The 230,686-nt window shown below is 74.1% G+C and carries 170 protein-coding genes and 6 pseudogenes (1 of these 176 cut by a window edge); 97 read left to right on the forward strand and 79 right to left on the reverse strand.

The window, feature by feature from the left end; all coding sequences use genetic code 11:
* Positions 1-213: 213 nt before the first annotated feature.
* Positions 214-1,938 carry a DUF885 domain-containing protein gene (locus ACZ52R_RS14320; RefSeq protein ID WP_465617796.1) on the forward strand — a complete coding sequence of 575 codons (1,725 nt, stop codon included), beginning with the start codon at positions 214-216 and terminating at the stop codon, positions 1,936-1,938.
* A 46-nt stretch (positions 1,939-1,984) separates the two neighbouring features.
* Positions 1,985-2,424: pseudogene (locus tag ACZ52R_RS14325) on the forward strand (transposase).
* Here the strand turns inward: ACZ52R_RS14325 and ACZ52R_RS14330 are convergent.
* The 4 genes from ACZ52R_RS14330 to ACZ52R_RS14345 form a co-directional block, all read right to left on the reverse strand.
* The gene (locus ACZ52R_RS14330) at positions 2,392-3,096 is read right to left on the reverse strand and encodes a hypothetical protein (RefSeq protein ID WP_465753524.1); all 705 of its coding nucleotides are present in this window, start codon (positions 3,094-3,096) and stop codon (positions 2,392-2,394) included. The pseudogene ACZ52R_RS14325 and the gene ACZ52R_RS14330 overlap by 33 nt on opposite strands.
* Positions 3,097-3,395: 299 nt before the next feature.
* Complete coding sequence (locus tag ACZ52R_RS14335) at positions 3,396-4,574, reverse strand: alpha-hydroxy-acid oxidizing protein (protein ID WP_465753525.1); 1,179 nt, start codon at positions 4,572-4,574, stop codon at positions 3,396-3,398.
* Positions 4,575-4,768: 194 nt separating this feature from the next.
* A complete protein-coding gene (locus tag ACZ52R_RS14340; RefSeq protein WP_465617802.1) occupies positions 4,769-6,013 on the reverse strand; it encodes an MFS transporter in 1,245 nt (414 codons plus the stop codon).
* A gap of 176 nt (positions 6,014-6,189) precedes the next feature.
* A complete protein-coding gene (locus ACZ52R_RS14345; RefSeq protein ID WP_465617804.1) occupies positions 6,190-7,092 on the reverse strand; it encodes a nuclease in 903 nt (300 codons plus the stop codon).
* Positions 7,093-7,535: 443 nt separating this feature from the next.
* On the opposite strand from ACZ52R_RS14345, the gene ACZ52R_RS14350 reads away from it, so the two are divergent.
* On the forward strand, positions 7,536-8,243 hold the full coding sequence (locus tag ACZ52R_RS14350) for a hypothetical protein (RefSeq protein WP_465617806.1): 708 nt from the start codon (positions 7,536-7,538) through the stop codon (positions 8,241-8,243).
* A 126-nt stretch (positions 8,244-8,369) separates the two neighbouring features.
* Here the strand turns inward: ACZ52R_RS14350 and ACZ52R_RS14355 are convergent, their stop codons facing one another.
* The 5 genes from ACZ52R_RS14355 to ACZ52R_RS14375 form a co-directional block, all read right to left on the reverse strand.
* Positions 8,370-8,987 (reverse strand): TIGR03086 family metal-binding protein, encoded by a 618-nt coding sequence (locus ACZ52R_RS14355; RefSeq protein ID WP_465617808.1) that lies wholly within the window; start codon positions 8,985-8,987, stop codon positions 8,370-8,372.
* 109 nt (positions 8,988-9,096) lie between these two features.
* Complete coding sequence (locus tag ACZ52R_RS14360; protein WP_465753526.1) at positions 9,097-10,755, reverse strand: phytoene desaturase family protein; 1,659 nt, start codon at positions 10,753-10,755, stop codon at positions 9,097-9,099.
* A gap of 274 nt (positions 10,756-11,029) precedes the next feature.
* A complete protein-coding gene (locus ACZ52R_RS14365; RefSeq protein WP_465617812.1) occupies positions 11,030-11,806 on the reverse strand; it encodes an FAD:protein FMN transferase in 777 nt (258 codons plus the stop codon).
* Between the two features lie 7 nt (positions 11,807-11,813).
* Positions 11,814-12,314 (reverse strand): FMN-binding protein, encoded by a 501-nt coding sequence (locus ACZ52R_RS14370; protein WP_465753527.1) that lies wholly within the window; start codon positions 12,312-12,314, stop codon positions 11,814-11,816.
* Between the two features lie 81 nt (positions 12,315-12,395).
* A complete protein-coding gene (locus ACZ52R_RS14375; RefSeq protein ID WP_465617816.1) occupies positions 12,396-13,790 on the reverse strand; it encodes a ferredoxin reductase family protein in 1,395 nt (464 codons plus the stop codon).
* Positions 13,791-14,018: 228 nt separating this feature from the next.
* On the opposite strand from ACZ52R_RS14375, the gene ACZ52R_RS14380 reads away from it, so the two are divergent.
* Complete coding sequence (locus ACZ52R_RS14380) at positions 14,019-14,738, forward strand: response regulator transcription factor (RefSeq protein WP_360493632.1); 720 nt, start codon at positions 14,019-14,021, stop codon at positions 14,736-14,738.
* Entirely contained in the window at positions 14,735-16,213 is a 1,479-nt protein-coding gene (locus ACZ52R_RS14385; RefSeq protein ID WP_465663392.1) for a sensor histidine kinase, read from the forward strand. Before ACZ52R_RS14380 ends, ACZ52R_RS14385 begins: the two co-directional genes overlap by 4 nt.
* Here the strand turns inward: ACZ52R_RS14385 and ACZ52R_RS14390 are convergent.
* The gene (locus tag ACZ52R_RS14390) at positions 16,194-17,366 is read right to left on the reverse strand and encodes a GlxA family transcriptional regulator (RefSeq protein WP_465663393.1); all 1,173 of its coding nucleotides are present in this window, start codon (positions 17,364-17,366) and stop codon (positions 16,194-16,196) included. The two genes, ACZ52R_RS14385 and ACZ52R_RS14390, sit on opposite strands and share 20 nt — an antisense overlap.
* 141 nt (positions 17,367-17,507) lie before the next feature.
* On the opposite strand from ACZ52R_RS14390, the gene ACZ52R_RS14395 reads away from it, so the two are divergent.
* Entirely contained in the window at positions 17,508-18,098 is a 591-nt protein-coding gene (locus tag ACZ52R_RS14395; protein ID WP_465663394.1) for an isochorismatase family protein, read from the forward strand.
* A 179-nt stretch (positions 18,099-18,277) separates the two neighbouring features.
* A complete protein-coding gene (locus ACZ52R_RS14400; protein WP_465753528.1) occupies positions 18,278-19,273 on the forward strand; it encodes an ArsR/SmtB family transcription factor in 996 nt (331 codons plus the stop codon).
* A 155-nt stretch (positions 19,274-19,428) separates the two neighbouring features.
* Here the strand turns inward: ACZ52R_RS14400 and ACZ52R_RS14405 are convergent, their stop codons facing one another.
* Positions 19,429-20,193 (reverse strand): alpha/beta fold hydrolase, encoded by a 765-nt coding sequence (locus ACZ52R_RS14405; protein ID WP_465617828.1) that lies wholly within the window; start codon positions 20,191-20,193, stop codon positions 19,429-19,431.
* 182 nt (positions 20,194-20,375) lie between these two features.
* Entirely contained in the window at positions 20,376-20,729 is a 354-nt protein-coding gene (locus ACZ52R_RS14410) for a DUF6401 family natural product biosynthesis protein (RefSeq protein WP_360493649.1), read from the reverse strand.
* A gap of 155 nt (positions 20,730-20,884) precedes the next feature.
* Between ACZ52R_RS14410 and ACZ52R_RS14415 the strand changes: the two genes are divergently transcribed.
* From ACZ52R_RS14415 to ACZ52R_RS14435, 5 genes are all read left to right on the forward strand, one after another.
* The gene (locus ACZ52R_RS14415; protein WP_465753529.1) at positions 20,885-21,811 is read left to right on the forward strand and encodes an LLM class F420-dependent oxidoreductase; all 927 of its coding nucleotides are present in this window, start codon (positions 20,885-20,887) and stop codon (positions 21,809-21,811) included.
* A 166-nt stretch (positions 21,812-21,977) separates the two neighbouring features.
* Positions 21,978-22,679, forward strand: coding sequence for an AAA family ATPase (locus ACZ52R_RS14420; protein ID WP_465753530.1), 702 nt, complete (start codon positions 21,978-21,980; stop codon positions 22,677-22,679).
* A 97-nt stretch (positions 22,680-22,776) separates the two neighbouring features.
* Positions 22,777-23,823, forward strand: a complete 1,047-nt coding sequence (locus ACZ52R_RS14425; protein WP_465663395.1) for a zinc metalloprotease — start codon at positions 22,777-22,779, stop codon at positions 23,821-23,823.
* Between the two features lie 150 nt (positions 23,824-23,973).
* Positions 23,974-24,411, forward strand: coding sequence for a universal stress protein (locus ACZ52R_RS14430; RefSeq protein WP_465617836.1), 438 nt, complete (start codon positions 23,974-23,976; stop codon positions 24,409-24,411).
* A 94-nt stretch (positions 24,412-24,505) separates the two neighbouring features.
* Positions 24,506-25,339 (forward strand): DNA-formamidopyrimidine glycosylase family protein, encoded by an 834-nt coding sequence (locus ACZ52R_RS14435; protein WP_465617838.1) that lies wholly within the window; start codon positions 24,506-24,508, stop codon positions 25,337-25,339.
* A 72-nt stretch (positions 25,340-25,411) separates the two neighbouring features.
* Here the strand turns inward: ACZ52R_RS14435 and ACZ52R_RS14440 are convergent, their stop codons facing one another.
* The 3 genes from ACZ52R_RS14440 to ACZ52R_RS14450 form a co-directional block, all read right to left on the reverse strand.
* Complete coding sequence (locus tag ACZ52R_RS14440) at positions 25,412-26,047, reverse strand: nucleoside/nucleotide kinase family protein (protein WP_465617840.1); 636 nt, start codon at positions 26,045-26,047, stop codon at positions 25,412-25,414.
* A gap of 40 nt (positions 26,048-26,087) precedes the next feature.
* Complete coding sequence (locus ACZ52R_RS14445; protein WP_465663396.1) at positions 26,088-27,404, reverse strand: outer membrane protein assembly factor BamB family protein; 1,317 nt, start codon at positions 27,402-27,404, stop codon at positions 26,088-26,090.
* A gap of 141 nt (positions 27,405-27,545) precedes the next feature.
* Positions 27,546-27,878 carry a DUF4326 domain-containing protein gene (locus ACZ52R_RS14450; RefSeq protein WP_465617844.1) on the reverse strand — a complete coding sequence of 111 codons (333 nt, stop codon included), beginning with the start codon at positions 27,876-27,878 and terminating at the stop codon, positions 27,546-27,548.
* Positions 27,879-28,080: 202 nt separating this feature from the next.
* Between ACZ52R_RS14450 and ACZ52R_RS14455 the strand changes: the two genes are divergently transcribed.
* From ACZ52R_RS14455 to ACZ52R_RS14480, 6 genes are all read left to right on the forward strand, one after another.
* Complete coding sequence (locus tag ACZ52R_RS14455) at positions 28,081-30,501, forward strand: SpoIIE family protein phosphatase (protein ID WP_465617851.1); 2,421 nt, start codon at positions 28,081-28,083, stop codon at positions 30,499-30,501.
* Positions 30,502-30,612: 111 nt separating this feature from the next.
* Positions 30,613-32,298 (forward strand): sensor histidine kinase, encoded by a 1,686-nt coding sequence (locus ACZ52R_RS14460; protein ID WP_465663398.1) that lies wholly within the window; start codon positions 30,613-30,615, stop codon positions 32,296-32,298.
* A 157-nt stretch (positions 32,299-32,455) separates the two neighbouring features.
* Positions 32,456-33,124, forward strand: a complete 669-nt coding sequence (locus tag ACZ52R_RS14465) for a response regulator transcription factor (protein ID WP_360494158.1) — start codon at positions 32,456-32,458, stop codon at positions 33,122-33,124.
* Between the two features lie 554 nt (positions 33,125-33,678).
* Positions 33,679-34,458: a transglycosylase family protein gene (locus ACZ52R_RS14470; RefSeq protein WP_465753531.1), complete on the forward strand. Its 780-nt coding sequence runs from the start codon at positions 33,679-33,681 to the stop codon at positions 34,456-34,458.
* 394 nt (positions 34,459-34,852) lie between these two features.
* Positions 34,853-35,608 (forward strand): SDR family NAD(P)-dependent oxidoreductase, encoded by a 756-nt coding sequence (locus ACZ52R_RS14475; RefSeq protein WP_465753532.1) that lies wholly within the window; start codon positions 34,853-34,855, stop codon positions 35,606-35,608.
* Between the two features lie 120 nt (positions 35,609-35,728).
* Positions 35,729-36,334: a TIGR03086 family metal-binding protein gene (locus tag ACZ52R_RS14480; protein ID WP_465617859.1), complete on the forward strand. Its 606-nt coding sequence runs from the start codon at positions 35,729-35,731 to the stop codon at positions 36,332-36,334.
* On the opposite strand, the gene ACZ52R_RS14485 is transcribed toward ACZ52R_RS14480, so the two are convergent.
* The 3 genes from ACZ52R_RS14485 to ACZ52R_RS14495 all read right to left on the reverse strand — a co-directional run bounded on the left by ACZ52R_RS14485 (position 36,324) and on the right by ACZ52R_RS14495 (position 40,536).
* Positions 36,324-37,463 carry a helix-turn-helix domain-containing protein gene (locus ACZ52R_RS14485; protein ID WP_465753533.1) on the reverse strand — a complete coding sequence of 380 codons (1,140 nt, stop codon included), beginning with the start codon at positions 37,461-37,463 and terminating at the stop codon, positions 36,324-36,326. The genes ACZ52R_RS14480 and ACZ52R_RS14485 overlap by 11 nt on opposite strands.
* Before the next feature lie 170 nt (positions 37,464-37,633).
* Complete coding sequence (locus tag ACZ52R_RS14490) at positions 37,634-38,095, reverse strand: (2Fe-2S)-binding protein (protein ID WP_360493692.1); 462 nt, start codon at positions 38,093-38,095, stop codon at positions 37,634-37,636.
* A gap of 41 nt (positions 38,096-38,136) precedes the next feature.
* Positions 38,137-40,536, reverse strand: a complete 2,400-nt coding sequence (locus ACZ52R_RS14495; RefSeq protein ID WP_465753534.1) for a xanthine dehydrogenase family protein molybdopterin-binding subunit — start codon at positions 40,534-40,536, stop codon at positions 38,137-38,139.
* Positions 40,537-41,013: 477 nt separating this feature from the next.
* On the opposite strand from ACZ52R_RS14495, the gene ACZ52R_RS14500 reads away from it, so the two are divergent.
* The 4 genes and pseudogenes from ACZ52R_RS14500 (at position 41,014) to ACZ52R_RS14515 (ending at position 45,248) form a co-directional block, all read left to right on the forward strand.
* Positions 41,014-42,303 carry an MFS transporter gene (locus ACZ52R_RS14500; protein ID WP_465753535.1) on the forward strand — a complete coding sequence of 430 codons (1,290 nt, stop codon included), beginning with the start codon at positions 41,014-41,016 and terminating at the stop codon, positions 42,301-42,303.
* Between the two features lie 93 nt (positions 42,304-42,396).
* Entirely contained in the window at positions 42,397-43,149 is a 753-nt protein-coding gene (locus tag ACZ52R_RS14505; RefSeq protein ID WP_360493700.1) for a Mut7-C RNAse domain-containing protein, read from the forward strand.
* Between the two features lie 372 nt (positions 43,150-43,521).
* Positions 43,522-43,932 (forward strand): annotated as a pseudogene (locus ACZ52R_RS14510) (CocE/NonD family hydrolase); the annotation flags it as partial.
* A 293-nt stretch (positions 43,933-44,225) separates the two neighbouring features.
* Positions 44,226-45,248: a CocE/NonD family hydrolase gene (locus ACZ52R_RS14515; protein WP_465753561.1), complete on the forward strand. Its 1,023-nt coding sequence runs from the start codon at positions 44,226-44,228 to the stop codon at positions 45,246-45,248.
* Between the two features lie 28 nt (positions 45,249-45,276).
* Here the strand turns inward: ACZ52R_RS14515 and ACZ52R_RS14520 are convergent, their stop codons facing one another.
* Positions 45,277-46,101, reverse strand: coding sequence for an outer membrane protein assembly factor BamB family protein (locus ACZ52R_RS14520; protein WP_465617871.1), 825 nt, complete (start codon positions 46,099-46,101; stop codon positions 45,277-45,279).
* A gap of 118 nt (positions 46,102-46,219) precedes the next feature.
* Here ACZ52R_RS14520 and ACZ52R_RS14525 point away from each other — a divergent pair, with 118 nt between their 5' ends.
* Positions 46,220-46,720, forward strand: coding sequence for an inorganic diphosphatase (locus ACZ52R_RS14525; RefSeq protein ID WP_465617873.1), 501 nt, complete (start codon positions 46,220-46,222; stop codon positions 46,718-46,720).
* 84 nt (positions 46,721-46,804) lie between these two features.
* Here the strand turns inward: ACZ52R_RS14525 and ACZ52R_RS14530 are convergent, their stop codons facing one another.
* Positions 46,805-48,064, reverse strand: coding sequence for a pyroglutamyl-peptidase I (locus ACZ52R_RS14530; protein WP_465617875.1), 1,260 nt, complete (start codon positions 48,062-48,064; stop codon positions 46,805-46,807).
* Positions 48,065-48,133: 69 nt separating this feature from the next.
* On the opposite strand from ACZ52R_RS14530, the gene ACZ52R_RS14535 reads away from it, so the two are divergent.
* From ACZ52R_RS14535 to ACZ52R_RS14555, 5 genes and pseudogenes are all read left to right on the forward strand, one after another.
* Entirely contained in the window at positions 48,134-49,402 is a 1,269-nt protein-coding gene (locus ACZ52R_RS14535; RefSeq protein WP_465617877.1) for a cytochrome P450 family protein, read from the forward strand.
* 114 nt (positions 49,403-49,516) lie between these two features.
* On the forward strand, positions 49,517-50,587 hold the full coding sequence (locus ACZ52R_RS14540) for a TerD family protein (protein ID WP_465617879.1): 1,071 nt from the start codon (positions 49,517-49,519) through the stop codon (positions 50,585-50,587).
* A 68-nt stretch (positions 50,588-50,655) separates the two neighbouring features.
* Entirely contained in the window at positions 50,656-50,937 is a 282-nt protein-coding gene (locus tag ACZ52R_RS14545) for a hypothetical protein (protein ID WP_465617881.1), read from the forward strand.
* A 100-nt stretch (positions 50,938-51,037) separates the two neighbouring features.
* A pseudogene (locus ACZ52R_RS14550) lies at positions 51,038-51,164 on the forward strand (IS5/IS1182 family transposase); the annotation flags it as partial.
* A 126-nt stretch (positions 51,165-51,290) separates the two neighbouring features.
* Positions 51,291-51,797 (forward strand): DUF6624 domain-containing protein, encoded by a 507-nt coding sequence (locus ACZ52R_RS14555; protein WP_465617883.1) that lies wholly within the window; start codon positions 51,291-51,293, stop codon positions 51,795-51,797.
* Between the two features lie 51 nt (positions 51,798-51,848).
* On the opposite strand, the gene ACZ52R_RS14560 is transcribed toward ACZ52R_RS14555, so the two are convergent.
* Positions 51,849-52,817 (reverse strand): NAD-dependent epimerase/dehydratase family protein, encoded by a 969-nt coding sequence (locus ACZ52R_RS14560; RefSeq protein WP_465753536.1) that lies wholly within the window; start codon positions 52,815-52,817, stop codon positions 51,849-51,851.
* A gap of 506 nt (positions 52,818-53,323) precedes the next feature.
* Between ACZ52R_RS14560 and ACZ52R_RS14565 the strand changes: the two genes are divergently transcribed.
* A complete protein-coding gene (locus ACZ52R_RS14565; protein WP_465617887.1) occupies positions 53,324-55,999 on the forward strand; it encodes an SdrD B-like domain-containing protein in 2,676 nt (891 codons plus the stop codon).
* 116 nt (positions 56,000-56,115) lie between these two features.
* Positions 56,116-56,901 carry a hypothetical protein gene (locus ACZ52R_RS14570; protein WP_465663407.1) on the forward strand — a complete coding sequence of 262 codons (786 nt, stop codon included), beginning with the start codon at positions 56,116-56,118 and terminating at the stop codon, positions 56,899-56,901.
* 105 nt (positions 56,902-57,006) lie between these two features.
* Here the strand turns inward: ACZ52R_RS14570 and ACZ52R_RS14575 are convergent.
* A pseudogene (locus tag ACZ52R_RS14575) lies at positions 57,007-57,537 on the reverse strand (MFS transporter); the annotation flags it as partial.
* Between the two features lie 225 nt (positions 57,538-57,762).
* Between ACZ52R_RS14575 and ACZ52R_RS14580 the strand changes: the two are divergent.
* Entirely contained in the window at positions 57,763-59,286 is a 1,524-nt protein-coding gene (locus ACZ52R_RS14580; RefSeq protein ID WP_465617891.1) for an MFS transporter, read from the forward strand.
* Entirely contained in the window at positions 59,283-59,924 is a 642-nt protein-coding gene (locus ACZ52R_RS14585) for a maleylpyruvate isomerase N-terminal domain-containing protein (RefSeq protein ID WP_465617893.1), read from the forward strand. Before ACZ52R_RS14580 ends, ACZ52R_RS14585 begins: the two co-directional genes overlap by 4 nt.
* Before the next feature lie 22 nt (positions 59,925-59,946).
* Here the strand turns inward: ACZ52R_RS14585 and ACZ52R_RS14590 are convergent, their stop codons facing one another.
* Positions 59,947-60,822, reverse strand: coding sequence for an ABC transporter permease subunit (locus ACZ52R_RS14590; RefSeq protein ID WP_465617895.1), 876 nt, complete (start codon positions 60,820-60,822; stop codon positions 59,947-59,949).
* Positions 60,819-61,742, reverse strand: coding sequence for an ABC transporter ATP-binding protein (locus ACZ52R_RS14595; protein ID WP_360493745.1), 924 nt, complete (start codon positions 61,740-61,742; stop codon positions 60,819-60,821). The genes ACZ52R_RS14590 and ACZ52R_RS14595 overlap by 4 nt, the downstream gene beginning before the upstream one ends.
* A gap of 125 nt (positions 61,743-61,867) precedes the next feature.
* On the opposite strand from ACZ52R_RS14595, the gene ACZ52R_RS14600 reads away from it, so the two are divergent.
* Positions 61,868-63,121: a sensor histidine kinase gene (locus ACZ52R_RS14600; protein ID WP_465617897.1), complete on the forward strand. Its 1,254-nt coding sequence runs from the start codon at positions 61,868-61,870 to the stop codon at positions 63,119-63,121.
* Positions 63,118-63,798, forward strand: coding sequence for a response regulator (locus ACZ52R_RS14605; RefSeq protein ID WP_465617899.1), 681 nt, complete (start codon positions 63,118-63,120; stop codon positions 63,796-63,798). The genes ACZ52R_RS14600 and ACZ52R_RS14605 overlap by 4 nt, the downstream gene beginning before the upstream one ends.
* 23 nt (positions 63,799-63,821) lie before the next feature.
* On the opposite strand, the gene ACZ52R_RS14610 is transcribed toward ACZ52R_RS14605, so the two are convergent.
* The 5 genes from ACZ52R_RS14610 to ACZ52R_RS14630 form a co-directional block, all read right to left on the reverse strand.
* A complete protein-coding gene (locus ACZ52R_RS14610) occupies positions 63,822-64,661 on the reverse strand; it encodes an SAM-dependent methyltransferase (protein WP_465617901.1) in 840 nt (279 codons plus the stop codon).
* 150 nt (positions 64,662-64,811) lie between these two features.
* A complete protein-coding gene (locus ACZ52R_RS14615; protein WP_465617903.1) occupies positions 64,812-65,561 on the reverse strand; it encodes a hypothetical protein in 750 nt (249 codons plus the stop codon).
* Positions 65,562-65,763: 202 nt separating this feature from the next.
* Positions 65,764-66,354, reverse strand: coding sequence for a hypothetical protein (locus ACZ52R_RS14620; protein WP_465617905.1), 591 nt, complete (start codon positions 66,352-66,354; stop codon positions 65,764-65,766).
* Positions 66,351-67,403 carry a DUF1648 domain-containing protein gene (locus tag ACZ52R_RS14625; RefSeq protein ID WP_465617907.1) on the reverse strand — a complete coding sequence of 351 codons (1,053 nt, stop codon included), beginning with the start codon at positions 67,401-67,403 and terminating at the stop codon, positions 66,351-66,353. Before ACZ52R_RS14625 ends, ACZ52R_RS14620 begins: the two co-directional genes overlap by 4 nt.
* Positions 67,400-67,747 carry a GntR family transcriptional regulator gene (locus ACZ52R_RS14630; protein WP_360493762.1) on the reverse strand — a complete coding sequence of 116 codons (348 nt, stop codon included), beginning with the start codon at positions 67,745-67,747 and terminating at the stop codon, positions 67,400-67,402. The genes ACZ52R_RS14625 and ACZ52R_RS14630 overlap by 4 nt, the downstream gene beginning before the upstream one ends.
* A 241-nt stretch (positions 67,748-67,988) precedes the next feature.
* Between ACZ52R_RS14630 and ACZ52R_RS14635 the strand changes: the two genes are divergently transcribed.
* Positions 67,989-68,552 carry a universal stress protein gene (locus ACZ52R_RS14635; RefSeq protein WP_465617910.1) on the forward strand — a complete coding sequence of 188 codons (564 nt, stop codon included), beginning with the start codon at positions 67,989-67,991 and terminating at the stop codon, positions 68,550-68,552.
* A gap of 83 nt (positions 68,553-68,635) precedes the next feature.
* Here ACZ52R_RS14635 and ACZ52R_RS14640 read toward each other — a convergent pair whose 3' ends face one another.
* Both ACZ52R_RS14640 and ACZ52R_RS14645 read right to left on the reverse strand, forming a co-directional pair.
* Positions 68,636-70,006, reverse strand: coding sequence for a condensation domain-containing protein (locus ACZ52R_RS14640; protein WP_465617912.1), 1,371 nt, complete (start codon positions 70,004-70,006; stop codon positions 68,636-68,638).
* Between the two features lie 301 nt (positions 70,007-70,307).
* Entirely contained in the window at positions 70,308-71,390 is a 1,083-nt protein-coding gene (locus tag ACZ52R_RS14645; protein WP_465617914.1) for a S1C family serine protease, read from the reverse strand.
* 166 nt (positions 71,391-71,556) lie between these two features.
* Here ACZ52R_RS14645 and ACZ52R_RS14650 point away from each other — a divergent pair, with 166 nt between their 5' ends.
* On the forward strand, positions 71,557-72,642 hold the full coding sequence (locus ACZ52R_RS14650) for a Clp protease N-terminal domain-containing protein (RefSeq protein ID WP_465753537.1): 1,086 nt from the start codon (positions 71,557-71,559) through the stop codon (positions 72,640-72,642).
* Between the two features lie 56 nt (positions 72,643-72,698).
* Here ACZ52R_RS14650 and ACZ52R_RS14655 read toward each other — a convergent pair whose 3' ends face one another.
* On the reverse strand, positions 72,699-73,115 hold the full coding sequence (locus ACZ52R_RS14655) for a DUF3592 domain-containing protein (RefSeq protein ID WP_465617918.1): 417 nt from the start codon (positions 73,113-73,115) through the stop codon (positions 72,699-72,701).
* 211 nt (positions 73,116-73,326) lie between these two features.
* Here ACZ52R_RS14655 and ACZ52R_RS14660 point away from each other — a divergent pair, with 211 nt between their 5' ends.
* Entirely contained in the window at positions 73,327-74,319 is a 993-nt protein-coding gene (locus ACZ52R_RS14660) for a right-handed parallel beta-helix repeat-containing protein (protein ID WP_465753538.1), read from the forward strand.
* Positions 74,320-74,389: 70 nt separating this feature from the next.
* Here ACZ52R_RS14660 and ACZ52R_RS14665 read toward each other — a convergent pair whose 3' ends face one another.
* From ACZ52R_RS14665 to ACZ52R_RS14685, 5 genes are all read right to left on the reverse strand, one after another.
* The gene (locus ACZ52R_RS14665; RefSeq protein WP_465617922.1) at positions 74,390-75,673 is read right to left on the reverse strand and encodes an NAD(P)/FAD-dependent oxidoreductase; all 1,284 of its coding nucleotides are present in this window, start codon (positions 75,671-75,673) and stop codon (positions 74,390-74,392) included.
* 136 nt (positions 75,674-75,809) lie between these two features.
* Positions 75,810-76,241, reverse strand: a complete 432-nt coding sequence (locus ACZ52R_RS14670; RefSeq protein ID WP_465617924.1) for a nuclear transport factor 2 family protein — start codon at positions 76,239-76,241, stop codon at positions 75,810-75,812.
* A gap of 7 nt (positions 76,242-76,248) precedes the next feature.
* Entirely contained in the window at positions 76,249-77,052 is an 804-nt protein-coding gene (locus tag ACZ52R_RS14675) for an MBL fold metallo-hydrolase (protein WP_465617926.1), read from the reverse strand.
* Positions 77,053-77,154: 102 nt separating this feature from the next.
* Complete coding sequence (locus ACZ52R_RS14680; protein ID WP_465617928.1) at positions 77,155-77,721, reverse strand: hypothetical protein; 567 nt, start codon at positions 77,719-77,721, stop codon at positions 77,155-77,157.
* Between the two features lie 30 nt (positions 77,722-77,751).
* The gene (locus ACZ52R_RS14685; protein WP_465617930.1) at positions 77,752-79,038 is read right to left on the reverse strand and encodes an MFS transporter; all 1,287 of its coding nucleotides are present in this window, start codon (positions 79,036-79,038) and stop codon (positions 77,752-77,754) included.
* 127 nt (positions 79,039-79,165) lie between these two features.
* On the opposite strand from ACZ52R_RS14685, the gene ACZ52R_RS14690 reads away from it, so the two are divergent.
* Complete coding sequence (locus ACZ52R_RS14690; protein WP_465617932.1) at positions 79,166-80,260, forward strand: DUF5937 family protein; 1,095 nt, start codon at positions 79,166-79,168, stop codon at positions 80,258-80,260.
* 82 nt (positions 80,261-80,342) lie between these two features.
* A complete protein-coding gene (locus tag ACZ52R_RS14695) occupies positions 80,343-81,227 on the forward strand; it encodes a PhzF family phenazine biosynthesis protein (RefSeq protein ID WP_465663419.1) in 885 nt (294 codons plus the stop codon).
* Positions 81,228-81,489: 262 nt separating this feature from the next.
* Here the strand turns inward: ACZ52R_RS14695 and ACZ52R_RS14700 are convergent, their stop codons facing one another.
* Positions 81,490-81,747, reverse strand: coding sequence for a ferredoxin (locus ACZ52R_RS14700; RefSeq protein WP_360493802.1), 258 nt, complete (start codon positions 81,745-81,747; stop codon positions 81,490-81,492).
* Entirely contained in the window at positions 81,744-82,964 is a 1,221-nt protein-coding gene (locus ACZ52R_RS14705) for a cytochrome P450 (protein WP_465617937.1), read from the reverse strand. The genes ACZ52R_RS14700 and ACZ52R_RS14705 overlap by 4 nt, the downstream gene beginning before the upstream one ends.
* 674 nt (positions 82,965-83,638) lie before the next feature.
* On the opposite strand from ACZ52R_RS14705, the gene ACZ52R_RS14710 reads away from it, so the two are divergent.
* The 3 genes from ACZ52R_RS14710 to ACZ52R_RS14720 all read left to right on the forward strand — a co-directional run bounded on the left by ACZ52R_RS14710 (position 83,639) and on the right by ACZ52R_RS14720 (position 85,879).
* Positions 83,639-84,724 (forward strand): S-(hydroxymethyl)mycothiol dehydrogenase, encoded by a 1,086-nt coding sequence (locus ACZ52R_RS14710; RefSeq protein WP_465617939.1) that lies wholly within the window; start codon positions 83,639-83,641, stop codon positions 84,722-84,724.
* Entirely contained in the window at positions 84,721-85,356 is a 636-nt protein-coding gene (locus ACZ52R_RS14715) for an MBL fold metallo-hydrolase (protein WP_465617941.1), read from the forward strand. Before ACZ52R_RS14710 ends, ACZ52R_RS14715 begins: the two co-directional genes overlap by 4 nt.
* A 121-nt stretch (positions 85,357-85,477) precedes the next feature.
* Positions 85,478-85,879: a pyridoxamine 5'-phosphate oxidase family protein gene (locus ACZ52R_RS14720; RefSeq protein ID WP_465753539.1), complete on the forward strand. Its 402-nt coding sequence runs from the start codon at positions 85,478-85,480 to the stop codon at positions 85,877-85,879.
* Positions 85,880-85,973: 94 nt separating this feature from the next.
* Here the strand turns inward: ACZ52R_RS14720 and ACZ52R_RS14725 are convergent, their stop codons facing one another.
* From ACZ52R_RS14725 to ACZ52R_RS14770, 10 genes are read right to left on the reverse strand one after another with little or no spacing between them, the layout of a single operon-like run.
* Positions 85,974-86,885: a nitrilase-related carbon-nitrogen hydrolase gene (locus ACZ52R_RS14725; protein WP_465663420.1), complete on the reverse strand. Its 912-nt coding sequence runs from the start codon at positions 86,883-86,885 to the stop codon at positions 85,974-85,976.
* Positions 86,882-88,108, reverse strand: a complete 1,227-nt coding sequence (locus ACZ52R_RS14730; RefSeq protein WP_465663421.1) for an ATP-grasp domain-containing protein — start codon at positions 88,106-88,108, stop codon at positions 86,882-86,884. Before ACZ52R_RS14730 ends, ACZ52R_RS14725 begins: the two co-directional genes overlap by 4 nt.
* Positions 88,050-89,111, reverse strand: coding sequence for an EamA family transporter (locus ACZ52R_RS14735; protein ID WP_465663422.1), 1,062 nt, complete (start codon positions 89,109-89,111; stop codon positions 88,050-88,052). The genes ACZ52R_RS14730 and ACZ52R_RS14735 overlap by 59 nt, the downstream gene beginning before the upstream one ends.
* A gap of 6 nt (positions 89,112-89,117) precedes the next feature.
* The gene (locus ACZ52R_RS14740) at positions 89,118-90,350 is read right to left on the reverse strand and encodes an ATP-grasp domain-containing protein (protein WP_465617949.1); all 1,233 of its coding nucleotides are present in this window, start codon (positions 90,348-90,350) and stop codon (positions 89,118-89,120) included.
* On the reverse strand, positions 90,347-91,921 hold the full coding sequence (locus ACZ52R_RS14745) for an FAD/NAD(P)-binding protein (protein WP_465753540.1): 1,575 nt from the start codon (positions 91,919-91,921) through the stop codon (positions 90,347-90,349). The genes ACZ52R_RS14740 and ACZ52R_RS14745 overlap by 4 nt, the downstream gene beginning before the upstream one ends.
* Positions 91,922-91,924: 3 nt before the next feature.
* On the reverse strand, positions 91,925-92,638 hold the full coding sequence (locus ACZ52R_RS14750) for a thioesterase II family protein (RefSeq protein WP_465617953.1): 714 nt from the start codon (positions 92,636-92,638) through the stop codon (positions 91,925-91,927).
* Between the two features lie 49 nt (positions 92,639-92,687).
* Entirely contained in the window at positions 92,688-94,460 is a 1,773-nt protein-coding gene (gene asnB / locus ACZ52R_RS14755; protein ID WP_465663461.1) for an asparagine synthase (glutamine-hydrolyzing), read from the reverse strand.
* Between the two features lie 5 nt (positions 94,461-94,465).
* Complete coding sequence (locus tag ACZ52R_RS14760; protein WP_465663423.1) at positions 94,466-96,190, reverse strand: non-ribosomal peptide synthetase; 1,725 nt, start codon at positions 96,188-96,190, stop codon at positions 94,466-94,468.
* A gap of 33 nt (positions 96,191-96,223) precedes the next feature.
* A complete protein-coding gene (locus tag ACZ52R_RS14765; protein ID WP_465617957.1) occupies positions 96,224-97,060 on the reverse strand; it encodes a fumarylacetoacetate hydrolase family protein in 837 nt (278 codons plus the stop codon).
* A gap of 38 nt (positions 97,061-97,098) precedes the next feature.
* A complete protein-coding gene (locus ACZ52R_RS14770) occupies positions 97,099-98,127 on the reverse strand; it encodes a beta/alpha barrel domain-containing protein (protein WP_360493839.1) in 1,029 nt (342 codons plus the stop codon).
* A 1,084-nt stretch (positions 98,128-99,211) separates the two neighbouring features.
* Here ACZ52R_RS14770 and ACZ52R_RS14775 point away from each other — a divergent pair.
* A complete protein-coding gene (locus ACZ52R_RS14775; protein ID WP_360493842.1) occupies positions 99,212-100,660 on the forward strand; it encodes a PqqD family protein in 1,449 nt (482 codons plus the stop codon).
* A 125-nt stretch (positions 100,661-100,785) separates the two neighbouring features.
* On the opposite strand, the gene ACZ52R_RS14780 is transcribed toward ACZ52R_RS14775, so the two are convergent.
* The gene (locus ACZ52R_RS14780) at positions 100,786-102,360 is read right to left on the reverse strand and encodes a hypothetical protein (RefSeq protein ID WP_465617960.1); all 1,575 of its coding nucleotides are present in this window, start codon (positions 102,358-102,360) and stop codon (positions 100,786-100,788) included.
* Positions 102,361-102,572: 212 nt separating this feature from the next.
* Between ACZ52R_RS14780 and ACZ52R_RS14785 the strand changes: the two genes are divergently transcribed.
* Genes ACZ52R_RS14785 through ACZ52R_RS14795 form a run of 3 tightly spaced genes read left to right on the forward strand, consistent with a single transcriptional unit; the run spans position 102,573 to position 108,062 of the window.
* On the forward strand, positions 102,573-105,785 hold the full coding sequence (locus ACZ52R_RS14785; RefSeq protein ID WP_465617962.1) for a non-ribosomal peptide synthetase: 3,213 nt from the start codon (positions 102,573-102,575) through the stop codon (positions 105,783-105,785).
* Complete coding sequence (locus ACZ52R_RS14790) at positions 105,775-106,608, forward strand: thioesterase domain-containing protein (protein WP_465617964.1); 834 nt, start codon at positions 105,775-105,777, stop codon at positions 106,606-106,608. The genes ACZ52R_RS14785 and ACZ52R_RS14790 overlap by 11 nt, the downstream gene beginning before the upstream one ends.
* On the forward strand, positions 106,605-108,062 hold the full coding sequence (locus tag ACZ52R_RS14795) for an MFS transporter (RefSeq protein WP_465617966.1): 1,458 nt from the start codon (positions 106,605-106,607) through the stop codon (positions 108,060-108,062). Before ACZ52R_RS14790 ends, ACZ52R_RS14795 begins: the two co-directional genes overlap by 4 nt.
* Positions 108,063-108,112: 50 nt before the next feature.
* Here the strand turns inward: ACZ52R_RS14795 and ACZ52R_RS14800 are convergent.
* The 3 genes and pseudogenes from ACZ52R_RS14800 to ACZ52R_RS14810 form a co-directional block, all read right to left on the reverse strand.
* Positions 108,113-108,880, reverse strand: a pseudogene (locus ACZ52R_RS14800) (AraC family transcriptional regulator); the annotation flags it as partial.
* 88 nt (positions 108,881-108,968) lie between these two features.
* Positions 108,969-109,742: an SDR family oxidoreductase gene (locus ACZ52R_RS14805; RefSeq protein ID WP_465617967.1), complete on the reverse strand. Its 774-nt coding sequence runs from the start codon at positions 109,740-109,742 to the stop codon at positions 108,969-108,971.
* 117 nt (positions 109,743-109,859) lie between these two features.
* Positions 109,860-111,134, reverse strand: coding sequence for an ATP-grasp domain-containing protein (locus ACZ52R_RS14810; protein ID WP_465617969.1), 1,275 nt, complete (start codon positions 111,132-111,134; stop codon positions 109,860-109,862).
* 110 nt (positions 111,135-111,244) lie between these two features.
* Here ACZ52R_RS14810 and ACZ52R_RS14815 point away from each other — a divergent pair, with 110 nt between their 5' ends.
* The 6 genes from ACZ52R_RS14815 to ACZ52R_RS14840 all read left to right on the forward strand — a co-directional run bounded on the left by ACZ52R_RS14815 (position 111,245) and on the right by ACZ52R_RS14840 (position 118,773).
* Positions 111,245-112,636 carry an MFS transporter gene (locus tag ACZ52R_RS14815; RefSeq protein ID WP_465618263.1) on the forward strand — a complete coding sequence of 464 codons (1,392 nt, stop codon included), beginning with the start codon at positions 111,245-111,247 and terminating at the stop codon, positions 112,634-112,636.
* Complete coding sequence (locus ACZ52R_RS14820) at positions 112,633-113,640, forward strand: thiamine pyrophosphate-dependent dehydrogenase E1 component subunit alpha (protein WP_465663425.1); 1,008 nt, start codon at positions 112,633-112,635, stop codon at positions 113,638-113,640. The genes ACZ52R_RS14815 and ACZ52R_RS14820 overlap by 4 nt, the downstream gene beginning before the upstream one ends.
* Positions 113,637-114,683 carry an alpha-ketoacid dehydrogenase subunit beta gene (locus ACZ52R_RS14825; RefSeq protein ID WP_465663426.1) on the forward strand — a complete coding sequence of 349 codons (1,047 nt, stop codon included), beginning with the start codon at positions 113,637-113,639 and terminating at the stop codon, positions 114,681-114,683. The genes ACZ52R_RS14820 and ACZ52R_RS14825 overlap by 4 nt, the downstream gene beginning before the upstream one ends.
* A 56-nt stretch (positions 114,684-114,739) precedes the next feature.
* The gene (locus ACZ52R_RS14830; RefSeq protein ID WP_465617974.1) at positions 114,740-115,501 is read left to right on the forward strand and encodes an SDR family NAD(P)-dependent oxidoreductase; all 762 of its coding nucleotides are present in this window, start codon (positions 114,740-114,742) and stop codon (positions 115,499-115,501) included.
* Positions 115,502-115,684: 183 nt separating this feature from the next.
* Entirely contained in the window at positions 115,685-117,676 is a 1,992-nt protein-coding gene (locus ACZ52R_RS14835) for a LodA/GoxA family CTQ-dependent oxidase (protein ID WP_465663427.1), read from the forward strand.
* On the forward strand, positions 117,673-118,773 hold the full coding sequence (locus ACZ52R_RS14840; RefSeq protein ID WP_465617978.1) for a tryptophan 7-halogenase: 1,101 nt from the start codon (positions 117,673-117,675) through the stop codon (positions 118,771-118,773). Before ACZ52R_RS14835 ends, ACZ52R_RS14840 begins: the two co-directional genes overlap by 4 nt.
* Before the next feature lie 164 nt (positions 118,774-118,937).
* Here ACZ52R_RS14840 and ACZ52R_RS14845 read toward each other — a convergent pair whose 3' ends face one another.
* The 3 genes from ACZ52R_RS14845 to ACZ52R_RS14855 all read right to left on the reverse strand — a co-directional run bounded on the left by ACZ52R_RS14845 (position 118,938) and on the right by ACZ52R_RS14855 (position 123,189).
* On the reverse strand, positions 118,938-119,672 hold the full coding sequence (locus ACZ52R_RS14845; RefSeq protein ID WP_465663428.1) for a class I SAM-dependent methyltransferase: 735 nt from the start codon (positions 119,670-119,672) through the stop codon (positions 118,938-118,940).
* Positions 119,673-119,800: 128 nt separating this feature from the next.
* Positions 119,801-121,009, reverse strand: a complete 1,209-nt coding sequence (locus tag ACZ52R_RS14850; protein ID WP_465617982.1) for an MFS transporter — start codon at positions 121,007-121,009, stop codon at positions 119,801-119,803.
* A gap of 119 nt (positions 121,010-121,128) precedes the next feature.
* A complete protein-coding gene (locus tag ACZ52R_RS14855; protein ID WP_465753541.1) occupies positions 121,129-123,189 on the reverse strand; it encodes a phosphocholine-specific phospholipase C in 2,061 nt (686 codons plus the stop codon).
* A gap of 285 nt (positions 123,190-123,474) precedes the next feature.
* On the opposite strand from ACZ52R_RS14855, the gene ACZ52R_RS14860 reads away from it, so the two are divergent.
* The 4 genes from ACZ52R_RS14860 (at position 123,475) to ACZ52R_RS14875 (ending at position 129,542) form a co-directional block, all read left to right on the forward strand.
* On the forward strand, positions 123,475-126,213 hold the full coding sequence (locus ACZ52R_RS14860; RefSeq protein ID WP_465753542.1) for an ATP-binding protein: 2,739 nt from the start codon (positions 123,475-123,477) through the stop codon (positions 126,211-126,213).
* Between the two features lie 132 nt (positions 126,214-126,345).
* Entirely contained in the window at positions 126,346-127,314 is a 969-nt protein-coding gene (locus tag ACZ52R_RS14865) for an AraC-like ligand-binding domain-containing protein (RefSeq protein WP_396287844.1), read from the forward strand.
* 69 nt (positions 127,315-127,383) lie between these two features.
* Entirely contained in the window at positions 127,384-128,388 is a 1,005-nt protein-coding gene (locus ACZ52R_RS14870; protein ID WP_465663431.1) for an alpha/beta hydrolase, read from the forward strand.
* Positions 128,389-128,516: 128 nt separating this feature from the next.
* The gene (locus tag ACZ52R_RS14875) at positions 128,517-129,542 is read left to right on the forward strand and encodes an AraC-like ligand-binding domain-containing protein (RefSeq protein WP_465617990.1); all 1,026 of its coding nucleotides are present in this window, start codon (positions 128,517-128,519) and stop codon (positions 129,540-129,542) included.
* Here the strand turns inward: ACZ52R_RS14875 and ACZ52R_RS14880 are convergent.
* From ACZ52R_RS14880 to ACZ52R_RS14890, 3 genes are all read right to left on the reverse strand, one after another.
* Positions 129,455-129,763, reverse strand: a complete 309-nt coding sequence (locus ACZ52R_RS14880; protein WP_465753543.1) for a hypothetical protein — start codon at positions 129,761-129,763, stop codon at positions 129,455-129,457. The genes ACZ52R_RS14875 and ACZ52R_RS14880 overlap by 88 nt on opposite strands.
* A gap of 168 nt (positions 129,764-129,931) precedes the next feature.
* Positions 129,932-131,290 carry a glutamate-cysteine ligase family protein gene (locus ACZ52R_RS14885; protein ID WP_465753544.1) on the reverse strand — a complete coding sequence of 453 codons (1,359 nt, stop codon included), beginning with the start codon at positions 131,288-131,290 and terminating at the stop codon, positions 129,932-129,934.
* Positions 131,287-132,819, reverse strand: coding sequence for a flavin monoamine oxidase family protein (locus ACZ52R_RS14890; RefSeq protein WP_465617993.1), 1,533 nt, complete (start codon positions 132,817-132,819; stop codon positions 131,287-131,289). Before ACZ52R_RS14890 ends, ACZ52R_RS14885 begins: the two co-directional genes overlap by 4 nt.
* Before the next feature lie 226 nt (positions 132,820-133,045).
* Between ACZ52R_RS14890 and ACZ52R_RS14895 the strand changes: the two genes are divergently transcribed.
* From ACZ52R_RS14895 to ACZ52R_RS14950, 12 genes are all read left to right on the forward strand, one after another.
* Positions 133,046-134,758 carry a serine/threonine-protein kinase gene (locus ACZ52R_RS14895; RefSeq protein WP_465753545.1) on the forward strand — a complete coding sequence of 571 codons (1,713 nt, stop codon included), beginning with the start codon at positions 133,046-133,048 and terminating at the stop codon, positions 134,756-134,758.
* Positions 134,755-136,398 (forward strand): protein kinase domain-containing protein, encoded by a 1,644-nt coding sequence (locus ACZ52R_RS14900; RefSeq protein ID WP_465617997.1) that lies wholly within the window; start codon positions 134,755-134,757, stop codon positions 136,396-136,398. The genes ACZ52R_RS14895 and ACZ52R_RS14900 overlap by 4 nt, the downstream gene beginning before the upstream one ends.
* Before the next feature lie 331 nt (positions 136,399-136,729).
* Positions 136,730-139,165 (forward strand): ATP-binding protein, encoded by a 2,436-nt coding sequence (locus tag ACZ52R_RS14905; protein ID WP_465753546.1) that lies wholly within the window; start codon positions 136,730-136,732, stop codon positions 139,163-139,165.
* Between the two features lie 96 nt (positions 139,166-139,261).
* The gene (eccB, locus tag ACZ52R_RS14910; RefSeq protein WP_465753547.1) at positions 139,262-140,749 is read left to right on the forward strand and encodes a type VII secretion protein EccB; all 1,488 of its coding nucleotides are present in this window, start codon (positions 139,262-139,264) and stop codon (positions 140,747-140,749) included.
* 85 nt (positions 140,750-140,834) lie between these two features.
* The gene (locus tag ACZ52R_RS14915) at positions 140,835-141,161 is read left to right on the forward strand and encodes a hypothetical protein (protein WP_465618003.1); all 327 of its coding nucleotides are present in this window, start codon (positions 140,835-140,837) and stop codon (positions 141,159-141,161) included.
* Between the two features lie 31 nt (positions 141,162-141,192).
* The gene (locus ACZ52R_RS14920) at positions 141,193-141,495 is read left to right on the forward strand and encodes a hypothetical protein (RefSeq protein WP_465618005.1); all 303 of its coding nucleotides are present in this window, start codon (positions 141,193-141,195) and stop codon (positions 141,493-141,495) included.
* 23 nt (positions 141,496-141,518) lie between these two features.
* On the forward strand, positions 141,519-141,881 hold the full coding sequence (locus ACZ52R_RS14925; RefSeq protein WP_465663437.1) for a hypothetical protein: 363 nt from the start codon (positions 141,519-141,521) through the stop codon (positions 141,879-141,881).
* A 95-nt stretch (positions 141,882-141,976) separates the two neighbouring features.
* The gene (locus tag ACZ52R_RS14930; RefSeq protein ID WP_465753548.1) at positions 141,977-144,226 is read left to right on the forward strand and encodes a hypothetical protein; all 2,250 of its coding nucleotides are present in this window, start codon (positions 141,977-141,979) and stop codon (positions 144,224-144,226) included.
* 163 nt (positions 144,227-144,389) lie between these two features.
* Positions 144,390-144,839 carry a YbaB/EbfC family nucleoid-associated protein gene (locus tag ACZ52R_RS14935; RefSeq protein WP_391549843.1) on the forward strand — a complete coding sequence of 150 codons (450 nt, stop codon included), beginning with the start codon at positions 144,390-144,392 and terminating at the stop codon, positions 144,837-144,839.
* Positions 144,832-145,131 carry a hypothetical protein gene (locus ACZ52R_RS14940; protein ID WP_465618011.1) on the forward strand — a complete coding sequence of 100 codons (300 nt, stop codon included), beginning with the start codon at positions 144,832-144,834 and terminating at the stop codon, positions 145,129-145,131. Before ACZ52R_RS14935 ends, ACZ52R_RS14940 begins: the two co-directional genes overlap by 8 nt.
* Before the next feature lie 81 nt (positions 145,132-145,212).
* The gene (locus ACZ52R_RS14945) at positions 145,213-168,261 is read left to right on the forward strand and encodes a scabin-related ADP-ribosyltransferase (protein ID WP_465753562.1); all 23,049 of its coding nucleotides are present in this window, start codon (positions 145,213-145,215) and stop codon (positions 168,259-168,261) included.
* A gap of 42 nt (positions 168,262-168,303) precedes the next feature.
* Positions 168,304-168,963 (forward strand): type VII secretion system-associated protein, encoded by a 660-nt coding sequence (locus ACZ52R_RS14950; protein WP_465618013.1) that lies wholly within the window; start codon positions 168,304-168,306, stop codon positions 168,961-168,963.
* 68 nt (positions 168,964-169,031) lie between these two features.
* Here the strand turns inward: ACZ52R_RS14950 and eccD are convergent, their stop codons facing one another.
* Positions 169,032-170,381, reverse strand: coding sequence for a type VII secretion integral membrane protein EccD (gene eccD / locus ACZ52R_RS14955; RefSeq protein WP_465753549.1), 1,350 nt, complete (start codon positions 170,379-170,381; stop codon positions 169,032-169,034).
* Between the two features lie 210 nt (positions 170,382-170,591).
* On the opposite strand from eccD, the gene eccCa reads away from it, so the two are divergent.
* The 6 genes from eccCa to ACZ52R_RS14985 all read left to right on the forward strand — a co-directional run bounded on the left by eccCa (position 170,592) and on the right by ACZ52R_RS14985 (position 184,069).
* Entirely contained in the window at positions 170,592-174,557 is a 3,966-nt protein-coding gene (eccCa, locus tag ACZ52R_RS14960; protein WP_465753550.1) for a type VII secretion protein EccCa, read from the forward strand.
* An 89-nt stretch (positions 174,558-174,646) separates the two neighbouring features.
* Positions 174,647-177,154, forward strand: a complete 2,508-nt coding sequence (locus tag ACZ52R_RS14965; RefSeq protein WP_465753551.1) for a hypothetical protein — start codon at positions 174,647-174,649, stop codon at positions 177,152-177,154.
* A gap of 192 nt (positions 177,155-177,346) precedes the next feature.
* A complete protein-coding gene (locus ACZ52R_RS14970; RefSeq protein WP_360493924.1) occupies positions 177,347-177,784 on the forward strand; it encodes a hypothetical protein in 438 nt (145 codons plus the stop codon).
* 143 nt (positions 177,785-177,927) lie between these two features.
* Complete coding sequence (locus ACZ52R_RS14975) at positions 177,928-179,361, forward strand: hypothetical protein (RefSeq protein ID WP_465618021.1); 1,434 nt, start codon at positions 177,928-177,930, stop codon at positions 179,359-179,361.
* Positions 179,362-179,420: 59 nt separating this feature from the next.
* Entirely contained in the window at positions 179,421-182,795 is a 3,375-nt protein-coding gene (locus ACZ52R_RS14980; protein WP_360493929.1) for a right-handed parallel beta-helix repeat-containing protein, read from the forward strand.
* An 11-nt stretch (positions 182,796-182,806) separates the two neighbouring features.
* Positions 182,807-184,069, forward strand: a complete 1,263-nt coding sequence (locus ACZ52R_RS14985) for a S8 family serine peptidase (protein WP_465663440.1) — start codon at positions 182,807-182,809, stop codon at positions 184,067-184,069.
* A gap of 462 nt (positions 184,070-184,531) precedes the next feature.
* Here the strand turns inward: ACZ52R_RS14985 and ACZ52R_RS14990 are convergent, their stop codons facing one another.
* A complete protein-coding gene (locus tag ACZ52R_RS14990; RefSeq protein ID WP_465663441.1) occupies positions 184,532-185,536 on the reverse strand; it encodes a hypothetical protein in 1,005 nt (334 codons plus the stop codon).
* A gap of 285 nt (positions 185,537-185,821) precedes the next feature.
* Here ACZ52R_RS14990 and ACZ52R_RS14995 point away from each other — a divergent pair, with 285 nt between their 5' ends.
* Both ACZ52R_RS14995 and ACZ52R_RS15000 read left to right on the forward strand, forming a co-directional pair.
* On the forward strand, positions 185,822-186,211 hold the full coding sequence (locus ACZ52R_RS14995) for a hypothetical protein (RefSeq protein ID WP_465663442.1): 390 nt from the start codon (positions 185,822-185,824) through the stop codon (positions 186,209-186,211).
* A 244-nt stretch (positions 186,212-186,455) separates the two neighbouring features.
* Positions 186,456-187,166, forward strand: a complete 711-nt coding sequence (locus tag ACZ52R_RS15000) for a sigma-70 family RNA polymerase sigma factor (RefSeq protein ID WP_465618031.1) — start codon at positions 186,456-186,458, stop codon at positions 187,164-187,166.
* 52 nt (positions 187,167-187,218) lie between these two features.
* Here the strand turns inward: ACZ52R_RS15000 and ACZ52R_RS15005 are convergent, their stop codons facing one another.
* Complete coding sequence (locus tag ACZ52R_RS15005; protein WP_465618033.1) at positions 187,219-190,077, reverse strand: AfsR/SARP family transcriptional regulator; 2,859 nt, start codon at positions 190,075-190,077, stop codon at positions 187,219-187,221.
* Between the two features lie 377 nt (positions 190,078-190,454).
* On the opposite strand from ACZ52R_RS15005, the gene ACZ52R_RS15010 reads away from it, so the two are divergent.
* Complete coding sequence (locus tag ACZ52R_RS15010; protein WP_465663443.1) at positions 190,455-193,175, forward strand: AfsR/SARP family transcriptional regulator; 2,721 nt, start codon at positions 190,455-190,457, stop codon at positions 193,173-193,175.
* Positions 193,176-193,550: 375 nt separating this feature from the next.
* Positions 193,551-195,941 (forward strand): ATP-binding protein, encoded by a 2,391-nt coding sequence (locus ACZ52R_RS15015; protein ID WP_465663444.1) that lies wholly within the window; start codon positions 193,551-193,553, stop codon positions 195,939-195,941.
* Positions 195,942-195,991: 50 nt separating this feature from the next.
* Here the strand turns inward: ACZ52R_RS15015 and ACZ52R_RS15020 are convergent, their stop codons facing one another.
* On the reverse strand, positions 195,992-197,269 hold the full coding sequence (locus ACZ52R_RS15020; protein WP_465618038.1) for a serine hydrolase domain-containing protein: 1,278 nt from the start codon (positions 197,267-197,269) through the stop codon (positions 195,992-195,994).
* Positions 197,270-197,639: 370 nt separating this feature from the next.
* Between ACZ52R_RS15020 and ACZ52R_RS15025 the strand changes: the two genes are divergently transcribed.
* Positions 197,640-198,635: a phospholipase D-like domain-containing protein gene (locus tag ACZ52R_RS15025; protein ID WP_465663445.1), complete on the forward strand. Its 996-nt coding sequence runs from the start codon at positions 197,640-197,642 to the stop codon at positions 198,633-198,635.
* A gap of 145 nt (positions 198,636-198,780) precedes the next feature.
* A complete protein-coding gene (locus ACZ52R_RS15030) occupies positions 198,781-199,677 on the forward strand; it encodes an alkaline phosphatase family protein (protein WP_465618040.1) in 897 nt (298 codons plus the stop codon).
* A 66-nt stretch (positions 199,678-199,743) separates the two neighbouring features.
* Here the strand turns inward: ACZ52R_RS15030 and ACZ52R_RS15035 are convergent, their stop codons facing one another.
* Positions 199,744-201,063, reverse strand: a complete 1,320-nt coding sequence (locus ACZ52R_RS15035) for an MFS transporter (RefSeq protein ID WP_465663446.1) — start codon at positions 201,061-201,063, stop codon at positions 199,744-199,746.
* Positions 201,064-201,143: 80 nt separating this feature from the next.
* On the opposite strand from ACZ52R_RS15035, the gene ACZ52R_RS15040 reads away from it, so the two are divergent.
* Both ACZ52R_RS15040 and ACZ52R_RS15045 read left to right on the forward strand, forming a co-directional pair.
* The gene (locus ACZ52R_RS15040; protein ID WP_465618044.1) at positions 201,144-201,680 is read left to right on the forward strand and encodes a MarR family winged helix-turn-helix transcriptional regulator; all 537 of its coding nucleotides are present in this window, start codon (positions 201,144-201,146) and stop codon (positions 201,678-201,680) included.
* Between the two features lie 111 nt (positions 201,681-201,791).
* Positions 201,792-202,388, forward strand: a complete 597-nt coding sequence (locus ACZ52R_RS15045) for a hypothetical protein (RefSeq protein WP_465663447.1) — start codon at positions 201,792-201,794, stop codon at positions 202,386-202,388.
* Positions 202,389-202,447: 59 nt separating this feature from the next.
* Here the strand turns inward: ACZ52R_RS15045 and ACZ52R_RS15050 are convergent, their stop codons facing one another.
* Together ACZ52R_RS15050 and ACZ52R_RS15055 are read right to left on the reverse strand one after the other, a co-directional pair.
* Positions 202,448-203,500, reverse strand: coding sequence for a hypothetical protein (locus ACZ52R_RS15050; RefSeq protein ID WP_465663448.1), 1,053 nt, complete (start codon positions 203,498-203,500; stop codon positions 202,448-202,450).
* A 164-nt stretch (positions 203,501-203,664) separates the two neighbouring features.
* Entirely contained in the window at positions 203,665-204,147 is a 483-nt protein-coding gene (locus ACZ52R_RS15055) for a nuclear transport factor 2 family protein (protein WP_360493975.1), read from the reverse strand.
* A 103-nt stretch (positions 204,148-204,250) separates the two neighbouring features.
* Here ACZ52R_RS15055 and ACZ52R_RS15060 point away from each other — a divergent pair, with 103 nt between their 5' ends.
* The 3 genes from ACZ52R_RS15060 to ACZ52R_RS15070 all read left to right on the forward strand — a co-directional run bounded on the left by ACZ52R_RS15060 (position 204,251) and on the right by ACZ52R_RS15070 (position 205,319).
* Entirely contained in the window at positions 204,251-204,820 is a 570-nt protein-coding gene (locus ACZ52R_RS15060) for a TetR/AcrR family transcriptional regulator (RefSeq protein WP_465618050.1), read from the forward strand.
* Positions 204,821-204,982: 162 nt separating this feature from the next.
* Entirely contained in the window at positions 204,983-205,126 is a 144-nt protein-coding gene (locus tag ACZ52R_RS15065) for a hypothetical protein (protein WP_360493981.1), read from the forward strand.
* Positions 205,119-205,319 (forward strand): hypothetical protein, encoded by a 201-nt coding sequence (locus ACZ52R_RS15070; RefSeq protein WP_465618053.1) that lies wholly within the window; start codon positions 205,119-205,121, stop codon positions 205,317-205,319. Before ACZ52R_RS15065 ends, ACZ52R_RS15070 begins: the two co-directional genes overlap by 8 nt.
* Before the next feature lie 43 nt (positions 205,320-205,362).
* On the opposite strand, the gene ACZ52R_RS15075 is transcribed toward ACZ52R_RS15070, so the two are convergent.
* Entirely contained in the window at positions 205,363-206,664 is a 1,302-nt protein-coding gene (locus ACZ52R_RS15075) for a DUF5685 family protein (protein WP_465663449.1), read from the reverse strand.
* Positions 206,665-206,882: 218 nt separating this feature from the next.
* Positions 206,883-208,256 carry an FAD-dependent oxidoreductase gene (locus tag ACZ52R_RS15080; protein WP_465618057.1) on the reverse strand — a complete coding sequence of 458 codons (1,374 nt, stop codon included), beginning with the start codon at positions 208,254-208,256 and terminating at the stop codon, positions 206,883-206,885.
* Between the two features lie 310 nt (positions 208,257-208,566).
* Here ACZ52R_RS15080 and ACZ52R_RS15085 point away from each other — a divergent pair, with 310 nt between their 5' ends.
* Positions 208,567-209,253 carry an alpha/beta fold hydrolase gene (locus tag ACZ52R_RS15085; protein WP_465663450.1) on the forward strand — a complete coding sequence of 229 codons (687 nt, stop codon included), beginning with the start codon at positions 208,567-208,569 and terminating at the stop codon, positions 209,251-209,253.
* Positions 209,254-209,285: 32 nt separating this feature from the next.
* Here the strand turns inward: ACZ52R_RS15085 and ACZ52R_RS15090 are convergent, their stop codons facing one another.
* Positions 209,286-210,800, reverse strand: a complete 1,515-nt coding sequence (locus tag ACZ52R_RS15090; protein WP_465618063.1) for a DUF2252 domain-containing protein — start codon at positions 210,798-210,800, stop codon at positions 209,286-209,288.
* Between the two features lie 224 nt (positions 210,801-211,024).
* Here ACZ52R_RS15090 and ACZ52R_RS15095 point away from each other — a divergent pair, with 224 nt between their 5' ends.
* Entirely contained in the window at positions 211,025-211,438 is a 414-nt protein-coding gene (locus ACZ52R_RS15095) for a ribosomal maturation YjgA family protein (protein WP_465618065.1), read from the forward strand.
* Positions 211,439-211,467: 29 nt separating this feature from the next.
* On the opposite strand, the gene ACZ52R_RS15100 is transcribed toward ACZ52R_RS15095, so the two are convergent.
* Entirely contained in the window at positions 211,468-212,250 is a 783-nt protein-coding gene (locus tag ACZ52R_RS15100) for an SGNH/GDSL hydrolase family protein (protein WP_465618067.1), read from the reverse strand.
* A gap of 218 nt (positions 212,251-212,468) precedes the next feature.
* On the opposite strand from ACZ52R_RS15100, the gene ACZ52R_RS15105 reads away from it, so the two are divergent.
* Both ACZ52R_RS15105 and ddaH read left to right on the forward strand, forming a co-directional pair.
* Positions 212,469-213,362, forward strand: coding sequence for a 4Fe-4S domain-containing protein (locus tag ACZ52R_RS15105; protein WP_465618069.1), 894 nt, complete (start codon positions 212,469-212,471; stop codon positions 213,360-213,362).
* Positions 213,363-213,690: 328 nt separating this feature from the next.
* A complete protein-coding gene (gene ddaH, locus ACZ52R_RS15110; RefSeq protein ID WP_465618073.1) occupies positions 213,691-214,518 on the forward strand; it encodes a dimethylargininase in 828 nt (275 codons plus the stop codon).
* Here the strand turns inward: ddaH and ACZ52R_RS15115 are convergent.
* The 5 genes from ACZ52R_RS15115 to ACZ52R_RS15135 form a co-directional block, all read right to left on the reverse strand.
* Positions 214,505-215,104: a LutC/YkgG family protein gene (locus ACZ52R_RS15115; RefSeq protein ID WP_465618267.1), complete on the reverse strand. Its 600-nt coding sequence runs from the start codon at positions 215,102-215,104 to the stop codon at positions 214,505-214,507. The two genes, ddaH and ACZ52R_RS15115, sit on opposite strands and share 14 nt — an antisense overlap.
* 68 nt (positions 215,105-215,172) lie before the next feature.
* Positions 215,173-216,567 carry a LutB/LldF family L-lactate oxidation iron-sulfur protein gene (locus ACZ52R_RS15120; RefSeq protein ID WP_465753563.1) on the reverse strand — a complete coding sequence of 465 codons (1,395 nt, stop codon included), beginning with the start codon at positions 216,565-216,567 and terminating at the stop codon, positions 215,173-215,175.
* A 17-nt stretch (positions 216,568-216,584) separates the two neighbouring features.
* The gene (locus ACZ52R_RS15125; RefSeq protein WP_465753564.1) at positions 216,585-217,346 is read right to left on the reverse strand and encodes a (Fe-S)-binding protein; all 762 of its coding nucleotides are present in this window, start codon (positions 217,344-217,346) and stop codon (positions 216,585-216,587) included.
* 194 nt (positions 217,347-217,540) lie between these two features.
* On the reverse strand, positions 217,541-218,722 hold the full coding sequence (locus tag ACZ52R_RS15130; RefSeq protein WP_465753552.1) for a globin domain-containing protein: 1,182 nt from the start codon (positions 218,720-218,722) through the stop codon (positions 217,541-217,543).
* An 89-nt stretch (positions 218,723-218,811) separates the two neighbouring features.
* Positions 218,812-219,255: an RrF2 family transcriptional regulator gene (locus ACZ52R_RS15135; RefSeq protein WP_465618077.1), complete on the reverse strand. Its 444-nt coding sequence runs from the start codon at positions 219,253-219,255 to the stop codon at positions 218,812-218,814.
* Between the two features lie 330 nt (positions 219,256-219,585).
* Between ACZ52R_RS15135 and ACZ52R_RS15140 the strand changes: the two genes are divergently transcribed.
* The 3 genes from ACZ52R_RS15140 to ACZ52R_RS15150 all read left to right on the forward strand — a co-directional run bounded on the left by ACZ52R_RS15140 (position 219,586) and on the right by ACZ52R_RS15150 (position 223,186).
* Positions 219,586-221,196: a virginiamycin B lyase family protein gene (locus ACZ52R_RS15140; protein WP_465753553.1), complete on the forward strand. Its 1,611-nt coding sequence runs from the start codon at positions 219,586-219,588 to the stop codon at positions 221,194-221,196.
* A gap of 106 nt (positions 221,197-221,302) precedes the next feature.
* Entirely contained in the window at positions 221,303-221,938 is a 636-nt protein-coding gene (locus ACZ52R_RS15145) for a helix-turn-helix transcriptional regulator (RefSeq protein ID WP_465753554.1), read from the forward strand.
* Positions 221,939-222,055: 117 nt separating this feature from the next.
* Positions 222,056-223,186 (forward strand): aminotransferase class I/II-fold pyridoxal phosphate-dependent enzyme, encoded by a 1,131-nt coding sequence (locus ACZ52R_RS15150; RefSeq protein WP_465618083.1) that lies wholly within the window; start codon positions 222,056-222,058, stop codon positions 223,184-223,186.
* A 137-nt stretch (positions 223,187-223,323) separates the two neighbouring features.
* Here the strand turns inward: ACZ52R_RS15150 and ACZ52R_RS15155 are convergent, their stop codons facing one another.
* From ACZ52R_RS15155 to ACZ52R_RS15165, 3 genes are all read right to left on the reverse strand, one after another.
* Positions 223,324-224,106, reverse strand: coding sequence for a glucosamine-6-phosphate deaminase (locus ACZ52R_RS15155; RefSeq protein ID WP_465618085.1), 783 nt, complete (start codon positions 224,104-224,106; stop codon positions 223,324-223,326).
* 207 nt (positions 224,107-224,313) lie between these two features.
* Positions 224,314-224,721 (reverse strand): hypothetical protein, encoded by a 408-nt coding sequence (locus ACZ52R_RS15160; protein ID WP_465618087.1) that lies wholly within the window; start codon positions 224,719-224,721, stop codon positions 224,314-224,316.
* Positions 224,722-224,893: 172 nt separating this feature from the next.
* A complete protein-coding gene (locus tag ACZ52R_RS15165) occupies positions 224,894-225,031 on the reverse strand; it encodes a hypothetical protein (RefSeq protein WP_465753555.1) in 138 nt (45 codons plus the stop codon).
* A gap of 427 nt (positions 225,032-225,458) precedes the next feature.
* Here ACZ52R_RS15165 and ACZ52R_RS15170 point away from each other — a divergent pair, with 427 nt between their 5' ends.
* The 4 genes and pseudogenes from ACZ52R_RS15170 to ACZ52R_RS15185 all read left to right on the forward strand — a co-directional run.
* Positions 225,459-226,220 (forward strand): serine/threonine protein kinase, encoded by a 762-nt coding sequence (locus tag ACZ52R_RS15170; protein ID WP_465618091.1) that lies wholly within the window; start codon positions 225,459-225,461, stop codon positions 226,218-226,220.
* Complete coding sequence (locus ACZ52R_RS15175; protein WP_465753556.1) at positions 226,217-227,836, forward strand: protein kinase domain-containing protein; 1,620 nt, start codon at positions 226,217-226,219, stop codon at positions 227,834-227,836. The genes ACZ52R_RS15170 and ACZ52R_RS15175 overlap by 4 nt, the downstream gene beginning before the upstream one ends.
* A gap of 91 nt (positions 227,837-227,927) precedes the next feature.
* Positions 227,928-228,155, forward strand: a complete 228-nt coding sequence (locus tag ACZ52R_RS15180; RefSeq protein WP_465618095.1) for a hypothetical protein — start codon at positions 227,928-227,930, stop codon at positions 228,153-228,155.
* Positions 228,143-228,355: pseudogene (locus tag ACZ52R_RS15185) on the forward strand (ionic transporter y4hA); the annotation flags it as partial. The gene ACZ52R_RS15180 and the pseudogene ACZ52R_RS15185, both read left to right, overlap by 13 nt.
* Positions 228,356-228,782: 427 nt before the next feature.
* On the opposite strand, the gene ACZ52R_RS15190 reads toward ACZ52R_RS15185, so the two are convergent.
* On the reverse strand, positions 228,783-229,760 hold the full coding sequence (locus ACZ52R_RS15190) for an LPXTG cell wall anchor domain-containing protein (RefSeq protein WP_465753557.1): 978 nt from the start codon (positions 229,758-229,760) through the stop codon (positions 228,783-228,785).
* A 454-nt stretch (positions 229,761-230,214) separates the two neighbouring features.
* Here ACZ52R_RS15190 and ACZ52R_RS15195 point away from each other — a divergent pair, with 454 nt between their 5' ends.
* Positions 230,215-230,686: the start of a geranylgeranyl reductase family protein gene (locus ACZ52R_RS15195; protein ID WP_465618099.1), read on the forward strand. It continues 812 nt past the right edge of the window; only the first 472 of its 1,284 coding nucleotides appear in the window; it begins with the start codon at positions 230,215-230,217; the stop codon falls past the right edge of the window.

Here is a 230,686-nt window from a genome sequence, read left to right on the forward strand (position 1 = left end):
ATGGTACTGCAGGGGGGACCCTGTGGGAGAGTAGGACGCCGCCGAACAATCTTTCAGAAGAACCCCCATCCGGATCCCGGATGGGGGTTCTTCGCATTTCCGGACGGTACCCGGGCGATTTCCGGGCGGCCTTTCCGGTCGTAGGGCCCCGGGCCGGCGCGGGGGCGTTCTGCGCCGGTGACAGCGCCCCGGCCGGTGCGCCAGCATGGGCGCATGCCCGAGATGACGAGGACCTTCCGCCGGATCGCCGACGACCACGTCGCGCAGATCGCCGCGCTCGACCCGGCGACCTCGACCAGACTCGGGCTGCACCCGGAGGACGACCGGTTGCCGGACCTGTCGCCGGAGGGCTTCGAAGCGCTCGCCGACCCGGCCCGGCGGACACTGGCCGCGCTCGACGCCGCCGAACGGACCACCGGCATCCCCGAGGACACCGCCGGGGCCACTCCCGAGGACACCGCCGAACGGGACTGCGCCCGTCTGCTGCGGGAGCGGCTGACCGCCGAGCTCGCCGTGCACGAGGCCGGGGACCACTTCCGGCAGCTGCGCAACGTCAACTCGCCGCTGCACAAGGTGCGCGGTGTCTTCACCATGATGCCGACCGACACCGACGCGAGCTGGGCGGCGATCGCCGGGCGGCTGCGCAACGTGCCCGGCGCGCTGGACGGCTACCGGGCGACCCTGGCCGAGGGCATTGCCCGCGGGCTGCTGTGTGCGCCGCGGCAGGCCCGCGCAGTCCTTTCCCAACTGGCGGCCTGGACCGGTGAGGACGGGGGCGGCGCCGGCTGGTTCACCGGGTTCGTGGCGGGTGGACCCGCCCGGCTGCGGCCCGAACTGGACGCGGCCGCCGTCCGTGCGACCGCCGCGGTGGCGGGCTTCCGTGACTGGCTGCGCGACACCTACCTGCCCGCCGCCGACGGCACTCCGGACGCCGTCGGCCGGGAGCGCTACCTGCGCTCCGCCCGCTGGGCGAATGGCGCCGAGGTCGACCCGGCCGAGGCGTACGCCTGGGCGTGGGAGGAGTTCCACCGGACGGTCGCCGAGATGCGGGCCGAGGCCGAGCGCGTGCTGCCCGGGGCGGGCGTCCGGGCCACCATGGACCACCTCAACCGGGACGGTCACGCGATCGAGGGCGAGGAGAACATCCGCGCCTGGCTCCAGCAGATCACTGACGAGGCGATCGACGCCCTCGACGGCACCCACTTCGACATCGCGGGCCCGCTGCGCCGGGTGGAGACCTGGATCGCGCCGCCGGGAAGCTCGGGCGCGCCGTACTACAACGGGCCCAGCCTCGATTTCAGCCGTCCGGGCCGCACCTATCTGCCCGCCCTCGGTCGGCGCTCCTTCCCGACCTGGCAGCTCGTCAGCACCTGGTACCACGAGGGCGTTCCCGGGCACCACCTGCAGACGGCCCGGTGGACGGCCTCCGCCGACCGTCTCAGCAGCTACCAGATCACCCTCGGCGCGGTCAGCGCCGACAAGGAGGGCTGGGCGCTGTACGCCGAGCGCCTGATGGACGAGTTGGGCTTCCTGACCGATCCCGCTCGGCGCCTCGGCTACCTGGACAAGCAGATGCTGCGGATCATCCGGGTGATCGTCGACATCGGCATGCACCTGGAGCTGACCGTCCCCGCCGGCTCCGCCACCGGCGATTGGAGTGGCCACGACGGCGAACGCTGGACCGCGGAGCTCGCCACCGACTTCATGGCCGCCCACCACGGCAGCGACATCCGGCGCCGCACCAGCGAGATCGACCGCTACCTCGGCTGGCCCGGCCAGGCGATCGGCTACAAGCTGGGCGAGCGGGCCTGGTTGCGGAGCCGGGAGGCGGCCCGGCGCCGTCTGGGCCCCGGCTTCGACCTCCGGGCCTGGCACACGCGCGTGCTCTCCCGGGGGTCGCTCGGCCTCGACGATCTGGCTGCCGACAGTGCGCCTTAGCGGGCCTTGGGCCATGTCTCTCCGATCATCGGATCGTTAGCTTGGTGTGACTGGTCGCGGCGATCTGACGGACGCGGAATGGGCCAGGCCGGAGCCCCTCCTGCCCGTGAGCAATGGACGTTGCGGCAGGTGGCGGGACCATCGGCAGGTGATCAACGGTGTCCTGCACCGAGTTCGGACGGGCGTGCAGTGGTGCGACCTGCCGGAGCGGTTCGGCCCGTGGAAGACCGTCCACAAGCGGAGAAGGCGGACCAGGCGGCCAACCGCGTGACACGTGGCTCCCGCGGCGGTCGGCCTCCCGGCTTCGACAAGGAGCGGTACAAGAAGCGCAACGTCGTCGAGCGAGCGATCAACAGGCTCAAGGGTTTCCGGGCCGTGGCCACCCGCTAGGACAAGTGCGGCCACGTTTTTCTTGGCACTGTGACCTTCGCGGCCATCATCATCTGGCTCCGCTCACGAATGGTGGGGCATGGCCTGGCCGAGTGAAATCCGTTCCACCTCGAAGAACCGGGCGGCCCCGATCCGGGCAGCGCCCAGGGAGAGCAGCCAGGGCACCAGTTCGGCAGTGGCATCCAGCTCGTCGTAGAAGCCCAGCCGCAGGTTGGTGAGTCGCGTCTCGAAGAGCCAGTCGTCGAGGGCGTCGTCCAGGTGCCGGTCTGCCGCTTCCGTCCGGGTGTCGGCCCAGATCGTCAGCCATGGTGCCAGGGTGCGGGTGCTGACGGCGATGGTCTCCAACACCCCCATGATGTACGCGGGGCTGGGGTGTTCGTGCAGAGTCGAGCGCCACCAGGCGTGCCAGACCTGCTCCAGTGCGTCCCGCTGAGGGACGGGCCAGTCGTGCCAACCTGCGGCGACCAGCCGGGAGGCGATCAGCCCGTGATCGACGTGGAGCTGGTCGGTTGCCAGGAGCCGTACGATCCGGGGCGTCATTCGGCGATACAGCGCGGGGAAGTCATCCCAGTGGCCGGCCGACTTGGCCGCGATGGAGGAGATCAGGTCATCCGGCACCTGGTCGACGGGCCCTTCGAGGGCCGCGAGGTCGCTGTCGGCGTAGCAGTGGGTGCAGCCGCCAAAGGTGATTGCATCCGATGCGAGGGGCGTGAAGGCGACGTCCAGTGCGTCGAGTGCGTTCCTGAGTCGACGGTGTGGGTCGGTCATGGGGATCCTGCCCGGGTACTCCATCCGGCGGACCGGTGAAGATCCCGACGCTACCAGTCGGGCAGCCGGTGCGGCATCCAGATTCTGCCGGAGCTCGCCCAGTGGGACAGGGTTACCACCCACACCACATCTGGTTGCAGCGATCTGACGGGCACGAAGATCCTGTCGAGTCGCGCAGGGACAACAAGTCAGATGATCGGAGAGACGTGGCCTAGCGGGCTTCGGCGGGCCGGGCGGGTTCCGGTGGGGAGGGCGCAGAGAAACCGCCCGCCCCCGCCGGGGCCTGTTCCGCCGAGGTGTCAGATCCGGCGCAGCGCGCCCTCGGCGCGCAGGTCGGCGAGCGTGGGGTAGCCGTCGACGGCCATGATCAGGTCGGCCTCGGCCAGCAGGGCGCGCAGCACGTGCACGATGCCGTCGGTGCCCTCCAGGGCCAGGCCGTAGGCGTACGGGCGGCCCACGCCGACGGCCGTGGCGCCGAGCGCGAGGGCTTTGACGACGTCGGCTCCGGAGCGGATGCCGGAGTCGAAAAGGACCGGCAGGCCGTCGGCGGCCTCGACCACGCCTGGCAGCGCGTCGAGCGCGGCCAGGCCGCCGTTGGCCTGGCGGCCGCCGTGGTTGGAGCAGTAGACGCCGTCCACGCCGCCGTCCTTGGCGCGGCGGACGTCCTCGGGGTGGCAGATGCCCTTGAGGAGGATCGGCAGGTCGGTGAGTGACCGCAGCCAGGGCAGGTCCGCCCAGGTCAGCGGGTTGCCGAAGACGCCGATCCACTCCAGGGCGGCGGCCTGCATATCCTCCTCGGGCGCCTTGGCGAGGCGGGCGCGGAAGACCGGGTCGGAGGTGTAGTTGGCCAGGCAGTGGCCGCGCAGCTGCGGGAAGTTGCCCGTGGCCAGGTCGCGCGGGCGCCAGCCGGTGGTCCAGGTGTCCAGGGTGACGACGATGCCCCGGTAGCCGGCGGCCTCCGCCCGGTGGACCAGGCTCTCGGCGAGCGCCCGGTCGGTGGGGGTGTAGAGCTGGAAGAACCCGGGGGTGTCGCCGAACTCGGCGGCCACCCGCTCCAGCGGATCGACCGTCAGGGTGGAGGCGACCATCGGCACCCCGGTGCGGGCGGCGGCCCGGGCGGTGGCGAGGTCGCCGTGGCCGTCCTGCGCGCACAGGCCGATCACCCCGACGGGCGCCATGAACAGTGGCGAGGGCAGACGCATCCCGAACAGGTCCACGGACAGGTCCCGCCGGCTCGCGCCGACCATCATCCGCGGGACCAGGCCCCACCGGTCGAAGGCGGCGACGTTCGCCCGCTGGGTGGATTCGTCGCCCGCGCCGCCCGCGACGTAGGAGATGACGGACGGCGCCAGCGCCGAACGCGCCCGCGCCTCCAGTTCGGTGAAGGTCATCGGCATCGTCGGCAGCACGCCGGCAAGCCCGTTGAGGTAGATCTCGTTCTGGTAGTCGCCGAACCGTGTGCCGAACTCGGGGTCCATGCCGGTCACCGTCCCTCTCGCCGTCACTCGCCGTCACGTGCCGTCTTCCGCCCCGGACAGTTCCGGTCGGTGGCGCCGCCCGTCCGCCCGTCCGCCCGCCCGTCCGCGCTCTCGGTCGGGAGGGACGGATGGCGCTCCGGCATTCTCGCCACGGACCGCGGCCCTGACCAGGGGGCGGCCGGCCGGTGGCGGTGTCAGCGGTGCGGCACGGGCATCGAAGCGGGCCGGATCCGGGCGCCGTACCCCCACACGGTGGCGGCGGCGAGGAGGGCGACGGCGCCACCGAGCACCATGACGGTGGCGGGGGAGGAGTGGTCCACCACGAGGCCGCCGGTCAGGGCGCCGAGCGAGAGGGTGGCCTGGAACCCCGAGGTGAACACCACGCCGGCCGCTTCCGGGGCGTGCGGGGCCGCGGCGAGGAACCAGGTCAGGGAGCAGACCGGGACGGCGCCGTAGGCCACGCCCCAGAGGGTCAGCAGGACGGCGGCGCCCGGGCCGCCGGTGCCCAGCAGGGGCAGCAGCAGGGTCGAGGAGGCGAGCAGCACGGCGGCCGCGGCGAACACCGGGCGCAGCGCCCGCGCGGCGCGGCCGCCGGCGAGGACGTTGCCGAGCAGTCCCGCGGCGCCGTACGCGAGTAGGAGGCCGGTGACCAGGCCGGGTCCGGCGTGGGTGGTGGCCGTGAGGAACGGGGTGACGTAGGTGTAGCTGGCGAAGTGGGCCAGGACGATCAGGAAGGTCACCGCGAGGCCGGTGCGGGTGCCCCGCCCGGCCAGCAGCCCGCGCAGCACGCCGAGGCCGGTGGTGGTCACCGGCGGGAGCGGCGGCAGCGAGGCCACGAGGGCGGCCAGGGTCAGCAGGGTCAGCGCGGCCATCGCGAGGAAGGCGGTGCGCCAGCCGGCGAGGGAGCCGAGGAACACGCCCGCCGGTACGCCGAGGACCGAGCCGAGCGGAACGGCGGAGAAGACCACGGTGTTGGCCCGGGCCTGCCGGTGTTCCGGGACGAGGCGCGGGGCGAGCCCCGAGCCGATCGACCAGAAGGCCCCGATCACCAGACCGAGGGTGACCCGGGCGGTCAACACGGCCCAGTAGGCGGGGGCGAGCGCGTTGAGGAGGTCCGCCAGGGCCAGGAGCAGCAGCAGGGCGCAGAGCATGGTCCGCCGGTCGGCGCGCCTGGTCGCGACGGTCACCACGGGCGCGGCGACCGCGGCCACGATGCCCGGCAGCGTCATCATCAGCCCGGCCGTGCCGTCGGAGATCCGGAAGGTGGCCCCGATCGGGCTCAGCAGGCCGATCGGCAGGATCTCGGTGGTGACGATGGCGAACACGCCCGTGGTGACGGCGAGGACGGCGAGCCAACCACCGTCCCGCGCCCGGGAGTTCGGTCGGCTGCCGGCGGGGTCCGGGGTGCGCGGGGACGGGTGGAGGGCGGTGTCGGCCATGCCGGGGGTCCTGTCCGTGAGTGGTGGTTCGTGTCACGAAGTCCACCAAGCGGGCAGGGGGTCGGGCTGGCGTGAATCCGACCTCAACGTCCGGGCTGATGCGCTGACGGGCCGGCGGCCGGTGGCCGGCGGGCTGGCGGGCTGACGGCGGGTCGGCCGGGCCGGCTGCTTCTCGGCTACTTCTCGATGAACAGCAGGTCCTCGATGGGTCGGGTCATCCGCACCGTGCTGGTGTTGCTGATCTCGACCACGTGCTGCAGGCCGACGAGGGGTGGCTTGGGGTGGTCGGGGAGGGTGAACTCGTCGGCGCCGCCGGCCAGGAAGGCGGGCAGGCAGCCCAGGTCGGAGCCGAAGAGCCGGACGTAGTCGACGAGGCGGCGGAACAGCTTCGGCAGCATCACGAGGTCCTCGGTGATCGATTCGAGGTTCTCGACCTTCACGCCGGAGGTGGTCACGTCGTGCAGCCAGACGCTGTCGGGGGCCTTGGCCGTGCGGGCCTGCTGCGCGGTGGCGGTCAGGTCGGCCCGCAGGTTGTCGGGGAGGTTCTGGTAGAAGGTGGGGTAGACCAGCCCGAGCGAGAGCAGGTGGTGGTTGACGGTGTCGTGCAGCATGTCGGGGGTGACGTCCAGCCGGAAGCCGCTCCTCGCAGGCTTCGGGGGGTCGCCGACGCTCGGCGGGGCGCCGCGTCCGACCAGCGCCACGCAGCGGTTGAAGACGTCGGCGCCGCCGGTGAGGATGTAGCCGGGGACGGCCGCCGGCGTCGAGGCCGTGACCTTCTCCTCGTTGTCCTGCACGATGTCGGTGAAGCCCAGCCACTTCAGCAGTTCGTCGCGGGCGGCGTGCGCGCCGAGCCCGAGCGGCTGGTGCGCGAAGTCCGGTCCGACGCCCTGGTAGTGGGTCTCGAGGGCGTCGATCGCGTCCAGTCGCAGTGAGGCGCCGCCGTGTTCGTCGCGCTTGACCCGGTTGCGGCCGGGGACGTCGCACCAGAAGCCCGGGTCCTGCGGAAGGAAGTGGACGGTGTCGCCGTCGGGTCGGTCGTGGAGGACCTGGTACGAGCCGGTGATGAGCACCATGGACATGTCTGCCTCCCGGATCTGACAGGACGCCACCGCCGGGGCACCGGGCCGACGCTCTGTCCGCATGCGAAGTGTTCGGGCCTGGCGGGGGCCTCGGGCGGCGGATCCGGTGGCAGTCGTCCGCATCGTCCTTCCTTCCACCATGCGCCCGTCCGGCCGCGATGTCACCCCGGGGGGAGGTGGTCACGCGCAGTGAGAAGCGGGCGGCGAGGATCGGGCGGTGAGGATCGGGCGCCGGGTTGCGCGGGTCGGCCGTTGGCCGTTGGGGGCCGCGGGGGTCGGCGGTCGTGACGGCTTTCGGACAAGGTGATCCCCGGAGTGGATTTCTTGGAACCTCCACCGAACTCTCACTCCGCCTCCCCGTAGGGTGACTCTCGTTCCGCCGCCGGGCACCCCGGCGGGCGGGACGCTCCCCTTGCCCCCGATCCGACTGGAGTGGTTCGACAATGAATGTCCGTCAGCTGTGGAAGCGCGCGGCGGCCGCGGTCGTCGGCAGGGGGATCGGAGCCGCTGCGGCGGCGTTCGCCCTGGTCGCGGCCGTCGTCCTGGGCGGCACGGTCTCCGGCATGTCCTCGGCGGAGGCCAAGCCCGCGTGGCCCGCGGGCCGTTGGGCCTGCTCCGGGCAGCCCGTCGACGCCGGGAACGTCATCACGGACCACGACGGCGCGGGCTGCGGCGGCTTCGGCTCCTGGTACCAGCAGCCGGTCAAGGACGGCATCTGGACCTGCTCAGGCTCCCCGGTGGTGGCCGGCTACGTGATCACCGACCACCTGACGTCCGGCTGCCGTGGCATCGGCTCGTGGCGCCACAACCTCGTCAAGGACGGCATATGGACCTGCTCCGGCTCGCCGGTCGTGCCCGGGTACGTCATCACCAACCACCTGCGGGCAGGCTGCGGCGGCATCGGCTCCTGGCAGCACGGCCTCCCGCATGACGGGATCTGGACCTGCTCAGGCTCCCCGGTGGTCGCCGGTTACGTCATCACCGGCCACCAGCAGGGCGGCTGCGACGGCGCCGGATCCTGGTACCACAACATCGCCCGGGTCGGCCTGTGGACCTGCCCCGGTTCGCCCGTCCCGCCCGGCTTCCGTGCCACCACCTACTCGGCCGGCGGCTGCAACGGCCTCGGCGCCTGGGTGCTCGCCCGCGCCTGACGGTCCGACGGCTGAACGGTTGAACGGCTCGACGACTCAACGGCTCGACGGGCCGCTCCTCGTCCCCGCGTCCGGATCCGGGCGCGGGGATCAACCATCTGCAGGGGAAATTCGCCTGACGGCCAGTCAGTGCATGGTGCTGTCGTAGGACCAGTTCGGGTCGCGGCCGGTGAGGGCCAGCAGCCGGTCCTGGGTGTCGGCGCCCGGTGCGCTGGCGAGCGGCGGGTCGAACAGGCCGGTGCCGGTCAGGTCGTGGTAGCCCTGGAACTCCTCCAGCGCGTACCGGGCGGAGTCCGGCGGTATCCGGCCGTTCTCGCCCAGCGCCCGCGCCAAGTCCCAGCCGTGCACGACGGTCTCGGCGGTCAGCTCACGGGCGTAGCCGCCGGCGTCACGCACCCCGTACGGCAGGTGCACCAGCAGGTCGGGCGCGCCCGGCTGGTGGAGCGCGCGCACCGCCGTGTCGGCGGCCATCGCCCATACCCCGGCGGGGTTGCGGCCCAGCACGTCGCCCCCGAACCGGTGGCCGATCGCCTCCGGGGTGTAGCCGGCCACCGCCTGGCACACCCAAAGGTGCTGTGCGGCAAGGTGGTTCATGAGTGTGTGGACATCCCAGTCCCGGCACGGCGTGGGCGCCGTCCAGCCGTCCTCCGGAACGGCCCGCACCAGGCGGGTCACCTCCGCCACCGCGGCGACGTAGCGTTCACGGACCTCGACATGGAACCCGGATGGGTGCGGACATTCCATTGGAGGGCCTCCCTTTCTGCCCTGCTCACTCTCAGTATTCCGCCACCGGGAGCGACTTGCCAGGTCTGAGGGGACCGGCCGCCGTCGGTGCTCGCCCGACGACTCCCTGTCAGCCGTGAGCCAGGTCCTCCAGGACGGCCTGCGCCGCGTTGTGCCCCGGGATGCCGCTGACGCCGCCGCCGCGTACGGCTCCCGCGCCGCACAGCAGGACGTTCGGGCGGTCCGTCGCCACGCCCCAGCGGGCAGCGGCACTGCCACCCGCGTCCCCGGCGCCGTCCTCGTCCCCGAACGGGAAGGACCCGTCCGCGAAAGGGAAGGACAGGTCGCGGTGGAAGATGTGGCCGCCCGGCAGACCGATCTCCCGCTCCAGCTCCGGCGGAGTCCTGGCCTCCACACACGGCCGGCCGTCGGCGTCCGTGGCCAGGCAGTCGGCGATCGGCTCGGCCAGCACCGCGTCCAGCTGCGCCAGGCTCCCGGCCAGCGCGCGGTCCTTGGCCGCCGGGTCGCCGAACAACCGGGCGGGCATGTGCAGACCGAAGAGGGTCAGCGTCTGGAGCCCCTGCCGGACGGCCTCCGGGCCCAGGATCGACGGGTCGGTGAGGGTGTGGCAGTAGATCTCGGACGGCGGCGCCGAGGGGATCCGGCCGGCCTGTGCCTCCGCGTACGCGGCCGCCAACTGCCGGTAGCCCTCGGCGATGTGGAAGGTCCCCGCGAAGGCCTCGCGCGGGTCCGCGGCGGTGTCCCGCAGGCGCGGCAGCCGGTGCAGCACCATGTTGACCTTCAGCTGGGCGCCCTCCGGTGCGGGCCCCGGGTCGTCGCCCAGCAGCCGGGCCAGGACCGCCGGCGCGGTGTTCACCAGCACCCGGCGCGCCACCACCGTCCCCTCGTCGTCCCGGGCCAGGTCGCGGTACGACACCTCGGCGTCGCCGTGGCCGTGGTGGTGGCCGGGGCCGTCACTGTCGCCGTAGCGAGCGGCGGCGACTGCGGTGACCTCGTGGCCGGTCCGGATCTCGGCGCCGGCCGCCAGCGCCGCCTCGGCCAGCGCGCCCGTCACCGCGCCCATCCCGCCGACCGGCACGTCCCAGTCGCCCGTCCCGTTGCCGATCACGTGGTACAGGAAGCACCGGTTCTGCCGGAGCGACGGGTCGTGGGCGTGGGTGAAGGTGCCGATCAACGCGTCCGTCAGGACCACCCCGCGCACCAGGTCGTCCGCGAAGCTCCGCTCGATCGCCGCGCCGAGCGGCTCCTCGAACAGGGACCGCCAGGCGGGCTCGTCCGCGACCCGTCGGCGCAGCTCCGCGCGGGAGGGCAGCGGCTCGATGAGCGTCGGGAACACCCGCTCGGCGACCTGCCCGGTCATCGCGTAGAAACGCTGCCAGGCCCGCCACTCCCGGTCGCCGCCGGTCAGCGCCCGGAACGACTCCCGGGTCCGGCCGGGGTCGCCCGCGTCCACCAGCAGGCCGGTCGGCTTCCCGTCCCGCTCGGTGGGCGTGTACGAGGCGATCCGGCGCCGCCGCAGCTCCAGCCGCAGCCCGAGGTCCCGCACCACCTTGCGCGGCAGCAGGCTCACCAGGTACGAGTAGCGCGACAGCCGCGCGTCCACCCCCGGGAACGCCGACGCGGACACCGCCGCCCCACCCACCCGGGCCAGCCGCTCCAGCACCAGCACCCGCTGCCCGGCCCGCGCCAGATACGCCGCGGCCACCAGCCCGTTGTGCCCGCCGCCGACGATCACGACGTCGTACCGCGAGGACGCCTTCGTGTTCATCCGGCCACGCTACGCCACATCGGGGGAGCGCGGAACAGCCGTGCAACTCCCTGTGCAGGCTGCCTTCGCGGGTCAGCGGGCGGGGTGCTCCGCGCGGGTGCGGAGGTAGGCGAGGACGCGGCGGTGGCTCTCATGGCGCTGCCTCATGAGCTCGCCTCATGGCGCTGCCTCATGAGTTCGGTTCATGGCGTCACCTCATGAGCTTGCCTCATGGCGTCACCTCATGAGCTCACGTCATGGCGCTGCCTCATGAGGCCCCCGCATGTCGCCGCCGTCAGCCGACGGCGGACTGCCAGTCTGCTGGGCCGCTCGCCGGGAGGTGGCCGGGCAGGCCCGGGGTCCAGCGCTTGGTGCCGTCCGGCAGGATGGCGAGCGCCTCGATGCCGGGGCGGAGGGCGGCCCAGGCGAGGGCGCGGTCCGGGCCCATGGCGAAGGCGGCGGTGGTCCAGGCGTCGGTACGGGCGATGCCGGTGCCCGGGGCGCCGACCAGGGTGAGAGAGGCCAGGCCGGTGGCCGGGCGGCCGGTGTGTGGGTCGATGATGTGCGCGCCGCGTTCGGCGGTGCCGGAGGTGGCCACGGCGAGGCCCCGGCCGGCCAGTACGGCGGCGATCAGGGCCGGCTGTCGGGGGTCGGCGATGCCGATCCGCCAGGGCCCGCCGCCGGTCTGCACGTCGCCGCCGCCGCTGACGCAGTACTGCCGGGCGCCGGAGGAGCGCAGCAGCGCGGCCGCCTCCTCGACCGCCCATCCCTTGACCCAGCCGCTGGGGTCGAGCCGGCCGCCGGGCCGCTCGGTGAACCAGCCGTCGGTCTCCGCGGCCACCTGGCGGCAGGCGGCGAGGACGGCGGGGACGTCCGGATCGCAGGCGGCCAGGGCCAGTTCGCCGCGGTCGAGGCGGCTGATGTCGCTGTCCGGCCGGTAGGTGGAGAACACCGCGTCGATCCGGTGCAGCCGCTCGACGATCCGACCCAGCGCGGCGGCGGTCTCCGGGCCCGAGTCACGGACGGTGATCGAGAACACGGTGCCCATCACGGGCTCGGCGTGGCGGAGCACGGCTGCCTCAGCCCTTGGCCCGGTCGAGGGCGCTCTGCAATGAGCGGATGTAGCCGTCGCTGGTGTACGTCGCGCCGCTGACGACGTCGATCCCGGCGTTCTGCGCGGAGATCGCCTCCTGGTTGAGCACGGGCAGGGCGGAGGTGTTGATCTCGCGGTCGCGCCGTTCGGCGTTGGGGTACTTGACCACGTCGACGGCGGTGATCCGGCTGCCGGAGAGGGTGACTTGGACCTGCACTGGGCCGTACCGGGTGTTGACGGTGTCGCCGCTGACCTTCCGGGTGGCACCGGTGGGGGCCGCGGACGCGGACGGGCCGGCGGCGTTCGACGGCTCCGACACATCGGAACCGGCACCGGCACCGGAGGCGGAACCAGTGCCCGAGACGGAACCGGCTCCCGTCCCCGAGCCGATCACCGGGGGCGGTCCGCTCGCCTCGTGCGGTTTGAGGGAGAGCAGCAGCACCACCCCGGCGGCGGTGGCTGCGCTGGTGACGACGGCTCGGCGCATGGATTTCGACGCTCCTCGGAAGTCGGGAAGGCTCGGCGGACTCGGCGGGACTGGGTGCGACTGGGTGGGACCCGGCCGGGCTCAGAGGGAAAAGCTCTCGTGGTGGACGCGTCGCGGCCGCACCCCGGCCGCCCGCAGCGCGTGGACGGCCTCGTCGGTCAGCGCCTGCGGCCCGCACAGGTAGACCTCGTGCTCGGCGAGGTCGGGAACGAGTCGGGCGAGCGCGGCGCCGAGGTCGCCGACCTGTTCGCGCGGGCCGACCAGCTCGTGCACCACCGCGCCGCGCTGCCGGGCGACCTCGGCCAGCTCCGCCCGGAACAGGACGTCCTCCGGCCGCCGGGCCCGCTGGACCAGCGTCAACTCGCCCGGCAGCGTCTCGAACAGGGCGCGCAGCGGGGTGATTCCGACGCCCGCCCCGAGCAGCAGCACCCGGCGCTGCCGCAGCCGCCGCCCGGTGAACGCGCCGTACGGGCCCTCGGCGCGCACCTTGGTGCCGGGGCGCAGGGCGGCGACCGCGGCGCTGTGCCCGCCGAGGTCCTTGACCGTGAAGCGCAGGAAGCGCGGGTGCGGCGGTGCGGACAGCGAGTAGGGGTTGGCGGCCCAGCGCAGGCCGGGCGCCTGGAACTGGAGGCGGAAGAACTGGCCGGGCTCGGCGCCGAGGTCGTCCAGCCGCTGCCCGGTCAGGAACAGCGACACCACGCCGGGGCCCTCCGGCCGTATCTCCGCGACCTGCAGACGGTGCCGCCGGTCGAGCAGCCACGGCCGGGCCAGCCGGTACCAGCCGATCAGTGCCGCCGTGCCGAAGTAGAGCGCGTACCAGGCGGCCTGACCGGGGCCGCCGCCCAGGTCGGCGCCGGTGGCCAGCTGGTGGGAGAAGGCGAGTGCCACCGCCAGGTACGTGGCCAGGTGCAGGTAGTACCAGGTCTCGTACGACAGGCGGCGGCGCGCGGCCCGGGCGGAGACCGCGCCGGTGCCGAGCAGCAGCAGGGTACCCAGCGTGGCCTTGATCATCTCGGGGTAGTGGAAGACGATCTCCACGCCCTCGCCGACCGGTCCGCGCCCGTCGGTCAGCGCGTAGCCCCAGACGACCGTCAGGACGTGCACCGACACGGCGGCCACCAGCCAGCGCCCGCCGAACGCGTGCCAGCGCGCCAGCCGGTCCGCGCCGACCCCGCGCTCCACCGGCGGCAGCCGGGCCATCAGCAGGAGCAGCAACGGCGCGGCGTACCCCGCCAGCAGCCCGGTGATCCGCCCGGCGCCGGTCAGCCAGCCGGCCGCGCCGACGACCGCCGGGGTGCTCGCCCACCACAGCGCGAGCACGCCGAGCGCGCCGGCGGAGATCAGGCCGAGCGCGACGGCCGGGTCCAGGGCGAAGGACGGACGAGGCGAGGCCCGGTGCCCCCGGCCGGCGGGTGTCGGTCGCGGCCCGTGCCGCCGGGGACCGGGCCGCGACTTCGGTGCGGCGGCAGTGGTCATCGGGTACCTCCTCAGCGCCCGGCGGCGAGTGCCGCCGAGGCCGACCACGATCGCACCGCAAGCTCTGAGCCGCCTCTGAACGGTCCCGCTCCCCGCGCCCTCGCGCATCGGCATCAGCCCAGGTCATGGCAGTTGTGCTGGTGTACGAACGATTGCGCGGGGTCTCAGGGGTTTCTCATCGCGGCGGTACAGAATGAACGCCGCCCAGCACGAGCCCGAGGGAGCACCATGGACGACACCGCCGACCGCCCGGAGTGGCGCGTCCTGGTCGTCGACGACGAACCGGACCTGGTCGAGGTGGTCTGCGGCGCCGTCCGCTACGAGGGCTGGCAGGCGCGCGGCGCGACCACCGGCCTGGCCGCCGTGGAGACCGCCGCGGCCTGGCGGCCGCACGCCGTGGTGCTCGACGTGATGCTGCCCGACCTCGACGGCCTGGAGGTGCTGCGCCGGGTCCACGCCGAGCAGCCCGAGGTGCGGGTGCTGTTCCTCACCGCCCGGGACGCGGTCGAGGAGCGGATCGCGGGCATCGCGGCGGGCGGCGACGACTACGTGACCAAGCCGTTCAGCCTGGCCGAGGTGGTCGTCCGGTTGCGCGGACTGCTGCGCCGGGCCGCCCCGCCCGCCACCACCCCGTACCGGCCGCCCGCGCACGCGCTGGTCCTCGGCGACCTCGTCCTCGACGACCGGGCCCGCGAGGTGACCCGCGGCGGCGAGGCCGTCGAGCTCAGCCCGACCGAGTACGCGCTGCTCGCCCATCTGATGCGCCACCCCCGGCAGGTGCTCAGCAAGGCGCAGATCCTGGACGCGGTCTGGTCGTACGACTTCGGCGGGCAGGCGCACATCGTCGAGCTGTACATCAGCTACCTGCGGAAGAAGGTCGACGCGGGCCGCAGCCCGATGATCCACACCGTGCGGGGCGCGGGATACCTGATCAAGGCCGCGGCATGAGGCCGGGCGGTGCGCGGGATCGCCGCACCCCTCGCACCCCTCGCACGCCCCGCACCCTGCGCGCCCGCCTGATCGCCGGCCTGCTGGTGCTGCTCGTCGTCACCTGCGCCGCCGTCGGCTTCGCCACCGCCGCCGCGCTGCGCCACTTCCTCGTCGACCGCCTCGACCAGCAGCTCGCCGAGTCCGGCGGACGCTACGCCGCGAGCCTGGAGCACGCCGGTCAGGGCGCCGGCCCCGACACCCGGGCGCAGACCCCGGGCACGCTCGGGGTACGGCTGCTCGGCGGCCGGGTCACCGGGGCGGGCGTGGTCGACGGCGACGCCGACGACGCGGACGGCCCCGGCGACGAGGACGACCGGATCACCTTCACCCCCGCCCAGCAGCGGGCGCTCGCCGCCCTGCCGGTCGGCGGCGCGGCCCGCACCCTCGACCTCGGCGGGGCGCAGGGCCACTACCGGGTCCGCGCGGTCGCCGGGCGGGACGGCGACGTGCTGGTCAGTGGCCTGCCGCTGCGCTCGGCCGAGGACACCGTCCGGCGGCTGGAGACCCTGGAACTGACGGTCTTCGCGATCGCCGTTGCGGCCGCCGGTACGGCCGGGGCCTTCTGGGTCGGCTGGTCGCTGCGCCCGCTGCGGCGGGTGGTGGGCATGGCCGAACGGGTCAGCGAGATGCCGCTTGCCAGCGGCGAGGTCCTGCTGGCCGAACGCGTGCCGGACGACGACCCGCGCACCGAGGTCGGCCGGGTCGGCGCGGCGCTCAACCGGATGCTCGGCCACGTCGGCGACGCGCTGGCCCGCCGCCACGCCGTCGAGGAGCGGCTGCGGGCCTTCGCCGCCGACGCCAGCCACGAGCTGCGCACCCCGGTCGCGGCCGTGCGCGGCCACGCCGAACTGGCGCTGCGCCACCCCGGGGCCGTGCCGGCACCCGTCCGGCACTCGCTGGAGCGGATCGACGCCGAGGCGGTGCGGATGGGGGCGATCGTCGAGGACCTGCTGCTGCTCGCCCGCCTGGACGCCGGGCGCCCGCTGGCGGAGGAGGAGGTGGACCTGACCCGGATCGCCCTCAACGCCGTGGCCGACGCCCGCGCCGCGGGCCCGGACCACCGCTGGCGCCTCGCCCTCCCCGAGGAGCCGGTCCTGGTCCGCGGCGACGAGCACCGGCTGAGCCAGGTGGTGGCCAACCTGCTGGCCAACGCCCGGTCCCACACCCCGCCGGGCACCGGGGTCGAGCTGGGTCTCCACCAGGCGGGCAGCCAGGTCGAGTTGAGCGTCGCGGACGACGGCCCGGGGATCGCGCCGGAGTTGCTCGACCGCGTCTTCGAGCGCTTCGTCCGGGGCGACCGCGCCCGCTCCCGGGCCACCGGCTCGACCGGCCTCGGGCTGGCGATCGTCCGGGCCGTCGTCCAGGCGCACGGCGGCACGGTGGCCGCGGCCAGCCGGCCGGGCCGTACGGTGTTCACCGTCCGGTTGCCGTGACAGCGGTCGTACCGGTCGTACCGGTCGTAGTGGTCGTACCGGTCGCCGTAGCGATGGCTGAGGTGGGGGCCGATGTGGCGGCCGGACTGGCGACGGCGACGGTGCCGGTGCCGGTGCGGAAGCGCTGCCGGTAGTCGGTCGGCGTGGTGCCGAGGCGACGGCGGAAGGCCCGCACCAGGGTGTCGACGGTGCCGAACCCGCAGGCGGTGGCGAGGCGTTCGAGCGTGGCGTCGCCCGATTCCAGCTGGTGGCGGGCGAGTTCGACCCGGGCCGACTCGATGTACGCGCTCGGGGTGGTGCCCAGCTCGGTCTTGAAGATCCGGGTCAACTGCCGTTCGCTGACGTGGGCGTGGGCGGCGAGGTCCGGGACGGTGAGCCGCCCGGAGAGGTTGCGCAGGATGTGGTGGCGCAGCTCCTCGATCCGCCGGGTGGTCGACACCGGCTCCAGCGGGACGCTGAACTGGCTCTGGCCGCTGGGGCGTTTGAGGTACATCACCAGCTGGCGGGCGACCCGCAGTGCCAGTTCCTCGCCGAAGTCCTCGGCGACCAGGGCGAGCGAGAGATCCAGGCAGGCGCTGATGCCGGCGCCCGTCCAGACCTCGCCCTCGCGGATGAAGATCGGGTCGGCGTCGACCTCGATCTCCGGGTACTCGGCGGCGAGTTGGCCGGCCGTGGACCAGTGCGTGGTGGCCCGCCGGCCGTCCAGCAGCCCGGCGGCGGCGAGCAGGTGCGCGCCGACGCAGACGCTGGCCACCCGGCGCGAGCGGGCGGCCAGCGCGCGGACCCGCCCGACCACCGCGGGGTCGGTGAGCGCGCGGACCCGGCGCCGCTCGTCCACCTCGACCGCACCGGGCACCAGCAGGGTGTCGATGCCGCCCTCGGCGGCCTGGTCGAAGGTGAGGTCGGGCAGGATCCGCACGCCAGCCGCGGTGGTGACCGGAGCCATGGTCTCGGCGGCGAGGACGACCCGGTAGCCGGTCGCGTCGTCGGTCTCCCGCCGGACCAGCGAGAACACCTCGGGCGGGCCGGTCACGTCGAGCAGGTCCACGCCCTCGAACAGGACGATGACGATCAGCCTTCGGACGGTGCCGGTGCCGGTGCCGGCGTCGGGGTCGGTGCCGGTCGCGGCTTCGTTGTCGGTCTCGGTTGCCATGGGCGCCCCCTCGATGTCGGAATCTGCATGTTAGATGGCATTGCCGACATGCGAGCGTCGCCCGTAGCGTTTTCAACGGCAGACCGCACCGAGCGTGACCTGCCGAATCCCCGACTTCCGAACCCGAAAGGCGGCACCGCTGTGCCCACGACGACCCTGCGCACCCTCAGCGGACTCGACGAGAAGCCGGCCTCGCTCGGCGATGCGACCGTGATCCTGATCGACTACCAGAACACCTACGTACGCGGCGTGATGGAGCTGGAGGGCTGGCAGGAGGCGCTGACCGCCGCCGCCGACCTGCTCGCCCGGGCCCGGGCGGCCGGCGCCACCGTCATCCACGTGATCAACGACGGCGGCGAGGGCACCCCGTACGACATCCGGGCCGAGATCGGGCAGATCCACCCGAGCGTGGCGCCCGTCGACGGCGAGCGCGTGGTGGTCAAGCAGGTCCCGGACGCCTTCGTCGGCACCGACCTGGGCGAACTGATCGACGCGGCCGGCCACCAGGACGTCGTCGTCGCCGGATTCATGACCCACATGTGCGTCACCTTCACCACGGCCAGTGCCTTCCTGCGCGGCAACCGACCGACCGTGGTGGCCGCCGCCAGCGCGACCCGGCCGCTGCCGTCGGGCGGCACCGAGCTGACCGCCGCCCAGGTCCACCGCGGCGCGCTGGCGACGATCGGGGACCTGTACGGGGTCGTGGTGGAGTCCCCGGCCGACCTGGGCTGAGGCGAGAATGGGCGGGGGTGTCCGGGCCACCCGGACACCCCGTTCGGAGGTCGGACACTCCGTTCGAAGGGGAGACTCGGGAGCCCGAGCCTGGCCGGGCGAACGGGCGGCAGGCAAACGATTCGGTTCTCGCCGAACGGTCTTGCGTCGGGGCCGCTCCCGGGGTGACGATCGCGGTCGTGCTGCGAATCTTCTTCGGTGCGGACGACCTGGCGCGGGTCCGGGTCGCGGAGCGTCCGGACATGTCGATGGAGCTGTCCCTCAGCGTGCACGCCCTGGTGAGCGGGCTGCGCGACCCGCGCTTCCAGGGCTGGCGCGACCATCTGCGGGCGTCCTGGAACCCGCGGACCGCGCTGCTCTTCGACCTCTACACCCCCTCGGCGATCCCGGAGTTCCTCGCCGTGCGGCGAGACCCGGGCGCCACCGAGAGCGCCACCGCCGAAGCGCCCGAGGCGCCGCTGCGCGACCACCTGCGCTCGGTCGGCGGCGAGCGGCAGTTGAGCGCCTTCGCGCGGGGCGTGGCGGCGGGCGACCGCCGGGCCAGGAAGCTGCTCGGCAACGTCACCGCCGACTACCAGACCCGGGCGATCGACCCGTACCGGCGGCAGATCGAGACCATCGTCACCACCGAACACGGGCGGCGCCGCCGGATCACCGAGCCGGATCAGGTGCTCGGCTCGCTGCACCCGGCGGTGTCCTGGCGCCGCCCGGTGCTCAGCTTCCCGCTGGCGAACCGGTGCCGGCACGATGTGCGGCTGGACGGCCGCGGACTGCTGCTCCAGCCCTGCGTGTTCGGCCCCCGCCGCCCCGTCATCGCCCGCTTCGAAGACCCGGAGCAGCAGCCCGTGCTCCTCTACCCGGCCCGGATCGGTGGACCCTTGCGCGCAGAGTCCGAACCGACCGCCAGCCGGACCCTGGCCGCCCTGCTCGGCCAGACCCGGGCCGCCGCCCTGGAGGCCATCGCCACCCACGGCCCGTGCTCCACCAAGGAGTTGGCGGCGCACCTGGACGTCTCCACCGCCTCCGCCAGCGAGCACGCGACCGTCCTCGCCGACTCCGGCCTCACCGTCAAGGACCGTACCGGCCGCACCGTGATCCACCGGCCGACCCCGCTCGGCGAGGCCCTCCTGGCCGGCCGCCTCCCCTCCCCGGTCGCCGGGCCTGACCTCGCCTGACGCCGCCCCCGCTGGCCGTCCGCTGACCGTCCGCCGCCCGTCCGGCGGTGGTTTCCGGCCAGGGGCCCGGACGGGCGCCCGGTGAGGTGCGGGGAGCCGGGGAGGGAGAGCGTTTCGGCAGGTGAGGTCGGTGGCCACCGCGCGGCGGCCTCGGCTCAGGGGTTGGCCGGGAGGGCCGGGGTGCGGCGGGGCTGGCGGGGGAGGGGGAGGGTGAGTGCCTCGGGGGAGGCGGCTGGGAGGGCGAGGGCGGAGGCGGCTTCGGCGGGGAGGGGGTGCAGGCCGAGGAGGGCGGTGGTGAGGCGGGTGGTGGCGCGGTGCCAGTCGGGGACGCGCTGGAGCATGGCGTGGCCGCTGCCGGTGACGGTGTAGCCGCAGACGCGGGCGCCGGCGGCACGGCTGCGGGCGGCGAAGGCGCGGGTGTCGGCGGGCGCGGTGACGGTGTCGCGGTCGCCGTGCAGCATCAGGACGTCCCGGTCGGCCAGCTGTTCGCAGGGGTCCTCGGCCGGGCACCACGGGGCGAGGGCGACCAGGCCGGTGACGGACGGGTGCCCGCCGGCCTGCAGCGCGGCCCGTCCGCCCATCGAGTGGCCGATCAGGACGGTGGGCACCGGGCCCAGCAGCGCGGCCAGTTCGTCGAGTGCGGCGAGCGTGTCCCGGGCGGCGTCGGCGCGCTCGCCGTTCCAACCGCGGTGGCGGTAGCGGACGGTGCCGACGGCCACCTCGGCGTCCGCGGTCGCCTTGGTCAGCGCGCGCAGGAAGCCGTGCATCCGCAGCAGGGGGAGGTTGAGGCGACCGGGCCGGGCGAGGTTGTGCTCCTCGCCGCCGTGCAGCACCAGGACGGCGGCCCGGGCCCGTTCCGGGCGGGTCCGCCAGTGCAGCGCCCGGTGCCCCACCGCGCTGTCCGCCGCCGTACCGCTCACTGCCGCACCGTCCCGTCCGTCCCGCCCGCGCCGCCTGTTCCCCGGACCGCCACTGTACGCGTGCGGACCGCCGGACCGTTCACCCGAGCGAACCACCCCGGACACCGGGCGCGCGCGGCCCCGACGGGGGCGGGACCAGGGGACGAGGACGGGACCCGGTGAGGAGGCAGCGGAGGTAGGTCTCAGGCCTCCAGCAGGCGCTGCTCGCGCGCCAGCCAGCAGATCGCGGTGAGCCGGAGTACGGCGTAGTCGTAGCCGACCGGCTCCCGCCAGCCGATCTCGGCGAGCGCGTCCAGGAAACCCAGCGCGTAGTCCGACACTTCCGCACGGTCCAGGGGTCGGGGCGCGAGCTCCGGCCCCTGCGCGTACAGCAGCTCGCGCAGCATCGCCGCGTGCTGGTCGACCGCCGCGACGAAGCCGGGCTCGAACGCGAACTCGGCCAGCCGAGGCGTGAAGGCCGCCACGATGCCGGGCAGCGGGCAGCCGGCCGGCTCGTCGGGGGAGCGTCGGAAGGATTCGTCGGGGGTCGCGAACATCCGTCCACGGTAGGCGAGACCGGGGGCGGGAACGGAGGGCCGTGACGGTTCCGTGCTGAGACCTTGGCCACCCGTCCCCGGGAGCCCGGTACGTTCCGTGGTCTGGCCGGTTCCCTGCGCTCACGACCGGGGGGGTGGGTACCAGAATGGTCCGCATGGATCTTCGCATCTTCACCGAACCCCAGCAGGGCGCGAGCTACGACACCCTCCTGAAGGTCGCCCGCACCGCCGAGGAGCTCGGTGCCTTCAGCGCCTTCTTCCGCTCCGACCACTACCTGAAGATGGGCGACGTCGACGGCCTGCCCGGCCCCACCGACGCCTGGATCACCCTGGCCGGCCTCGCCCGCGACACCCGCACCATCCGCCTCGGCACCCTGATGACCGCCGCCACCTTCCGGCTGCCCGGCGTCACCGCGATCCAGGTCGCCCAGGTCGACGCGATGAGCGGCGGCCGGGTCGAGTTCGGCCTCGGCGCCGGCTGGTACGAGGCCGAACACACCGCCTACGGCATCCCCTTCCCCAAGGAGAAGTTCGGCCGGCTGGAGGAGCAACTGGCGATCATCACCGGGCTGTGGAACACCAAGCTCGGTGACACCTTCGACTTCGCCGGCGAGTACTACACCCTGACCGACTCGCCGGCGCTGCCCAAGGCCGCCCAGGACCGCATCCCGGTGCTGGTCGGCGGCCTCGGCCCCAAGCGCACCCCGGCGCTGGCCGCCCGCTTCGCCGACGAGTTCAACCTGCCGTTCGCCTCGGTGGACGACTCCGCCGCCCAGTTCGCCCGGGTCCGCGCCGCCGTCGAGCAGGCCGGGCGCTCGGCCGACGACCTGGTCTACTCCAACGCCCTGGTCGCCTGCGTCGGCCGGGACGACGCCGAGGTGGCCCGCCGGGCCGCCGCCATCGGCCGCGACGTCGACGAGCTGAAGGCCAACGGCCTGGCCGGCACCCCGGACGAGGTGGTCGAGAGGATCGGCCGGTTCGCGGCCGTCGGCAGCGAGCGGATCTACCTGCAGATCCTCGACCTGGACGACCTCGACCACCTGGAGCTGATCGCCTCCCGGATCGCCCCGCAGCTCGGCTGACGGTCGGGAACAGCCGGCAGCAGTCGTCGCCGGTCGGTCCCGACCGGGACCGACCGGCGACGGTGGGTGCCGGAAACGGGCCCGGTCCCGCAACAGGCCCGGGCCCGGCGGGGGCCGTTCGTATCCGCTCCGACCGTCGCCCTTTACTCGCTCTTGGGAATGCGCCATGCTCCTGAGCAGGGAACGGCGGGGGGGAGATCCGGTGAGCGGGACGAGAACGGCGCGGGCGGCGGTGCCGAGCGTGCCGCCGCCGCGCACCGCCGGGGAGCACGTCGTCCTGCCCCCGCCGTACGACCCGCCCGCCCTGCACGAGCTGCGCGGACCGGGCCCGGCGGCCCTGCGCTACCCCGCCGGTGACCTGCTGATCGTCACCGGCCTGCCCGGCAGCGGCAAGAGCACCCTGATGCGCCGCTGCGTCCGCGCCCCGCTGATCGACTCCCAGCTGGTCCGCGACGAGTACGCGGCCCGACTGCCCGGCCGCCTCCCGTACGCCCTCTACCGCCCGCTCGCCCGGCTCGCGCACTACCGGCGGCTGCGCCGCGCCGTACTGGACGGCGGACCGCTCGCGGTGCACGACTGCGGCACGCTGCCCTGGGTACGGGCCTGGCTCGTCCGCGCGGCCGCCCGGCAGGGCCGCCGGGTGCACCTGCTGCTGCTCGACGTCGACCCGGCCGCGGCGCTGGACGGGCAGCGGCGGCGCGGACGCGGCGTCTCCCGCTACGCCTTCGCCCGGCACCGGTCCGGCGTCGCCCGGCTGCGCCGGCGGATCCTCGCGGCCGGACGGCTGCCGGCCGGCTGTGCGTCGGCCGTGGTACTCGACCGGGCCGCCGCGCGCGCCCTACGGGAGATCGACTTCACGGCGTCGTAGTCTCGGCGAGTCCGCGCCGGGTGCCGCGCCGACGGGTCCGGCCGGAGCGAGCCCGGGCGCGGCCGAGACCCCGTCAACTCCCCCGTCAGGAGCGCAGATGCGCCGTACTGCCCGGGTGCGCTCGCGTGCCCCCCGCCTGTTCCCCTGCGCCGCCGCGCTGGTCGCCGCCGCCGGTCTGAGCCAGTTCGCGGGACCGGTTCCGCAGCGCGCCGCCGCCCCGACGACCATGTGCGACAGCACCGGGGTCACAGCCGACAGCACCAGGGTCACAGCCGACGGCACCGGGGTCGCAGGAGACAACACCGGGGTCACAGCCGACGGCGCCGTCGGGGCTGCCGCTCGGAAACCGGCAGGCAGCCAGGCCGGGAAGGACCCGAACGCCGTCAGCGCCGCCGAGGCCCGGGCGATGCAGGCCGACCTCGACGACCGGCTCGCCAAGCTCGGCACCGCCCGCGCGCCGATCGGCGCCCCGACCACCGTCCCGGTCTACGTCCACGTGGTCCACGCCGGCGACTCCGGGAACCTGGACGAGGGCGCCGTCGCTGCCCAGATCGACCACCTCAACGCCACCTACGGCGGCCAGGGCGCGGGCAACACCCCCACTCCGTTCCACTTCGAGCTGGCCGGCACCGACTGGACCGACAACGCCGGCTGGTACAGCGGCATGACGCCCGGCTCGACCGCCGAGAAGGCGATGAAGACGGCCCTGCGCAAGGGCGACCAGGGCGCCCTCAACCTCTACACCGCCCGGCTCGGGCAGTCCCTGCTCGGCTGGTCGACCTTCCCGAACGCGTACCGGTCGAACCCGACCGACGACGGCGTGGTCGTGCTCGACGCCTCGCTGCCCGGCGGCTCCGCCACCCACTACAACGAGGGCAACACCGCCACGCACGAGATCGGCCACTGGCTCGGCCTCTTCCACACCTTCCAGGGCGGCTGCCTGGGCTCGGGCGACTACGTGGACGACACCCCGGCCGAGCGCAGCGCCGCCTACGGCTGCCCCGAGGGCCGCGACACCTGCTCCAGCCCGGGGCTGGACCCGATCCACAACTACATGGACTACAGCTACGACCCCTGTATGAGCCAGTTCACTCCCGGGCAGATCCAGCGGATGTCGAACTCGTGGGCTGTGTACCGGAGTTGATCCGGCAGTAGCGAAGTTCATGCGGCACGCCGCCGGCGGCGTGGCACAGACCGACCAGGTGTCCGACGTGATCCGTGTCCGGAGGGTCGGGACCGATCAGGAGCCCATCCAGCTGTACCAGCAAGCAGGAGCAACCGAAGGAGCAAGGCCATGAGTGCCAATCCCCGGATCGTCGTCGGCGTGGACGGCTCGCCCGCCTCGGAGCAGGCGCTGCGCTGGGCGGTCGACTACGCCAAGGCCGTCGGCGGGACCGTCAACGCGATCGCCGCCTGGGAGTACCCCGCCTTCTACGGCTGGGGTGGACAGGGCGTACCGACCGGCGAGACCCTCAACCCCGAGGAACTCGCGGGCAAGACCCTCTCCGACTCCGTCGTCAGGGTCGTCGGCGACGACCCGGGCGTGCGGATCAGCGAGAGCGTGATGCCCGGCAACGCCCCCAAGGTCCTGCTCGAAGCGGCCAAGGGCGCCGCCCTGCTCGTCGTCGGCAGCCGCGGCCTCGGCGGGTTCTCCGGCGTCCTGCTCGGCTCGGTCAGCCGCCACCTCACCGAGCACGCGCCGTGCCCGGTGGTCGTCGTCCGCGAGCAGTAGCCCGCGTCGGAGCAGCCGGAGTAGTCGGACTGCTTGGAGTAGTGCGACGGGGCACCGCGACCCACCGGGCCGCCGCGCGGACCAGAATGGAGACATGCCAGAAGGTGACTCCGTCTACCGCGTGGCGGCCCGGCTGCACGAGGCCCTCGCCGGCCGACAGCTGACCAGCGCCGACCTGCGGGTGCCCGCCCACGCCACCGCCGACCTCGCCGGCCGCCGGGTGCTCGAGGTCGCCCCGCGCGGCAAGCACCTGCTCACCCGCCTCGAAGGCGGCCTCACCCTGCACACCCACCTGCGGATGGACGGCCGCTGGGAGGTCTACTGCCCCGGCGAACGGTGGACCGGCGGCCCCGCCTGGCAGATCCGCGCCGTCCTCGGCACCGAACGGGGCACCGCCGTCGGCTACCGGCTGCCCGTCGTCGAACTGCTGCGCACCACCGACGAGCGGCGGATCGTCGGCCACCTCGGCCCGGACCTGCTCGGCTCCGACTGGGACCCGGTCGAGGCCGTCCGCCGTCTCCTCGCCCACCCGGGCCGCCCGGTCATCGAGGCCCTCCTCGACCAGCGCAACCTGGCCGGCATCGGCAATGTCTACGCCAACGAGCTGTGCTTCGTGGCCGGCGTGACACCGTGGACCGAGGTCGGCGAACTCCCGCACCCCGACCGGCTGGTGGAGCGCGCCCGGCAGATGCTGGACGCCAACAAGCTGCGCCCCGGCCACATCACCACCGGCGACACCAGGCCCGGCTACCAGCACTGGGTCTACGGCCGGGCCGGGCGGCCCTGCCCGCGCTGCGTCACCCCCGTCGTGACCGGGCGGCAGGGCTCGCCCCCACGGGACCGGGCGGTGTTCTGGTGCCCGTACTGCCAGCGCGGCCCCGCCCCGACCCCCGCCCGCCCCGGGAGGGGCAGGCCGCCGGGGCGGTGAGCGTGCGGGCCGCCCAGGGCGGCAGGGTGGCAGGCCGGGGCGGCGGGTGGCGGGCCGGGGCGTTCGCCGGGGTTACGGGTGTTCGACCAGGGCGGGGTGGCGGGGGTCGTCCATGCGGATGGTGATGTCGGCGGCTTCGGCGGGGGCGGTTTCGGCCTCGTAGCGGGCGAAGGCGGGGAGGGTCCACTGCTGGTCGGCGGGGGTGCGGCGGGCCAGGGCGGCCGGGGTGAGGGCGAGGTGGACGGTCAGGTCCAGCGGCAGCCAGCGGCCGAGGAGGAGCCGGCCGTCCAGCAACAGGACGCCGCCGGGCGGGAGTCGGACGTACGGAGCGCGGGTGGAGCGGTCGGTGACCGGGTCGCGCAGGGAGGGCAGGACACGGCCGCTGCCGCCCGGCTCCAGCGGGTCGAGGACTTCGCGCAGCAGGGCGCCGTCGTCCAGCCAGAGGTCGTGGAAGGCGTCCGCGTCGTGGTGGCCGTACTCCAGCCGGATCGAGGCCGGGCGCAGGAAGTCCGCCGCCGACACCCGCAGCGTGGGGCGGCCGCGCAGCCGCAGCGGTTCCACCAGGGCGTCGGCGAGTGCCTCGGGGCGGGCGGCCGCGGCGCCGTCGACGGCCACCCGCAGCCGGCGCCCGACGGCGTCGGGCAGGGCGGTGATGCGGTCGGCGAGCAGCTCGGCCAGCTTGTCGGGGGAGATCGGGCGTACCTGCATCGGGCCATCCTGCCGCTTGGTGGACGCTTCGTGGAGCCGCTCAGGTCAGCGGGAGGGCGTACAGGATGTCGTCGTGGCCCGCGTAGAGGTGGCCGCCGTCGGCGGCGAGGCTCCAGACGTCCCGGCCGGGGCCCGAGTCGCGGAAGGTCCACCCCAGCTCGCCGGTCGCGGTGTGGATCGCGCTGACCCCGCCGACCGCCGTACCCGGCACGAACAGCGTGTGGTCGGCGACCAGGGGGTGGGTGCGGCGGTCCAGCAGGTACGGCAGGCGGCAGGTCCACTCGACGGCACCGGTGGTCGCGTCGTGGCCGGTGACGATGCCGTTGTCGCGCGCGACGTACACCCGCGGGCCGTCCGGGACGGGCGGCAGCGCCCGCCAGGACTCGCCCCGGGCGGGGGAGTGCGTCCAGCGGGGCTCGCCGGTGGGGCGCAGCGCGCGCACGCCGCCGTTGCCGTCGGGGACGTAGACGTCCTGCGAGCCGGTGACGCACCAGCGCAGGTCCTCGTCGCCGGGGGCGGTCCACAGCTGCCGGCCGGTGGCGGCGTCCCGGGCCACCAGCTCGGCGCGGTTGCCGAGGAAGCGGACACAGGCCAGAAGGCTGTCGCCGATCATGGTGGCGGGGGTGACCGGCTGCTCCTCGCGTTCGGTGGGGACGGACCAGAGGAAGGAACGGTCGGCGACCCGCAGGGCGAACAGCCGGTTATCCGACGGGGCCTCCGGGGGCCGGGGGCCGGCCCAGGAGTAGCCGTACAGGGTGCCGTGGTCGTAGCCGGTGAGCCGGGTCTGGGTGCCCCCCAGCTCGTCGGGCAGCGGAAGGCTCCAGTCGGCGGCGGGGTCGGTGAAGTGGCGGGCTTCGAGGTGGCCCTCGTAGGTGGTGGCGAAGAGGCGGTCGGGCCCGACCACGACCTTGCCGAGCATGTCGAGGTCGCTGGGCCAGTCGCGGCTCTCCGGCGGGTCGAAGACCAGCAGCCGGGCGGCGGTGCCGTTGGCCGGGTCGAGGACCTGCAGGCCGGTCTTGGACAGGTAGACGGGGCGGCCCGGCGGGTCGGTGAGCCGTTCCGGGGTCATCGCCTGGGGGCCGCGGTAGGTCCAGGCCGGGGTCGGGCCGGAGAGCGCGGTCGGTTGCGGCCTGGTCGGCCTCGGCGCAACGGCGCCGCCGGCACCCGAACGGCCCAACGCCCAGACGGCCCCGCCCGCCGCGAGCACCCCGGCGCCGATCAGCATCCCGCGCCGGCTCAGCCGCGGCCCGTCGCCGCCCCCGCCGATCACGTCCTCGGGCGCCTCCCCGTTGCCGTCCTCCTCCCCGTCCCACTGCCACGACGCCTCGCGCGCGGCCCCCTCGGACGACGACTGCATACGGCTCTCGCTTCCCCGCCGGCGGCCTCACGCCGCCACCCGCCCGGAGGATATCGAACAGCCCCCGAACCGTCCGAAGCGGTGGAAGAGGCGGGGCGGGCGTCGTGGGCAGAGACGGACGCGGCTGTGCGGGGGTGGGCGTCAGGGCTTCTTCGGCGGGTGGTCCGCCAGGTCGGCGAGGACGTCGGCGTGGCAGGGCAGGGGTGCGCACCAGCAGCCGAGGCGGTGACCGCGCAGCGGCGGGACGAGGGCGAGGAGGTCGGGGCGGGCGAGGAGGTGGTCGCGGTACGCGGCGACCATCTCCTCGCGGGTGAGGTCGGGGCCCGGGCGGTACGGGCAGTGCAGCGGCGACTCGGCGAGGTGCCAGCCGCCGCGGTGCATGGCGCGGCCGACGTAGACGACGTCGTCGTAGTCGGGGTCGTCGCGGTGGCCCTTGAGGTTGACCACGGTGGTGCGGCGGGTCGTGCTCGGCATGCCGTCCATGCTGGTGCAAGCGGGGCGGCCCGGCAGCCCGGGGCGGGAGCGGGCTCGCCTTGACACGGTTCCGGGCCCGGCGTAGCAAAAGAGCATGCGCCATCCGGATGTGACCGGTGGGGACCCTGGGGCGCGGTCCGGGCCGGACCGGCCGCGGGAGCCCGGAGCCGACGCGCAGGTGCGCCGGGAGCTTCCGCGATCCGTGCGGGAAACGGCCCAGGGAGCGGACCGCCGACGGGACGAGCTGCTCGCGGTCGCCGTGCGCCGGGTGCTCGGCTCCACCGGGGCGTACGGCGCGATGGTGCACCTGCGTTCGCGGGACCGCCGCTCGCTGGTGCTGCACACGATCGCGGGGGTGCCGATGTCGGTGATGACCCCGTTCCGGCGGATCGCGGCGGCCGGGCCGCTGCCGGTCGCGGTCTGCTTCCGGACCGGGCACGAGATCGTCCTGTCCGACTCCGAGGACACCATGCGGCGCTTCCCGCAGCTCGCGGTCGGCCTGCCGTACGACTTCGCCTCGGCCTGCGTGCCGGTGGGGCACGGCCCCGAGCGGTTCGGGGTGCTGAGCGCGCTGTGGCCCGCCTCGGACGACGGGGTGCCGGGGCCGGCGGGCCCGGAACTCGCCGCCGTCGCTGCCGAACTGGGCGACAGGCTGGCCGAGTTGGCGGAGGCCGGGCAGTCCGTGGAGCCGGGCGAGGAGGCGGCCGTGGTCGAACTGCCGCCGCCGTCGGTGCCGACCACCCGGGTCGGGCTGTTCGACTGGAACGTGGTCACCGGGGCGCTCTCCGCCGACACGCGGTTCCGGGAGATCTTCGGGTTCGGGCCGGGGGAGTTCGACGGCACGGTGGCCGCCCTGAACCGCCGGGTCGCCCCCGGTGACCTGCCGGAGTTCCGGGCCGCCGCCCGGACCGCGCTGGAGCACGGCGAGGTGCTGGCCGCCCGGGTCCGGGTGCTCGGGCCGGACGGCCTGCCGTTCCCGGTGGAGCTGTGGGCGCGGGTGCCCGCGGCGATCTCGGACGGCCGGACCCACCTGGTGGGCGCCGTGCTGGACGTCCGGAGCCTGACCGCCGCCGCGGCCGCCGTCGAGCGGCTGCACGAGGGCGTGTTCTCGCTCGACCTGGACGGTCGGATCGGTTACGCCAACCGTGCCACCGAGCCCCTGCTGCGGGCCCGCCGCGAGGACCTGATCGGCCACCACCCCTGGGACGTCCTGCCCTGGCTCGCCGATCCCTTCTACGAGCACCGCTACCGCGCGGCGCTGCTCTCCCAGCGGCCCACCACCTTCCTGGCGGCCCGCCCACCGGACGGCTGGCTCGCCTTCTCGCTCTACCCCGACGCGCACGGCGTCACCGGCCGGGTCGTCGCCGCCGAACCCCTGCCCGGCGCCGCCGAGCCGCCGACCGGGCCGCCGCCGGCCGCCCGCACCGACGTCGGCGGCACCCACCACCTGCTCCAGCTCGCCAGCGCGCTCACCGAGGCGGTCACCGTGCGCGACGTGTGCCGGGCGGTGGCCGAGGAGATCCTGCCGGCCTTCGGCGGCCAGGAACTCGCCATCTACACGGTGCGCGACAAGCACCTGCACCTGGTCTCGCAGAGCGGCTACCCGGACGGCTTCCTGGACACCTTCGAGGGCACCCCGATCGACGCCCGCGTCCCCGGCGCGGAAACGCTCAGCACCGGCACCCCGATCTTCTTCGAGTCGGTGCGGGACCTCTCCGCCGCCTACCCGGGCCTGGCCCTCGACGAGATGGGCGCCTGGGCCTTCCTGCCGCTGATCGCCTCCGGCCGCCCGGTCGGCAGCTGCATCCTCGGCTTCGACCGCCCGCACCCGTTCACCGTCGAGGAACGCGGCCTGCTCACCGCCCTGGGCGGCTTCATCGCCCAGGCCCTGGAGCGCGCCCGGCTGTACGACGCGGAGTTCGCCCTGGCCCGCGGCCTGCAGCAGGCGCTGCTGCCGCACCGGCTGCCCGAGGTGCCCGGCATCCGGATCACCGCCCGCTACCTGCCCGGAACCCAGGGGATGGAGATCGGCGGCGACTGGTACGACGTGATCGTCACCGGCCGTGACGTCACCCTGGTGATCGGCGACGTCGAGGGCCACAGCGTCGCCGCCGCCGCCGCGATGGGCCAGCTGCGCAGCGCCGTCCGCGCCTTCGCGACCGGCGGCGACCCGCCCGACCAGGTGCTCGCGCGCACCAACCGGCTGCTGCTCGACCTCGACCCCGGGCTGCTCGCCAGCTGCTGCCTGGTCCGGCTCACCCCGGCCGACGGCGCCGCCCGGATCGCCCGCGCCGGGCACCTGCCGCCGGTGCTGCGCCACCCGGGCGGGCGGGCCGAGGCGCTGTACGTGGCGGGTGGACCGCTGCTCGGCGTGGACGAGCGGGCCGAGTACCCGGTCAGCGAACTGCGGCTGCGGCCGGGCGCGGTGCTCGCGCTGTACACGGACGGGCTGGTCGAGGACCCGGCGGTGGCGATCGACCAGGGCGTGGACCGGCTGCGCGCCGCGCTGGCCCGGGCCCCGGCGGGGGAGGGGCTGGAGGAGGCGGCCGAGCGGCTGCTGCGCGAGGTCGGCTCGACCCGCCGGGTGGACGACGTGGCGCTGCTGCTGACGGCCTTCGGCTGAGCGGGCGCCCGGGCGGATCCCACCGATGGACGTGACCAGGCGACTTTCGTCGGTGCCGGCGGCGACGAAGGAGGACGGCGGGGGCGTCGGCCGGCCGGTTAGCCTCGGCGGGTGGATGCGATCGCACGGGCCTGGAAGAAGGCGGTACGGACGGCGCTGCCGGGGCCCTGGCGGCCCCGGCGGGTGGTGGGCGAGGCCGCGCTCGCCCTGCTGATGGGCGGTCTGGCCGCCCTGCTGGAGACCCTTGCCGGCACCGGCCTGGCGGTGCCCTTCGGCCTCGGCGTCGCGGCGCTGTGGGTGCTGCGGCGGGGGCTGCCGGCCACCGTGCTGCTCGCCGCCGCGGCGGCCTCCGGCTGGTCGGGGGGTCCGGTGCTGCTGCTGGTCTGCGCGGGCTGGACGGCCGGGGCGCGGATCCGCCGGGCCTGGACGCTGGTCGGCACCTTCGTCCTGGGCTGGGCGCTGTTCGTCGTGACGGGCGTACTGAAGGACGCCTCCTCGGTCTCGCCCAAGCTGGTCCTCGGGCTGTCGCTGGGCACCTTCCTGGTGCTCGCCGTGCTGCCCGCCCTGTACGGCCGCTACCGCGCGCAGCGGCGCGCCCTGCTGGACGCGCTGCGCGAGCGCAACGACCAGCTGCTGCGCGAGCGGGTCATGGTGGTGCACCAGGCACGGCTGCGCGAGCGGCACCGGATAGCCCAGGACATGCACGACAGCCTGGGCCACCAGCTGGCGCTGATCTCGGTGCACTCGGGCGCGCTGGAGGTGGACCGTGCGCTCACCGACCGGCAGCGGGAGGCGGTCGGGGTGCTGCGGCAGGCGGCGGTCGCGGCGATGCGCGAGCTGCGCGAGGTGGTCGGGGTGCTGCACGACGAGTCGACGGCGGCGCGGCCCACGGCGGGGGCACCGCCCGTGGTGGGGGCGGCGGCCGCGGCGCCCGCCCGGGGCGGGGTGGACGGGATCGACGGGCTGCTGCAGTCCTCCCGGGCGGCCGGGGCGGAGGTGACGCTCAGCCGGGAGGGCGAGCGGCGCCCGCTGCCGGCCGCGGTCGACCACGCGGCGTACCGGATCGTGCAGGAGGCGCTCACCAATGCGCACAAGCACGCCCCCGGCGCGCCGATCGGCGTCGCGCTCCGGTACGAGCCGGACGCGCTGGTGGTGGAGGTCACCAACACGCGCGCGCCGGAGCTGGTGGGCGTGCGCGCCGGAGCGGGCCAGGCCGTGAGCGGCGGTCAGGGGCTCACCGGGTTGCGGGAGCGCGCGAGGCTGGTCGGCGGCATGGTGCACGCCGGGCCGACGCCGGAGCACGGCTTCCGGCTGGCCGCCGTACTGCCGTACGAGGGGACGGAGGGCGACACGGAGGGCGCCGCCGCCGCGGCCGGGGCGGACGACTGGGTGTTCGAGGGCCTGCCGGCCGACGAGGCGGACGGCAAGCGGCGCAGTCCGGCGATGGGCTGCGCGGTCGGCGTGGTGGCGGTCGGGCTGACCGTGCTGGGGCTGCTGGTCTGGGGGGTCGTGGCCTTCGTCGACGGCAGCCGCGACGCGACGGTGAAGAAGACGCGGTACGACCGGATCGAGGTCGGCACGGCCGAGGCCGCGGTGCTGCGCGAACTGCCGTCCGGCAACGGCTTCTTCACCGACGACTACAAGCGCACCGGGCCGACCCTGCCGGAGGGCGCGCGGTGCCGCTGGTACCTCCTGGGCGGCCCGCCCGGTGAGACCTGGAACGAGCAGCACGTGGCGCGGTTCTGCTTCCGGGACGGGGTGCTGGTGGACAAGCAGGAGTACGTCGCCAAGGACTGATCGCGCGTGTGCCCGGGTCGGGGTCGGGGCTGGGGGGATCGGGGGCGGGGGTCGGGTCGCCGGGGGCCAAGGCCGGGGGGACCGGCGGTCCGGGCCGGGCGGCGGAGATGTGAGGATGGTCCCGCACCCGAAAGACCGTTCGAGGGGAATGACCAGCGTGATCCGAGTCCTCGTCGCCGACGACGAGCCGCTGATCCGGGCCGGCATCAGGATGATCCTCGGCTCCGCCGACGACATCGAGGTGGTCGCCGAGGCCGCCGACGGCCGGGAGGCGCTGGAGCTGGCCCGGGCGCACCGGGTGGACGTGGTGCTGCTGGACATCCAGATGCCGGTGATGGACGGACTGACGGCGCTCGGGGAGCTGGCGAGGGTCGCCCCCGGCGCGCGGGCGCTGATCCTCACCACCTTCGGGGAGCGCGAGAACGTCCTGCGCGCCGTGACCGAGGGCGGCGCCGGCTTCCTGCTCAAGGACACCGCGCCGAACGAGCTGATCCAGGCCGTCCGGGCGGCCGCCGGCGGGAACGCCTTCCTCTCCCCGGCCGCCACCCGACACATCGTCGACTCGCTGGCGGCCGGGCACAGCGGCTCGCTGGCCGCCCGCAGCGCCGCGGCCCGGCGCCGGCTGGAGGTGCTCACCGCGCGCGAGCTGGAGGTGCTGGCGCTGCTCGGCGAGGGCCTGTCCAACGCCGACGCGGGGGCCCGGATCCACATGAGCGAGGCGACGGTGAAGACCTACGTGAGCCGGATCCTGGCCAAGCTGGGCTGCGAGAACCGGGTCCAGGCCGCGCTGCTGGCGCGGGACGCGGAGCTCGACGGGCGGAGCTGAGCGCATTCGCGCGCTCACGGAACGTGGTCGGTGTGGTGGATGCCACTCGGCGGCTCCGTGGAGCCGGGAACTCCGGGTGTACTGGTGACGGTGCGTCAGTTCGCGGTCGCCATGAGTGGATGGTGTGCCGGATCTCGCGAATGGACAGATGTGAGCGAGGGCACGGGATCTGATCATTTGATCTCGAAAACCCGGTCAAACCCGGTCGAACCGGGCGCCGTTTCTTGATCGATACCGCCGGTAACAGTCAACTGACCTGCGACGTCGAAGAATTGCTTGCTGAGCCCGGGGGATGCCCCCTAGCTTCATTGGCGGCGCAACGAGCGCCACCCGGGTTCACCCCGACGCACTGCCCGCCGACTGACCCACGGCGCGAGGGCGGTGCCGCCGACCAGGCCGGCTCGAACCGGCCCCGGCGAGCGGAGGGTGACCGGGGCGGCACGGCACGTCCGACACGTGCCCGGCCGCCCGTCGAGTGAGGTGAGCGGACACCACCGGCCCATGTCCCGGGCCTGGTTCCGCCTGCCCGCCCGGGGCTTGTCGAGAGGATCTGTATGAATCCCCGTCACGAGACCGCCGCTGCCACCGAGACCACCACCACCAAGCGCAACCGCGTGCGGATGGCGGTCGTCGCGGGCGCCGCCGCCGCGGCCCTGCCGGTGGTCGGCCTCGTCACGGCCACGTCGGCCTCCGCCGCACCGGCCTCCGCCTGGGACTCCGTCGCCCAGTGCGAGAGCGGCGGCAACTGGAGCATCAACACCGGCAACGGGTTCCACGGCGGCCTGCAGTTCTCCCCCGGCACCTGGAAGGCGTACGGCGGCACCGCGTACGCCCCCCAGGCCAACCAGGCGACCAGGGCGCAGCAGATCGCGGTCGCCGAGAAGGTGCTCGCCTCGCAGGGACCGGGCGCCTGGCCGGTCTGCTCGAAGAGGGCGGGTCTGAGCAAGGGTGGCGCCCCCGCCGCCGTCGACACCTCCTCGAACGCCGCGCCGGCCGCCGCGCCGGCCGCCACGCCCGCCGCCAAGCCGGCGACCAAGGCGGCGAAGCCCGTGGCCAAGCCGGCCCCGGCGGCCCCGATGGCTCCGATGGCCAAGCAGCAGGCGCCCCAGGCCGCCGACCCGGCACCGGGACGTCCGTCCGCCAAGCCGGTGCAGTCCGCGCCGGCCGCGCCGACGAACAGCGCCGGCGGCAGCTACACCGTCAAGAGCGGTGACACCCTGAGTGACATCGCGGCCAAGTTCAGCGTCGACACCGACCACCTCTACCAGCAGAACGTGCGCGTCATCGGTGGCAACCCGGACCTGATCTTCCCGGGCCAGACCCTGACCGTCTGACGGCCCGCAATCGTCCGACACCCGCAAGCCGTCTGACGGCCCGCAACCATCTGACGGAGCTTCCGAGCGGGCCTGCGACGGAGTGCCCGACCCAGCCTCCGGCGGAGCCTCGCGACCCGGCCGAGCGGCTGCCCCCTGTGCGGGGGCGGCCGCTCGGCGCGGTGCGTTCCCGGGGCGGCGCCCGCTGGTCCGGGACGGCGGGCGGCGGGTCGAACCGCACGGGGCGGCCGGCCGTCGGGTCGCACGACCGGTAGGCGGCGCGCACGCCGGGGTGCGGGGGCGCTTCGAAGCATTGTTGAAGGTTCAACGCGACGTCTGAATCCCGCCGGAGGTTTGCCGCGCCTCGGACCAGGATCGAGTCATGTCCGAGATCGGAACGAGGAGTTCTGGAGATATGACGATGAACGGAACCGCGGTGCTCGACGGCAAGGTGGCCCTGGTGACCGGCGGTAGCAGGGGGATCGGGGCGGCGGTCGCGCTGCGGCTGGCCGAGGACGGCGCCGATGTGGTGCTGACCTACCAGGGCGGCGCGGAGCGGGCCGAGGAGGTCGCCGCGAAGATCACCGCGATGGGGCGGACCGGCTGGGCCGTCCGCGCGGACAGTGCAGACCCGCGGGCGATACAGGCCGCGGTGGCGGCGGTCGCCGAGCGGTTCGGGCGACTGGACGTCCTGGTGAACAACGCCGGTGTCGGCGCCCTCGGCCCGATCGGCGAGCTGGCTCCGGCCGACGTCGACCGGGTGCTGGAGGTGAACGTCCGGGCGCCCTTCCTGTTCGCCCAGGCGGCCTCCGCACACCTGGCCGAGGGCGGACGAGTCGTCACCATCGGCAGCTGCATCGCCAAGCGGGTCGCCTTCCCCGGCGCCACGCTGTACGCGACCAGCAAGGCCGCGCTGATCGGGCTCACCAAGGCGCTGGCCCGGGAGCTCGGCCCGCGCGGGATCACCGCCAACCTGGTGCACCCGGGCCCGATCGACACCGACATGAACCCCGCCGACGGACCGGCGGCGGAGTTCCAGGCCGGGCTCACCGCGCTCGGCCGCTTCGGGACCGCCGCGGAGGTCGCGGCCGCCGTCGCCTACCTGGTCGGCGAGGACGGCCGGTACGTGACGGGCGCGGAGCTGGCGGTGGACGGCGGCTTCGCGGCCTGACCCGCGCGGTGGACGGCCCTCGACCCGTCCACCCACGGGGGAGGTGTCGTGCCGGGCGGTCGTCGGCGCTCGCGCTTACGATCGCCCGGCACGACCCGTGCCCCGACCGAGAGGTGTGCCATGACCGCAGCGGAAGACCCGATCGGACTGCTCGCCCGGGCCCTCGCGCAGACCGCCGGGCTGATCGACGGCACCGGCGTCGAACTGGCCGGCCATCCGACCCCCTGCCGTTCCTGGGACGTCGGCGACCTGGTCAGCCATCTGCTCCACGACCTGCGGCAGTTCACCGTACGGGCGAAGGGCGGGCAGCCGGACTGGTCGCAGCCCTTCGAACGCGTCGAGGAGGACTGGCTGCACGCCTTCGAAGCCGGGGCCGAGGAGCTGGCCGACGCCTGGCGCGCGGCCGGCGACCTCGGCGGGACACTGGAGATGCCCGGGGGCGGCACCGTGCCGGCGCGCTTCCCGGTGGACCAGCAGATCGCCGAATTCGCCGTCCACGACTGGGACTTGGCCCGAGCCACCGGGCAGTCCACCGAGGGCCTGGACCACGAGGTCGCGCTCGCCGCGCTGGCCTGGGCCGAGGGCGCGCTCAAGCCCGAGTACCGCGGCGCCGAGGAGGACCACCACGCCTTCGGCCCGGCCGTCGCCGTGCCCGAGGACGCGCCGCCGTACGACCGGCTCGCCGCGTTCTTCGGCCGCGACCCGGCGGCGCCGGTCACCGGGTGACCGGGGCGGCGGGGACGGTCGAACGGAGTCGGCCCGGCCGTCGGCCGAGGCCGTCCCGCCGCAGTACGGCCGACGCGGTTCCCCACGGGGAGGCGGCCCTGCCTGCGGCGTTGCAGTGGTCGAAGGCAGTGGCAGTGGTGGCGGTGGCAGTGGCGAGGGAGCGGGCGGTGGTGCTGACGGTGGTGGCGCCACGGAACTCGTCCACGGAGACGTGGGAGGTGCTCGCGCGCGGGTAGGTGGCGCGGATGGAGTCGGCGGTGGTCAGCGCCGAGGCGGCGAAGGCGGCGAGGACGAGGACCCGGCGGCGCAGCGAGTCGGTCACGTCCCCGACGAGCTGGAACCGGTCGTCGTGGCTGTCGGTGACCGTGACCGGGCCGGGACAGGTGGTGGTCAGCATCATCGACACGACCAGGGCGTCCCCCGGGGCCGCCGCGGCCCGCACCGGGAGGGCCAACTCGGTGCTGGGGATGTCCTGTTGTTCGACGGCGGTGTGGGCCACCCAGGACAGTGCCGAAAGGTCGGCCGAGGATCCGCGGGCCTCCGGCTGTGGCTCGGGGCTGGGTGAATCACCGTGCGCGGAAGGGCAGTTGTCGGCGTCGAGCGAGGCGTCGGGCGCCCGGGTGGCGACCAGGCCGAGCGTGCCCGACACGCCGAGCACCAGGCCGAGGAGCAGGCTGAACGCGTGGGTCCAGAGCCGGGGAAGTCCCCGGCGGGGAGCGGCCGGGAACGTGGCGGGCCGCGGCAACGGAACCGGGCCGGCCGGAACCGGGCCGGCCGGAGCCGGAAGGGCGAGGGCCGGAGGAGCGGGGGCCGAGGGAGTGGGAGGGGGAGACGGGGCCGGAGCGGCGGGCGGCTTCCCGCCGTCGGCGGCGGTTCTCCAGCGGTGGTGCCACTCCTCCTCGTCTCCGCCGCAGGCCCGGACGAAGGCCCTGGTCGTGGGCCAGGACGGAAGGCGCGAGCCGGTGACCGCCTCGAAGAGCGTGGTGTGCGAGATGCAGCCGACGGCCCTCGCCATCGTGCGGAACGAGGGCTGGCCGGCGTCCAGGCGGAGCGTGCGCAGTTCGGCTGCGAAGTCCTCCTCGCACCGAGGCTGTGCGGTTCCTCCGGATTGCGCTTCCTGATCCGCCATGACGCCCCCTGTTGTCAGACAGTGTCAGAACCACCCGCGACGGCCTTTGTTGCGTACGGATCATAGTCGCGGGCGGCGGCGGGGGAAGCGTGTTCGGCGGCGGCGGTGAAGGTTGTCGGCCGGTGCTGGTCGCCGGGTGCCCCGCCCGCCGGGCCCGGGGCACGCGCGGGTCAGTGCGGCTGGTGGGCGGCCGCCTGCTTGATCGCCTCGCGGATGCGCGGGTAGGTGCCGCAGCGGCAGACGTTCTGGATCTGGTCGATGTCCGCGTCCGTCGGGTTGGGCGTGCGGCGCAGCAGCGCGACGGCCGCCATGATCTGCCCGGGCTGGCAGAAGCCGCACTGGGCGACGTCGCAGGAGAGCCAGGCCTCCTGGACGGGGTGCAGGGTCTCGCCGTCGGCGAGGCCCTCGATGGTGGTGACGGTGTGGCCCGCGCAGTCCTTGACGGACCGGGTGCAGGGCTGGAACTCCTGGCCGTCGAGGTGGCTGGTGCAGGCGCGGCAGACGCCCACCCCGCAGCCGTACTTGGGGCCGGTGACACCGAGTTTGTCGCGCAGCACCCAGAGCAGCGGCATGTCGTCCGGGGCCTCGACGGTGACGGGCTGCCCGTTGAGGACGAAGGTGTGGGTGGGCATGGGGAGTCGGGATCCTCGGCTCTTGAAGGTCGTCGGCTGGTTCAGAAGTTGATGGGGAAGGTGCGCGGGCTGGTGCCGGTCGCGCGGGCGTAGGCGTTGGCGACCGCGGCGCAGGCCGCCGGGACGCCCAACTCGCCGGCGCCGCCCGGCGGTCCGCTCGGCGGCATCAGGTGGATCTCGACCACCGGCGGGGTGTGCCGCTGCCGGGCGTAGTGGAAGTCGCCGTAACTTCCTTCCCGGAACGCGCCGTTGTCGAGGTGGTTGCCGGCCTGGAGGATCACCGAGATGCCGTCGACCAGCGCGCCGGTCAACTGGGCCTCCAGACCGGTGGGGTTGATGACCCGGCCGACGTCGGCGGCGACCACCGCCTTGGTGACCCGGGGGTTGGCGCGGTCGGTGGCGTCCAGTTCGACCAGGTACGCGGCGATGCCGCCGTTGTCGTCGTGGTAGCCGATGCCCTGGGCCTGGCCGGGGGGCATCGGGCGGCCCCAGTTCCCCTTCGCGGCGACGGTGTCCAGGACGGCCTGTCCGGCGTGGCTGCGCAGCCGGGCGCGGCGGAAGGCGACCTCGTCCTGGCCCATCCGACGAGCCAGTTCGTCCATCACGATCTCGTCGGAGACCCGGACGGTGCCCGAGTAGACCGAGCGCCAGCTGCCGGTGTGCAGGTCCAGTGGGACCTCGGCGAGCAGCTGGGTGGGGATGCCGACGTTGTACGGGTTCTTCTCGGTGAGCAGGAAGAACAGCTCGGAGGTGGTGAGCCCGGCCAGCGGGAGGTTGTAGCCGGCGGCGGTGAGGGCGTCGCCGAGGCCGTGGCCGAAGTCGGTCTGCACACTGGCGGCGCGGTGCTCCCAGCTGAGCACGTGGTCGAGTCCGTAGACGGCCCGGATCCGGTGGTGGCTGGCCGGGCGCATCCGGCCGTGCCGCATGTCGTCGTTGCGGGTCCACATCAGCTTGACCGGGCGGCCGGCGGCCTTGGAGATCCGGGCGGCCTCCAGGGCGGCGTCGAAGAACAGCCGCCGGCCGAACGAGCCGCCGCCGCGCACCACGTGGACGGTGACGGCGTCCTGCGGCAGGCCGAGTTCGGCGGCGATGGTGTGCTGGGCGACGATCGGGCTCTGCGCGGCGAACCACAGCTCGGCCCGGTTCGGCCGGACGTCGGCGACGGCGGTGAGCACCTCCATCGGGGCGTGGTTGACGAAGGCGAAGTCGAACTCCGCGTCCAGGTGCTGGGCGAGCAGCGGCGGGGGGAGGAAGGGCAGGTGGGCGGCGCGCAGCCGCTCCCTGATGTCGTCGGTGGACAGCCCCGCGACCGGGCCCGGGTTCCAGGTGGTGCGCAGCGCGTCGCGGGCCTTGAGTGCCTGGTCGAAGGTCTCGGCGAGGACGGCGACGCCGCTCGGGATCTGCACCACGCCCAGCACCCCCGGCATGGCGCGGGCGGCGGAGGCGTCCAGGGACCTGAGGGTGCCGTTGACGGTGGTGGGGCGGGCGACCACCGTCGGTACGGCGCCCGGGACCTGCAGGTCCCCGGTGTACTTGGCGCGGCCGGTGACGATGTCGCGGGCGTCGATCCGGCCGGTCGGCCTGCCGACCAGCCGCAGCTGGTCGGCGGCCTTGGGGAGGGCGGGGACGGCGGGCGCGGCGATCGCGGCGGCGTCGGCGGCGAGTTCGCCGTAGCCGAGCCGGCGGCCGTCGGGGGCGAGGACGGCGGAGTCGGCGGTGCGCAGCGTGGTCGCGGGAACGTTCCAGCGCCTGGCGGCGGCGGTCACCAGCCGGGCGCGGGCGGCGGCGGCCGCGCCGCGCACCGGGTCGTACAGCGAGCGGATGGAGTTGGAGCCGCCGGTCAGCTGGTTGAAGAGCAGTTCGGGGCGGCCGTCGGAGAGCGGCACGTCCACGTCGGTGAGCCGGGCGTCGAGCTCCTCGGCGACCAGCATCGCGATCGCGGTGGTCAGGCCCTGGCCGACCTCCAGCCGGGGCAGGTACAGCGCGGCGCGTCCGGCGGGGGTGACTTCGAGGACCAGCAGGTGCGAGGTCGGCAGTCCGGCGAGGATCATCGCGTCGCCGAGGTCGACGATGTCCGGGATGCCGGGCAGGCCGAGCAACTGCGGGGGCGCGGCGGCGTCCCGGGCGGCCTCGGCGGCGTGGACGGCCTGTCCGCTGCCCGGGGTGGCGGCCTGCGCGGTGGCGGGGGCGGCGGCGTCGAGGCCGAGGCGGGCGGCGACGGTGAGGGTGGGCGCGGCCAGCAGGTAGGTGAGGAAGCGGCGGCGACCGGCGGGCTCGGCCTCGGCGGGTGCGGCTCCGGCAGTCCGTGCTCCGGTGGCCTCGGTGGCCCGGCCCCGGCGGCGGAGGGTGCGGGGGTGTCCGGCGTCGCCCGGGTGGCCGGTGGAGTCCGAGGGGGCGATGGAGGTGCTGATGGGAGGGGCCCTTCGAGCCGGAGACGGCACCGGATCGGGCGGGCACGGGGCCCCGGCCCCGGTGCCGGATCGCGAACGCCGTTGAGCATAAAAGGGCGCTACTGACGGGTCAACACGGTCAAAGTTGGACCCTGGACTGGCTGATGGGGCTTTTGCAGCGTTCGGCGGGAGCGGATTCGGAGCGGGTACGGACGGCGCTTCGGCGGCGGGGGCGAGGCCCGCGTGAGACGCTCCCAAATCGCCCGGAGAGCCCAACGAGCCGCTGTCGTACGAGGGTTCAGCGCTCGGTCGGCGGTGCGGAGACGGACGGAAGTGGCCCAGGGAATCCCTTGATCACTGGACCTGTCGGATGGGCCAGTTTCTGCCTAGGGTGGGTGGCGAACCGTCGCTGACGGTTGTGAACTCCCGGCTCGCGCGCCGCTCGCCGTCCCGGTGCTGTCGCCCGTCCGTGGGCGGCCACCCACGGACGGGCGAACGGTGACGGTCCGTGACCAGTGAAGGAGAGACGTGCCGACCGACAGAGCCGCCCGGTGGGGCAGCCTCCTTCCGCCCGCCGGCCCCCAGCGGACCCTGGCCGCAGCCCAGTTGGCGAGCGCGGTGGGCGACGGCGCGTACTACACCTGCTCCGCGCTCTACTTCACCCGCGTCGTCGGCATGTCACCGACCGCCCTCGGACTCGGCCTCGCGGTCGGCTGGGCGCTAGGCTCCGTCGCGGGCGTCCCACTCGGCCACCTCGCCGACCGGCGCGGCCCGCGCCGCACGGCGGTGGCGCTCGGACTCGCGGCCGCGGCCGTGGTCGCCGCCTTCCTGGTGATCCGCTCCTACCCGCTGTTCCTCCTCGCGGTCTGCCTCTACGCCACCACGCAGTCCGGGCTGACCGCGGCCCGGCAGGCGCTGGTCGCCGGCCTGGTGCCACCCGGCGAACGGACCGGCCTGCTCGCCCACCTGCAGTCAACCCTCAACGGGGGACTGGCCGTCGGCGCGGCCGTCGGCGGCATCGCGCTGAGCGTCGGCACCCGCGCCGCGTACCTGAGCGCCTTCGTCCTCACCACGGTCGGCCTCCTGATCGGCGCCCTGCTCCTGCGGCGACTGCCCGAAGTCCCGCCCGCCGCCGAGGAGTCCGGCACCGGACCGCGGCTGGCCGTGCTGCGCGACCGGCGGTACGCCGCCGTCACCTTGCTCAACGCCATCCTGCTGCTGCGGATGCCGCTGCTCAGCCTGATCATCCCGCTCTGGATCGCCCAGCGCGCCCCCGCGATCGGCTGGCTCGGCTCGGCGCTGTTCGTGCTCAACACCCTGGCGGTGCTGGTCTTCCAGGTCCGGGCGGCGCGCGACGTCACCGGGCTGGACACGGCCGCGCGGGCGGTCCGCTCCGCCGGGGTGCTGCTGCTCGGCTGCTGCGTCGTCTTCGGACTGTCCGCGCTGGACGTGCCGGTGTGGGCGGTCGGCGCCCTGCTGGTCGCCGCGTCCGTACTGCAGGTGGCCGGCGAGATGCGGCAGTCGGCGGGCTCCTGGCAGATCGGCTTCGACCTCGCCCCGCCCGACCGGATCGGCCAGTACCAGGGCTTCTTCGGCACCGGCGTCGCCGTCGCCCGCACCCTCGGGCCGCTGCTGCTCACCACCCTCCTGCTGGACGGAGGCCTGGCGGGCTGGCTGGTCCTGGGCGGGGTGTTCCTCGTCGCGGGGTACGCGATGGGGCCGGTCGCCCGCTGGGCGGAGCGCGACCGAGGCCAGATGGCGTCATCCGCGTCACCGGCGTCGCGGGTCGTGGCGGGCACCACGGCGGACGGGTCGTAGCAGCGCGACGGACAGGGCATAACGGAGCGTAGCGGCGCGGGGCCGCCCGGAAACCGGTGGCCCCCGCCCGCCACCCACTGGCATGCTGGCCGCGTGGACAGACCCCAGATCTGGCTCGACTTCGCCCCCGAGCTGCACCTCTTCGTCTCCGCGCCCCGGCGGGCCGGCCGGACCGAGCTGCGCACCGACGGCACCTCCACCCTCGGCCACGTCGTCGAGTCCCTGGGCGTCCCGCTCACCGAGGTCGGCGCCCTGCTGGTGGACGGCCGGACCGTCCCCGACGCGCACGTCCCGGCCGACGGCGAGCACATCACCGTCCGGGCCGTGACCAGGCCGCAGCCCTCGCCCACCCCGCCCCGCTTCCTGCTCGACGTCCACCTCGGCACCCTCACCCGTCGGCTGCGCCTGCTCGGCGTGGACGCCGCGTACGAGAACCCCGACATCGGCGACGCCGCGCTGGCCGCCCGCTCCGCCGCCGAACAGCGCGTCCTGCTCTCCCGCGACCGCGGCCTGCTGCGCCGCCGCGAACTGTGGGCCGGCGCCTACGTCTACAGCCACCGCCCCGCCGAGCAACTGCGCGACGTGCTCTCCCGCTTCGCGCCGCCGCTCGCCCCCTGGAGCCGCTGCACCACCTGCAACGGCACACTGCGCACCGCCACCAAGACCTCGGTGCGCGAGCAGCTGCGGGACGGCACCGAACGCTCCTACGACGCCTTCGCCCAGTGCACCGAATGCGGCCAGGCCTACTGGCGCGGCGCCCACCACGCCCGACTGGAGGCGATCGTCGCCGAGGCGGTGCGCGACTACGGGAACGACCAGGGCCATCTCGGGGTCGTCTCCGGGTAGTTCACCCTGGCGGGCGGCCGCGCGGCCGTGGTCCCATCGGCGACGGGGGCGAGACCACGCTACTCGTTCGCACGAGAGAGGCCAGGTCGTCGGATGAGCGATCAGACAGCACGGCAACACTTCCGCACCGCGGACGGCGAGGGCCGGCCGGACAGAAGGCCCCGGGAACGGGGAGGCGACCGCCCGATGAGGCGCGCCACGCTGCGCCGCCCGCTCGCGACGCTGGTCGCGGCTGCGACCGCTGCCGTGCTCGGGGTCGGGGTCGGGGTCGTCCCGGCAGCCGCCGCGCCCCTTGCCGGGCCCGCCGTTGAGCCCGCGGCAGGGCCCGTCACCGGGCCCGTCCTGCCGCATCTGCAGTCGCGCTACGTGACCATGCCCGACGGAGTCCGCCTCGCCGTCGACATCTACCTGCCCGAGGGCACCCGGGCCGGCGCCGACCTCCCCACCGTCCTGGTCACCCAGCGCTACTGGCGGGCCAAGGTCCAGGCCGGCCGGCCCGGCGGCGCCGGCGGTGAGGCCGAGCAGTGGACCGACCACGGCTACGCCTACGTCATCGCCGACCTGCGCGGCACCGGCGCCTCCTTCGGCACCCTCACCTCCGAACTCGGCGCCGACGCCATCGCCGACAGCGGCACCCTCAGCGACTGGATCGCCGCCCAGCCCTGGTCCAACGGCCGGGTCGGCACCACCGGCATCTCCTACAGCGGCGACACCGCGATGCTCGCCACCGCCCTCGGCAACCACCACATCACCGCCGCCGCGCCGATCTCCTACGACTTCGACCCGTACGAGGACCTGGTGCGCCCCGGCGGCGCGCTCATCGAACCCCGGCTCGCCCCGTACGCCCTCCTGCTGCGCATCCTCGACCAAGCCGGCGGCACCACCTGCGAGACCGACGAACAGACCCGGCAACTCTGCGCGCGCACCGGCCTCACCGGCCTCCAACCCCGCCCCGTCGACGGCCCCGACGGACCGGCCCTGCTCGCCGCCGCCCGTGCCGAGCACGCCGGCAACGCCAACCTGGTCGACATGGCGACGTCCGGCGTCCACCGCGACTACCAGGACGGCCCGAAGAGCTGGACGGTCGGCAGCGTCGGCGACAAGACCGACGCCGTCCGGACGGGCAAATCCCCATCCTCACCAGGGCCGGCTGGCTCGACGCGGGCACCGCCAACGGCGTGCTCTCCCAGTTCGCCGGCCTCTCCAACACCCAGGACGACTGGATCGGCCCCTGGAACCACGGCGCCGGCTGGCTCGCCGACCCGTTCCAGCCCGCCCGTCCGCTCACCAGGCAGGAGCGCGACCAACTCGACCAGCGCACCTACGACTTCTTCGAACGCTACGTGCGGGCCGACGCCCGCCCCGACGGCCGACGACAGGTGCACTACTACACCTTCAACGAGGACGTCTGGCGCACCACCACCCGCTGGCCGGTGCCCGGCACCCGCACCCAGTCGTTCTACCTCGCGGCCGGCAACACGCTCGGCCGCCGCCCGGAGGACCGCCGCACCGGCACCGACCCGCTGCGCCTCGACCCGACCGCCGGCACCGGCCCGCTGGACCGCTGGAACACCAACCTCAGCGGCGCCGAGGTCAGTTACCCCGACCGCGCCGCCGTCGACGCCAAGCTGCTCAGCTACACCACGGCGCCGCTAACCGCCGACACCCGGGTCACCGGGAACGGGAAGGTCACCCTCGACGTGACCGGCCTGGCCGGCTCGGCCCGGGGCGCCCTGCACGTGTACCTGGAGGACGTCGGACCGGACGGCCGGGTGACCTACCTGACGGAAGGCCAACTGGCGCTGACCGAAAGGGCAGTGGCCGACCGGGACGACAACCCCGACTGGCGCCGGCTGCGCACCCCGCGCACCTATGCGGCGGCGGACGCCGAGGACTTCCCGCAGGGGCACGCCCAGCGCGTCACCATCGACCTGCAGCCGGTCTCCGTACTCTTCCGGGCCGGCGAGCGGATCCGGCTCACCGTGGCCGCCGCCAACCCCGACTCCTTCCAGCTGCTCCCGGCCGACGGACAGGCCTCCTACCGGATCGGCTGGGGCGGCGACCGGGCATCGGTGCTGGACCTGCCGGTCGTGCGCTGACACGTGACCCGGGGTCGGGGCGGTCGGCTCAGGCCCGGTGGGGCGGGTGCAGTGCGAGGTGCCAGGTGTGGGTGGTGTACGAGCCCATGCGGGTCGGGTGGCGTTCGACCAGGGTGACGTCGAGGCGGTCGGCGGTGCGGCGCAGCGAGCCGGTGAAGCGGTGCTGCCGGTCGGGGGCCAGCGGGTGCAGCTCGGCGAGGACGGTGTCGTCCAGGTCGCGGCCGACGGCGCGCAGCGTCCCCGCGTCGAGCACCAGGAGGGTGCCGTCGGGCAGCACCAGCGGCTCGGGGGCCTGCGGGTCGGCGAGCAGCGGGCCGCGCTCGATCAGTCCGCCGGGCAGCAGCCGCACCACCCGGCTCCCGGTCGGGCGGCGGCGGTCCGTCTCGACGACGCGCAGGCCGCTGCCGACGACGTAGTGGCCGTAGCTGCGCCAGGAGTCGACCAGGGCGCCGTCGCGGTCGTACGCCCGGGTGTCGAAGGCGTCGTAGCCCTCCAGGCCGAGGACGAAGCGGCCGCCGCCGAGGGCCGCCGCGCGCTCGCCGCGCAGTTCGGCGACGGGGGTGCCGTCGGCGAGGTCCAGCAGGAGGGCGGGGCCGAGGTGGCCCCAGGCGGTGTAGTCGAACGAGTCGGTGGTGACCAGCACCCGGCCGGAGGAGATGTGGGCCGCGTTCGGTCGCCCCGGGCAGGGCTGCCGCCAGCGGACCCGGCCGGTGGCGTCGACGCAGCTGAGTTCGCCGTCGCGGCCGTGCACCGCCAGTCCGTCCCGCCGGGCCAGCGGCCCTTCCGGGCGTCCCTGCGGCCGCCCGCCCTTCCTGCGATGGTGATCCGTGACCGTGACCCGCCAGCTCCCCATGGCCGGGATGGTAGTGGGTTCCGCCGAACGGCGGAGGCGGTTTCGGAGGGTGCCCGAACGGCCGACAATTCCTCCGGGAGCCCGGGGACTTTCCCCAGGAGCCGAGGAGGAGGCCGCGGTGGAGTTCGAGGTGATGATCGAGATCCCGCAGGGGTCGCGGAACAAGTACGTGATGGACTTCGTGGCGGGCCGGATCCGCCTCGACCGCACCCTGTTCACGGCCACCCGCTACCCCGCGGACTACGGCTATGTCGAGGGCACCCTCGGCGGCGACGGTGAGCCGCTGGACGCCCTGGTGCTCGGCCGGGAGCCGGCCGTCCCGGGCTGTGTGCTGACCTGCCGGGCGGTGGGCATGTGGGTGATGCGCGACGAGCGCGGGCCCGACCAGAAGGTGCTCTGCGTCCCGGCCCGGGACCCGCGCTACGCGGCCTTGCAGGACATCGGTGACCTGCCGGAGTTCGACCTGCTGGAGATCACCCACTTCTTCCGGGTGTACAAGGACCTGGAGCGCGGCAAGTCCGTCGAGGGTTCGCACTGGGCGGACCGCGAGGCCGCCCACGCGGAGATCGCCGCGTCGCGGGCCCGGGCCGTGGGGACGTGCTTCGCCGACCCGGTGTGAGGGACGTGCGGGAGCGTGGTGGGGGCGCACCGTCGGGCGTCGACCCGCCCCCTGCCGCCGCGGCTGGGACTCGGAGGCGGCCGCTCAGAGGCGGGCGCTGCTGAGGATGGCGCGGACCTGGTCGGCGATCGCGGCCTCGTTCTGTTCGAACTCCGGCGCGGTGAGGCGGTTCCGGTCGGTGGGGAGGCCGGTCAGGACCGGGGTGTGGAGGTGGCCGCCGGGGAGGTCGGGGGCGAGGTCGAGACGGAGGCGGTTGGAGCGGTAGGCGACTTCGTTGGAGAGGTAGCCGCCGCCGCCTCCGGCGACCGCGCGGGAGTCGGGGGTGGGGCCGTCGGCACGGACGACGGGGTCGGTGGCGCCTGCGGGGATCTCGGTGACGGGGGTGTTGAGCAGGACGGGGTAGGGCTGCTGGACGGCCGTCATGGCGTCGGTGGGCAGGGTGGTGTGGATGAACTGGGGTCCGTCGGCCAGGCCGGGGGCGTCGACCGGGTGCCGCGTGGTGCCGCCGGAGAGCGCGCCGAGGTTGTCGGTGGCGGGGTCGGCGGAGCGGGCGCGTCCGGCCCAGGCCTCCAGGGTGAACATGCCGGGGTAGCCCTGGCTGATGCTGGTGATCAGGTCGGCGGACTGCGGGCCGGGCACCAGGTGCGGGCCGAAGGCGCGTTCCACGATCCCTTCGTCGAAGTCGCCGTAGCGCACCGGCAGGACGACGGCCCGCACCTCGGCGGTGCTGCCGTCGGCGAGGGTGATCCGCCGCCCGTTCAGTTGCAGGACGGCCGAGCCGGAGGGGTTGGCGCGACGCGGCTCGGTGTCCAGACCGTACGGGTCGAAGCCGCTGACGAAGATGCGGCGGAGGTCGGGCGCGGTGCTGAAGCCGTCGTCCAGGCCGCGTGAGGCGTCCTCGAAGCGGGCCCGGAGCCCGGCCTGGTCGACGGTGAACCCGGGCTGCCAGCGCGACAGTTGGACCGTCATGGCGAGCCGGGTCCAGTACAGCGGGCGGTCGTCGCGGGCGGGCAGTTCACCGCTCGGCCGCCGGCCCTGGGCGCGGTCGACGCCGGCCTGCCAGAGCGCCCGGCCCCAGGCATCGACCACCCGCTCGGCGCGGTGGGCGTTGCGGGCGGCGCATAGGGCGGCGGGGAAGCCCCGGAGCAGGTCGTTCAGGCCGGACCGCTCGGTGAAGGCGGCGGTGCGGGCGTCCTGGAGGCGGGCCTGCTCGGCGTCCGGCGACGCCGTCGCGGCGGTGCGGCAGCCGCCGGGGTCGGCGTGGGCGGCGGCCGGGGCCAGTAGGGCGGCGAGCGTTCCGGTGAGGGCGGCGGCCAGTCCGGCGGTACGGCGAAGGAATGTCATGTCACCTGACAATAGGTCCGGACCTGATGCCCCGCCAGAGTGCCGCCGAGCGGCCCGTAGGCTGGGCCGGTGACAGCGCCCGACCTCACCCTCACCTCCCTGATCGCCGACCCGTACGGCGGCTACGACCGGCTGCGCGCCGACGCCCCCGTCCACCGGGTCGTCGGCCCGGACGGCCTGCCCTTCTGGCTGGTGACCCGCTACCCGGACGTGCGCCGGGCCCTCGCCGACCCCCGGCTCGCCCTCGACAGGGCGCACGCCGCCCCCGGCAACTACCGCGGCTTCGCGCTGCCGCCCGCGCTGGACGCCAACCTGCTCAACATGGACCCGCCGGACCACACCCGGATCCGCCGCCTGGTCTCCCAGGCCTTCACCCCGCGCCGGATCGCCGCCCTGCGCGCCCCGATCGAGAAGGTCGCCGAGCAGCTCTTGGACGCCATGGCCCCGGCGGGCCGCGCCGACCTGCTCGCCGCGTACGCCGCACCGCTGCCGATCACCGTCGTCTGCGACCTGCTCGGCGTCCCCGAGGACGACCGGCACGACTTCCGCGCCTGGACCGACACCCTCATCACCCCCGACCCCGAGCACCCCGAGGCCGCCCGCGCCGCCGTCAAGGCGATGCTCGGCTTCTTCACCGGACTGATCGAGCACAAGCGCACCGAACCCGGCGACGACCTGCTCTCCGACCTGATCGCCGTCCGCGACGAGCAGGAGGACGAGCGCGGTGACCGGCGCGGCGAGGGCGACGGCGCCGACCGGCTCTGCGACGGCGCCGACCGGATCGGGGAGGCCGGTGACCGGCTCAGCGAGGACGAACTGACCTCGCTCGCCTTCCTCATCCTCTTCGCCGGCTACGAGAACACCGTCCACCTCATCGCCAACGCCGTCCTCGCCCTGCTCACCCACCCCGAGCAGCTCGCCGCCCTGCGCGCCGAACCGGAACTGATCGACGCCGCCGTCGAGGAACTCGCCCGCTTCGACGGCCCCGCCCCGCTCGCCATCCGCCGCTTCCCGCGCGAGGACGTCACCATCGGCGGCGTCACCGTCCCGGCGGGGGAGACCGTGCTGCTCGCCCTCGGCTCCGCCAACCGCGACCCCGAGCAGTTCACCGACCCCGACCGGCTCGACCTGCACCGCCGCGAGAACGGCCACCTCGCCCTCGGCCACGGCATCCACTACTGCCTCGGCGCGCCGCTGGCCCGGATGGAGACCGCCATCGCGCTGACCGCCCTGCTGCGCCGCTTCCCCGACCTCGCCCTGGACGCGCCGGTCGAGCAGCTGCGCCACCGACCCACCCTGCGGGCCCGTGGCCTGCGGGAACTTCCCGTGCGGTACTGAGCCCGGCCGCTTCGGCACTGACGCGATCCTGACGACGCGGCCGGGAACCAGCGCGAGATCTACAGCGTTGTCGTGGTCGAACAGCGGTACTCGTACGGTCGTGGAGGAAGTCCCATGAGTGTGGCCCTGACGAAGGGCGGCAACGTCTCCCTGGGCACGCAGGCCCCCGGGCTGCTGGTAGTCCGGGTCGGCCTCGGCTGGACGGCGGGGGCCGGGTACGACCTGGACGCCAGCGCACTGCTGTGCGGGGCGGACGGGAAGGTCGGCGCGGACCGGAACTTCGTCTTCTTCAACAACCTGCGCAGCCCGGACGGCTCGGTCCGCCACCACGGCGGCTCGGGCGGCTCGGGCAGCTCCGGCAGCGGAGCCGACCGCGAACAGATCGAGGTCCGGCTCGCGGAGGTCTCCCCCTTCGTGGAGAAGATCGTCTTCGCGGTGGCGATCTACGACGCGGCGCAGCGACGCCAGAGCTTCGGGCAGGTCCGCGGCGCGTACATCCGGATCACCGACCCGGACGGCGGCGCCGAGGTGGCCCGCTACGACGTGGCGCCCGAGGCGGGCAGCGAGACGGCGATGGTGTTCGGCGAGCTGTACCGGCACGGCGCCGACTGGAAGTTCCGGGCGGTCGGGCAGGGGTACGCCGCCGGGCTCGCGGGCATCGCCACGGACTTCGGCGTGGACGTCCTGCAGCCCGCGGCGGCTCCGACCCCGGCTGCCGCTGCCCCGGCTCCGGTGAAGCCCGCCGTGCCGTCCGCGCCGCCCGCGCCGGTGGTTCCCGCCGCCGTGCCCCCCGTACCGCAGACCCAGCCAGTAGCAGGGAGTTCCCCCGTGACGTGCTTCTTCGACCCCTCGCACGGCGCCGGCACGACGGCGGTGCTGTGGTCGCCGCAGTGGGGCGTGCCCCGCCAGATCGAGACCTGCGTCGCCTGCGCCCAGCGGGTGCAGACCACTGTCCCGCCGTTCTACACCCCGCAGCAGGGCTACCCGCAGCCCGTCCAGCAGCAGGGGTACCCGCAGGTGCCCGGCCAGCAGGCGCAGGGCGGCGGCCGGCGCTTCGGCACCGGTGCGCTGATCGGCGCCGGCGCGGCGGGTCTGGTCGGCGGCGCGCTGCTCAACGAGGCGTTCGACGACGACGGGCCCGAGGTCGTCGTCAACAACTACTACGAGGACGACGGCCTCTTCTGAGCCGTCAGACCACAGCTGCGGAAGGGCCGTCGGGGGTTACCCCGGCGGCCCGTGCTGTCCAGGACGGTGTGACGACGCCATTCAAGCACGTCCAGATCTACGACCCGAACGGCCGGGAGCACGGCTGCGGCGCGGGCGGCCGGGCGGCCGACTCGCTGCCCGGGCTGATCGGCGCGCTGGCCCTGCTGACCCGCTTCGATGACCGGATCCGCAACGGCGACGCGAAGGCCGCGCTGGACGAGTTCGTCGCGCTGCTGGAAGAGTTGGGGCAGGGGCCGGACGATTCCGATCTCTGGGGCGACCCGGTGGAGAACCTGCGGGAGGAGTACGAGGACCAGGACGAGGACTGACCTCTCCTCCGTCGACGGCGGCCGCACAACGCACCTGCGCTGTGCGGCCGTTCGCATGTCCGGACGGTTCGTGGAGCCGGGCCTTCGGCGGGGCCGGCCGCGCCGCAATGACGTCGAGCGCACGATCAATCGCCCGAAGCACTTCCGCGCCGTCGACGCGCTACGACAAGCGCGCCTACATCGTCCGCGGGACTGTCGGCGTTGCTTCGATCCGGCTCTGGCTCCGTGGACAGATCAATTATCCCAAGGGCCGGACGGGTCTGTCACCGTCCTCTGGAAGGAAATTTTGGGGTGATTTGCACACCTAGGGTTGCGGATGACCGGCGAGAACCTCGATCTGACTTGGAGTTGGGATGGCATCCGACGTTGCCGTAGTGGCCAGGGAGCTCACCGACATGGCGGCGGCAGATCACCGGGCCGCGCGCCACGCGAACAGTGCTGCCCCGGCGGAGCAGTTGGCGTGGCGCCGCTTGACCGCGCAGCACGCGGACCGTCTCAGCGAGATCATGGACGCGCACGGATGGCCGACCGCGGAACTGGTCGGTGAGGACGCGGCCCGGGCCGCGTGGCTGATCGCGCAACACGCCGACCGACAGCTCGACGTCCAGCGGCGCGCGCTGCGGCTGATGGAGCAGGCGGTGGCCAACGGCGCCGCCAGCTCGCGAGATCTTGCCTTCCTGCGGGATCGCACCCTTGTGAACGAAGGTCGGAAGCAGATCTACGGCACACAGATCGCCGGGGTAGAGGACGCCTCGCCTGTCCCGTGGCCCTGTGAGGATCCCGAGCGCATGGACGAGCGCCGCGCGGAAGTTGGCATCCCGCCGTTCGACGAGTACGTCGCTCAGTTCTCGCAGGCCTGACTCATCCGGGTGCCGGCGGATCACGCTCACGCCTGATCCGCCGGACGGACCCTAGCGGCGGTGCCAGGCGGCGAGCAGGTCGGCCTCCTGTTCGGGTGTCAGGGTCTCCGGCAGCGGCTCGAAGGGCGGGATGTCCCGGGCCGTGTCGGCCACCGGGCGGGGTGTGAGGCCGGTGGCGAGGGCCGCGGCCGGGTCGGCGGTGTTGGTGGCCCGGAGCTGCGGGTTGCGGGGCCAGAGCGGGAGTGTGCGGTCGGGGATGCCGGCTGCGCGCAGGAAGTCCTCGGCCACCCAGGTGAGGGTGGTGCCGGCCGGGGCGACCGCCGAGGCGACGGCGTCGAGCAGGTCGCCGAAGGTGAACGGCGGTGGAGCGGCGGCGTGGTAGGTGCCGGAGGCGTTCCGTTCCAGCAGTGCGAGCATCCAGGCGGCGAGGTCCCGGGCGTCGACGACCTGGATCGGCGCGTCGGGCCGGCCCGGTGCCAGGACCTCGCCGCCCCGGGTGAGGCGCTGCACCCAGTAGTCGAAGCGGTGGGTGTAGTCGTGGGGGCCGATCACGTACGTGGGGCGCACCAGCAGCGTCTCCGGGCCGAACGCCTGCCGGGCCGCGCGTTCGCACTGGACCTTGAGGACGCCGTAGGTCTCGCCGGTGATCGTGTCGGGCTCCGGGCCGTCGGCGGGGCGCAGCGGGGAGTCCTCGGTGTAGGCGGGGGCGGCCGGGGTGTCGTACACCGCCATGGACGAGACGAGGAGGTAGCGTCCGGCGGCGCCGGGGTCGAGGGCGGCGGCCAAGTCCCGGATCTGGCGCGGGTAGTAGGCGCTGACGTCGACGGTGGCGTCCCAGCTGCGGCCGCGCAGCACGGACAGGTCGGCGTCGCGGTCGGCGATCAGGTGGGTGGCGTGGGGGAGCAGGTGGGCGCCGGACCTGCCCCGGTGCAGCACCGTGACGTCGTGCCCGGCGGCGAGGGCGGCCTCGGCGAGGTGGCGGCCGACGAACCTGGTGCCGCCCATGATCAGTATGCGCATCGGTCCATCGTGCCAGAGCGGGTTTCGGCCGCACCGGGGCGGCCGTGATGGTGCGGAAGTTGCCCGTGGGGTGCGCGAGTTGGGGCATGGTGTGTGCAGGCGCGGCAGGTCCTGTGTTCGATTGTCGACAGGTGCATGCGGCGCCCGGGAGTGGCGCCGGGGCTCCGGGAGCGCCTTCTCCGCAGGTCAGCGCTCCGGTATCGAAAGGGAAGCGGGTTGGTGCGACGGCCGTCGAAACGCCTGATACCTCGTCAAAGTTCCTTGTTTTCCTGCGAACTTCCGTGAGGCCGCTTTAAGCTCCCGTTAACAATGGCGGCTTTCCGCCACTCACGAGCTCCCTCGCGAGGTCGGGCGGCAGGCCCCCACTGGTGATGCCCAACGTGATGATGCTCAACTTGACGATGAGAGCAGGGATGACGACGACAAGTGAACGACCAGCCGGTGCCGCGCGCGGCCCGGACCGGTGGCGACCGGGTGGGATCGGCCGTCGAACCGCAGGCGGCGCGGTGGCACTCGCCGTCGCGATCGGCGCCTGCTCGCTGGCGGTGGCCCCGTCGGCGTTTCCGCAGACCGGCGACGGCACGGTCACGGTCCGGGTGATCCGGGCCGTCGACACCAGCGGGGTGTGGACGCCCGTGCTGGAGCCGGGCATGGCGGGCGTGAAGGTGACGCTCACCGACGACTCCGGTGCCGGCATCGAGGGCACCACGGCAGCCGACGGCACGGTGACGCTCGCACCGGCCGCGAGCAAGGCGACCGGTGGCAAGTACCGCGTGCAGGTGGTGAATCCGAAGCCGGGCGTGCTCTTCCCGGCCTTCGCCTCACGCCAGGGACTGACGGGCGCGCCCAACCAGCTCAGCTCCAACGAGGAGTTCGTCGACCTCACCGGCGGCAAGAAGGCGGAACTCACCACCGGGCTGTGGAACCCGGGCGACTACTGCCAGAAGAACGCGCCGCTGGTGTCGACCTGTCAGCCGGCCACCCGGGAGGGCGGGGCCCAGCACACGCTGGTGTCCTACCCGTACAGCTCCCGGGGCGTGGCCGGCACCGACGTGACCGTGACCGACCTGGCCACGGCCGAACAGACCGGCAACCTCTACGGCATCGCCTGGAACCGGGCCGACCGGCGGGTGTTCTCCTCGGCCCAGGCCAAGCGGAGCACGAGTTACGGCCCGGGTGGCCCCGGCGCGATCTACGTGACCGACCCGGCGCAGAAGAAGACCACGCTGTTCGCCACCGTCCCGGACGCGGGCACCACTCCGCACGGCCCGGGCAACGACGACGCCTTCCTGGCCGCGGTGGGCAAGGAGAGCCTCGGCGCCATCAAGGTCACCGACGACGGCAAGGACCTGTTCGTCGTCAACCTCAACGACCGCAAGCTCTACCGCTACGACGCCACCGCGCCGACGGCGGCCGAGCCGAAGGCCGCCTACCCGATCCCCGACCCGGGCTGCCCGGCGGCCGGGGACTGGCGTCCGTACGGCCTCGGCCTCCAGGACGGCACCGGCTTCCTCGGCGGCGTCTGCTCGGGCGAGTCCACCGGCAAGGCCTCGGACCTGCGCGCCGTGGTGCTGCCGTTCGACCCGGCCACCGGCGCGTTCAAGAAGGCCGTGCTGGACCAGCCGCTCGACTACCCGCGCGGCGCCACGGTCGGCGGGACGTGCCCCGGCACCGCCTGGTTCCCGTGGCAGGACACCTACCCGGCCACCCAGAACGGCCAGGCCTGCACCAGCTACATGGCCAACCCCGAGCCGGAGTTGGCCGAGATCGCGTTCGAGACCGACGGCTCGATGCTGATCGCCTTCCGGGACCGCTTCGGCGACCAGTCGGCGGCCGGACCGACGGCCGGCACGATGGCCACCGTCCTGTCCGGCGGTGACCTCAACAAGGCCTGCCCGGTGAACGGCATGTACGTGCTGGACACCAACAAGGGCTGCGGAATCACGACCCGGGGCACCCGGGTCTTCGACAACAACCGCCTCGGCCACAACAACGCCGCGAATGCCGGGATGGCGTTCTCGAAGGTCGAGAACTCCATCGCGACCTCGGGCTACGACAGCAACGGCATGGCCTTCGGCTACGGCACCGCCTTCGTCCAGCGCGACGGCAAGGCCGACGGCGGCGTGCGGCTCAACCCCGTCGGGCCGGTCCCGCCGTTCGGCAAGGGCGCCGCGATGGGCGACCTCGAAGTCCTCTGCGACCAGGCGCCGCTGCAGATCGGCAACCGGGTCTGGTACGACCCCGAGCGCAGCGGCCTCCAACTGCCGGGCCAGCGCCCGGTGCCTGGGGCCACCGTCCACCTGTACGACGAGTCGGGGAAGCTCGTCGGCACCACCAAGACGACCACCCGCGGCGAGTACTACTTCGACGACAGCAACGTCGACGGCGGCCTCAAGCCGAGGACCAAGTACACGATCAAGCTGGACAACCCGGCGGACTACGCCAAGGACGGCCCCCTCTTCCAGTGGGTGCCGACCGAACACGACGTCGGCGACAACCGCTTCGTCGACTCCGACGGTGTCGTCCCGTCCGGCGGGAAGTATCCGGAACGGGCACTGACCACCGGCGGACCGGGCGAGAACGACCACAGCTTCGACTTCGGCTTCCGCCGGCAGGAGGGCGCGCTGCGCCTGGTCAAGCACGACCAGGACGGCAAACCGCTGGCCGGCGCCACGTTCCAGCTGTGGCACGAGACCAACGGGACGGACGGGCTGCAGTCGACCGGCGACAAGCCCGACGCCAAGGTCGGTGCGCCCTGTACGACCGGTGCCGACGGCCTCTGCCAGGGCACCGGGCTGCCGGGGTCGTACTACTGGCAGGAGCTGAGCCCGCCCGCGGGCTACGCCGCGCCGGAGATCACGGTCTTCGGGCCGCTGGTGCTGACCTCGGCGAACCTCGATGCCGGCGTGGAGGTGACGGCCGTCAACAAGCTGATCCCCACGCCGACGCCGACACCCACCCCGACCGAGACGCCGACGCCGACTCCGACCCCGGAGCCGACGACGGCGGCTCCGGTACCGCCTGCCCCGCCGGGCCCCGCACCCGGGCACCTGCCCAACACCGGTGCGGGCGAGGGGATGCCGATCGCCCTGACCAGCGCGGCGGCACTGATCGCCTTCGGCACGGCACTGGTGCTGGTGGTCCGTAGGCGCAAGGCCGCCCAGCGCGGCCAGCACGGCTGACACCCAGGAGCCCGAGGCGGGGAGACCCGCGCCGGGCCCGATCGGGCGGGTTCGCGGACCGATGGTCCCCGGACCCGCCCGACTGTCGTGACCGACCGAGGAGAAAGAGCACCCGCATGCCCCGGAAGACGAAGGCCGACGGCCGCAGGCAGCGTCGGGCCGTCCGGCTGAGGACCCTGATCGCGATCGTGGTGTGCGGCACCGCGGCGGGTGGCCTGGTCGTCTACCGGACGGTCTCCGACGAGACCACCGAACGCCCGGTGACCACCGACGAGGCCTCCCGGCTGGCGCTCTCGCGGCTGAACCTCTACCAGGCCGGCCCGGTGGGGATGACGCTCACGGCCACCGAGGGCGGGGGCGTCACCATCCGGGTCGAGGGTGTCGTGGACTACCGCACCCACCGGGGTGTGGGCCGCTACCGGACCACCGGGGCGAGCGGGCCGCTCGACCACGGCCTGATCGTCTGGGACACCGGCGGTCTCGGGCTGGCCCCCGAGCCGGCCGGCGTCGACGACCCGCCCTGGCAGCAGGCCGAGCACGTGCCGCGGCCGGGCTGGTCACCGCGCTCCTACACCGCGGACCCCCTGGACGCCGGACTCAGCCTGGTGGTCCAGCTCGGTGCCGACCGCCCCGACAACCCGCTGCTGCTCGCCCAGTCCGGGGCGCGCTGGCTGGGCCGGGACCGGATCGACGGCCGCGGCTACGACCGCTTCGCCGGGCCGCGCGCCCAGGGCTCCGCACCCGACGGCGGACGGTCGCCGCTGACGTACTGGGTCGACGGCGACGGCACACTGCGGCGGGTGACCATGCGGATGCCGGGCCTGGGCGCGCCGACCACGGCGGAGTTCTCCGGCCACGCCGACGGCGCCAAGCTCCCCGAGGCGCCATGGCTGGCCGGCTGACGCCGCCGTGGCCGTCTCCGAGAGATCGGCCGTCCGTTCGCATGGCCGCATGGCCGTATGGCCGCATGCTCTGGGGGAGAAACACCGCAGGGAAGGAGACGCGTTGGCCCAGCGCCAGGACAGGTGGTCGGTGAACAGCCCGCCCAGCAACGGCCCGATCACCGTGGCCACGCCGAACACCGCGCCGATCGCGCCCTGGTACTTGCCGCGTTCGCGCAGCGGGATGACGTCGGCGATCAGCGCCATGGCGGTGACCATCAGGCCGCCCGCGCCGAGGCCCTGCACCGCCCGCCAGGCGATCAGCAGGGTCATGTTGGTGGCCAGCCCGCACAGGAAGGAGCCGCAGACGAAGACGATCGCCGAGGCCTGGAACAGCAGCTTGCGCCCGTACAGGTCGCCGAACTTGCCGGCCGGCACGGTGGCGACCGTCTCGGCCAGCAGATAGGCCGTCACCACCCAGGACATGTGCGCGGCCCCTCCGAGGTCCGCGACGATGGTGGGCAGCGCGGTGCCGACGATGGTCTGGTCGAGGGCGGCCAGCAGCATGCCGAGCACGATCGTGGCGAAGACGACGTTTCGCTGCCGGAGGTCCAGCACCGGCGGGGCGGACGGCGGGCTCTCGGTGGCGACGGTCATGCCGTCAGCCTCTGGGGTGCGGGCGCCGACCGCGATCCGGTTCGGCCGTTCGAGTGAGGGACGGCACAGGGACGGCATGAAGGACTGCGTGCATGAGTGAGTGCAAGGACGGCGGGTGGCGGCCCGGGTGGCGGCCCAAGGTGGGCAGCGCGACGATGAGCCGAGCGACGCCGGCCGACGACCGGTCGGGCCGCAGGCCGCCCCGGACACCGGGAAGAGGCTCCCATGACCCCCCACCCCCCGCCCACCTCCGCGCACCCGGACCCGGAACCGGACCCGGCCCCGGAGCCGCCCGGTGCCTCCGCCGCGGGCGGGCGGGCCACCGCGCGGCGCTGGCGGGCGCTCGCGGTCTGCCTGGTCGCCGGGTTCATGACCCTGCTGGACGTCAGCATCGTCAACGTCGCCCTGCCGACCGTACGGGCCGGGCTGCACATGTCGGAGAGCGGCCTGCAGTGGGTGCTCAGCGGCTACGCGCTGGCCTTCGGCCTGGTGCTCGTCCCGTCCGGGCGGCTCGGCGACGCGCGCAGCCGGCGGGCCGTCTTCCTCGCCGGGCTCGCCCTGTTCACCGCGGCCAGCGCGCTGGCCGGCGCGGCGCAGAACCAGGAGTGGCTGGTGCTGGCCCGGCTGTTCCAGGGCGCGGCGGGCGGTGTGCTCGTGCCGCAGGTGTCCGGCTTCATCCAGACCCTCTTCCAGGGCGCCGACCGCGGCCGGGCCTTCGGCGCGCTCGGCGCCACCATCGGGCTGTCCACCGCCGTCGGGCCGCTGCTCGGCGGGCTGCTGATCCACCTGTTCGGCCCGCAGGACGGCTGGCGGTGGGTGTTCCTGGTCAACCTGCCGATCGGCGTCGCCGCCCTGCCGATCGCCTACCGGCTGCTCCCGCCGCCCCCGCCGGCCGCCGAGCGGGCCGGGCACCGCGACTTCGACCCGGTCGGGGTGGTGCTGCTCGGCGCCGGCACGGTCGCGCTGCTGCTGCCGTTCGTCCAGGAACAGCAGTGGCACAGCCCGGCCCGCTGGCTGCTGCTGCCGGTGGCGGCGGTGCTGCTCGCGGCCTTCGTCGGCTGGGAGGTGTACTACGGGCGGCGGCACGAACCGCTGGTGAGCATGGCGCTGTTCGCGGTGCGCCCGTACGCGGCGGGGGTGCTGCTGTCGCTGGTGTACTTCGCCGGGTTCACCGCGATCTTCTTCATCTTCACGCTGTACCTGCAGGCCGGACTGCACTACTCGGCGCTGGCGGCGGGCCTGGCGATCACCCCGTTCGCGGTCGGCTCGGGGGTGGCCGCGGCGGTCGGCGGGCGGTTGGTGAGCCGGCTCGGCCGACGGCTGGTGGTGGCCGGGCTGCTGCTGGTGCTGGGCGGGCTGCTGGCCTCGGCACTCGCGGTGCAGCTGTGGTCGGGGCCCCGGGTGGGCTGGACGACGGCGCTGCCGTTGCTGGTCGCCGGGGTGGGCAGCGGGCTGGTGATCGCCCCGAACCAGACGCTGACCCTCCAGCAGGTTCCGGTTGCCCGGGCGGGCAGCGCGGGCGGCGTGCTGCAGACCGCGCAGCGGGTCGGCTCGGCGGTGGGCATCGCGGTCGTCGGCTCGGTGTTCTTCGCCCATGCCCGCGGCCGCCACCCGGACTGGGCGACGGCCTTCCAGTTGGGCGTGGCGGTCGCGGCGGGCCTGGTGCTGGCGGCGTTGCTGGTCGCGGTGGCGGACACGGTGTCGGGGCGGTTTCCGAACCGGCGCGGCGCGGTAGGGAGTGGGTCGTGACCGATGCCCGAACGGACTTCCTGGCCGCGGCCCGCGCGGCCGAGCAGTTGCTGCGCCGCCCGGAGGTGGCCGAGGCGTGGCGCCGGCCGAGCGCGCTGGCGCAGTGGAGCGTCGGCGGGCTGGCCGGGCACCTGGCCTATCAGGTGCTGTGCGTGCCCGAGGCCTTGGCCGCCGCGGCGCCGGCCGAGGAGACGGTCGGCCTGCTGGACCACTACGCCCGGGTGGCGTGGGTCGGCGCGGCGCTCGACGCGGACATCAACGTGCGGATCCGGCAGGGCAGCGAGGCGTTCGCCGCCGACGGGCCGGCGGCACTGCACCGCCGGGTCGCCGGAGCGGTCGCGGACCTGACGGCCGCCCTCGCCGCGGCGGACGGCGCCCGGTCGGCCCGGCTGCCGTTCTGGGGGCCCTGGTCGCTCACCCTCGACGACCTGCTGGCGACCCGGACGATGGAACTGGCCGTCCACGCCGACGACTTGGCGGTCAGTGTCGGCGTTCCGACCCCCGGACTCCCGCCGGAGACGGCCGACGCCGTGGCCGGCCTGCTGGCCCGGCTGGCCGTCCGCCGGCACGGGTGGGTGGACGTGCTGCGGGCGCTCAGCCGGGCCGAGCGGGCGCCGGGGAGCATCGCGGCGTTCTGAGCCGTCCCCGGGCCCTCGGCCCTCAGTGGTCCCGGCGCCGGATCACGACCGCCGCGATCACCACCGAGGCGAGCGACCAGGCCGCGAAGGTGATCCAGGAGCCCGCGACGGTGGGTGGGTACTCGCTCGGGCGCTGGCCCGCCAGGGTGGTCCGGGCGAGACGCTGCCAGGCGGGCAGCGGCAGGGCGTGCAGCAGGTCGGCCGTCCAGCGGTAGCGCTCGGTGACGAGGGACGGGACGAAGAACAGCACCACGACCGTGCCCACCACCGCGCCCGCGCTGTGCCGGATCAGCGTGCCGAGGCCGAGCCCGACCAGCGCGCACACCGGACCGAACAGGACGGCCGCCGCGACGTACCGGAAGGCGGCGGGGTCGGTGAGGGACTGTCCGATGCCGACATCGGACAGGATCGCCTGGGTGGCGCCGAAGGAGACACCGACGCTGAGCACGCCGAAGCCGAGCATCACGGCCGTCAGCACGCACGCCTTGGCCACCAGCACCGCCCGGCGGTCCGGCACGGCCGCCAGGGTCGTGCGGATCATCCCCGTCGCGTACTCGCCCGCGATGACGATCGCGCCGATCGCGCCCCCGACGAGCATCAGGATGTCGGCGGAGGCCATGCCGAAGGCGGCGTTCAGCGCGACCTGCGCCATCATGACGGGGTCACCCTCGCCCGGCGTGGAGTGGTCGTGGGTGTACTGGGCGGACCTGAGGTTGGCGGCGACGACGGCCAGGGTGCTCAGGCCGAGCACCCACGGGATCGAGCGCAGCGACCAGAACTTGATCCACTCGGCGGCGAGCAGGTCGCCGAACCGGGCGCGCGGTTCGGCGCGGGCGGTCATGGCGTGGGCGGTCGCGGTGCTGTTCGTGCTTGTGCTGTTCGCGGTCGTGCTGGTCATCGGGGCTCTCCGGCGAGGTACTCGACGCTGTCGGCGGTCAGTTCCATGAACGCCTCCTCCAGGGAGGCGCCGCGGTCGGTCAGGGCGTGCAGCAACAGGCGCTGTTCCAGGGCGAGTTCGCCGATCCGGGTGGCGTCCAGGCCGGTCACCGCGAGGGCGCCGTCCGGGCCGGGGCGTACGGTGGCGCCCGCGGCCGCCAACACGGCGGCCAGCCGGTCGGGTTCGGCGGCCCGGACGGTGACGGCGGCCCGGCCCGCGCGGGCGGCGAACTCGGTGAGGCTCTCGTCGGCGATCAGCCGTCCGCGTCCGATCACCACCAGGCGGTCGGCGGTGTGCTCCATCTCCGCCATCATGTGGCTGGAGACGAACACCGTCCGCCCCTCGGCGGCAAGGCGGCGGAACAGTCCGCGCACCCACAGCACGCCCTCCGGGTCCAGCCCGTTCAGCGGCTCGTCGAAGAGCAGCACCGGCGGGTCGCCGAGCAGCGCGCCCGCGATGCCGAGCCGCTGCTTCATGCCCAGCGAGTAGCCGCCGATCCGCCGCCCGGCGGCCTCGGTGAGCCCGACCTCCGCCAGGACCTCCTCGACCCGCGCGGCCGGGACCGCGTTGCTCCGGGCCAGCGCCCGCAGATGGGCCCGGCCGGTGCGCCCGCCGTGGACGTCGCCCGCGTCGAGCAGCGCGCCGACGTGGCGCAGGCCGCGCGGGCGGCCGCGGAAGGTGTGGCCGTCGACGGTGACGGTGCCGGTGGTGGGGTCGTTCAGGCCGAGGACCAGCCGCAGGGTGGTGGACTTGCCCGCGCCGTTGGGGCCGAGGAAGCCGGTGACATGGCCGGGGCGGACGGTGAAGGTGAGACGGTCGACGGCGGTCCGGCGGGCGTTGCCGCGGCCGTAGAGCTTCGTCAGCTCGGTGACTTCGATCATGGGCTCCACGGTGCCGGGAAAGCGGGTGGCGCCGCATCGGACCGGCGTCGACAGTGCGGTCACCCCCCGGCCGTACAACCACGGGTGGATGACGGCTCACCGGCCCGTGGTTACGATCTTGAACCATGTCCTCGACCCCCAAGCCGCCGCTGTTCCGGCGCGTCCCGCCCGAGATCTGGGTCGGGCTCGCCTGGTGCGTGGCCGCCGCCTACCCCGCCGTCCGGCTCGGCGGTGACGCCGCGCAGCACCACGGCGCCGCCGCGCACGGCGGATGGGCGTTCACCCTGGCCGACACGGCGGTGGCCTTCACCGGCGCCGCGCTGGTGCGCCGGCTGCCGGTGCTGTCGGTCGCCCTGCTGCTGATCGCCACCTGGACGGAGACCGACGGCTGGGCCGGGGGCACCCAGGTGCCGCCCGGCGCGCTGGTCGCCGTGGACACCGCGCTCTGCCTGATCACCGCCACCCGGTCGCGCCGCACCTCGCGGGCCGCGTTCGCCCTGGTCATGGGTTTCCTGGTGCTGCACATCGGCCTGGTCCACGGCAACACCGTCGGGATCTTCACCGGCACCCACATCGGCTCCGCCGACGGCGCCGCACTGCTCGCGCTGGTCGCCTGGCTGGTCGGGCGTACGGTGCGGCAGAACCGGGAGCACGCCGAGGCGTTGAGCAGCCGGGCGGCCGCGGAGGCGGTCACCGCCGAACGGCTGCGGATCGCCCGGGAGATGCACGACACCGTCGCGCACAGCCTCGGCATCGTCGCGCTGCAGGCCGGCGCCGCCCGCCGGGTCATCGACAGCCGGCCCGAGCGCGCCAAGGCGGCGCTGGGCGAGATCGAGACCGCCGGGCGGGACACCCTGGCCGCGCTGCGCCGGATGCTCGTCGTCCTGCGCCGGGCCGACGGCGAGGCCTCGGCCACCGCCCCGCAGGGCCTGGCCGACCTCGACCGGCTGGCCGGGGCGACCACCGAGGCGGGCGTCCGGGTGGAGGTCCGGCGGCACGGCGAACAGAGGCCGCTGCCGCCGGAGATCGACCTCGCAGCGTTCCGGATCATCCAGGAGTCGGTCACCAACGTGGTCCGGCACGCGGACGCCGACGCCTGCGAGGTCTCCGTCGACCACCGGACGGCGGGGGAGCTGTCCGTCGAGGTCACCGACCGGGGGCGGGGCCGGGGGCGGGGCCGGGGGCACGGCACGGGCACGGGCAGTGGCTTCGGGCTGGCCGGGCTGCGCGAGCGGGTCGCCCTGCTGCACGGCGAGTTCGCCGCCGGGCCGCGCGCCGACGGCGGCTTCCGGGTTGCGGCCACGCTGCCGGTGCCGGTGCCGGTGCCCGGGCCGGTGCCGGTTCTCGCCGCCGCGCTCGCGGGGGAGGCGGGCGCATGATCAGGGTCGTGCTGGCCGACGACCAGCCACTGGTGCGGGCCGCGCTCGAGATGGTCATCACGGAGACCACCGACGTCGAGGTGGTCGGCGAGGCGGGCACCGGGACCGAGGCCGTCCGGCTCGCCGCCGAACTGCGCCCGGACGTCGTCGTGATGGACATCCGGATGCCCGGTATGGACGGCATCGAGGCCACCCGGCTGGTGACCGCCGCCGGCGGCCCGACCAGGGTGGTCGTGCTCACCACCTTCGACGAGGACGAGCACGTCTACGCGGCGCTGCACGCCGGGGCGTCCGGGTTCCTGGTCAAGGACATGGCGCTGGAGGACATCCTGGGAGCGGTGCGGGTGGTCGCCGCCGGGGACGCCCTGATCGCGCCGAGCGTCACCCGGCGGCTGATCGGCGCGTTCGCCGGCGCCCGGCCGCCCGAGCGGGTGCCCGGCCCCGCCGAGCGGGGCGCAGCCCTCCGCCGGCTGGAGGCGATCACCGACCGGGAGCGGGAGATCCTCACCCTGGTCGGCCGCGGCCTGTCCAACACCGAGATCGCCGCCGAACTGGTGCTCAGCATCGCCACCGTCAAGACCTACATGACCCGGCTGCTCGCCAAGCTCGACGCCCGCGACCGGGTGCAACTGGTCATCCTGGCCTACGAGGCGGGCCTGGTCTCCGTCCCCGGGTGACCGGGCCCGCCGCTGACGGCCGCTCAGCGCTTGATCGCCACGCCCGCGTACATCGCGATGTCCTGGTCGCGCACGGGTGCGGCGTCGGCGTCCGGGCGCCAGTGGTGGACCAGCGTGACGCCCGGGTCGAGCAGCTCGAAGCCGTCGAAGAAGGCCTCCGTCTCGGCCTTGTCGCGGATCTGCAGCGGGATGCCGCGCGCGTTGTACTCCCGGCCGACGCCGCCCACGCCGACCGGGTCGGTGTCGCCGGTGAACACCGTCAGGGCGAGGACGCTGCCGGGCGCCAGGGTGGCCATGAAGCGGCGAACGATGCCCTGCGGGTCGTCCTCGTCCAGCACCAGGTGGACGATCGCGATCAGCGACAGCGCCACCGGCTGGGAGAGGTCGAGCACCTCGCGCAGCCGGCGGTTGTTGATGATCGACTCCGGGTCGCGGAAGTCGGCGTCCACGTAACAGGTGCGGCCCTCGGGCGTGCTGGACATCAGCGCCCGCGCGTGGTTCAGCACGATCGGGTCGTTGTCCACGTACGCGACCCGGGCCTCGGGCGCGACCGCCTGCGCGACCTCGTGCACGTTCGGCGAGGTGGGGATGCCGGTGCCGATGTCCAGGAACTGCCGTACGCCGTACTGCTCGGCGAGGTGGCGCACCGAGCGCTGCATGAAGTCGCGGGTGGTCCGCATCGAGATCGGCAGCGACGGCCAGGCCCGGACCGAGGCGTGCGCGGCGACCCGGTCCGCCTCGAAGTTGGTCTTGCCGCCGATGAGGTAGTCGTAGACCCGGGCGGAGTGCGGGACGTCCATCCGCAGGTCCATCGACGGGTAGTGCTCCTGCGGACCGCGTTCCGCCCGGACCTCGTTCGCCATGCTCGCCCTCCCGTTGCTGGGAACCCGTCACCGGCCGCCGTGGTGGCTGCCCTTGGTGCGCATGGTAACGGTCGATCGGTATGACGAGATGACGAACCCTCGGCTCTGGCCCTCAGGTCTGGCCCTCAGCCTGGTTCTCCGGCTTGGCTCTCAGGCCGGGGCCTCCGGCAGGCTCGGCTCCACCAGCGCGCCGCCCGGCTGCCGGGGGACGGCCGCCGGGTCGGAACCGCCCCGGCGGTGCGCGGCGAGTTCGAGCGCGGCCCCGATCCAGGCCGCACCGAAGGACCACGTCGCCAGCCACTCGCACAGGAACAGCGGCCGCACCGACCAGTCGGCACCGATCCCCGTCGCCCCGGCCGCGACGGAGAGCACCAGGGCGACCAGGATCAGCACCCCGGCCACCAGGTAGGCCGCGCTCACCCGGGCCGGTTGGGTGGACCGGGGATTGCGGAAGGAGTAGAGGCAGAACATCGCCAGCATCACGAACAGCAGGCTCGCGAAGACCAGGTGGAACACCCCGATGGTCCGCCGGACGTCCGACGCGCCGTCCGGCGACGTCGGGCACAGCGCGACCCCGATCGCGAAGAGCCCGGCCGCCGTGCTCCAGCGGTCGTCCCGGCGGTCGAAGCGGTAGCAGATCAGGAACACTCCGAGCGCGCACAGGGAGCCGACGAAGACGTTCCGCGTGTCGGTGTAGTACGAGGCGCTCATCGAGCCCGGCCAGAAGCCGTCCGTACTGCGCCCCGTCACCTCGGCGGCCAGCCAGTTGCCGAACGGCAGGGCCGGCGGCAGCAGAATGCCGATCAGCCCGACGCCGAGACGGAGAAACGTGACGGTCCGTTCGTCCTGGACACCCCGCCGGGTGTCCGAAGCCTGCTGCGCGCGTGAGTCATGAGTCACGGACGCCTCCTTGCCTTTCGAGAGCGGCTGTCACCTGGTGTACCCGTTCCGGCAGGTGGGGGCACCTCGCGGGCCGGAAGGTTTTCCGACAGCTCGACAGCTCGACAGCTCGACAGGCCGACGTCCCGACAGTCGACGGCCGGACAGCCGACAGCCCCGGCGTGGGCGGACCACGCCGGGGCTGTCGGCCGTCGGACCGTTCTCAGGCCTTGAGGGGGTTGGCGGTCACGTCCACCATGGACTTGCGGAGGTCGGCGGTGCCGTACGTGTTGAAGTGGGCGACGCAGGCCAGGACCAGGAGCCGGGAGATCCGCGGATCGTGGATCCGGACGGCGTAGGTCGCCCGCACCCCGGCGTGACGGGTCAGTTCGAAGCCCGCCGACTCGGCCGACCGGTAGCGCAGCTCGAAGGGGAGGGCGGCATCGACCACGCCGCTGCCGAGCAGGGGAAGGCTGCCCCGCGCCTTGTTGGCGAGGCCGACGGGTTCGCCCTCCAGGACGGTGAGGCCGTTCTGGTCGAAGGTCCACACGTCGTGCCGCCAGGACCGCGAGCGGTGGCCGACCCGGCCGATCAGCGTCCGGTCGGCCCCTATGGCGGAGAAGTTGTTGACGTGGCCGATGAGTTGCCCGAGTCCGGGCCCGGCGAAGACCTGGTACGGCGCGCTGTGGTCGTAGGCCGCGTCCTTGTGCATCCGGGCCACCGGCCCGGGCGAGCCGTCGGCGTGCACCAGGAAGGTGGTGTGGGCCCGCCCGTAGTCGATGGCGACGGTGAAGGCGGTGAGGGAATCGATCATCGGCGATCGCCTCCGTGGTTCACGGCCGGCGGTCCGGCCTTGGCGATCAGGGAGTTGAGCAGGGCCGCGCCGCGGTCGGCGTCGTCGACGCTGACCGCGAAGTCCGTGCCCTTGCGGGTGTGGACCACCAGGCAGGTGCCCCGGCGCAGCATAACGGTGGTGCCCAGGCGGCTGATCCGGTAGCCCCAGCCGCCGGCCTGGGCGGGTGTGCGCACCTCGACCCGCGCCGACTCGAGCTCGGCGGGGGACCAGTGCCGGGCGGGCCGGCCGAACGGGCCGAAGCCGACCGTCAGGCCCCGGGCGGTCACCCGCGCCTGCACCGAGGAGCAGGCGAGGACGGCGACGGCGGGGAACGCGAACGGCAGGACGATCGCCCAGTCCAGCGCGGTCAGCCCGCTCGCGGCCGCCAGCACACCCGCCACCGCGACCAGCCCGAGCACGGCGGCCAGCAGCTGCAGCCACGGGTTCGCGGCCCGCGAGAGCCAGACGAACCGCTCGCCCGCCGGCACGTCCAGCGCCGGCGCCCCGGCCGCCGGACGCTCCTCGGCCCGGCCCCCGAACCGGCGGCCCGCCAGCCAGGCCAGCGCCCCGGCGGCGGCCGTGGCCACCAGGACCAGGACCACCTCGATGCCCATCGGCGCGGCGTCCTGCCAGCGGGCGCGGTCCAGGTTGGCGTGCACGACGGCGGTCTGCGCCCCCGTCAGGAGCACCCCGCCGGCCGCCAGTGTCGCCGCCCCGCAGCCGGGCGACCGCTCGGCGCAGTACCGCTGCAGCAGCGCGGAGACCAGCACCAGGACCAGCCAGAGTCCCGCCGGGAACAGCGCGGCCCCCGTCAGTGACATCGAACCGTCCGGGTCCCGTCCGCCCCAATGGGTGGCCAGCGGGTCCGGCAGCCGGTGGCGCGCCGCCAGCGGCAGCGCGACCAGCAGCGCCAGTACGCCGACCGACCAGGCCGCCGCGCCCCAGAGCGCGCCCCGGCCCCCCGGTTGGTGCCCCTCTCGGTGCCCCTTCTCCCGGTGCCCCTTCGCTATGGGCCCCTCGTCCCTCACGACATCCCCCTGATCATGTCCACGAGATCGTTCGTGCTGTAGCCGGCCCGGGCCGCGTCGTCGACCAACTGCCGTACGCGATCAGCGATTTCGGCGCGGGTGTCGGCGCCGGTGGCGATCGTGATGCCACGGCCCCGGCGGAACTCCAGTACCCCTTCGTCCCGCAGGGTGCGCAGTCCGCGCAGCACGGTGTTGGTGTTCACGCCGAGCGCCCGGGACAGCTCCCGGGCGGGTGGCAGCTTGTCCCCGGGGGCGCACTCGCCCTCGGCGACGGCTCGGCGGATCGCGCCCGCCACCTGCTCGTGCAGGGGCCGGGCGTCTCCGATGTCCAGCTTCAGCAACATGGTGCTAATGACACTAGCACCATGGGCGTTTTCTGCCGACCCGGGGATCCATGGTGATCCGGGCGGTCCGGGCTGCCTCCGCCCGGCCTCGGCCGGCCCGCACACCCGCGCCGAACGGACGGCGTATGGGCGGCGTTGGGATCGTCGCGTCGGGCGTCAGGGAGGCATCAAGAAGGGCCGGCGGACGCCCGGGCCGACGGTTGGGTGGAGCTGTAAGGCCACCACGACACGAGGACGGATCATGCACGGCAACGGGCGACACCAGGACGGCGGGGCACCCAGGGTGCTGGTCGGAGTCAGCGGGTCGCTGGGGAGCCTGGCGGCCCTCCACCGCGGGGTGGCCGAGGCGCGGGCACGGGGTGCGGAACTGCTGCCGGTGCTGGCCTGGGAGCCCCCCGGCGGTGAGCACGGCTACCGGCGCTCGCCCTGCCCGCCGCTGCTCGCGGCCCTCCGGGAAGCCGCCGAACAGCGCCTGCACGAGGCCCTCGACGCGGCCTTCGGCGGCGCCGACCCCGGGGTGCCGCTGCGCCCGGTGGTGATCCGCGGCGAGACCGGCCCCGCGCTGGTCCACCTCGCCGACCGGCCCGGTGACCTGCTGGTCCTCGGGCAGAGCGGAGGCCTGCGGCGCCGCGGGCTGCGGCGCCCGGTGTCCGCGTACTTCGTGCGGGCGGCGGGCTGCCCGGTGCTGACCGTACCGGTGCCCGAACTGCTCGCCGAACTGCGCGAGCTGGAGGCGATCCACCGCCGGTCCCGCCGGCACCTGCCGGTCGGCCCGGCGCCCGAACTCCTCCCGGCGAAGCGGTAGTCGGCGGCACGGATGTCCTCGACCCACCCGGGCGGCACGCGGCGCGCCGCCCCGACCGCCGAGCCGGAACGGCTGGTCGTCCGTCAGAACGGCTGAGCGATGTCGGTGAGCACGCCGGCCAATCCGTCCAGCAGGGCCCGGTTGGTGTCCCGGGCCAGTGGGGTGTCGACGTGGATGGTGTTGACGAACAGGCCGTCGTCGGTGCGGTGCAGCCAGTGCAGGAGCCCGTTGCAGCCGGAGACCCAGACGTGCATCCGGGCCCGCTGGGCGGCGTGCAGGTCGGCACCGGGCAGGCGGCGGAAGTCGATGTAGGAGAAGAAGTTCACCGCGTGCGGCCAGTAGTGCAGTCGCGCGTACTCGGCCGGGGCGAGCAGCCGCCACGCCTTCACGAAGTGCACTCCGGCGTGGGCCTGCGCCCGCCCGTAGGCGTCCTGGGCAGCGGTCAGCACGTCGGCGAAGCCGGCCCGCTCCCCGACCGGGAACTCGATCGGCAGGGTGTTGATGAACCACCCCATGGACTCGGCGTAGACGCCCCGGTCGCGCTCGTTGACCGGCACCAGCCCCCGGTACTCCGCCGGTCCGCCCAGCTGCCGCAGGGCGAGCGCGACGCCCGCGAGCAGTCCCATGGACAGCCGCCCGCCACGGGCCCGGCAGGCGGCGCCGAACTCCTCGGTCTGGCGGGCGGTCAGCAGCCGTTCGGTACTGGCCAGCGGCGCGTACAGCCGGCCGGGCCGTACCCCGAGGTCGAGCGGGAAGCGCGGGAACAGGCCGTCGTTGCGGTCGCGGAAGGCCCGCCAGTAGTCCAGCCGCGCGTCGTCGGCGTTCATCGCCCGGTTGGCGCGGCGCTGGGTGCGGCTGAACTCCAGGTAGCTGCCGGGCTCCTGCTCCTGAGCGAGGCCCCGGTAGGCGGTGGCGATGTCGTTGACGGCGATCGCGCTGGAGAGGCCGTCGGTGACGAGGTGGTCGCACGAGAACCAGACCGTGGTCGACTCCGGCCGCACGACCGCGCCCATCGTGATCAGCGGCCAGGCGAGCGTGTCCACCTCCCGGAACGCCTCGTGGAGGTGCCCGGTGACCTCGGCGGGAGTCTCCAGCGGGCCGACGTAGTCGTGCTTGAGGGCCACCTCGTCGGGCGTCAGGACCTCGCAGCCCAGGTCCCCGCCGAGCGGCTGGTAGACCGCCCGGAGCACCTCGTGCCTGCGCACCAGGTGGAGAAACGCTCCTTCCAGCGCGTCCAGATCTACCCGTCCGGGGAGCTCGAAGCTGGCCGCGACGTAGGACCGGATCGGTTCGTCGATGCTCTGGGCGTGCTGCGCCACGGTGAAATGTTTCGCCTGGTTGTAACCGGTCGTCCGGCGCGGAGCTGGCTCCCCGTCACCGGTCAGGGAGACCAGGTGCCACCGATGGGCCTCGCCCGGGTCGATCTCGGAGTCCTCGACTGAGATTTGGAGCATTCCGCCTTCTTCTGCCTGTCGTCGCCGGGTGGTGTCCACAGCAGTCGCGCACCGGCCTACCAATCGATGCCGTACCAACCGGCCCAGCCGGTCATCGGATACGGCCACCGGGTACGGCCTTCGCCCGATCGGGTGATGGGCGCGGGGGCCGTCGCCGGCACTGCCGACGGAACGGCACGGCGTTCGGGCGCGAGCTGGGGGCGCGACGTGGCAGTCGGTGGTGTGAGAGCGCACTGCCGTCATAGTGCCGGCCGAGCACCTGTGCGCTCCCGGAGCCGTCGCCACCCCGCCCGGACAACTCCTAGTCGTCCGACGGCAGTTCCTTCGGGACGGCGATGACATCGACCAGGGCCCCGTTGCGCAGCACCGTGAGCGCCAGCGGGCGGCCGATCGCGTCGGCCAGCATCAGGCGCTGCAGGGACTGGGCGCTGCTCATCGGCTCTCCGGAGGCGGTGAGCAGCAGGTCGCCCTCGTGCAGTCCGGCCTGGCTGGCGGGGGCGTCGGCGATCACCTCGACGATCCGCAGGCCGGTGTGCTGCCCGGTGCGGTGGCGCAGGGCGGGCGGCAGCGGGGCGGGCACTCCGGCGAGGCCCAGGTAGGCGCGGCGGATCCGGCCCTCGGCGAGCAGGGCGGCGATGATCTGCCGACTGGTGGCGTCGATGGGGACGGCCAGGCCCAGCCCGTTGCCGGCCACCGCCGTGGTGATCCCGACGACCTCGCCGTTCGCGGTGGTCAGCGCGCCGCCGGAGTTGCCGGGGTTGAGGGCGGCGTCGGTCTGGATGACGTTGTCGATGACGCGCACGGCGCTGCCGGAGCGGGCCGGGAGCGAGCGGCCGAGGGCGCTGACCACGCCCGCCGTGACCGTCCCGGCCAGCCCGAGCGGGTTGCCGACGGCGACGACCAGCTGCCCGACCCACAGGGCGGTGGCCTCGCCGAGCCGCACCGGCGTGGGGGTCGGGCCGTCGGCGCGCAGCACGGCCAGGTCGGAGAGCGGGTCGGCGCCGATGGTGTGGAAGGGGGAGGTGGTGCCGTCGGCGAAGGCCAGCGTCCCGGCGTCGGCGTGGCCGACGACGTGGGCGTTCGTGAGCAGGAAACCGTCGTCGGTGAAGACCACCGCCGAGCCGAGCGCGGTGCTGAACCAGCCGCCCCGGCCGCGCCGGGGGACCTGGAGCGCGGCGACGCGCGGCGTCACCGCGGCGGCCACGGTCGTGACGATCCGCGAGTAGGCGTCCAGCGCCTCGGCGGCTGTGTCGTCCGTCGCCGCTGCGTCCTCGATGGTCGCGTCCGCAGTGGGTACGTCCGCAGTGGGTGCGCCCTCGGCGGGTGTGTCCTCGGAAGGTGTGTCCTTGGGGGCGTGCTCGGGCCCGGGGAGGATGTCGGCCACGGTGCTCACCCCTTTCGCCGGCGCGGGCTCTCCCGCTTCCAACAACGGTGCGCCGCCGATGCTTCCGCCACCGGCTCCTGATGCCGACTTGACGTGCGGGCGACTATAAAGCAGAAGCAAAGCGGGCGTATGGTATGGGCAAAGCCACCTGGGTGGGGAGGGTCCGATGGAGACCACGCTGGAAGCGGACTGGCACGCGCTCGGCACTACGCGCGGCGGCCGGCTCGGGACGGAGCACCTGCTGGCCGCGGTGGTGGGGTCGGGTGGCCCGGCCGGTGCGGCCCTCGCGGCCGCCGGGGTCACGGAGAGCGCGCTGCGGGCGCTGTTGCGCGACCGAGACCGCGACCGTGACCGCGACGGCGGCGACCGGAGCGCGGACGACGAGGCCGGCGCGGGCGTGCCCGCCCGGGAGGTCCTCGGTTCGGCCGGGGCCCCGGACCTCGTCCTGACGGGCGCCGCCGCCCGCGCGCTGTCCGCCGCGGTGACGTCGGCCCGGCACGGCGGCGAGCGGAAGCTCACCGCCGAGCACGTCCTGCGTGCCCTGCTCGCCGACGACCGCACCCGCGCCGCCGAACTGCTGCGCGCGGCGGGCGTCGCACCGCAGACCGTCCGGGAGCGTCTGGACGGGGCGCCTTCCCAGCCGGAGGGCGTGCCGACCGCGCCGGGCGCACCGACCGCGCCGGGCGCACCGACCGCGCCGGGCGCACCGACCGCGCCGGGCGCACCGACCGCGCTGGACCCGTTGCTGCTCCCCACCCGGGACGCGCTGCTCGGCCGTCGGTCGAACCGACGCCCGCTCTGGAAGAGGTTGTTGAAGCCCGGCACGGCTCGTGCGGCAGGTCCGGCGGCACCGTCGTCGGACTGGATCCGGCTGGAGACGGACGAACAGGCGCAGCGCCTCGGCCGTCGGACGCCCGGTACCGAGCACGTCCTGCTCGCCCTCCTGGCCGTCCACGAAGTCCTGGGCCGTCAACCGCAGCCGGACGTGGACGACGCCGGCGGCGAGCTGCTCGCCCGGGCGGGCCTCGACTACGCCCGGGCCCGCGCGGCCGTCACCGCCGGGACGGTCGCCCTCCCGGCCGATCCGCGTTCCGTCGAGGCGTACCTGGCCGGCGCGGCGCCCGGCCCGCTGGTGCGGATGCTGCTCGACGAGGACACCCGGGCCCGGCGGCTGGTCGAGGCCCTGGGCGTGGGCCCGGGCGCGGCCCTGGGCGGGCCCGGTGGTCGGCCGGAGGGTCAGCCCGTGGTGTAGCCGCCGTTGGCGAAGCGCTCCGCGGGGCCCGGGCCCCGCGGAGCGCACCGGGACTGCTAGAGCGCCGTGGCGGCGAGGGCGATCGAGCCGAGCACCGCCAACACCCCGAGTGCGAGGAACCCGTACTCCAGCCCCACCCGCTCCCGCCCGTCCACCAGCACCTGCCGGGGATCGGCCGGGTCGTAGCGGACCCGCACGTAGCGGCCGTCCGGCAGCGGGTGGCGGGCGGTGGAGGGCACGGGGGAGAAGACCTCGACCACCCGGCCGTCGGCCGTCTCGAACTCCAGCAGCGGACGCGGCGGCAGCGCGCGGTCCTCCGGGCCCGAGGCGCGGGCGCGCACCAGTGCCGACGCCGGGACGCCGACCCGGCGCAAGCGTCGCAGCTCGCGCAGCCCGACCATCCCGGCGAGGTAGGCGACCACGCCGCCCAACGCGCCGAACACCACTACGGCGAACCCGGCCGTCCCGCCCACCGCGCCTCCCTGCCCGACGATTCCCCGAGCTTCCCGAGCTGCCCTGGCTGCCCGAGGCCCCCGGGAGCTGCCCGAGGGTTCCCCGAAGCCCAGTATCGCCCACCGGCGGCACTCTTGACGCTCCGGAATGGTCCAGTCCACTGTGTAGTGGCATGTCCCTGTCGCTGACGAAGGAAGCAAGCGGCCTCGACCACCGAAAGGAGCACCGTCCGTGAAGCCGCAGTCCCCCCGCGCCCTCGGCGTCGTCCTCACCGCTCTCGCCCTCGGCGCCGCCGCCCCCGCCGCGACGGCCGAACCGGCGGCTCCGGCCGCCCCGGCCGCGACCGTCGTCAAGGTCGGCACCGCCAAGCAGCTCCAGGCCGCCCTCGCGGCCGCCGCGCCCGGCCAGACCATCCAGCTCGCCGACGGCACCTACTCCGGCAGCTTCAAGGCCACCGCGCCCGGCACCGCCGCCGCCCGGATCACCCTGACCGGCTCGGCCAAGGCCGTGCTCACCACCCCGACCGGCGGCGGCTACGGCCTCCACCTCGACGGCGCGAGCTACTGGACCGTCCACGGCCTGACCGTCACCGGCGCCCAGAAGGGCATCGTGGCGGACGCCGCGAACTACGTGGTGCTGGACGACGTCACGGTCCACCACACCACCATGGAGGGCGTGCACTTCCGCAACTCCAGCGCCCACGGCACGCTGCGCGACTCGCGCGTCCACGACACCGGCCTGGCCCGGGACGGCCTGGGCGAGGGCGTCTACGTCGGCACCGCCAACACCCTCTCCGACCGCAGCGACCACGTGCAGATCGTCGGCAACACCTTCGGCCCGAACGTCGGCGCCGAGAACGTCGACCTCAAGGAGGGCACCACCGGCGGCCTGGTCTCCGGCAACTCCTTCGACGGCGACGGCCTCACCGGCCGCAACTACGACGACTCCTGGGTCGACGTGAAGGGCAACGGCTACGTCATCGAGAACAACACCGGCAGGCGCACCACCGATGACGGTTTCCAGACCCACAGCGTCCGGCCGGGCTGGGGCTGCGGCACGGTCTTCCGGGGCAACCACTCCGACCTCACCGGCGCCACCGGAGCGGACCGGTACGCGATCGACGTGACCGACTACGACGCCGCGACGTGCACGGTGACGATCGGCGCGGGCAACACCGTCACCGGGGGCCGGGGCCTGGTGAACCCCGGCGTCCCGGTGGGGTAGCCGCTGTACCTCTGGGGCGGAGGGGCGGGAGGCGGAGGGGTCGGGGGTCGGAGGGGTCGGGAGGAAGCTGCTACAGCTCGCCGAGCGGAACGTTCGGGTCGGCCAGCGCCTTGGAGTCCACCACCCGCCCCGAGCGGACCAGTTCGCGGATCGGGTCGGTGACGTCCCAGACGTTGACGTTCATCCCCGCGCGCACCCGGCCGCCGGACAGCCAGAACGCGATGAACTCGCGGGTGGCCGGGTCGCCGCGGAAGACCACCTGGTCGTAGCCGTCCGGCTCGACGTAGCCGACGTACTCCATGCCGAGGTCGTACTGGTCCGTGAAGAAGTAGGGGACCCGGTCGTACACCGCGTCCGGCTGTCCGAGCAGTGCGCGGGCGGCGGTCTGCGGCTGGTTGAGGGCGTTGGCCCAGTGCTCGACCCGGATGTGCCGGCCGAACAGCGGGTGGTAGGCGTTGGCGACATCGCCGGCCGCGTACACGTCCGGGTCCGAGGTGCGCAGGTGCCGGTCGGTCTTGATGCCGTTGTCGACTTCCAGTCCGGCCGCCTCGGCGAGCCCGGCGGCGGGGGCGATGCCGATGCCGACCACCACCGCGTCGGCCGCCACCGTCGTCCCGTCGGCGAGCTTCACCCCGTTCACCGTGCCGCCGTCGCCGGTCAGTTCGGCCACCTTGACGCCGAAGCGCAGGTCCACGCCGTGGTCCCGGTGCAGGTCGGCGAAGACCTGGGCGACCTCCCGGCCGAGCACCCGCAGCAGCGGCAGTTCGAGCGCCTCCAGCACCGTCACCTCGGCGCCCGCCTGGCGGGCCGCGGCCGCCACCTCCAGGCCGATCCAGCCCGCGCCGATCACCACGATCCGGGCGCCCGGCCGCAGCACCGCCTTGATCCGGTCGCTGTCGTCGACCCGGCGCAGGTAGAGCACGCCGTCCTGGTCGGCGCCCGGCACCGGCAGGCGGCGCGGCACCGAGCCGGTGGTCAGCAGCAGCTTCGCGTACTCCACCCGGCCGTCGTCGGCGAGCGTCACGGTGTGCCCGGCCGGGTCGATCGAGGACACCGCCGTGCCCAGGCGCAGCGTGACGTCGTGCTCGGCGTACCACTGCGGCGGGTGGACGTAGATCTTCTCCCGGGGCGTCTTGCCCAGCAGGTAGCCCTTGGACAACGGCGGCCGCTCGTACGGGCGCTCGTGCTCCTCGCCGATCAGGACGATGCGGCCCTCGTACCCGGCCTCGCGCAGCGCCTCGGCGGCCTTCGCGCCGCCCAGGGACGCGCCGACGATGACGATCGGGCGGTCCTGCCCGCCGCCCGCCCCGGTGCTGCCGCCGGTTCCGGTGGTGCCGCTGTCCGTGCCCGCCATGCTCGACTCCTCGTTCTCCGGCCGTGGATCCGGGGTCAGCCTGCCGCCGTCCGGGTGGTGTGTCGAGGCCGCGCCGGGCGCGCCGCGCCTCGCCCGCCCGTACGGGTGAACGCGGGGTCGGGGTGGACGACCGGCCCTATGGCGTCATCGCGTCCCTGACCAGTGCGGTGTCGGTGAACTGCTCGAAGCGGACGATCCGGCCGCCGCGCACGGTGAAGTGGTGGGCGACCCGGACCGCGAGCGGTTTTCCGGTGGTCTTGTGGACGGCCGTGTAGCGGGCCAGGACCACGACGTCCTCGCCGTCCACCACGTAGGTGTCGTCGTGCGCGGTCCAGTTGTCCCACTCGGCGGCCAGCCGCTCCATCACGTTGGCGGTGACGCCCTTCGGGGTGCGGTGGGTGCCGGCCAGCGGGAAGCCGGCCATCTCGGTCCACTCGACGTCCTCCGCGAGCGTGGCGCGCAGCGCGGCCAGGTCGCCCCGGGCGGAGGCCAGGTACTGGCGGCGGACCACGTCGGCGGGGGCGGCGGACTCGGCGAAGGTGGCGACGTCCCTGGGGATCTCGATCATCGCGTGCTCACCCCCACGCCATCTCGCCCATGACGACCTTGGTGCCGATGTCCACCGCGATCCGCAGCCCCAGCTCCGGGAAGCGCCGCTCCAGGCCCTCCTTGGCGGCGGCCGCGTCCGCGGCCCGGCCGATCTCGGTCTCGAAAGCCCGCAGGTAGGCGCGGGTGTGGTCGACGGCGTTCAGGTCGGTCGGCGCGCCGGCGACCCGGTGGCCGGCCGCCACCCAGGTCGGATGGAGCGCCTCGATACCGTCCAGCAGGTCGATCCAGGCGGCCCGTTGGGCGGAGCTGGGGGTGTCGGCCGTCCACACGTGCAGGCCCTCGAAGAGCAGGACCCCGCCGAGCACGGCGCGGTGGTGGTGCTGCCAGAGGTAGTGCCGGTCCGGCAGGTGGAAGTCGGCGCCGCGCACCTCGAACCGGTGGCCCTCGAAGACGATTTCGTCCCCGGCCAGCACCTCGGGCCGCACCAGCCGGGTGGGCAGCTCGGGGCCCAGGTGGGACCAGGCGCGCAGCTTGGCGTCGAACGTCTCCTGGATGTGCTCGACCGTCGAGGGGGTGGCCAGGAACCGGGCCTGCGGGAAGGCGTCCTGGACCTCCTGGGCGCCGAAGTAGAAGTCCGGGTCGCCGTGGCTGACGAACACGGTGGTCAGCCGCTTGCCGCCGGCCCTGATCCGCTCGACCAGACGGCGGCCGTCGGACCGGGTGAACCCGGCGTCCACCAGCATGGCGTGCTGCGGGCCGGTGACCAGGACGGAGGTCTTGTTGAGCGAGCTGTCGGGGCTGTCGATGATCTCGAAGTCGAGTGCGCTCACGTTGGACTTCCTTCCTCGGGCCGGGCACGCCTCGCGGCCAGCATCGGCGCTCGGCACGGCTCCCGCATCCGGAAGGTGTCGGCGCCAGGCACGGGGTCCGGCCTAGGCGCGGGTCCAGAGCGTGAGGTCGCTGCTGGTGGCCACCGCGAGGGTCCGGCCGGTGGGGGAGAAGCCGGTGGCGCGCAGGGTGGACCAGCCGGAGTTGAAGACGTGCCACCAGCACTCGCCGTGCTCGCCCTGCCACGGGCCCCGGCCGGTCGCGAGCAGCACCCGGTGGTGCGGCCACTCCGGGGCGGTGACCTCGACGTGCCAGCCGCCCTCGGCGCCGGTGTGCAGGCCGCCGCCCCACGTCCCGGCTACCGGGATCCGTACGTCCGAGACCTGGCCGAGGCCGGGGCAGCAGAGGTCCGGGCCGTCCGGGTCGTCCTCCGGGTCGTAGTCGCGCGCCACCTTGAGGCCCGTCACGGCGTCGAACAGGCCGTGCCCGCCGGACGAGACGGTCAGCACCAGGTCGTGCCCGCTCTCCGGGTGGACGGCGAAGCCGATGCCGAGCAGCCCGCCGACCGGGATCAGCCCCCGGCCGACCGGGCGCCACGGCTCCGGCGGGGCGGTCACCTCGGCGGCCAGGATCCGGTCCCGGAGGTGCTGCTGGTACGGGGTCAGGGCCATGCCACTGATCATCCCACCCGCCGGCCGACCCTACTGTGCCGGGCCCAGCCGCAGCACCGCCAGCGCCCCCAGCGCGGTGGCGGCGGCGAGCGGCAGCCACAGCGCGCCCGGACCGGCGGCCAGCAGGGCCGTCACCACCGCCGGCGCGGCCGCCCGGCCCACGCCCATCGACAGCTCCCAGCGGGCCAGCGCCCGCCCCAGCAGGTGCGGCGGGGCGACCGCCGCGACCAGCGCGGTACCCGAACCGGTGTAGAGGATCTCGCCCAGCGTGTACAGCACCGAGACCACCGCGATGCCCGCCGTCCCCGGGGTGCCGCCCAGCGCCCCGGCCCCCCAGAAGCCCAGGTACGAGACCGCCAGCAGTGCCCCCGAGGCCGCCAGCACAGCGCGCCGCGAACGGTCCGCCAAGCGCAGCACCAGCGCCAGCTGCAGGGCGATCACCAGCACCGTGTTGCCCACGAACAGGCCCGAGGACCACGCCGGGGAGGCGTGCAGGTGCAGCACCAGCAGCGCGGGCAGCGCCACCTCCAGCACGTCGAAGCAGAACGCGTACGGCAGATTGGCGAGGCTCAGCAGACTGATCCGGCGCAGTGGCGCGCGCCGCTCCCGGGGACCGTCGTGCGCCGCCTTCGGCGCACCCTCCTGGCGGGCCCGCACCCGCAGCGAGGCCACCAGTGCGGCGGCGACCAGGCAGGCCGCGCCCGTCACCCCGGCCAGCAGCCGGATCGCGCTCGCCCCGCCGCTCACCGCCACGGTGGCCAGCAGCGCGCCCAGGCCCAGCCCCGCGTTGCGCACCGACCGCCCGGCGGCGAGCGCCGCGTCCCGCAGCCGTCCGTCGGTCAGCGTGCTCACCACCGCGGCGTGCGTCGTCGGCCAGGACTGGCTGCCCACCCCGAACAGCACCGCCGCCGCCGTGAACCCCGGCAGGCCGTCCGCGAGCAGCAGCGTCAGCGCGCCCGCCGCCCGCAGCAGCAGGGTGACGGCCGCGGGCAGGGTCCGGGCGCCACGGTCGATCCAGCGGCCGGTCAGCGGCACCACCAGCAGGCCCGCGACCATCCCGGCCGACAGCGCCAGCCCGACCGCCCCCGCGCCCAGGTGCAGCACGCCGACCCCGTACAGCAGCAGGAACGGTCGCAGCATGCCGCCGCCCACCGCGTCCACCGCCAGCGCGACGGCGTACCGGGGCCCGCCGGCGGCGGTCAGCAGGCTCAGCAGCGCGGACGGGCCCCGGCGGCCCGCACCGATCGGCGGGGCGGGCGGCTCCCCGCCGCGGACGGCGGCGTGGTCATGGACGGACTTCTCCTGAATCAGGCTCATGGCCGGTACCGTCCGCCCCGGCCGGGCCGCCTGGCACGCCGATTGACGGTTCCCGTCAATCGGGGGCGGACGTGGCGGCACGGGGTGACAGGATCTGCCGCGTGAGTGAGCGAAGCGAGGCAGGCATATGAGTGTGACCATCGACATCACCGGCTTGTCCGACGAACGCCTGCTCTTCACGCCCTCCCCGCTCGCCGAGCTGAACGCCATGCTGCACGTCCTCGCCGAGCCCGCGCACCACCCCGCGCTGCACGGCTGGGCGAGCAGCACCACCGCCGCGATCCCGCCGGAGCTGGCCGAGCGGCTCCTGGAAGCCGACTTCCTGTGGCGCTCCTCGCGCGCCGACTTCCTCGTCCCCGGCCTGCCCGGCGCCACCCTCGCCGAGGAACTCGACGCCGTCGACCGGATCGACGACGAGCTGTACGTCACCGGCGCCCTCATCACCACCTGCGGCTCCTCCCGGCTCAACCGCCGGACCGCCTCCCCGCTCACCGACCCCGCCGCCAACGAGCTCGCCCGCGACCTCGCCCTCGCCCGCGGCCCCCGGCAGGCCGCCTTCGCCGACCGGCTGCTCGCCGACCCGCCCGCCGTCCGTGCACTGGTACGGCGAATGCTGGAGGACTGCGTGCCGGCCTTCTTCGCCGACGCCTGGCAGCGCGTCCTGCCCGACCTCGCCGCCGACGCCCGGCGCAAAGCCGACCTGCTGGCCCGCCGGGGCCTCGGCGAAACACTCGCCGCCCTCTCACCGTCCGTCACCCTCGACCAGGGCGACGGGCGGCGGCGGATCGTCATCGACAAGCTGCAGGACTCCACCGCCGGCGCCGCCGACAGCGGAGGCGTCACCTTCATCCCCACCGCCTTCGGCCGCCCCCACCTCCTGGTCGTCTACGCCCCCGGCTGGCGGCCCGTCCTGCAGTACCCGACCGCCGAACCCGGCCTGCCCGAGCCGGTCTCACTCGCCCTCGTCCAGCAGCGCCTGGAGGCGCTCGCCCACCCCGTCCGGCTGCGCCTCGCCCGCACCATGGCCCGTGGCCCGCACACCACCGTCGAACTGGCCTCCGCCTGGCATCTCACCGCGCCCGAGGTCTCCCGCCACCTGGCCGTGCTGCGGAAGGCCGGGCTGCTCACCACACAGCGGCGCGGGCGGTACATGCTCTACCAGCTCGACCTGGCGGGCAGCGCCCGGCTCGGTTCGGACTTCCTGGAGGCGGTGCTCCGGTGACCCGGCGCGCGGCACGGGAACGGCGGCACGACGGCAGCGGCCGTGCGGGAACAGCGGGCAGGGGGAACGCGTTCGTCCGGGCATGACCGACGACGCTGCCGCCTCCTCCGGCTCCTCCGGCTCCTCGCCCGAGATCCTCCGCTACGCCGCCTTCGCCACCCGCCCCGAGGGCGGCAACCCGGCGGGCGTGGTGCTCGACGCCACCGGGCTGACCGATCCGCGGATGCTCGCCATCGCCGCCGAGATCGGCTACTCGGAGACCGCCTTCCTCACCGCCGGCCCGGCCGAAGGGGCGTACCGGGTACGGTACTTCAGCCCGCTCGCGGAGGTGCCGTTCTGCGGGCACGCGACGGTCGCCGCCGCCGTCGCCCTTGCCGAGCACATCGGCCCCGGGCGGTACGCCTTCGCGACGGCCGCCGGGGACGTCCCGGTCGAGGTCGAGCGCGGCACCGACGGACTGCTGCGGGCCACCCTCACCAGCGTCGAACCGAAGGTCGAGGAGGTCACCGCGGCCGATGTCGAGGAGGCGCTCGCCCTGCTCGGCTGGGCCGCCGCCGACCTGGACCCGGCCCTGCCGCCGCGCATCGCCTACGCCGGTGCCCGGCACCTCGTCCTCGCCGCCGGCACCCGCGAGCGGCTGGCCCGCCTCGACTACGACTTCGACGGCCTGGCGGACTACATGCGGGCCCGCGACCTGACCACCCTCCAACTCGTCCGGCGCGAGACGCCCGAGGTCTACCACGTCCGCGACCCCTTCCCGGTCGGCGGCGTGGTCGAGGACCCGGCCACCGGCGCCGCCGCGGCCGCGTTCGGCGCGTACCTGCAGGAGCTGGGCGCGGTGGCGGCCCCGACGGTCCTGACGCTGCACCAGGGCGAGGACCTGGGCCGCCCGGGCGTGCTGCGGGTCGAACTGCGGGCGGAGGACGCCCGCGTGCGGGTCTCGGGTACGGCGGTGGCGATGCCGTGATGGCGATGCGGTGAGGCCGGGGGCCGGGGCCGTCAGGGCGAGGGCTGCGGCAGGACCTGCCCGCCCTCGCCCGCGGCTCCTCGAAGTCGGCCAGGTAGCGGTGGAACAGCTTCTCGCCGACGGTCACGCGTTGGCGCCCGCCTGGCCGTTCCGTACGGCGAGGCGGCGCTCCAGCGTCGCCCGGTGTCGCCGGCCGCGGGGGATCCGCCCGCCGCGGTGGTGGCGGGCAGCGCCCGTGCGGCAGACGACACCAGGACGGGCGTCACTCCGCCGGATCGATCCGGTAGCCCCCGCGGGCCGAGTGGAGGGTGAGCGCCTCGACCGGGCAGAAGTCCACCGCCTCGGTCAGCTCATCCGTCAACTCGGCGCCGCCGTCCGCGTATTCGGCCAGCGGCGCGGCGAGCCCGTCCGCGCCGAGGGCCAGCGAGTCGGGTGCGCTGCGAGCGCACATTCCGGAGCCGATACAGCGGTCCCGGTCGACCCGGACGATCACCGGTTCGGTGTCGGCCCGGCCCGTCACCAGCTCACCCGCAGGGAGTTCGGGCTGCGCGTGAGCAGGCCGCGCCGCCAGTCGATCCGTTCGGCCGCGTCCGCCATCCGCAGGGCGGGCAGCCGGCGGGCCAGTCGGTGCAGGGCGAGCTCCAGCTCCATCCGGGCCAGCCAGGCGCCCAGGCAGTGGTGCGGCCCGGCCCCGAAGGTCAGCATCGGCGCGGCCAGCGGGGAGAACAGCTCGGTGCGCAGGTCCCCGGTGAAGACGTCCGGGTCGTGGTTGGCGGCGGCCGTGTCGGCGGCGACCACGTTGCCGGCCGGGATGACCACCCCGCCGATCTCCACCTCCTCGACGGTGCGCCGCATCAGTCCGGGCATGTGCTCGTGGGCGTCGCCGAGCGGGACGGCGCGCAGCAGCTGCTCGGTCGCGGCGGCGGCGCTGGTCTCGTCGGAGGCGAGCTGCTGCCAGGCCTCGCGGCCGTCGGCGAGCAGGTAGACCAGGGCGTTGCCGAGGCTGGTCATGGTGGTCTCGTGGCCGGCCACGACCAGGCCGATGACCAGCGCGACCAGCTGCGCCTCGGTGATCGAGCCGTCCTCGGCGGCGGCCGCGAGCAGGCCGCTGACCAGGTCGTCACCAGGCTCGGCCCGCCGCTCGGCGATCACCTCGGCGCCGAAGGCGGAGAACTCGGTCATCGCGGTGCCGATCGCCTCGGCGGTGTAGGCCGTGGTGGAGAGCGCGTGGTCGCTCCAGTGGGCGAGCCGCTTGGTGTCCAGGTTGTCCAGGCCCATCAGTCGGCTGATCACCGCGACCGGCAGCGGCCGGGTGTAGGCGGCGACGATGTCGGCGGGGGAGCCGTGGTCGATCAGCTCGTCGATGAGCGACTCGACGACGGATGCCACCCACGGCTTCCAGCGGGCTATCGCGCGCGGGGTGAAGGCCCGCTGCACGGTGCGGCGCAGCCGCTGGTGCTCGGTGCCGTCGATGTTCAGCATGCTCTGCGGGTCGTCCAGGATGTTGGGCGTGACCGTGACCGGCGGCGCGTCCGGCGCGTAGAGCGGGGCGCGGCCCAGGCGCGGGTCCGTCAGCACCTGCCGCACGTCGGCGTGCCGGCTGACCAGCCAGACCGGCGTGCCGGTGGGCAGCGCGGCGAGCCGGGGCGGGCCGGGCTCCAGGTGGCGCAGGCAGTGCAGCGGGGGAAGCGGGGCGGTGCCGGTTCCGGCACCGGTCGCACTGTTCTCGGTGGACATCCGTACTCCAGACTCCAGGGCGGGGCCGCGGGGGCGGTCCGACGGGGGGTGGTCCGAGGATGGTGCGGGGGACGGGTGGTGCGGCCGGCTGGCGGCTCGACACGGGCCGGGACTGGGTAGGGCATCTGCTGGGGAGGCTGCGGGGAGGCGCGACATGTGCGGGGGCGTACGGTCGGTACGCGCCCGGCACGGGCGCGCGGTGGCGCGCCGCCGGGTGGGGCGGGTGTGCTGAGCGTGGTCGCGTGGACCGTCTCTGCTACGACCGTACGTGGGCCGTAGGGCGCCCGTCTGCGGCACTTCCAGCCAACACCGATGCTTTCCGGGCAGTTCGAGGCGCGCTGACGAGCGCTCAGCGCCGTCCGTGCGCCCCCGCCTGAGCGGCCGTGCCGGGCGGGGGCCGGGCGGCCGCCGGATAGGTCGGCGGGTAGGCCGCCGGCATGTGCCACCTGAGGTGCCGTGAGGTGCCGTGAGGTTCCGTGACGTACCGCGGCGTCGGCTGACACGCCGTCGGCACGCGCGGTGAGGCGGATCACGCCGGATCGCCCCCCGCTCCGCCGGCGGCCGGCGGAGCGGGCGCTACGCTTCGTGGGCAGTGCTTCTGCAGTCCTTCTGCAGTCGTGTCGTCGCAGGTCACGCCGGTGCGGAGCGGCATCGGCCGACGGAGGTGGAATCGGATGGCCCAGCAGGTCAAGGCAGTCATCGCGCGTGCCAAGGGCGCGCCCGTGGAGGTGACCACGATCGTGGTGCCGGACCCCGGTCCGGGCGAGGCGGTGGTCCGGATCCAGGCTTGCGGCGTCTGCCACACCGACCTCCACTACCGCGAGGGCGGCATCAACGACGAGTTCCCGTTCCTGCTCGGCCACGAGGCCGCGGGCATCGTGGAGTCGGTCGGCGAGGGCGTCACCGAGGTCGCGCCCGGCGACTTCGTGGTCCTCAACTGGCGTGCGGTGTGCGGCCAGTGCCGTGCCTGTCGGCGCGGGCGCCCGCAGTACTGCTTCGACACCCACAACGCCAAGCAGAAGATGACGCTGCTGGACGGCACCGAGCTGTCCCCGGCCCTGGGCATCGGCGCGTTCGCCGAGAAGACCCTGGTCGCGGCCGGCCAGTGCACCAAGGTCGACCCGGCGGCCGAGCCGGCCGTCGCCGGCCTGCTGGGCTGCGGCGTGATGGCGGGCCTCGGCGCCGCGATCAACACCGGCAACGTCGGCCGCGGCGACTCGGTCGCCGTCATCGGCTGTGGCGGTGTCGGCGGCGCGGCCGTGATGGGCTCCCGGCTGGCGGGCGCGGCGAAGATCATCGCCGTCGACATCGACGACCGCAAGCTGGAGACCGCCCGCACGCTCGGCGCCACCCACACCGTCAACTCCCGCACCACCGACCCGGTCGAGGCCATCCGCGAGCTGACCGGCGGCAACGGCGCGGACGTCGTCGTCGAGGCGGTCGGCCGGCCCGAGACCTACCGGCAGGCGTTCTACGCCCGCGACCTGGCCGGCACCGTCGTCCTGGTCGGCGTGCCGACCCCGGAGATGACGCTGGAGCTCCCGCTGCTCGACGTCTTCGGCCGCGGCGGCGCCCTGAAGTCCTCCTGGTACGGCGACTGCCTGCCCTCGCGGGACTTCCCGATGCTCATCGACCTCTACCTCCAGGGCCGCCTGGACCTGCGCGCCTTCGTCACCGAGACCATCGAACTCGACGCGGTGGAGCAGGCCTTCGAGCGCATGCACCAGGGCGACGTCCTCCGCTCGGTGGTGACCCTGTGACCTCTGAGGCCCGTGTCGACCGGCTGGTGACCGCCGGGACCTTCGAGCTCGACGGCGGCAGCTGGGAGGTGGAGAACAACGTCTGGATCGTCGGCGACGACGAGGAGGCGGTGGTGATCGACGCCGCGCACGACGCGGCGGCCATCGAGGCGGCGCTCGGCGGCCGCCGGCTGCGGGCGATCGTCTCCACGCACGCGCACAACGACCACATCGACGCGGCCCCGGCCCTCGCGGCCCGCACCGGTGCGCCGATCCTGCTGCACCCGGACGACCTGCCGCTGTGGAAGCTCACCCACCCAGACCGCCTCCCGGACGGCGAACTGGCCGACGGGCAGCGGATCGAGGTGGCCGGCACGGAGCTGACCGTGCTGCACACCCCGGGGCACGCCCCGGGCGCGGTCTGCCTGTACGCGCCCGACCTGGGCACGGTCTTCACCGGCGACACCCTCTTCCAGGGCGGCCCGGGCGCGACCGGCCGGTCGTTCTCGCACTTCCCGACCATCATCGACTCGATCCGCGAGCGCCTGCTGACGCTCCCGGCGGACACGGTGGTGCGGACCGGCCACGGCGACCCGACCACCATCGGCGTCGAGGCCCCGGCCCTGCCGGAGTGGATCGCCCGCGGACACTGACGCGCCGCGGGCCCTGACGCGCTGCGGGCCCTGAAGCGCACGCCGGCCGTCGACTCGTCGGCCCGTACGGCGTACGGCCCCCGGGGCTTGATCGTTCCCCGGGGGCCGTACGATCGCGATCATGGCCCATGACCCGCGCGACCTCGACGACGCCATGCTCGCCTTCTGGCGTGAGCGGCACATCTCCACCCTGACCACCATCCGCCCGGACGGCACGCCGCACGTGGTGCCGGTCGGTGTGACGTTCGAGCCGGAGACGGCGACCGCCCGGGTGATCACCAGCCGCACCAGTCGCAAGGCGCTCAATGTCGCGCAGGCGGGGCCGCAGGGCCTGCGGGTCGCGGTCTGCCAGGTGGACCGGGCGCGGTGGGCGACCCTGGAGGGCGTCGCGGTCGTCCGGGACGAGCCCGAACAGGTGGCCGAGGCCGAGGGGCGCTATGCCGAGCGCTACCGCCAGCCGCGGGTCAACCCGGACCGGGTGGTCATCGAGATCACCGTGGACCGCGTCCTCGGCCGGGGCTGAGACGCCCTTCAGCGGAACAGCCGTTCTCATTTCCGAGAACGGCCGTTCTCGCGCGGGTCGACTCGCGGGTCGACTCGCGGGCCTATCCGCGGGCCTACCTGCGGGTCGACTCGTCGACGTGGAGGGTGAAGACGTCCGGGCGGGCGTAGTGGCCGACGGGGTCGAAGTCGAAGCGGGCGCGCGCCAGATCGTCGAGGTCGAGTTCGGCGGACAGGATGCCCTCGCCGTCCCGCAGCGGGCCGGCCAGGACCTCGCCGAGCGGGGAGACGATGACCGAGCCGCCGCCGATCAGGACGGTGTCGGGGGCGTCGCCCTGGACCGGGTGGAGGTCGGGCGGGAGGGCGTCGCGGCGCAGGTACTGGCAGGCGCTGAGGACGAAGCAGCGCCCCTCCAGCGCGACGTGCCGCATGGTCACCTGCCAGGCGTCGCGGGCGTCCACGGTCGGTGCGCACCACAGGTCGACGCCCTTGGCGTACATCGCCGTGCGGAACAGCGGCATGTAGTTCTCCCAGCAGATCGCCGCCCCCAGGCGGGCCCTGCCGGTGTCGACGACCGTGAGGGTGGAGCCGTCGCCCTGACCCCACAGGTAGCGTTCCGCCGCGGTCGGCATCAGCTTGCGGTGCAGCCCCAGGTAGCCGTCGGGGCCGAAGAACAGGGCGACGCAGTACAGGGTGGCGCCGCGCCGCTCCACCGCGCCGACCACCGCGTGGCAGCCCAGTTCCCGGGTGAGGGCGGCCAGCGCGTCGACCTCCGGGCCGGGGACGGTGACGGCGGAGGCGTGGTAGCGGCGGAACAGCTCGCGGCCGGCCGGGGTGCGGTCGCCGACGCTGACGCCGAAGTCCAGGCCCTTGGGGTAGCCGCCGAGGAACGCCTCGGGCAGCACGACGACCTCGGCCCGGTGGCCCAGGGCGGCTTCGCGGATCAGCTCCTCGGCGCGGGCCAGCGCGCCCGGCGTGTCGAACAGCCGGGCGGCGGCCTGCACCACGGCGGCGGTCACGGTGGTCACGGCCGGCGCACCTCGACGGTCAGCGAGCCCTGCAGCAACTCGGCCTTGGCCCGGGCCTGAGCGGCGTCCGCCGCACCCACGACGATCGCCCCGTGCCGGTCGAGGTTGGAGGTGACGGGGTGGATGCGGGTGCCGACCGCCAGGGTGCAGGTGGCGGCCAGCACCGAGGGGTCGTCGGCCACCTCGGACCAGCCGCCGACCGAGGTGACGACGCCGGTGGGAGGGGCCAGGAAGCGTACGGCGGCGCCCCGCGTGGCGCGCGCCGGTACACCGGCGGGGGGTGTGTCGAGGAGGTCGTCCAGCCAGTGCCCGTAGAGCTCGAGCTCCGGGTGGCACCACTCCAGCATCGCGTGGATCCAGTCCCCGCCCTGGCGGGCGTGGACCTCGCCGAGCACGACACCCGACCCGGTGACCCAGCACTCGACGTGGAAGTGGCCGCGCCGCAGGCCGATCGCCCGGAGCGCCGCCGTCACGGTGGAGACGACCTCGGCCTCGTCGTCGCCGAGCGCGGCGGGCATCGTGTGGCCCATCTCCACGAACCCGCCGGGGGCGAGCGCTTTCTCGGTGACGGCGAGGACGTGGGGAGTGCCCTGCGTGAACAGGCCCTCCACGCTGAACTCGCGGCCGTGCACGAACTCCTCGACCAGGGCCAGGCCGTCGGCGTCCCGGGCGTCCCGGAAGGCGGCGGCCATCGCGGCCGGGTCCGAGACCCGGCTCACTCCCTCGCTGCTGGAGCCCCGGCGGGGTTTGACCACCACGTCGGGTCCGTGCTCCCGCAGGAAGTCCGTGGCCTCCTCCGCGGACGCGCAGACCGTCAACTCCGGCTGCCGGAAGCCGTGGCGGCGCAGGTGCTCGCGGCACTCGTCCTTTGTCCGGACGAGTCGCACCGCCTCGGGCGGGTTGCCCGGGACGCCGAGGAGCGCGGCGACCGAGGCCACGCTGACGGCGGCGTACTCGCGGTAGCCGACGACCGCGTGCACGGGGGAGTGTCGGGCGTAGGCGGCGGCCCAGTCCTGGCAGGCCGACGCGTCGGCGAAGTCCAGTTCGTGGACCTCGTCGGCCAGGGCGGTGAGCTCCGGTGCGGCCGCGAGGTTCTCCCGGGTGTCGGTGAGGACGACGCGGACGCCGCGCTTGCGGAACTGGTCCATCGCGCGGTCGCAGATGTCACGGACGAAGCCGGACTCCCTGGGTGCCGCGCCCCCGAGTACCAGCACGGTCGGCATCGCGGTCTCCTTCTGTCGTGGTTGCGGGGTCGGTCGAGGCAGTGGGGTCGGTCGAGGCACTGGGGCCGGTCGAGGTTGCGGGATCGGTCGAGGTGGCGGCCGGAGCGGTGGTCGCGGCGGGGGAACGCCGGGGCCGGGCCTCGAGCCGGGTGAACAGCACGGCGAGCGCCACCAGCGCCGTGATCAGCACCGCGCTGAGCGGTCTGAACCGGTCGCCGAACAGCACCTGCGCCAGGTACGTCAGTCCGGGGAGGGTGGTGAGCAGCACCATGGTGATCACCGGGGGGCAGCGCTGCGCGCCGATCTGGAGCAGGTACAGCGGGACGACCACCCCCGCCACCGCCGCCAGCGAGGCCGCGCCGAGCGACAGCCCGTGGCCCGTCGGGCCGCCCTGGGCCGCGAGGAGCACGCCGGCCAGCAGGTAGGTGAGGTGGAAGCGGTGGGCCGTCACCACCACCGGGTCCACCTTGAGGTCGCCCAACTTCCGTGAAACGGTCGCCAGATGGGCCGCGCCGAAGCCGGAGAGCACCGCCAGCAGGCCGCCGCCGAGGACCTCCGGTCCGATCGCCGCCGTCTCGCCGGACCGGGTGCAGGCGGCCACCGCCAGCGACACCGCGAGCAGCGCGCCCGCCCGGAGCCAGCCCGCGCGGCCCGGGCCGCCGGCGCCCCGGGCCGCGCCGAGGACGGCGACGGCGAGCGGGCCGACGCCGGCCATGAGGCTTGCGGCCAGTGCGGCGGGCACCCAGGCCAGCGCCACGAAGTAGCCCAGGAAGGTCAGTGCGCTCGCCAGGTTCATCTGGACCAGCAGCCGTCTGACCTCGCGGTCGGCGAGCGCTCCCCGGTGCTTGCCGCGCAGCACGGTGGTTAGGGTGAACACCACCGCGGTGGCGAGGAACGCCAGGCAGGAGAAGAGCAGGCTGCCGGCCGGGTCGAGCCGGCCGGAGAGGAAGCCCTCCGTCCCGGCCTGGAGCAGGACGGAGAGGGCGATGAGCGCGATCGGCACCGGCGGTCAGTCCTGTTCGGCGAGGCGGTAGAGGGCTCCGCTGTCCTCCAGGTCGTGGATGACGCCGAGCGAGTTCAGCAGCAGGTGCTCGTCCTCGTGGACCAGGTAGGCGATGCCGCTGGCGCCGGTGGTGAGGTACCGGTCGAGGATGGGCTGCCCGATCTCGGGCAGCCGGTCGATGCTGTGGAAGCCGGGCAGGCGGCGCAGGATGCGGGCGCCGTCCACGGCCAGCAGCTTCCCCGGGCGGTCGGAGCGGAGGAAGACCTTGGCGACCGACCGGGCCGCCGTGTAGGGGAGTTCGAGGCGCAGCGCGAACTCCTCGGGGCGCAGGAAGCGCTCCACGACGAGGTGCTGGTGGCTGTATCCGAAGGCCGCGTGGTACGGGTCCGGAGCCAGCGAGGGGCCCATGACGCGGGAGTTGACCTCGACCAGGCGCGGTCCGGCCGGGGTCAGCATGACCTCGGTGTGGGCGGCCCCCTCCCGGATGCCCAGGGCGTCGAGGCAGTCCAGCACGTAGCCGACCAGCTCCGCCTCCGCCGCGTCGAGCTGCGGCCGGGAGATGATGTGGCGCAGCACCGGGGCGCCGTCGATGTGGTCGATGCGCTCCGCGTACACCTCGCTCACCAGGTGGCGGCCGTCGATGCTCACGGTGTTCACGATGTACTGGGTGCCGGTCAGGAACTCCTGGACGAGGACGTCGTCGTTGACCTCGCCCATCAGGTTCTGCCGGTCGACGATCGCGCGGAAGGCCGTCAGGGCCGTCTCCGGGTCGGGCGAGATGGTGCAGCCGTCGCTGCCGGCGCTGTCGCGCGGCTTGACCATCACGGGGTAGCTGTCCCAGCGGGCGAGCAGGTCGGTCAGCTCGGCTTCGTCGCGGACCGATCCGGTGCGCGCGGCGGGCACGCCGGCCTGCTCCAGGGCCCGGACCATCAGCTCCTTGTCGCGGCGGGCCGCGGCCTGCTCGGGCCGGTGGTGCGGCAGTCCGAGCCTGGTGGCGAGCTCGTCGGCGAGCAGGACGCCGTACTCGCTCGCGGCGATGACGGCGGTCGGGCGCAGGCCGCCCAGCACCTCGAGGGTCTTGGCGAGGTCCTCGTGCACCATGGTGCGCGGGGAGCCGTCCGCGTCGTACGCGGCCCGGAGTGACGCGTCGTACAGGTGCAGGCAGTCCGCGCCCTCCTCCCGGAAGGCCTCGGCCAGCGCCTTTCCGGTGGAGACGGGGTTGACGAGGACGAACATCATACGAGCCTTCCGGTGGCGGTGACGGTGGCCTTGACGGTGTTGTTGACCTTGACGGTGTTGTTGACCTTGACGGTGTCGTTGACCTTGACGGAGCCGGTGACCCTGATGGCAGGGGTGGGTGCGTCGTGCGCGGCCCAGAGCAGGTCGGTGGCGATGCCGGTCGCCTGACGGGCCGCGGTGTTCAGGTAGTTGACGATGGCGGCCCGGGGGTGCGAGGCGGCGCCGAGCACCCAGACCCGCTCGGGTTCGCCGGTCCGCGGATCGCACACCCGGAGGCCGGGGGAGATCTCCGGCTCGGTGCCCGTCACGGCGAGGGCCGGGTCGGAGTGGAGCAGCAGGGTGCGGTCCGGGAGTCGGCGCAGGGTCGGCTTGTGGTAGCCGGCCGCGCAGACGATGTGGTCGATGTGTTCGGTGCGGTCGTCCGCCCACCGGACGAGCCACCCGGGGCCGGACTCGGCCGGGGTGACGGCTTCCGGCAGTCGCGGGGCGACCGTGAGCGTGCCCTCGGTGAGGCGTTCGAGCAGCAGTCGGGCGTTGCGGACCGGAATGGAGGAGATGTAGCGGGAGATGACGTGCCGGTACCGTCCGAGCACCGTCCTGCGGGTGTCCGCGGGCCAGGGCGCGGTGCTGTCGTTGATCGCGTCGATGATCTCGGCGATCGCGTCCTGCCACGGGACCTGTCCGGACTCGGCGAGGCGCAGTTCCTCGGCCAGCCGGTCGGCGGGTGCGGTCGCGCCGCTGGTCTGGGCGCGCAGCGCGGCGCCCGATCCGGCCCGGGCCACCGCGGAGACCACCAGGCGGGCTGCTTCGCGGTCGAAGTCCGGTGAGTCCGGGGTGAGTTGACGCCAGGAGGCCGGGTCGAGGACCGAGCTGGCGGGCCGGGTGAGCCGCGTCCGGACGGCGGGCAGTTGTCCGGAGGGCGAGGAGAGCACCACGTGCCGCCCCCGCTGTCCCAGCACGATCGCCGCGTCGATCGCCGCGAGCTTGCTGCCGAGCACCAGGATCCGTGCGCGGGCGGGCAGCCGGCGCAACTGCCCGACGGGGTACGGCGCGGCGGTGAGGTCCGGATGGCCGACGTGCGCGCGGACCAGCTCGGGGACGACCGGCTGGTCGAGGCCGAGGCAGAGGAAGACGTCGGTGCCGGTGAGCCGGGCCCCGTCGTCGAGCGTGACGGTGTGGCCGCCGCCGTCGTCGGGGCCGACGGAGGTGGCTCGTGCGCGGTGGTGGCGGACCCGGATGCCGGCCTGTTCGGCGGCCCGGCGGTACGTCAGGTACCGCTCGCGGCAGTACTGGCCGACGAGGTAGCGGGGGACGAAGTGGTCGCGGTGGACCGGCCAGCCGCGTGCGGCGAGGTACCTCAGCAGATCGGACTCGCCGGTGGGGTCGATCGAGGTGACGTCGACGGAGGTGTTGCAGAGCAGCAGCGGATCGGTGGTGCCGAAGGCCGTTCCCAGCCCGATCGGGTTGGGGTCGACCACCGTGATGGTGCCGATGCCGGGCGTGGTGGCCAGCTGGGTGAACAGGGTCACCCCGCTGGCTCCGCCGCCGACGATGATGGCGTGCTTGTCCATGGGTCAGCCCGCGGTTCGGGTGGCGACGGGCGAGTGCCGGGAGGCCCCGCGCAGCCACGTGGCGAAGGCGGGCGTGTCCAGCAGGTCCGAGTGCCCGCCCGGGAACGTCCGGGACACGAAGCTGCCGGACGTGGCGTCGGCCCACGCGCCGATGCCGTCGGTGGAGGTCAGCGGATCCTCCGCACCGCGGACGGCGAGGATCGGGCAGCTCACCTCACGGACCGTCGAGCCGGTGGACTCCCGCAGCAGCCGCAGGTCCTGCATCGCGGTGTCGATGACGATCTCCCGCCACTCGTCGCCCTCGTCCGGCAGGAGGCCGGGGTCGATGCCCTCCAGGTAGGCGACGGTGTCGGACCGGTGGAGCGTGGGCGGCTCCGGCACCGTCAGCAGGGCCGGTGCGTTCGCGCCGACCACCACCAGGGCGGCGACCTCCGTGCCCAGCTCCGCCAGTTCCCGCGCCGTGGCATGGGCCACGTACGCGCCGAAGCTGTGCCCGACGAGGACCGGCCGTACGGGCCGGCGCCGCTCCACCTGGGCGACGCAGGACCGCACGACCTCCTCGAAGGCGCCCGCTGCCCGGCCGAAGTCCCGGCCGAGCCTTCCCGGGTACCGGGCGAGCCAGGCCGACGGCCCCGACGCGCTCAGCAGTCCGCGGAGTTCGGTGCCGAAGGACCCGGCACCCGGAAAGACGACGACACTCGGACTTTCGGGATCCACCGGTCCCTCTCCTGTTCTTTCAGTGACATGTGGCGGCGGGGCTCACGGGTCAGAGCCCGAGGGCCAGTTCGTCCATCACCATGGCGATGCTGATCAGGCTGAGCCTGAAGTCCCACTTGTCCGCACCGCCCTGGGCCGGCACGGTGTCGAGGCTGCCCGGGACGAAGAGCCCGCTGGCCTCGACCAGGCCCTGCCAGTCGTCCCAGGTCCGGGCGTCGACGACCGACCGCAGGTCGTACGCGGTGAACCCGTGCTTGCCGCGCTGCAGGACGGAATCCGGGACGATTCCCCGGTAGGCCGACTTGAGGCAGGCCTTGCCCTCGAAGTCGACCACCTTGGCGCTGTCGGCGGTCCGCAGCGCGAGGGAGACCACCTCGTTCCCGAGGAACGGGTAGCGGCCCTCGATCGAGTTCTTCATGACCATGGAGTCGCCGTGGTCGCCGAGGAGGTGGCCCGCCAGCTGGACGTAGACGTCGGAGACGGAGCGAAGCTGCATGGGCGAGAGCCGCTTCGCCTCGTCCTCGGAGAACGGGATCAGCCTGGTGCGCCAGAACTCCTCGCCCACCAGCGCCTCGGCGGCCGCCGGTGCGAGGTACTCCCGCCGGCGGTGCACCTTGCGCCAGTCCACCTCCCAGCTGAAGTCCGCGCGGCCCCAGGCCTGTTCGTTCTCGGCGCAGGAGCTCCGGGTGGACCTGGTGGCGCTGTCGAAGGCGTAGGAGTCGTAGCCGAAGAACAGCTCGTCCGCGCCCTCGCCGGAGACCACCCCCTTGACGCCGGCGGACCGTACCGTGTCCGCGAGCATCATGGCGGCCACGTTGTAGGTCTCGCGCTGCGGGTAGCAGCAGTGCCGGACCATCTCCTCGAACCGTGCCGCGATGTCGGTCGGCCGGCACAGGATCTGCTCGTGCTTGCTGCCGGCCTGCTGCGCCACCTCCCGCTGGAAGCGCCCCTCGTCCAGCGAGGGATCGTCGAACACGATGGAGAAGGTGCGGACCGGCCGGTCGAGCAGGGCGGCCGATTCCATCAGGATCGCGGTGGAGTCGAACCCCCCGCTCAGGTAGGCGCCGATCTCGACGTCGGCGTGCAGCCGGTCCCGGATCGAGCCCCGCAGCCCCGCCCGGAGCGCCTCGTCCGGGACCGCCTCCGCGGTGGGGGCGAACTCGCCGTAGCGCCAGTAGCGTTCGGTCTCCTGGCCGTCCGGACCGAACCGGACGGCGCAGCCGGGGGGGACGGCGTTCACGCCCTTCACCAAGGTCCGCGGCGCGACGACGTTGCCCAGCGAGAAGTACTGGTCGACGGCGCCGATGTCCACCTTCCAGGAGCGGTCGACGCTCTGGACCAGAGGCTTGAGCTCCGAGCAGAAGTGGACGTCGTCGCCGGTCGCGGCGTAGTACAGCGGGCAGACGCCGAACCGGTCCCGGGCCAGGACCAGGGTGTCCTCGGCGCGGTCGAAGACGACGGTCGCGAACTGCCCGTCGACCAGGCCGAGCCCCTGGATCCCGTACCGGGCCACGAGTTCGGGGATGACGGACACGTCGACGGCGTTCCGGTGCCGGTCGGCACCCACCTTCGCGCGGAGGGCCTCGGCGTTGTACACCTCGCCGTTCGTCATGGCCACGTACCGGCCGCTGCGGTCCTCGGCGGGCTGCCAGCCGTCGACCAGGCCGGTGAAGCCGAGGCGGCCGAGTTTCGCGGACAGCGTCCCGGTGTTGAGTGAGTAGGTCTCGTCCGGTCCGCGGTGGACCAGCCGGTTGTGCATGGCAGCCGCGATGCTGCGATTCACCCGACCGTTGGGGGAATAGGTCCCGCATACGCCACACATCGCGGTCAAGCGCTCCGATCACGTAGTTCGTCGACGAGGACCTTCAGGTTCTCGGCCCGGAGGACGTCCCGGACGCCGACAGCCATCCAGCCGAGTTCCTTCAGCTTGTTGACCAGGATCACCGTGGAGGCCGAATCGCCGCCGATGTCGAAGAAGTTGTCGTCGAGGCCGGCGTCGGCCACCCCGGTGAGCCGGCGTACCAGTTCGAGGATCTGGTCCTCCGGCGCGGCGGCCCGTTCCGCCTCGGGGGCGGCGCGGCGGCTCGCCCGGAGCGCCTCGCGGTCGACCTTGCCGTTGCGGGTGTAGGGGACCGCCTCGATCTGCCGGATCACCGAGGGGACCTTGTAGGAGTCGAGGACCGTCTCCAGGTGGGTGCGCACCTCCCGGGAGGTGGCGGTGCCGAGGTGGTAGCAGACCAGGGCGTCGGCGGCGTCGTCGTCGCCGCTCTCGTGCGACTCGGCGGTGACGACCGCCTCCACGACGCCGTCGAGGCGGCAGGCCGCGCTCTCGACCTCGCCCGGGTCCAGGCGGTAGCCGCGGACCTTGACCTGCCGGTCCAGCCGCTCGACGAAGTAGACCTGTCCGTCGCGGCGTTCGACGATGTCGCCGGTGTGGTAGACCCGGTCCGCGTCGTCGTCGAGGAAGGGCCGTACGCCCTGGGCGGTCAGGTAGCCCACCGCGACGCTGTTGCCGGTGATGACGAGTTCGCCGCGGGTCACCGGCGAACCGGCGGCCTCGTCGGCCGCCGTCGGCAGCGGGGCGAGGTCGAACCCGCAGTCGCCGACCAGGTCGCCGAGCGGGACGGACTCCTTGCAGTCGTCCGGGTCCAGCGGGGCGCTGAGGAAGTTGCAGACGGTGGTCTCGGTGAGCCCGTAGGCGTTGTGGAACGCCGCCGCCGCGGACCACTTCCGGAGCACGGCCTGCCGGCAGGCGCCGCCGCCGTTGATCACGTGCTTGAGGGCCATCCCCTCGCTCGGCTCGGTGGCCGTCAGCGCGAAGGGTGTCGTCTTCAGATGGGTGATGCGGTACCGCTCCAGCGTCCGCTGGAGCACCGGTCCCGGGCTGAGGTGCTCTTCGCCGAGGATCACCAGGCAGGCGCCCGAGGTCAGGGTCCACAGGATCTCGGTGATGCACCCGTCGAAGGTCAGTCGGGCGAACTGCAGGGTGCGGCACCGGGTGTCCAGCTCCAGGCGCCGTACGTGGTCCCGGACCATGGGCACCAACGGCTCGGCGCGCACCAGGACGCACTTGGGCTCTCCGGTCGAACCCGAGGTGTGGATCGCGTAGCCGAGGGTGTCCTGATACTCCGTCAGATCGACCTGAGGTGACAGGTGTTGGCCTTCCGGGCCGTCCCGCCACTCGGCCGGCGTCGCGGCGAGTCGCGGCGCGTGCGACCCGGCAGGGGTGCCGGCGACCAGGTTGATGCCGAGCGAGGAGACCTTCCGCTTGTTCGACGACTCGCTGTCGCGCGGGTCGATGAACACGAACGGTCGTCCTGCGGTCAGCGCGCCGACCATGGCGACGATCGACCCCGAGGTGCGGACGGCCTCGATTCCGATGAACTCACCCGGTTCGGTGAGCGATTCGAGCCGCGCGGTGAAATCGCGGACGTGCTCGCCGAATTCCCGATAGGTGATCGAGCCGTCGGTGGTCTCGATGGCGCCGCAGTCGGGATGGTCCTGAACGACGCGCTCGATCGCGTCGACTACTGATATCTGCTGGACAGACAAGTGATCAACCTTTTTCAGCGATGGTCAGACGAACTACCGCACGGTGTGGACGAGCGTTCCCACACCCTCGACGACGGCCTTGATCGAGTCTCCGGGGCTGATCACCGCGGCTCCCGGAGTTCCCGTGCAGATGACGGTTCCGGGCGCGAGGGTCCGACCGGCCGTGAAGTACTCGACCAGATAGCCCAGGTCGTACTTCATGGCGGACACCAGGGCGGAGGAGACGACCTCGTCATTGCGGATGGTCGACACCCGGATGTTCCGGAGCGCCTCGTCGTCGAACTCGTCCAGCGTCACCAGCTGCGGTCCCACACTGCAGAACGTGTCGAATCCCTTGGACCACGGGATGTACCGCGGATTCTCGCGGATCACGTCCTCGGCGGTCATGTCGAGCACGGTCGTGACACCCGCGACGACCGAGCGCCAGTTCGCGCGCGACACGTTCTTGCAGGCCACGCCGATGACGAGACCGAGTTCGGCCTCCGCGGTCACCCGCTTGCTCTGGGACGGCAGTTCGATCTGCTGCCCGTTGCCGATCAGGCAGCTGCTCGGCCGCAGGTACGATCCCGGGCCGGAGGCGGGCTGCTGGGTGTTCAGGTCCTCGGAGTGGCCCCGGTAGTTCAGGCCGGCACCCCAGATGTCGCCGCCGTCGGCGATGGTCGCGGCCTCGTCGAGCCGGACGTCGGTCAGCGGCTCGACCGACCGGGAGGCGAGCAGCGCGGCGAGCTCGCTCCTCCGGGCCTCGTCCAGCAGGTCCGCGATCCGCGCGGGAGCCTGGTAGCCCTCGATGGCCGACAGCGGCACCCAGCCGCCGTCCTGTCCGGCGTGGATCCGGTAGCCGTCGCCGGCGTCGAATCGTGCGATCCTCATGTGTTCCTCCCTGTAGGGCGCTGGTCGAAAGGGGTTCGCTAGACCGCCGCGAGGCCCTGGGAGATCCGCTGGGCCGCGGCGTGAAGGTGGTTCTTGCCGACGCTCTGCGACGCCAGGTCGACGGCGATCTCCATCAGGGGGGCCGGGTCGACGGTGAGCTCGGCGCAGAGTTCCTCGATGAGCGGGAAGTATCCGGAGTGGATCCCGATGACTCCGCCGAGGACCTGCATGTTCCGGTTCTCCGGCAGGAGTTCCAGGCTGGTGCGGCAGAACTCCGCGAGCCGGGCCAACTGCTTGTAGTCGTACCTGTCGCTGCCGACCATGCTGAGGATGCCGGCCAGCGACTCGGTCTCCGCGTTGCCGGCGCCGCGGCCGATGCCGTCGAGCGTTCCGTCGACGATGGCGGCGCCGGCCTGGAGCGCGGCGATGCTGTTGGCGTTCGCCATGCCGAGGTTGTCGTGGCCGTGGAACCCGACGACCGGGAAGTGCTCCCTGGCGACCTCGACGTAGTGCTGCACGTCGCTGGGGAGCATCGAGCCGTAGGAGTCCACGACGTACAGTCCGGCCACGGCCGGAGTGACTCCGCTCAGCAGCTTGGGCAGCTGCTCGGCGGGCGTGGCGCTGGTCTTCATGAGGTTGAGGTAGACCTGCCCGCAGATCTCGGTGGCGCGCTCGATGTACTCGAGGTGCTCGGAGACCCGGTCGGCCTCCATGCCGATGCGGACGAACGACATGCCCTGGTCGCAGAGCTCCTGAAGCGTCTCGAGCCGGCTGAAGCCGGGCTGCGCGAACATGCCCCAGGAGGTTTCCGACAGTTCCGAGCGGGCGATCTCGCACCACCGGGACAGGTCGATGTTGCAGGCCCTGATGCCGGAACGCTCGGCCTCGTAGCCGAGGCCGTGGCCGATTTCCACCTTCCCGATCGGCGTCTCGTTCAGTCGGCCGAGGAGTTCGATGACGAATTTCTCTTCGAGCTGGAAGTCGACGGCGTACGAGCCATCGCGCAGGGTGGCGTCAAGAATCTCGCTCGACTGCGGCTCGAACAGCGGGCCGGGTGCTGTAGACATAACCGTCCTCCGGAGCTCAGTGATTGGCGGATGAGTATGGGTGGTTCGCGGGAAAGAGCCGATGCCGGACCTCCTCCGGGACCGCATGGCGGATTCCCGGTGGGCGCGGTCGCGCATCGGCGGAGCAAGAACGATGGAACGTCACCGTAGGGAGTTCGACCGTGGAAATCCCGATCAGGGTCGGGATGGAGAAACGACCTCTGCCGCGCTGCCGCCGGCACTACCGTGCCGTGGGCGCGAGCGTTCCGGCCTCGTGGTGAGTACTTCTTCGCCGGACGCGACACAAGTCCGCGTACGGGATTCCCACCTCCAGTCCCCCTCTGGATTGCCGGCGTCCTCGCCGGTTGTTGACTATGCCTCACATCCTTAGGGAGATCAACGGCTTGTTGGGCGTCGGGAATGTGACATGCATCGTCAGGTCGGAGTCGGCCCGTCCGGTTCTGGCGGCATGGTCGCGTCTCTTCGGGCCTCGGAGTGACCGGCCGGTGGCAGGTTGTTGCAGGTCAGCGGAGCGGGACCGGCTGCGGACGGGTGTCGGGACCGCCGCGCCCAGGGGCGGCAGGGGAAAGAATCAGCCAACCGGCAGAACAGCCGAAACGGTCTCGGATGTCGAGACGTCGGTGATCGGGCAGGCCCGGTCCGGAGCGGTCCGCGGCGGTCGATCGGCGGTCGATCGGTGCTGGAAGCCATCGGCCGACCGGCGTCGAAGGGCAGGCGGGCGAACTGATCGACTTCGCTGGACACAGGGCGAACACGTGTGTTTGGCTTTTCGGGCGAGAGCTCGCGCCGACTCCGGACGAGTCGCTCAGCGCTTGCTCCCGCATCCGGTCGAGGCTGGATTCCGCCGCTCGGGACCCCAGGGGTTCGAACGAGCCACTCTGTCCATTATCTGAGATACACCCGCGCCCGGTTCGCCGGAGCGGGCTCCTCTTCCTGCGCGGCCACCGGGTGATCGACGGTCGGCCGGCGCATTCGTTCACGACACCGGGCCCCGACGATCGGGGCCTCGACGACTGGAGTCGGCTGCGTCCTCGAGGACCAAGCAGCCGGGAGGGATGTCATGAGCACGGCTATTCTTGACAACTTGCGGAAGGCTCTCCCGGAGCGGGACGTGCCGGCGGTCGAGGAGTGCGCGACGACACTGCTCGAAGCGCTGCCGCGACCGGGCGAACTCGGGCGCAACACCGTGATGGTTGCCTACGGCGGCGGCAAGGACAGCTCCTACGCGCTGGCCTTCGTGCGCGCCGTCCACCTGGCCGTCGCCGAACGGCACGGGGAGACCTTCCGGCTGCGGGTGGCGACCATGCGGCACGGCGGAATGCCCTACCAGGTGATGCAGAACATCGACCGGACGTACCAGGCGCTGGGCCTGTACGGCGATCCGGACGTCGAACTGCTGCTCATCGAGGGCAGCCAGGTCCGCCCCTTCCACCGCGACCGGAGCATGCCCCACCGGCTGATCGAGTTCAACCGGGTCGACATGCTGATGTCCGGGCACCGCACCTACGGGGACGGCCGGGCCACCTTCTGCAACGCGTGCAACCTGAACGTGGCGGACTCCTTCGGTGTGGCCGCCGGCCACGGCGAGGGCGTGGACCTGATCATCACCGGCGACTCCCCCCGCGAGCAGCGCGACTACGCCCTGTGGATCCGGCAGTTGGCGCGCAGCGTCGGCCTGAAGCCCGCCGACGGCAAGAAGGGTTTCCAGGGCACCCTGGAGACGCTCAACGGCCTGGCCACGGCCTACTTCCAGGAGATCCACGGCCTGGAGAACGCGGAGCGGGTCGAGGCGCGCGGGGTGACGTCGGCCATCCCCACCGCGCTGCAGTTCTACTCCATCTACGACTACACGAGCTACGCCTCAGGGGCGCACTGGAGCCTCCTGACGGACTTCCTCGGCTTCGTCTTCGACGACATCGCATTCAACTTCACCGAGTCCGACTGCGTGAACCCCGCGCTCATGGCCCACCTGCGCGGACTGCGGACCGAGCGGGTGTACCAGCGCTCCTACCGCGAAGGCATCGACCAGTACGCCGACTTCGCCCTGGAACTGATGCGCCGCAAGCACTTCCCCGACCACCTCGTCGAGGAGATGGAACGGCGCTACGCCACCGAGGCCGGCGTCGAGGCGATGCGTGAGTCCGCGACCCGGTACGGCGAGGACGCCTTCGGGCTCGACACCACGCAGCTGGTCTGCATGGTGTACTCGCCCTTCGCGGGACGGGCCGCCAACCTGCACGAGTTCCTCGCCGGAGAGCACCCCGACCTGCTGGAGGCCGAGGACCGGATCCGCGAGGTGCTGGCCGGCTCCGTGGACCGCGCGCTCGCCGCCCGCCTCGAGCGGATCAGCGGACTGAGCGTGACCGACCTACAGGCGCTGCACGACGGCCCGCTCTGGTCGCCGTTCGGGGACGCGCCCGCGCAGAAGGGGGTCCTCCCGCAGGTCATGCTCACCGACCCGCACCAGAAGCGGATCAGCGTGAAGCGCAACCCGGCGGGCGACGAGGTGCTGGACCGGGTCGCCGGCCGGTAACGAGGCCGATGGCACCAGCCGGTGGCGACGGCCGGTGGCGACGGTGGACGGGCGGGGTGGCCTTGCGGCGCCCCGCCCGTCCTCGCGTCCGAATCAGGTCCGGATCACGTCCGGATCAGCCCGGCTCACGCGCGCAGCGCGCCGTCCAGCGCACCTGCGGAGAAGCCCTCGGGCAGCGGCAGACCGAAGAGCACGTGCAGGGCGGCGAGGAACGCGGTGCGCTCCGACTCCCCGACCTCGCCCCCGCGCCGTACCGTCTTCGCGATGGTGGCGGCCGTGCCGAAGGCGGCCGGGAAGTCGGCGGCGGAGAGCGCCTCGCAGAGCTTCGCGGCGGTCTTGGACGCCGCGGGCTCCGGCCCGCCGGCGGCGGCGGCCGCCGCCGCGTGATCACCGGTGATGCGTCCGATCTGCTCGCCGAGCTGGGCCTTGACCGACACCGTCTCGTCCGTGCGGCCCGCCACCAGCAGCGAGGCGTCCAGCCACTCCGGATCGACGTTCTGGGCCGAGCCGACCCGGGCCACCGGCAGCACCGCGACCGGCGGGTGCGCGACCTCGACGTCCAGCGTCAGCAGGCGCAGCCACAGCAGGTCCGCCGTGACCGCCTCCGAGGAGGCCACCAGGGTCGCCCGCCCCGCCGGGTACGCGGCCGCCGAGGCGAGCAGCGGCGCGGGGTCGATCGACACGGACACGGCCGCGGCCCCGTCCGTCCCCTCGGTGAGGCTGCGGGCCCGCAGCGCGGGCGCCCAGCGCAGCTCGCCGGCCGGGTCGGCGCTCAGCACCGCGAGCGGCGTCCGGCCGAGCGAGACGGACTCGGCCGTCTCGGCGTGCCCGGAGGCCAGCAGGTCCTCGAGGTACGCCTGCATGGCCTCCTCGTGGGGCAGGCCGTCGTGCCGCCGGCCGGCCCGCACCGCGACACCGGTCTTGATGACCGGCGGCGTCAGCCAGGTCTTCGGGTCCGCGCCGGGCTCCTGCTCGCCGAGGCCGAAGCGGACCGGCAGCCCGATGGCGCGCGCGAACTCCAGGTCGGCGACCGAGTGCGCCGGGTTGACGATCACCGCGCCGGTGCCGAACTCGGGCTTGGCCCAGTCGGCGACCCAGACGGGCAGCACGTCGCCGTGAAGCGGGTGGCGCACGAACCGGCCGCTGAAGTACGGGCGTTGCCGCACCTCGGTGCCGGCCAGTGCCTCGTGGTCAGGGTGCACCACGACCGCGCAGGCGGCGGTGAAGGGCGACCAGTCGGTGGTGAAGGTGCTCAGCGAATCACCGCCCGCCGAGCCGCCCGCCGAGCCGTTCGCCTCGCCGTTCGCCTCGTTGGCCGCGTCGCCGCTCGCCTCGCCGCCCGTGAGGTCGGCGAAGGGCAGCCGGATCACCGCGCCCCGGCTGCGGCGCAGCGCCTTCTGCTGCTTGGTGTCCACCCGCGCCCCCCAGGAGGGCGCACGGCCGGTGGCCACCGCGGTCAGCGCGGCCGCCGAGGGCACGTAGGACAACGTCCACGGTCCGGCCGCCTCGTCCTCGGCGCTCACCGCGATCCGGCCGGCGGCCGCCAGCGCGCGCAGCAGGTCGACGGCGGGGGTGGAGGGCTCCGGCGCCGGGGCTCCGGTCAGTGCGCCGAGCCTGGCGCCGGCCGCGGCGACCGCGTTCAGCCGCCGCTCGTGCAGATCGTCGACGGGCGTGCCGATGGTCAAGACGTTGGTCGTCAATGTTCGCTCCGTTCCGGGGTGTTCGCAAGTTTAAGCAGGGATGCTAGGCCGTTTGACAAACCGTCGGGGAACTTCGGAGCGGGTTTCCGCGCACGTCAAGAACGTACAAGACGTGGCGGCCGGGAAGCGGCACGGTGGGTTCCGGCAGGCTGACAGGGCTGTCGGGTTCTCATCGGTTTGGAGCGAGCACAGTGGTCGTTGATCAGGGTTCGATGGCGTCGGGGCACGTGTCGCTGTCGGTCGGGCAGGAGCAGCTCTGGTTCCTGGAGCAGCTGACTCCCGGGCTCGCGACGTACAACGTCGCGGTCGCCCATCGGCTCCGCGGACCGCTGGACGGCGCGGCGCTCGCCGCCGCCCTGACCGAGCTCGTGCGCCGGCACGAGTCGCTGCGTGGAACGGTGTCCGCGGTGGACGGGGCGCCGGGGATGGTGTTCACCCCGCCGTCGGACGTGGACCTGCCGGTCGGCGACCTGGCCGAGGGGAGCCCCGAAGCCCGCGAGGCCCGGCTCGCGCAGGAGCTGCACGAGCACGCCTCCCGGTCCTTCGACCTGGTGCAAGGCCCGCTGTACCGCTTCAAGCTGTTCCGGTTCTCGGCGGACGAGCACGTGCTGTCGCTCGTCTTCCACCACCTCGTCACCGACGGCTGGTCGACCAGCCTGCTGCTCCGGCAGCTCCCGGATGCCTACGCCGCGGCGCTCCGTGGCGACGTACCGGCCGGCAGACCGGCCGACGGCCCGGCGCCCGTCCGCTTCGCGGACTTCGCCGCCGAGCAGCGCGCCGCCCTCGAGAACGGCGGCCTGGAGGAGCAACTCCAGTACTGGCAGACGCAGTTGGACGGCGTCACCCCGCTGGAGCTGCCCGCCGACCGCCCGCGTCCGGCCGAACCCAGCTACACCGCCGGCACCACGCGGGCCGAGCTGCCGCCGGACCTGCTCGCGGCGGCCCGCGCGCTCGCCGAGGCCGAGGGCGCGTCGCTGTTCATGGTCCTGACCGCCGCGCTGACCGTGGTCCTGGGCCGGTACACCGGCAACCAGGACGTCTCGCTCGGCACCGCGGCGCTCGGCCGGACCGATCCGGACCTCGAGGAGGTGGTCGGGTACTTCACCAACATGGTGGTGCTGCGGGCCGGCCTCGAGGACGATCCCGCGTTCGCCACCCTGCTGGACCGGCTCTCCGACACCCTGCTGGACGCCTACGACAACCAGGACGTGCCCTTCGAACGGGTCGTCGACCGGCTCCGGCCGCACCGCGACGCGGGCCGCAACCCGCTGTTCGGTGTCTGCGCCCAGTTCCTGACCGAGCAGACCTCGGGCATGGGGTTCGAGCTGCCGGGGCTGACCGCGGAGGCCGTCGCGATCCCGTCGCTCGGCGCCCGCTTCGACCTGGCCCTGACCTTCGTCGAGTCGGCCGACCGGCTCCACGTCCTCGTCGAGTACGCCGCCGACCTCTTCGACGGCTGGCGGGTCGAGGCGCTCGTCCGGCACCTGGCCCAGGTGCTGCGGGCGGCCTGCGCGGAGCCCGCCCGGCCGGTGTCGCAGCTGGCGCTGCTCGACGGCACGGAGGTCCAGGAGCTCCTCGCGGCCGGGGTCGGCGAGCTGCTCTCGCACGCGGACGAGCCGGTGCACGCCGCGATCGCCCGGCGCGCGCTGGAGCAGCCGGACCGCGTCGCCGCGATCCACGAGGGCGACAGTCTGACCTACCGTCAGCTGGAGAGCCGGGCGTTCGAACTCGCCGCCTTCCTGCGCGACCGGGGGGTACGGCACGGGCAGGTGGTCGCGGTGGCGATGGAGCGCGACCTCGACGCACTCGTCGCGCTGCTCGGCGTGCTGAAGTCCGGGGCGGCGTACGCGGTCCTGGACCCCTCGCACCCGGCCGGTCGGCTGGAGTACATCCTCCAGGACACCGCGGCGCCGATCGTGCTGACCCAGAGCCGGGTGAGCGAGCGGATACCCGCGTCGGCGGACTGGTCGGTCATCGAGGTCGACCGCGAGCGGGAGGCGATCGCCAAGGCGGGAGCCGAGTCCGACGGCTGGGCCGAGGAGGCCGGCCGCGACTCGCTCGCCTACGTCATCTACACCTCCGGCTCGACCGGCCGGCCCAAGGGCGTGCTCCTCGAACACCGGGCGCTCCAGTCGTTCATCGCCTCCTACCGCCGGGTGTTCGACCTCCAGTCGGAGGACCGGATGCTCCAGCTGGCCGCCCTGGCCTTCGACATGTCGCAGGGCGAGATCTTCGCCGGCCTCACCGCCGGAGCGGCCCTGGTCCTGGTCGACAAGGAGGCCGGCACCTCGCCCGACGCGCTCGCGGCGCTCATGCGGGCGCAGGAGGTCACCTACATCTGCATGTCGCCGGCGATGCTCGCGCTCGTCGAGGGCGGGTCCTACCCGCACCTTCGGAAGATCATGGCGGGCGGCGAGGCCGTTCCGGCCGAGATGGTCGCCAAGTGGAACCTGCCGGGGCGCCGGATGATCAACTGCTACGGCCCCACCGAGGCCGCCGTCGGCTGCACCTCCTACGAGTGCCCGCACGAGCCGGCCCGCAGCGCCCCGCCGATCGGCGCCCCCTTCACCGACCGCCGGATGTACGTGGTCGACAAGGCCGGCCAGCTCGTCCCGCGCGGTGTCGCCGGTGAGCTGCTGATCGGCGGTCCGGAAGGCCTCGCCCGCGGCTACCTCAACCGCCCGGACCTGACGGCGGCGGCGTTCACCGAGGATCCGTTCCACCCCGGCGGCCGGGTCTACCGAAGCGGCGACCTCGTCCGCTGGAACCGGGACTACCAGCTGGAGTTCCTCGGCCGCGGCGACGGCCAGGTGAAGCTGCGCGGCCTGCGCATCGAGCTGGAGGAGATCGAGTCCGCGCTGATGTCGCACCCGGACGTGGGGGTCGGCGCGGTGGTGCTGCGGCCGGACCGGCGCGGTGAGAACCGCCTGGTCGGCTACGCCTCGCCGGCCGCCGACCGCCTTCCCGACCCGGCCGACCTGCGGGCCCACCTGGCCGAGCGGCTGCCCGAGTACATGGTCCCGACCGCCTGGGTGGTCCTGGACCGGCTGCCGCTGACCACGGCCCGGAAGGTCGACCGCAAGGCCCTGCCGGACCCGGTCGAGGCCGACCCCGAGGAGGACTACGTCGCCCCGCAGGGGCCGACGGAGCAGGCGGTCGCGCGGATCTACGCCGAGGTACTGGAGGTCGAGCGGGTCAGCGCGGCGGTCGCGTTCTTCGCGGCCGGCGGCAACTCCCTGCAGGCGATGCGGGTCGTCAGCCGCCTCGGCAAGGAGTTCGGCGTCAAGATCCGGCTGCGGACGATGTTCGCCGACGCCACCACGCGCTCGATCGCCGCGGAGGTCGACCGGCTGGTGGCGGCGAAGCCGGCGGCCCTCAAGGCCGCCCCGGCGGGCGTCACCGCGGAGCCCGGCCGTGTCGGCTGACCTGCTCCTGCCGTTCGGCGGGGACGACACCGGGCTGGCGCCGCTGTACTGCGTGCACTCCGCCTCCGGCTCCGCCTACACCTACCTGCCGCTGGCCGGCCTCCTCGGAGGCCGGCCGGTGGTCGGCATCGAGGCGCCCGGGTACGACGGCGACGGCCTGCCGCCCACCGACCTGCGCGAGCTCGCCGAGGACTACGCCCGCACGGTCGAAGAGGACTGCGTGGGGCCGGAGTTGTGCCTGCTCGGCTGGTCGATGGGCGGCTCGGTCGCGTTCGCCATGGCCCACCGGCTGCTGGCGCGGGGGCGGCGGGTGCCGCTCGTGGTGCTGGTCGACGCCCTGATGCACCACGCCGAACCGGTCCCGCCGCGGCAGGCGGTCCTGTCCGGGTTCGCCGTCAACCTGCTGACCGAGGCCGGGAACGGACGGGCCGAGCAGCAGGTCGCCGACGTGCTGGGGGAGTGGCCGTCGGACGCGCCGACCGGGGACGCCTGGCGTCTGCTGCACCGGGCGGGCCTGATCGCCGAGGAGCTGGACGCCGAGACCCTGGACCACCGGTTCGAGGTGTTCCGGCGCAACGTCGAGGCCCTCCACGGCTACCGCCCCGAGCCCGGCTACCCCGGACCGGTGCTGGTCGTCGAGGCCGAGGACTCGCCGCGCGGTCCGCTGCGGTGGAGCGACGCGGCGCAGGACGTGCGCACCGTCACCGTGCCCGGCGACCACTTCTCGCTGTGGCAGGGAGCCGGACTGAAGGCGCTGGGCGAAGCGGTGTGGGAAACCCTGCACGAGGTGTCCGCCGCGCGACCGGAAGGAGTACCGGCATGACCACGCAGGACACCACTGTCCGTGAAGGGGAAACCGCCGTCGCGGACAAGGACAGCACCGTCGCCGACGGGGCCGGGGTGCAGGGCCGCCCGAGCCTGTGGCGCAACCGGGACTTCCTCACCTTCTGGTCGGGGGAGACCCTCTCCCTGTTCGGCACGCAGATCACCGTGCTGGCACTGCCGTTGACCGCGGTGATCACCCTGGACGCGCAGCCCGACGAACTCGGTCTGCTGCGCTTCCTGCAGATGGTCCCGTACCTGGTGTTCGGGCCGCTGTTCGGGGTCTGGGTGGACCGCCACCGCCGGCGCACGACGATGATCGGGGCGAACCTGCTCCGGCTGGTGCTGATCGGCATGGTGCCGGTGCTGGCCTGGCTCGACCGGTTGGACATGCCGCTGCTGCTGGCGATCACCTTCGGTGTGGGGATCGGCGCGGTGCTCTTCGACATCAGCTGGATGTCGTTCGTCCCCACGCTGATCCGCGACCCGAAGTACCTGGTCGACGCCAACTCCAAGCTGGCGACCACGTCCGCGACCGCCGAGGCGGCCGGGCCCGGACTGGCGGGATCGCTGGTGAGCCTGCTGACGGCTCCGGTCGCGATGGCCGCGAACGCCGTGACCTTCCTCGGCTCGGTGGTCTCGCTGCTCCTGATCCGCGCCAAGGAGACCCCGCCCCAGGTCGTGCCCGGGCGGCGGATCCGCACGGAACTGGCCCAGGGACTGAGGTTCGTCGCGGGCAACCGCCTGGTGCGGTGGATCGCGCTGGTCGGCGGCCTGGCGAACTTCTTCCTCTCGGCGACGCAGCCGATGTTCCTCCTGTACGCGGCCCGCGACCGGGGGCTGTCGGCCTCGGTGCTGGGACTGATCTTCTCGGTCGGTGCCTGCGGTGGGATCGTCGGCGGCATCATGTGCCGCCGGCTGACCCAGCGGCTGTCCCTCGGGCGTCTCTACGCCTGCGCGCTGACGGTGGCGTTCGTGCCGATGCTGCTCGTGCCGGCCGCCGCCGGCCCGGACTTCCTGGTGGGCGGACTGTTCACGATCGCCTGGTTCCTCGGGCCGCTGGGGCTGACGACCGTCAACATCCTGATCATCAGCGTGCGGCAGAACGTCACGCCGCCCGAGCTGCTCGGGCGGATGAACGCGGCGGTACGGGCCGTGATGTTCGGGCTCGGTGCGCTCGGCGGCCTGCTCTCGGGACTGCTCGCCGACCGGATCGGCGTGCATCAGACCCTGTGGGTCTCGACGCTCGGATCGGCGGTCTTCGTGGTCGGCGGGGTCCTGCTGTCCCCGCTCACCCGCTTGCGGGAGATGCCCGCTGCCGAGCCGGCGGCCGAGACCGAGCGTGCGACCGAGACCGAGCGTGCGGCCGAAACCGTGCGTGCGACCGAGTCGGAGCGTGCGACCGAGCCGGCGACCGAGGCCTTGGCCGAGCCGGCGGTGGCGGACCGGGCGTAGCGGCCGGGGCTGGTACCGATGGTGTTCTTGAAGTGGCGGGTGAAGTGCGACTGGTCGTAGAAGCCGGTGGTCGCCGCGACGAGTCCCGGCGTCATGCCCTCCAGCAGCAGGCCGCGTGCCGTGTCCACCCTTCGGCCCGTCAGGTACTGATGCGGGGCCACGCCGAACTCCTTGGTGAAGGCGCGGACCAGCTGGGTGGGGTGGGACTGCAGCAGGTCGGAGGCCTCCGCCAGGGTGAGGCCTTCGACCAGCCGGGCGTCGAGCAGGTCGCGCAGCCGCCCGGCGACGCCCGGGGCGGCCGGCGGACGGGCATCACGCAGCGTTCCCGCGAGGTGTCCGTGCAGGCGTTCGACGATGAAGCCCAGTCGGCTCTCGGCCTCCAGCGGGTCGTCGGTCCCGTTCAGGGCGGTGTGCAGCAGGTGGATCCGTTGCCGCAGCACCGGGTCCGAGATGACGGGCTGGTCCGCGGCCGCCCCGATGAGTTCATGGCTCAGCAGGGTCGGGTCCAGATAGAGCACCCGTTTCCGGAATCCGTCCGGGGAGACCGAATCGCCGTTGTGCGCGACCTGCGGCGGGAGGATCGTGACGAGGTGATCCAGGGCGCCGTATTCATGACGGTCCACGTCGAAACGGACGATTCCGTCGTCGACGATGAGGAGTGTCCATGCGTCGTGCGTGTGCATGGGGTAGACGTGGTTCGTTATGCGCGCGTGGAAGACTTCTCGGATGCCGCCTACGGAAGGCCGCCAGGCGGCGATCTCCGGTTTACTCGCAGGTTTGCGCGATGATTTACGGAGAGCTTTACTCGTCGTGAGCATGATCGATCTTATCAGGAATGCGGTTTCCCGCGTGATGGAATTTGACGCTGCGTGATGGGCGGGAAGCCCGGGTAATCCGTGTTTCCCGTCACAGGCCGCGCACGTAGCCGCCGTCACAACGCATCGCGGTGCCGGTGACGTAGGAGGCCTGCGCGCTGCACAGGAAGGCGGCGGTCGCGCCGAACTCCTCGGGCCGCCCGTAGCGACCTGCCGGAATGGCCTCGACCGAGGACCGCCGCACGTCCGCCAGGCTGCGGCCGGCGCGCTCGGCGTTGGCGGCGTCGATCGCCGCGGTGCGCTCGGTCTCGATCCGGCCGGGCAGCAGGAGGTTCACCGTCACCCCGTCCGCGGCGACCTCGGCGGCCAGGGTCTTGAGGTAGCCGGCCAGCGCCGCGCGACCCAGGTTGGAGAGCGCCAGGTTGGGGATCGGAGCGGCGATCCCGCTGGATCCGACCGCCAGGATGCGGCCCCAGCCGCGTTCCCGCATGGCCGGCAGCGCCAGCGTGACCAGGGCCAACTGCGGGCGCAGCGTGACGTCCAGCGCGGCGTCCACCTCGGCCGGGTCGAGGCCGCTCGCCGGACCGGGTTTGGGCCCGGGCCCGTTGAGGACGAGCAGGTCGGGCGGGCCGAAAGCCGCGATCGTCGCCGCCATCAGCCGGGCCGGGCCGTCCTCGGCCAGGAGGTCCGCCTCGACTCCGACGGCGTCGGGCAACTCGGCGGCGATCTGCCGGGCGCGCTCCCCGCGCCGTCCGCAGACCACCGTCCGGGCGCCCTCCGCGGCCAGCGCCCGGGCGATCGCCTCCCCCAGGCCGCCGGTGGACGAGCACACGAGCGCGGTGCGCCCCGAAATTCCCAGATCCATGGGTGATTCCAACCATCTGCTAGCGGTGTGTCACGGAGTTCGAAGAGTGCGCGGAGTTCGCGGAGTTCGCAGAGTTTTGACAGGCGGGAATCCCGAAGAGGCAGGAATCCCGCAGGGTCAGGAATGCGCCTGGCCCTCGGCCACGTCGTAGAGGCCCGGTCCGTCCAGCCAGCGCAGCGTGCCGAGGTCGCGCAGGAGCACCTCGTCCACCTCGTGGGCGAGTGAGACCGCCAGCGGGTAGGTGGAGTCGTCCACGGTGGGGCTGATCGGGTCGCCGGGGTGGACCGCCAGGTGCAGTTCGCGGAAGCTCTCCAGGGCCCTGATGTCGTCCAGCCCCCGGTAGCCGCGCAGGACGCCCCGCACCGGTGACACCAGGCCGGCCCAGGCGACGGACCGGCTCAGCCGGTAGTCCTCCTGGTGGCGCGCCAGGAAGCGGTCGGGTTCGGCGAACGCGTCGACCGTCCAGCTGATCTGGGACTCGCCGGTGGCGAGGTGGGTGCGGCCGGGCAGGTCGAGTCCCGCGATCCGGGCGCCGACCTCGATCACGCACGGGCCCTGCGGGGTCAGCTTGATCTCCACGTGGGCCGGGCCGTTCGCGATGCCCAGGGCGTCCAGGACCCGCAGGCCGTAGTCGACCACCGGCTCCTGCACCTCGCCCCGGCGGGGCAGCAGCTGGCAGGCGACCGCCAGGTCGCGCTTGCCGTTGGCGCTGATCCGGTGCGTCTTCCAGATGTCGCAGACATGGTGGTGGCCGTCCCGGCTGACCGTGTTCAGCAGGTACTCGGCGCCGACCAGGTACTCCTGGGCGACCACGCCGTCGCCGGGCTCGGAGAAGATGTTCTCGCGGCCGGCGAGGGTGCGGTAGGCCCGCACCGACTCCTCGGGGGTGTCGCACCAGAACACGCCGTCGTTGGCGGCGCTGCGCAGCGGCTTGAGGATCGCCCGCCCGCCCGACCGCTCGTGCCAGGAGCGCAGTTGCTCCTCGGAGCGGACCAGGATCTGCTCCGCTCCGCGCAGCCCGCAGGCCTTGATCCGCTCGACCATGGCGTACTTGTCGCGGCGGGCCGGGCTGAGCGCCGTCCCGTTCGTCGGGATCGGGCGGTCGCGGGCGAGCCGCTCGCTCAGCGCGTCGGCGAGTTCCACCCCCAGCTCGCCGCCGGGCAGCACGGCCAGCGGTTCGAAGGGCGCCAGCCGTGCCGCGGTCGCCTCGACGTCCCCGGTGTGCACGAAGTCGGCGAGATACGGATTCGAATCCGGCTTCCCGGCGTAGAGCCGGGGGACTTCGACAGTGCTCTGTACCCTGACCGGTTCTATTCCGCGCTCGAGGAAGGCGGTCGCGAGACGGCGGGACAGGGCGTAGGTGTCGACGAGAATCACACGCCGGGTAGTCAATTGACCGAGCCTCTCTGGCAGCTGGCGATTCGCCTTGGGGATGCAAGCACAGGAGTGACGACCTGTCAACATTCGGTCAACGAGGGCGGATGGCCATCTCGGGTGTTGAGATGTCCCTTCAAAAGCACGTGGTCGGCTTGTACGGTGAGGACGAAGGGACCGCACGTCCGGAACAGCCCTGCCGATGCTCTCGCGGGGCAATACGGCATTCTCGCCGAGTTTCCGGGCCATCCGTTGCGGTGTCCGGTCGGGGGATCGGGGGTATCGAAATCATCACCCAGGCAAGGACTTTCGTTTTACGTCACTTCCGTGGGCTGCCACGGGGATTCTGGGTGGTGTTCGCCGGCCAGCTCGTGAACCGGATCGGCAGTATGGCGGTCCCGTTCCTGGTGCTCTATCTGGGCGATCAGGGCCTGTCCGCGTCGGACGCCGGGACGGTGCTGGCGGCCGTCGGGCTGGGCGGCCTGGTCTCGCAGCCGCTCGGCGGCGTGCTGGCCGACCGGTTCGGCCCCCGGGTGGCCGTGGTCTGCGGGCTCGCGGCCAGTTCGGCGAGCATCGTCGGCCTCGGCCTCGCGCACGGCCTGCCGGCGCTTCTCGCGGCCGCCGTCCTGGTCGGGGTGGTGGCCGACGTCTACCGTCCGGCCGCGGCCGCGCTGGTGGCGGTCCTGGTGCCCGCGCAGTCCCAGCCGCGTGCCTACGGACTGATCTACTGGGCGGTCAACCTGGGGGTGGGTCTCGCCGGGCTGCTGGCGGGCCTGCTGGCCCGGTACGGCTACGGGCTGTTGTTCCTCGCCCAGGCCGCCTCCTCCGCCGCTTTCGCGGTGCTGGTGGCCCTGTTGCTGCCGAAGGGGCCGGCGGCGGCCCTGCCGCGTGCCGTCGCCCGGAAGCACCCCGTCGGGCTGTTCCGGGACCGGCTGCTGCTCGCACTGATCGCGCTCAACGTCGTCAGCGGCCTGATCAACGCGCAGGTCACCGTCGGGCTGCCGCTCGCGATCAAGGACAGCGGCGAGTCCTCCGCCGTCTACGGCGCGGTCTTCCTGGTCAGCGGCGTCCTGATCGGCGTGCTCCAACCGCCGCTGGCCGGCTGGTTGGAACGGTTCGACCGGATCGCGGTGCTCGCGGTGTCCTGGGCCGTCTTCGGACTGGGCATCGCGGCCACCGGTCTGGTGCACACCGCGGCCGGGTACCTGGCCACCGTCGTGGTCTGGACCATCGGCGAGATCGGGGCGGCCGGCTTCGTCGGCTCGATCATCGCGGACCTGGCCCCCACGCACGCCCAGGGCCGCTACCAGGCGGCCTTCGGCTGGTCCTACGCGGCCGCCCAGCTGCTCGGCCCGCCGGCCGGCGCCTATCTCTACGGTTCGGTCGCGCCGTGGGCGCTGTGGTGGTCCTGCGCGCTGCTCGCGCTGGCCGGCGCGGCCGGCGGACTCGCCCTGGTCGGGCCGTTCCGCCGTCGGACCGCGCCCGCCGCCCCCATCCACGTTCTGGAGAACGCACTGTGACGCAACCTCGGCAGGCGTGCGGAACGCTCCCGCACCCCCCGCCCGACGACGACCTGCTGGAGCTCTACCGGCGGATGCGGGTGCTCCGCCGGATGGACGAAGTGCTCGCCGAGCTGGTGGCCGAGCGGCTCGTCACCGGGCCGATGCACCTGGGCATCGGCCAGGAGGCGGCCGGCATCGGCGCCACCGCCGCGCTGCGGCCGGGCGACCTGACCACCGCCACGCACCGCCCGCACGCCCAGTACGTCGGTCTCGGCCTGCCGCTGGGCCGCACCTTCGCGGAGATGATGGGCCGGGCCGACGGCCAGTGCGGCGGCCGGGCCGGGCACATGCTGATCGCCGACGCCGAGCACGGACTGCTCGGCCCCTCCGGCATCGTCGGGCACTCGCTGCTCCTGGCGGTCGGCCACGGCCTGGCCCAGAAGCGGGCCGGCCGGGGCGCCGTCACGCTCTGCGTGACCGGCGACGGCGCGGTCAACTCCGGTGCGTTCAACGAGGCGTTGAACATGGCGGCGCTGTGGCGGCTACCGGTCGTCGTGCTGGTCGAGAACAACGGCTACGGCCTGAGCGTCCGCCTCGACCGGCACTCGCGCCAGACCGAGCTGTACCGGCGGGCGGCCGGCTACGGCATCCCCGGGTACGCGGTGGACGGCAACGACGTGGAGGCGGTGCACCGGGTGGTCGCGGACGCCGTCGAGGCGGCCCGGCAGGGACGGGGACCGGCGCTGGTGGAGGCCGTCACCTTCCGCAGGTCCGGCTTCTCCAGCTCCGACCGCGGCGGCTACCGCGACCCGGACGAGGGGACCGGGGCCACCGACCCCCTGGAGCTGGCGGCCGGCCGGCTGCGGGAGCGCGGCGTCCCGTCCGAGCGACTGGCCGAGGTGGACCGGGCGGCGGTGGCGGAGATCGCCGAGGCGGTGGCGTTCGCCAGGGCGAGCCCGTGGCCCGACCCCGACCAGCTCTTCGCGTACGCGTCCAGGTGGGACCAAGGAGCACTGCGGTGACCGGTACGACCACGAGCGCGACCACGGCCGGTTCGCCGGCCACGACCACGTCGCCGGCCACGACCAGGATGACGTACGCGGGGGCGTTGAACGACGCGCTGCGCCGGGAGATGGCCGCCGACGACCGGGTGGTCGTGCTGGGCGAGGACGTCGCCCACTACGGGGGCATCTTCTCCGTGACCCGGGGACTGCTGGAGGAGTTCGGCGCCGACCGGGTCCTGGACACCCCGATCTCCGAGAACGGCATCGTCGGCGCCGCGATGGGCATGGCGATGAGCGGACTGCGGCCGGTGGTCGAGATCATGTACACCGACTTCCTGTGCCTGGCGCTGGACAGCATCGCCAACGGCGTGGCCGCCCTCCCGTTCGCCTACAACGACCAGGTGCGCATGCCGGTCGTGGTGCGCACCCAGGGCGGCGCCGGGATCAACGCCGGCCCGCAGCACTCGAAGTCGCTGGAGGCGTGGACCGCCCATCTGCCCGGGCTCCACACCGTGCTGCCCGCGAGCCCGGCCGACGCCAAGGGCCTGCTCACCGCGGCGCTGCGCTCGGACGAGTCGGTGATCCTGGTCGAGCACAAGCTGCTCTACGCGACCGAGGGCGAGGTCCCGACCGGGTCGCACCTGGTGCCGCTGGGTACCGCCGAGGTGGTGCGCCCCGGAAGCGACGTCACGGTGCTCGCGCTGTCCCGGATGGTGCCCGAGGCCCTCGTGGCGGCGGGCCGGCTGGCCGAACAGGGCCTGGACTGCGAGGTGGTGGACGTGCGCTCGCTGCGACCGCTGGACGTGGCCACGCTGGCGGCCTCCGCGCGCCGGACCGGACGGGTGGTGGTCGCGGCCGAGGCCTGGGTCCGGTACGGGCCTTCGGCGGAGATCGCCGCGGCGGTGACCGAGCACGCCTTCGAGGAACTGCGCGCCCCCGTGGTGCGGTTGGGGTCGCTCGGCGTGCCCTACCCGGCTAGCCCGGCGCTGGAGCCGAGTGTCCTGCCGGACTCCGCGGCGATCGTGCGCGCGGTGGAGGACCTCGTCAAGCGGACAGGCTGAGCCGACGAAACCCACGAGCCGACCCAGGAAACACGAGCGGAAAGAGGGGCGCGGGGATGCGCTTTCAGGACAGGTCCGTCCTGGTGACGGGCGGCGGTACCGGGATCGGCCGGGCCGTCGCCGTCGCCTTCGCGGCGGCCGGAGCCCGGGTGACGGTCGCCGGGCGGAGGCCCGGGGCACTGGCCGAGACGGTCTCCGTGATCGAGGCGGCCGGCGGACGGGCGTTCGCCGTGCCGGCCGACGTCACCCGGGAGTCCGACGTCGCCGCACTGGTCGAGGAGGTGGTCGCCCGCGACGGCCGGTTGGACATCGCCTGCAACAGTGCGGGCGTCCCCGGATCGGGGCGGCAGTTGCACGAGTTCGACCTGGAGGACTGGCGTCGGATCACCGACACCAACCTGCAGGGCGTCTGGCTGTCCATGAAGTACGAGATCCAGGCCATGCTCCGGCAGGACGGCGGCGGCGCGGTGGTGAACGTCGCCTCGATCGCCGGCCTGGTCGGCTACCTCAACGCGGCCCCGTACACCGCGGCGAAGCACGGTGTGGTGGGCCTCACCCGCAACAGCGCCATCGACTACGGCCCCCGGGGCATCCGGGTCAACGCGGTCTGCCCCGGGCCGGTGCTGACCCCGATGCTGGAACAGGCCCGCCGCGACCGCGGCCCGAGCGCCGACGAGTTCTACCTGGGCAACATCCCCCTGGGCAGGCTGTGCCGCCCCGAGGAGGTCGCCGCCGCCGTCCTCTGGCTCGCCTCGGACGAGGCCTCCTACATCACCGGCCAGGCACTGGGCGTGGACGGCGGCTGGACCGCGCAGTGACCCGCCGGGCCGGACGGTGGTGGGCCCGCTGCCCTCCCCGTCGGTCCGGCGCTCGCTCCGCGTTCCGGTCCGACCGCTTCACCCGGGCGCGTGCTCAACTCCGGTGGTTCGTCTACCGAAGACCCTGGGGTGGGGGCGGCATCGGACGGCCGTGCCCCGTCCGTGCGAGCAGAGGAGAGCGCGTTGAGCGACGACATCGCCTATGCCAGGATCCATCCCGCGATCGGCATCGCCCGGGTCGGCAACAGCACTCGGGACGACGGCTGGTTCCTCGGCCCGGAGGTGCCGGACCCGCCGGCCGAGCAGCCCGGCTTCTCCAAGGACGACCAGGGCGCGATCAAGCGGCAGGCCGCCCGCTTCCGGATCTACGGCTACGGCGCGGACGGCAGGGTCGTCCGCGAGCTGACGGTCGACGACCCGCGGGTGCGCATCGAGTGGGCGGTGCACGTCGCCAACAAGAAGGCCGCCTGGTACGAGTTCAGCCTCCCGCTCGACATCCCCGACATGAAGGACCAGCCCGAGCCCCGGCGCAACGCGGCCGTCAAGGACCGGGCGAGCCTGGTCATCGACCCCGGCCGCAAGACCCTGGTCGCGGGCAGCAAGCAGGAGGTGGAGTTCACCGGCGGCTCCTTCCTCGGGGCGCCCGTCCCGCTCGGCCGGATGCACTGCGATCCGGACGGCCGGCTGGTCGTGCTCGGCGGCGTCGGCACGTCCCGCAACCCCGAAGGCGGCGAGCTCGTCTCGTACGGCAACAACGACGGCTGGTGCGACGACACCTCCGACGGCCCGGTCACCGCGACCGTGACCATCGACGGCACCGCGCTGCGCGTCGACCCGGCCTGGGTCGTCGTCGCCCCGCCGAACTACGCACCCGACGTCAAGACCGTGCGCACCCTCCACGACCTGCTGTACGACCTCTTCGTCACCGAGGGGACGCTGGCGCCGCCCAAGACCGTCAACTTCGAGCGGGACGTCAAACCGATCCTGCAGCGGTTCTGCGAACTCCAGTGGGTGAACAAGGGGTTCGCCGCCCACTTCGGCTTCGGCGGCCCCCAGGACTTCCTCGCCCCCGACCACCTCGCCAGGCTCGCCGACCCCTCGCCCACGCACGAGGAACTGCGCCGCCAGGTCTACACCGCGCTGCGCGACCCCAAGCGGGACGGCATCTCCCCGATGCCCTGGCCGTGGATCTACGGCGACGGCATGAAGAGCATCCCCACCTCCGTCCTGCAGTACATGACCGTCTCCCCGACCCAGGACGCGATCCTCCTCGCCTGGATGAAGGGCGAGTTCACCACCACGCCGTGGCCGGGCTTCCCCCGGCGCCCGGAGGACGCGCCCGTCGCCGACCAGCCCGCCCTGCTGGACCGCGCCGCCCTCGACTTCTGCCTCGCCGACGCCTTCCACCCCGGCTGCGAGGTCACCTGGCCGATCCGGCACCCCACCATGTACGGCGAACCGCTGCGCATCCGCCACCGCGCCGAGGGCACCGCCGAACCGGACTACGGCGACAAGCTCAGCCAGGCCCGGGCGCTCGGTCCGGACGGTCCCCTGCACGAGCAGGGCCCCGGCGACCTGACCCGCTGGATGGCCGTCCCCTGGCAGACCGACACCGCCAGCTGCCGCTCGGGGTACGAAGCCGCCAAGCAGCTCGGCCCCCGCTACGACCCCTACCTGCCCACCTTCTGGCCGGCCCGGGTGCCCAACCACGTCCTCAAGGAGAGCGACTACCGGATCGTCAACAAGGAGATCACCCGGGTCGAGGAGGACGGCCGCGAGGCGGCATTCGCCAAGCGCGCGTCCTGGCTGCGCGGACTCCAGGGCGACTACAAGCAGCAGCTCAAGCAGGCCGTCGCCGAGTGGTACCACTTCGGCATCGTCGAGGTCCGCCCGTACACCGTCGGCGACGGCCGTTTCCCGGAGCGGATGCAGGTCGAATCCGTACCCGGCTTCCCGCTCGAAGGCGTCTCCGACACCCGCAACCTGAGCGCCATCCACGTCCCCGCCGCGACCGCCGCCCACGACAGCCTGAGCATGCAGGCGGCGGGCGAGGTCCTCGCGCTCACCGGGCTCTCGGCCGAGGAGGTCACCATCGGGTACTTCGACAAGCTCGACCCCTTCGGCGAGGAGGCCGGCGCGCCGACCGAGGGCGCGCCGACCGAGGGCGGCGCGTGACGTCGGACCACGATGTCGCGGTGGTGGGCGGCGGACCGGCCGGTGCGGCCGCCGCCCTCGCCCTGGCCGCCCGGGGGCGCAGGGTGCTGCTCGCCCACGCCCCCGGCGGCCCGCCACCGGTCGGCGAGGCGCTGCCGGCGGTCGCCCGGATGCTGCTGCGCGACCTCGGCGTGGCCGACACCGTCCCCGGCACCGGGCACCTGCCCTGCTACGGCAACCGGTCCGCCTGGGGGGCCCAGGACATCGGGACCGTCGACAGCATCAACGACCCGTACGGCCCCGGCTGGCACCTGGACCGCGCACTCTTCGACCGGCGGCTGCGCGCGGCGGCCCGCGCGGTGGGGGTGGACGTCCGCGAGGCGGTGGTGCGCCCCGACGCCCGTCACCAGGACGGCTCGTGGGCCCTCACCCTGGCCGGCCGGACGGTCCGCTGCCGGCACCTCGTCGACGCCACCGGCCGGCGCGCCGCCATCGCCACCACCCACGGCGCCCGACGCGTCCGCGGCGACCGGCTCGTGGCGCTGTACCTCACCCTCGACGCCCGCGACACCGCGGACGCCACCACGCTCGTCGAGGCCGCGCCCGACGGCTGGTGGTACAGCGCGCTGCTGCCCGGCGGCCGGCTGCTGGTCGCCTTCTTCACCGACGCCGACCTGCCCGCCGCCCGCCCGGACAGCCGGTCCTTCGGGCTGCGCCTGGCCGCCACCGGCCCCACCGCGGCCCGTACCGCCGCCCACCGCACGCTCCCCGCACCCGCCAGGGCGCCCGCCCACACCGTCCGCCTGGACCGCGTCCACGGCGACGGCTGGACCGCCGTCGGCGACGCCGCGGCCGCCTTCGACCCGCTGTCCTCCCAGGGCATCCTGACGGCCCTGTACACCGGTCAGGCCGCCGGAGCCGCCGTGCACGGCCACCTCGACGGCGACCCGCACGCGCTGGATGGCTACACCGATGTCGTCACGGCCGTCACCGCCGCCTACCGGCGCCACCACGCGGCCTACTACGCCCTCGAACAGCGGTGGCCGGACAGCCCGTTCTGGCAGCGGCGCCAATCGGGAGCCGCTCCTCGCGTGGCGGTGCAGGTATACCCCAAGTAAGTGAAAACAAAAGGAAGTTGCGATTTCGATCGCGTTGGCCTTGCATGTGCATGGCGTCCAGGCTCGCGGTAAGGCTGTTGTCTGATTCGACGACCTCCTCCGCCGGGAGAAGGAACCGACGGCGGCCCACCCGGCCTGACGGCCCGACGGCCGGCCCGCCCGGCTCAGGGGCGGGCCGGCCGGGCGCCCACGACGAACCACCGGGCCGGGAGGTCGATCCGGTGGCCGTCGGGGGCGGACTCCGTGGTGATCAGCGGCAGGTCGCCGACGGCGAGCACGGCGAGGCCGGCCGTGTCGAGGAGCTCGGTGAGGGCCGTGTCGGCGACCTCGGCAGGGGCGAGGCCGTGGGCGAAGACCGGGCGCAGCTTCGGTGGCGGCCCGGCCGGGTGGTGGGCGAGGTCGGCCAGGACCTGCTTGGCCGCCTCGGCGAGCTCGACGAGGAAGGCCCGGCCGCGTGCGCCGACCAGCGTGGCGACGGCGTCGGCGACCAGGCGGCGGTCGGCCGGTTCGCTCTGGTGGATCACACCGCGCAGATAGACGTTGGCGTCGCCGAGGCGGTCGTGGAGCGCCCGGACGGCCTCGGCGTCGGTGGCGTCCAGCGCCGCGAACTCGGCCCGCGTCGCCGGATCCCGGCGCCGGGCCAGGTCGAGGGCGGCGGCGGACAGGTCGACCCCGAGGACGCGGTCGAAGTGGCCGGCCAGGAAGCGGGTCTGGGTGCCGTTGCCGCAGCCCAGGTCGACCACGGGCAGCCCCGGGTCGGTGACGTAGGGGGCGAACAGCGCGAGGTGGGGTTCCGCCGTGAGGGCCGGCTCCGCGTCCCAGATCACCGAGCCCGGCTCCTCGGGCGCACCGCGCCAGAAGCCCTCCCAGGCGTCCCGGTACCGACTCGTCACGCTCATGGCCGGGGACCTCCTGGTGTCACACACAGTGTCGGGACCGTGTCTATCGGTCCCGGGCCCGGGCGGCAAGCACCGGTCGGCGCAACACGGCCTCCCGGCGCAAAGCCGGCCCCCGGCGTCACACGGGCTCAGGCCCCGGCCCCGGCCCTGGCCTGGCGCAGCAGGTACGTTCCGGACACGGCGGCCAGGGCGGCCATGCAGGCGGCGAAGACCAGGCCGGCATGCGCCAGGCCGACCGGCCCGGTGAGCAGGCCCACGCCGATGACCGGGATCGAGATGCCGAAGTAGGCGACCACGAACAGCGCCGACAGGGCCCCGCCGCGGTGCTCGGCGGGGCTCGCCGCGGCGACCTCGCCGACGGCGCCGCGCAGGCCCATGCCCTGGCCCGCGCCGCCGACCAGGGCGCTGAGCACCAGCGGCGGGAGGGTGGTCCAGGCGAGGGAGACGGCCAGCAGGGCGAGCCCGACGATGAGCACCAGGCAGCCCAGCGGGATCGCCCGGGCCGTGCCGAGACGGGGCACCAGGAGCTGGCCCAGGGTGGAGGCGAAGAAGGCCGTGAAGACGATCAGGCCGACGACCGCGTGGTTGTGGATGCCCAGGCCGGCGGCGAGGAAGGCCGGGCTGACCGAGGTGAAGACGCCCAGCAGGGAGAAGCCCGCGAACGCGGCGAGCCCGGCCGGGACGAACACCCGGCGGACCTCCGGCGGCAGGGACGGCCGGTTGGGCCGGGCGGTGCGCAGCGGGCGGGCCCCGGCGACCGTCTCCGGCAGGAACAGGGTGAGGACGAACGACGTGGCGAGCAGCACCAGGTGCACGACGAACGGCAGGACCAGCGGGTCGGGCGCGTACTCGGCGAGCACGCCGGACAGCAGCGATCCGCAGCCGAGGCCGCCCATGTTGGCGGCGGTCGCGGCGAAGCCCGCGCGGGCAGTCCGCCCGGGCGGGGCGAGCTCCAGCACGTACGCGGTGCCGGTGCCGGTGAACAGGCCCGCCGAGAAGCCGGACAGCAGCCGGCCCAGGAGCAGCAGCGGAACGCTGTCCGCCGCCAGGAAGACGACGGCGCTGCAGGCCGCGAACCCGAGCCCGAAGAGCAGGACGACGCGGCGCCCGATGGTGTCGGAGACGTTGCCGACCAGCAGCAGGACGCCGATGACGCCGAAGGCGTACACGGCGAACACGACCGTCACCGTCAGCTCGGAGAAGCCGATCTCGTCCTGGTACAGCCCGTAGAGCGGGGTGGGCAGTGTGGTACCCGCCATGCAGACGGCGAAGGCGGCGGCGGCCACGAGGTAGCCGAAGCGGCCCGCGGCAGGCCGGGCGGTCCGACGATCGGTCATTCGCCCACGATAGGCACGCCGCCCGGCCGGGCCCGCGCGGTGCGGGGGCGCGCTGCGCCGAATGGCCGCCGCCCGCCGCCCCGCCGGCGTCGGTGGCGGCGGGGCGGGGGGTAGCCGGATCAGTAGGTGACGATGCCCGGGTCCGAGAGGCCGGGGGCGCCGGTCTCGACGTGGCCGGCCAGGCGGCGGACGAAGTCGGCGGTCGCCGCGGAGGTGACGGTGACGTCGTACCAGTGGCGGCAGCCGCCGAGGTCGACGGTGTACGCGAGCGTCGCGCCCCGGCGGACGGTGACGGTCTGCGGGGTGCCGCCGTAGGCGTTGCTGACGGTGAGGACGACGTCGGCGGCGCCCGCGTTGGTCAGGGTGAGGTCGAGGTTGCCGGTGGTCGGGTTGTGCCGCGCGGTGACCTCGGGCCCGGCGGTCTTGCCGGGGTTGCGGAAGCGGCGCAGGAAGCCGTTGGGGCCGTGGACGGTCAGGTCGGTGACGCCCTTGGAGTAGCTGGTGTTCCAGGTGTCCGTGATCGACTTGCCCGCCTCCGCGGTGTAGGTCCACGGCCCGTCGGTGCGGTTGGGCGAGGTCACCAGGAACTGGGCGCCGGCCGCCGCGCCGCCGCTGAGGGTGAGGCGGAACCTGCCGGTGCCGGTGTCGGCCGCGCCGTCCGCGTACGGGGCGTACTTGAGCGGGCGGGTGGGCTTGGTGCCGGGCTCCTGCTTCGGCATGGTGCCGGTGGCGGGCGGGCTGGGCACGTAGTCGGGGTGCCGGTTGCGGTCCGGCGGGAGGTAGCCGGCCGTGGAGGGCAGCGCGGCCGGGGCGGGGTTCGACGCGGTGAAGTCGAAGGCGGAGGTCAGGTCGCCGCAGATGGCGCGCCGCCAGGGCGAGATGTTGGGCTCCAGCACGCCGAAGCGGCGCTCCATGAAGCGGATGATCGAGGTGTGGTCGAAGGTCTCCGAGCAGGCGTAGCCGCCGGTGCTCCAGGGCGAGACCACCAGCATCGGCACCCGCTGGCCGAGGCCGTACGGACCGGCCGCGTTGGCGGCGTTCCCGGCGAAGTAGTCGGCCGTGGTCGACACCGTCGAGAGGCCCTGGGAGGCGGAGGAGGGCGGGAACGGCGGCACGACGTGGTCGAAGAAGCCGTCGTTCTCGTCGTAGGTGATGAACAGCGCCGTGCGGGCCCACACGTCGGGGTTGGAGGTGAGCGCGTCCAGCACCTGGGAGACGTACCAGGCGCCGTAGTTCGCGGGCCAGTTGGGGTGCTCGGTGAACGCTTCGGGGGCGGCGATCCAGGAGATCTGCGGCAGCGTGCCGGCCTGGACGTCGCGGCGCAGTACGTCGAACAGGCCGTCGCCCGCCTTGGCGTCGGTGCCGGTGCGGGCCTTGTCGTACAGCGGGTCGCCGGGCTTGGCGTTGCGGTAGTTGTCGAAGTAGAGCAGCGAGTTGTCGCCGTAGTTGCCGCGGTAGGCGTCGCCTATCCAGCCCCAGGAGCCCGCCGCGTCCAGGCCGTCGCCGATGTCCTGGTAGACCTTCCAGGAGACCCCGGCCTTCTCCAGCCGCTCGGGGTAGGTGGTCCAGCCGTACCCGGCCTCCTGGTTGCCGAGGACCGGGCCGCCGCCGGTGCCGTCGTTGCCGGTGAAGCCGGTCCACATGTAGTAGCGGTTCGGGTCGGTGGAGCCGATGAACGAGCAGTGGTAGGCGTCGCAGAGGGTGAACGCGTCGGCGAGCGCGTAGTGGAACGGGATGTCCTGGCGGGTCAGGTAGGCCATGGTGGTGGCCGTCTTGGCGGGGACCCACTGGTCGTACCTGCCGTTGTTGAAGGCCTTGTGGCCGCCGGCCCAGTCGTGGTTGAGGTCCTGGACGAACTGCATGCCCAGGTCGTTCACCTGGGGGCGGAACGGCAGCACCTCCTTCTTGGCGCTGTCCGTCTGGTGCCACACCGACTTGCCGCTCGGCAGGGTCACCGGGCGGGGGTCGCCGAAGCCGCGGACCCCCTTCATCGCGCCGAAGTAGTGGTCGAACGAACGGTTCTCCTGCATCAGGACGACGATGTGCTCGACGTCCCGGAGGGTGCCGGTGGCGCCTTGCGGGGCGATCGCCGCGGCCCGCGCGATGCTCTGCGACAGCGTGGTGAACGCGGCTGTGGTGCCCGCGAGTTGGAGGAAACGTCGACGGTTCAGCTCTGCCATGGGTGGAATGACCTCTGGGTGTCGCGAGGGTGGAGGACGGCACCCCAAGGACAGCGCCCGTGGGGTACCGCCCGGCGGACCGTTCATGGCTGCCCGTTGTACGTCCGGCGAACGCCTCGAGTTGTCTGAACACGTTCCGTCAGCGGCCCTCCGTGCCGGGAGTCGCGGCGCGTCGCCGGGTGTGGTCGGAGCCACACCCAGTGTGGTCACAGCAGGTCCTGGCGGGCATTAGCCTTGGGTCCCCGGGGCGGGCGGTCCGTCCGACCGACCCGAGGGGAACGAAGAGTGGTGCACGACAGCCGGGTCCCGGCCGTGGTCGGGCGGCAGCGGGAGACGGAACTGCTCACCGCCGCCCTGGTGCAGGCCGAGGACGGCGCGAGCGGGTCCACGGTGCTGCTGCGCGGCGAGCCCGGCGTCGGCAAGTCCACCCTGCTGTCCTGGGTGGAGCGCGCCGCGCGCGAACGGGGCTTCACCGTCCTGCGGGCCGTCGGCGCCGAGGCGGAGACGGACCTCGCGTTCGGCGCCCTGCACCAGGCCTTCCGGTCACTGCTCCAGCGCTCCGGCGCCCTCTCCGACCACCAGCGGGAGGCCCTGGAGAGCGCGCTCGGCGTCCGCTCCGGAACCCCCAGCGGCTTCGCCGTCGGCGCCGCCGCCCTGGCACTGCTGGAGGAGGCGATGCGGACCGCCCCCGTGCTGCTGCTCCTGGACGACCTGCACTGGATCGACTCGTCGAGCGCGACCGTCTTCGCCTTCCTCCACCGGCGCTGCGCCGAACTGCCGATGGTGATCGTCGGCGCCAGCCGCCCGGACGGACCGGCCGCGCAGACCTGGTCGGCCGAGGCCGTCGAGGTCCGCGCCCTGCCCCGCCCGGACGCGGCCCTGCTGCTGGGCACCTGCCACCCCGAACTCGCCGCGGCCGCCCGGGACCGGGTCCTGGCGGAGGCCGCCGGGAACCCCCTGGCGCTGGTGGAACTGCCGCGCCAACTCGCCGCCGCCCAGCAGCGGGGCACCGCGCCGCTGCCGGAACGGCTGCCGCTGGGGCGCAAGCTCGAGCGGATGTTCGCCGACCGGCTGGGCGCGATGACGCCCGAGGTCGGCCGCTTCCTGCTGCTCGGCGCCCTGGCCACCGGCCCGGAGTTCAGCAGCGGCGCCTGGCTGCGCGCCGTCGCCGACGGGAACGCGCAGGAGGCCCTGGCCCGGATCGAGGCGGACGGCCTGGCCCGGCTGGACCCGGCCGGACAGCTGGTCTTCCGGCACCCCCTGGTCCGCACCGCCGTCGTCGCCGCGGCCTCCGACACCGCGCGCCGCGAGGCCCACCGGGCCCTGTCCGAAGCCCTCGCGCCGGACGACCCGAGGCGACTGGTCCACGAGGCGTCCGCCGCGCTGCTGCCCGACGAGGACCTCGCCCACCGCCTTCAGGAGGCCGGCCGGGAGCTCGCCCGCCGGGGCGGCGACGCCGAGGGCGCGCTGCTGCTCGAACGCGCCGCCGTCCTCAGCCCCAGCTCCTGCGACCGCGTCCGCAGGCTCACCTGGGCCGCGGTGATGTCGGCGCGCGGCGGGCAACTGCGCCACACCGCGTCCCTGGTGGAGGAACTGAAGACCGTCACCGTGCCGGATGACGTCGCCCCGCTGTTCGCGTACGCGGTGGTCTACGCCGACCAGAGTCACCACGTCGACTTCGAGTCCTCCGCCGCCCTGCTGCCCGCGGCCCTCGACGCGCTCACCGCACCGGGCGCCGACACCTTCGGCGGGATCACCGAACAGGCCTACTTCAAACTGCTCCTGGCCGCCACCTACACGGACGACCCGTGGGCCTGGCGGGCCCTGGAACGGCACCGGGACGAGGTCTCCGAGGCGGGCCGGCTGTGCCTGCGGGCCTGGACCGACCCGGGCCCGGACGCGGCCGCCACCCTGCGGGCCGTCGCCGAGCGGATGACGGAGGAACAGGAGGCCGGCGCCGCCTGGCTGCTGCTGTGGACCGCCTCGGCCCTCGACTGCCCCGAGGGCTCCCTGTGGCAGCGCTTCACCGGGCTGCACGGCTACGCCTCCCAGGGCTCGATCGCCAAGGCCAAATGCCACCAGGACTTCCTGCTCGGCCACTGGGACCAGGCCGCCGTCTGCCTGCGCGAAGCCGAGATCGCCGACGAACTCGGTTACCACACCAACGCGTTGATGTTCCGCCAGTACTACGCCCACTTCCTGGCCGGCCGTGGCGACGAGGCCGGGCTCCGGGAGGTCGAGCAGGCCATCCGGCCCACCGCCACCCGCGCCCGGATGCGGTACGTCCTCGACCGCCTGACCCACCTGCGCGGACTGGCCGCGCTCGCCCACGGGCGCCACGAGGAGGCGTACGCCCACTTCTCCGAGCTCACCCCGCCCGGGCGGCTGCCCGGCGGCCCGCCCTGGCGCCATGCCCTGGTCCTCGACCTGGTCACGGCCGCCGTGCACACCGGCCGGCACGAGGAGGCCCGGGCCCACCTCGCCGCCGGCCGGGCGGCCCATTCCGCGGAGATCTCCGACCGCCACGCCTTCCTGTGCGCGGCCGCCACCGCCGTGGCCGCCGAGGACGACGAAGCCGACGCCGGCTACCGCGCCGCGTACGCCGTCCCCGGCGCGGAGCAGTGGGCGTTCGACCTCGCCCGGCTGCGGCTCGCCCACGGCTCGTGGCTGCGCCGCCGCCACCGGCCCGGCGCCCGGGAACCGCTGCGCGCCGCCCACCACGTGTTCCGCCGTCTCCAGGCGGACCCCTGGGCCCAGCGCTGCGAGGAGGAGCTGCGGGCCGCCGGCGACCCGGTGGCACCGCCGCCCGGCGCACCGGCCGCGGAATCGCCCGGTCTCACCGGCCAGGAGCTGCGGATAGCCCGGCTCGCCGCGACCGGGCTGACCAACAAGGAGATCGGCCGCCGGCTCCTGCTGTCGCCCCGCACCGTCGCGGCCCACCTCTACAAGATCTTCCCGAAGCTCGGCATCACCTCGCGGGCCGCGCTCGCCCACGCCCTCGACAACGCCACTGACCTGCGCTGACGTCCTTCCCGGCGGTCGCTGCCCGGCCGCGCGGCACATGCTGCCCGAAAGGACAGTCAGATGACCTAACGGGCCGCCGCGCCCGCGCCCCAGGCTGGGACCGCGCAGGGAATTCGGCGGAAGGGCGGTCAGATGGGTGTGCGGGTGACGACCGCTTCGGTCGCGGACGAGGACAAGACGGCGTACTGGACCGGGGCGGTGTCCCGGGCGATGGTCCCGGTGGAGGTGCACCCGCGCACCGGGCGGCCCTTCGACGGACTCCTGGTGTCCCACCGGCTCGGCTACCTGCGGATCTCCACCCTGGAGGCAGACGCCGCCCGGCTCTCCCGCACGGCGGCCCTGATCAAGCGGGCCCCGTACGGCGAGCCGCAGGTCGCGATCGGCGTGCAGGAGACGGGCCGGGCCGTCCTGGAGCAGGACGGGCGCCGGGCGGAGGTGCCGCCGGGCGGGCTCGTGGTGTACGACACGGCGCGCCCGTACGCCGTCGACTACCCGGAGCGCTTCCGCACCCACCTGTTCCACCTGCCGCGCCGGCTGCTGGGCGTGCCGGAGCGGGACCTGCGGCAGGCGGCGGCGACGGCCGTCGGCCCCACGGAGGGCTGCGGACCGGTGCTCCTGCCGTTCCTCGCCGTCCTCGCCGCCTCCGCGCACTCCTACCCGGCCCCGGTCGGCGACCGGCTGGCGGGCAGCGTCGCGGACCTGCTGAGCGCGCTCGTGGTCCAGCTGGTCGGAGCCCGGCCGGAGGAGCCGGACGCCCCGAACGCGCACCTGGTCCGTCGGGTGCGCGAGTACATCGACCACCACCTGGCCGACCCCGAGCTGGTGCCCGAACGGATCGCGCAGGCCCACCACATCTCCGTGCGCTACCTGCACCGGATCTTCGAGGGCGAGGGCGTGACGGTGAGCCGGCTCATCCAGCAGCGCCGCCTGGCGGCGTGCGCCCGCGAGCTGGCCCGGCGCGGCCGCACCACGCCCACGGTCTCGGCCGTCGCCCAGCGCTGGGGCTTCGTCAACCCGGCGCACTTCAGCCGGACCTTCCGCGCCGCGTACGGTGTCTCTCCCCGGGAGTGGCGCGAACCGCCGCACCGCGATGCCGGTTGACGAGCCGCCGGACCGCCGCCGCGCACGCGGCCGCCGCGCCGCCCACCGACCGAAGCCAGGAGCGAAGAGTTGCCCGACCCCACCCCCCTGCCCGACCGGCACCCGGTGCTCGACCGGGTACTCCAGGAGTTCCTGGACGCCCGGGCCGGCCGGTCCGCGACGGAACTGCCGGACCTCTCCTTCCTCACCCCCGAGCGTGTCCCGACCGGCGGCCCGCACGAGGACCCGGACGAGGACCCGGACGACCCGCACGGCACCTCGACGGAGTGGCTCGCCCTGCCCTGCGGACCGGCCGGACGGGTGCACGTCCAGGTGACCAGACCCGCGGACGCCGTGGGCCCGAGCCCCGTGGTGCTGTTCCTGCCCGGCCTCGGCTGGTCGCTCGGCGACGCGGCCTGCTACGCCCGGCTGGTCCGGGAGTTCGCCCTGGGCACCGATGCCGCCGTGGTGTACGTGGACTACGCCCGCTCGCCCGCGGCCCGCTACCCGGTGGCCGTCGAGCAGTGCTACGAGGTGGCCCGGTGGATCCACGCGCACGGCCACGAGATCGGGCTGGAGGGGCGCCGCATCGCTGCCGTCGGCGACTCCGCGGGGGCCAACCTGGTGGCGGCGCTGACCCTGCTGGCCCGGCAGCGCGGGGACGTCCGGCTGGTCCAGCAGGTGCTGCTGTGCCCGGTGACCGACGCCGACTTCGACACCCCGTCCTACCGCCGGTACGCGACGGGCTACTTCCTGCACCGCGACCACATGCGCCGGTTCTGGGACGACTACCTGCCGGAGCTGCGCCGGCGGGGCGAGGCGACCGCCGCGCCGCTGCGCGCGTCCCTGGACCAGCTCGCCGGGCTCCCCCCGGCGCTCGTGGTCACCGCCGAGGCCGACGTGCTGCGGGACGAGGGCGAGGCCTACGCGGCCCGGCTCCGCGCGGCGGGCGTCCCGGTGGTGGCGATGCGCTACCAGGGCGCGGTGCACGGTTTCCTGCTGCTCGCCGGGCACTGCCCCACCGGCACCGCCCGGGCCGCGCTGATCCAGGTCGTCGACACCGTGCACGTGGCCCTGCACAGCCGGTCGTGGTGACCCCGGCCCCCGAGCCCGCCGGGCCGGGACGCCGCGTCCTTCCCGCTCTCCCGTTCCGACACCGCGACACCGCGACACCACCCGGCCGGACCTGGCCGGTCCGGCCGACAGCAGCCTGAGGAGCACCGATGTCCGTCGTCCTCGACACCACCGGAGTACCGTCCGCCGACCGCGCGGAGTACTGGCGCGAGGCCGTCTCCCGTACCTTCATCCCGCTCGACGTGGAGCTGCTCGACGGCGCGCCCGCGCCCGCGACGATCACCAGCCACCGCCTGGGCGACCTGCAGGTCTCCCTGGTGGAGGCCGGGCCGCAGCGGGTCGAGCGCAGCGCGGGGCTGATCGCCCGCGGCGGGGAGGACCACCTCACACTGGCGCTCCAGCACCGCGGCACCGCCCGCCTGGTCCAGGACGGCCACCGGGTCGAGCTGCGGCCGGGCACCTTCGCGGTCTCCGACGCCGGGCGGCCGTTCGCCAAGGAGCTGCCGGAGCCCTTCGCCTTCACGGCGTTCCACTGGCCGCGCTCGGCCGTGGGCGTCTCGGAGGACGACCTGCGGGTGCTGACCGCGACGGCCTTCGACAGCGCCGACGGCACCGCCCGGCTGGTGGCCGCGTACCTGGAGTGCCTCTCCCGCTCGGCCGGCTCGATGGAACCGCACCTGGCGTCCTGGCTCGCCATCACGGCGCTCGACCTGCTCGCGGTGCTCGCCCACGAGCGCCGCGGCCGGTCCGGGCCGGAGGCACCGGAGGCGGCCCTGGCCACCCTGGCCCGGGTGAAGGACCACATCATGCGCCACCTCGGGGACCCGGACCTGTCGCCGGAGCGGATCGCGGCTGCCCACCACGTGTCGGTGCGGTACCTGCACAAGCTGTTCCGCTTCGAGGGGGTGACGGTGGCCCGCTGGATCCAGCGCCAGCGGCTGGACCTGTGCCGCCGTGACCTCGCCCGCCGGACGGCGGGCCGGGTCACCGTGGCGGCGGTGGCGGGCCGCTGGGGCTTCGTGAGCGCCAGTCACTTCAGCCGGGCGTTCCGGGCCGCCTACGGGGTCTCCCCGCGCGAGTGGCAGGCCTACGCCGGGACGGGCCTTACGTCCGGCGGCGGCGTCGGCGCCGCCCCCGCGCCGCTCGGCCCGTCCGGGTACGGCATCGCGGTGTGAACCGTCGGGTCGAGCCGTCGGGGTGAGCCGTCGGGACGGGACGCGGTGTGCGGGCGGGGCGGTCGGGGTGCGCCGATGGCGCCGAGGACGGAGTTGTCGAGCGGGCTGGCGGCCAGGCGCTCCAGGACCCGCTGCAGGCCCCGGGAGAGCGCGGCGCGCAGGGTGCGGCTCCGGCGGCGGACGTCGGGGACGGCGGAACGGAACGCTGCGCTGACGGACATGCGGCTCACCTCCGGTACGGCCTGCGGACCTGCAGGGACGTCCAGCTTCCACCGCTTCGGCCGGGCCGGGGCCCGGATTGACGGGCTGCTGACGCTCCGCTGACGAACTGCTGACGACCCGATGACGGACCGCTGACGGCGGGCGGACGCCGGCCCGGCCCCGGGCGTTCAGACCCGGTACGCGGCGACGTAGCGGGCGGGGTCGCCGCCGAGGTCGCCGTGCCAGCGCCGCAGGCACCGCTCGGCGAAGGTCCGGCCGGTGGCGGCGATCTCGTCCAGCGGGTCCAGGTAGCCGAGGACGTGCGGCGGCTCGAGGTCCGCCGCGACGCGGGCGGCCAGGCCGGCCCTGGCGAGGCGGAGAAGTTCGACGGCCAGTGGGCGGACCGGGTCGCCGCCGAGGCGGGTGGCCAGGCCCCGGGCGGGGAGTTCCGCGAGGGCGGCCCGGTGCTCGCGCAGGGTGTAGCGGCCGAGCAACTCCCAGGCGGCGGCGCGGGATTCGGGGTGGTAGGTCAGCCCCGCCCACAGCGCGGGGACGGCGGCGACGAACGGGTACGGCGGTCCGTCCGCGGCGCGCAGCTCCAGGGTGCGGCGGACCCGGGTGTTGGTCCACAGCTGGTCGAGGTGGGCGGCCCAGTGGTCCGCAGTCGGCCGCGAACCGTCCCCGTAGCCGTCCCGGAGGAGTTCGGCGAAGGTGCGGCCGGGCGGCGCCGGGTGGTAGCGGCCGTCCGGGGTGCGGTAGTGGATCAGGGGGATGCCGAGCGCCCAGTCGACCACGTCGTCGGCGGTGACGTCGGGGCGCAGCGCGGGCGGCAGCACGCCGCTGCGGTACGGGTCCATCCGCAGCCAGGCCCAGCACCGGTTCGACAGCAGTCCATCGCACCGGCCTTCCTGGATCGGCGAGTTGACGAGCAGTGCGGAGACCACCGAGGCGGCGGCCATCTGCATCCGCAGCTTCTGGGTGAAGTCCTCGGGGGAGAGGTAGTCCAGGGTGACCTGGGTGGACAGCGACAGCGCCATGACGTACCGGGCCCGGCTGCCCGCCGCGCCCAGCCCGGCGAAGTGGTCCCGCATGATGGCGCCCCGGCTCATCGGCACCCACCGCATGTCGCGCAGCCGGTCGAAGGGCAGGTTGGCGCCGGGCACCAGGGCGAGGCCGAACCGGCCGGCCGGTTCGGCGAGTCGCTCCAGGGCGGTGCGCATGTCGGCCACGGCCTCGGCGACGCTCGGGACGGGGGCCGAGGAGTACTCGATCTGGCCGCCGTGCTCCAGGGTGATCAGGCTGCCGTCCGGGAGGCGGACGCCGGTCAGCCGTCCGGCGTCCGCCAGCCGCTCGCCGCCCCACCGGGCGAGCACCTCCTCCAGGACGGCCAGCACGCCGCGCGGGCCGAAGTAGCGGGCGGCCAGCCCGGTGGCCGGGTCGAGCAGGCCGCACTCGACCTCGAGGCCGACCCGCTCGCCGCGGGCGGGCCGGAACGGGGCCAGCAGCTCGGCCCGTTCCAGCGCCCGGCCGGCGTGCGGGCCGGTCACGCCGTGCCCACCCGGGCGGCGATCCGGGGGTGTCCGGCGCGGTCGAGCAGCGTGCTCACCGCGTCCAGGGCGGACTGCGCGGCGCCCTGGCACCAGGCGTGGGCGCCGGACAGGTGCTCGCCGGCGAAGAAGATCCGCGGCTGCTCCACCGGGTGCGGGGAGCCGAGCACGCTCAGGTAGCGGGTGTGCTCGCCGGGCGCCAGGTGGGCGAAGGCGCCGCCGCCCATGCCGGTCTGCACGTCCCAGTCGCAGTGCACGATGTCGTCCACGTCCCCGGTGATGCCCGGGTGGAGCTTCTCCAGGCAGTCCAGCACCAGCGCGTCCCGGTCCGCGACCGGCAGCGCGGCGAAGCGCCGGGCGTTGGCGCCCCACAGGTACGCGCCGAGCAGGGCGGCCGGGTCCGCGGAGCGCAGGGGGTCGCGCGGGCCCCAGCTCGGGCCGGAGCTGCCGTTGACCCCGCCCTCGGTGAGAACCGCGTTGTCCGACGGGTACCAGACCTGCTGGATCGGCAGGTCGGTGAAGCTGCCGCCGCCGTGGATGTCGTCCTCCAGCTCCCAGCGCCGGCGGGTGAGGTGCAGGACGGTCTTGACGCTGCTCGCGTAGCTGATGCCGCGGACGGCGTGCCGCTGGGCGGGCGGCAGGCCCGGGGTGACGGTGATCTGGTCGAGCGCGGGCGCCGGGACGCAGCACACCACGTAGTCGGCGTGGTCGCGCAGCCGGGCGCCGATCCGCCGGCCGCCGATCCGGACGCCGTCCGCGGTCAGCGCGATCTCGTCGATCCGGGTGGAGAGCCGCAGCGTGCCGGGGCGCAGGGATCGGACGAAGGCGTGGACCAGCGCGTCCAGCCCGTCGACCAGCTCGACCTGCCCGCTGTGGAACAGGCCGAAGTAGTCGACCAGCACCTCCAGCAGCGAGGACTGCTCGTAGTGCGCGAGGCCGCTGGCGTGTCCGAAGAGCTCCCAGGCGTCCTGCGACACGTGCTCGTGCACGAACTGCCACAGCGACACCGAGGCTGCCCGTTCCAGCGCCGGGTCGTCCCAGTGGCCCTCCAGGATGCGGCGCTGCTGCTCGACGGTGAAGGTGCGCCACACCGAGCCGAGCAGGTGGTCCAGCAGGGGTGCCGGTGCCTGCCGTTCGGCCGGGCGCAGCGCGTACGAGGGGAACAGCGAGGCCACGTCCTGCACCCGGACCCGGCGACCGCGCAGGTGGTAGAAGGCGCGCGGGTTGGCGTTGACGAACGGGCGGGTCGCCAGCCCGAACCCGGAGACGTAGTGCAGCACGCAGTGGTGGTTGCCCGGGATGCGCATGGCGCCCAGGTCCACGTGCGTGCCGTCCCAGAACCGGTGGGTCCGCACCCGCCCGCCGGGCCGGTTCGCCCGCTCGTACACGACGACGTCGAAGCCGCGGCGCTGCAGCTCGTGTGCGCACACCAGTCCGGCGATGCCCGATCCGACCACGGCGACCCGGCCCCGGGCGCCGCCCACCGGCCGCAGCAGGGAACGCGGGAACGCAAAGCTGGTATCGAACATCGGCACCGAACCCGTCAGAAGGGGGACCCGGCCCCAGCCTCGGCCAGGCGTCGTTCGGATGCCAGTTCGCGGCACCGATGCGAGTGACGGGCAGGCCGCGGGGAGGTTCCGTGCCCGATCGGACCGGCCCGGATCGCAGGGAGGGCCCGTCTGTATCATCTGTTCGCACACAGCGGCGGGGGGCAGGGGCGACGTGGAGACGGTGGGACCGAACGGGCCTGCGCAGGTGGGTCCGTTCCGGGTGTTGGCGCTGCTCGGGCAGGGCGGAATGGGGCGGGTGCTGCTGGGGGTGGCGCCGGACGGGCGGCCCGCGGCGGTCAAGCAGGTGCACGCCGAGTTCGCCGAGGACGACGGGTTCCGGATCCGGTTCCGGCGCGAGGTGGAGGCCTCGCGGCGGGTCTCCGGCGGGTACACGGCGGCGGTGATCGCGGCCGACCCGGAGGCCGAAACCCCTTGGCTGGCCTCGCAGTTCGTGCCCGGTCCGGCCCTGAACGAGGCGCTGCGGGCGGTCGGCGCGCTGCCGGAGGAGTCGGTCCGGCGGCTGGCCGCCGGGCTGGCGCAGGCGCTGGTCGACGTGCACCGGGCGGGTCTGATCCACCGGGACCTCAAGCCCTCCAACGTCCTGCTCGCCGAGGACGGCGTGCGCGTCATCGACTTCGGGATCGCACGGGCGGCGGAGAGCCAGGACACCAAGCTCACCCGCACCGGGGCGATGATCGGCTCGCCCGGCTACATGTCGCCCGAGCAGGTCGAGGGGCGTGAACTGACGCCCGCCAGTGACGTGTTCTCGCTCGGCGCGACCCTGGTGGTGGCCTGCACGGGCCGGCCGGCCTTCACGGGGGAGTCGCTGCCGCGGATCCTCTTCAACGTGCTGCACGCCGAACCCGACCTGAGCGGGGTGCCGGACGGACTGCGGCCGCTGCTCGCGGCCTGCCTGGCCAAGGACCCGGCCGCGCGGCCGACCCCGCAGGAGGTGCTCGCGGCGGTCGGGCGGCTCGCCCCGTCGACGCGGCCGTGGCCCGAGGCGGTGCACGGGCTGCTGGCGGCGCAGGGGGCGGAGATCGCCCGGCTGCTGGGCACCGACGCGCCGGCCGCCGTCCGGCCCGTGCCCGCGTCGGCCGCCGACCGGCCCGTGCCCGCGGTGGGCGGTGCCTTCGGACCGGCCGAGCCGCCGGCCGCGCCCGTGCCTGCGGTGGGCGGGGCCCCCACGGTGACCGCCTTCGGCCCGGCCGAGCCGCCGGCCGCGCCCGTGCGGCGGCGCCGCCGGGGGAGGCGGATCGTCCTGACCGTCGGCGCGATCGTCCTGGCGCTCGCCGGGGTGGCGGGCGGGCTGGTCGCCACCGGGGTGGTGAACCTGGACTCGGTGTTCCCCGAGCCGGTGCCCACGCCCGGGAACGTGCCGCTCTCGCAGGTCAAGGACAAGTACACGGCCGTGGCGCCCACCTGCGCGGACGCCCGGAGGGTGACGGTACCGCCCGAGTTCTCCGCACCCTGGGGCAACCCCGGGACCTGGGAGGCCACGGACTCGCACGGGAAGCACCCGGAGAAGGGCTGCCAGTGGAACTCCCGCAGCGGCGACCAGCTCGACGTCGACTGGGACGTCTACCCGAGCCTCCCCGGTGGCCTGACCGGCGCCGAGCGGGCGAAGGAGCACTTCGAGGCCCTCTACGTCGGAGGCCGCACGCGCGTGTCGGACCCGGGCTTCGCGGAGGAGGCGTTCTGGCTCCCGAAGAAGTATCTGGACGAGGAGAACTGCGTGTTCTACGTGCGCGACGTCAACCTGAACGTCTTCATCGCGGTGAAGGGCAGCAGCTACCCGAAGGGGCGGTGTGAGGAGCTGACCCGGACGATGGCCGCGACGGCGGTGCAGGTGGCGCAGTACGTGTCCGTGAACGGGACGTCCCCCGAGGTGTCCCCCACACAGCCGGCGTTCCGGTGACGGGCGCCTCGATGCGGCCGCGCCGGGAGTCGGACCCGGCCGAGGTCGGCCCGTACCGGGTCCTCGCGGAGCTGGGGCGCGGCGGGATGGGCCGGGTGCTGCTGGGCGCCGCGCCGGACGGGCGGCTGGTGGCGGTCAAGCAGGTGCACGACCGGTTCGCCGCCGACGACGGCTTCCGGGCCAGGTTCCGGCGCGAGGCCGGCGCCTCCCGCCGGGTGTCCGGGGCGTACACGGCGGCCGTGATGGACGCCGACGTCGACGCGCCGACGCCCTGGCTCGCCTCGGTGTTCGTGGTCGGGCCCTCGCTCGGCGCCGCCGTCGAGGCCGCCGGGCCGCTGCCCGCGGACGCCGTGCACCGGCTCGCCGTCGGCCTGGCCACGGCCCTGGTGGAGATCCACCGGGCGGCGCTGATCCACCGCGACCTCACACCGGAGAACGTGCTGCTCGCCGACGACGGCGTGCGCGTCATCGACTTCGGGATCGCCCGGGCGGCCGAGGAGGACGCCGAGCTCACCCACACCGGCGGCGTGATCGGCTCGCCCGCGTACATGTCGCCCGAGCAGGCCGAGGGCCGGGTACTGACCCCGGCGGCCGACGTGTTCTCGCTCGGCGCGGTGCTGGCGCTCGCCCTGACCGGTCGCAGCCCCTTCGCCGGGGCCTCCACCCTGCAGACCCTCTACAACGTCGTGCACACCGAGCCGGACCTCGCCGCCGTACCGGCCGCCACCCGGCCGCTGCTCGCGGCCTGCCTCGCCAAGGACCCGGCCGCCCGCCCGACCCCGGCCCGCCTGCTCGAACTCCTCGGCCCGGTCGCCCCGGCCGCCCGGCAGTGGCCGCCGACGGTGCACGCGCTGATCACCGCGCAGCAGACGGCGGTGGACGGGCTGCTCGCCGCCCCGCAGGGCGCCGCGCCGCCGCGCGCGCGGACGTCCGAGCCGACCTCGTACCACCTGGCGGCGCCCGGGCTGACCGCCCTGGCCACGGCCGTGGACACCGGGCCGGAAACCGACGCGCCCGCACCTGTACCCGTCGTCGCCGCCGGTACCCCGCCGCGCCGGTCGCGCCGGACCGCCGCCCTGGTGACCGCCGGGTTCGTCGCCGCGGCGGGCGTCGGCGGATACCTGTGGCTGCGCGACGCGAACGACCCGAACGGCCCGGCCGTTCCGGACAAGTACGTCAAGGCACCGGCCTGTGCGGAGGCCACCGGGCGGCTCCCGCTCCCGGCCGCCGAGCGCAAGCAGGAGGAGGACCACTACGTCGAGCAGTCCTCCAGGGCCGAGACCGACTGCTACTGGTACGGCTCGTCGGCCGTCTCCGGCACCACCTACTGGGACCGGAACCCGTCCGCGATCGTCCGCTGGATGCTCCAGCGCAGCGCCGGGACCAGCGACAACGCGACCCAGGTCCAGCGCAAGGACTTCGGTGACCTGGCCGCCGGCGAGCGCCGCGCGAGCGGCCTCGGCGTCGGCGAGGAGGCCTACTGGGGCTCGGTGGGGAACGGGACGAACTGCTCCCTTCACGTCCGCGACGGCAACCTGCGCCTCTCGGTCGACCTCGGCGGCAAGGCGCACCCGGCGGACGGCTGCGAGGCGCAGGCCGTGACGGTCGCCCGCGCGGCACTCGCGGCGATGCCGAGCTGAGCCGACCCGGACGCGGGCCGCGGTACCCCTGTTGCCTCGGCTCGCGTCCCGGGCCGGCGGATTCAGCCGGTGACCCTGATGCGACTTCCGGTGGACGTGCCACCGTCGGTGTCGCGCAATCCGGTCGGACGCGAAGCGGCCGTGCGGGCGTTCACGTGCTCCTCCTCGGACGGGTCGATCGGGCGTTCATTGTCGCCGCCGGAGGCTCCGGCGGACCACGACGTTGACCTGACGTTGACCTGACACTTGGGCCGCTCCCGGCTACGCTCGTTCGCGGCCCGCGCCGGACGGGGCGGGGCGCGGGGGACGCTTGGCCGGGGGAGTGGGGGACGTGTTGGGGGCTGCTGTGTTCGCCGAGCTGTTACGGGAGCGACGCCTGTCGGCGGGGTGGAGCCAGGACGAGCTGGCAGAGCGCTCGGGGGTGTCGACCCGGTCGATCAGCGCCCTGGAGGCAGGTGGGCGACGGCCGCGGATGTCCTCGGTGGTCCGGCTCGCCGGGGCCCTGGGCCTCGACCCGGACACCCGCGCCCGGTGGCTGATGGCCGCCCGGGACGCGGGCGCGGAGGAGCCGGGCGGACCGGACACCCCGGCGGCCGCGCCCCGGCCCGAGGCCGGTGCGGCGGCCTCCCCGCCCCTCCCGCGCTCCCCGGCCGGGCCGGGTGGGGGGCGTGGCGCGCCGGCCGTGCCGCAGCAACTGCCGATGGCCATACGGCACTTCACCGGTCGGGCCCGAGAGATCCAGGCGCTCGACAGACTCCTCGGCGACCGGATCCCCGGCTGCGGCGCGGTCGTGATCTCGGCGATCGCCGGCACCGCCGGCGTGGGCAAGACCACGCTCGCCGTGCACTTCGCCCACCGGGTGGCGGACCGCTTCCCCGACGGGCAGCTCTTCGCCAACCTGCGCGGCTTCGACCCGGCCAGGAGTCCGGTCGACGCCGCCGACGTGGCGCGCGGCTTCCTGGACGCGCTCGGCGTACCGGCCTCGCGCATCCCCGCCGACCCGGACGGGCAACTCGCGCTCCTGCGCAGCCGGCTGGCCGGCACCCGGACGCTGATCGTCCTCGACAACGCCCTCGAGGCGGAGCAGGTCCGCCCGCTGCTTCCCGGCTCGGACACCTGCCTGGTCCTGGTCACCAGCAGGAACCGGATGCCCGGACTGGTCGCCCTGGACGGCGCCGTCCCGCTCGCCCTCGACGTGCTCTCCCGCGCCGAGGCCCGCGAACTGCTCGCCCGCCGCCTGGGCCCCGCCGCCGTCGAGGAACAGCCCGACGACGCCGACGAGTTGATCGAGCTGTGCGCCCGGCTGCCGCTGGCCCTGAACATCGCCGCCGCCCGCGCGGCCGACCACCCCGGCACCCCGCTCGGCGTCTGGGCGCGCGAACTGCGGGACTCCCGGGCGCGCCTGGACCTGCTGTCCACCGGGGACGTGCACGCGGACGTCCGGGTGGTGCTCTCCTGGTCCTACCGCGCCCTGGCGCCGAAAGCCGCGCGCCTGTTCCGGCTGCTCGGCCTGCACCCGGGGCCGGAGATCGGCGCGGCCGCCGCCGCGAGCCTCGCCGGCCTGCAGCCGGCCGAGGCCCGCCGGCTGCTGGACGACCTGCACCGCGCCCACCTGATCGCGGCGCCGGACCGGGACCGCTACACCCTGCACGACCTGCTGCGCGCCTACGCCGCCGAGCGGGCGGCCGCCGACGAGTCCCCGCAGGGACGGGCCGAGGCGACCCTGCGGATGCTCGACCACTACCTCCACACCGCACACCGGGCCGGCTGCCTCGCCTACGCCGACGACGCCTCCTGGCAGCCGCTCGCCCTCGCGGAGCCGGCCGCCGGGGTCGCGCCCGAGGACCTCGCCGACCGCGGGCAGGCGCTCGCCTGGTACCGGGGCGAGCAGCCGGTGCTCGAACGGATCGTCGACGGGGCCCACCGGGCGGGGCTCGACACGCACGCCTGGCAGCTCGTCGCCGCGCAGGTGGCCTACCTGCTCAAGTCGGGGCTGTGGCAGCAGTGGCAGCGGGCGAGCGAGACCGCGCTCGCCGCCGCCGAGCGGACCGGGGACCTCCGCGGACAGGCCCACGCGCACCGCTGGCTCGGCCAGGTGCACCGCTCCCAGGGCCGCCAGCCCCAGGCCCGCCACGAACTGCGCCTGGCCCTCGACCTGTTCGACGCACTCGGCGACCGGCCGCGCCAGGGCAGGACCCTGCTCGACCTCGCCCTCGCGCTCGGCGAGGAACAGGCCGACGCCGAGGCGGTGGCAGAGTCCCGCCGGGCACTGGAGCTGTTCCGGGCGATCGACGACCGCAACGGGCAGGCCCTCGCCCTCAACAGCATCGGCTGGTACCTGACGCAGCAGGGCGAGCCACGGCCGGGACTGGCGCACTGCCGGCGCGCGCTGGACCTGGCCCGCGAAACCGGCAACCTCCCCGCCCAGTCGTCGATCTGGGACAGCGTCGGCTACATCTACCACCAGCTCGGCGAGTACCACGAGGCCCTGCCCGCCTACCAGGAGTCCCTGCGGCTGCGGCAGGAGGTCGGCGACTACTTCCTCCAGGCGGACATCCACACCCACATCGGCGACACCCACCTCGCCCTCGGCGATCCCGAAGCCGCCCGGGCCTCCTGGACGCGCGGCCTCGCCATCCTCGAAGACCTGGAGCACCGTGACGCCGACGCCGTCAGCGCCCGCCTGAACGCCCTCGCCGGCCCGGACCACCGACCGCCGGCGGAGCCGCAGACAGGGCCGCCGCCGGAGCCGCCGCCGGGACGGTGAACCGGACCGCCTCCGCCGCCCGTAGCACCGAAGAGGACGCGCGCACCGCGCGTCCCCGGCGACAACGGGTGCGCCCAGGAGGCGGGGAGGAACCGGATGCAGTCCCGACGCGACCAGGTGCAGGCGCACCTGTTCGTGATGAGCAGGCTGGCCTCGGGCATGCTGCGCGCGGAGCCCGACGCGCCGGACACCCCCACCGGGCGGACCACCCGGGGCACCATGACCGGCCTGGCCGTCGCGGTGCTGATCGGGCTCGGCGTCACGGTGTACGGGGTGATCAAACCCGGCGGCAGCGACGGCTGGGCCAAACCCGGCACCCTGGTGGTGGTCGAGGAGACCGGCGCCCGCTACCTCTTCGTCGGCGGGCAGCTGCACCCGGTGCTGAACGACACCAGCGCCCGGCTGGTGGCCGGCGACCAGATGACGGTGCGGCAGGTGAGCCGGGACTCGCTCGCGGACGCGCCGCGCGGCCTACCGGTCGGAATCGTCGGCGCCCCCGACGGGCTGCCCCCGGCCGCCGACCTGGCGGGCGGCACCTGGCTGGTCTGCGGCACCGTCCAGTCCGGCCCGACCGGCGCCCCCGCGACCCGGCTCGGCCTGCAGATGGACCCGGCCGCGGAGGGACGGGCGCTGACCGCCGCCCAGGGCGTACTGGTCGCCCAGCCGGACGGTTCGGTCCACCTGCTCTGGCAGGGCCAGCGGCTGCGCGTGGACACCGCCAACCAGGCGCTGCAGGCGCTCGGCTACGGCGGTGCGACGCCCTTCCCCGTCCCGGCCGGCCTGCTGAACGCGCTGCCCGCCGGGCCGGACCTGGCCTCGCCCGCCGTCGCCCGGCGCGGCGAGCCGGGCCCGGCGCTGGGCGGCAAACCGACCCGGATCGGCCAGCTCTTCGGGGCCCCCGGCGGCGCGCACTACCTGCTCACCAAGGACGGCCTCGCCCCGCTCACCCCGACCCTGTACGCGCTGCTGCTCGGTGACCCGCGCACCCAGCAGGAGGCGTACGGCGGCGACGCCCCGACGCCCGCGCCGATCGGCGCCATGGACCTGGCCGCGCACACCGCGCCCGGCGGCCCGCCCGCCGGGGGACTCCCGGAGACGCCGCCGGCCCTGGTCCTGCCGCTGCGCGGCGAAGGCGTCTGCGCCGACCTGCACACCGGCGCCGGCGCCCCGGTCACGTCCGTCACGGTGCTGCCCGCCGACCGGGCCGAGGCGGGCCGCCCGCCGACGGCCCCGGTGGGCGCGCCACCGGGCACCTGCGCGGTCGCCGACCGGATCGCCGTACGGCCGGGCCGCGGGGCCCTGGTGCGGGCGCTGTCCGGCGCCGGGGCGGGCAGCACCGAGTACCTGGTCACCGAGGCCGGGGTGCGCTTCCCGCTGCCCGCCGCGGCGGTGGCGAAGCAGCTCGGCTACGGCGGCACCACCCCCGTCGCGGTGCCCGCACCGGTGCTCGGCCTACTGCCGGCCGGGCCGAGCCTCGACCCGGCCGCCCTCGGCGACGGTACCGGCGCCTCGCCGACCGCCACGGCCACCCCGGCCGCGCAGGCCACCCAGGCCGCGCCGCCGGCCTCGCCGCCGTGCGGCTGAACCACCGCCCGTCGCAGGGCCGTTGAGTCGATCAGGAATCTCCGCCGGGCCGCCCGCCCGGCGAGCGCAGGGAAGGGAGCACGCCATGACCACACCGGGCATGTTGACCAAGGAGGACGAGGCGATCCGCCAGGTCCTCGCCAGCCTGGAGCACCAGATCGAGAACATGGTGACCGCCGGGCGCACGGTCGAGCGGATCAAGGAGGAGCTGGCCGGGGGCTACATCTCCGGCGCCAGCACCATCTTCCAGCAGAAGGTGGAGGACTGGATGACGCGCTACCAGCAGATCATCGGGTCCTTCGAGCGGTTCGTGCAGTCCACCCAGGGTGCCAACCAGATCCTCACCCAGGCCGAGGACGACGCGCGCGCCCACGCCGCGGACGGCATCTACAACGGCCTGCAAGGCGCCTGACTTCCCGTCACAGAAGGAGGATTCAGTACCGATGGACTTCGGCAGCATCCAGCTCCACCACGAAACCGTCTCGCAGGCGGCCACCGAACTGCGCCAGGCCGGCTCCATGATGCGGAGCAACCTGGACGCACTCATGGGCAAGCTCAAGGGCGTGATCGACGGCGGCCACTTCCAGGGTGTCGCGGCCAACGCCTTCGAGGAGCTCTCCCGGGTCGTGGCGGCCAACGAGAGCGCCATGGACGAGGACATCACCGCCGCGGCGAACACCCTCAACACGATGCACGAGATCATGACGGAGTCTGACGCCAACGCCGGGAAGCAGTTCCACCACTGAGGCGAGGACGGAGGTGATCGCCCATGGGCGAGGAAACCATCAAGGTCTCGGTGAGCGGTCTCAATGACTTCGCCACGAAGCTCGAGACCTTCCGCATCGAGGTCGGCGACGCGGCGAGCAAGGTGCACGACTGCCCGCCCCTTCTGCCGGGCAACGACATCCTGCCCGAGATCGCGAACCTGAAGAAGGGCTCGACCGAGTTCATGGCCAGCGTGGCCTCCGCGCTGACCGCCATCCAGACGGACGTCAAGAACATCAAGTCCGACCTGCAGATGGCCGGGACCATGTTCAACCTCGGGGCGGAGGAGAGCCTCACCGAGGCGCAGATGATGGAGATCCTGCACGACGTCCTGGGCGGCGGCAGCCCGTCGACATCCGTCAAGTGACGCGACTCTCCGTCGGGCGGGCCTGACCGCCCGTCCGACGGCGGGTACGGCGCCGTCCCCTTCCGTTCCCGTTCCGCTGCCTACCGGAGGAAGCCATGGCAGATCCGAAGCACTACCCATGGGAAGACGCCCTGGCGGCCTTCGCGAGCTCGACGCAGACCTCGATCACGAACCGGGACGCGGCGATGGCTCAGCCGTGGATCACCGGGATCGAGGTCCGTACGGGCATGAAGAGCGGCAACGACGAGAGGAAGTCCCAGAAGTCGGGGAGCAGCGGCTGGGCGGGCTACGACATGTGGGCCGAGTGGGTGTACAACACCACGAGCCCGTGGAGCACGATCGTGGGCGTCACGGTCGACTGGGACTTCTGGCAGCTCAAGCCGCCCGCGGGTGACACCAGCACGCCGCTCGGGCACTTCGAGGCCAACGCGGACACCATCCTGGCGCCGCTCCTGTGGGGCGACCGCAGGAACGACAAGACGAGCGCCCAGAGCTACAACGACGCGGCGACGGTCATCCGCGCCGCGAACCTCTGGGTGGGGAACCAGCAGCAGAAGATCCAGACCTGGGCGGACGAGGTCGACGGCGCGGGCAGCGACTTCCAGGGGAGCGCGGCCGGCCGGTTCAAGGAAGTCCTGGTCGGTCTGCGGAACGAGTTCATCAAGCTGCACCTCGACCTCGGTACGACGGACGCCATGGCGAGTGCCCTCGACGACGTCGCGGAGGCGATGCGCGCCGCGCACCGCAAGATGTACGACGGTTACAACGCCTGGCGGGTCAACGGAGGCGAGAACCTGTTCGCGACGAAGTGGACCCTCAAGGAGGACGACGCCTCGTTCTCCTGGCCGCACGCATGCGTCCACGCCGCGTTCGCGGTGGCGACGGCGGGCCTGGTCCCGACGATGGTGGACAACAACACCGCCTCCTTCACCGGCGGGCAGGTGCTGCCGACCGACAACGACGCCTTCAAACAGTGGTTGGAGGAGCTCTCCAAGAAAACCTGGACGACCTGGATCGAGCTCACCCTGGACAAGCACGCGACCGAGGCGATGACCGCGTTCAAGACGGCCTACTCCCACGCCACCGCCGTCCTGCAGAAGGTCGACCCCCCGAAGAAGTGGCTGCCCGCCGACAAGCCGCCGACCGCCCCGGACGGCGGCCCGAAGCCCCCGCCGGGATCGTCCGGCGCCGGGGGTGACGGCAAGGGCGGTGACCTGGGTCTCGGCGGCTCGGGCGACAAGAAGCCGCCGGGGACCAAGGGCGCCACCCCGCCCCCGCCCCCGCCCCCGCACGTGCCGGGCTCGTTCACCGGGATCGGGGGCAACAACGGGAACGGCGGCGGAGGCGGCAGCCAGGCGCCGCTGCTCGGCAAGGACGGCAAGCCGCTCCTGGACAAGGACGGCAAGCCCCTGTACGTGCCGCCCGGCACCACGGTCAACGCCAAGGGCGAGCTGATCGGTCCCGACGGCAAGCCCCTGCTGGGCGCGGACGGCAAGCCGCGGCACGTGCCGCTGGGGACGACCGTCGGCAAGCCGACCCCGACCCAGAACCAGACCGGCGGCGGCGGCCTCGGCGCGCCGTTCACGGTGCCGCCCGGCTCGAAGAAGAACGAGGACGGTACGGTCACCGGTCCCGGCGGCGCCGCGCTGAAGGACGCCAACGGCAATCCGGTGCTGCTCGGCAAGGACGACACGATCGACAAGGACGGCACGGTCCGCAACGCCAACGGGCAGCCGATCTCGCAGTTCGAACAGCTGCTGAACGACCAGTCGCGCGCCTACACCGGGCGGCCCGGCGGTACCTCCGGCGGCAGCGGCGGGGGTGGCAGCTGGGCCGGCCTGCCGCCCTCCTTCGGCAGCGACTTCTCCTTCGGTACGAGCGGTCTGGGCGGTGCCGGCGGCTCGGGCTCCTTCAAGGGCGGCACCGACCTGTTCGGGGAGTCCTTCGGCAAGACCGGCGGCTCGGGCCTCTCCGGCCCCCGGACCACCGGCGGCATCAGCGCCTCGGGTCCGCCGACGATCGGGACCGGCGGGCGGATGGCCACGCTCGGCGCCGCGAACGGCGGCGCCGCGCTGGCCGAGGAGGCGGCCCTGACCGGGCGCGCCGCCGCCGGCCGGGCCGCCGCCGCCACCGCCGCCGAGGAGGCCCAGCTGATGGGCCGCGGCGTCCCGACCACCGGCGGAATGGGCGGACCGATGATGCCCCCGATGGGCGCCGGTGCCGGTGCGGGCGCCGGAGCCGCCGGCCAGAGCGAGAAGGAACGGCAGCGCACCACCTGGCTGGCCGAGGACGAGGAGGTCTGGGGCACCGACTCCGGTGCGGTGACGGGCGTCATCGGCCGCTGAGCACGCGCGGGGCCCCGCTTCACGGGACGCGGTCGGCCGACGTCGAACCCGGCGGCCGGGCGCAGCCGTAGAGATGACCGTACGACCCCACGGACCGGTGCGGTCCCGGGCCCGACATCCCCGGGCCCGGGACGCACCCTCGGGAAGAGACGGAGGTGCGGGAGTGGAACTCTCGTTCGCCGAACAGATCGAACAGGCGATGGCCGCGCTGGAGGAGCAGCAGGTCAAGATGGCCGCGGCGGCCAAGGAACTGGAGGTGGCGACCGCCTCGGTGACGTCCAAGGACCGGATGGTCACCGCGGTGGTGGGCGCCCAGGGACAGGTGGAGTCGCTGACCTTCCACACCACCGCCTACCGGTCGATGGCTCCGGCCCAGCTCGCCAAGGTGCTCACCGACGTGCTGAACACCGCGCGGGCCGACCTCGGCGACCGGGTGGCCGCGACGATGGGCGAGTTCAAGGGCCTCGGTGAGACCCTGGCGGCCTCGATGACCGGCGGCACCGAACTGGACGGACTCTTCGCCCCGTTGCGGCAGATGCGCCCCGGCTTCGCCGAGGACGCGGCGGCGGAGGAGCGGCGCAAGCGCGACCGGCAGGAGGAGTTCCGTGGCTGAGAGGCTGACCGCGCTGTCGGACCTGAAGGACAAGTTCGGCAAGTACCCCCAGCTCGCCGACCTGTTCACGGACATCGAGACCTGGACCGGGCAGATCAACCTGTACAACAAGGAATCGGCAGGCAACGACGAGATCGGCAAGAAGTACCACGAGAACGTCGACGCGCCCACCGAGTCCATCATCAAGCTGCTCAAGAGCGTGCGGAGCACCGTCGAGAGCGCCGGGACCGGTGGGACGAACACCGCCAACATCCTCAACGACGCCGACCACGAGGCCGGGAACTCGGTCTGACGCGCCGTCCGGCCCGCCGTGCGGCCGGGCACCTCCCTTCTTCCGTACGACCACCGCCAGGAGTCCACCGCCGTGTCGATCATGCTGCCGCCGGGCCTGGCGAAGTTCTTCAGCATCGTGACCGGGATGAAGTGGCCGGAGGCGAACGAGGACAACCTGCGCACGGCGGGCGACGACTACCTGCTGATCAACGAGAAGATCCCCGAGCTCCGCGGCTACCTGGTCGAACTCGTCAACATCTGCCGCGACAGCTTCGAGGGCCAGGCGGCCGACGAGTTCATGCGGAAGATGCGCCAGCTCATCGGTGAGGACGGCGGCACCGACTACGTCACGGCCGCGGGCATGATGGCCAAGCAGCTCGGCGAGTTCGCGCACAAGGTGGCCAACCAGGTCGAGTACGCCAAGTGGATGATCATCGCCCAGCTGATCCAGCTGGTGGCCCAGATCGCCTGGGCCATCGCCATGCTGCCGATCACCTTCGGCGGCTCGCTCGCGGAGATCTTCGTCGCCTACAAGGTCGCGGGCGAAGTGATCAAGCAGGTCTTCATCTGGCTGTTCAAGCAGCTCCTGTTGCACGAGTTCCTGTCCATCACCACCGCGATGCTGATGGACGGGATAATCCAGGGCATCCAGATCGGCAAGGGCCACAAGGACAAGTGGGAGAAGGAGTCCTTCATCCAGGCCATCGAGATGGGCGCGATCAACGGCCTGCTCACCGGCCCGCTGGAACTGCTCACCTTCGGCGCCGGCAAGCTGTTCGGACGGATCTTCGGGCGCGGCCTCAGCAAGGACCTCCAGGCCGAACTCAAGATGCTGGCCGGGTCCGAGTTCAAGAACGAGCTGAAGACGCTCGGCACGGCCGAATTGAACCAGGTCCTCAAGCTCATGCGGAACACCTCGGGGCTCACCGTCAAGGACGCCCTCAAGATCGTCGAGAAGGACATCGCGAAGAACGCCGCGAAGGACGCGGCGAAGAACGCGGCCAAGAACTCCGCGAAGGACGCCGCGAAGAACAGCGCGAAGAACGCCGAGCGGAACGCCCTCGGGGAGATCGCGGACCAGGTCAAGAAGGGCTTCGTCGAGAGCGGCGAGAAGGGTGTCATCGGCGCCGGCCGGGAGGCCCTCGAGAACGTGGCGCAGAAGCTCAGCAAGGTGGAGAAGCTCGCCCAGCAGATGGGCGAGCTGTTCGAGAAGGACCTCGTCCAGCACGGCATCGACGCGGAACTCGCCAATGCCGCAGGGCGGTTGATCGCCTCCCGGCTCGCCGCCGACGGCGCCCGCCACGCCATCGACCTCGGCGCCTTCAACAAGATGGTGAGGTCGCTGGTCGAGACCGCGGGGATGGTCGACCTCAAGGCCCTGGACGGCCTCACCAAGCACATCGGGCAGATGCAGAACGAGCTCAAGCACCTCGGCGGCAGCCTGCTGGAGAGCGAGACGAAGCACCTGGACTTCCTCAAGGCGGAGGCGAAGCACCTCACGGACACCGTCACGGCCACCCAGGACCTCGCCAAGCGCGCGGTGGGCCTGATGGACGGCCTGCACCCGCAGACCGCCGGGCAGTTCCTGTACCGGCTCGGCGAGGGCGTCGGCGGCTGGCTCAAGGGGGGCGTCCAGAACGTCATCACCGAGGGGGCCTACAACCTGACCTTCGGCGAGGAGCACAAGTTCACCGTCTCCGTCGAGAGCTTCTACGGCGGCGTCGCGATGGGGGCGCTCGGCCACCTCGGCCACATGGCGGGCGGCCCGCTGCGGCTCAAGCTCCAGGACCTGGAACTCCCCAACTACGCCCGCTTCCCGCTGGCCGTGGTCTCCAACCTGATGGGCCACCCGACCTCGCTGTGGGTCTCCCGACCGGAGGGAGGGGGCAGCGTCGGCGGGCCGCCGAAGGGGATCTTCGTCGGCGACAACGAGCACGGGACCGGCCCCCTCGACGGCGCCCGGCCGCAGAACCTGAAGACGGACTCGGACGGCTCGTCCACGTCGTCCGGGAACAGCGGGAACAACGGGAACAAGACGACCGCGGAGCCCCCGGCGGGCAGCCGGACGAAGATGACGGGCGGGGACGACGGGGCGAAGACCTCCTCCGGCGGGTCCAAGTCCTCCGACGCCTCCACGCCGGAGCCGCCGAAGCGGAGTTCGACGGTCGGCGGCGAGGAGACGGGACCGAAGCGGACGCCGGAGGAGTCCGCCGAGCCCGTGACGCCCCCCGCGCACGCCACGAGCTCCGCGACGGAGACGCCCGGCCGGGTGCCGACGACCGGCGAGCACGAGGGGCAGAACCAGCAGCGGCCGGTCGTCCACGAGGAGCCGGACACCCCTCGGCCGCAGACCGCCCAGGTCGACCACACCGCCCAGGTCGACCACACCGCCCAGGGTGACAGGACCGGCAACGACACCCCGGTCACCCACCCGGCGCCGGAAGGCACCACCACGCAGCACGTGCCGGCGCCCGACTACGGCGCGGCCTCGACGCACGGCCGGCCCCTGTCCGCGGAGGACCGCAACGCCTGGGTCGTCGGCGACCCGCCCTCCGAAGCGGCCCTGCAGGCACTCAAACAGCGGCCGGACGACGCCTCGCGCTACGCCCTGGTGATGCACACCAACGCGGACGGCCTGCCGACCCGCGACGGGGTCGAGCTGTCCCCGAAGGACGTGGCGGACGCCGTCATCGCCCTGGGCGAGCACGGGCAGCTCAAGGACCGGAAGGTCCTCGACTTCATCGCCTGCGGCTTGAACGGCGCGGAGCACGTCAACTTCGTCGCCGAGGTGATGGAGCACGTCTGGCAGGTCAAGGGACTCACCGGACTTGGGGCGAGGGCCGCCGACGGGCCGGTCTGGGTGGTGCCCGGGTTCAGCGGCCCGAGGACGATGACGGCGCCGGGCGTCGGCAGCGGAAACCTGATCGTCGCCCGGAAGGTCGGTTTCGACGGGCAAGGCCGCCCGGTCGTCGAGGGTGGCGGCAACTGGCACGAGTACACCAACGGGAACGCCGAGCGGAAGCCGCCCATCGAGGGGACGACGCCCACGGAGGAGCCGGCCGAGGGGCCTGTCAAGGATCCCCTGCTGCTCGTGACCACGAAGCCCTCGAAGCTGCCGGACAACTACCTCCGCGGCGAGGTCGACAAGCCGATGCCCGACTCCGGGCGGTTCGGCGAGGAGCCCCGGTCCGAGCAGGTCCCGCCGCCGCACGGGTCCACGCCGTCGTCGGACCGGACCGCGTCCGGCCACGCGTACCACTACGCCGATGCGCCCGAGCACATCCGCGTCGAGGCGGACGGCGAGCGCGAGGCGCGATGGCGGCAGACCCAGCGGGACCTTCAGGACGACTACGAGGCCAAGCTCTCGGACGCGGCCGAGCGGCACCGGAGGGACCCCGACGACAGCGGCCACGAGTACGACGAGGCCGCGGAGGCGCGGTTGGCGGAGCAGTTCGCCGAGGGGTCCGTGCGCTTCCCCGAGCACGCCCCGGCGGACCTGCCCGCGGCGGTGCACCGCAGGGCCAGGGACGCGATGTACCGGGAACTGGCGGAGCGGCCGCAGGAGCGTGAGCGGATCCTCGCCGACCTCGACGGGCTGGTGCGCGTCGCGGCCGTGCGCGAGGCCTTCGTCCGGATGGCCCGCGAGCGTTTCGACGACGCGCTGGACTCCCTGGGCTCACCGCGGCTCATCGGCGACGGCACCGGGCCCACCCACGAGCCCGCCCGGATCCCGGAGGCCGGTCTCGGCACGATCCGGACGGATTCGGAGGGCGGGTTCCTCCAGCGGGCGGAGGACGAGGCGGCCCGGCTCTACACCCGGCCGGAGGATGTCCCCGATCTGACGGCGGTTCCGGCGGAGGGCGCCGGGCCGGTCCGGCAGGCCGAGGACGTCGTCGAGGAGGCCACGGGCCGGGCGCGGGAGGCCCTGGACCGGCTCACCGGGCACCTGCGCGAGGAACTCGCCGTGCGCGCCGACCGGGAACGCGCCCTCGCGGAGGCCGATCGCCTGGTCGACGGGGCGGTCCGGGACTCGGGCTGGTACGACCGGCCCCCGGCGACCGACCGCGAACTGCTGGCCGCCGTCGGGGTGACGGGGCCCGTGAAGCTGTCAGACGCCGCCGTGAAGGCGGTCAAGGAGCAGCTGCGCGAGCGGGTCGCCCAGGACTTCGCCGAGATCGCCGGCCCCCTCGACTCCTCCGCCGGACCACGCCGCGAGCGTGCGGAGGCCGTGGAGCTGTTCACCCTGGCCCTGGGCGGCCACGTCAGCGGCCTGCCCCACGAGTTCGCCGTCCACGCGGCGCGCGAGGCGGCGATCCGCCGCGCCTTCGCCGAAGCGGAGCAGGCGGCGGGATCCTGGCACCTGCACCCCGAGGACAGTGCTCTCGCCGAGCAGTACGGCGTCACCGCCGGTGACGTCCACCGGGCGACGGAGGGCGTGACCCGGGATCTCGCCGAGGCCCTGGACCGCGGGGTCACCGAGTACGCCGACCGCCCGGACGCCCTCCGGCGCGCGATCGAGGGCCTCACCGACGCCGGCAACGTCCGCGACCTCCTGATGTACCGGGCCGCCCGCGAGGCGGCCCACCGCGTCGCCGAGACCACCGCCGACGTGGCGGCCCGCACGCACGGCGGCCTGTCGGAGCACGCCGCCGAGCGGCTGGCCGAGGGCCACGCCGACCGGACCGGCCGCGCCTTCGACGAGGTGTTCCGCACCCGCGAGGACCTGACGGCCCGCCGGGACGAATGGCGCCGGCGCCAGGACGAGCTGGCCGGGGAACTGGCCGAGCACGCCGCCTTCGAACGGGAGGTCGCGCCCGCCCTCCGGGAGGCCGCCCGGGGCTTCGACGACCTGGCCCGGCCGCACGTCCTCGCCGAGGACCGGGCCGCCGCGCTCAAGCGCGAGTACGGCGACGAGTTCTTCGACCGCTACCGCGAGCTGTGGAAGCTCGCCCACCTGGACGAGGTCTCCTGGCGCAGTCACGAGCGCACCCACGAGGACGCCTTCGCCCGCCGGGAGGAACCCCGGCCGGAGGAGCCCCGGGCCGACGAGGAAACGCGGCCCGAGGAACTCCGTGACGACGAGCCCCGAGCCGACGAGCCCCGGCTCGACGAGGCGGAGGACCGCGGCCGCGAGCGCGCCGTCGACGAGATCCTCGACGTCCTGGCCCCGGTCCAGCGCGAGTCCGGCGGCGGGCGCCGCGAGCGCCCGGAGACCCGCGAGGACGCGGAACCGCACGAGGGGAACGACCCCGCGCGCGAGGGGAACGAGCCCCTGCACGAGGGGAACGAGCCCCGCACCACGACCGAGCCCGAGGAGCCCGTCGCCCCCGCCGAGCCGGTCCGGACGGTCGGCCGCAGCGCGGACGACACCCCCGCGCCGACCGAGCACGTCGAGGCACCCGTCGTGGCGCCGACCGTGGTCCACGGTCCGGTCGCCCCGCACGAGTCCGCCGACGCCGTGCACATCACCGAGGTCCGTCCCGGCGTGCACTGGGTGGCCGACCTCGGGCCCGCCCCCCGGGCCACCGAGCGGGCGCTCGCCCACTTCCCGGCCGACCCCACCCACTTCACCCTCGCGTTCCACGGCACCGGCCCCGACGGCGCGCCGAGCCGGAACGGCCGGCCGGTCACGCCGCACGAGCTCGCCGGGGCCGCCCTCGACCTGTACGACCGGGGAGTGTGGGACGGCCGTCCGTTGCGCCTGGCCGGCTGCGACGCGGGCCGGGGCGGCGCGGACTCGTACGCCGCCCGATTCCTCGGCGCGCTGCGGGAGCTGCGGCCGGAGCTGAAGGTCCAGGTGGACGCGCCGGGCGGCTCGCTCTGGTCGCGGCCGAACCGCGAGAAGGCCGACGGCACGCACCAGTTGGTGGTCGCCCGCACGGTCGGCTTCGACGCCGCCGGACTCCCTCGGGTCGAGGGCGGCGGGTCCTGGGTGCGGCTGTCCGCCTCGCCGGACCACCCCGAGGTGCAGGTCACCCACGTCAAGGGCCACCCCGGCGAGGAGTCCGCTCCGATGCCGACGGCCCCCGAGCACCCGGCCCCCGAGCACCCGGCCCCCGGGCATCCGGAGCCGCAGCACCCGATCGTCAAGCCGGACCCGGAGGCCCACGAGTTCGGCGTCGGACGGCAGGGTCTGTACGCGAGGCCCGAGTACGACGCCGCCGTGCGGAGGTTCGAGGAGGCCGTCGGCAAGCTCGCCTACGACGACCCGAGGGCCCTGCGGGCCGCGCGCAGCAGTGTGTACCGGCTGTACGACGTGCTGAAGCTCGCGCACACCGACCCGACCGGTGAGCGGGTGTACAAGGTCTTCCTGGGCGGGGACGTCACCTCGGCGGGGCAGGTCGGCGAGAACCTCACCCTGGACCAGTTCCACTCGATGCTCGCGGACGACGGCAACCTCCGTGAGCTGATGACCGCGTTCTTCAACGCCTCCTACGCCCAGGGGAACAAGGACACGGCCCCGCTCTCCCTCAAATACCTGCTGAACGACCTGGCCGACCGCCCGGCGGCGGACATCGGCTACCGACTGCGCATGCTCGGCCTGGACACCTCCCAGGTGCCGGAGCGGCTGGAGTTCCTCAACAGTCCGAGCCGGTGGATGCCCTCCACGGTCACGAAGGCCAGCTACTTCGCCAGGGACTACTTCGCCACGGGAGCAACCTTCCACAAGGCCCCCTACACGGAACAGATGGAGTTCCTGACCAGCGCCAAAGCCCGTAAGGAGCGCCCGGTCCCGATCCCGGTGGACGCGGTGGCGATCAACAGGGACATGCCGCTGAGCCCGCGCGAGCTCAGCTTCCAGGTGACCGGTCCGACCGGCGGCCTCCACTGGGTGACGGGCAGCTCCCGGTACGAGCTCAACACCTCGTCGGCGTGGTACGGGGAGACGCGCAACGACAAGGGACTGCACCTCAGTGTCGGTCTGTCGGCCACGACGGCCAAGATGCTCACCGCGTTCCAGGCGCTGAAGGTCCCCGAGGTCTCCCCCGACGACATGCTGCTGGCCCTGGTCGGCTGGATGCTGCCGCTCGGCGACCACACGCTCTACGAGATCCTCAAGGGGGCCGACCTCGCCCAGGAGCTCCCGCCCGTGCCCGCCGACTCGCTGACCGAGGCGGCCGTCATGTACCGGCACGTGCCCGGCCTGCCCGAGGGCACGCTGCGCCAGGCGTCCGTGATGCTCCCGCACGAGTCGGCCTACCACGACCTGGTCGCCCGGCCGCGCGATCAAGGGGGGTACAAGGAGGCGGAACTGGACCAGGTGGCCGTGGTGTGGGCGCGCATGACGGCGGGCAACGGTGCCAACCTCCTCCCGCACGAGCGGGAGTGGCTGGGCACCATCGGGCTGACGCCCACCCAGCTCCGTGCCCGGCTGAGCCTGGCCCACGTCGAGGCCCTCAACATCTACACCGGGACGGCGTACCCGCTGATCAACGTGCTGCTCAAGCACGACGGCGCGGTGACACTGGACCAGGCGCTCGGCAAGCAGATCGACAATCTGCTGAAGGGGCCGGTGGGCAGCCTCCCCTCGGTCTTCCGGGACCACCGGGTCCTCGGGCCGCTGCTCGCGAAGTCCACTCCGGAGCTACGGACGGCCGAGGACTCCGCGGAGGCCTACCGGCTGGCGATGGCGATGCTTCCGGACCTGAAGACGGAATTCCGGATCCACGCCGAGATGATCGTGGAGGCGCTGGACAAGCTGCCGGGCGCGACCGGGGTCGTCTATCGCGGCGAGTGGGCGCCCGGCCGGCTGGAGGGCCTGGAGAGACTGCTCCGGGCCAGGGCCGGAAGCACGCAGAGCAGCGAGGCGCTGCTCAGCACCAGCCGACTCATCGAGACGGCGGAGAGGTTCCTGCTGCCCGACCGGGACCTCGCCAAGTACTGGCTGGCCCACCGTGTCCTCCGCCGGATCCGACTGGCCGGGGAGAGCGGTGTCGACATCACGCCGTTCTCCCGCTTCCTGCTCGAGGAACAGGAGATCCTGGTCAAACCGGGAGCGGTCTTCACGGCCACGCACCTCGGCAGGGGATCCTCGTACACCGGACCGTACGAGCGGATCGACCAGGTGGAGACCGGGGCACCGCGACCGTTCGAGTGGTCGGAGGGGTCGCCCGAGTGGCCCCGGAAGCTCCACGAGGAGCTGAGGTCCGAGCTGGCCCGCCTCGGCAACGGGACCGACGTCCGGTACGCCCGTGACCTGTGGCCGCTGGCGAAGGCGATCGGCGCCCACCTGGGAATGCCGGGCGCCGAGGGTGCCGGGGCCGGCACGCCCGACCCGGTCCTGGTCCAGCGGGCGACCGAACACGCCTGGGACACGGCCAGGATCGTCGCCACCCTGCACGGGACGGCCGGTACCAGCCGCGCGGAACTCACCGACGTGTCGCTGGTCGCGACGCTCGCCCGCACCGAACTCCGCCTCCGGCCCGACCACCGGGTCACCCTGGAGGACCTGCACCGCTTCTCCTTGCAGGTGACCCAGAACGCCGAGACGCACAAGCGCGATCTCCGCCGACTGGTGGCGGTCGCCCGGGACGTCACGTACACCGACCACCGCGCGGCGATGGAGCAGCTCCGGAGGGTCTGGGGCGCGGCGAACCTGGTCACCACCGAGCCGGTCGGACGCGCCGTGCACGTGCTCGGTGAGCACTCCCCGAACCACGAGGCCGTCGTTCGGGCCCTGAGGGCGAGCGAGTTCGAGGGGGACCACTTCAGCGTCCTGATGCCGACCGTTGACGGTCTGCCCCGGCTGAAGGGTTCCCCACTGACTCCGGCCGACGTCGCGCACGCCGTCTACGCGCTGACGACCGAGGGCGGGTGGGACCCCGCCCGCACACCGTTGCGCCTGTTGGCGACGGACCTGCACGCGGACGGCCACCGGCCGTTCACCGAACAGGTCCTCGAGCACCTGTGGCGGATGGACCACCGGATCACCGTGTTCGCGGCGCGGGGGAAGGTCTGGCTCGTCCGGACGGCCTTCGGGACCTGGCACGTCGTCGCCGCCGAGCGGGCCGGTAGCAACGCAGCCGGGGACACGGTGTACGCCAACCCCGGTACGTGGTTCCGGCTGAAGTACGGCGCGTCCCCGGAGAGCACGGCTGCCTACTTCGACAGCGAGGCCACCCAGTTCACGGTCGACGAGGTGGACGAGGGCAGCATCGTCGGTCCGGCGCTTCACACCCTGCCGGTCGGCGGCGGCAAGACCGAGGCGGGCTTCTGGGCCGACCACGCCGCGCTGGACCAGGCCGGAGCGGACCCGCAGCAGGACGCGGCGCAGCAGAACGCGGGCCCGCCCGCGGGGAACGCCGCCGGGGCCGGAGCGCCGACGCACTCCGTGCCGCTCCTCATGACCGTTCCGCACTGGTCCGACCCCGGCCGGCCGCTCGTCGACGGTGACGGCGGTACGCACGGATGGGTGCTGGACGGCAGTGCGCTGCCGGAGTTCGGGTTCCTCAGCACGTCGAAGGACTGGTTCAGGATCGTCGTGCACACCGACCACGAGGCGTACCCCACGGTCGGCGGATACCGGATCGCCCCCGCGGACATGCGCGCCATGATCCAGTCGCTCCGGCGGGACGGGCACTGGGACGGCACGAAGAACATCGAGTTCGACGCGTGCCGCCTCGCCGAGGCCGGCAGCGGCGGGTACCTGCGGTCCCTTCAGAAGGAGCTTCACGACGCGGGCATGGACATCAAGATCCGGGCCGCCAGGCAGGACGTCTGGTTCGCGCCCGTCCCGGCGCCGCACGCCGGCGATCCGCTCCAGCCGACCGGTGGCCGGGCCTTCGTGGCGGCGGCCAAGGTGGGGTTCGACGCCAACGGATTCCCGGTGATCGCCAAGGGGAGCGGCAGGTGGCTCGAGATCCACCCCTACGCCCCGGGGGCCAACCTCCCGCGGGAGAACGACGTGCTCGACCTGTCCGCGAGCGGCTACCAGCAGGTCGAGCACGACCAGGTCGTCACGGAACTGTCCGGCGACCTGAAGTTCGCCCGCAACGACGTCCAGCCGCACCACGACGGGAACGAGGTGGTGCACGAGGACGTCGCGTCGCACCACGACGACGCGTCCGTGCACACCGGTGAGGACGTGCTGCAGCCCGGGCACGTCGTGGTGGACGCGGACGGCGAGCACGTCGTGCAGGGCCCGGTGACGCCGGTCCGTCCGTCGCGGATCGACGAGCACGGCCTGGCCGCCTCGGACGTGCTGATCGGGCTCGGCGGCACCCGTACGCAGATCCTCGACCGGCTCACCCAGCGGTTCAGCCGGGTGCTGCACGGCGAGGAGCCGGCGGCCAGGACGCTCGCCGAGAGCCTGTTCGGCGCGGAGACGCTCCAGGCCAAGTTGACGGCGCTGTCCCGGGGCGAGCAGTGGGACGTGCCGTTCTCGGCGGGCAGTTGGTCCGGAACCGTGCGGATGGCGGCCGGGCTCGGCCACGGCACCTTCGTCCGGACGGCCGAGAACTTCGAGTTCGAGTACGGCTCGGAGCGGCAGACCTCGGTCGGCGTGACCAAGGACCGGCTCTGGCAGCTGAACGTCGGCGCCCAGGGCAAGTTCAAGTTCGGCAAGCCCGCCGACCTCACCGAGACCGCCGGCTACCAGCACGGCCGGCAGCAGGGGATGACCGACGCGCAGGCCAGTCGGATGGTGGCCCGCGGCAAGACGGTGGAGACCGCCGTCCTCTACGACACCGAGTTCCGCCTGACGGTGGACTTCCTGAACCTCACCCATCACGGCGCCGAGGTGCCCCGCGAGGCACTGCCGCAGCGGATCGGGCCGGTGGACGTGACGGCCCGGGTCGCCGTCCCGCTCCGGGAGACCGGTGCGCCGCGGCCGCTCGACGGACCGCTGCTGCTGCCGCCGCCCGGCTCGCGCGAGGGCGGGCGGCTGGCCGGCCCGCACGTCGTCACCGACGTCTGGGCGCTGCCGCACCGGGAGGCGCCCGTCGTGACCGCGGACGGGGTCCAGCTCAACGAGCTGAACGCGCCCCGGCCCGGCGCCAAGGGCATGACCGAGTTCATCGCCGGCTTCGAGGAGCAGGCGGCCGAGCACTTCGGCGGCGACTGGCCCGCGCTGAAGGCCAAGCTGCTCGAGGAGGTCGACCTCAACACGCTGCACCAGGACCTCAAGGCTCTGATGTCGGGCGAGACCCGCACCATCGAGCTGGACGTCCCCCTCGGTCCCACGACCGCCCTCACCCTGAAGAACGCCCGGATCCACCGGATCGGGCAGACGGCGGACCTGCCGACCACCGAGTTCAACATCGCCACCGGCACCTCCCGCACGCACGTCGAGCAGAACACCAGGAGCTCGGGGTGGCAGTTCCCGCTGCCGCTCAGCGCGACCGGCTCGGCCAAGAACGGCGGCGGCGGAGCCGGCGCGGGTGCCAGGACCGGCCGGGAGAAGGTCGGGCTGCACGGTGGGGGCGACGACCTGGGGCTGGGCACCAAGGTCAAGTCCACGGCGGTGGTGTTCGAGGGCGAGGCGCGGATCGAGATCGAGTTCGGCGCCCGCCGCAGCGGGCTGCGGCCCGTCCAGGCCCGCTCGGTCGACGCGGGGCTCGGGTTCCGGGTGGTCGTCGACCGCTCGGAGACCGTCCAGGCCCCCGCCCACACGGACCAGGGGCAGGCGGGTCCCGTCGCGCACCGGGAGTCCACGGCGCTGCCGCCCGGCACCCCGGTCCCGCACCCGCCGACCGGCATCTGGCCCGGCGCGGCCGGGTACACCGGGCTGCCCGTCACCACGGTCGTCCGCGACGTGCACAGCGTCGCCCCGCTGCACGCGCGGCTGGACGAGATCGGCCGTGTCCAGCTGGGCGAGAAGGCCTGGCGCGCGGTCCGGCAGGACGTCCTGCGGGCGTTCTCGCAGGCCGCCGTCGGCGCCCACCTGGTCGGCATGACGCACGACGTCCCGCTGCGGACCCCGGCGGTCACGCTCGGCGCGCTGAGCAAGCTGGGCATCGGCGTCACCGCGCACGTCACCACGCTGACCTACCGTCGGGAGCAGGACTCGGCGGACCTCAACCCGGTCCGGGAGAGCACCACCTTCGCGTCGCAGCGGTTCCTGAACTCCGACAGCCGCAACATCACGGCGCAGGGCTTCGGCAAGGGGCCGGTGCACACCCGGGAGAACGTCCTGGACGAGAACGGCAAGCCGTTCCAGGACTCGCTCCAGGGCACCGCCACGGTCACCCACGAGGTGCGCGACCGGGACGGCTGGCGGGGCGGCGACTCGGCCAAGAGCTACGCGAACGGCAAGTACCGCAGCGCCCAGGTGCTCTATGACGCGACCTTCGAGCTGCACCTGACGGTGAACGGGAAGCCGCACGGCGACCCGGTCCGGCTGGACGCCTCGTTGAGCATGGAGCAGGCGCACACCGAGCCCCGGGCCCGTAACAGCCGGGTCATCGCCAACCCCTTCGACGGGGCGGCGCCCCCGCGCCTGGACGAGGCGCAGCCGCAGCCGCCGGTCCGGCCGCAGGCCACCGGGCAGCCCCCCGCGCACCTGCGCGTCCCCGACCGGCTCGGCCACTCCGACGTGGTGCTGAGCGTCGGCCGGCGCGGCCCGAGCGTGCTGGGCGAGGTCGAGCGCGTCCTCGCAACGGCCGGCCCGGTGAGCGCCCGGGCCTCGGCCCGGCTCGCCGCGCAGCTCGACACGGCCGGCCTGACCGCCTCGCTGTCCCGGCTCAGCCGGGGCGGCGGGATCAGGCTGTCCGTGGACACCGGGAACTGGAAGGGCACGGTGGAGGTCACCGTCGCCCCGCTGGCCCTGCGGCACCGGCGCACGGTGAACGGGTTCGAGTTCGAGCTCGGCAGCCAGCAGCGCACCACGATCGGCTACAGCTGGGACCGGATGAGCCGCTGGCGCGGCGGCCTCTCGCTCAAGGGCACCGTCCCGCACGTGAGCGTCACCGGCGAGTACGCCCACACCCGGGACAGCGTCCGGGGCCTCACCATCGAGCGCACCGGCGGCACCAACAGCCGCGGCAAGAGCACCGAGACAGCCGAACTCTTCGACGGCGACGCCGCGTTCACGATCCGGTTCGCCCCCGGCCCGCTCCAGCGGTCGCTCGCCGAGACCACCGTTCCGACACCCGTCGTGATCGCCGCGCCGCACCGCGAGGTGGTCCGGCCGCCGGTGAACGACGGCCCGCCCGTCCGGCACCTGCCGGACCAGCGGATCGGCTCCTCCGACATCGTCACCCGGGTCCTCCTCGACGCCGGGAACGGCCTGGTGCACAGCGGGCCGGGCGCGGTCTCCCGGGTGGTCGCGAGCCTGGAGGACCGGGGCAAGGCGGTCCTCGGCCGGGACTGGACGGGGATGAAGGCCAAGCTCCTCGAAGCCCTCGACTTCGACCGGCTGCACCCGCTGCTGAAGCCGATGACCTCCGGCCACGAGATCGTCCTGACGCACGGCCGCAGCACCGTGCGGATCACCGCCTCGGTGGACCGGATCACCAAGTCCGGCGACGCCGCCCAGGTCGAGTTCAACATCGGCGCCGGCGCGCAGACCGCCTTCACCAGCTCCGAGGTCGGCACCAACTCCGGCAGCGGGCACGCGAACTCGGTCGGCGTCACCGTGCTGGCGACGACCGACCCGCTGGGCACCGGCGTGGCCGTGGTGGCCGGCGGCGGCGTCACCCACACCCGCCGGCAGGACGCGCTGGAGCACCGCCGGGACGTCCTGGTGACCGGAACGGCCGTCAAGTCCAAGGTCGCGGCCGAGGCGCACCGGGCCGACATCCGGCTGTCCGTGGTGATGGAGCGCCGGCCCGCGCTGCAACTGCCCGGCGACGGGAGGCCGGTGCCGACCCCCGTCCAGCCGCCGCGGTCCGGGCTGCGCGCGGCCGTCCACAGCCTGACCGAGGCCGGGAACGCCGTCGTCCCGCAGTGGCGGCTGCGCCGTACGGTCTCGGAGACCGTCATCCACGCCGACGTGCTGACCGAACGCGACCGCGCCGCCGACGGACCCACCCTGCGGGGGCGGCGGCAGGGCGTGGTCGCCGCGCGGGAGCTGCGGGTGCCGCCGGCCGAGGTGTTCACCTCCGGCCTGCGCCCGGGGGACGTGCTGCGCTGGGCCGGCGACACCTCGGGCCTGCGGAGCCTGCTCCGGATCGAGGGCCCGCGGTTCTTCGGCGAGGGCACCTGGAAGCGGCTGGAGCCCATGGTCACCGCGGGCCTGAGCCACGCCCAGCTCTCCTCGCTGCTGGCCCCGGCGACCGGGCCGGCCGGACAGCAGAGGCCGGTCGCCACCCCGTCGGTCGGCCGGCGCTGGTTCGTCGACGACGCCGAGGTGACCGTCCGGCTGTCCCTCGTCCAGCTGGAGTACCACGGGGACAACGCCGCGGCGGCGCTCAGCCCGGCGAACGAGTCGGGCGGCGGACACCGGAGCACGCAGCTGACCGGGCGGCAGTGGAACGTCCGGGCGCAGGCCGGTGCCCAGGGCGACCTCGGGGGCAAGGTCGAGGGCACCGCCTCGGTGCTGGGCGGGGGCACCCACCGGCAGCGTCTGGGCGTGGTCACCGAGGCCGGTGGCCGCACCGTGGCCAACGCCAAGGCGGCCACCCCGATGGCCCGTTACACCGGCTACGTCAAGGTCGAACTGGACCTCCGCAACGGCGACACCACCGTGGTGCGGCAGCTCGGCGGCGACCGGTCGGCGGCCGGTCTGGTGCCGATCGAGCTGGAGATCCCGCACGCCCACACCACCCTCGGCCTCTCACCCGCCGACCACTGGACGCAGTTCACGCCCGAACACCCCGGCGGCCACGCCCTGCCGCAGGCCCTCCCGCTCGCGGTCCAGGTGGCCCGCGCGCTGACCCCGCACCACGACGGCGGCGTGCACGTGCTGCACGACCCGACGGCCGGTCCCGCCACGCGCGAGCAGGTCGAGCGGAACGTGCGCCGGATCCAGGACGACCCGCGTTACTTCACCATCGCCTACCACGCCGTCACCGAGGACGGGGCGCCCGGCTGGAACGGCGGGACCCTGCACCCGGACGCCCTGGCCGACCGGCTGGCCGAGCTCCACCGCAGCGGGGAGTGGGACGGGCGGCCGCTGCGGTTCGCCGCCTGCGACGCCCGCGCCTACGTCGAGCAGGTGCTGACCTCACTGCGCGAACGGCTCCCGGACGCGGAACTGGACGCGTTCGTCACCAACGGCAAGCTCTGGGTGGCCTCGCACCAGGGCCGTACGCACCTGGTGGTCAGCCGGGACGTCGGCTGGGACGCCGGCGGCCGGCCCCGGGTGGAACCGGGCGGCGAATGGCTGCACCTCCGGGTGCCCCGCAACGGCGAGACCCCGCCCACCGGGCCGCAGCACGAGAACGCCGCGCCCCCGCACGAGAACGCCGGGCCGCAGCACGAGAACGCCGCGCCGGTGAACGACGGCGCGGGCGCGCACGGTCCCGTCGTCCAGGTCGTCGCCGTCCACGGCCCGCAGCTGCACGACCCGCATCCGCTGGCCGAGGTCACGCCGGACCACCCGATCACCGATCGCCGTGGCCTGCAGCCCCTGGGCACCGGTCCCAAGCACGAGCTCCACGCCACCCCGGAGCACAAGCGGCGGGCGGTGGCCTTCGAGGCCAAGCTGGGCGCCCTCGCCTACGGCCACCCCAAGGCGCAGGCCGCGGCCCGCAACGCCGTACAGCGGCTCTACGACGCCTTGCGGGCCGCCCACCCGACGGTCGCCGAGGGCGAGCTCTACAAGGTCTTCCTCAAGGACGAGAAGAGCTCCGCCGGCCAGGTCGGCGTGGACCTCACCCTGGCCGAGTTCCGGACGATGATGCGCACCGGCAACACCCGCGAACTGATGACCGCGTTCTACAACGCGGCCTACGTCAACGACTCCGACCACGGCCTGAAGAAGGTGCTGCAGGCGCTGCTGGAGACCGGGGACTCCGCCCGCGCCGAGGCGATGGGCCTGGACCTGCGCGTACTGAAGACCCAGGCGGACTTCCTCAACGGCGGTCTGCGCGCGTTCCTCGGGAAGGTGCCCGGCCTGGAGTCGATGTTCACCAAGGACCACTTCGGCACCGGCACCGTGATCAAGCAGGGCGCGGAGCCGCTCAAGGCCGGCGCGGAGTACCTGGCCAGCCTGAAGGCCCGGCAGCCGCGCGAGGTGCCGCTGAACGACCTGACGGCGACGCACCTGGCCGAGCGCGGCATGCCGCTGAGCACCAGGGAACTGGCGTTCCAGGGGCACGACGGCGGCGCGGGGCCGCTGGCCTGGAAGTCCGGCCGCTCACTCAACACCGTCAACGAGAAGTCCGCCTGGTACGGCGACACCCACCTCGGCAAGAACATGCCGGTCAGCACCGGCAACTCGGCCACCACGGCGAAGATGCTGAACGGCTTCCGGCTGCTCAAGGTCCACGACAGCGAACCGCAGGACATGCTGCTGGCCCTGACCGGCTGGATGCTGCCGCTGGGCGACCACTCGCTGTACGAGATCCTCAAGGGCGCGCAACTGGTGGGCGAGCTGCCCCCGATCCCGACGCACGCGCTGGGCGACGTGTCCTCGATGTACCAGCACGTCCCGGGCATCCCGCAGCACCGGGTCCGTGCCGAGCTCGGCGAGTACGGCATGCTGCCGCACGAGGCGGCCTACCACGAGCTGCTCGCCAAGCCACGCGCCGAGAACGGCTGGTCCGACGAGCCGACGAGGAGGGCCTCGGCCGCGAACCGGGCCGCGTTCGAGGCCGTCCGGGACGGCGAGTCCGAGGTCTCGCAGCGAGTGGTCGACTGGCTGGACCGTAACCATCTGACCGCGCACGAGGTGCTCGACCGGCTGACCCCCGCACACTTCGACGCGCTGGCGTTCTACAGCGGTCCCACGCACGCGCTGATCAACGTGATGCTGCGGTTCGGTCCGCTCAGCCGGCGGACCGCGCTGGAGTACCAGATCAACCAGCTGCTGGACAACCGGCACCCGAGCCTCCTGCCGTCCATCCTCAGGCACGACCCGGTGCTCGCGCCGCTGCTCAGCCGGGCGCCACGCGACCGCTCCGACGAGGACTGGGCGGCCCTGCGGCCCGCCGTGAAGCAGCAGCTCCCCAGGATCGAGCGCGAGCTCCTCGTGCACACCGAGCTGCTGGACGAGGCGCTGGCCAAGCTGCCCACGTGGAGCGGGGAACTCTGGCGCGGGGAGCGGGTGGTGGGCCCGCTGAACTCGCTCGGCAGCCGGCTGTCGCCCACCTACGCGGGTTCGACCTACCGCAACCGCGACTTCGTCAGCACCAGCACCAGCGAACGGGTCGCGCGGAACTTCATGCAGACCCGCGAGCAGCTCGCGATCACCCACCCCGCCCTGGTCCACTACGCGGTGGACGGCGGCGGCAGCGCCTTCGACATCCAGCCGTTCTCGGAGAAGCAGGGCGAGGACGAGGTCCTCATCCGTCCGGGCAGCACCTTCGACCTCACCGCCCGGAAGATCGTCTACGACCCGGCCTCCCGGCAGAGCTACGAGCGGATCGACCTCACCGAGCGGTCCGCACCGGAGGCGTTCCCGAAGGCGACCACCGAGGACCTGCGGCTGCACCAGACGCTGGCCGAGCTGGCCAACATCCCGAAGCTGCGCACCCACGAGGACCTGTGGCCGCTGGCCGAGCACATCGGCGCGGACCACCGGCGCCCGCTCCCCGGCCGGTTCACCGAGCTGCTGTCGGGCGAGGCGGCCCGCCGCGAGGCGAGCACGAACGCCTGGCACACCGCGAAGCTCGCCCAGGAGCTGCGGGGCGCGGACCGGATCACCCTGGACGGTCTGACCCGCGTGCGCCGCACCGCCGACCTGGTCCGCGAGGCCCTGTCCGTGCCGACGGGCCACCCGGTCACCCGGACGCACCTGGAGGACTACGTCCGGAAGCTGCGCGGGTCGAACGGCGACGAGGTCGCGGCGGCCGACCTGGAACACCTGGTCACGCTGGTCGACGGGCTCAAGCGCCCGGGCCACGCGGTGACCGTCGCCGCGCTGGAGCACGCCTGGCGCGACCCCGGGAACGCCCCGGCCTCCGAACTGCTCCCGCTGGACCGGCCCGACTTCTACTGGGTGGGCGCCCGGGGCGACGACTGGCGCGCGCTCACCGAGTCGGTGTTCCCGCACTTCCCGCACGCGGACGACTACCTCACCCTCGCCATGCACACCTCCGACGGCGTGCCGGTGCTGGACCACGTCACCGTCGCGCCCGCGGACATCGCGCGCGGGCTGCTCAAGCTCCGCGCCGACGACGCCTGGGACGGCGTGAAGCCGCTGCGCTTCGTGGGCTGCGACCTCAACTCCCGGCCGGACCAGGAGTACGTGCGCGAGGTCATGCAGTACGTGTGGGACGGCGGCCTGACCGAGGCGGTGGCCTACGCCGCCGACGGCCGGGTCTGGTTCGCCCAGGCGCGCCATCCGGACGGCACCGTGGACACCGGTCGACCGGGCCACCTGGTGGTCTCCTCCGGCGTCGGCGTGACCGCGAGCGGCAGGCCGGTGATCGTCCCCGGCGGCAACTGGCTGCGCATCGCCAGGAACACCCCGACCGAACTGCTCGGCGCCTACCTGGCGGGCGACGACGGCAGGGCCGAGTACCCGACCGTCCAGGAGCACCGCGTGCGCGGCCCGCTCGCCGGCGCGGTGAAGTTCGGCGCCGACACCTTGGTCCCCGACCAGCAGCACGCCACCGGGGAGCATTCCGTCGCGGAGTCGGAGACCGGCGGACCGGTCCCCGACCAGCAGCAGCTCCACGACGTCGCGTCCTCCTTCTCCGCGCTGCACCTCGACCCGCAGCCGCCACCCACGGCAGTGGCCGTACGGCACGCGGTCTTCGACGAGCCGCGGTACCGGCACCACACGGAGGACTTCGAGCGGCAGCTCGGGGAGTGGACGGCGAGCGACCCCCGGGCGCTCCACGAGGCCCGCGAGGCGCTGCGGAAGCTGGCCGAGGAGAGCGGCACGGCGGAGTACGCCGACCTGGTCGCCAACGGGAGCCTGCACGAGGTGATGCAGGCGTTCCGGGAGCGGGCCGCCGGCGACCCGCGGTTCACGGCCGGCCGCCCCGAGGTCCCGCAGGCCGACGCCGCCTGGCACGCCGACCTCGCGGGCCGGGGCATCCGGACGGTCTCCGGGGTGTCCCGGGCCGCGGCCGACGCCATGCACGCGTACCTGCGGCTCGGCGGAACCGGGCACGAGCCGTTCGCGCGGGCCCTGTACGCGTCCCTGCTGACGGGCGGCGAGCACTCGCTGCACGAGGTGGTGGCGGGCATGCGGCTCGCCGGGGCGTTCCCCGACCACGAATACGCCGACGGCGCCGAGCTGTACCGGAACCTGCCGGGGGTGCCGCTGTTCGAGCTGCGCCCGCCGGTGGAGGGCTGGGAGGGGCCGATCGGGCCGGTCTCCGAGCACCCCGCGCCGGAGACGCTCACGGTCGGGCTGCCGCACGAGCGCACCTACCTGGAGTGGGCCCTGACCTCGAAGGAGGTCGACGAGGCGGTCCTCCAGGAGACGGCGAACCGCCGGGACATGCTGGCGGAGACCGAGCCCGCCCCCGCGCCCGGCGTGAAGGCCTACCAGGACTGGATGACCCGCAACGGCGTCGAGAACCCCAAGGCCGTGACCGACCTGCTCGGCCACGCCCACTTCGTGGCGCTCTACAGCTACACCGGGCCGGCCTACTCGCTGCTCAACGTGCTGCTCAAGAACCCGGGCGCCGGGGCCGTCCCCGCGCTCCGGGGAAAGATCGCGGCGCTGATCGCCAAGCGCTACGGGGACGAGAGCACCGCCCTGCCGCAGTCGATCACGGCGCTTCCGCAGCTGGCCGAGGGCATGCGGGAGCGGACCGACCCGTGGCGCCTCGCCGACTCCCTGACCGACGAGCAGCTGGCCGGCATCCAGCACGAGATGGCGCTGCACAGCCACCTGCTGGCGGACGCCCTGAAGCTGCTGCCCGCGGCGCAGGGGAAGCTGTTCCGCGGCGACGGCACGCTGGAGGACCCGTCGAAGCCGACCGGCCGGCCTCCCGGTCCGGAGTACGGCGGCGACGTCATCCAGCACCGGACGTTCGCGAGCTTCAGCACCAACGAGGGCACCTCGCTGGGCTTCATGAAGAAGTACGACGGCGAGGACGAGTACCGGGTCCTGCTGGAACTGGACGCGACCGGCCTCAACGGCCGCGACATCGCGCCGTTCTCCTCGCACATGGAGGAGGACGAGGTCCTCTTCCTGCCCGGCGCCCGGATGCAGGTCACCGAGCGCACGTCCACCCGGACGGACGACGGCGTCACCTACGTCCGGCTCAGGGCGCGGGAGGTGCCCGCCGAGGAGTCGGACAACACCGCCACCGAAGCCCCGGCCCGGCGGCCGGGCGCCGGCACCGACCACACCGAGCAGCCCGCGCCGCCGTCCGGCGGAGTACGGCTGAACGACGGCCGGACCGTTCCCGACGGGCAGCTGCGCACGCACCCGATCACCGACGCCTCCGGTCAGGAACGCGGACAGGCGCTGTTCGACGACGCCGACTGGGCGTCCAGGGCCCAGCTCTACCCCGAGCTGAGCGAGGTCACCACCTTCGTACCCCGCACGGCCGACGGCCTCGTCACCGGTACGCCCCAGCGGGTGCCGTGGGACGGGGAGCACACCTACTTCTTCGCCGCCCACGCCGGACCGCACGGGTTCGACCTCCCGCTGGCCGACGGCACCAAGGCCCACGGCGTCAGCGGCACCGAGGTCGGCGGGCTGCTCAAGCGCAAGCTCGCCGACCTGGCCCGGAAGACCGCCGACGCACAGGACACGGTGAACGGCAAACCGGCCTCCATCGCGCTGGTCAGCTGCGAGTCCGCCGAGCACGCCCAGGCCGTCGCCCGGCAGACCGGGCTGCCCGTCCACGCCCCGACCGGCCGCACCGGCGTCAGCGGCAGGCCCGCAGGCCCCGACGGTCCGTCGACCGCCAGGCTGTACGTCAAGGCCGCTCCGGACGGATCGGCGGGGCTGTTCCGGACCTTCCACCCGGACCCCGCCGGCGACAGCCCGGGCGCGACACCGCCGTCCGGCCCCCTGTCCGTCCGCCCGCCCGGCGACCGGGGCGCCGGGCCGCGGCACCCGGATGACGCGCTGGACAACATGTGGAACGGCGAGTACGGCGACCACGCCGGGCACGCCGACGGCCAGGAGCAGGTCGTCCTGGTGGCGTCCGAGCAGCACCAGGACCGTGAGGTCCACCGCTACTCGGACGGTTCGGAGACCCATGTCTTCCCCGACCACGTGCAGATCCACTACCCCGCTCACGGAGGTGAGATCCACTACCTTCCGGACGGCCGGGAGTTCCACTACGACGTGGACGGGAACCTGGTCCACCAGGTGCAGCCCCAGGCGGTCCACCACCAGGACGGGCAGCCGCAGGAACCCGAGTACCGCCTGCTGGCCGACGTCCTCGGCGCCCAGGGCGTCCGGATGGATCCCGACCTCGAACCGCCCCGGTACGCGGTGCCACCGCAACAGGACGCGCTGGTAGGCCCGGAGCTGCCCAACCCACCCATCGCGACCAGCCGGGACGTCAACCTGGGCGAGCTGCTGGCCGAGCAGAGCACCACGCCGGTGTGGCGCCACGACCTCGGCCTCCTGTACCGCTGGGAGCGGCAGCGGCCGGGCATGGAGGACTACGAGCACGTCTTCGAGCACGGGCTGGCGCCGAGGCAGGAGAACCGCCACGTCGACCTGCGGGACTACGTGGGGAACAACGAGGCGTCGTCCTTCGTGAGCACCACGCGCTCCGACCGGGCCCAGCACGTGGACTGGGGCACGCACCGCCGCTACGTGACCGACGCGCCGGGCGGCATCGACGTCCGGGCCACGCTGGAGCACTCGGGCCTCGCGGAGCTGGAGGACGAGGTCGCGTTCCCCGGCGGCATCGACCCGCAGTACATCGTGGGCGTCGAGCTGGTGGAGGACGTCTCCCTGGACCCGGCGACCGGTGTCTACGCCCAAGAGGTCACCTTCATCCCGAACGAGGCCTACTGGCCCAGCCACCGGGACTTCGACCAGGTCGAACGGATGCGGGAGCGGGTGCTGGCCGCCGACGCGGAGGAGGCGGGCACACACGCGGAGGCCGAGCACACGGACGCCGAGTACGCGGTCGAGCACGCGGTCGAGCACCCGGACGACAGCGACTCCTCGACCGACAGCGACTCCTCCACCGACGGCGACTCGGCGAGCGACCACTCGGCCGACGACATCGCGAACGTGCTGAACGACCTCACGGTGGGGTCGGACTCGGACAACAGCGCCGTGCCGCCGCCGGTCGGCCAGCACATGCCGCCGGCCGCAGGGTGGCTCAACCCGGCGAACTGGCCGCAGGCCGGTGCGACCGCCACCCAGGCCGCCGAGGCCTTCTTCGCGCAGAGCGGCGGCTGGCAGCTGGCCCAGAACCACTTCGCCGCGATGCCCCGCGACTTCCAGGTGCGGTACGCGCAGCTGGAGTTCCACATGACGGTCTCCCAGCACCCGCAAGCGGTCGCCGTCCGGAACGCCGCGCTGCGGCAGATGACGGACCTCGTCGCGGAGCTGGAACCTCAGCTCAAGGCCGCGCTGGAGTTCTACACGCAGCCCAGCGAGGACGGCGACGGCAGCGCGGCCAACGAGCTCTCGTACTACCAGATCAAGGAAACCCAGTGGGAACTGGACACGAACCCGGACGCGGACATCGCCGCCCGGCCGAACGGCCAGGCCATCCTGGACCACATCGCGGCCATCGACGACGCGATCGGGCTCTGCCCGGTGACGGCGCCGCTCCTGGTGAGCCGGGGCGCGCCGTTCGTGGGGAACTGGGAGCACCCGCGGGTGCTGCGGGTCGGTGAGTTCGTCCATGAACCCACCTACATCTCCGCCACGGTGGGCGAGCACCTGCACCCGTCCTTCGCCAGCCGGCTGATCCAGATGCACCTGCTCGTGCCCGAGAACACCCGGGGAGCCTTCCTGCCGGCGATCTCGGAGAGCCCGGAGGAACTGGAGATCCTCTTCGGCAGCGGGATGTACTGGACACCCATCAGGATCATCCCGCCGGCCGTGCAGTGGAACCAGCCGATGGACGGCGGGGAGGAGACGGTGCCGCCGGAGAGCCAGTGGATCGTCTACGGCAGGCTGGACGACCCGCCCCCGCTCTCCGACGACGACTACGAGTAGCGGGACGCGCAGTGCCGGCCACCACCGACCGAGAGGACCACGATGACCGCTTCCGACCAGGACCGAGCCGAGCCGACACCCGTACCCGCGCCGCCCGCACCCGACGCGGGCCCGGGGCCGGTACCCGAGCGGATCCTGGCCGCGGCCAGGGCCGCGCCCGGGCAGTGGATCGGACTGGTCGACCCGCACTGGCAGGGCGAGGGGGAGCCGCCGGACTGGGCGGTGATCGGGCGGTGGCGCGCGGGGGAGGACGGCACCGTCGAGGAGTTCGCGGAGAACGGGGAGTACCGTCCCTCGCCGCTGGCGCGCGAGTGGCCGGCGCCGACCGACCCGGTGGACGCGGCCGTCCAGCTGGCCGCGACCGGGTACGGGCCGGCCGAGGACGTCTACCGCGCGCTGGCCGCCGCCCGGTTCGCCGTGCTGCTGGACGAGTTCGGCGGCGTCGGCGGGTTCGGGCTCCCGGACGGGAAGCCGGCGGTGGTGGTGTACTCCGCGCGGTCCTGGCTGGACGCCGCGGGGAACCCCGACCACGCGGTGATCGGGCCCGGCACGCTGCTGGAACGGCTGCCGCCGGGCCTCGGGATCGTGGTCAACCCCGGTGCCCCGGCGGCCATGCGGCTGGAGCCGGGTGCCCTCTGGTCCGCCCTCGACGCCCGCGAGCGCGCGGGGGAGCCGGTGCACCCGCTGCGCCCGTTCGACTGAGCCACCCGGCCGGGGGACGGCGAGAGGGCCCGCCACCGTCACGGTGGCGGGCCCTCTCGCCGTCCGGCTCAGCCCGCGAGCCCGCGCAGCGTGTGGTAGACGCCGCAGGCCTGGAGGGCCAGCGGCAGCAGCGCGAGCGCGCACAGGGTGTGCAGGATGTCGGCGATCCGGCCCCAGTAGGGGAGCAGGCGGCGGCCGGGCACCGTCCAGGCGGCGACCAGGAGGGCGACGGCCAGCGCCAGCAGGCCGCCCACCAGGGCGAGGCGCCCGGTCGCCGAGGCGGTGGCGGTGGCCCGGGCGAGCACGACGAGCGCCCCGAGCACGCCGGGCAGCAGGATGGTCAGGCGCTGGCGGATGCTGCCGACGGCCCGGCCGTGCAGCAGGAGCAGCAGGCTCAGGGTGCCGGCCTCGGCCGGGCCGGCCCAGCCGTCCGCGAAGGGCAGGACGGCCAGGCAGGCCGCACAGACCGCGCCGATGGCGGCGTGCAGGGCCATCAGGTAGTCGTCGGCGACCAGCGCGCGGGGCAGCACCGCGGCGGCCGGGACCGGCTCGATGTTCTCCTGCAGCTCCTCCGCGTTGCGCGGCAGCATCGGCAGCCGCAGCCCGGACAGCCGGAAGGCCGTCGACGGCACGAACGCACCCACCAGGACCGCCACCACCGCGAGCACCGCCACCAGCTTGGCGAGCGTCAGCCCGGCGAGCACCAGCACCCCCGACAGCACCCCGAGCAGCGCGACCAGCGCCACCCCGAGGAACAGCGGCGCCGCCGCGCCGACCGCCGCCAGGGCCAGCACCGCCGCCCCGGCCCCGGCCGAGGACGCCGCCAGCACCCGGGCACCGAGCAGGTCGTCGCCGCTCGGCCCGTTCGGCAGCAGCAGCGAGGCCAGCGCCAGGTACGGCACGGCCGCGGCGCCCAGCGCGGCGCCCGCGCCCGCGTCGGCCATCGCCCGGGAGGCGCTGGTCGCGCCGAGCAGCAGCAGGAGCGCGACCGCGGCCGCCGCGGCCTCGCGCGGGGCGGCCGGGCCGGGCAGCGCCAGCAGCACCCAGCCCGCCGCGAGCGCGGTCACCGCCAGGGCCAGCGAGAGGATCCGGGTCAGGCCCGGGCGCCAGGTGTCGCCGCGCTCGTGCATGCCGGTGGCGACGCCGTCCACCAGGTCGTCGAAGTGCACCGGCGGCAGCGCCTCGTGGCGTGCCCGCAGGTACAGCGCGTCGCCGTCGTGCAGGCCCAGCGCCTCGGCGCTCCGCTCCTCGTCCAGCGGGTCCTCGCCGAGGCGCTGCAGCACCCAGCCGCCGTGCTCCAGCCCCTCCTCGGCGAGGTCGGGCCCGGCGTGGCCGAGGATGGCGGGCAGCAGGTCGGCCAGCGGTACGTCGGCGGGGACGGCCAGTTCGAAGACCGCCCCCGGCGCATGGAACCTCAATCGGCACAATCCTGCGACGACACTGCTGCTCACGCCTGTCCTCCGGCTCGGTGGTGTGCTGCCTTCTCCGCCCGGATGAACGGCCCGCCCGGCGCGCCGCGTTCAACCCGCCGTTGAACCCCGGGCGCCGTACCGTCCGTCAGCCAGAGGGGACGGCGTCGCAATGGGGAGCCCGTGGCGTGAAGAGCCGGTCGCAGTGAGGAGCCCTGAGTGAGCGTGGTGCTGGTCAAGCGGACGCCCCGGCGTCCGGGGCCCGAGATGCCGGACGGCGAGATCCAGCTGCAGGAGCCGCCGGGTCTGCCGGAGAAGCAGAGCGGCATGGCGAGCGTGATCAGCATGGCCCCGATGGCGCTCGGCTCGCTGTCGATGGTCTTCATGTTCCTGCACCCCGGCGGTGGCGGCGAAGGCGGCGGCGGCGCGCTCAGCTACGTCGCGGTCGGCATGATGGCGCTGTCCGCCGTCGGCATGCTGCTCACCCAGCTGATCCGCGGCTCCAGCGACCGCAAGCAGCAGCTGCGCGCCGAACGCCGCGACTACCTGCGCTACCTCTCCCAGATGCGCCGCCAGGTGCGCCGCTCGATCGACGCCCAGCGGCAGGCCCTCACCTGGCGCCACCCCGCGCCGGACGAGCTGTGGTCGCTGGTCGGCACCAGCCGGCTGTGGGAGCGCCGGGCTGCCCACCCCGACTTCAGCGACGTCCGGATCGGCGTCGGCGCCCAGCGCCTGGCCACCCCGCTCGCACCGCTCGCCACCAAGCCCGTCGAGGACCTGGAACCGCTCTGCGCCCACGCGCTGCGCCGCTTCATCCACGCCTACGGGACGGTCGCCGACCAGCCGATGGCCATCCACCTGCGCGGCTTCGCCCACCTGCTGCTGCGCTCCGACGACCCCGAGGCCGCCCGCGCCCTGGTGCGGGCCGTGCTCGCCCAACTCGCCGCCGTACACGGCCCGGACGAGCTGAGCATCGCCGTCGTCACCGACGCCGAACGGCGGGCCGACTGGGAGTGGGCCAAGTGGCTGCCGCACGCCCTGCACCCGACCGACACCGACGGCGCCGGCCCGGTCCGACTGGTCGCGGGCAGCCTCGGCGAGGTCGAGCAGCTGCTCGGCGAGGAGTTCACCGGCCGCCCGGGCTTCGAACCGGACGCCGTACCCGACCGCGACGAGCCCTTCACCGTCCTGGTCCTCGACGGCCCCGGCGCGCACACCGGCAGCCGCGCCGCACTCACCGGCTACCGCAACGCCGTCCTGATCGACCTCTCCGACAGCCTGGAGTGGGGCCCCGCCCGCGCCACCCTGCGGCTGCGGATCGAGGTCGGCCGGCTCACCATGGTCGGCTCCGACCGCAACCGCAAGGACGTCGTCACCGACCTCGGCCGACCCGACGCGCTCACCCTGCCCGCCGCGACCCGCCTCGCCGCCCTGCTCGCCCGCTACCGCATCGCCGACGGCGTCGACGCCGCCGAACCGCTCGCCACCGACTTCGACCTCACCGCCCTGCTCGGCATCCCCGACCTGTACGCCCTCGACGTCGAGGAGCTCTGGGGCCAGCGCGGCATCCCGCAGCGGCTGCGCGTCCCGCTCGGCCTCGGACCCGACGGACGCCCCGTCGACCTCGACCTCAAGGAGTCCGCCCAGGGCGGCATGGGCCCGCACGGCATGCTGATCGGCGCCACCGGCTCCGGGAAGTCGGAACTGCTGCGCACCCTGGTGCTCGCCCTCGCCGTCACCCACTCCTCCGAGGTGCTCAACTTCGTCCTGGTCGACTTCAAGGGCGGCGCCACCTTCCTCGGCCTCGACACCCTCCCGCACACCTCCGCGGTGATCACCAACCTGGCCGACGAGGCCTCCCTGGTCGACCGCATGCGCGACGCCCTGCACGGCGAACTCGTCCGCCGCCAGGAGCTGTTGCGCGACGCCGGCTACGCCTCGCTGCTCGACTACGAGACCGCGCGCGCCGCCGGCGCCGTGCTGCGCCCGCTGCCCACGCTCTTCGTCGTCGTCGACGAGTTCAGCGAACTGCTGTCCGCGCACCGGGACTTCATGGAACTCTTCGTGATGATCGGCCGACTCGGCCGCTCCCTCGGCGTCCACCTGCTGCTCGCCTCGCAGCGCCTCGACGAAGGCCGGATGAGCGCGCTGGAATCCCACCTGTCCTACCGGATCGGCCTGCGCACCTTCTCCGCCATGGAGAGCCGCGGCGTCCTCGGCGTCCCCGACGCCTACCAGCTGCCCTCCCAGCCCGGCAACGGCTTCCTGCGCAGCGACATCTCCACCCTCACCCGGTTCAAGGCCGCCTACGTCTCCGGCCCGTACCGGCCCAAGCGCCGCGCCGCCCAGCAGGCCGCCATCGCCGGGCAGGTCGTCGCGTACGGCACCGACTACGTGGTGCCCCGCCGGCTCCCCGTCGCCCAGGCCGAACCCGAGGAGCAGCAGACCGCCGCCGGATCCCTGCTCGACGTCGCCACCGGCAAGCTCCGCGACGCCGGCCCGCCCGCCCACCGGGTCTGGCTGCCGCCGCTGGACGTCCCGCCCACCCTCGACGAACTGCTGCCGCCGCTCGTCCCGCACCCCGAACGCGGCCTCACCACCGAGGACGCGAGCAGCCACGGCATCCTCGGACTGCCCGTCGGCGTGGTCGACCGCCCCTTCCAGCAGCTGCGCGACCTGCTCACCGCCGACCTCTCCGGCGCCGGCGGCCACGTCGGCATCGCCGGCGCCCCGCAGAGCGGCAAGAGCACCCTGCTGCGCAGCCTGATCACCGGCCTCGCGCTCACCCACACCCCGCGCGAAGTCCAGTTCTACTGCCTGGACTTCGGCGGCGGCACGCTCTCCGCCCTGCGTGGCCTGCCGCACGTCGGCGGCGTCACCGGCCGGCACGACGGCGAGCGGGTGCTGCGCACCGTCGCCGAGATCAACGCCATCATCAACCGCCGCGAACAGTACTTCGCCGAACTCGGCCTCGACTCCATCGCCGCCTTCCGCCGCCGCCGGGCCGCCGGCGAACTGTCCGACGAGCCGCACGGCGACGTCTTCCTGGTCATCGACGGCTGGAACACCCTGCGCCAGGAGTTCAACGACCTCGTCCAGCCGCTCACCCTGATCTCCCAGCGCGGCCTCAACTACGGCGTCCACCTGGTGGTGGCCACCACCAGGTGGGGCGAGGTCGCCGGCGGCCTGCGCGACCAGCTGCAGACCCGCTTCGAGCTGCGCCTCGGCGACTCCGTCGACTCCATGATCAACATGCGGGCCGCCGCCAAGGTCCCCAAGCTGCCCGGCCGCGGCCTCACCGACGAACAACTGCACTTCCTCGCCGCCCTGCCCCGCATCGACGGCTCCGGCCGCACCGACGACCTCGGCGAAGGCGTCGCCGACCTCGTCGACGCCGTCGCCGCACACTGGACCGGGCCGCGCGCCCCCGAGGTACGGATGCTCCCGCTCACTCTCGACGCCGCCCGACTTCCCGCTCCCGAAGGACGACTGCGCGTCGCCATCGGCCTCGAGGACACCGAAGTCTCCCCGCTCTGGCACGACTTCGAGGAAAACCCGCACCTGCTGATCGTCGGCGACAGCGAATCCGGCAAGACCAACCTGCTCCGACTGATGATCAACGCCATCACCACCACCTACACCCCGGCCGAGGCGCGGATCATGCTGGTCGACTACCGGCGCGGCCTGTACGACGCCGTGCCGGAGGAATACCGGCTCGGCTACGCGGTGGCCATCGACAAGCTCCGCCAGATCGTCGACGGGGCGTCCAGGGCGATGAAGAACCGCATCCCGCCCGCCGACATCACCCCCTCCCGGCTCAAGCTGCGCGACTGGTGGACCGGCCCGGAACTGTTCATCCTCGTCGACGACTACGACCTGGTGGGCGCCGGCAGCGGCACCCACCCCTTCGCCGCCCTGCTCGAAGACCTCGCCCAGGGCACCGAGATCGGCCTCCACCTGGTCGTCGCACGCGGCGCCAACGGCATCGGCCGAGCCCTCGGCGACCCGCTGCTGCGCAAGCTCCAGGAAGTCAACTCGCCTTCGCTGCTGATGTCCTGCCCGCCCTCCGAGGGATACCTGTTCGGCAACCTCAAGCCGCGGCAGTTCCCCACCGGGCGCGGGCTGTACATCACCCGGCGGCGCACCGTACAGGTGCAGACCGGACACCTGGGAGAAGAAGGATGACGGGGGCTACGGGTATCGCGCCGGGTGCGGTGAGTGCGGGTGCGGTGAGTGCGGGTGTGGTGAGGACGGGGCCGGTGAGGACGGGTGCGGTGGGTGTGACTCCCGGGACGGGCGGCTCGACGCTGCGGGCACTCGGCCCGCACTACGTCATCGCGCCGCCCGACGCGGAAGCGGCCGGACTGGCCGAGGCGCTGGCAGCCGTCCCCGTCGAACCGCGGGCGCTGCTGCTGCTCGCCGCCGCCGCGGACGCGGCACCCGTCCTGCTGGCCTCGCTGGACGAACTCGCGCAGGTCGCGCGCGAACGCGGGGCCGAGACGCTGGTGCTCGCCGCCTCCGGCCTGGCGGCGGTCGGGCCGGACGGCCGCCGACCCGCCGAACTGCTGGCCAGGCGCTGCGGTTTGACGGTCGTCTCACCCGACTCCGTGGTCAGCGTCGAGACGGACGGCACGCTGCCGGCCGTCGACGGAACCTGGTGGCGGTGCCGGCCCGGCGCCGGAACGGTGCCGCTCGGTCCCCACTGGCCGGCCGCCGCGACCATCACCCCGCTGGCCGGCGGCGCGTACTGGATCACCGAGGCCGCCGTGGGATCGGAGCGACCGGCCGTACTCGACCGGGCCGTCACGGCGGACGACGGACTGCTGCTCGTCCTCGGCGAACCGGAGGGACCGCTGCCCAGCGGCACCCAACTCGCCAACGCCGCCGCGCTGCTGCAAACGACGACCGGCAGGCCGGAACGCCTCACGCTGAGCGCGCCGTGGGCCGAGCCGGTCCAACTCATCGAACTGGCGGCGGTGTCGGCGGCCTCGCTCCGGCAGGAAGTGTGGGCGGCCGTCGGTGTGCCGGTACCGGCCGGGGCCGGGGCCGGTACCCGGCACGTCCACGTAGGCGCGGACGGCGCCGAGGGCTGGGAACCGTACCTCACCGAACTGGTCGCCCGCCCGAGCGAGCGCACCGTCACCGCCGTCGGCTGGCGCACCCGGCCCGACCTGCCCCCGGCACCCGGCCCGGCACGCTACCCGGCGTTCCCCGGCTGGGAGTTGGAGGCAGTCGCCGCCGGCCTCTGGCTCCGCCCCGCGGCCACCCCGGACCGGGGACCACGACTGCGCCGCCCCGACCCCGCACAGCCGGTACTCGTCGTCGGTGCCCCGGGACGCCCGGTCCCCGAGACCCTGTGGGACCACCTCGGCGCCCTGCTCGGCGCACTCCCGCCGGGAACAGCACGCCTCGCACTCGCCGTCGCGGGGACGCTGGACATCGGGTCCGCGGCGGTCGGGCGGTTCTGCGCGCGGCTGTACGGGCTGGACTGGGCCGGGGCGGAAGCGGGGGCTGCTGCCGAGCCTGAGCTGACGGCTGTGCCGGTGCCGGTGCCCGAGCCGGAGCCGGAGCCGGAGCCGGAGCCGGAGCCGGAGCCGGAGCCGGAGTGTGAGGTCGAGGCCGAGCCGGCGCCCACGCCTGAGCCGAAGCCGACGCTCGAGCCCAAGGTCGAGCCCGAGATCGAGCCCGAGATCGAACCCGAGGTTGAACCGGAACCCGAACCGGTGGCCGCGCCGACGCCCGCCGTCACGGTGGCGACCTCCGGCGGGCAGTTCGAGGCGACGCCTCCGGACCCTCGTCCGGTGACCGAGGCAGAGGAAGCCCCGTCAGTGCCGGAGGAGCCGGCTTCCGAGGCGTCAAGTCCGGTGTCCTCGAGCGCAGTCGATCCGGAGCCCGAGCCCGACCCGGAGCCCGACCCGGAGCCGGAACTCGAACCAGCGCCGGAACCCGAGCCGACCCCCGACCCGGAGCCGGAACTCGAACGAGAGCCGGAACCCGTACCCGTACCCGCGCCGCCCGTGCCCGCCCCATTGGCCGTGTCCCCGGCGGCGGGAGCGCCCAGCACTCCCGCCGAGGACCGCGCGGCCCTGGTGTCCCAGCTCGGGCCCGCCTACCAGCGGCTCGCGCGGCGGGCCGAGGACGTCGCCACCCGGCTGCCCAGCCTCCGCACCCGGTCGGAGGCGGTCGACCCGAGGCCCGAACTGGTCGCCGTGCTGCTGCAGCACGGCGACTGCACCCCCCTGGCTCCCCGCGCCGAGCTCCTCGCGGCGGCCCGCTCCGGTGCACCCGGCCGCTACGGCCCGTACCTGCGGTGCCTCGCCGCCGGCCTGCGCCGGCTGCCGAGCCACTACGGCGGTGTGCTGGTCGCAGGCCCGGCCGAGGGGACCGGCCTCGGCGCGTACACCCCGGGCGCGGTCCTGACCGAACGGGCACCGGTGACCGGTCTGGCGGCGCCGGGTGCGGAACTCGGCGAGGACCTCGGGATCGAGTTCGCGATCTGGTCCGTCGGCGGCCGCCGCAGTTCGGCCTTCGGCGAACTGGGGGACCAGCCGACCGTGATCTTCGCCCCGGGGACGGAGTTCGAAGTGGTCGACGTCCAGGCACCCGACCCGGACGCCGGTCACCCGGCGCGGGTCCTGCTGCACGAGATCGGCGGAGTCCGCCCGGCCCCCGAGCGCCTCCGCAGCTGGCTCGCCCGTCGCGACGCCGTCGCCCCGACCGACCGCGTCCGCCCCGCGGACCTCGCCCGCTACACGCTCGATCTCGGCTCGGGGACGGGATAGGCCCCTCGGGGCACGCGGTCCGGACCCCCGGAGGTGACTCCGGAGCCGACCCCGGACGGAGGCCCGGCGCGGAGGCCCGGCGCGGAGGCCCGCCATGGACGGCTCCTCGCTCGTGCCGCCTCCGGTGAACCGGGGACGCCCGGCCGTCCGTGGGACGTAGCGTAGGGAAAAGACCAGCAGGAGGAGTGCGGCATGGGCGAGACGGTGCGGGACGGGTTCCGGCTCGCGGCGGTGTTCGACGTCGTGGACCCGGTGACCGGGCCCGGCTTCGGGCCGGACCGGCCGCGGCTCGCGGCGGGCGGGGAGCGCGAGGCCGTCGCCCGCTACCTGCGGGCGGGGGCGGCGGTGCTGCTGACCACGATGCTGATGGACGACGTGGTCGATCCGAGCCTGCGCGGTGTCGTCCCGATGGGTTTCCGCACCGACGGCCGGTGGATCTGGACCGACACGGTGACGTACTACCTCGAGGAGTACGGGCTGGCGCCCGACCCGGAGCTGCTCGCGCACGTCCGCGCCCAGGGTGACGGGCCGTGGGCGGAGCCGGAGCAGGAGGTGCTGGAGCGGGCGGTCTCGTTCGTGCTGACCCCGCCGGAGGCGGCCGAGGAGCCGGTCTGGACCGTCGGCTCCTGAAGGCGGGCGGAACCGGCTGAACCGCGCGGGCCGGTCTGGCCGTACCTCCCCACAGGAGTGTCGTCGAACACAGGGGATGCATGGTGGGCGAGGAGCAGCGCGGCGAGCCGGGTCGGAAGCCGTCCGGTTTCCAACTTCCGACGGTGAACTGGGCTTTGGCCGCCGAGGCGGAGTCCGCGGAAGCGGAGTCTGCGGAGGCGGCGTCCGGGGCGGCGGCGGAGGCCGCGGCGGGCGCCCCGACCGCGGTGCTGCCCGCGCAGGCGGGAGCCGCCGGGGGGGCCGGGGCCGAAGCAGAGCGTGCCCCCAAGAACGCGTCCGAGAGCGCGTCCAAGGCCGGGGCGCAGGCAGGAAAGCCGGCCGTGACCCCGGCCGCGCCTCCCGTGCCCGCTCCCGCCTCCGTCGCGGCCCCCGCCGTCGCGGCTCCGTCGGCGGCCGGGACGCCCGAGGCGCTGGCCGCCGCGGTGGTCGGTGAGTCGTCCACCGAGTCGGGTACGGATCCGGGTCCGCGGCCGGGCCGGGTGTCCCGGCCGATGATCGCGGCGGCCGTCGCGGTCGGTCTGGTGCTGGTCGGCACCTCGGTGGTGGTGACGCAGCTCGGCGGCAACGACCCCAAGCACGGGCCGGCCCAGGCCGACGCGCCGCCCGGGTACGGGCAGGGTGGCGGGGACGGCGGTAGCGGGTTCGTGCCCGGCTACGACGAGCACGGCGGCGTCGGCGGCGGGAGTCCCGCCCCGGACGGGCAGCCCGGGGCGGTCGTTCCGCCGGTGGACGCCGGATCGGTCCCGCCTGCCACGGGTGACCAGCCGGCGTCGGCCCCGAACGGCACGGGTGGCGGCGGGGGTTCCGGCGTCGCGGCGCAGCCCGGTGGAGCGGCCAACCCGGTGGGGACCGGCGGCAGCGCGACCGGCGGGGGCGGCCCGGCCCAGGGCGGTTCGGGCCCCGCCCCGGCCGGTGGCGGCGCCGGTGCTGCCAAGCCCGCGCCCCAGCAGCCCGCGCCGAACCAGCCCGCCCCGAACCAGCCGCCGGCGAACCAGCCGGCCCCGCCGCCGGCCGGGGCCCAGAACCCCGCCCCGCCGCCGGTCGCCAAGCAGCCGGCGCCGGTCACCGCGGTCGCCGGCCCGTACTGCGGCAACTACCGCACCTACGGCTGGTACGACGACGGCGACAAGGGCTGGCGCAACAACTCCGGTGGCTACAGCGGCGACGGCTGCAACGGCACCTACGCCTCGATGCCGATGTCCGGTGACGCGAACGACGACAAGAGCAACTCGGTGGTCTGGACCTTCAGCCTGGACAAGGTCACCAGCTGCACCCTGGCCGTCTACATCCCGGCCAGCAGCAACGTGAAGCAGGTCGGCGGTAACCCGAGCTACTACACGGTGCAGAGCGGCGGCGGATCGGTCGGCTCGTTCACCATCAACCAGACGGCCAGCCTGGGTAGTTGGGTGACGAAGGGGCCGTTCCCCTACCGCGGCCCGATCTCCCTCACCCTGCACAGCCGCGGCGTCGACTGGAGCAGCGGCGCCAAGTTGGCCCACCACGCCGCCAGCGCGGTGCGTGCCACCTGCACGCCCTGACGCCGCACGCCCGAACCACCGAAGAACCACCACGCCCCACGACGAAGGGAACCCCAGGCATGTCGCGCCCGGTGCTGACGGTCTGCGCGGAGCAGCGGGAGCCCGGCTCCTACCGCACGATCGGCGAAGCCCTCCAGGCCGCCCGCAGCGGCGCGGTGATCTCGGTGCGCCCCGGCCGGTACGACGAGAACCTGGTGCTCACCAAGGTGGTGAGCATCACCGCGGAGGACGTCCGGGGCAGTGTGCGGATCAGTCCGCGGCGCGGCTCGGTGGTCCAGGTGCTCACCGAAGCCGTCCAGTTGACCGGACTGGTGTTGCAGGGGCAGGACGACGAGCTGCCCGCCGTGGACGTTCCGCGCGGTCAACTCGCCCTCCAGGACTGCGAGGTGGCCGGCAACGCGTGGACCGCCGTGCTCACCCGCCAGCAGGGCGAACTCGCCATGCGCGGCTGCCGGGTGGTCAATCCGGCCGGCGCCGGGCTGGTCGAGACGTCCACCGGCGCCAGTGTCATCGAGGACAGCGTCATCGAGCACCTGGGCACCTCCGCCCTGGTGATCGGCGAGCGGGCCAACCCGACCGTTCGGCGCTGCGTGCTGCGCGACGCCCGCGGCAACGGCGTCTGCGCCAACGGCGAGGCGCGCGGCGTGGTCGAGGACTGCGAGATCTCCGCCACCGACAAGCCCGCCGTGGCCCTGGAGGAGCAGAGCACCACGCGGCTGCTGCGCACCGAGATCCGCGACAGCGCGCTGGGCGTGTTCGTCGGCTCCACCGCCCGGGTCGTCCTGGAGGACTGCACCGTCACCGCCGTGCGCGGCCACGGTTACGTGCTCACCAACGGCACCGACCCGCTGCTGCGGCGCTGCCGCGCCGTGCGCCCCCAGGGCCATGGCCTGCACATCACGGGCCGCTCCCGAGGCACCTTCGAGGACTGCGAGGTCACCGCCCCCGCCCAGGCCGGCATCCACGTCGGCGAGTCGGCCGGCCCCGGCCTGGTGCGGGCGGTGGTGCGCGACGCCGAGACCGACGGCGTCGAACTCACCGGGGAGAGCGCCGCCGAGTTCGACCGGCTGGAGGTCCGCGACGCGGCCGGCGTCGGCATCGTGGTGCGCGACGGCGCCAACCCGCTGCTGCGCCGCACCACCGTCACCGCCGCCGGCGGCCACGGGATCGAGGTGCTGCGCGACGGGCGCGGCCGGATCGAGGACGCCACCGTGCTCGACTCCGGCAACCACGGCATCCGGATCGCCGACGGCGCCAACACCTACCTCGGCGGCAGCCAGGTGCGCGGCAGCAAGTCCTGCGGCATCTCGGTGGGCACCGAGGGCGTCGCCACCCTGCGCGACGTCGACTCCACCGACAACGCCTTCGACGGCGCGAGCGTCGAGCGCGGCGGCGAACTGACCGCCACCCGCTCCCGGCTGCGGACCAACCGCCGCCACGGACTCCACCTGATGGCCGGCGCCCGCGCCACACTGACCTCCTGCCAGCTCATCGACAACACCGTGGACGGGCTGCGCTCCGAGTCCGCGGAGCCCGTCCGGCTCACCGACTGCCTGGCCGCCGAGAACCAGGGCGCGGGCCTGCGGCAGACCGAGACGACCGACCGGCTCGCGGTCGAGAACCTCGACAGCCGGGACAACCGGTCACCGGACGCCCACGGTTCGGCGGCGGTCGCCGCCGCCACGCCCGGCACCGCCGTCACCACCGACGGGGAGAGCGCACCCGCCGACGGGACCCCGCAGTCCGGCCCCGCCGACGCCGGGCCGCAGGGCCCCCAGGGTCCGCAGGCCGTCCTGCAGACCCTGGTCGGTCTGGAGGGCGTCAAGGAGCAGGTCGCCACCCTGGTCAACCTCAACAAGCTGGCCCGGCGCCGCGAACAGGCCGGCCTGCCCGCCCTCCCGATGAGCCGCCACCTGGTCTTCGCCGGGCCGCCCGGCACCGGCAAGACCACCGTCGCCCGGCTCTACGGCGCCATCCTCGCCGAACTCGGTGTGCTGCGCAGCGGCCACCTCGTCGAGGTGGCCCGCGCCGACCTGGTCGCCTCGATCATCGGCGGAACCGCCCTGAAGACCACCGAGGTCGTCAAGGAGGCCCTCGGCGGCGTGCTCTTCATCGACGAGGCGTACACCCTGTCGGCCGGCTCCGGCGGCACCGGCCCCGACTTCGGCCGCGAAGCCATCGACACCCTGGTCAAGCTGATGGAGGACCACCGCGAGGACCTGGTGGTCATCGTCGCCGGATACGAGGTCGAGATCCGCGAGTTCCTCGCCTCCAACCCGGGCCTGGCCTCCCGGTTCAGCCGCACCGTCGAGTTCCAGAACTACAGCGTCGACGAACTCACCACGATCGTCGGACACGCCGCCGCCGGCCACGGCTACGAACTCGCCGAGGGCACCCGCGAAGCGCTCGCCGTCCACTTCGAACGGATGCCCAAGGGCGCCGACTTCGGCAACGGCCGAGCAGCCCGCAAGGTGTTCGAGGAGATGGTCGACCGGCAGGCCTCCCGGCTCGCCGAACTGGAGAACTTCGACAACGTCGCACTGACCCAGCTGCTGCCCGGCGACGTCGGCGAGCAGGCCGCCGCGGCCGTCGCCGGAGACAGCAAGCCGGACGAGCCCGGCCTGCTCGACCGGCTGCGCTCCATGGTCGGCCTCGCCGCCGCCAAGGAACAGGTCGAAGACCTGGTCAACCTCACCAAGCAGACCCGGCGCCGGATCGAGGCGGGCCTGCCCGCCGCCACCATCAGCCACCACCTGGTCTTCTCCGGTCCGCCCGGCACCGGCAAGACCACCGTCGCCCGGCTGTACGGCGAACTCCTCGCCGAACTCGGGGTGCTGCCCGCCGGCCAGCTCATCGAGACCGCCCGCGCCGATCTCGTGGGCCGCTACATCGGCCACACCGCCCAGCTCACCCGGGACGCCTTCGAACGCGCCCGCGGCGGCGTGCTCTTCATCGACGAGGCCTACACGCTGACACCCCGCCACGGCGCCGGCGGCGACTTCGGCCAGGAAGCGGTCGACACCCTCATGAAGCTGATGGAGGACCACCGCGACGAGGTCGTCGTCATCGTGGCCGGCTACCAGGAGGAGATGCGCGGCTTCCTCGCCTCCAACCCCGGCCTGGCCTCGCGGTTCTCCCGCGAGATCACCTTCGACCACTACGCGGACGACGAACTCGTCACCATCGTCCGGCTCCAGGCCGAAACCGCCGGGTACAGCTGCACCCCGGAGACCCTGGCGGCACTCGCCACACTGTTCGCGGTCGTCCCGCGCGACCGCTCCTTCGGCAACGGACGCTTCGCGCGGCAGATGCTGGAAGCGATGATCACCCGCCAGGCGGGGCGGCTGTCCCGGCTGGACATCGCGGACCTGGACGAACTCAGCCTCCTGCTGCCCCAGGACATCCCGACCGAGCGGATCGGCAGCTTCGCGTGAGGCGGGCGCCCGTGAGGGGGGTCTCCGCGAGGGGTGTGGGTCTGCCCGCCGTACGAGGCACGGCGGCGCTGCTGGCCGCCGGCCTGCTGCTGCCCTCGGCGGGCAGCGCGGCCGCCGCCGACTCCCCGGACACCCTGCCCGGCGTCACCCAACTGCGCCGCGACCCCGGCGGCAAACCGGCCGGCTGCCTCCCGGCATCCACCAAAGGCACCCAACTCACCCCCTGGCCGCAGACCTTCCTACGGGCCGACCGGGTCTGGCCCCTCAGCCGGGGAGAAGGCGTCACCGTCGCCGTCCTCGGCTCCGGAGTCAAGGACGGCAGCGGCCTGCTCACCGGCCGCCTCGACTACGCCCCGCTCCCGGGCGGCGCCGACCCGACCCAGGACTGCGTCGGCCACGGCACCTTCCTGGCCGGCCTGATCGCCGCCGACCAACGCGAGGGGACGGGCTTCGCCGGCGTCGCGCCACGCGCCAGAATCCTCGCCGTCTCCGTCACCAACGAGGCCGGGGTCGCCTCGGCCGACCTCCTCGCCCAGGGCATCACGGCAGCGGCCGACCGGGGCGCGCGCGTCATCGCGGTCGCCGTCGCCCTCCCCGGCGGCAACGACGCCCTCGCCGGCGCCGTCCGGGCAGCCCGCGCCAAAGGCGCCCTGATCGTCGCCCCCGCCGCCCCCGACACCGCCCCGACCGACACCGGCCAGTCCGGCACCGCCAAACCCGGCCCCGCCTACCCGGCCGCCTACCCCGAGGTCCTCGCCGTCCGCGACCTCGCCCCCGGCGGCGCACTCCCGGACGGCCCCACAGCCGTCCCGGTCGGCGGCCGCGTCGACCTCGCCGCCCCCGGCGACGCCGTCACCGGCCCCGGCCCCACCCCCGGCGGCTACTACACCGGCGTCGGCCCCAGCTTCGCCACCGCCTTCGTCGCCGCCACCGCCGCCCTCGCCCTCGGCTACCGCCCGACCCTCACCGTCGACCAGCTGACCCGCCGCCTGGAAACCACCGCCTACCACAGCACCGACCCCCAGTACGGCTACGGCACCATCGACCCCGTCACCGCCGTCACCCAACTCCCCGACCCCGCCCCCACCACCCCGGCACCCCCCGCGGCCGCCCTCGCCATGCCCCCCACCCGCCCCGCCACCAACGCCCCCACCCAAGCCACCACCATCGCCCTCGCCTCCCTCGCCACCGCCGCCCTGGTAGCCGCAGCCGCCGCCGTCACCCCCCGCGCCCGCACCCGAGGCTGGCGCCCGGGCCGCGTGGAGGAGAACTGAGGGGAGGGTGCTCCCTTCGGGCCGCCATCGCCCCCTGTGCCCGCACTGCGGCCCGTGCCCGGGCCGGGCGCACGAGCGGACGAGGGGTGTGCGGCGGTCCGAGTTTCGGCAGCTCCTGGAGCCGCCCGCGCCACGACCCTTGCCCCGCCTTGCCACGATCACCATCCGGGCCCGTGCCCGGAGCGGGCGGAGGAGGGGCGAAGTGCGGTAGCTCCCGGCCGGCCGGGCCACGCCCCACCCAAGCCACGCCCCACCCAAGCCACCACCGTCGCTCCGCCCCGGGCAGGTACCCGGGTTGGTGAGGCGTGTTGCGTGCTGTGGCAGGCCCGTTGCGGTGACGTTCGGTCGAGGGCAGGCTCGGGAACGGGCACCCCGCAGCCCCGCAGCCGTCCCGCCATGTCGCCACCCACCGCCGTCACCCTCCGCGCCTGTGGCCGGGGCGGGGCGGTTCCGGGGGCGGCGTCACCCTTGGCGGTCGGCCATGGCGTCGCCGATGAGGGCGGCGAGTTCGAGGTAGCCGTCGCGGGTGCGGGGACGGAGGGTGGTGGGGTCGGCCGGGCTGGGGGGTGGGAGGGCGACGGCGCCGCGGCAGCGGGTGCGGAAGTGGGTGAGGAGGTCGCGTTCGGCGATGGGGCGGTCGGCGGGTGGGGCGGGGGTGAAGACGGTGGCCGCGCCGCGGGCCAGGCCGTGGTGGCCGAGGGCGGTGAGGTGGTCGAGGAGGGTGTTGGCGTTGTGGGCGCCGGTGGCGGAGGCGGGTTCGCAGAGGACGAGTTGGTGGGCGAGTTCGACGGCGGGTAGCCGGAGGTCGACGGGGGAGGCGGTGGTGTCGGCGAGGATCACCGGGTAGTGGCCGCTGAGTTCGGTGAGGGTGGCGGGAAGGGTGGCGGGGTCCGGTTGGACGGCGTGCACGACGAGTCGGCCGGCTGTGCGGTGTTCGCCCTGGGCGGGGCCGCCGGGGACGAGGACGACGACCGGGTCGGCGCGGTGTTCGGCGAGCAGGGCGCCGAGGACGGTGGTGATGCCTTCGGTGGGGCTGCCGACGACGGCGATGCGGTGGCAGGCGCGCAGGGGTACGCGGATGCGGTCGAGGAGGTGTCGGCGCCGGGTCTCCGCGCTGCCGGGAAGGGTGAGGCGGCGGGTGCGCGGGCCGGCGGGTGCACGGCGCAGGGCCGGGGTGTCCGGTGCCGCGACTGCCGCAACCGCCGCGATCGCGGCGGGTGGTGCGGCTGCGGCTGCGGCTGCGGCTGGGGTGGCGGGGCCGGTCGGCGGCTGGGGGGCCGTGGCTGGGTCGGTGTCCGGGCCGCGGGTGAACAACTGCCGTTCGGGGGCGGGGATCAGGACGGTTCCGAGCAGGTCCAGCGGCTGCCGGGGGAGGAGGGCGACGGGTTCGGGCCAGGCGGCCGGCGAGTAGTCGGGGGCGGCGGGGACGTCGGTGCCGACACCGGGGGTGCCGTCGGTGAAAGCCATCGTCCGACCTTCCGGTCCGTGTTGCGCCCGACCGGTGCCTCCGGTCGGCCCGTACAGCCGGGACTACGGTCGAAGGTTCCGTTCCGGTTCACCTGAACCACTCCCGGCGGGGGGACCGTTGAGCGGGGCAGGGCGCGCCTCGCTCCCCTTGTCGTGCCGGGAGGTTGTGCCGTGCGTCCGCCCGTCCGGTCGTACGCACTAATTCCCCTGCTCGACCGGCTACCGCTCGGTACCGTCGTTCGGTGGCACCCGGCGTCCGCCGAGTGTCATCGAGGTGGAAGGAGCGTGAGTCCCGTGATCGGGACGGGGGAGGGCCGCGGGATGGATGTGGACGGGCCGGAGGCGCGGGAGTTCGTCGCCGCGCTGGTGCGGGCGGGTGCGCCGAGTGGGGCGGGGCCGACCGGGCTGCGGGTGCCGGAGGCGTCGGCGGAGGTGGTGATCGCCGTCGCCCGCCGGTTGGCGTTGCGGGCGGTGCCGCAGGGGCGGTGGCGGCCCGGATCGGCGCCGTCGGGGTTGTTGAGAGTGGCCTCGGCGCTGGTGGTGGACGAGCATCCGTCGGCGTCGGGGTGGTCGGCGGCGGAGCGGGAGCGGTTGGCGAGATGGGTCGCGATGCTGATGGAGCACCGGGGCGAGGACGGGGTGGAGGACCTGGTGCGGGAGCTCAACGGGCGCTGACCGCCGCCTGATCGAGGGCGTTCGGCGGGGCCTGCGACGGGGGCCTGCCGCGCGTGGCCGGGGCCGGCTAACACGGCATCCGGCGGCGGCCCGGGTGCCGTGAGTCGGGGCGTTGGCGGATCGTTGGTGAGGACTTGGCGGGCTCCGGCAGTGTGCTGTCGTAGCCGCTGCCGGGGACGTCCGGCCGGCTGCCCAGCGGTGCCCTGTCTGTGCCGTGCCCCCTGCCCGATCTGAGAGGTAGCGCGTGTCGAAGCCGTCCGTCGCCCAGTCCACGCCCGTCGCCCAGCCCTCCGGGGGTCCGTCGGACGCGGCGGGGGCTGCCACTGCCCCGGCCCGCCCGGTCCGTCCGACCCTCGACCCCGAGACGCTCGCCGAGATCCACCGGCTGCACGGCGGCTACTTGCTGCGTGCGCTGCTGCGGGCCACGGGCGGGGACCGCGGCAAGGCCGAGGACATCCTGCAGGAGACCCTGCTGCGCGCCTGGCAGCACCCGGAGGCGCTGAGCGCCGGGCCCGAGCAGAGCCGGCCCTGGCTGTTCACGGTGGCCCGGCGGATCGCGATCGACCACTACCGGATGGCCGCCGCCCGCGCCAAGGAGGTCATCGGTGAGCCGTTGGAGGACCGCCCGCTCGCCGAGGACCCGTACGAACAGGTCGTGGTCGCCCGGGACATCGCGCTGGCGCTGCGCCGGGTGCAGAAGCACCACCGGGAGGTGCTGGTCGAGCTCCACCTGAAGGACCGGTCGGTGCTGGAGGCCTCGGCCCGGCTGGGGGTGCCGCCGGGGACGGTCAAGTCCCGCAACTTCTACGCCATTCGGGCGCTGCGCCCGGTCCTGGCGGCGGAGCACGGGTACGCCCCGCCCGTCCGCACGGCGGCAGCGGCCGCGGAGGGCGGCGCCGCCGCGGCCGGTCCGGTGACCGTGCCGGCTCAGCGGCCCGCTTCGGCCGCCCGCTGACCGTCCGCTGACGGTCGGCCCGCTTCGGCCGCCCGCTGCCCGTTCGCCCGCCTCAGCGGCCCGGTGGCCAGCCGGTGGAGCGGAGGTTGAGCGACTCCTCCAGGCTGGTGGTGAACTCGCTCAGGTAGCCGGCCTGCCGCTCGTGGGCGCGGAAGCGGTCGAGCGCGATGCGCAGCCGGCCGCCCACCTCCGGTTCCCGGCCGCGGGCCAGCAGGTGGGCGGCGTAGGACTGTTCGGTGACCGCGTGCAGGTAGAGCAGGCCCGCCTCCTCGCACGCGGCGAGCAACCGGTGCCAGGCGAGGTCGGCGGTCTCGTCGCGGACGGTCGGCGGGAGGGCCTGTGCCTCGGTCAGCAGTGACCAGAGGTGGACCTGGGTGACGGGAGCGGGCGGCAGTAGCTCGCGGGCCTCGCGGGAGCAGCGCTGCGCGCCTTCCCGGTCGCCGCCGGCCAGGCGGACCCAGCCCTGGTGGACTTTGGCGTCGACCAGCCGTCGGCGGTTGCCCGACGCCAGGGCGAGGGCGGTGGCGGAGGCGGCCAGCCGTTCGGCTTCGGCGGTGGTGCCGAGCATCGCGGTGACCAAGGCGAGGGTGGCGAGCGCCCGGACGCGCGCGGACGCGGCCCGCGGCCCGTCGACGGATTCGGTGGCGGCCACCGCCTTTCGTGCCGCCTCCGCCGATTCGTGCCGGCGTTCGAGCGCGACCAGGGCCTGCGCCCGGCAGTTGTGCAGCAGTGCGACCGCGACCGGGTCCCCGCACCGTTCGGCCGCCTCCTGGCCTGCCCGGGCGGTGGCGAGCCAGTCGGTGAAGCGGCTGGCGCCGTAGTAGAGCGAGCCGCTGGTCAGGGCGAGCCGCCAGGCGCGTTCGGGGTCGGTGTCAGCGGTGGCGCCGACGAGTGCGTGGACGGCGGGTTCCTCGGCGCGGAACCAGTCGAGCGCGGTGCGGATGTCACCGGCGGGCGGAAGGGCCTGCGGCGGGTGGGCGGGGGAGTCGGAGTCCTCCTGGCCGGGGTCGAGGTAACAGCCGCAGTGCTGGAGGGCGGCGAGGTAGTAGTCCGCCAGGCGTTCCCGGAGCAGGCGTCGTCGTCGTTCGGGCAGTTCGGCGAGCAGTCCGGCGCTGAACAGCCGGACCAGGTCGGTGCGGCCGTAGCGGCCGGGGGCGGTGCCGGGGAGCAGGTGGTGGGCGGCCAGTTCGCCGAGCGCCCGGTGGGCGGTGGCGGTGTCGGTGCCGAGCAGTGCGGCGCTCGTCGGGGTGTCGACCTCGCCGCCGGGGTGGACGGCCAGGGCGGTGAGCAGGTCGGCGGCGGGTTCGGAGAGTCGACGGTACGTCAGATGCAGCTGCGCGCGGATGCCGAGGGTGCCGTCGGCGTCCAGGACGGCCAACCGGGTCTGTTCGTCGGCGAGTTCGGTGGCCAGCTCGGCGACCGTCCAGTCGGGCTGGGCGGCGAGGCGGGCGGCGGCGATCCGCAGGGCGAGCGGCAGTCGGTCGCAGAGGCGGACGAGGCGGGCGGCGGCCTCCGGTTCGGCGCGCACCCGTTCGGGCGTCAGGGCGCGTTCCAGGAGGAGCAGGGCGTCGTCCTCGGGCAGGGCGGCCAGCCGCAGCAGGGCGGCCCCGTCGAGGGCGACCAGGTCCTCCAGCGAGCCCCGGCTGGTGACGACCGCAACGCAGCCGGGCCCTTCGGGCAGCAGGTCGGCGACCTGGTCGGGGTCGGCGGCGTCGTCCAGGACCACCAACAGCCGTCGGCCCCTGGTGCGTTCGCGGAAGAGCGCGGCGCGTCCGGCGCGGTCGGCGGGGACGGTGTCGGCCGGGACGCCGAGGGCGTGCAGGAAGTCGGCGAGGACGGCGTCGGGCTGCGCCGGGCCGGTCGGGGCGAGGCCGCGCAGGTCGGCGTGCAGCCGGCCGTCGGGGAAGCGGGCGGCGGCCCGGTGCGCCCAGGCGGTGACCAGCGCGCTCTTGCCGACCCCGGCGGGGCCGACCACCAGGACCGGGCCGTCGGCGGCGCGGTCCGGGGCGCAGGTGTGGTCGAGCCGGTCGAGTTCGGCCTGCCGTCCGACGAAGTCCACCATCCGGCGGGGGATCCGGTGGGGGACGCGGGCGGCGGGCCCGGGGGCCGGGGGCGCGGCGGGCACCCGCTCCGGGCGGTCGTCGGCCAGCACCTCGGCGAGGGCGGCCTGCAGGGCCGGGCCGGGGCGGAGCCCCAGCTCGCGGTCCAGGCGCTGCCGGGCCTGGTGGTAGGCGGTCAGCGCGTCCGCGGGCCGTCCGGCCTGGCGCAGGCAGCGCATCAGCAGCGCCACCAGTTCCTCGCGCAGCCCGTCGGTCCGGACGTTCTCCTCCAGCACGGCCACCGCCGCCGCGCCGGTGCCCTGGCGCAGCCGCAGCGAGGCCCAGCAGAGCAGGGCGGCGGTGCGGGACTGTTTCAGGTGGTCCACGGCGGCAGTGCGCAGCGGGGTGTCGGGCAGGTCGGCCAGGGCGTCGCCGCGCCACAGCCGCAGGGCCTCCTCCAGCAGGGCGATCGCCTCGGCGCCGCCACCGCAGCCGGCCGTGCCGGCCGTGTGGGCCGTGTCGGCCGTGTCGGCGTGCTCGGCGGCCCGGGTGGTCAGCGTCTCGAACCGCAGCGCGTCCACCTCGTCGGCCGGCCCGGTCAGCAGGTAGCCCGACGCCCGGGTGTGCAGCTCGAACGGCGTGCCGGCGAGCACCTTGCGCAGCGCGGCGACATGCCCCTGCACCGCCGCCCGCGCGCTGGCCGGCGGCTGCTCCCCCCACAGCGCCTCGCAGAACCGGTCGACGGTGACCACGCGTCCGAGCCCCAGCGCCAACAGCGCCAGGATCGCGCGCCGCTGCGCCCCCGCCAACGTGGCGAAGCCGTCCGCCCCGACCCGCAACTCCACCGGGCCGAGCAGCCGAATCCGCACCACGTACCCCCACCATCGCCGCACGTCACACCCGGGGTGGTCCCCGGGGTGGAGCAGTGTAATGCGCGAAACGGTCCGCGCCGCGCCGCTCCTGCCCCGGGGGACGCGGTCGGGGCGGGTGCGGGTTGCGTCGACCGCCGAGGGGCCTTGCCTCCCGCGCCCGGGCCCGGGCCCGCACCGGGCCGGAATCCCCGAGGGGGCCCGGTCCTTCGTGTCGGACCCGCCGGATACCGTGCCGCCATGACGGAGAGACACGACGCCGACCGCCACGTCCGGTTCGAGCGCGGGTCGCGGCGGCCCGACCGGTCCGCGAGAGCGTGAACGGGCAGGTCGGGCCTATCCTCGGACGGAAGTCCGCGGGTGGGGGAGAAGAGGGACGCGTGCACATCGATCTGCTCGGGCCGGTGGTCCTGCGGCGGGAGGACGGGACGGCGGTGACGCCCTCGGCCCCCAAACGGCGGGCGCTGCTGAGCGCGCTCGCCGTGCGGCTGAACCAGACGGTGGCCACCGAGGAGCTGATCGAGCTGGTCTGGGACGGCGCGGCGCCGCCCACCGCGCGGGCCGCCCTCCAGGGGCACGTCGCGGCGCTGCGCCAACTGCTGGACGGGCCGGGGCTGGTGCTGGGCACCCGGGGCTCCGGCTACCTGCTGGCCGGTGAGCCCGACCGGGTCGACGCGCTGCGCTTCGCGCGCCTCTGCGAGGAGGCGGGCGTCCCGCTGCCCGGGCCCGTCGCCCCGGGGGAGACGGGCCTGGGGGAGGCGGCCCCGAGGGATGCGGCCCCGGAGAGCCCCGCGCTGCCGCTGCTGCGCGCCGCGCTGGACCTGTGGCACGGCCCGGCGCTCACCGACTGCGGCTCAGCCCTGCTGCGCGAGCGGGCGCTCCCGCACCTCACCGACCTGCGACTGCGCGCCCTGGAACGGCTGGCCGAGGAACTCCTCCGCGCGGGCCGCGGCGGCGAGTCGACCGCCGAACTGGCCGAGGCGGCCGACGCCAACCCGTCCCGGCAGACGCTGACCGCCCGGCTGGTCCGCTGCCTGGAGCAGGACGGGCGGCGGGCGGAGGCGCGGGAGCGGTACGAGCGCGCGATCGCCCGGCTCCCCGGCCCGCCCGGACCGGAACTGCGCCGCGCCGGTGAGCAGTTCGGCGAGCAGCCCGCCCCACCCGACCGCCGCTTCGTCGGCCGCGGTGCCGAACTCGCCCGCCTGGAGGAGGTCCTGCCCGCGGCCCGGGCGGGCCATCCGATCCTGGTCACCGGCCCGGCGGGGGTCGGCAAGACCGCCCTGGTCCAGCACTGGGCGGCGCGGCACGGCACCCGCCACTTCCCGGACGGCCTCCTCCGCGCCGACCTGCGCGGCTTCGACCCGGACGGGCCACGCGAACCCGCCGACGTCCTGGCCGAGTTCCTCACCGCCCTCGGCGTCGCCCCGGACGCCCACCCCGCCTCGACCGCCGAACGCTCCCGCCGCTACCGCGAACTCGTCGCCGGCCGGCGGATGGCGATCCTGCTGGACGACGCCGCCTCCCACGAGCAGCTCGGGCCCCTGCTGCCCGACCCGCCGGCGGCGGACACCGAGGGCGGGGAAGAACCAGGGCCGGCCCCCGTCACCGTCGTCACCAGCCGCAGCCGCCTGCGCCACCTGCTGGTCCACGAGGGCGGCGTCCCGCTCCCGCTGGGCGCGCTCGGCCACGAGGACGCCGCCGCGCTGCTCGCCCGCACCCTCGGACCGGACCGGACCGGCGGCGACCCGGACACCGTCGCCGAACTCGCCGAACTCGCCGAGCGCTGCGACCGTCTGCCGCTCGCGCTGCGCCTGGCCGCCGCCCGGCTGACCGCCCGACCCGACTGGACCCCGGGCGACCTCGCCCGCGAACTCGCCGCCGAGGAGGCCGGCTTGGCCGCCCTGTCCGGCACCGGTACCAGCACCGCCCGCGGCCCGATCGGCCTCACCACCGCCCTGGACCGGACGTACCGGACGCTGCCGCCCGCCGCCGCCCGGCTGTTCACCCTGCTCGGCCTGCACCCCGGCGCGGTGATCGACACCGACACCGCAGCCGCCCTCGCCGACCTCCCGCCCGCCGCCACCCGCTCCCTGCTGACCGGGCTGGACGCCGTCCACCTGCTGGAGGAGGAAACCCCCGGCCGCTACGCCCGGCGCGAGCTGGTGCGCCGCTACGCCGCCCGGCAGGCCGCCGAACTCACCTGCGACGAACGGTTCGTCGCCCTCGACCGGCTGATCGCCCACTACCTGGACGTCACCGCAGGCTGGACGGCCGAGTGCACGGCTGCGGCCGGCGGCAGCGAGCGGGCGGCGGCCTGGTTCGGCCGCGAGGAGAGCGCCCTGCGCGCCGTCGTGGTGTGCGCCGAGCAGTACGGACGGACCGCCGGGTCCTGGCAACTCGCCCACCGGATCGCCCTGTTGTACGAGGCCACCGGCCACGACCGGACCCACTGGCGGGCCGTCGTCGAAGCCGGGCTGAGCGCCGCGCACGCGGACGGCGACGCGGCGGCCGTCGCCCGGCTCGGCACCGACCTCGCGGTCCTGCACATCGCCCGCGCGGCCCACCGCACCGCCGCCGAGCAGCTGGACCTCGCCGTCGCCGCGGCCGACCGGGCCGGTGACGCGGCGCTGCGCCACCACTGCCGCAGCCGGGTGGCCGCCGCGCTGCTGCGGGCCGGCCGCTACGAGCGGGCCCTGCCCATGCTCACCGACCTGGTGGCCGCCGCCCGGACCCCGGTCACCGGACACCTGCTGGTGCCCTCGCTCACCGGACTCGCCGACGCCCTGGTCCTGGCCGGCGACCCCGGCCCGGCCCTCGCCCACGCCGACGAGGCCGTCCGGGAAGCCACCGCCGGCCCCGGCGGCGCCGAGGCCGTCCTCGCCACCCACAGCCGCGCCCGCGCCCTGCACGCCCTCGGCCGCCGCGACGCCGCGCTGTCCTCGGCCCGGCTCGCCGTCGCCCTCGGCCGTGCCGTCGGCGATCCCGCGCTCGAGGCGCGCTCGCACGGACTGCTCGCGGACCTGCTGTGCGAGCTGGGCCGCGGCATGGAGGGGGCCGAGGCCCGGCGCCACGCCGAGACACTGGCGACGGGCGGCCGCTGACCTACGGGCGGTCGCCGACCGGTGGGCAGCCGCCGACCGATGGGCGGAACCGTCCCGCCGGCCCCCGGAAAACCCATGGGAAGCCCGAGGGGAGACCGGAGGGAAAACCCGATGTGAACCTCGACCCGCCGTCGAGCCGTTCACCAGAGAGCGGAACCGCAGGCGGAACTACCGGCAGTTCCGACGTGGGGAACGGCCTTCGCCGCCGGACCGTCCGACACCCGGGCGGTACCCCTGAGCTGGGAAGAGACGTCGACGATTGATCGGGTACGGGCAATTCCGCCGCCGGGGCATACTTCTGCCTGGTGCCGATCGCCCGGCGTGATTCCAGGCAGAAGTGCGGAAGTGGCAGGACCGAGTGAGTGGGGGCGGGGCATGGCGGCTGGGGTCGGCGGAACGGGCACGGACGTGGGGGAGTTCAGCCGTCTGCTGGCCGAACACCGGGTGGCGGCCGGCCTGACCCAGGAGGAACTGGCCGCGGCCGCCGGGGTCAGCCTGCGCGCCCTCGGGGACATGGAGCGGGGCCGCACCCGCGGGCCGCAGCGGCGCACCGTCCGGGCCCTGGCCGTCGCGCTGGGCCTGGTCGGCGAGCAGACGGAGGCGCTGGACCGTGCCGCGCAGTCCGGGCGCCCGCGCGGCGTCCGGCCGGGTCCGGCGCGGGTCGGGGCCCAGGCGGCGCCGCCCGAAAACCCGGCGACCACGGACCCGGGGAACGGGGACCCGGGGAGCAGGGAGCAAGCGCCCCGGACAGCGCCCGTCATCGCGGGCCAGAGCGCCCTCGCCCTACCCCGCGACATCGCCGACTTCACCGCCCGCGAGGGCGCCCTCGCGGCGCTCGCCGGCCTGGCCTCGGACGACCGGCCCGCCCATCCCCGGGTGGTGCTGGTCAGCGGTCAGCCCGGCCTCGGCAAGACCGCCTTCGCCCTGCACGCCGCCCACACCCTTGCCCCGCGCTTCCCGGACGGCCAACTCTCCCTCGACCTCGGCGGCATGTCCGCGCACCCGCTGCCCGCCCGTGACGCCCTCGGCCAGGTGCTGCGCGCCCTGGGCGTCGCGGACGCCGCGGTGCCCGCCGGGACGGAGGAACGGGCCGGCCTCTACCGGGCCCTGGTGCGCGAGCGGCGGCTGGTCCTGGTGCTGGACGACGCCGCCGACGAGAGCCAGGTGCGCCCGCTGCTGCCCGGTTCCGGACCGGCCGTGACCATCGTGACCAGCCGCAACGCGCTGCCCGGACTGGAGTCGGTGCACCGGCTGAGCCTGGACGTGCTCGCTCCGGCCGAGGCGGCCGGCCTGCTGGCCCGGATCGCCGGCCGGGAGCGGATCGAGGCCGCGCCCGACGCCACCGCCGAACTGGCCGGGCTCTGCGGCTACCTGCCCCTCGCGCTGCGGATCGCCGGGCAGCGGCTGGTCGCCCGCCCGCAGCAGCCGGTCGCCCACCTGGTGCGCCAGCTGGCCGCCGAGGAGTACCGCCTGGACCTGCTGGAGACCGGCGACCTGGCGGTCCGCCCGGCCTTCGAGCTGTCCTACCGCCGCCTGCCCGCCGAGTCCCAACTGGTGCTCCGGCGATGCGCGTTGACGGCCGGACCGGACTTCACGGCGGTGGTCGCCGCCGCCTACGCGGGCCGGTCGGCGGCCCGGACCGAACTGGTGCTGGAGCAACTGGTCGACGCCGGACTGGTGCAGCCGGCCACCCCGGAGCGCTACCGCCTGCACGACCTGGTGCGGCTCTACGCGGGCGAACGGCTGGCCGTCGACGAGGCCCCCGAGGACCTGGCCGAGGCCCGCACCCGGGCCGGGCGCTGGCTCCTCGACCGGGCCGCCGCCTACGGGCTGCGGTTCGACCCCGAGCACGCCAGGGACGGCGCCGAGGTCACCGGTTCCGCGTCCGCGCACCTCACCGAGGCCGCACGCTGGCTGGAGTACGAGCACCTGGAGTGGCTGGCCGCCCTGCACCAGGCGCAGCGGACCGGCCGCCACCGGGAGGTGATCGACACCGCCGAGGCCATGCACTGGTTCTCCGACCGGCTGCTGAGCTGGGGGATCTGGGCGGAGGTGTTCCAGCTCTCGGTGGACGCCGCCCGCGCGCTCGGCGACCGGCAGGCCGAGGCGGTGCACGTCAACTACCTGGCCTGGACGTACGTCACCTGTCTGCACCGCTACCAGCGTGGCATCGAACTGGCCGCCGAAGGACTGGAGTTGGCCCAGGCGCTGGGCGACCGGGAGCAGCAGGGCTGGGCTCTCACCTACCTCGCCTCCGGCCTGCGCTACCTGCGGCGGCACCGCGAGGCGATCGACGCCTTCCAACGGGCGGCGGACGCCTTCGCCGAGGTCGACAACCGCTCGGCGATGATCGGCCGGCTGGTCACCCTGCGCGGCGCCGCCAACTGCCTGCGCGAGTCCGGCCGGGCCGAGGAGGCCGTGGACACCCGGCGGCGGGCCCTGGCCGGCGCGCTGGAGCTGGTGGAGCGCTGGTCCGCGCCGCTGATGAACCTGCTCGCGGCCATGACCGCGCACGAACTGGGCCTGGACCGTGCGGCGTTGAAGCGCTGGCCGGCCGCCGAGAAGGCCTACCGGCAGGCCCTGGCGCACTACGAGGCGGTCGGCCGGCCGGACAGCATGACCAAGACGCTGACCGAACTCGGCACCGCGCTGATCGAGCAGGGCCGCGCCGAGGAGGCCCGGGAACTGCTCACCGAGGCGCTCAGCGACCTCAGCGCGAACGGCCCCCGGCCGGGGGGCGGTTTCCAGGGGCCGCCCGGGCACTGACACGAGCGCCCGTCCCCTCTCCGCGGCGAGAGGGGACGGGCGCCGCAGGGTCAGATCCGGGTGTCCTCCACCACGGGCAGCCCGTCGGTGAGGTCCGAGCCCCGGACATCCGCGCTCGGCGCGAAGGACTTCTTCGACGCGACCGCGGGCTTCTTGCCGCAGAAGGCCGGCTCCAGGGTGTTCATCAGCCCCTGCGTCACCGCGCCGTTGTTGGAGGCGTTGGCGAAGACCACCACGCTGCGCCGCCCGTCCTGGGTCACGAAGGACTGGGTCTGGAACCCCTGCACGATGCCGCCGTGGCCGTACACGTCCCCGCAGGACAGCGAGATGCGGCGCAGCCCCAGGCCGTAGGAGATCTTCGCGGTGGGCGTCGGCAGGGCGGCGGTCATCTGCCGCAGCGAGTCGTCCGAGACCAGCCCGCCCTCGCCGCCGGCCAGCAGCGCGGTGAGGAAGCGGTCGAGGTCCTCGGCGTCGGAGATGACGGCACCGGCGCTCCACACCCAGGAGCCGTTCTGCGCGGTGGAGTCCAGCAGCGGCTTGCTGCGGTCGTCGTTGGTGAGGTAGCCGGTGACGTGGGCACCCCGGATCTGCTGGTCGGGCACCACGAAGGAGGTCTTGCGCAGGGCGAGCGGCTGGATGATCCGCTCGTTCAGCACCTCCGCGAACGGCTGGCCGGTGAGGTGCTCGACCGCGAGGCCCATCAGCACGAAGTCGGTGTTGGAGTACGAGTAGCGGGTGCCGGGGGTGTACTGCACACCGTGCTTGACCGACATCGCCACCAGGTCGCGCGGGTCGTACACATTGGTGCGGATGCGCGCCTCGAACGCGCTGGTGGTCTCCTCGCCCGCCTGCTCCAGCAGGTCGTTGGTGTGGTCGTAGACGCCCGCCCGGTGCTCCATCACCTGGCGGCCCGTCATGGTCCACCCCTCCGGCAGGGTGCCCTCCGGCAGGTAGTCGCGCAGCGGCTTGTCGAGGTCGATCCGGCCCTCCTGCGCCAGCTGCATCACGAGAACGGCGGTGAACATCTTGCTGTTGCTGCCGACCCGGAACCTCCACGAGGAGTTCATCGGGGTCCCGTCCAGGTCGGCCCGGCCGACCGACACCGATCGGGCGTTCTCCTTGTCGCCGTGGTCGCGGATCACCGCGAAGGCGCCCGGGGCGCCGGCGCCGGTGGTGGCCTGCAGGGCGGCGAGCACGCCGGGGATGTCGGAGGCGGGCGCGTCGGCGGCGCCCCGGTCGGCGGCCGCGGCGTGCACGGCGCCGGTCGCCATCAGGACGGCAGCGGCGGCGGCCACCGCGAGGGGACGCAGGAGGCTGGTCTTCGCCATGTTCCTCGGCTCTCTCATCAGCTGACGCGGCGTCCGGCCGCGCCGATCGAAGATCACTATCACCGGCCGGGGCGGTCGAAGGCAATGTGAACCGGTTCGCCCGCATCGTCCGTTGTGGGAATCGGCGTGTCGGCCGCCCCGTTCGTTTCCCGGTCCGGAGCCAAGGTTTTACCTGCTGTCGTCTACCCGCGTTGACGGCCGCGCCGCATGCTGTTCGGGCGCTCACCGCGCGTTCCGGCATGCTCCCCCGCACCGGCTCCCTCCCGCCGGATCCCTTCAGCAGCCTCCCGCCACCAGCTTCGCCCGTCCAGCTTCGCCCACCAGGTTCCCCGTCACCAGGTTCCCCGTCACCCGACCATGGAGCTTCCCCATGCCCCTGGCCTCCCTGGCGCGCCGCGCCGGCGCCCTGCTGCTCGCCACCGCCGGTCTGATACCGCTGTCCGGCACCGCCCAGGCCGCCACCACGGCCTCCGCTACGTACACCGCGATCGTCTTCCCCGACCAGGACCACACCGTCGTCTACAACCTGATCAACGCGGCGACCCGGTCCGTCGACGTCACCATGTACGAGCTGCGCGACACCACCGCCGTCAACGCCCTGATCGCCCGTCAGCGGGCCGGCGTCAAGGTCCGGGTGATCCTGGACGGCGCGCACACCTCGGTCAACGGCTCCGCCTACTCGGCCCTCAAGGCCGCCGGGGTCGGGGTGACGTACTCCTCCACGGCGTTCGTCTACACCCACCAGAAGACCGTCACGGTGGACGGCGCCACGTCGCTGATCATGACTGGCAACCTGGACTCCGCCTACTACGCGAACGACCGCGACTACGGCGTCATCGACACCGACGCCAACGACGTCGCCGCGATCGAGCGGGTCTTCGCCGCCGACTACGCCAAGACCGCCGTCACCCCGACCGACGGCGACAACCTGGTCTGGTCGCCCACCGACTCGCAGTCCCGGCTGCTGGCCCTGATCAACGGCGCGCGGACCAGCCTCGACCTGGAGCAGCTGGAGTTCGGCGACGCGGCCCTGGTGGACGCCGTCGCCGCGGCGGCCTCGCGCGGCGTCACCGTGCGCGTGGTCGGGATGAACCCGGGCTCGTACGCCGACTCCTTCGACCAGGTGACCGCGGCGGGCGGCCAGGTCGTCACCTACTCGTCGACCACCGGCCTGTACGTCCACGCCAAGGCGATCGTCGCCGACTACGGCACGGTGTCGGCCAAGGTATTCGCGGGCTCGGAGAACTTCTCCGACAATTCGCTGAACCACAACCGCGAGCTGGGCCTGATCACCACCGACTCCGGGGTGCTCGACGCCATCGAGTCGACCGTCGCCGGCGACTTCGCCAACGGCACGCCGTACTGACGCCGCACCAACGCCGCACCAACACGTACTGACGCCGTCCTGACGCAGCGCTGAGGCGTACTGGTCGTCACCCGGCGTACGGGAAACGTTCCTTCCCCCCATGCCGAGCGGCTCACCGGGGCCGCTCCTCACCCGAGGATTTGTCATGACTTCGTCCACGAAGCCCCAGAACCCCCGCTCCCGCCGCACCGCGACCGCGATCGGCTCCGCCGTCGCCCTGGTCGCCGCCTCTGCCGGCCTGTGGGCGGCCACCGCCACCACCGCGCAGGCGGCCGCCCTGCCCACGCCCGACCACATCATCGTCGTGGTGATGGAGAACCACGCCTACACCCAGGTCATCGGCAGCAGCAGCGCCCCGTACCTCAACAACACCCTCAAGGCGGGCGGCGCCAACCTCACCCAGTCCTTCGGCATCACCCACCCCAGCGAGCCGAACTACTACGCGCTGTTCTCCGGCTCCACCCAGGGCCGCGTCGACGACAGCTGCGTGACCGTCGGCGGCTTCCAGAGCGCCAACCTGGCCTCCGAGGTCATCGCCGCCGGCAAGACCTGGGCCAGCTACAACGAGACCCTGCCCAGCCAGGGCAGCACCGTGTGCAGCAGCGGCAACTACGCCCAGAAGCACAACCCGTGGTTCGGCTTCGGCAACGTCCCGCTCAGCAGCGCCAAGACCTTCGCGCAGTTCCCCACCGACTACACCACCCTGCCGAACGTCTCCTTCGTCGTGCCGAACCTCTGCAGCGACATGCACGACTGCTCGGTCAGCACCGGCGACACCTGGATCAAGAACAACCTCGGCGCCTACGCCACCTGGGCGCAGACCCACAACAGCCTCCTCGTCGTCACCTTCGACGAGGACAACAAGCTGTCCGGCAACCGGATCCCGACCCTGGTCTACGGCGCCCACGTCACCCCTGGCAGCAGCTCCGCCACCACCTACAACCACTACAACGTGCTGCGCACCCTGGAGGACCTGGCCGGCGCCGGCGGCCACGCGGGCAACGCGGCCACCGCGAGCGACATCACCGGCATCTGGAACTGAGCTCCGGCGATCGGGGTTTGACCTTCTCCTGAGCCGGAGGCCGAGCCTGAGCCGGCGGCCGCGTGGTCATCGGCTCAGGCTCGGCTCCGGCTCGGGCTCGGCTCCGGCTCCGGGCCCGGTGGCGGGCGCGGTTCCGGTGCCGGCTGCGGGCCGCGCGCCGTGCCTGCGCACCCCGGGTACCGCCGCCGTGCCCGCGCAGACCAGTGTCACCAGCGCCGCGGCCGTCAGCAGCGGCACCCGGCTTCCCCAGGCGTCGGCGGCCAGCGGTGCCAGGACGTACCCGAGCGGGGCGGCGCCCAGCGAGAGCAGCCAGTCGTACGAGGTGACCCGGGCCAGGACCCCGGCCGGGAAGTCCTGCTGCACCACCGTCGCCCACACCGGGTTGAGGAAGCCCAGCCCGGTCATCGCCACCGCCTGCGCGGCCACCGCGAGGGGCGCCGGGGCCGGGACGGCGAGCGCGAGCAGCGGCAGCCCGTACAGCGCGAGCGCGAGGTTGCCCGCCAGCACCGGACGGCGGGGGCGGACCCGCCCGGCGATCAGCGAGCCGACCAGCAGGCCCACCGCCCCGGCTTGGGTGAACGCCACCCAGGCGCCGTCGCCGCCGAGGCGGGTGGCGGCGATGAGCGGGCCGAGGGTGAGCAGCACGGCGCTCGCGCCGTTCCACACCCCGTGGGCGATCAGACTGGTCCAGTACCAGTCCCGGGAGCGCACCTCGCCCCAGCCGTCGGCGAGGTCCCGGCGCAGCGAGCGCGGTTCGCCCGGGGCGTGGTCGGCGCGGTCCGCGGCGGGCGCGCGGTCACCGGCGGGTCGGGTGAACCGGGTGAGCAGGGTCAGCAGCGCGGCGCTGACCACGAAGGAGGCGCCGTCCAGGACGAACGCCCAGCCGGGCCCGGCGGTGTACACCAGCAGCCCGGCGAGGGCCGGACCGCCGAGGCGGGCGGCGCCGTTCGCGGTGCCCAGCAGGGCGTTGGCGCGCAGCCGCAGCTCGCCCGGGACGGTGGCCGCGACCAGCGGCGAGGCGGTCGGCATGGCGAAGGCGGACGCGATGCCGCCGACGGCGGAGGCGAGGGCGATGTGCGGCAGGCTCGGGTGCCCGCCGAGCAGCTCCAGGCCGACGAGCACCTGGGCGACGGCCCGGACGAGGTCGGTGGTGAGCGCGACCAGGCGCGGGTCGAAGCGGTCTCCGACCACCCCGCCGAAGGGCAGCAGGAGCAGCTTCGGCACCATCGCGCAGCCCAGCACCAGGGCGAGCGCGGCGGAGGAGCCGGTGGCCCGGGTGATGGCGATCGCGAGGGCGGCGGGGACGACGGCGTCGCCGAGGGTGGAGATGGTCCGGCCGAGGAAGAGCAGGCGGAAGTCCGGTAGGCGCAGGGGGTGTCGGGTCACGCGCCGCACTGTATTTCGGTGACGAAATTTTGACAACGAATATTTTGATGGCGTTGCTTTGAGGTTTGTAGACTCCTCCCATGGCCGAGCACCCCCACCAGGACCGCACCCCGCCCCGCGACTGGACGGACGGCCACGTCGAGCGCTGGCAACCGGTGCTGCCCGACCTCGACCCGGACATCGAGGCCGCTGTCACCCGCATGTCCAAACTCACCCGGCACTTCCGCCGGGTCCGCGAACAGGGCGTCGCCGACTACGGCCTGCAGAAGCACGAGTTCGACACCCTCCACGAGCTCGCCGGCCGCGGCGGCCACGCCGCCCCCTCCGACCTGCGCGCCGACCTCAACCTCGCCCCGGCCTCGATCACCGGCCGCCTGGAGACCCTCGAACGGCGGGGCTTCGTCGTGCGCACCCCCTCCACGGAGGACCGCCGCAAGGTCGACATCCTCCTCACGGAGGCCGGACGCGCCGCGTGGCAGGAGGCCCTCGACGTGGTCGGGCGGGAGGAACGCCGACTGCTCGGAGTGCTCTCCGAGGACGAGCGGCGCACGCTGTCGGACCTGCTGCGGAAGGTGATGCTGGTCCAGGAGGCCCCCGAGGACGGCCGCTCGGGCTGACCGCGGTCGGCGCCGGGGCGGGCGCCACCGAGGCCAGCAGGGTCGGCGGGGTCGGCGGGGTCTCACGCCCGGGGTCGACCGGCTGGTCCCGTCCCTGATATCGATAGGGGCGTGCGATTCGAACATGTGCCGATGCCGGACGGTGTGGGGGCGCGGCCCCGGGACGGGCGGGGGTACCCGGTGCCGGCGATCACGCCGTGGCACGGGGAGGAGCCGCAGTTCGCGCTGACGGACCACGGCCGCAGCGCCGACTGCGCGCTGGAGCGCCGCTGTTCGGTGTGCGGCGGATTCATGGAGCGCGGACCGGTGTGGCGGGTCGTGGGGCCCGCCGAGAGCGCCGCGATCGCCGAGGCGCTCGCGGCCGGCCGGCCGTACCGCAACCTCGCGCCGACCATGGAGGGCCCCGGGCACCGCGCGTGCATGCTCTACGCGTCGATGGTCTGCCCGTACCTGGCCCGCCCGAACGCCCGGCGACGGGTGACCGCCGAGGACGCGGCCGACGCACTGACGTCGGCCGCCGTCCACGGGGCGGCACGCGGTGGGCTGGGCGCGGTGGTCGGGTTCGGTGACTACGAGTACGCGGTCACCGAGACCCGGGTGCTGTTCCGCTTCCTCGACCTGGTCGAGTACCTGCCGCACGAGTCGGCCGACGAGCACCTGGCCGAGCTGCGCGCCGAGTTGGCGAAGCAGCCCGGCCGGGGACAGTAGTAAGCGCACCGTCGCGCTGCGGTTCACGGCCGTGCCGCGGTTCACGGCCGTGCGGCTGTTTACGGCCGGTAGGCGGGCAGGCCCTTGATGGTGGAGACCCGGACGGGCCCAGCCGAGCCGTCGGTGGGCAGGGTGCTGACGCCGTCCGGGGTGCGGGCCGCGATGGTCTTGCCGTCGGGGGACCAGACGGGCTCGGTGTAGTCGGTCGTGGCCGAGGGGGTGAGGTCCTTCTCGGGCTTCTGGTCGAACTGCGTGGAGCGGGTGAACAGGTGGTCGTGCCCGTTCACCGAGCGGACGAAGACCAGGTGCTCGCCGTCGGGGGAGAGGGCCGGCTGGGAGCCCTTGCCCATGTCCCGGGCCGCGGGCCGGATGTAGTCGTCGTAGATGTACACCTCGTTGGCCGGGGTGTTGGCGTAGGCGATCTCGCCGCGGTGGCCGCCGGCGTTGGCCCAGGTGTTGCCGGTCTGCGGCGGCTGCGGCAGGTTGTCGTCGCCGCCCTCGGAGCTGTGCGGGGTGAGCACCTCGGGGGTGGCGCCGGGGGTCTTGGTGGGGACCCGCTCCAGCTTCAGCACACCGCCCTTGTCGGACGCGAAGACGATCGTGTTGAAGCGCTCGAGCCCCGCGGCGCCGGAGGTGTCACCGGGCATCGCGGTGGCCCGCAGCCAGGTGGGGTGGGACCAGGTCTCCCCGCCCGGGTTCTTGGCGAGCGTGACCTTCCCGGTGCCGTCCGGGTTGGCGATCACCAGGTCGCCGCTGCCGTTGACGAACGCGGCCTTCTTGCCGTCGGGGGACCAGGCGAGGTCGCGGACGGTGGTGCCGAAGTCGACGGTGGCGCCGTTCATCGCGACGGTCTGGGTGCCCGTGCTGATGGTGAGGTGGTTGGCGGCGGAGGTGCCGTTGACCTCCTTGGCGCCCGGCGCCGGGCTGCCGGACTGGGACGGGGCACCGGGCGCGGCCGTCCCCGGCGCCGCCGAAGCGGGAGCGGCGCCGGTCGGTGCGGCGGTGGGACCGGAGTCGGGGCCGTCGGGACCGCAGGCGGAGAGCAGGACCGCGCCCACGGTGGTCATGAGGGCGATCGCGGCGGCGGTGCCGAATCTGTTGCGCACGGACATTCCAGGTCCCCCCTATGGTGCTGTTCGCTTTCTGGGGAGAAGCGTCCCAGCGCAAGGTCAATGACCGGTTCGCGATGTGTCACAGACCTGGAACAGCGCGGTCCGATGCGCCGATACGGCGTCAGCAGTGTTCCGGTGGCAGCCCGACAGGGCTTTCAGTGCACTCAGAGGCCGAGTTCGGTGAGGCCCGGGTGGTCGTCGGGCCGGCGGCCGAGCGGCCAGTGGAACAGCCGTTCCTCGGCGGTGATCGGCAGGTCGTTGATGGAGGCGTGGCGGCGGGCCATCAGGCCGTCCGGGGTGAACTCCCAGTTCTCGTTGCCGTAGGAGCGGTACCACCGGCCCGCCTCGTCGTGGCACTCGTAGGCGAAGCGGACTGCGATGCGGTTGCCGTCGTACGCCCAGAGCTCCTTGATCAGCCGGTAGTCGAGCTCGCGGCGCCACTTGCGGGTGAGGAACTCGGCGATCCGCTCGCGACCGGTGAGGAACTCGGTGCGGTTGCGCCAGCGGCTGTCGGGCGTGTAGGCGAGGGCGACGCGCTGCGGGTCGCGGGTGTTCCAGGCGTCCTCGGCGGCCCGGACCTTCTGCCGGGCGGTCTCCTCGGTGAACGGGGGCAGGGGCGGTCGCTGTCCGTCGAGCTGCTCGGCCATGGGTGAACTCCTCGGGAACGGGTATTCCACTGGCGAGAACGATCGTTCTCACTTCCGTGGCTACGATAGGAGAACTATCGTTCTCGCGCAAAGGGCACGGCAGATGGAGCACGAAGACCCGCGGACCCGCATCCTCGACGCGGCCGAGGAACTGTTCTACGGGCAGGGCATCCAAGCGGTCGGCATGGACGCCGTCCGGACCGCCTCCGGCGTGACGATGCGCCGCCTGTACCAGCACTTCCCGTCCAAGAACGACCTGGTCGAGGCCTACCTGCAGCGCCGCGACGGCCGCTGGCGGGCGAGCCTCGCCGTGCACGTCTCCCGTGCCGGCGGCACCCCCCGGGACCAGCTGCTCGCGGTCTTCGACTGGCTCGGCCAGTGGTTCGCCGAACCCGGCTTCCGCGGCTGCGCGTTCGTGAACTCCTTCGGCGAACTGGGTGCCACCACGCCCGTCGTCGCGGCCGCCGCCCGGCACCACAAGGAGGAGTTCAGCGGCTACCTCGCCGGCCTCGCCGAGGCCGCCGGCGCCCCGCCCGCCACCGCCGCCCACCTGGCCCTGCTCGCCGAGGGTGCCATCACCACCGCCGCCGTCCACGGCGACCCGACGGCCGCCGCCGACGCCAGGGAAGCCGCCCGGCTGCTGCTGGACGCCGCCCTGGCGGGCCGGCCCTGACCGCAGCCGGACGGCCGTTCGCCGACCGCCGTTCGCCGACCGCCGTTTCGCCCGACCGCCGGTGCCGACAGCCGGATCGGGGCCCGCGCTCACGGGCCGACCACATCCGGACTCCAGGGCACGTTTATCGGCCGTTGATCGTCATCGCCTACCGTCGGGCGCATGGACGAGAGAACGGCCGAGCGGCCGGGGGCAGTGCCCGAGGGGCGAATGACGGAGCAGGACACCGAGCGGTTCCGGCAGTTGCTGGCGCGGCTGGAGCACTCGTTGATGGCGGACCGGGAGGCGGCGGGGCGCGATGCCTGAGTTCGCCGGGTGGTGCCCGGTGGCGGTGGTTCCGCTGTGGCGGCGCGGTGAGGGCGAGCGCGGGAGCGAGGGCGTGGAGTACGGGAACGCCGACCGGCCCGGAGTGCCGCGGGGGCACTCCGGGCCGGTCGGCGCCGATCAGGCGGGGATGCCGGGGATGCCGGGGAAGGCGGTCGCCGGGGACGCCGACTGACGGTGGATCGGCAAGTGCCTCGGCAGCCGTCTCGGCAGTCGCCTCAACAGTCGCATCCGCAGTCGCAGCCGTCGCAGCTGTCACAGCAGTTGCAGCAGTCTCCGCACCCGGAGCAGCCGTTGCAGCAGTCGCAACAGTCGGGGCACTCACAGCAGTCGTGCCGCTCACAGAAGCCCTGGCGGCGCCGGCGGCTGAACGGGTCGTTGTGGTCGCAGCAGAGCAGCTGGCAGGTGCAGGCCATCAGCGCCCACACCGCGCACCCGGCGAGCAGGTTGCGGGGGCGCGGCGGCTTCTCGCCGGGCGGGGTGAAGCCGGGGCCCTGCGGCACCCACGGCGGGATCGGCGCACCCGGGTCCTGTCCGGGCGGCGCCTGGCGCGGCGGCGCGTCGTGCGGGTGCTCGCCCGTGGTGACGTCCGTGGTGACGTCCGTGGTGACGTCCGGCGTGGCGCCCGCGGCGCCGCCCGTGGTGCGGCAGTCGGCCGTGTGCGAGGCTCCGAAGACCCGGTCGACGGCGCGCTCGGTCTCGTGCGCGAGCAGGACGTGGACCAGCGCCCGGTCGGTCAGGTCGACCTCGCGCAGGGCGAGCCGGATGCCGTGGACGGCGTCGCGGCAGAGCCGTTCGGCCTCGGCGCGGTCGGTGCCGGTGGCGGTGAGCGGGTTCCAGGCGCCGGAGGCGGCGTCGGCGGCCTGGTCCTCGGCGGCGTCGAGGAGGTGGGCGAGCCGGCCGAACAGCCGCCCGGCTTCGGCGAGCGGGGCGGCATTGCCGGGGCGTCCGGCGATGACGGCGGTGTGCGCGAAGGCGGCCGAGGTGGCGGTCTCGGTGGGTTCGGTGACCAGCAGGACGGATCCGCCAGGAAGCAGCGAGCGCTCCAACTCGCCCTGCCGGGAGGCGGCTTCGAGCAGGACGGCGGTGTCGAAGCCGATCGTCGAGGCGCTGCCGGCGCTCTGCCGGTCCCAGCGCCGGGTGACCGCGCGGGCCCCGGCGGCGACGGGGCGGCGGGCGAACACGCCGTCGCGGTCCTCGACGTGGTCGCGGATCTTCACCGAGGCGAGGGTGAGCGAGACGGCGGCGGCGAGCCGGGCGCCCTCGCCCTTGGCGACGGAGGCGGTTCGCATGCCGCGCAGCGGGCACGGCCCGGCGGTGCGCCGCCAGGAGACGTCCTCCCGGGCGGCCTGGGCTTCGACCAGGACGGAGATGATCAGGCCGTCGTAGTTGGTGGCGGTCCGGGCGAGTTGACCGTGGTCGTCGCGCAGTGCGAGGCAGAGCCCGCACAGGTGGGCCATCCAGGAGGTCTGCAGCTTTTCGGACAGCCGGTGCCTGCACGGTCTGATGATGCCGAACACGATCGTCCCCCTCGCCTTTCGGGCCGCTGACCGGCCACGATTCGCCGCACATCATATGATCAGCGGCGTGCCTGGGCCGAGCCCTTGACGGACCTGAGCGGGGACGACCGTGGTGGAAGCGGCCGAAGCCACAAGGGTGCGTGCCACCCGGAGGCCTACGGACGGGAGGCCTGCGGACGGTCGGGAGTCCCGGCCGCCGCCGCCCCGGGTCGAAGCGCTCAGGCCGGGATGAGCGCGTCCCACTGGTCCCGGGTCGGGCCGTCGTGCCGGGGCGAGAAGTCCGGGCGCTCGGCCAGCCAGGCGGTGACGCGCTCGCGCACCTCGTCGCTGCCGAAGGCCTCGTCGGGTGTGCGCACGAGGTGGCGCACCTGGGCCCGGGCGCGCATGACGACGGGATCGTCGAAGGCGCAGGCGGCCTGGGCGGCGGCCCGTACGTCCGTGGACGGAGAACTGTCGGTGAGGCGTTGCTCGTTGGCACGGTCGGCCGCCACCTGCGCGTCGAACCACGGGCGGAGGGTCTGTGCAGCCCAGGTGTGGTAGCCGGTGGGGTCGGCGGCGATCCGGTCGACGTGGGTGGCGAGGTGCTGGGCGGCCCGGAGGCCGAGGGCCACCCCGTGGCCGAGGGTGGGGTTGGTGTGGACGAGGCTGTCCCCGGCGTTGACCAGGCCGGTGACGACGGGTCCGTCGGCGTCGACGAGCGAGGTCCAGCGGTTGTCCAGGCCGGCCATCGCCAGCACGGCGGAGTGCGGTTCGGGGTCCAGGTCGAGCCAGGCGGCGGTGGCGGGGAAGCGGCGGACGACGGCCTCGAACACGGCAGGGTCGATGAGCGCGCTGCGGGTCGGATCACCGGTGGAGACCACCAGGCTCACCGCGAAGGTGTCGTTGTCGGACGGGAAGATGCCGGCGAGTGCGTACGGCGCGGTCGAGCCGTTCTTCACCCGCCCGGGGTCACGCGGGCCGTCGGCGCGCAGGCGGTACCAGCGGCACAGGTAGGTGATCCCGGTGCGGTGGTTGTCGACCACGGGCGGGCGGCAGCCGGCCGCGATCAGCCAGGCAGGTATCGGCGAGCGACGACCGGAGGCGTCGACGACGAGGTCGGCCCGGTGCGTTTCCTCGCCCACCCGCACGCCGGTGACCCGAGCCGGGCTGCCCTCCTCGAAGACGAGGGCGCTGACCCGGGAGCCTCGCCGCACCTCGACGGTGGATTCCCGCTGCACGGCCGCGGTCAGGGCGGCCTCCAGCACGATGCGGCGGGTGCGCAGGGTCACCAGTTCCTCGTCGCCGGCCCGATGCGGCGGGTGCTCACCGAACCAGTCGAAGTCGTGGTACTCGTGGGCTCCGCGGGCCAGCAGGTCCGCGTAGACGTCAGGGGCCTCGGCGCGCAGCACGGTGCGCACGGGCGCGAGGAACGAGTGGGGCTGGTTGGCCTGCGGGACTCGCGGTCTGTTCCAGTCGAAGAAGTCCTGGTTCAGGTCCTCGCCGGCCTGTCTGGCGTCCTGCTCGAACAACGTGACCGTATGGCCCCGCCGGCCGAGCATGAGCGCCGTCCCCAGTCCGCTGATACCGCCGCCGACCACCGCAACCCGCGCCATTGAGCTCCCCTTCGCGTCGTGTTGCGAATCGATCCTACTGCTCGGTGATCTTCGGCCCAGCGCCGGGTCGGCCGTCGCGGTCTCGGCCTGTCCGGCGTCTACCTGCGGCAGACCGCCGGCGGCGGCGGGCACCGCTCCGCCTGCCCCACCACGAGTGCGGTCTGCGCGGCGGTGGCCGGACTCGCCGTCCTGGCCTCGGTCCTCGCGGGCCGCGCCACCGCGCGGGAGCGGCGCGAGGACGAGCCGGTCGCGCTCTGCCGAGGGCGAACTGCGGTCCGCTGACGGTCTTCCGGCCCGTACGGTGGCCTGCATGACCGACGTACGGACCGTGGACCTGCCCGGAGTGACGCTCGCCTACCGCGAGAGCGGACGCGCCGACGGCCCGCCGCTGGTACTGCTGCACGCCCTCGGCGAGCGCGCCTCCGACTGGGACGTGGTGCTGCCCGGTCTCGCCCCCGGCCACCACGTGTACGCGCTCGACCTGCGCGGCCACGGCGACAGTGACCGGGCCGGGGCCTACAGCCTGCAGGCGATGCGGGACGACGTGCTGGCCTTCCTCGACGCGCTCGGGCTGGACCGCGTCGACCTCGTCGGCCACTCCATGGGCGGGGCCGTCGCCTACCTGCTCGCCCAGGCCGCGCCGGAACGGATCGACCGGCTGGTCCTGGAGGAGATCCCCGCGCTGTACCCGCGCCCCGCGAGTGCGCTGCCGGACGACCCGGACGAGTCCGTCCACTTCCACTGGGCCATGGTCAGGGCCGTCCGGGCCCAGATCGACAGCCCCGATCCGGCCTGGCGGGAGGGGCTGGCGAGGATCACCGCCCGCACCCTGGCGGTCGCGGGCGGCCCGACCAGCCACGTCCCCCAGGAGCGGATCGCCGAACTCGTCCGGCTGATCCCGGACTGCCGCCTCGTCACCATCGAGGCCGGGCACCTGGTGCACGGTGCCCGGCCCGAGGATTTCGTCGCCGCGGTGGCGCCGTTCCTGTCGGAGTGACCACACGCTGTGCGGAGTGCCTGCCGGAGTGACTACACGCCGTGCTCGGCGGGCAGTCGCCCGCTGCGCACCGCCGTGAGCAGGTCGGCGTGGTCCGCCTCGGTGCGGTCCGCGTAGGCCACGGCGAAGGCCGCGACCGCCTCGTCCAGCGCCTCGCTCTTGCCGCAGTACCCGGCCAGCAGGCTCGGATCGGCGGTGTGCGCGTGCGCCCGGGCGAGCAGGGCGCCGGTGATCCGCGCGTAGTCGTCCAGCTGGGTCGGCAGCAGCGCGGCCGGGTCGACGCTGCCCTTGCGGTTGCGGAACTGCCGCACCTGGTAGGGGAGTCCGTCGACCGTCGTCCAGCCCAGCAGGGTGTCGCTGACCACCTGCATGTGCTTCTGGCCGAGCACCACCCGCCGGCCCTCGTGGCCGTCCCGCTCCACCGGCGGCAGGTACGGCAGCAGCGCGGACGGGCGGGCCTCCTTCACCTGCAGCACCAGCGGCTGGTCCCGGTGGTCGGTGAGCAGCACCACGTACGAGCGGGTGCCCACGCTGCCCGTGCCCACCACCCGGAACGCCACGTCCTGCACCCGGTAGCGGGACAGCAGCGTGCGCACCTCGGCGGGCACCGTCTCCACGTACGGGCCGAGCGCGTGGGCGACGGCCCGGGCGGTCGCGTCGGTCACCTCGGTGAGCACCGGAGGAGCGGCGGAGAAACGCCAACCGCCGTCCGCCGTACGGGTGGTGCTGCGCGCGGCGAACTTCGCGCTGGTGTTGCCGAGCGCCTTGGCGCCGACCTTGCGCAGCACGTCCGCGAGGTCGTGCGCCTCGGCGAAGGACACCAACTGCTCGTCGGCGACGGCGTTCCAGGCGTCCAGCGCGGGCAGCTTGGCGAGCGTACGCATGGTCCGGCGGTACGAGCCGGCCACGTGCTCGGCGGCCTCGCGCGCGGTGGTCTCACTCGCGCCGGTCTCCCGGCCGGCCAGTACCAGGCTGGCGGCGAGCCGCTTGACGTCCCACTCCCACGGACCGTGCACGGTCTCGTCGAAGTCGTTGATGTCCATGACGAGTTGGCCGCGCGCATCGCCGTACAGGCCGAAGTTGGCGGCGTGCGCGTCGCCGCACAGCTGCGCGCCGACCCCGGTCACCGGCGTGCCCTCGAGGTCGGCCGCCATCAGCCCGGCCGACCCGCGCAGGAACGCGAACGGCGTGGCCGCCATCCGTCCCACCCGGATCGGCACCAACTCGGCGAGCCGGCCCGCGTTCGACGCCTCGATCGCCTCCACGGCCGTCGGCCGCCCGTGGGCGAGGGCGAACTCCGCGTGCCGCTCCCGGGGCACCCGTGCCCGCAGCTCCTTGCCCCGCTCCCGCGCCCGCCCGTCCTGCGCCGACGCGAACCCGGCCACCGCGAACCCGCGCCGGGCCCGCCCGGCCGGGTCGTCCGCACCGTCCGCGCTCCGCTGTGCCACGACGCTCCGCTGCGCTGCCATGCTCCGCTGCGCCGCGACGCCAGGCCCGCCCCGGCCTCCCGCTGCTCTCAGCTCAGTTCCGTCCACTGCTTCGGTCATCCGCGCCACCGCGCCCCGCCCGTCCCTTCCGGTCCTTACCCGCCCGCGAGCTGCGCGGATGGTTCATCGGGGGGAGGGACGTCCGGAGCCGCACGGTGGTTCCTGCGGGGCGGGTGAGATCGCCCCCACCCGTACCCGTCCGCCCCGTCCGTGCGCTGCCTGCCCCTGACCGCCGACGCGCCCCGGACGACGCGGGTGCCACCGCAGCGGGGTAGCGTGGGCCCGTGGATGATCTTGGGGGGAACCTGCGTGCCCGCACGGCCGCAGGGGCAGCAGCCGTGGTGACGGTGGCCGCGGGTCTGGGTGTGCGGGCGGTGGCGGGCGGGGACGTCGCCAAGTACGCCGGGGACGCGCTCTACACCGTCCTGGTGTACGCGCTGGTGGTGCTGGTCGCGCCGAGGATCCAGCCGGCCCGGGCCGCCGCCCTGGCGGCCGCGCTGAGCTGGGCCGTGGAGCTGTTCCAGCTCACCGGGCTGCCGGACGCCTGGGGTCGCCGGAGCATGCTCGTCCGGCTGGTCCTCGGCTCGACGTTCAACCCGCCGGACCTGTTCTGGTACCTGGTCGGCGCGGGCGCTGCCGTGCTGCTCCACCGGGTGCTGCGGGCCGTTCGCGGCGCAGCACCCGGCGGAGCGACCTGACGAGTCGTCAGAACAATGTGACGCGGTCGTCAGAGGGGAAGCAGGTCGGGCCGCTTGGCCTCGACATGGTCGCCCGAGGACTCGCCGCGCAGGCGTCGGCCGACCCAGGGGATCAGGTACTCACGGGCCCACTGGAGGTTTTCGCGCCGCTGGTCGGCGGGGGTGAGCACGGGGGCGTCCGGCCACGGCGCCTCCGGGTCCTGCTCGGTGGCCAGGCCCAGCGAGCGGGCGGCCAGCAGGGCGACCCGCTGGTGGCCGTCGCCGGACAGGTGTAGGCGGTCTTCGCTCCACGCGCGGCGGTCCTGCACCGCGCGCAGCGACCACAGATCGGCCACCTTGCAGCCGTTGCGGTCGGCGACGGCCCGCATGTGCCCGTTGTAGGTCGCGATCTTGCCGCGCAGGTGCTTGAGCAGCGGCACCTCGCGGGTGTCGAAGCCGGTGCAGATCAGCACCGTCCCGGCGGACTCGACGAGTTGGACGACGGCGGCCTCGAAGCGCTCGGCCACCTCGTCCGGGTCGCTGCCCGGCCGCAGGATGTCGTTGCCGCCGGCGCAGAAGGTGACCAGGTCGGGCTGGAGCCGGCGGGCCTGCGGCACCTGCTCGGCCGCGATCTGGTCCAACAGTCGGCCGCGCACCGCCAGGTTGGCGTAGCGGAATGCGCCCGGCGGGCGCCCGGCGGCGAGGAGCCCGGCCAGGCGGTCGGCCCATCCGGCGAACCTGCCGTCGACACCGGGGTCGTTCAGGCCTTCGGTGAAGCTGTCCCCGAGGGCGGCGTACGAGCTGAGGTCAAGGGTCTCCTGGAGGTACGGCATGAAAGAGATAGTTCACCCAATCAAGTGACCTACGCCACCGTAGGTCGCCCCGGCCGCACGTGAGATGGACCACGTACCCTCGTCGGCTCTCCTCGCGGCTCAGAGCGCCGCACCCCGGAAAGAACAAGATCCTTACCCCCTATCGCTTTTGGGCCCGACCGGCCGATGCTCGAAGGGAGCGACCGCCCGGGTCGCCGTCCTCCCGGGGGAGAACATCCATGGCCATCGACACGCGCTCCGACGTACCCGAGAAGTGGTCCATCGACGACCGCTGCACCAACTGCGACGCCGCCCGGCAGCTCGCGCCCGACCTGGTCCGCGAGCACGCCGGCCGGTCCGAGCTGGTCCGCCAACCGCGCGACGAGGCCGAGCGCCGACAGCTGCGGGCCGCCGCCCACGCCTGCCCGACCCGCTCCATCCGCCCCGGCTCCGGCCCACTCGACCCGGCCGGCGACCCCTTCCCGCTCGCGCTCGACGACGACGTGCTGCTGCTCGGCCACAACTCCCGCTGGACCGCGGGCGCCAACTCCTACCTCTGCCGCCGCCCCACCGGCTGGGTGATGGTCGACACGCCCCGCTACAGCGAGGCTCTCGCCGCCCGCTACGCCGCACTCGGCCCGGTCACCGACATCCTGCTCACCCACCGCGACCACGCCAGGCACGGCCGGGAGTACGCCGACCGGCTCGGCGCCCGGCTCTGGATCCACGAGGGCGACCTCGAGGCCGTGCCCGACGCGGACCGGGTACTGCGCGGCACCGAGCCGGTGGAGATCGGGCCCGGCCTGGTCGCCCACCCGTTCCCCGGCCACACCCGCGGCAGCGTGCTCTTCGTCGCCGAGGAGCGGTACTGCTTCAGCGGCGACAGCCTGTACTGGTCCCGCACCACCGAGGACGTGGAGGTGCAGGAGGCCATCACCTGGTACTCGATCGAGGAGCAGGCCGCCTCGCTGGAGCGCAGCCTGGGCGTGCTCCGCTTCGAGTGGCTGCTGCCCGGCCACGGGGACCGGCGCCGGATGCCCGCCGAGGAGGCGGACCGCCGGCTGCGCTCCCTCGCCGAACGCTGCCGGACGCTGCGGCCCGCGCCGGTGGACTTCACCGCGCTCCGCTGGTAGCCACGCGGGCCTGACCGGCGGCCCGCCCACCACGGTTGCCCGCCGGCAGCGCCGGCAGCGGCGACAGCGCCGACAATGCCGAGAGCGCCGAGAGCGCCGGCAGCGCCGACAATGCCGAGAGCGCCGAGAGCGCCACCACGCCGACAGCGCCCACAGTGGCGGAGCGTTCGTGCGCCGGTGCTCGCGCCGGGTGCGCGGGGGCGTGCGTCCACCGGGGGCGCCCGCGCGGGTGTGCGAACGGTGCCACCGGGGCAGCCGCCTCTGCAACAGCGCGGTGTTCCGTACCGGCGGAACCCGGGCCACCCCGCGATCCAAGGACGGTTGACCCATGCCCACGCAGACCCCGGAGCGCACCGCCCGGCCACGGCGCTACCTGATGTGCAGGCCGACGCACTTCACCGTGGACTACGCCATCAATCCGTGGATGGACCCGGCCCAGCCCACCGACACCGCGCTCGCGCTGCGCCAGTGGGAGCGGCTCCACCGGACCTACCGCCGCCTCGGCCACACCGTCGAGCTGATCGACCCGCTGCCCGGCCTGCCGGACATGGTTTACGCCGCGAACGGTGCGACCGTGCTGGACGGCCGGGCACTGGTGGCGACCTTCCGCTACCCGGAGCGCGCCGCCGAGTCGGACGCCTACCAGGCCTGGTTCCGGGAGCGCGGCTACCGCGAGGTGCGCCGCGCCGGGCACGTCAACGAGGGCGAGGGCGACCACCTGGTGGTGGGCCACCGGGTGCTCGCCGGGACGGGCTTCCGCAGTTCGCGCGCGGCGCACGCCGAGGCGGGCGAGCTGTTCGGCGTCCCGGTGGTCAGCCTGAACCTGGTCGACCCGCGCTTCTACCACCTGGACACCGCGCTGGCCGTGCTCTCGGACGACCACGTCATGTACTACCCGGAGGCCTTCGACGCCGACAGTCGCGCCGTGCTGCGCGCGCTCTACCCGGACGCCATCCTCGCCGACCGCGCCGACGCCGAGGTGTTCGGGCTCAACGCGGTCTCGGACGGCCGCCGGGTGCTGCTGCCGGAGACGGCCAAGAACCTGGCGGGCCGCCTCGCCGAACACGGCTACGAGCCGATACCGGTGGACGTCTCGGAGCTGCTGAAGGGCGGCGGCGGGGCCAAGTGCTGCACCCTGGAGCTCAGGCCGGCCTGAGCTCCGGCCCGACCAGCAGCACCTCCAGGGTGCGCGGCCCGTGCACCCCCTCCACCCGGTCGAGTTCGATGTCGCTGGTCGCGGACGGCCCCGAGATCCAGGTCTGCGGCCGCCGGGGATCCAGGCGCGGCAGCGCGAGCGGCACCGAGGCGACGACCTGCTCCGGCGCCCGGACGACGCACACGTGGTGGTCCGGGACGAGCGAGAGCAGCCGACGCCCCTGGCCCGGCCCCGCGTCCAGCACGATCGTCCCGGTCTCGGCGACGGCCAGCGCGCAGCCGGTGACCACGCTGTCCACGGTGTCGAGCCGGGCGGCGGTGAGCGTCCCGTCGTCCGGCACGAGTTCGACGGCGGGGGCGGTCGCGGCCAGCCACCCGGACGGCAGCCCGTCCGGCACGGCGACCGTCCGGCTGCCCCGCTCGGCCAGCAACCCGGCGATCCGCCGCGGCAGTTCGTCCTCGCGGCACCGGTGCACCCGCGCCCGGTACTCGGCCAGGTTACGGTGCAGCAGGTCGACCAGCGCCGCCGGGGCGTCCGTCGGCACGTGCGCCGCCAGGTAGCCTCGCGGCAGCGGCTGTTCGTCCATCCCGGCGGCGTCGCCGAGCGCCGCCCGGATCCGGGCGAGGATCGACTCCCGTGCGGTCGTGTGCGGTTTCACGTGCGGTTCCTCCGCCACCAGTCGCGGAACGGTTCGGCGGGCACCTCCGGCAGGTCCCGGGTGTCGGTCCACGCGCGCCCCGGCCCGGGCAGCCGGCGCGGGTGCAGCGCGCGGGTGCGCCCGGCCAGCCGTTCGGCGGCCGCGAGTGCCGCCGGGTGGTCCAGCACGTACCCGGCGGCGGCCATCGCCGCCCGCTCCAGCGGGTGCCCGCCCTGCTCCGTGACCCGCTCGCGCAGGTGCACCAGCACCTCGGGGATGTCGATCGCCACCGGGCACACCTCGTAGCAGGCCCCGCAGAGCGAGGAGGCGTACGGCAGTGAGGCGTCCACCGGGCTTGCCGTGCCGCGCAGTTGGGGCGTCAGGATGGCGCCGATCGGGCCCGGGTACACCGAGCCGTACGCGTGCCCGCCGGCCCGCTCGTACACCGGGCAGACGTTGAGGCAGGCCGAGCAGCGGATGCAGCGCAGCGCCTGGCGGCCGACCCGGTCGGCGAGCGCGGCGGTGCGGCCGTTGTCCAGCAGCACGAGGTGGAACTCGGACGGGCCGTCGCCCGCGCTCGTGCCCGTCCACATCGAGGTGTAGGGGTTCATCCGCTCGGCGGTGGAGGAGCGGGGGAGCAGTTGGAGGAAGACCTCCAGGTCCCGCCAGGTCGGCACGACCTTCTCGATCCCGACCACGGAGATCAGCGTGCGCGGCAGGGTGAGGCACATCCGACCGTTGCCCTCGGACTCGACGACGACCAGGGTGCCGGTCTCGGCGACCATGAAGTTGGCGCCGGAGACGGCCACCCGGGCGCGCAGGAACTTCTCCCGCAGGTGCAGCCGGGCGGCCTCGGCGAGTTCGGCGGGGGAGTCGGTGAGGCCCTCGGGCGCCGGCCGGCCCCAGGCGGCCATCCGTTCGGCGAAGATCTCCCGGATCTCGGCGCGGTTGCGGTGGATCGCGGGCACCAGGATGTGCGAGGGGCGGTCGTCGCCCAACTGCACGATCAGCTCGGCGAGATCGGTCTCGTAGGCGGTGATGCCCTCGGCGGCGAGCACCTCGTTCAGCCCGATCTCCTGGGTGGCCATCGACTTGACCTTGACGACTTCGGTCTCTCCGGTGGCCCGGACGAGGCCGGCGACGATCCGGTTGGCCTCCTCGGCGTCGGCGGCCCAGTGCACGGTGCCGCCGGCCGCCGTGACGGACTCCTCCAACTGCACCAGGTAGCGGTCGAGATGGCGCAGCGTGTGGTCCTTGATCGCCTTCCCGGCCTCGCGCAGCTCCGCCCAGTCGGCGAGTTCGGCGACCGCCCGGGCCCGCTTGTCACGGATGGTGTGGGTGGCATGCCGCAGGTTGGCGCGCAGCCGCTCGTCCCGGACGGCCCGGGCGGCGGCCTCGGGGAAGGCGGGCATGCCGAGGAACGCTTGCGTCACGCGGGCCCCCAGGGGTGTTCCTCGGTGCTGGCCAGGACCTCCGCCAGGTGCAGCGGGCGAAGCGTCTCGCCCCGGCGGCGCAGCGTGCCGTCGAGGTGCAGCAGGCAGGAGTTGTCGGCGCCGCACAGCACCCGGGCGCCGGTGCCGAGGGCGTTCGCGACCTTGTCGGCGGCCATGGCGGCCGACACCGCCGCGTTCTTGACCGCGAAGGTGCCGCCGAAGCCGCAGCACTCCTCGGCGCCGGGCAGCTCGACCAGCTCCAACGCCCGGACGGCGCGCAGCAGTCGGCGCGGCCGCTCGCCCAGGCCGAGCAGCCGCAGGCCGTGGCAGGAGGGGTGGTAGGTGACGGTGTGCGGGAAGTACGCGCCGACGTCCTCGACGCCGAGCACGTCGGTCAGGAACTCGGTGAGCTCGTACACCCGGGGCGCCAAGTCGGCGGCGAGGTCGGCCAGTTCGGTGCCGCGGCCGTCGGCGGCGGCCCGGGCGCCGATCCGCGGGTAGTTGTCGCGGACCATCGCCACGCAGGAACCCGAGGGCGTGACCACGTGGTCGTATCCGGCGAAGGCCCGGGCCGTGCGCCGCACCAGCGGTTCGCAGCCCTTCCGGTAGCCGGTGTTGTACTGCGGCTGCCCGCAGCAGGTCTGCCCGGCGGGGAATTCCACCGTCACGCCGAGGCGTTCCAGCAGCCGCACGGTGGCGATCGCGGTGGCGGGGTACAGCGCGTCGTTGACGCAGGTGGCGAACAGCGCGACCCGCATCCGGGCTCCCTCCGGTCGTACGGCACCGGCCCGCTCGTGATCGGGCACCGGACCGCTCGTGATCGTATCGAGCGGACCGGTGCCGTGGGGGGAACTCGCGCTCCTGCGCCCGAAGTCGGGTGCCGGAGCCGGAGGTCAGCTGCGGGAACCGGAGGTCAGGCGCCGGAGCCGAAGTCAGCTGCCGGAGCCGGAGGTCAGGCGCCGAGCCACAGGTCCGGGCCGAACACCTCGTAGTGGATGTCCGCCGCCGGGACGCCCGCGGCCAGCAACTGCGGGCGGACGGCGCGCAGGAAGGGCAGCGGGCCGCAGAGGTAGGCGGTGGTGCCGGCCGGAACCTCGACGGAGGCGAGGTCCACCAGCCCGGTGCGCTCGGCCGGCCACTCGCCGAGCGGCTGTTCGTAGAAGACGTGGGCGGTGGCGTTCGGCAGTTTGGCGGTCAGCTGCTCCAGGTCGGCGCGGAAGGCGTGGCCGAGCTGGTCGCGGTCGCCGTGCACCGAGACGATCCGGCGGGTGGAGCCGGTGGCGGCGAGGTGGTCGAGCATCGCGGTCATCGGGGTGTTGCCGATGCCGGCCGAGGCGAGAAGGACCGGGCCGTCGCCGTCGGTGAGGACGATGTCGCCCATCGGGGCCGAGAGCTCGACGGTGTCGCCGGTCCGCAGGTGGTCGTGCAGGTGGCCGGAGACCTCGCCGCCGGCCTCGCGCTTGACGGTGAAGCGCAGCGCGCCGTCGGCCTCGCCGGAGAGGCTGTACTGGCGGATCTGCCGGGCACCGTCGGGCAGTTCGGTGCGCACGGAGACGTACTGGCCGGGCCGGGAGGCGGGGACGGGGCGGCCGTCGGCCGGGCGGACCAGGTAGCTGGTGACGGTGTCGGTCTCCTGGTAGCGGGTCACCACGGTGTAGGGGCGCCACAGGTCGGCCGGGCCGCCGCCCGCGGCGGCCTCGGCGCGCAGCCGGTTCTCGATGGCGATCAGCGCGTTGGCCATCAGCCAGTAGACCTCGTCCCAGGCGGCGGCGACCTCGGGGGTGACGGCCGCGCCGAGCACCTCGACGATGGCGGCGAACAGGTGCTCGTGGACGACCTTGTACTGCTCGTTGTCGATGCCGACCGAGACGTGCTTGTGGGCGATCCGCGCGAGCATCGCGTCCGGGCGCTGGTCCGGGTGGGCGATCAGTGCGGTGGCGAAGGCGGCTATCGAGCCGGCCAGCGCCTCGCGCTGGGTGCCGTTGGCCTGGTTGCCCCGGTTGAAGAGGTCGCGCAGCAGCTCGGGGTGGGCGGCGAACAGCCGGTCGTAGAAGCGCGGGGTGATGTCGCCGATGGCGGCGCCCACGACGGGCAGGGTGGCCTCGATGACCTCGGTGGACTTCGCGGACAGCATCAGTCGGGCTCCTAACTGGCATCTGAGATGCGTATTAAAGGCCGTGCGGTGGCGCGCGACCCCGATGGGCGGGTGCGATCGGTGGGTGATCAGTCGGTGGGTCCGGTGCCGAGGCCGAGCAGGACCGGCCCGGTGGGCGCGGCGACCAGGTCGTCGACGCAGAGCGGGTCGAGCGCGGCGAAGAACGCCTCCTGGGCGTTGCGCAGCGCCCCGCGCAGCCGGCACGCGGCCCGCAGTGGGCACGGCGGGTCGTCCTCGCAGCCGACCACGTCGCCGACCCCCTCCAGCTCCCGCAGCAGCAGCCCGAGCGAACCGGTCCGCCCGGCGAAGGTGAGCATCAGCCCGCCGCCGCGACCGCGCCGAGCCTCCAGCACCCCCAAGTGCTGCAGGCGGCTGACCACCTTCGCCGCGTGGGTGTACGGCACGCCGACCGACTCGGCCACCTCGCGGGTGGTCGGGTTGTCGCCCTCGTCCAGCACGGCCAGCCGCATGGCGATCCGGAGGGCGATGTCGGTGCTCTTGGTCAGCCTCACGTTCGAAACGCTATCTAATACGACTCCAAAACTCCAATTTCCTGCACGATCCTGAACCGTTCGGCCCGGGGGCTACCCCGGTGAATCGGTCGAATCTGAACAGTTGGCGACATTAGTTGTCACTCCCTGACGGGCAGTCAGGGTGGCTTCTACGCTTCGTGCGGCCCCGGGCCGCCCCTCGCGTGGTGCCCGTGCGGCCCACATCGCCCACCCGCATGTGACGTACCACACGTGACCCGCGGCCCAGCAGCCCAGCAGCACCGCCCGTATCGCCGACCGCTTGGAGAGACCGTGAGAACACGCCGAGCCCCCCGCCGGACCCTGACGGCCGTGACCGCGATAGCCGCGGCCACGGCCGCACTGCTGTCCCAGCCCGCCACCGCCCAGGCCGCCGCACCGCCGCCGACCGTCACCGCCCAGGTGCCGGTGGCGCCCTACCCGGCGGGCGTCGCCCTCGCGCCGGACGGCGGCCACGCCTACGTGACCAGCCAGAGCAGCGGCACCGTCAGCGTGCTGGACACCGCGAGCAACACCGTGAGCGGCAGCTTCACCGCCGGCACCGGCTCCTACGCGGTCGCCCTCTCGCCCGACGGGCACCGCGCCTACCTGACGCACCACCTGGACAACACGGTCAGCGTCGTGGACACCGCGAGCCACACCGTCACCGCGACCGTCCCGGTCGGCCCCCAGCCCTGGGGACTCACCCTCTCGCCGGACGGCTCGCGCGCCTATGTGAGCAACGCCGCCGCCAACACTGTGAGCGTGCTGGACACTTCGTCCAACATGGTGACCGCGACCGTCCCGGTCGGCGCCGAGCCACACGGGCTGGCCGTCTCGGCGGACGGCAAGCGGCTGTACGTCGCGGCCTCCGGCGACAAGGCGGTGAACGTCGTCGACACCGCGGGCAGCGCGGTGAGCGCCACCGTTCCCGTCGGCCACAGCGCCTTCGGCCTCGCGCTCAGCCCGGACGGCAGCCGTCTCTGGGTGGCCGACGGCGACGACAGCACGGCGGCCGTGATCGACACCGCGGCGAACACGGTCCTCGGCACCGTCCCGGTCGGCGCCGGCCCGTACGCCGTCACCGTCGCCCCGGACGGCTCGGCCGCGTACGTGTCCAACTACGCCGACAACACGCTGAGCGTGGTGGACACCGCGAGCCGGACCGTCACCGCGACCGTCCCGGTGGGCGCGAGCCCGTACACCCTGGCGCTGGCCGCCGACGGGCGGCACGGCTACCTCGCCGACTTCACCGGCAGCGCCGTCCAGCTGCTGCACTTCCCGCTGCCCGTACCGGCCGTGACCGCGATCACCCCGAACGGCGGCTCCGGGACGGGCGGCACCACGGTGACCGTCACCGGCACCGACCTGAACGGTGCCACCGCGGTGACCTTCGGCGCGGCCGGCGCGGCCACCTCGTTCAGCTGCACCAAGACCCGCTGCACCGCGACCGCCCCCGCCACCACCGTGACCGGTCCGGTGGACGTCCAGGTCACCACGCCCGGCGGCACCAGCGCGGCCGTCACCGCCGACCGGTTCACCTACGCCGCGCCCAGCGCCCACCTGGGCGTCGCGCTCACCGCGACCCCGGTGACCCAGCTGCTCGCCAGCCGGGTCGACTACACGATCACCCTCACCAACCAGGGGCCCGACCCGATCACCGCGGCCACCGTCGCCGCCGACCTGCCCGCCGGGCTGACCGCGACCTCCACCGACTGCGCCATCGCCGCCGGGAAGCTCACCTGCACGCTGGCCGCACCGCTCGCCAAGGGCGCGACCGCCACCCGGCACTTCTCGATCAAGGTCGGCCTGTTCTCGCTGGTCCGCAGCTGGGACGTCACCGTGGCCCGCTCCGCCGGCGCGCCCGCCGACCCGTCGCCCGGCACCAGCCGGGACACCCGCAGCTGCTCCTCCGTCCTCGGGCTGTCGATCACCTGCACGTAGGACCTGCCGCTCACCCGCGCGCCGAGGCCCTGCCGGACCGTTCCGGCAGGGCCTCGGCCGTCGGCGGTTCTGGACTAAGTGTCCGATCTGGACGTACAGTCCAGACATGCCCTCGGAGAACACCGACCCGCGCGTCCGGACCTTCGCCCCGGTCTGCCGCGCGGTCGCCCTGCTGCTCGGCCCGTACGCCGAGGTGGTGCTGCACGACCCCGCCACCGACCGGGTGCTCGCCATCTGGAACCCGATGACCCCCCGCGCCCCGGGCGACCCGTCGATGCTCGGCGAACTCGACGAGGTCGACCCCTCCGCCCCCGACGTCTACGGCCCGTACGAGAAGTCGCTGCCCGACGGCCGCCGGCTCTCCTCCGTCAGCGCCGTACTGCGCGACGACGCCGGACGGCCCTCGGCGGTGCTCTGCGTCAACCTCGACCGAGGCCCGCTCGAACAGGCCGCCGCCCTCCTGGCCGGCTTCGCCGCCCCCACCGCGCCGCGCCCCGAACCGCTCTTCGAACGCGACTGGACCGAGCGGATGAACGACGTCATCGGCGCCCACGTCCGCGCGCAGGGCCGCCCGCTGGAGCGCTTCACCCGCGAGGACCGGCTCGCCGTACTGCACGAACTCGACCAGGCCGGGGTGTTCGCCGTCCGACGCGCCGTCCCCGTCGTCGCCACCGCGCTGCGGATCTCCCGCTCGACCGCCTACAGCCTGCTCGCCGAGCTCAAGCACCCCGCAGGCCCGTGAGCCCCGCCCACCCGTGAAGCCCCGCAGGCCCGTGAGCCCCGCAGGCCTCGCCGCCCCGTAGGACAGCAGGACCCGTAGGCCCCGCAGCCCCGCAGGCCTCAGGAAGGAACAGCTCCCATGCCCCAGCTCCCCGAATTCCGGCTCGAAACCCACCTCTCGCGCTGGGAGTTCACCGCCCCCCACCACCTCACCGCCTCCGACGCCCAGACCATGACGATGGCCGAGCTGCTCGCCCTGGCCGGCCCCGAGGACCGCGAGGCCTGGGACACCCTCGCCCTCGGCTACACCGAGACCTTCGGCGACCCCGGGCTGCGCCGGGCGATCGCCGGGATGTACGAGCGGGTCGACGCGGACGACGTGCTCTGCTTCGGCGGCGCCCAGGAGGGGCTCAACCTCGCCATGCGGGTGCTGCTCGAACCGGACGACCACGCGGTCGTGGTGACCCCCAACTACCAGTCCGCCGAGACCATCCCGCTCTCCCTGTGCGAGGTCACCGGCGTCGCCCTGGACGAGCGGCAGGACTGGGCGCTCGACCTCGACGCGGTCGAGGCGGCGCTGCGCCCCAACACCAAGGTGCTGTCGGTCAACTTCCCCAACAACCCCACCGGCGCGGTGATCGACGCCGCCGACTTCGCCCGGCTCGTCGACATCTGCGACGAGCGCGGTATCCGGGTCTTCTCGGACGAGGTCTACCGCGGCCTGGAGCGCGACCCGGCTCGCACCCTGCCGCAGGCCGCCGACCTCTCCGAGCGGGCCCTCTCCCTCAACGTCACGTCCAAGTCGCTCGGCCTGCCCGGCCTGCGGATCGGCTGGATCGCCTGCCGGGACAAGGAGCTGCGCGCCCGCCTGGAACGGGCCAAGCACTACACCACGATCTGCAACTCGGCACCGAGCGAGGTGCTGGCCCGGATCGCGATCACCGCCCGGGAGCGGATCCTGGCGCGCAACCGCGGCATCATCGCCGAGAACCTGCCGCTCTTCGACGCCTTCTTCGCCGAGTTCGCCGACCTCTTCGAGTGGCGCGCCCCGGACGGCGGCTGCGTCGCCTTCCCGCGCTACCTCGGGGCGGACGGCGTGGAGGACTTCTGCACGGGGCTGGTCGAACAGGCGGGTGTCATCCTGCTGCCCGCGAGCATCTTCCGCTCCGAGCTGACCCCCACCCCGACCGACCGCTTCCGCATCGGCCTCGGCCGCCGCGACCCGGGCCCGGCCCTGGACGCCTTCGCCGCCTGGCTCCGCAAGCGCTGACCGGCGCACTCCGGCACCCGCCGCACTCCGGCACCCGCCGCACTCTGGCACCCGCCGACACGACGAGGCCGGGGCGCCGGCCACCGAGGGGATCGGTGGCCGGCGCCCCGGCCGTCACGGCTGCGCCGCGGGAGTGCTCAGAGCTTCTGCCAGGCCGGCTTGGCCGCGTAGGTGTCGCGGAAGTAGTCGGCGAGCTTGAGGCGGGAGGCGGCGGCCTCGTCGACCACCACGGTGGCGTGCGGGTGCAACTGGAGCGCCGAGGCGGGGACGGCGGCGGACAGCGGGCCCTCGACGGAGAGGGCGACGGCCTCGGCCTTGGCCTCGCCGGTGGCGAGCAGCACCAGGTGGCGGGCCTCCAGGATGGTGCCGATGCCCTGGGTGATGACGTGGTGCGGGACCTCGTCGATGCTGTCGAAGAAGCGTGCGTTGTCCTCGCGGGTCTGCCGGGTCAGGGTCTTGATCCGGGTCCGGGAGGCCAGCGAGGAGCAGGGCTCGTTGAAGCCGATGTGGCCGTCCGTGCCGATGCCGAGAAGCTGGAGGTCGACGCCGCCGGCCTCGGCCAGCGTGCGGTCGTAGGCGGTGGCCGCCGCGGCGATGTCCGTCGCGTTGCCGTCCGGGCCCAGGAAGGAGCCCTCGGTCAGGCCGAGCGGCTCCACGACCTCGCGCAGCACCACCGAGCGGTAGGACTCCGGGTGGCCGGCAGGCAGGCCGACGTACTCGTCCAGCTGGCAGATGCGCGCCCGGGAGGCGTCCAGCCGGCCGTCGCCGACCCGCGCGGCGAGGGCCTGGTAGATCGGCAGCGGGGTCGAGCCGGTCGCCACGCCGAGCAGGGCGTCGGGCTTGTCGGTCAGCAGATCGGTGATCGCCGCGGCGATGAGTTCGCCGGCCGCTGGGGCGTCTGGGACGATCACGATTTCCATACTGGGTCCACCGTTCTGAGGCGCGTATGAGGTCTAGACCTTCGAGGTCTAGACCAGTTTGCCGTGAACGGGTGCCCCAGGTCCACCCGAGGCCTGGTCGGGGGCGGTGTGCCCGGAAGGGTCGAGGGCCGAGGGGCGGTGCGACCGGGATGGCCGAACTGGCAGGGCGGCCGCCGGGAACGGGGGTCCCGGCGGCCGGCCCCGTGATCAGAACGGGTTGGTACAGGTGGTGACCTGCTTGGCCGCGTCCAGCGCCGGGCCGGCGGTGGCGCAGATGATGCGCAGGTCGGTGGTGACGACGCGCGGGGTGACGGCCTTGGCGGAGCCTATCCGCACGGTGGTGGCCGAGGCGGCGGTCTCCCACGGGCTGCCCCAGGCGGCCTGGGTGCGGACCTCGACCCTGACGACCGTCAACTGGGCCGGGTCGGCGGTGACCTGGGCGACGCCGACGACGCCCTCGCCGTCGGCCTGGTGCGAGATGCAGGGGCGGTTGAGCACCGTGGTGCAGGCCACGGTGTCGGTCTCGGACGTTGCCGTGGCGGCCAGGGCCGGTCCTGCCGTTAGCCCGGCGATCCCTGCCACCGTCATCATCACAGCTGCGATCCGAGTGCGCATGATGCGAACCTCCTTGGAAATTAAGGGAATCTCACTCCTTGGGATGAGTGTTGCACACATTGTGAACGCCGCGTGTGTGCGTTGCGTCACACTCATGGTGACCATTCAACTACATACCGCAAGCATTTCGCCGAGTGTTCGATATCCGGACGGCCTACGGCCTGGCGGGCGATCAGTTCGTGGGCGGCAGCACCATCCGGCGTCCGGCCGTCGTCCCGCCGTCCGCCGGCACCGAAGCGCCGGTCCGGTACCCGAAATCGTCCGAGGTCAGCGCCAGGATCGCGCGCGCGATCCCCTCCGGCTCGGCCATCCGTTCCAAGCCCCCGACGTTCAGCGGACCGTAGGCCTTCTTGAACTGCGCCCAGGCCGCGTCCGGGATGCCCGGCGGCCGGACGCAGGCCGTGTCCGCGGTGCCCGGGAGGACCGCGTTTGATCCGGATGCCCTTGGTGCCGTACGCCGGTGCCGCCGCCTTGACCAACCCTTGGATCGCTCTTTTGCTCGCCGTGTACGCAGCGCCGTTCGGCCGGGCCCGCCTCGGCCGACCGGCCCGACCCTCCGACCGGAAGGAGGAGGGCGCTCCTCCCATGGGTGGACGGCAACTCCGGTCGAGCCGGACGGCGTTGGGGCGTTGGCGGCGTTGCGGCGTTGGCGGTGTCCCTTCACTCGTCCGGGTGGCGGATTGCCGACGGGGCGAATCGGGCGGATACCATCGACCCGATCCCACGGAGGTGGCTGCGTGGACACGGTCATCGTGCAACTTCCCGGTCCGGGGCCCGAGATGGCGCCCGGCGAAGCGCCCGCGCTGGTGCGGATGGGCCCGGGCGAGGCCGCGGTGTTCGGGCGCGGCGAGCCCGGCCGACCGGTCGCCATCCCGCTGCCCGACCAGGGCGTCTCCCGCCGCGCGGGCGAGGTGGTCGCGGCCGAGGACTACTGGCGGCTGTCCAACTTCAGCGCCTCCGCGACCTACGTCGTGGAGAACCTGGAGGGCGCGGGGGAGCACATCAAGGTCGCCCCCGGCCGGCTCGGCGCGCCCGTGCCCTTCGAGCTCTCCCGCGTGCTGCTGCCCGCGCTCGGCGAACCCGCCTCCTTCAAGGTCTTCGCCCCGCAGCACGCCTACCTGGACGGCCGTCCCGGCGGCGCCGACGGCGAACACACCGTCAGCCCGTTCGCCCTGGACCCGACCGCCAAGTACTTCCTCGTGCTGCTCGCGCTCTGCGAGCCCCGGCTGCGCTCGCCCTCCGCCGCCGCCGTCCCCGGGGTGACCGAGGTGCTGGCCCGGCTGCGCGCCCTGCCCTCCTGCCACGGGCTGACCCGCTCGGCGGTGAACTACCACATCGACTACCTGGTGGAGACCAAGCTGCGGCTGCGCGAGCCGTACGAGGAGGGCCCGGGCGGCGGCAAGCGCGAGGAACTCGCCGCCCTGGCACTGAAGTTCGACCTCGTCCGGGAGGAGCACCTGGCCCTGCTCCCGCCCCGGCGCGCGGCCGCCCGGCCGTGACGCCCGACGTCGGGCCCGACGCCGGGCCCCATCCGGAGCCGCCGAAGGGACTGCCCACCGACCACCACCGACCGGACGACCCTCCGCCGGAAGGCCGGTCGCCGCAAGACCCGTCGTCGGACGGCCCGCCCTTCGAGGTCCCGGACGGCTACCCGATCGCCGGCTACCGCCTCGGCGCCTTCCTCGGCGCGGGCGCCTGGGGCAGCGTCCACGCCGCCGAGGGCCCGGACGGCACCCCGGTCGCCGTCAAGCTCCTCGGCGGCGCCCGGTTCAGCCCCGGCCAGCGGCGGACCGTGGCCCGGATGGCCCGCAGCGAGCAGCGCTTCAGCCGCCGCGCCGACCACCCGCACCTGATCCGCACCTTCGCCGTGGTCACCGTCGAGGACCCGGACCACCCGGCCCTGGACGGTGCCGTCGCCCTGGTGATGGAGCGCGCCGCCCGCAGTCTGCAGGACGTGCTGGCCGTCGCCCGTCCCGGCGGTGCGGTGCCCGGTGCCGAGCGGATCCTCGCCGAGGTCTGCGCCGGGCTGACCCACATGCACCGGGTCGGCTGGGTGCACGGGGACCTGAAACCGGCCAATATCCTCCTGATGCCCGACGGCACCGCCAAGATCGCCGACTTCGGCCTCACCGCGGAGCTGGAGGGCACCCACGCCTACGCCCCGCCGCTCGGCTCGCCCGACCACGTCCCGCCCGAGTGGTGGTCCCAGCGCACCGGCGCGCGCGGTGTCGCGGTGCGCCCCAGCGCCGACGTCTGGGCCTACGGGGTGATCGCCCACCAACTGCTCACCGGCGGTCCGCACCCCTTCCTCGGCGCCACCGCCCGGGCCCGTTCGCTGGCCGCCCAGGCGTACGCGCGCGGCGCGGCGCCGCTCCGGCTGGACGCGGCACTGCCCGCGCGATGGCGTCCCGTGGTCACCGCCTGCCTCGCCCCCGGGCAGGAGGAACGGGCCCGCGCCGACCTCGCCGCGCTGGTCGCCCGGGCCACCGCCCGTCCGGCCCGGCACCGCCGCGCCGCCGTACGGGCCGGGGCGGGCCTGCTGGCCTGCGCGCTCGCCGCCCTCGCGCTGACCGGCGGTCCTGAGCCCGCCGGGCCGGGCGCCCACCGCGCCCGGCTGCCCGCTCCGCCCCCGCTGTCGGCCCCGCCCCCGCTGCCCGGCGCGATCCCGGCGGGCTCGGACGTCCCGGTCGCCTACCGGGACATGATCCTGAACGCGGCCCGGCGCTGCCCCGAGCCGGAGGTCACCCCGGTGCTGCTGGCCGCGATGCTGAAGGCCGAGAGCGGCTTCGACCCGAACGCCGCCCGCCCGGAGACCGGCGAGTACGGCATCGCCATGTGGACGCCCGGCGTCTTCGAGGCCTGGGCCAAGGCGGCCACCCACCCCGGCCCGAAGTCGTACTTCGACCCGGGCGACGCGATCGCCGCGATGGGCAACTACGTCTGCTGGCTCGACCAGCAGCTCAAGCGCAGCGGCTTCACCCGCGACCTGCCGGCCCTGGTCACGGCCGCCTACCGGACCAGCGACAAGACCGTGGAGGCGACCGGGGGCGTCCCGGACCGGGTGCGGGCCCATGTCGACAAGGTGCTTCAGTACCTTGCCGACTACGGCGGGTGAACGCGTAAACCGGGATCAGTTATGCCATACCCCCACGTATCCCGGCGCGGGCACTCGGGTGACGGGCGCCAGGTCTGGGATCCTCGGCGGCATGATCACGAAGCTCCGCGCGGGCGCCGCGCAATGGACCGTCGTCGTTCCGGTGGTGTCGTTCGTCGTGCTCGTCCTGACCTGGCACAAGGACCTGCCCGGCTGGGTGGTGGGCGTGGTCGCGTGCTTCCTGGTGGCCGCCGTACTGTCCGCCGTGCACCACGCCGAGGTCATCGCGCACTGGTCGGGGGAGCCGTTCGGATCCCTGGTGCTCGCAGCATCGGCCTGACCATCCCGGCGGTCGCGATCGCCTCCGCCTGGCTGTCCGGCCCGCTCGTCCTCGGCCTCGGGTCGGCGCACATGGTGCTGCTGACCCTGACGATCGTGCTGGGCATCCTCACGGTGATCCCGCGCCGGGCGACGCTGCTGCAGGGCGCGGTGCACCTGGCGGTGCTCGCGGGGTACGCGGTGCTGGCGGTGAACCCGTGAGGGTGGGTCAGCCGTAGTCCCAGGTGGAAGTCCCTGGCCCGTTCCCCCGTGCGGCCAGGGGCTTCCGGCGTTCCGGGGGTCGGGGCCTGGCGGGTCAGGCGGGTCAGGCGGGTCGGGTGGGTCAGGCGGCTCTGGTGAGGTTCGTGGTGCCGGTGGTGAACCCGGGACGGCGGGCCGCCCGTAGACCGGGATGAGGGCCGCCGGTTTCACCCCCGTGGCCGGGGGCCCTCGTCGGCGACGGCACCGTCGGCCGTGCCCCCCCGGGGACACGGGTGCCGTCGTACGACACGGAGCCCCCGGACCCGCGACTGCCCGCGGGGCCAGGGGCTCCGTGATGCCGCGGCTCAGACGCGGCGGGTGCCCGAGGCGGGTGCCCGAGGCGCGGTCAGCGCCTCGGGCGGGCCCGGTGCCTCGGCAGTCCGGTGCCTCAGGAGGAGGTGCGGCGGCGGCGCGTGTAGACCACCGTGCCCGCGCCCGCGAGCAGCAGGACGGTGCCGGCGCCCGCGTACAGCAGGGTGCCGTCGCTACCGGTGCTGGCCAGCTTCTTGCCGTCCGAGGCGGCACCCGGGATCGGGGTGGGGACGCTGACCTTGGTGGGCAGGGTCAGCGGCTCGTCCGGGTTGACCGGGGTGTCGGTGGTGGGGGTGTGCACCGGCACGGTGGCGGTCGGCGGGTTCGACGGGCCCGGGCTCGGGACGTCGGTGGGGGCGCCGGTCGGCTCGTCGGTGGGCGCGCCGGTCGCCGGGGCGGTGGACGCAGGCGTGGTGGGCGCCGGGGTGGTCGGGGTCCCGGACGGCTTCGGGGTGGCGCTCGGGGTCGGCGAGGCCGGAGCCGACGGGCTGTGCGACGGCGTGGTCGGCACGCTGGTCGGGCCGGTGGACGGGGTCTTGGTGGGGGTCGGCGTCACGGTCGGCGAGGGCTTGCCGGTCGGGGCCGGGGTCTGGCCGCCGCAGTCGACCTTGAAGACCTTGTGCTTGGGGTTGTTGAGCTTCGTGCCCTGCGGCAGCTCGCCGTTGACCAGCTCGACGGACTGCCAGTACAGCTTGTAGTGGCCGTCCGGCAGGTGGATGTCCTCGGTGCGGACGTGGCCGTGGCCGTCGACGGGGAGGTCGCCGTACGCGACGAGCTTCTCCGTGGGGCCGCCTCCGACGGTGGTGATCGCCCAGATCACGTCCTGGTTGGCGTCGAAGCCGAAGGAGTCCAGGTAGAAGCTGCAGACCTTGGGCTCGTTGCGGACGTCCTCCTGGCCGGTGGCGGCGTCGTGGATCTTGACGGTGCCGTTGTTGCCGGGGGCGCCGCCCTTGCCGCCCGCGGTGGCGTGCGCGGCGGCGGGGGCGAGCAGCATCAGGGCGGCGGCGGTCGGGACGGCCACCAGGGAGCGTGCGGCGGTGGAGCGGATGCGCATGGCTAGTTCCATCGGGTTCGGCAGGCCGGACGAGCCTGCGCGGTGGGAGGGAGCCTCTGGTCGGCCGTTCGGCGGGAGCCGGTGCCGTACGACGGGAGGGGCACAAAAGTTCCCGCAGAGAGAAACGTGACGCAAGGGAGGTTTGGCCGAAATGCATCGCTGTGGACGGTTAGTCCGACTAGTTCGTTACAACGATCCGATCACCCGGTTGTCGTGATTTCGTGTGCGCTCAGGCCGGTGCAGGTGGTCGGCGGCGATCGGTGGCGGTCAACTCCGCTCCCCGACCCGGCGGGTGAACCTGCGATGCCGAGGTGGCCGGTATTGACCGGTCCTCGGGCCCGGCCTGCGTGTCGGGGCGGCGTGCGGGCTCCAGGTTTCTCTATCGTCCGTCTGGAACCGCCCAGTCCGCTGATTCCGTTGCGCGTGCAGCCGATCCGACCCGTGGGAGAGTGCGATGCCCGGCCCAGAGCAGACCGCCGAGGAGAGTGCCGACGTCATCGTGGTCGGCGCCGGCCCGGCCGGCTCCACCGCCGCCGCCCACCTCGCCCGGACCGGCCTGGACGTCCTGCTGCTGGAGAAGTCCGCCTTTCCGCGCGAGAAGGTCTGCGGCGACGGCCTCACCCCGCGCGTCGTCAAGCAGCTGACCGACCTCGGCATCGACGTCTCCGAGGAGGCAGGCTGGCTGCACAACCGGGGCCTGCGGCTGATCTCCGGCCGGCGCTCGATCGAGTTCGACTGGCCCGAGCTCTCCGCCTTCCCCGGGTTCGGCCTGGTCCGCCGCCGCGCCGACTTCGACCACCTGCTCGCACGGAAGGCCGCCTCCTGCGGCGCCCGGTTGATCGAACGCGCCAATGTCGCGGGCCCCGTGGTGGACGAGCGGACCGGCCGGATCACCGGCGTCACCGCCAAGCTGGGCGAGGACCGCC

The organism is Kitasatospora sp. NPDC034023 (assembly GCF_055575795.1).

What these genes read in the sequence shown, in the direction of transcription:
- ACZ52R_RS15025 (WP_465663445.1), top strand. Translation starts at nt 197,640, where the DNA reads ATGCCCCTGGCCTCCCTGGCGCGCCGCGCCGGCGCCCTGCTGCTCGCC.
- ACZ52R_RS14420 (WP_465753530.1), top strand. Translation starts at nt 21,978, where the DNA reads ATGCTCCTGAGCAGGGAACGGCGGGGGGGAGATCCGGTGAGCGGGACG.
- ACZ52R_RS15080 (WP_465618057.1), bottom strand. Translation starts at nt 208,256, where the DNA reads ATGGCGCGGGTTGCGGTGGTCGGCGGCGGTATCAGCGGACTGGGGACG.
- ACZ52R_RS14720 (WP_465753539.1), top strand. Translation starts at nt 85,478, where the DNA reads ATGGCCCATGACCCGCGCGACCTCGACGACGCCATGCTCGCCTTCTGG.
- ACZ52R_RS14555 (WP_465617883.1), top strand. Translation starts at nt 51,291, where the DNA reads ATGGCATCCGACGTTGCCGTAGTGGCCAGGGAGCTCACCGACATGGCG.
- ACZ52R_RS15085 (WP_465663450.1), top strand. Translation starts at nt 208,567, where the DNA reads ATGACCGACGTACGGACCGTGGACCTGCCCGGAGTGACGCTCGCCTAC.
- eccB (WP_465753547.1), top strand. Translation starts at nt 139,262, where the DNA reads ATGCAGTCCCGACGCGACCAGGTGCAGGCGCACCTGTTCGTGATGAGC.
- ACZ52R_RS14435 (WP_465617838.1), top strand. Translation starts at nt 24,506, where the DNA reads ATGCCAGAAGGTGACTCCGTCTACCGCGTGGCGGCCCGGCTGCACGAG.
- ACZ52R_RS14890 (WP_465617993.1), bottom strand. Translation starts at nt 132,819, where the DNA reads ATGTTCGATACCAGCTTTGCGTTCCCGCGTTCCCTGCTGCGGCCGGTG.
- ACZ52R_RS15065 (WP_360493981.1), top strand. Translation starts at nt 204,983, where the DNA reads ATGGACGAGAGAACGGCCGAGCGGCCGGGGGCAGTGCCCGAGGGGCGA.
- ACZ52R_RS14650 (WP_465753537.1), top strand. Translation starts at nt 71,557, where the DNA reads ATGGAGACCACGCTGGAAGCGGACTGGCACGCGCTCGGCACTACGCGC.
- ACZ52R_RS14830 (WP_465617974.1), top strand. Translation starts at nt 114,740, where the DNA reads ATGCGCTTTCAGGACAGGTCCGTCCTGGTGACGGGCGGCGGTACCGGG.
- ACZ52R_RS14950 (WP_465618013.1), top strand. Translation starts at nt 168,304, where the DNA reads ATGACCGCTTCCGACCAGGACCGAGCCGAGCCGACACCCGTACCCGCG.
- ACZ52R_RS14345 (WP_465617804.1), bottom strand. Translation starts at nt 7,092, where the DNA reads ATGTCCATGGTGCTCATCACCGGCTCGTACCAGGTCCTCCACGACCGA.
- ACZ52R_RS14920 (WP_465618005.1), top strand. Translation starts at nt 141,193, where the DNA reads ATGGACTTCGGCAGCATCCAGCTCCACCACGAAACCGTCTCGCAGGCG.
- ACZ52R_RS15130 (WP_465753552.1), bottom strand. Translation starts at nt 218,722, where the DNA reads ATGCTGTCCGCGAAGTCCACCGAGGTCATCGAGGCCACCCTGCCCGTC.
- ACZ52R_RS14640 (WP_465617912.1), bottom strand. Translation starts at nt 70,006, where the DNA reads ATGCTCCAAATCTCAGTCGAGGACTCCGAGATCGACCCGGGCGAGGCC.
- ACZ52R_RS14490 (WP_360493692.1), bottom strand. Translation starts at nt 38,095, where the DNA reads ATGCCCACCCACACCTTCGTCCTCAACGGGCAGCCCGTCACCGTCGAG.
- ACZ52R_RS14350 (WP_465617806.1), top strand. Translation starts at nt 7,536, where the DNA reads ATGAATGTCCGTCAGCTGTGGAAGCGCGCGGCGGCCGCGGTCGTCGGC.
- ACZ52R_RS14590 (WP_465617895.1), bottom strand. Translation starts at nt 60,822, where the DNA reads ATGACCAGCACGACCGCGAACAGCACAAGCACGAACAGCACCGCGACC.
- ACZ52R_RS14865 (WP_396287844.1), top strand. Translation starts at nt 126,346, where the DNA reads ATGGGTGTGCGGGTGACGACCGCTTCGGTCGCGGACGAGGACAAGACG.
- ACZ52R_RS14785 (WP_465617962.1), top strand. Translation starts at nt 102,573, where the DNA reads ATGGCGTCGGGGCACGTGTCGCTGTCGGTCGGGCAGGAGCAGCTCTGG.
- ACZ52R_RS14925 (WP_465663437.1), top strand. Translation starts at nt 141,519, where the DNA reads ATGGGCGAGGAAACCATCAAGGTCTCGGTGAGCGGTCTCAATGACTTC.
- ACZ52R_RS14855 (WP_465753541.1), bottom strand. Translation starts at nt 123,189, where the DNA reads ATGGCAGAGCTGAACCGTCGACGTTTCCTCCAACTCGCGGGCACCACA.
- ACZ52R_RS14670 (WP_465617924.1), bottom strand. Translation starts at nt 76,241, where the DNA reads ATGATCGAGATCCCCAGGGACGTCGCCACCTTCGCCGAGTCCGCCGCC.
- ACZ52R_RS14630 (WP_360493762.1), bottom strand. Translation starts at nt 67,747, where the DNA reads ATGTTGCTGAAGCTGGACATCGGAGACGCCCGGCCCCTGCACGAGCAG.
- ACZ52R_RS14360 (WP_465753526.1), bottom strand. Translation starts at nt 10,755, where the DNA reads ATGAACACGAAGGCGTCCTCGCGGTACGACGTCGTGATCGTCGGCGGC.
- ACZ52R_RS14930 (WP_465753548.1), top strand. Translation starts at nt 141,977, where the DNA reads ATGGCAGATCCGAAGCACTACCCATGGGAAGACGCCCTGGCGGCCTTC.
- ACZ52R_RS15055 (WP_360493975.1), bottom strand. Translation starts at nt 204,147, where the DNA reads ATGGCCGAGCAGCTCGACGGACAGCGACCGCCCCTGCCCCCGTTCACC.
- ACZ52R_RS14745 (WP_465753540.1), bottom strand. Translation starts at nt 91,921, where the DNA reads ATGGACAAGCACGCCATCATCGTCGGCGGCGGAGCCAGCGGGGTGACC.
- ACZ52R_RS14945 (WP_465753562.1), top strand. Translation starts at nt 145,213, where the DNA reads ATGCTGCCGCCGGGCCTGGCGAAGTTCTTCAGCATCGTGACCGGGATG.
- ACZ52R_RS15150 (WP_465618083.1), top strand. Translation starts at nt 222,056, where the DNA reads ATGCCCCAGCTCCCCGAATTCCGGCTCGAAACCCACCTCTCGCGCTGG.
- ACZ52R_RS14770 (WP_360493839.1), bottom strand. Translation starts at nt 98,127, where the DNA reads ATGTCTACAGCACCCGGCCCGCTGTTCGAGCCGCAGTCGAGCGAGATT.
- ACZ52R_RS14690 (WP_465617932.1), top strand. Translation starts at nt 79,166, where the DNA reads ATGAGTGTGACCATCGACATCACCGGCTTGTCCGACGAACGCCTGCTC.
- ACZ52R_RS14915 (WP_465618003.1), top strand. Translation starts at nt 140,835, where the DNA reads ATGACCACACCGGGCATGTTGACCAAGGAGGACGAGGCGATCCGCCAG.
- ACZ52R_RS14705 (WP_465617937.1), bottom strand. Translation starts at nt 82,964, where the DNA reads ATGTCCACCGAGAACAGTGCGACCGGTGCCGGAACCGGCACCGCCCCG.
- ACZ52R_RS14385 (WP_465663392.1), top strand. Translation starts at nt 14,735, where the DNA reads ATGAGGCCGGGCGGTGCGCGGGATCGCCGCACCCCTCGCACCCCTCGC.
- ACZ52R_RS15030 (WP_465618040.1), top strand. Translation starts at nt 198,781, where the DNA reads ATGACTTCGTCCACGAAGCCCCAGAACCCCCGCTCCCGCCGCACCGCG.
- ACZ52R_RS15100 (WP_465618067.1), bottom strand. Translation starts at nt 212,250, where the DNA reads ATGCCGTACCTCCAGGAGACCCTTGACCTCAGCTCGTACGCCGCCCTC.
- ACZ52R_RS14470 (WP_465753531.1), top strand. Translation starts at nt 33,679, where the DNA reads ATGAATCCCCGTCACGAGACCGCCGCTGCCACCGAGACCACCACCACC.
- ACZ52R_RS14540 (WP_465617879.1), top strand. Translation starts at nt 49,517, where the DNA reads ATGAGTGTGGCCCTGACGAAGGGCGGCAACGTCTCCCTGGGCACGCAG.
- ACZ52R_RS15050 (WP_465663448.1), bottom strand. Translation starts at nt 203,500, where the DNA reads ATGTCCGTGCGCAACAGATTCGGCACCGCCGCCGCGATCGCCCTCATG.
- ACZ52R_RS15145 (WP_465753554.1), top strand. Translation starts at nt 221,303, where the DNA reads ATGCCCTCGGAGAACACCGACCCGCGCGTCCGGACCTTCGCCCCGGTC.
- ACZ52R_RS15155 (WP_465618085.1), bottom strand. Translation starts at nt 224,106, where the DNA reads ATGGAAATCGTGATCGTCCCAGACGCCCCAGCGGCCGGCGAACTCATC.
- ACZ52R_RS14445 (WP_465663396.1), bottom strand. Translation starts at nt 27,404, where the DNA reads ATGCAGTCGTCGTCCGAGGGGGCCGCGCGCGAGGCGTCGTGGCAGTGG.
- ACZ52R_RS14805 (WP_465617967.1), bottom strand. Translation starts at nt 109,742, where the DNA reads ATGGATCTGGGAATTTCGGGGCGCACCGCGCTCGTGTGCTCGTCCACC.
- ACZ52R_RS15060 (WP_465618050.1), top strand. Translation starts at nt 204,251, where the DNA reads ATGGAGCACGAAGACCCGCGGACCCGCATCCTCGACGCGGCCGAGGAA.
- ACZ52R_RS14815 (WP_465618263.1), top strand. Translation starts at nt 111,245, where the DNA reads ATGTCCCTTCAAAAGCACGTGGTCGGCTTGTACGGTGAGGACGAAGGG.
- ACZ52R_RS15160 (WP_465618087.1), bottom strand. Translation starts at nt 224,721, where the DNA reads ATGCGCACTCGGATCGCAGCTGTGATGATGACGGTGGCAGGGATCGCC.
- ACZ52R_RS14415 (WP_465753529.1), top strand. Translation starts at nt 20,885, where the DNA reads ATGGATCTTCGCATCTTCACCGAACCCCAGCAGGGCGCGAGCTACGAC.
- ACZ52R_RS14765 (WP_465617957.1), bottom strand. Translation starts at nt 97,060, where the DNA reads ATGAGGATCGCACGATTCGACGCCGGCGACGGCTACCGGATCCACGCC.
- ACZ52R_RS15115 (WP_465618267.1), bottom strand. Translation starts at nt 215,104, where the DNA reads ATGGACGAACAGCCGCTGCCGCGAGGCTACCTGGCGGCGCACGTGCCG.
- ACZ52R_RS14410 (WP_360493649.1), bottom strand. Translation starts at nt 20,729, where the DNA reads ATGTTCGCGACCCCCGACGAATCCTTCCGACGCTCCCCCGACGAGCCG.
- asnB (WP_465663461.1), bottom strand. Translation starts at nt 94,460, where the DNA reads ATGTGTGGCGTATGCGGGACCTATTCCCCCAACGGTCGGGTGAATCGC.
- ACZ52R_RS14450 (WP_465617844.1), bottom strand. Translation starts at nt 27,878, where the DNA reads ATGCCGAGCACGACCCGCCGCACCACCGTGGTCAACCTCAAGGGCCAC.
- ACZ52R_RS14600 (WP_465617897.1), top strand. Translation starts at nt 61,868, where the DNA reads ATGTCCTCGACCCCCAAGCCGCCGCTGTTCCGGCGCGTCCCGCCCGAG.
- ACZ52R_RS14335 (WP_465753525.1), bottom strand. Translation starts at nt 4,574, where the DNA reads ATGGACCCCGAGTTCGGCACACGGTTCGGCGACTACCAGAACGAGATC.
- ACZ52R_RS14730 (WP_465663421.1), bottom strand. Translation starts at nt 88,108, where the DNA reads ATGCCGACCGTGCTGGTACTCGGGGGCGCGGCACCCAGGGAGTCCGGC.
- ACZ52R_RS14390 (WP_465663393.1), bottom strand. Translation starts at nt 17,366, where the DNA reads ATGGCAACCGAGACCGACAACGAAGCCGCGACCGGCACCGACCCCGAC.
- ACZ52R_RS14605 (WP_465617899.1), top strand. Translation starts at nt 63,118, where the DNA reads ATGATCAGGGTCGTGCTGGCCGACGACCAGCCACTGGTGCGGGCCGCG.
- ACZ52R_RS14695 (WP_465663419.1), top strand. Translation starts at nt 80,343, where the DNA reads ATGACCGACGACGCTGCCGCCTCCTCCGGCTCCTCCGGCTCCTCGCCC.
- ACZ52R_RS14740 (WP_465617949.1), bottom strand. Translation starts at nt 90,350, where the DNA reads ATGATGTTCGTCCTCGTCAACCCCGTCTCCACCGGAAAGGCGCTGGCC.
- ACZ52R_RS14620 (WP_465617905.1), bottom strand. Translation starts at nt 66,354, where the DNA reads ATGATCGATTCCCTCACCGCCTTCACCGTCGCCATCGACTACGGGCGG.
- ACZ52R_RS14370 (WP_465753527.1), bottom strand. Translation starts at nt 12,314, where the DNA reads ATGCGCCGAGCCGTCGTCACCAGCGCAGCCACCGCCGCCGGGGTGGTG.
- ACZ52R_RS15165 (WP_465753555.1), bottom strand. Translation starts at nt 225,031, where the DNA reads ATGGCCGAGCCGGAGGGGATCGCGCGCGCGATCCTGGCGCTGACCTCG.
- ACZ52R_RS15105 (WP_465618069.1), top strand. Translation starts at nt 212,469, where the DNA reads ATGGCCATCGACACGCGCTCCGACGTACCCGAGAAGTGGTCCATCGAC.
- ACZ52R_RS14425 (WP_465663395.1), top strand. Translation starts at nt 22,777, where the DNA reads ATGCGCCGTACTGCCCGGGTGCGCTCGCGTGCCCCCCGCCTGTTCCCC.
- ACZ52R_RS14485 (WP_465753533.1), bottom strand. Translation starts at nt 37,463, where the DNA reads ATGGCGGATCAGGAAGCGCAATCCGGAGGAACCGCACAGCCTCGGTGC.
- ACZ52R_RS14580 (WP_465617891.1), top strand. Translation starts at nt 57,763, where the DNA reads ATGACCCCCCACCCCCCGCCCACCTCCGCGCACCCGGACCCGGAACCG.
- ACZ52R_RS14665 (WP_465617922.1), bottom strand. Translation starts at nt 75,673, where the DNA reads ATGGCGGGCACGGACAGCGGCACCACCGGAACCGGCGGCAGCACCGGG.
- ddaH (WP_465618073.1), top strand. Translation starts at nt 213,691, where the DNA reads ATGCCCACGCAGACCCCGGAGCGCACCGCCCGGCCACGGCGCTACCTG.
- ACZ52R_RS14845 (WP_465663428.1), bottom strand. Translation starts at nt 119,672, where the DNA reads ATGAGCGTGACGAGTCGGTACCGGGACGCCTGGGAGGGCTTCTGGCGC.
- ACZ52R_RS14475 (WP_465753532.1), top strand. Translation starts at nt 34,853, where the DNA reads ATGACGATGAACGGAACCGCGGTGCTCGACGGCAAGGTGGCCCTGGTG.
- ACZ52R_RS14710 (WP_465617939.1), top strand. Translation starts at nt 83,639, where the DNA reads ATGGCCCAGCAGGTCAAGGCAGTCATCGCGCGTGCCAAGGGCGCGCCC.
- ACZ52R_RS15020 (WP_465618038.1), bottom strand. Translation starts at nt 197,269, where the DNA reads ATGGCGAAGACCAGCCTCCTGCGTCCCCTCGCGGTGGCCGCCGCCGCT.
- ACZ52R_RS15040 (WP_465618044.1), top strand. Translation starts at nt 201,144, where the DNA reads ATGGCCGAGCACCCCCACCAGGACCGCACCCCGCCCCGCGACTGGACG.
- ACZ52R_RS14970 (WP_360493924.1), top strand. Translation starts at nt 177,347, where the DNA reads ATGGGCGAGACGGTGCGGGACGGGTTCCGGCTCGCGGCGGTGTTCGAC.
- ACZ52R_RS14380 (WP_360493632.1), top strand. Translation starts at nt 14,019, where the DNA reads ATGGACGACACCGCCGACCGCCCGGAGTGGCGCGTCCTGGTCGTCGAC.
- ACZ52R_RS14685 (WP_465617930.1), bottom strand. Translation starts at nt 79,038, where the DNA reads ATGAGCCTGATTCAGGAGAAGTCCGTCCATGACCACGCCGCCGTCCGC.
- ACZ52R_RS15190 (WP_465753557.1), bottom strand. Translation starts at nt 229,760, where the DNA reads ATGCGCATCCGCTCCACCGCCGCACGCTCCCTGGTGGCCGTCCCGACC.
- ACZ52R_RS15090 (WP_465618063.1), bottom strand. Translation starts at nt 210,800, where the DNA reads ATGACCGAAGCAGTGGACGGAACTGAGCTGAGAGCAGCGGGAGGCCGG.
- ACZ52R_RS14795 (WP_465617966.1), top strand. Translation starts at nt 106,605, where the DNA reads ATGACCACGCAGGACACCACTGTCCGTGAAGGGGAAACCGCCGTCGCG.
- ACZ52R_RS14320 (WP_465617796.1), top strand. Translation starts at nt 214, where the DNA reads ATGCCCGAGATGACGAGGACCTTCCGCCGGATCGCCGACGACCACGTC.
- ACZ52R_RS14850 (WP_465617982.1), bottom strand. Translation starts at nt 121,009, where the DNA reads ATGACCGATCGTCGGACCGCCCGGCCTGCCGCGGGCCGCTTCGGCTAC.
- ACZ52R_RS15120 (WP_465753563.1), bottom strand. Translation starts at nt 216,567, where the DNA reads ATGCCCGCCTTCCCCGAGGCCGCCGCCCGGGCCGTCCGGGACGAGCGG.
- ACZ52R_RS14980 (WP_360493929.1), top strand. Translation starts at nt 179,421, where the DNA reads ATGTCGCGCCCGGTGCTGACGGTCTGCGCGGAGCAGCGGGAGCCCGGC.
- ACZ52R_RS14330 (WP_465753524.1), bottom strand. Translation starts at nt 3,096, where the DNA reads ATGACCGACCCACACCGTCGACTCAGGAACGCACTCGACGCACTGGAC.
- ACZ52R_RS15180 (WP_465618095.1), top strand. Translation starts at nt 227,928, where the DNA reads ATGATCACGAAGCTCCGCGCGGGCGCCGCGCAATGGACCGTCGTCGTT.
- ACZ52R_RS14610 (WP_465617901.1), bottom strand. Translation starts at nt 64,661, where the DNA reads ATGGCGAACGAGGTCCGGGCGGAACGCGGTCCGCAGGAGCACTACCCG.
- ACZ52R_RS14560 (WP_465753536.1), bottom strand. Translation starts at nt 52,817, where the DNA reads ATGCGCATACTGATCATGGGCGGCACCAGGTTCGTCGGCCGCCACCTC.
- ACZ52R_RS14520 (WP_465617871.1), bottom strand. Translation starts at nt 46,101, where the DNA reads ATGGGGAGCTGGCGGGTCACGGTCACGGATCACCATCGCAGGAAGGGC.
- ACZ52R_RS14680 (WP_465617928.1), bottom strand. Translation starts at nt 77,721, where the DNA reads ATGGCCCTGACCCCGTACCAGCAGCACCTCCGGGACCGGATCCTGGCC.
- ACZ52R_RS14570 (WP_465663407.1), top strand. Translation starts at nt 56,116, where the DNA reads ATGCCCCGGAAGACGAAGGCCGACGGCCGCAGGCAGCGTCGGGCCGTC.
- ACZ52R_RS15070 (WP_465618053.1), top strand. Translation starts at nt 205,119, where the DNA reads ATGCCTGAGTTCGCCGGGTGGTGCCCGGTGGCGGTGGTTCCGCTGTGG.
- ACZ52R_RS14440 (WP_465617840.1), bottom strand. Translation starts at nt 26,047, where the DNA reads ATGCAGGTACGCCCGATCTCCCCCGACAAGCTGGCCGAGCTGCTCGCC.
- ACZ52R_RS14480 (WP_465617859.1), top strand. Translation starts at nt 35,729, where the DNA reads ATGACCGCAGCGGAAGACCCGATCGGACTGCTCGCCCGGGCCCTCGCG.
- ACZ52R_RS15015 (WP_465663444.1), top strand. Translation starts at nt 193,551, where the DNA reads ATGGCGGCTGGGGTCGGCGGAACGGGCACGGACGTGGGGGAGTTCAGC.
- ACZ52R_RS14875 (WP_465617990.1), top strand. Translation starts at nt 128,517, where the DNA reads ATGTCCGTCGTCCTCGACACCACCGGAGTACCGTCCGCCGACCGCGCG.
- ACZ52R_RS14635 (WP_465617910.1), top strand. Translation starts at nt 67,989, where the DNA reads ATGCACGGCAACGGGCGACACCAGGACGGCGGGGCACCCAGGGTGCTG.
- ACZ52R_RS14595 (WP_360493745.1), bottom strand. Translation starts at nt 61,742, where the DNA reads ATGATCGAAGTCACCGAGCTGACGAAGCTCTACGGCCGCGGCAACGCC.
- ACZ52R_RS14355 (WP_465617808.1), bottom strand. Translation starts at nt 8,987, where the DNA reads ATGGAATGTCCGCACCCATCCGGGTTCCATGTCGAGGTCCGTGAACGC.
- ACZ52R_RS14530 (WP_465617875.1), bottom strand. Translation starts at nt 48,064, where the DNA reads ATGACATTCCTTCGCCGTACCGCCGGACTGGCCGCCGCCCTCACCGGA.
- ACZ52R_RS14375 (WP_465617816.1), bottom strand. Translation starts at nt 13,790, where the DNA reads ATGACCACTGCCGCCGCACCGAAGTCGCGGCCCGGTCCCCGGCGGCAC.
- ACZ52R_RS15125 (WP_465753564.1), bottom strand. Translation starts at nt 217,346, where the DNA reads ATGCGGGTCGCGCTGTTCGCCACCTGCGTCAACGACGCGCTGTACCCC.
- ACZ52R_RS14340 (WP_465617802.1), bottom strand. Translation starts at nt 6,013, where the DNA reads ATGGCCGACACCGCCCTCCACCCGTCCCCGCGCACCCCGGACCCCGCC.
- ACZ52R_RS14880 (WP_465753543.1), bottom strand. Translation starts at nt 129,763, where the DNA reads ATGTCCGTCAGCGCAGCGTTCCGTTCCGCCGTCCCCGACGTCCGCCGC.
- ACZ52R_RS14430 (WP_465617836.1), top strand. Translation starts at nt 23,974, where the DNA reads ATGAGTGCCAATCCCCGGATCGTCGTCGGCGTGGACGGCTCGCCCGCC.
- ACZ52R_RS14990 (WP_465663441.1), bottom strand. Translation starts at nt 185,536, where the DNA reads ATGGCTTTCACCGACGGCACCCCCGGTGTCGGCACCGACGTCCCCGCC.